The organism is Paenarthrobacter sp. TE3676 (assembly GCF_056279165.1).
In genome coordinates this window covers 230687-461372 of sequence record NZ_JBWBQU010000004.1, presented here as the reverse complement: position 1 = coordinate 461372, position 230686 = coordinate 230687, and the positions used below count along the sequence as shown (strand labels likewise).

Sequence of the window (230686 nt, the reverse complement as noted above, 5' to 3'; positions counted from 1 at the left end):
ACTCTCGATGCACTTGACCAGCCCGCCGGCGGCGGAATCGCCGGGCTGTCAGCGGCCCAGACACATGTTGCCAGCAGTTACGTTTCGGTCGGCAAGGGGCTCGGCTTGCCTCGTGAGGCGTTGGTCATTGCCATCATGATGTCACTACAGGAGTCAGGCCTGCGGATGTTGGCCAATACCAGCGTCCCCGAATCCTTCAACTTTCCGCATGATGGCGTTGGGAGCGACCACGACTCCGTCGGCTCGGCTCAGCAACGACCTGCCGCCGGTTGGGGCAGCGTCCAAGAGCTGATGGATGTCAGCTACAACGCTCGAGCCTTCTATGGAGGTCCTACAGGACCCAACCATGGAAGCCCGCGCGGGCTCTTGGATGTGCCCGGATGGGTCTCAATGGGCAAAGGCCAGGCTGCCCAGGCGGTGCAGGTTTCAGCCTTCCCTGAGTTGTATGACCGGTGGGAGCCTCAAGCGTCCGCGATTGTGGACTCCCTCAGTGGTATCGAGCCGGTTCCTACATGTACGAATGCCCCCGCCGCGAGCTTTGACGTTGTCTCAGCTGAAGGTTTGAGTCAGATCCGGCAGGACATACTTCACTTCACCAAGATGGGGGTGGGTGGCGCATATGTCTGGGGTGGCACTGCCTTCAAGGCGTGGGACTGCTCCGGTTTCGTTCAGTGGATCTACAGGCAGGTCGGATTTGAGCTTCCACGCGTGGAGCAGTGGCGAGTGGGGCGGATGACGAACAACCCTCAGATCGGAGACCTAGTGGTGCAGAATCCCCAAGGTCCCTACAACTGGGGCCACGTTGGCATATATGCCGGCAATGGGATGATGTATAGCGCACTGAATCCGTCGGCAGGGACCTTGCTTCATCCAATTGATTGGAACCCAGGCGCCTCCTACTTCAGTCTCTTGGACTAGGCATTCTCCAGGAGAGTTTTGGAACAGGAATAAACCCTAACCGCGGCTCCCAAGGACCGGGCGATGGCGCCAGTTGCATTCTCGGCGGGCTCCGAAACCGGAACCGCGATCATTACACAGGACCCGGCGCCGGACTCTTGCTTGGACGTAATTTGGCAATACAGACCCAGTGGCATCACTCCTCAAAGACAGTGTTGGTTCCGCCAGTCAACATGGATCAGCTTTTACCAGTCCATGTTTGCGTTTTGCTCCCAAAGATAGGAGTGATGTTGAATCATGTTTTCAAGCTGTCCCGCGTCGCGGGCCCGCTGCAGTTCCTCTCTAAACTCCTTGTCGTATCGGACATCCAGCCCTTCTTGGATCCACAGCATGGCGTCCGAGAGGGGACCTGTTTCGAGCCAGTTATCCAATCCGTCGAGGGTCTTCATGGCCTCTTCAAAGTCGGCTTCTCTTGCTGGAACAAACTGAAAGTGAGGACTATCTCGGATATCAGAGAAGGCGGCAGGCACGGCTCCAACTCCGGGCACATGGAAGTGGATGGTTGCCTGATGCTTGTCAAAGCCACCGTGGGAGTACGTGTTGCGCCACGTTTCTACTAGGCGCACTAATTGGTCTCGATGACGGCGGGCTACTCGGTCCTGACTACTAAAGACTCGCCCGTACTTGTCTCCCCAGCGTTCGGATATGAAATCCGGAAGGCTTTCAGTCTCGGGACTGAAGTCGGTGAACGGAAGGGCAAGGACCAGAGTGTGCTCAAGCAAGCTCAGGTATGCGTTCAGGGCGGCAACGAGACTGTAGAACCCCTCAGGGGGATCTGACACCAAAGTCAGGCCCCCGAAGGAGACCCCCTCGTTCTTACTTCCTTCGCGTGCAAAAGCACGTCGGGCTCCTTCGCGAAAGTATTCGTAGGACTGCCGCAAGGTTCCATACTGATTGATGATGGTGACGTTGCCCGAGCTGACCTGCTCTTCGCTGAAGGGCCTAAGAATCCAGGACTCAATGATCCTCACCGCGGACTCGAGCTTTCTTACGATCTCGTGGTGTGCCTTTTCGGCCGTCGCCCGATCAGCCTCGTCGTGAGGGTCATGATCCAAATAGAGTCGCATCCCAAATTTTTGGAGAGCGACAGCACCGTGACGTCCTTTGTAGCTCAGTGGGATGTAAAAGGCGACCTTCTCGGATCTTCCCAGATCCTCGAGTCCAATAAGGAGCAGAGCGTACCTAATGAGGTACGGCACAGGCCAATTATCCCTGGGCACTATGAACCGGAGGATTTCTCCTCGACTGGAAGTCGGCGCGGAGAAGTCCCTTAGACAGGTGGTTGAAAGTTTGGCTGCCGCTTCGCTGGTCCCCCGCAGATCGAAATTCACATATGGAGGCTAGCGTAGATTCCGTTGCTCCGAAAACGGGGCGGGGTTGTAAGCGTTACATACTGGTTCTCGGAAGAATGTTGCCCCCCATCGGTCGTCATGTCGTTCCCTCCCTCCCCATCCATGAAGTCGTGAGCCCAATCAGCTCATTCCATTGGAAGACGACTGGATGGAGCACCAGATGTTTCTGGCAGCGGTGGATCCTGGGATCACACCAAACGCGAACTTTCCTTTTCTTGAGTCCCTCAAGCAGATCGGCGGCGGCATCCTCGTTGGCGCCTTCATCGTCATCGCGATCGTGGCGATCATCGGGGCTGCGATGCTGTTGGCTGGCAAGCTAAGCCAATCCTCGCGACTGGCCTCAGGCGGCGGGGTGATCTTGCTATGGACCGGCCCCGTAGCTGCAATCCTAGGCGGGATCAACGGCTACATACTCTGGTCGCAGACGGCATTTCCGTTGGGCTTCTAGACGCTCGCGATCATGCCCATCGAGTGTGATCTCAACGGTTGGTGGCCGCCCGGCTGTGGACTGGTTTCGCAAGCCAACGACGGCGTCCAAGGTTCCATCACTTCAATCTTCGCCAACGTCCTGCAGAACATCGCCTCATGGATGTGGGGATTCATCACAGGCGCCTTCCGTGTTTCCGAAGTCGATGAATCACAATGGGCGGCTATCGGCGGACTGACCAACTGGTGGGTCATCGTGATGATGACTCCCTTGGTTGTCGTGATGATCCTTCAGCTCCTCTCCGGACTCATAAGCCAGCAACCTCGCCGGCTGATCAGGGCACTTGTCGGGGGAGCCGCAGCAGTTCCTTTGGTGGCGGCGGCGGTCTACCTTGTCCAGCAGCTCACCCGAGTAACGGACTCTGCTTCGACCGCTCTCCTGGAGTCGATCGGGACTGACCCTCACGTCGTGTTCATGCGGCTCTTCGGCTTCGAACGAGCTCCCCAAGGCTCCGAGCGCGAATGGAATGTCATCTCCCTGGCGCCGGGCAATCAAGGCGGAGCCGTCGGCGGCGCGATAGTGACGGTAATGGTGGTCATCGTCGTGTGGATTCTGGCATTCATCCTCATGTGCTCGATGATCTTCAGGACGTTCGCCCTAGCCGTCCTGGCGGCCGTCGCACCGGTCGCCCTCATGATGATGCCCTGGGAGAAGTCAAAGGCTTGGGCCGGACGGTGGTGCGAAGTCGTCGTCGCGCTCTTGCTGGCGAAACCTCTGGCGGCGACGATTCTTGCAGCTGCCATCAAGCTGTTTGCGGATTCGACGTCCTTTGCAGGGTTGGCCGCCGGCACTGTCGGCATGGTCCTTGCCTGCGGAGCACCATTGATGGCGCTGAGGCTGGTTAGCTTTGCGGGTGGCGAACTCGCTGCCGCTGCTCAAACGGCTGGTGGCGGCCACGTTCTTGCTCGCAGCAGCAGCATTGCTTCCAGGCAGTTCAGTCGACAACTCGGTGGCCGCATGACGATCGCTTCAATGTTGGGCAGATCGTCACTAGCTCGACCAATTCCGTCAAGTCGCAAAGGCATCCCACCGCGCGTACTGGCACCGTCTGTGCCACTACCGCGCAGCCTAACGGGTACGACGCCGGTACCTGCCTCAGGTGCAAACCCTTCAGCGTCGAACGGAGCTGGCTCTGCCCGCGGAGGCGCCGCCAGACAGGACGACGTGGTGAGCGGAGAGGTCGTGGCCGATTCGAGTAGGAAATCGTCGCCTGCGACACCTTCGCAGACAGACAGAACCCCGACCGCCGGACCGGCAAAGGCAAACCGGGCGAGGACCCCTCGGCAGCCCGAAGTGCGAAGTCCCGGCAGTGCGCTACCCGCATCCCAATTGCCGCCCATAAGGCCCAAGCCTTCTGAGGGGCACTTCCCACCGGAGAAACCCCATGACTGAAGATTCGCGCGCCCTGGAGGCCGTCAAATTTCCCCGATACGAGCGCCGTGGCATTTTCATGGGGTTGAAGTGGTACCAGCTCGTGTTGCTGGCCCTCGGCATCCTCACGGCGATTATTGCCTCGGCGACGGGAGGCCCGGTCGGACTGACGACAATGAGTCCCATCTGGCTGGTGCTCATGCTCATGGGCATACTCCAACACGCTCGAATCCCGTATCCCATCTGGGCCAGCCTCATCACCCTGTTTTTCGTCCGACTGATCCTGGGCCAGACTCGCTATCTCGTTCGACCCGAGAAGGCGCTGAAAGCCGGAAAGCTGGCGCTGCCAGGAGGACTTGGCAGCCTCAAACTTCAGATGACGAGCCGTGGAGAGTGTTTTATCGTCGACCCTCAGGGGAAGGAGGCAACGGTCGTCTTGCGTTGCACCACCAGGTCATTCGCTCTGCTCGACGACGATGACAAGGCGTGGGCCGCTCAGGCATGGTCACGGGTACAAGCAGGACTCGCTCAACGCTCGGACATAGCCAGAATCGCCGTTCAGGACTACACGGTTCCGTATCCATCGTCAGCGCTCCAAGACTTCTACGATCACACCATCATGCGAAATGGAGGTCGACCGGGAGGCAGTTCGTGGGGTGAGATGGCGTATCAGGACTTGATTGCTGCAGCCGGATCCGCCATGAGTCACGACGTCTTGCTGGCCGTGGTTGTGGATACCGCCAAGTCGAGGAGGCGCATCAAAGAGTCCGGCGGAGGTATGGGCGGACTCGAGCGTGTCCTGCGTTTGGAGGTAGTGGCGATCACGACATCCCTGGCCACTCATGGAGTGCGGGTGGACGAGTGGCTTTCGGAGTCCCGACTACTTGAAGTGTTCAGGGGTTCTTTTGATCCTGAAACGGTCTCCAGAGCGTCGGTGAAGAATGACAGCGGGCCGCGGGGTGCCCAGACAGCCGGAAAGCGGAGAGTCAGTTCAAGCCCGATGGCCGTAGAGGAGCACTGGACTTACCTCCGTACGGACTCCGGCTTCCATCAAACCTTCTGGGTCGCAGAGTGGCCGCGGCAAAAGGTGTATCCCGGTTTCCTGCACCCGCTGGTTTATGTCGGCGACTTCCGACACACGGTAACGCAGGTGATTCGTGCCGTTCCCACTTTGGAGGCGCTGCGGGACATCCGATCGGCCCAGGAAGCTCATGAAACCCGTCGCAGAATCAATGCCCGGTTCGACCGGCCCACTACGCGAGAGCAGCGAGCCGAGGAAGAAGAAGTATCGCAACGGGAAGAAGAGATCGTTGCCGGGCACGGCGATGTTCGTCCAACCGCCTTCGTGACGATTACCGCAGCGTCCTTGGAGGATCTGGCCCGACACCGCCACGAACTTGAGTCCGCAGCAGCCGGCGCGTTCGTCGAACTTCGATTGCTGGCGGGGCAGCAATGGGCAGCCTTCATCGCGGGTGGACTGCCGTTGGGAAGGGGATTGCGATGAGCCTCAAGAATCAAGAGGTGACCTATACGCCGTCGGGCACTCGCGCCGAACGCAAGAGGCTCAGAAAGGCGACAACCGCTGAGTCATTACCGCAGAAGCGCAAACTCGGTCAGCGGATTGACGAGGCCTTGGAGCACCGCGGCGACCGCGAGCGCCTTGTCGGCGATTGGGGGAGCAGGGAACCTCAATCACTATGGGGGCCGCATAGGCTGCGGCCGGCACCTCACCGCGCCTCGACCATGACCTTCGCGGCGGCCTACCCCTTCATCACCGAGTCAGGACTTGGCCACGAGGGAACGTACATAGGAACGGACGTCTTTGGTTCGGGAGCCTTCTCCTACGATCCGTGGATCCTGTACGACAAAGGGATCATCAGCGGTCCTTCAATCGTTGTGATTGGCACGGTAGGCACAGGCAAGTCCATGTGTGGGAAGTCGCTGGTTGCCCGTTCCATAACGTTGGGACGGAAAGCGGCTGTGGCGTCTGATCCCAAAGGTGAATGGGTGTCAGTGGCCACGGCTGTGGGCGGCAAGGTCATTTCCGTTGGTCCCGGTCGCACTGCTCGTGTGAATCCACTTGATGCGGGCCCGAGGCCCAGTTCTCTATCGGACACTCAGTGGAAGGCTGTCGTCCGGCAGCGGCGTCGGCAACTGATCGTGGCTTTGGTGTCTCTTATGCGTCAAGGAACACCGTTGCATCCTGTTGAGCACACCGCTCTCGACATGGCGCTCATGGAGACCACCGCCGAGAACTCGACGCCGACCCTTCCTATGGTGCTGGACCACCTTTTGAGTCCTTCCGCGGAAACTCTGGCCATTGTGGGCAAGGATGGCGGAGCGGCAGTGAGTCACTCACTGCGGCGCACCGTCTCGGGTGACTTGGAAGGCATGTTCGATGCGCCGTCCACGGTGGCCTTCGATGCTGACGCACCAATGATGGTCATGGACACGTCCGCACTCATCGGCGCCTCCGAACAGGCGTTGTCCCTCGCCGCAGCCTGCAGTGCCACTTGGCTGGAAGCTGCAGTGACAAACCCCGACGGCGGCAAGCGGCTCGTGGTGTACGACGAAGGCTGGCGGATGCTCGCCGATCCATACATGTTGGCCAAGATGAGCGAGCAATGGCGCCTTGCGCGCACCTACGGGATTGCCAACCTCCTCATCATGCACAAGGTAGCTGACCTCAATGAGATCGGAGACAGCACGAGCGGGCATCGTCAGAAAGCCCTGGGTTTGCTGACAGAAGCGGACACGCGCATTATCTATCGCCAGAAGCATGACGCCATGCGCCTGACCAAGGAAGCCCTGGGTCTCACTGAAGCTGAGTGCGAGCACGTCGAGAACCTTCCCAAGGGCGTCGGGCTCTGGAAGGTAGGGAACCGTTCATTCATCGTTGCCAATAGAGTGACCACGGACGAGCTGGAAGTGTTTGGCACCGATGACCGGATGCACCTGTGAGGGCGAGATCGAGTAGCAGCAGTCCCATGGTTTCAGTGGGACTCTGGGCTTTGACCGGTTACATGGCTTTCTGCCTGTTGGTCCAGGCAGCTGCCCACCTTGCTGGCGCGGGGCACTGTGGCGGCAGGCCGCCGTCGTTCTTCAACCCCGCTGCAGGCGCCGGGCTGTTTGCGGGCCGCCACGACTGGATTGTTGGTGCTTCCCGCAATTGCACCTTAGACATGGCGGCAGTCTGGTGGATTGTGGGAGTCGTCCTCACGTTGCTTGCGGCGCTCGCAGCCGGGTCGGCGCTGGCATGGAGAACCTGGAAACAGTCCGGCGCGTGGCTACGGCAGGACATCCTGAGCAGGGATGGTGTCGCAGGCCGCGCGGAGATCCTTCGGGATTTTGGAGCCAGAGCGGTTCGCAAGCGTGGGCAGTTTACTCGGCCAGGCCTCAGCAAGCCGAGTGTTCACGATGTTTCGTGGACACTTGGGCGCTCCCGCGGGGTGACTATCCATGTTTCCACCGAAGAGTCGATGGTCATTCAGGGGGCGCCTCGATCGGGCAAGGGACTGTACGTGGTCATCAATGCGATTCTCGATGCGCCTGGTGCTGTTGTCACTACATCCACGCGTGCCGACAACCTGGTGGTGACTATGCGAGCCCGGATGTCCGATGGGCGGCCGGTGACTGTCTTTGACCCTCAGGACATGTCGGGTCTGCCAACGACGTTGCGCTGGTCGCCGGTACGTGGTTGCGGTGACCCGGATATCGCAACCCGACGGGCTCTTGTGATCACCGCAGATACAGAAATGAAGGGCGAGAACGCGGCATGGCAAAAGCGCTCGCTGATCGTGCTGCAGTGCTTACTGCACGCGGCCGCGCTGTCAGGCGAAGGTATCGCAGCCTTCCGTCGATGGTCGTCCAGTCCTGTCTTGGCCAGAGAGGCTCTGGATATCTTGGGGCGGCCCGGAGCCGCACTGGGGTGGCAGGCCGACCTCATGGGGATCTTGGAAGACGACCTTCGTAACACCTCCAACTCCTGGATCGGGGTTTCTGCTGCCGTGGCTCCACTCTCATCTCCCAGAGTGTTGGCGGCACTGAACCCACAGGACGAAGCTCAAGAGTTTGATCCAAAGGACTTCATCAGGCAGCGGGGGACTCTCTACCTCATTGGCACCCGCTCTGGAGCTGCGGCGGCTGGCCCCTATCTCTCGGCTCTGATTGACGACATCGACAACGCTGCGCGTGAGCTGGCCTTCGTCGCACCCGGAGGCCGACTCGATCCGCCGCTTTCACTAATCCTCGACGAAATAGCGAATCTCTCGCCGTGGCCTGGTCTGCCTGTGGTGCTCTCTGATGGCGGCGGCATTGGCATCTCAACGCTCGTGGTTCTGCAGTCCCTTTCTCAGGCGCGGAGTGGATGGTCGATCGAGGAGGCCGCTACCATCTGGGATTCCGCGATCATCAAGGTGATCTTTGGCGGCGGCTCGGATGAACGTGATCTGCGCTCGCTGGCGGGCCTGTTGGGGGAGCGGAGCCTCATCCTGAATACCCGTTCCTGGTCGTCTCAGGGCCGCCAGGACGGCGAGCAGATCCGGGAGAGCCCAGTGATCCGACTCGATGAGATCCGGCGCCTTCCTGTTGGTACGGCGCTCATGCTCGGCCGACGAACTCGTCCGATCCTCCTGGACTTGCGTGACTGGCATAGACGCAAGGACGCTGCTGAGCTGGGGCGCTCGAAGTTGGAGACCGAGCGGGAATTGGCCGCTGGCCATTTGAGTAGGCAGGCAGCAGACAGCGAGGTTGATTCATGAGCACGCAGGCGGATGACTCTGACTTCGAGGTGGGACGGGTATCTGACTTGGATGACGAACTGACAGCTGAACTATTCCGGTCCTCATTTCAACCGTCTCCGCGCAACGTTGGCGTGACTCATCGATGGCGGGAGATGTCTTCGGCACAGGCGGAGGTGGTGTGGCAGAGCCTCTTCGACTGGGTGCGGTGGTTCGTTGCTACATATCAACTGACGACGTCGGTGGTGCCGGATTGCTGGTGGCGACACTCGGAGATCGTGGCCGAGTTGTATGCGCTTCAGCGCGCGGAGGCAGCATCATTTACGTCTGACGACTCGGGTTTCGGGCCGCTGGCGTTCCACGAAAGGCTGCCACACGGTGTCGAGCGCCTCCGAAACCATACGCGGACGGCTGGCTGCGTCGGGCTGCAGAGCCATAAGGAGCCGGTCATGAGGATCGTGCCGACCGAGCCGGACTTCGAGGACTGGAAATTGAGCACCCATCAGACCCGAAGCTGATTTCGTCATGCTGTTGTTTCGGTCGCTCGACATGAATAGGTGATCCCTTCTTAGGGCTGTCTAGAAGCACGAAGGATGGCTGTCGTGGCCTCTGCATCTGAACTGAATGCTGGCTCAAGCGGTGAATCGGGAACCGCCGCGCCGCCGTCGAACGTTCGCCTGTCACCGGAGGAACGCATAGCCGACCTGACTAGGGGACTTCACGCAGCACTTGAGGAAGCCATCGATTCGCCGATGCGCTGGCAGGTTCTGCTCGATGCCTCCGCAACACTGTGGCGGTACTCCGGGGGCAATGTCGCCCTGCTGATGATGCAAATGGCGCAGCGCGGTACCCAAGAGCCGACGCTGGTGGCGGGCTACAAAGAGTGGGCCAGGCATGGGCGGACGGTTCTGCGTGGAGAGCACGCGCTCTGGGTGATCGCGCCCCGGACGGCTTCGATGCAGGAATTAATCCTGGCTGACGGACAGCGCAAGCTCCTGCCAGCGAATCAGGCCGCACCTGATGATGCCATCAGCAGAGGCAAGAAGAACGTGGTCACAGGTTGGCGCGGGCAGGCTGTCTTCGACGTCACACAAACGGAGGGCACTCCGCTGCTGGTGCCTCGCGCGGATGCTCAAGGTGGGGCGGACGTGGGGGATCTGTGGAGTTCCCTCCGGGAGGTTGCGAAGGAACACAGCTTCCGGGTTGAGGTGTCGGGATTCCAACATGGCTACACGAGTGGCTATACCGACTTTGATGCTCGTCGAATTCAGGTTGGTGCCTGGATGAACGACGAGGAGCGGGTAGCGGTTCTTGCTCACGAACTTGGTCACGTCCTTTTGCACGGACCATACGACCGCCTGGGGCGGCTGTATGGAAGCGGCGCGAACCATCGTGGCCTGGCGGAAGTGGAAGCAGAATCAGTTGCCTACACCGTCCTGCGGGCTCACGGCATCGATCGCGGACCGCAGTCAGCGTCCTATTTGGCCGGCTGGGCCGACGCAGTGATCAGGACGGAGAAGGATTTTAAGCACGACTCCCTAGAGGGCTGGGTGCCGACGTCGCGTGTCGACATCGCCAAGTCGGTCTTGGGGCGGGTGACCGCGGCAACCAAGGGGATCCTGGCGGTCTCGGATCCTCCTGGATTCGGAGGGAAGTTCGCTGCCGCCAGTGCTGACCGGTCCATAGCGGCCAATCCGACCTACGCCGGCGTCCCTGGACCGAACGCGTCATTAAACGGTCCTGAGATTGCTGGTCCCTGAACGCACAGATGTCCGTCGGGAGAGGCCCGTCGACAAAGGAAGGTAACCCATCATGAATACAAAGATCCCCATCACCATCGTGGGGAACCTGGTCGCAGATCCCGAACTGACCATCGGGGAATCCGGAACTCCGCATGCGAAGCTCCGCGTTGCCGTGAACCAGCGGATTCAGAACCCGGATGGGACGTGGCGAGACGGCGAACCGGTCTTCCACAACGTGTCGGCGTTCCGGATGCTCGCGGAGAATGCTTCTACTTCTTTGAAGAAGGGTGACCCTGTGATGGTGTCGGGAGAGCTTGAGTTCCGTTCGTACGACAGGGACGGCGAACGGCGCGAAGCTCGGCGGATCATCGCTGACACTATTGGGCCGGACCTTCGTTTCGGGACGGCGACTTATCAGCGATCGGCCCGTGCAGTCTCCGAAGCGGAAGCGGCTGTAGAGGCGACGGGTCCACAAGCCACTACGGCGACCGGCTGGCCCACGTACAACGTGACGACGAAGGGGCCGGTGGTGGCGTCCCCTTTCGGCGGAGCTCCGGTGAATGACATGACGGTTTGATCTGTTTTTGCTGTTCCTGGCCCACGTCTTGTTCGTTGAGGCGTGGGCTCTTTCGTGGGAGAGGGATTCCTATTCGAACACATGTTCTAGTCTTGTTGTCATGAGACCAAAGCAAGACTCCACCGCTTTCGCCCGCATGATGGCCCAGATAGGCGCCGACAACAGCCACCCCAAACCTGACGACGGCAAGATCATCGAGCTGGAGCCGGGCAGCCAGCCGCTGGTTCGCGTGGGGGAGATCTATGGTCGGGCGATCAAATATACGAGGAGCTTTGGGCTGGTCGAGTGGGTGGATGACCGACGCGTCTATCACGTTGAGTGGTTCCCGGCGGGGCAGGTCAAGCGGGTGGACCAAGAGTCTTGGAGGGGGCGGCCACTGTAGGTTCCTGATACCGGCTTCAACTGGGTATGGCCGGAACTACGAAGTGGTTGAACCGCCGCCGGAGTTAGCGGACGCAACGACTAGACGAGCGGCGCCCACGCTAAGACTTGGTCGCCGCTGATGCGGTAGGTCGAAGGCCATGGAGCTCCCGGTTGCACCTGCGCTGGATCTGGCCGAATCAGCAGAACGGATCCAGGCCAGATTGGCTCGGGAAGTGCTTCGATCCATGCCGGTTGGATGTAGTCGAAGCGATTCCACCGGATGGTGATCCAGGCGCCGGTCGGCTGAGGGGCATCTACGGTTAGGACGGTGACCTCGGTTGTGGTCCCGCCGGCCGCCTTCAGGCTCTCGAGCAGCTTCCATTGTTCTGCTGCTTGGGTCTGCCACTGCCGTTGGCCGCGGACACGTTGGGCCCAGAAGAGCAGGACTACTACACAGGGGGTCGTGAGGGATACCAGCAACCAGGCCGTGCCGGAAATCGTGAAGCTTAGAACTGCCAGGATCACAGCAAGCACCAAGGTCACTGCGCTCGCAACGATAAGCGCGGGTGTTGCTATTCTCGGCTTGAGGACTGGGTTCATCTGCATACTTGCTCCAGCTTCCAGTTTAAAGTTGCCATTGCGCGTTTGTAAGGCTTTTTGGGGAGTCCACCTCATGCAGGTTGCGGTCACCTTCTAACTCTGGCTGTAGTGGCGGCCTGGCTAATTGCTCGCTGGAGCTCATTCCAATGACGACGCTGTTCCCATTCCCCGTCCGCAGGAGTTGGGCCTAGAGGGAAGGTCGCGCTATTGATGCCCCAGCGATCCCTGTACACGGCCACTGCGCGAATCAACACTGCCGAGTCGAACGGATCTGCACGTGCCCCAATGCCTTCGCGCAAGTGTGTGGCCCATTCAGGCTCATCGAGTAGCGCCGCTGTGGCGACGTGCTCCGCACGGTTCCCAATACGCCGTCGTACTTGGTCGAGCAACGCTGCAAGGTCTGTACGGTCGGTAGTCAACCGCTCTGTCACCGGATCGATAAGCGCTGGGGGCATGGTCGAGCAGAATGCTCGTAACCGCGCGTGGGCAACTGCGCTTAGGTCCCGGGCGCTGGCCTCGGAGCTCAGACTCTCGCTCACGACGCGTAAGCCTCCTGGACGATTGACGTTGCTGACGCGTCGCCAGGCAGCGACGGTGGCGCCCCAAGCTGGGGATTCGCGCATCTCCTGAAGCCGGCCGGGCATTAGACCGTCGATAGCCTGAGCGAGCTCCAAACCGGCAGCGATTTGAGCCAGGTAATCGTACTCGAGGCTCAGGCGCTCGAGGCTGTCGGCGTGCTGCCGTTCGAAGTCCCGTACCTCGTGAGCCGTTCGTTCCGCACCTTCAGCAGCAAGGACTTCGCCGAGGATCACCTGCCAGCTCGAACGCGCACTCGGATCCAGGAGCTCGTCCTCGTCCGGGTCGTTCTCGCTCACATAGGCCGTGTTGGAGTGCCGCCCCCGGGTCATGCTGACATACAGCAACTCGCGCGTGAGGCGGCCGGGGGTCACGACCGTGTGGCCGGTGTCTACAGTCAGCCCTTGACTGCGATGGGCTGTGGTGGCGTAGCCCAGCTCCATGGATGATTCCACATAACTGCTCGGCAAGAGTAGGGCAGCTCCGGTGTCCTTCCGTATAGCTCGCAGGACACCGTGGCTTCTATCGACTCCCGTGACTGCGAGGAGCGTCCCATTGCGGAGGAACTCACCTTGATCGTCGTGAATGGATCTGTCATTCCGGCGGGCAATAACGATGTCGCCACGACCGGCTCGAAGGCCGTCCCGAAGGGCCACGGTACGTTCGGCGTCCACGTGGCCAAGACTTACCCGGTCAGCTTGGGCCCGTTCATTAAGCATTTGGACGGTCTCATTGTCGGGAGCTATCAGGACCGAGACGCGGCCAGCCCGAATATCCGAGTGCCACTCGGAGTAGGCGCGGTCGACCATCTCCGAGTAGTGGCCATGACGTATGCGCCCGTTTTGTTCGTACTTTGCGAGCACAGACGGACGTCCCTCACGCAGCCCGAGGGAGGCTGACCGTTCCCACGGATTTTGGAAACGCCAGATTGTGCTCAACCGGGCTGCCTTTCCCTGCCGATCAAGCCAACCAAGCACACCGCCGGCATCGATGGAATCGAGCTGGGCCGGATCCCCAACCAAGAGGATCTTGGCTCCCGCTTCCTTGGCCTGGCGGACCAGCGCTGCGAGCTGAAGAGTTGAGACCATCGAAGCTTCATCGACAATCACGAGCTGGTTGGGCCGGAACAGCCATTGGTTCTGCTCGGCGGCCAGCCGAGCGACTCCCTGTTGAAGCCGGTTAACAAATGGGCCGAGGGGAGCGGCGGCCCCACGGAGTCGATCGTCCGCCTGGAAAAATCGCGCTGCCCGCTCGGCCGCACCAGACCCAACAGACTCATGCAACCACTTCGCGACGTTCTCAGTAACCATCCGCAGCTCCGAGCCGAGAACCTCGGCGCTCGCAGCAGCAGGCGCCAGACCAATAACGCTTCCCATCCCATACGCCGCCTCCCACACCGCTTTCACCGCCCCAAGAGTCGTCGTCTTCCCGGTCCCGGCCGGTCCAACGATGGCGTCGAGCATGCATGAGCTCAGCAGGACATCCGACGCGGCCGTCAGCTGGTCATCATGCAGAGGTGACCCTTCGCCGTTTCTGTAAGACGTTAGCGTTTCGAAGGTGAGATCGACCGGCATGGCCGGGCCGCCGTCGTCGTTCTTCGCCGCCAGGACTTCGTCCTCAAAGGCGAGCGTCAACGCATCCGTGTAGAGGCGCGACCCGTGGAAATCGAAGACGCTGCGCCCGGCGAATCGCAGATCATCAGCGGCACCCGCGGGGACGCCGTACCGATACTGGTTGAGTGGCACGGATTGACGCTCTGCCGCGGTGGCCACGGCATCGATCAGCGCGTTGCGGTCGGCGGGGGAGGCGCAACGGATCTCACCGCACACACGCTCACCCTCGGCGATCAGGTTCCAGCGATTCCAAGTTGAGCGCTTGGCCGCCACACGTTGTCGGGTGGCAAGCCCGACGGCGGCAATCCAGTCCGGGGTGAAGTCGCCAACGTGGAACGGACGTGAGCGGGAGCGCCTAATGGTGGACGCTAGGACGGATTCCGGGTCGAAGCCTTGGGCCTTTGCTCTGGCGCGCCACTGTGCGGACAGCGTTCGCAATGGTGACGGCTCAACGTTCTTGGGAGTTCGAGTCGAAAGCGTGGCTTGCTGGCGCAATCTAACGATGGTTGTCGCGGTCGGGCGAGCTCCGTGTTCAGTAATCCACTGATTGACCAGGCGATCGGTCTCGATGTCGATCAGCCTTGAACGGTTGGAGAATTCACGGATAAGGGCTTCGGCGACGCCAGTGAGTTGCTGGCTTGGGTTGTGAGTGTTTTGCGCCGGGGCTCGGATGTCGGTTTCTGTGCCGAGACTCGTGTGCAAGGCATCAAAGAGGAGTCCGTTGTAATGTTCGCTGGCGGCCACGACTGCTTTGTATAGGGAGCGGGAGTCCAAGGTGACCCAGGCGCCGTCCGTGATCCGCTGAACCCGGTTCGCGATAACAAGGTGGGTGTGGAGCTGAGGGTCGCCGGCGCGAGATTCCCAATGGTCGAATGCTGCTGCGATGACTCCTCTGGTGCCGACGTGTGCCACTCCGTTTCGGCCGGACCTGGTGTTGATGACTTGCTCTTCCATCCAGGCAAGCGTTGCTTCGATGGCTTCGTGGTGGGTCTGCAGGATCTGCTCCTGGAGATGTCGCGGGCTGAGGGCCCACAGCGTGGAGACGGACTTCGGGACGCTGAACGTGAGGTCGAAGCCCGCGACGGCATGCTTCGTCGAGTTTTGCTTGCTGGCCTCTTGGCTGATTGCCGGCTGCCCGTGGGGCCTCCCTAGTGGTTCCTTGCTGTCAGGGTGGGTCGCGTCTTGGAAAATGGCACGTGCATCAGATTCCGTGACCTTATCTCCGGCTTCCCTGGCGATCCCTTGGAGGCCGTTGCCCAACCAACGACCTTGGGGCGTTCCCGTCTTCATGTAATAGCTGATGGTGTCTGGGGGAGTAGGGGAGAAGTCGTCCAACATCGTTGACTTGAACAGGTACTTGAGCCCTGACCGTACGGAGAGCCGGGCGATGGACATCGTCACGGCCGTACTCCCGTGCGCGGTCTGGTGGGAAGCCAGCCCCGCCGACGGAGAATGTCGAGTGTCACTGGGTCGAGGGCGATGCCTTAGTTCGCGAAATGTGGAGCAGGACGGCCGCCACTCGGGCGAGGTCTTGTACGTTTGTTCGCTGGGCGCGCTTTAGGCGGAGGACTTCGTTGTGTAAGAGACCGTTTCTGGTTTCCAGTTCTCCGTAGATGGCATGGAAACGCTCCAGTTCGGAGGACTGCGATCGTAACTCTGTGAGGAGCCGGTCCATGCGGTTGGAGCCATCTTCAGGTTTGCCATGTGCTTGCTGTCCGGAGCTCTGCTTGTTCACACCAGTTCATGAATTCGGCCCGCCCCACCCGCATGATTTCCTGCGGACTCGCCCTTGGATGCCAGAGGTGTGAAGGAAGTGGTGACGGAGCCGCTGCGGAAGGTCTGTGGCGCTTCGAGGATCTGGATGATGGCGATGCATACGGGTGGCTGTCAGTAGCGCGGTCTGTGAACAGGAATGCGAGCCAAGAAACCGGCAATAGATGCAATCCGTTATGGCGGCACTGTCGGCTGAGGTCAGGTACGAGCCAAATGTGCCGCAGGCTGCGGCACATTTGGATATCGGACATTGGTTCTAATCTCTCAATGGTGAACTGCTTTCTATGCCCGATCGTCTAGACGCGCTCTGGACGATCGGGCGACAAAGAGAGCCGTTCGTACTGAGGCACCGTGGCTCCTTGTCCCGGGTTCCAGTCTGGACGGTTAGCCCATCAGATGGTGGCGCAAGGGTTCGAGGGTCGGCATCAGAGGACGTTCGCGGCGAATGAGCTCCTGAGTCGATTGCGCAACAAGTTGTTGCGCAATCGCTTAAATGCCCATGGTTTCGATAGGGCGGAAGCGTGCCCAGCCGGTTGAACCCTCAAGCGAACAAGGCCAAACGCCGGTAAGAACCCATATGTCGTGTTGCATGCTTTGTGAAAGTCGAATATTCGGACGCGAAGACTATTGCCGTGAGCATGACGGCGCTTATGTGCCAGGTTCAGTGGTGGTGGTTTGCAGCCCGGCGGCGCCCCTGCTCAACTGACTTGTCGTGGGCAAGAGTGTTAGAGCGAGGCCGGTCAACAAGGTTGTCGCTGACCGGCCTCGTATCTGGGTCTAGACCCAGACCGTCTTCATTGTCTTGAACCTAGACCGAATAGCTTAATTCAAGGTGGCGCGCGCGTAGGTGCTCATTGCATCGGCAATGAAAGCCACCATGTCGGGATGGTAGGCCTTATGGAAGGAGGCCATGTCGGCATCCTCCCGATAATGGAGGGCCATACCCACGTAGGCGCGCGCAGTGGGAACGTAGAATCTGCAGGCGATATCGTAGTGCTCGGCGATGAGGGCTTGCATCTCCTTGCTGCTGGGGTCTGCGGTGTCAACGAGAGGGCTGATCCGCTTGTAAAGCTCGTCCCAGTCCGCGTGGACCAGCGTTCGATCCACGTTCTCCCAGTGGTTGGTGGCCGCAATGCTTCGTGTTTGTTCCTCGTTCAGCGCATCTCGGCATTCGTCGAGATAAGCGGAGCTGAGTGAGTCGATAGTCATGGTTATTCCTTATCAAGGGCGCGCGGCGAAGTAGCGCGGGTTCCAAGTAAAAAGGGCGATAGAAGGAACGCTCCGGCCTGAACGAGTCCAAAGATGTCTAATTATAGGAATCTGGGACATCGGCATTCAAAGGCTCAGGCCGGTCTAGACAAGGCCACCATGGTTTGCACAGATAATCATCTAACTACTATATCCTGCAATCACTTGGAGAATGTAAGCGCATGACCGGCTTCAGCTAGTTTGGCGTTGTCGGGATATTCGACGTGGGCGCAAGGATGTTTGTTTTCCCCCCGGTGGGTGCCACAGTTGCCGCCGTTATCTGAGGACTGCTACCCGGGATTCGATGACTGCAGGTCAAAATGTCGTTTCTCTAGAAGCTAGCGAGGGATCCGAGGGTTTCGTCAAGAAGTCTCGGGGAGAGGCGAAGGGAATAGATGTCACGGCCACGGTCGGGGCGTCGTTCAAGTCGTGTTTGACTCGGGCTGCCTGCCGGACAGGGTTATCAGCATTCGCGCCAAGCACCTCGACGTCGGTTTTATCTGGCATACGCGACTTCAGGAGATGATGTCCCAATGTCACGGAAAACTCGTCTTTCCTGTTTGTCGGTACGACCGAGCGCAGTAAGTTCCTCTGACGTGCGCCCTCGGCTGCGCGAGTTTCAAGACGTTTTTGTCGGACCACCAATCCGATCTGGGCAAGGCCATTCACGATGTGTTGGGCGACAGGCCACCTCACGCAATGCCGGGCATGCAGCCATCAAAGAGGTCCCTGAACGGCCAGGTGGTGGGTTTTGCTATTGAGGGTGCGGAATGTTTTCGAAGACGGCCGGGTGGTTATCCAGGATGGTGATCCGGTTCAGGGGCCATGCGATTATCGTTGCTTTGCCTTCGATGTCTGTGATGTCAACGAAGCCGCCATTGTCGTTGACGTGTGCCCTTGAATCGGCGGAATTGTTGCGGTTGTCTCCCAGTACCCAGACTTTCCTCTCTGGAACTACCACATCGAAGGACTGAATGTTTGGGACGTGTGCTGGATTGATATAGGTCTCGTCCAAGACCGTTCCATTGATTGTCAGCTTGCCTTGCACGCCGCAACACACCACACGGTCTCCGGGGAGGCCAATGATGCGTTTGACCAAGTGTTGTTCCGTGGTGTCTGGAAGGAGCCCTAGGAACGTCAAGGCGTTCTGGATAGCTTGGCCCGGTCCCTGGTCTTGGGTTACTTCCGGCAGCCATCCCTTGGTGTCGCGAAAGACCACCACGTCTCCGCGAGTTAGGTCGAACGGCTCTGGTACCAGGAGGTTTACGAAGATCCTGTCGTTGACTTCCAGGGTGGTCACCATTGACGTGGACGTGATGAAGAACGCTCGAGCCAGGAATGTCTTGATAAGCACGGACAGGACAACGGCAATGACGATCACCGTAGCGATCTCACGGAGCCAGGAAAGGACCGGCTTCTTATCAGAACCCGGGTCCTTGGACTCTTCTTGTTGATCCACGTCTATTTGCTGAGGTTGGCGAGCCGTTGAGGGCTCAGGAGCCCTACGAGCTGTTCAGCCGTGAGCAGGCCGTGTTCGAGGACGAGTTCGGCGACACCTTTGCCGGTGGCGAGGGCTTCTTGGGCGATGGCTGTGGCCGTGGCGTATCCGAGGTGCGGGTTAAGTGCGGTGACCAAGCCGATCGACTGCTCTACTGTGAGCCGGAGATGCTCGGTGTTCGCGGTGATTCCCCGGATGCAGCGTGCGGTGAGGGTCCGGCAGGCTGCTTCAAGGTGGGTGATGCTCTTGTGGAGGCTGTGGACGATGATGGGTTCGAAAGCGTTGAGTTGGAGTTGTCCTGCCTCGGCGGCCATGGTGATGGTGATGTCGTTGCCGATGACTTCGTAGGCCACTTGGGAGACTACTTCCGGGATGACCGGGTTGATCTTGCCGGGCATGATGGAGGACCCTGACTGGACGGCCGGCAGGTTGATTTCGCCGAACCCGGCGCGGGGGCCGGATGAGAGCAGGCGCAGATCGTTGCAGATCTTAGAGAGCTTCACAGCAACGCGCTTGAGTACGCCGGAGAGGTGCACGAACGCGCCCACATCCTGAGTTGCTTCGATGAGGTCGAAGGCGGTGACCAGCGGCAGGCCAGTGACTTCGGCCAAGTGCCGGCAGGCTGCCTCGGCGTAACCGGCCGGTGCGTTCAGTCCTGTGCCGATGGCGGTGGCGCCGAGGTTGATCTCGTGGATCAGCCGCCCCGCGTCGGCCAGCCGGACTCGGTCCTCACCAAGGGTGACGGCGTAGGTGCCGAACTCCTGGCCCAGGGTCATGGGGACGGCGTCCTGCAGCTGGGTCCGGCCCATCTTCACCACAGTGCGAAATTCCATTGCCTTGGCACCGCACGCTTCCTCAAGTTCGGCCAGCGCATACACAAGATCCCGGGCAGCGAAGATGGTGCCTAGTTTCACGGCGGTCGGGTAGACGTCGTTGGTGGACTGGCTGAGGTTGACGTGGTCGTTGGGGTGGAGCCGGTCATAGCTGCCTTTGGTGTGGCCAAGGATTTCGAGGGCACGGTTGGCGATGACCTCGTTGGCGTTCATGTTCGAGGACGTGCCGGCGCCTCCTTGGATGACGTCCACCACGAACTGCTCACTGAGCTGGCCGTTCAGGATATCGCTGCAGGCCTGCTCAATGGCCCGGGCGTGTTCGGCGTCGAGCAGACCGAGCTCGTGATTGGTGCGGGCTGCGGCGAGTTTCACCGCAGCAAGCCCACGAACCAAGTACATGTTTGAGGAGAGCGGCTGGCCGGTGATCGGGAAATTCTCCACGGCCCGGAGGGTGTGCACACCCCAGTAGGCACCGGCCGGGACGTCCCTCTCGCCGAGAAGGTCATGCTCGGACCTGGTGTCCTGAAGGGTACGGGCGATAGTCATGAGGATCCTCAAAGGCTTACGAATACGGGATTGGACGGATAGTGGGCGGCCAGAGTGCTTGGTTGACCATAGGAATGTCTTGGTTGTCGAGGAGCGCGGAGGGGTGCGCTGCGGTTGCTGCAGCCGTTCGGCGGCTTTGCAGGCCAGTGGGAATACGGGCATGGTGCGGTCATTTGCTTCCCCCGGCCGAAGCCTTCTGTATATTGCTCTCGCTTGCTTAGCATTAAGGTTCGAAATGCGGCTACGGATGGCGTCCTACAACCGCAGGGGAGGACAATACCTCTGGAGCAAGGGAGGTCCTGCCGGAATGGCCCAGAGCAGCGTCGACGACACTGCGGGCCAGGAGTTCGGACGGGTCAATCACAGGAATAGGCGTCTCGGAATTGTCCAAAGCCAGGATGATTTCGGTGCATCCGGCAACTACGGCCTGGGCTCCCCGAGAAGTTAGCGAGGCTGTGACCTTTGTCAGGACTTCGGCAGCCTCTGGCCCAGCTGTTCCCGCTTTCACGGACTGGATGGCTGCCATGACTTCTTCCTGCTGGGCATCCGATGGGGTGATTGTGACGATTCCCAGCCGTCGGATGGCAGTTGTATATATTCCCGAATGTACGGTCCCTGTCGTGGCAAGCAGACCAACAGATGTAATTCCTTGCTTGGAGATCATCTCTGCTGTTACGTCCACAATGTTGATCAGTTGTATGCCCGCTTTTTCGGCAAGGTCGGGGACGAAAGCGTGGGCTGTGTTACAGGGGACGGCAAGGATGCGGCATCCGGACTGAACCAGTGCCTCGATTCCGTTCCTCAACCATGGGGTTGGGTCCGGGCCGAGTCCCATTAGGAATGCGCTACGGTCAGGTGTCTGCGGGTCTGTCCAGATCACCACGGGTAGATGGTCTTGATCTCGTTGGGCTGGGGTATTTGCAATCAATTTCGCATAGAAATCTGCGGTGGCTGTTGGGCCCATTCCGCCCAGCACTCCGATTCGAGTCCGGTTCGACTTCGGCGCGTCCGTCAGCGGCTCCGGTGTTTCACTCATCACCGTGCCCCGTTCATGATGGCCCGCCCGGGCAGCGCAGTCGAGAGCAGCCCGTCCTTGACTACCTGTTCCCCTCCAACGAGCACATGGGCGAATCCTGTCGAGGACAATCCCGGGCGAAGGTAGGTTGAGCAGTCAGTGACTGTCTCCGGGTTGAAAACTATTAGGTCGGCGTCGCAGCCGACCTGGACCCGGCCTTTACGTTTCATTGCCGGGCTTGCTTGTTCCAAGACCTGTGCAGGTAGAAGTGAGCAGCGCCGTATTGCCTCTTCCAGGGAGAGCATCTTCGTTTCCCGAACCATGGTCCGCAGGAAGCGTGCGAACGTTCCCGTTGAGCGGGGGTGAGTTACTGCGTCTTCAGGAATGGGGAGGTCATCATCTACGATCAGTCCGTCCGGGGTGGTGAAGGGAATTGCGTCTGAAGCGACCGCCGTATCGTCCAACATCAGAGCGCGCCTGAGCACCGAAAGGTCGGACTCATCACTTTCGTCGAGATAGTGGATTATGGCCAATGCACCTGGCGCCTCCCTACGGATTTGCATCAAACGCTTGGCATCCCGAGGACGTTCACCGGTCGCAACGATCACCAAGTTCGAGGGTTGCAAGCCCAAGCGCGACAGGTTGTCCGGGTGAAGGAAAGGCGCTCCGACGGCTGTCATTCCCGCCCCATACGGATAGGCTTCCGTGGTCACCTGTAATCCTCGTGAGCGTGCACCGGAGATCAGTTCGGCGACTTCATCTATCGCCCGCAATGATGTGGAGTTCACATGACACAGATGCATGTGCGCTCCCGTCCCCGCTGCGGCAGCAACGACTTCCGCAGCGCCCTCCAAAGCTGTTCCCGGATCGTCGGGATTCTTAAATCGTGCGTGAGTAAAGGTGGGAACGTTGAACTGGGCAGCCATGCCCGCAACCTTCATGTATTCCCCGCGGCCGGTATGGGGCGCATATCCGACCAGAACGCCGATGCCGAGGGCACCGGCACCAATTTCGCCTTCAAGCTGACCGAGGATCCTGGAGAGTTCGTTGGCGTTGGCCGGCCGTTGCCATTCGGAGCCTCCGATTCCGCTCGTAAAGTCGAGAAACCCGCCTTTAGGCAGCGCGCCGTCCAGCACTTTCATGCGAGCCTGTGCCCACGAGGCAGAATAGCCGTAGTTGACGGGGCGTCCTTCACGGGCCGCCCGCTGGTATGAGGCCGCCACATCGCTGGTCCCGGCTTCGAGCTCAAGTGCGGTCGTCACTCCATCCAGTGCCTGCATCCTCATAGAGGGGATTGTCTGCGCGTGGCTGTGCAGATCAATAAATCCGGCGCTTACAACGTTTCCGGAAACGTCCAGTGTTAGGGCGGCCCGGGGAACACCGTCACCTATGGCCACGATTTTGCCGTCCTTGATCCCCACGTCAGTGATGGCATCAAGACCGCTCTCGGGGTCAATGACACGTCCTCCGGCCAGGACGACGTCGCATTCGTTGAGCGTGTGCAGGCCGAGGCCGGTGTTCGTGTGGTGGTCGGCGGTTTGGGGAGCTCTTGTCACCCATGCCATCCTTTCTCTGGCCGCCTCACGGCGGCATTGATTGTTCTGCTTTCATCCTCCGGGCGTATGCTAGAAATTGTGGAAAAGCGAACGAATCTGACAGGATTAGCGAATCGATTGCAGCTTTCTGACAGTCGCGAATGGCTGCTGTCGGAGCAGGACATGGAACTTATCGATGCGCTGCAGGTCAATCCGCGAATTAGCTGGGCCACCTTAGGCGCGGTTCTCGGGCTCGATCCGGTCACTGTTGCTCGGCGGTGGGAGCGGTTGAACAGTGCGGGGGAAGCATGGACGACCATCGCTCTGGGAAAGCGCCAGTTGCACACCATGTGCATGGCGTTTATTGAGCTCGAGTGCGAAGCCGGCGCCGCTCTTGACGTAGCAGAGTCGTTGATCGAAACGGGCCACCTCATCACTGTCCAGCATGTCGCGGGATCCTATGACTTGTTCGTCATCGCCGTTGGGGCATCTCTTCCGCAGCTGGCGGACTATTTATTGGCTGACCTGCCGCGGGTGGCAGGTATCCGAAAGGTTCGGACTCACTTTGCCACGAGGGTCTTTGATGCTTCCCGTCGGTGGAGGTTACGCGTGTTGTCGCGCGCAACGAGCCTGGCGCTGGCTGAGGAAACTTCTGTTGCCGAGTCAACACGAGATATGGATGACATCGACAAACAGCTTTTCCTTGCCCTCTCCGTCGATGGACGAACTCCCTATCAAGAGTTGGCCTCGATGGTGGGAAAATCGGACCGCACAGTCCAACGTCGCCTGTCGCGGTTGGTAGCGACAGGCGACGTTGATTTTCGTTGTGATCTAGCACGTCCCAATGCGGGCTGGCACGCGGCGGCCGTGTTGTGGCTCCAAGTGCCCGAGGACCAGCTGGATAAGATGGGTACCGAGTTATTGAACTGGCCCGAGACGCGTACCTGCGCCGCAGTGGCTGGCCCCAGCAACATGTTGCTGACTGTGGGTCTGCATGCAGTCTCTGATTTGCATTCCCTGGTCTCACGCCTTAGCGAGAAGTTCCCCTACGCCCGAGTCGTAGATCGGCAGTTAGTGATGCGGCAATCCAAGCTTTACGGACGTGTCTTGGATCCGACAGGTCGATGGACCCGGGTGGTCCCGGTTGACCCTTGGACACTGGATTCTTAGGGCAAGAAGATGGTCTGGCCCGGGCCCGGGGGTATATCCAGGAAGTAGAAGGCGGCCAGGATGCCGATCCACACCACAGCGAACGCCGGAACAAAAGGCAACAGGCGAGCCATCAGCGTGCCCAGCTTCATATCCGGAACGTAATTCCGTGCCATAGTCAAGATCAGGTAGAGGAAAATGTGCATGGGTGAAATGCCCTGGGTTAGGGAGTCGCCGATGCGATGCGCCGACTGGGTGATAGCCGGGGACAAGCCGAGCATCATGAACGCTGGAACCATGACGGTCCCCACGAGGGCCCATAGTCCGCTTCCTGAGGTAATCACAAGGTTGAGTGTCGACGAGATGAGCACAAGCAAGATCAGGGCAGCAAATCCGCCGATGCCTGCGTGTTGCGCAGCATCAGCCAGGCTGACAGCCATCCAGGTGCCTAGGTTGGAGTAGGCCAGGACAGCCAATGTTTGGGACACGACGAAGATCAAGACAATGAAGCCCGACATTTCGCTGATCGAGGACTGCATCAACTTGCCTACTTCGCGCTTGTCCTGATTCATGGGGAGAACCCGGGCATAGACCACTCCAAAAATTAGGAATGACGCCGAAATAACTATCACCAGGTTGCTCAACATGGGCGACGGGATGAACGTGCCTCCTTCGCCTTGCAGAGGGGATCCCGGGATGACCCATGCGATCGTCAAGAGCACCAAGAATGCAGCGACGGCGCCAGCTGCAATGAGCACTGCCCGCTTTTGCTCACGGGTCACTTGAACGGCGGCCGTTGGGCCGGTGACTGGGCCGTCCGCAGGGCGCCACTGGCCAAGGCGTGGTTCAAGGACCTTGTCAATGATGAACCCACCAACGATGGGCAAGAGAAGCCCTGCTGCTGCGCCGAAGAAATAGTTCATCGCAATATTCGCTTCAAACGGCGCCGCGCCAGGTAGGAGGGCGGCAGCTTGCTGGGTTATTCCCGCCAGGGAAGCATCCAGTGTTCCTACGAGCAGCCCGCCAGCATAACCGGTTGCTGTGCAGGCGTAGGCACCGATCAGTCCTGCCAAGGGGTGGCGGCCCACAGCGAGGAATACCAAGGCGGCCAGCGGGGGAATGACCAGGAAGGCTGCGTCAGACATGACGTGACCCTGGCAAGCAACCAGCGCGACAGCATAAGGAACCAAAGACCTTGGAACCCGCGAAAATGCCAAGCGAACAGCAGACTCAAGGGCACCCGTTCCTTGCGCGACGCCAACTCCGAGCACCACGACTAGTACAGGGCCGAGGGCCGGGAATGTCACGAAGTTCTTTATGACCCCTTCGACAAGGGCCACGAGCCCCTCGGGGGCGAGGGCGGACCGTATCGGTACTGGCTTTTCAACGCCTGGAACGGAAACGGTGACACCATATGCTGCAACGACAGCGGAAGTCACTGCGATGATGCACAGCAAACCCACGAAGAGGGTGAAGGGCTTCGGCAGCTTGTTTCCGACTCTCTCGACGACACCGAGAAACCCTCGTGGACGGTCGGACGTTTCCTCCACGTCCCTGACTTTACTAGACATGATTTCAGAGCCTCACTAAATTGGTGGATATCATCACCAATACTTTGAAGTGAACCGTGCCACAGTCCTATGCATTTGCAGGATTCCGACAAGGGATAAAGATCTCAGCAGGATTCCGTCATAGTATTTTCCCGACGCTCCCGTCAGAACCACAGGCGAGAGCCTCGGTGCGCAGGATTGATCATGGCATGAATGCAGCTTTATTACCGAGCCCGCTGCGCCGCTGCTTTGGGCGAGCCTGCCATTGCAACGCTCGCCTAAAGGTGCAGGTCTCGCAGCCAGCGTGGGTCGGCTGGCAGCGGATGAGAGAACCGTTTCCGGCTGCCGCCAAAGCACTCGTCGACCCCAAGGTAAGGGGCGCGGGTGGAAATAAACATTTTTCAACTACTCCTGTTGCATGTTGCATGCAACAGGAGTAGTTTCGCAGTGATGCAAATCGTCGCTGTTGATGGTTACGGGCCCCGCTAATCAGACGTCAGGCCCAGCTGAACAGCGATTCTATATCGGAGACGGCGATCCCGCGCTCCTTAGACTCCCGCAGGACAAGGAGGCGTGCAGTGTTAACGATGTGCCGTCGCATGGCCAGCCCTGCCTTCTCCACGTTCCCGGCTACAAAGGCCTCGTATAAATCACGGTGGTCTTCGAAAGCTTCCTGGGCGGAACGTGATCTGGGAACCGTTTCAACGCCGGTGATCAGGACGACGTTGCGTAGTTCCTCCAGTATTTTCACTACCCGCTTGTTACCTGAAGTAGTCAGCAGGGCTAGATGAAAGTCGCGGTCGGCTCGCATCGTTGCTGCCGCGTCGCCGGTTTCAGAGACTTCCCGGAAGACTTCGAACGCAGCTTTAACTGTTTGCAGGTCGGCCTCCGTGCGTACTGCGGTTGCTTTCCGGGCGGCCGGTACTTCGAGCATGAGTCGAACTTGGAATGCTTCGATCAGGTCTTCCAAGGTCGTGGAACGTACCCGGATCCCCTTGTTGCGCGCAACTTCCACCAAACCGGTCCTGGCCAGTTGCTGCACTGCTTCCCGGATTGGCGTTCTGGATACACCGAGCCAATCGCCTAGCTGGGTCGCGGAGTAGAGCTCTCCGGGTTTCAGTTCACCACCTACGATGGCCGATCTGAGCCGGATGATGGCTTGATCGGTCAGATTCTCTACACGCTCCAGGTTGTTCACGAGCACATTCTCGCATGGGCGACATCCCCGAATTGATTAGGAATACATTGAGTAAGAACACATTGCGCTGCGCGGTCATCGGCGGCGGCATCATTGGCGTATCCGTTGCGCGGGAGCTGACCAACAGGCTTGCCGGTGCTTCGGTCACGGTGTACGAGAAGGAGGATAGCCTCGCTTATCACCAAACAGGCCACAACTCCGGCGTAGTACACGCAGGTCTGTATTACGAACCCGGCGGACTAAAAGCCACGCTGTGTCGCCGCGGTGTGGGGTTACTAAAGGAATACTGCACGGCCAAAGGGCTTCCGTACGATGAATGCGGCAAACTGGTCATCGCCCAAACACCGGGCGAGGACCGTCACCTGAAAGACATCTATGCGCGGGCCAAAGCCAACGGGGTCCCTGGAGTCAGAGTCTTGACCAGCGCCCAGATCAAAGATGTGGAACCCAACGCGGTCGGCTCCTCGGCACTGCATTCGCCCGCAACAGCCATTGTGGACTACGCGGCAATCACCAACGCACTGGCCGACGATGTGCGGAAAGCGGGCGGACGTATCCTCCTGGGGCAAGAAGTGACAGCTCTGAAGCAACAGGGCGAAGGAGCCCTCATTCGGACCCTGAACGGCGATGAGCGCTATGACCTCGTGGTCGTCTGCGCCGGCCTTCAGTCGGATCGGCTAGCCACGGCAGCTGGAGAACCCGCCACCCCAAGGATCGTGCCCTTTTTTGGCCAGTACTTCCTCCTCGGACCCGAGGCACGCACACAGGTGAAGGGCCTGATTTATCCGGTACCTGATCCCAAGCATCCCTTCCTCGGTGTTCACCTCACCAAACGCATCGACGGTGAAATGATGCTGGGTCCCAACGCGTTCATTTCATTCGGTCGGGAAGCCTACGCCTGGAAGGACTTCAACGCGATGGACGTCCTGAATTACACGCTGTTCCCAGGCTTTTGGAACTTCGCCCGAAAGAATCTGCCATCCGCCCTCAGCGAATTCCAGACCGTGGTCAGCAAGCGCAAATTCATGAGTGAAGCGATGCGGTTCGTCCCCTCGCTTGAGGGAGCATCGATCGTTCCAGACACTAGAGGGATCCGAGCCCAGGCTATGAACGGCGACGGGTCCCTCGTGGACGACTTCGTGATTGCCCGCCGCCGGGACATCGTGCTGGTGCGGAACGCCCCCTCGCCCGGGGCCACGTCCTCCATGGCCATCGCCGAGTACATCGTTCAGCACGCCCTTGAAGGGCGCGTACCACCCCGGCAGGCAAAGAAGCCTATCCCCCTTTCTGACAAAGGATCAGCCTCATGACAACCACCACCATGAACAACGAAACACTCGCTGAAGAGAAACGGCGGCTCCGAAAAGTCGCGACAGCAGCCATCGTGGGCACAACAGTGGAATGGTTCGACTTCTACCTCTATGCCTCCATGGCTTCCATCGTTATAGCTAAGGTGTTCTTTCCTGCCGGCGACTCCCAACTGGCCACAATCCAGGCGTCGGTAACCTTCGCCGTCGGCTTCATCGCCCGACCCTTGGGCGGCATCATCTTTGGCACCTTGGGTGATCAGATAGGCCGGAAGAAGACCCTTATCATCACCTTCATGCTCATGGGCATCTCGACCGCGATCATCGGGGTGCTCCCTACTTTCGACACCGTCGGATACTGGGCTCCCGCGCTGCTGCTCATCATTCGCGTCTTCCAAGGCATGGGCGCCGGAGCGGAATATGCAGGAGCGGCAGTGGTCTCTTACGAACACGCCCGCAGCAACAAGCGCGGCTCCCAAGGTGCTTGGCCCGCGTTGGGCCTCAACCTCGGGCTCGTCCTGTCATCTTTTACGATCTTCCTGCTCACCCTCAACGGTGATGAATTCCTCATCGCCGGCGGTTGGCGTATCCCGTTTATCGCGAGCATCCTGCTCGTCGCTGTAGGCCTCTGGGTCCGGCGCTCCATGCCTGAAAGCCCCGAGTATGAAAAAATGGCACGGAGTGAGACTCAGACCAGCCGCCTGCCACTGAAGTCGCTCGTCGCAAAAGAGTGGCGGGGCCTGCTGGTAGTCATCGTTCTGGCAATCGGGTACAACGCAGTCAGCTACATCTTCAAGAGCTTCTCCCTGTCATACCTGACAGAGTACGAGAAGACACCGGCAAACCTCACGGCCAGTGCCGTCACCGTTGCCGGCATCGTGGCGCTAATTTCCGTCCCGATCTTCGGATGGCTCTGCGACCGTTACTCCGCCAAAGCCATGATTGTCACCGGCGCAGTGCTTTCAATTGCTTACGCATTCCCCTTCCTGACCCTCTTGGAAAGTGGTGAGCCGACTAAAATCATGCTGGCCATCGGCATTGGCACCGGCCTCATAGCGCCAATGATGTTTTCAGCCCAAGGTGCGTTCCTCAGCCGCCAGTTCCCCACCGAAACGCGCTCCAGCGGTGTCGGTTCAGGACGTGAGATCGGAACCGCTATAGGAGCCGGACTGGCTCCAACCGGTTCTCTGGTGCTCGTGGCCGCCTCAGCAACGCACTCAACAACCGGCGTCGGTATCGTCCTAGCCATTGCCGGGATCTTGATCCTGGTCCCGGCATTACTGGATCAGGGCAAACGCCACTCTACAGAAAAGAACTAATCGAATTCGGGTGCCCGTCCCAGCCACCGCCGGACGGGCGCCCTGCCCATGTCCAGTCTGTGCACAGTTTCTCACTGTTGGCGAAAGATGACTGGATATCAACCGCGTCTGTGGGCTCGAGGCAGATTCAGCAGCAAGCAGTGAAGGTGCCTCCATCCTTGGCTTTGAGTGCTGAACGCCGACCCGTCCTGATAAACAGACACCCCCTTGGCTAAAGCCCGGAATCGTTCGTCTTCGCGCTCCCTTTAGGCCGTTAGGTCGGCATGGAGAGGCTGGTGAGGGCTGAAAGGCCGGACTGGGTCCAGTCATGGGCGGCGTCGTTAGCACTTGTAGCGGCGCCCGAGGCAAGCCCTCCTAGAATACCTTTGATCGTGGCGAGGCCGCGGCGCAGGATCTTTGAATCAGGTTTTTTCGCGGTGACTGCTTTCAGGATGTCCTCGGCAGACTCAATGGCAATCTCCCTGTCGTCCTCGTTTATATCTGCGAACTGCAAATGCTGAAGCACAGCGGCTACAGCCTTCGCAATCTCTTCGTAACCCTGAGCGACGGTTGACGTGGTACCGCTATCTTCTCGGGCGGCGGTATGGTCTCCCCACGCAACCTGAGCCCTGTTGCCATGGATATTTATGACTGGCGCATTATAGACATCCGATGAGGAGATGCTCTGGGGAGCTGGAGAAGACTGAGGCATAGTACGCCAGGCAGCCGTGACGTGACTCATTCCCTCGAATGGCACTGCTGCACCGTTTGTATCGGTGATATCGACTCTTCCCACGTAGTACACGCGCGTCCCGCCGCGAGGATCGGGGGCTTCAACGGTGTCGCCCTCATAAATCGGCGCATCCAAATCAAAGATGCCTGAGCACGACTGGAGAATAGCTCGGGACTTCGTGCGCTTCTCTGATGGTTTCCCGGCATCATGAACGATCACGACGTCGTGTTGGGGAAATCCAGATCCGAACCCTTGAAGGAACGATCCTGACCCGCGCGGCAGTGGCATCTCTGGCTCCTTCGATATATTCCTTAAAGCTACTAGCCGGGCCCGGCATATCTGACCGGCAATGATTCGAATATCCCGCGCCAGCCGTTGCCTGACGGACCAGTCGCCGCAGCGAAACTGATCGTGGCGTACTGCCAGGCGAACGGCGGCCTATCCGAGGCAACGTTCGGAGGCGGGGTAGGTACGCTGCATCTAACGCGAATGGCGCGTCTTCAAGTAGCTCAGACGAAGCTTGCAATCCGGTGACGTGCGGCTCGTGCAACAACGTACTCGAGACTTCCCGTGTTAATCCGGTGGCCGCAGTTTTTTTAGGACGCTGAGAACATTACGCGCCCCTCAGTCGATAGATCGGGATGTCCCCAAAGACCTCCCGTTCATTCAACGTGTCATGCAACTGCGGAGCCCAAGAGCCCTCAATGTGCTCGCGACCGAAGTATCACAGACCTCCCAATCCGTGTTTGCGGAGCGTTTTCAGACCGCTTTTGTACGCCACTGCTGCGGCATGTCCTTGAGCTGAGGATGGTCTTCGCCAGTGAGTGACTGATCCAGACGGGATGCCCGTTGTGGTTGCCGTAGGTAGGGCACTGTTCCCAAACCGTATTCGGCCGAGCCTTCACTTGGTAACCGAACGTTTCCCGAACTGCTTTCAGGCAGTCTTCCGATACGGTGAAGCGGCGGTGGCGGGCAACGACAAGCGGCACCGGGTAGAAGGTCCTTATGCCCATCCAACGACGAGGCGCGCCGCGTCCTGGGGGACGGTAGGGTCAATCCCTGTGAGCTCCGCGAAACGACGGAGACGGTTTGTCAGCGTATTCCGATGACAGAAAAGCTCCACTGCCGAGTCTCCCGCGCTGCCTGTACGGAGGTAACTGCGAACGGACTCTTCCAGCCGGCTGCGTTCCGTTTTGGTGCAGCTTGAAAGGGCTGCTGTGACGTCGGTCAGTACGGGGTGCCCTGCCAAGAGCAGGCTGCGGTTGGCCAGTCTGGCCCATCCCCGCTTCCAGGTCATGGCGCCACGTTCACCGGCCCTGAAAACCCGGGCGAGGTCGCGGGCGATGTTTGCCGCGTGGCGAAGACCTTGGAGGCCGGCTTCAGCGTCGGTAATTCCGACTCTGATGGTCAGCACATTGCGTCGGAAGACATCCCGTTTCGGATCCGTGCCTTCGAACTGCGGTGTGAACACAATGAGTGCATCACCAAGGTGATGGGAAAACACGCTTCTACCCGCGCGTTCGGCCTCGGCGATAAAGACCCTGAGGGCCGGTATCTCGTCAGACTCTGCACCCACCACTATCAGGGGACTCTCCGGGGGAATTTCGAGTTCACCAGCGATGGTCCGTAGTTGCTCGTCCGTCACCTCCCGCGTCTGGAAAAGTTCGGCGAGCAGACCTTGTCGCACTGAAAATGCTTCGTCCTGCATACGTTCCCGTTCGGCGATAAAAGCGCGCTGCGTTTGTCCCGCATACTCGTCGACGGTATTGAGCACTATCCACGTATGGCGGACTACCAAAGTTGCGTCCTCCTGCGTAGCGACCTTGGTGAGGGCTTCCCACAGGATGTTGTAATCGAGGCGGATAGCTGACATCAATGACGTGATGGGGATCCCCGCGCGGGCTCGGGAGACGCCGACATCAGCGGCAACCGGGACTGCCTCATGAAGCCCACCCTGACGTAACCCGCCGATCATAGCCTTGAACGCCATACGCCCTGTCCGGCGTATCTCGGAAAGGGGGATCGGGGCAGGGTCGTAGCCGGGGATCGCGGAGATCCGAGAAAGAAAAGCTTCCGTGAGCTCTTCTACGTTGAGTTGGTCCAGCAGTTCCTGCCACCGCGGGGAGTCGGCAGGCTCAGGGCCGCCGTTCAACCGGGGTTGGTTTGTGGTCATGATTTCACATTATGTGCGGATGCACTGTTTTTGCCAAAAAAGTCGTGGTGAATGCTGTGCAAAAATGGGTGTAGCTCTTGAGATCCTCGATGAACAAGATGTTTGCGCCAGCTTCAGGCAAACGTAACCCGGATCCCGCATCAATGGAGATGACATCATGAGTGAGACACTGCAGACGGCGACAAGCGAGCAATATGCCGTCCAAGAGCTGAGCAAGAAAGACGCCAACAAGGTCGCTTTGGGCGCGCTGATCGGCTCGGCCCTCGAGTACTACGACTTTTTCCTTTTTAGTGCCGCAGCGGCCTTGGTGTTCAACGTTCAATACTTCACCAGCGGCAACCCGGCTACGGCTGCCTTGGCTTCATTCGCCACGTTCGGGGTCGGGGTCGCCGCCAGGCCGCTGGGGGGCATTGTCTTCGGGAGCATGGGCGACCGAATCGGTCGTCGCAAAACCCTCATGATCACGATCATCGGCATTGGCATGATCACTGGCCTCATTGGTATTTTGCCGACCTACGCAGCAATCGGTATCGCCGCTCCAATCCTGCTCGTATTGTTGAGGATCGTTCAGGGACTTTTCGTCGGTGGCGAATGGTCAGGCGCCCTGACCTTGGTTGTGGAGAATTCTCCGCTGCACCTTCGCGCCCGTTACGCCGTTATCCCACTGATTGGTTCGCCGATTGGAACGATTCTTTCTTCTGGTGGGTTCTTCCTGGTCACCATCCTTTTCACAAAAGAGAACTTTGATGCATGGGGTTGGCGCATCCCGTTTCTTGTCTCCCTGCCTCTGTTGCTCATTGCGATCTACATCCGAAGCAAGCTCGAAGAGTCACCGGTGTTCCGTCAGATCGAGGAAGCCGGCGAAATCGAACCGAGCCCTGTCCGCACGACTTTTAAGCACTCGTGGCGCCAACTCCTCATCGGCATGGCATCCTGTCTGCTCGGAATGGGCGGCTTCTACCTCGTCACCACGTTCTGTGTCTGGTACGGCGTGAACGTACTGAAGTACCCCTCTTCCTTGATGCTCCTTGGAACCATCATCGCTGCAATCGCCGAAATATTCGTGATTATCTGGAGCGGGCGACTCGGCGCCAAATACGGTTCCAGCCGCGTAATACTTTGGGGTGGTCTCGCCTCCGCCGTTGTTGCAGTTCCCGCATTTTTGCTTCTCACCTCGGGCAACCCGATCCTGATCGTCCTCGCCATGGTCCTGGCAGTATCGACTCTTTCCTTCCCTTACGCCGGTACCGGAGCAGTCCTTACCGGACTCTTTCCAGCTAAAACGCGTTTCACTGGCGTCGCTGTTGCAAACAACACTTCCGCCATGGTGGCCGGCTTTGTACCGTTGCTTGTCACCGCTATCGTGTCTGCTGCCGGAAACCACTGGTGGCCCGCAGCCGCAATGCTTGCCTTGATCTCCGTCATCACCGCCGCAGCCGGCGCCATCGCACCCCGCTTCAGCGTGGACCTTCCCGGTTTCAAGCACTAGCCAGGTCCAGCCGGAGCATCCACCACGGAGTTCCGATCCCCAGCTTCCCGCGCCCGTCCCCACGAGCTGGTGAACACCTTAAACACCCTTTGATGGGCCGGACCGAAGATGATACTTCCAGCCCTCCCTGCAGGACGGGTCGCTCCCATCACAACGGGGAGTGCTTGAACCCGAAAGGAACCTCACAATGAAACTCGACCTGCTAATCCGGGCGAACCAGATCCTCACCATGGATCCCGTCAGGCCCACCGTGACATCAGTTGGAGTCATCGGCGAACGTATTGTTGGCTTTGATGAAGAAGTCGAAGATGTGGAGGCAGAGCGCACCCTTGACTTCGGTGATGCGTGCATCACCCCCGGTCTAATCGATGCACATTGCCACACAACGTGGTGGGGTCTGGGCCTCGATTCGGTGGATTTAAGCGGGTGCAGGGGACTCGAAGACGTTTATGTCAAGATCGAGGCCGAAGTAGAGCGCCTGTCCGGTGATGACGAAGCCTGGGTGCACGGTACCGGATTCAACCAAGCCCACCATAGGGGGCGCTTCCCGGACATCGGTCGTATCGATGAAATAACTGGAAATCGTCCGCTATGCCTTCGACATGCTTCCGGTCATTCATCAATAACCAACAGCGCCACGCTGGATCTGATCGGGGCTATAGATCCCGCCTTTCAGGACCCGGCAGGAGGAATCGTGGTGCGGGACGCCGACGGGAATCCTACCGGTGTTTTGGAAGAAGCTGCACAGGGATTGGTGCAGGCACTGCTACTGCCGTATTCCACCGAGAGAATCGTTAGGGCCTTGGATGCCGCGACCGAACGGTACGCGGCACAAGGGATAACCAGCTTCACCGAAGCCGGCATCGGCGGCGGCTGGATCGGCCACAGCCCTGTCGAGGTTGCTGCGTACCAGACCGCCGCCGAAACCGGTCATCTTCATGCCCGCGCCCAGCTGATGCCCGCCATGGACGCGCTGCAACCTATAACGGGGCATCCTGCCGATTTCCACCATCAAGGAGCAGGTCTTGGACTGGGCTTGGGACTTCGTTACGGCTTCGGAGACGATTACGTCCGGTTCGGACACGTAAAAGTCTTCCTTGACGGCTCCCTCCTGGGAGCAACCGCTGCAGTAACCGAATCCTTCTGCGGACACGATCACAACACCGGCTACCTTTTGGACGCACCAGGGACCTACCGGGAGCGCGCCTTGAGTGCCTACCGTGCCGGGTGGCCCCTGGCGCTGCACGCCATTGGCGATGTCGCCATCGACCTGGCGATGGGCGTCATCGAGGAGGCGCAGGACAGATACGGCCGCGGCGAAGCACCCTGCCGTATCGAGCATTTCGGCATGGCCCGCCCGGACCAAGTCGTTCGCGCCGGTGTCCTCGGCATCGCAGTGGCCCCCCAAGCAGGATTCATTGGTCCCTTAGGCGATCAGATTGTGACTCTGGTTGGGCCCGACCGGGAATCCTGGCTGTACAGGGGCCGGTCCGTTATCGACGCGGGAGCCCTTCTCGCAGGATCTTCCGACCTGCCGGTAGCAGATAACAACCTGCGCAGGGGCATGCAATCGGCCGTTGACCGGCGGACGGACAAAGGCCTGCCTTTCGCCGCAGGGGAGGCCATCACACCTGAGGAAGCACTTCGAACGCACACAGAGTGGGCTGCCCGCGCCACCGGTCAATTCCGGGACAAGGGCACGCTGGAACGCGGCAAACTCGCCGATTTCACGGTGTTCTCTGAATCGCCACTGACGGCCCGCAACATCGCCGAGATCGACGTCGTGGCCACGATTCTTGGCGGCCGTCTGAGCTATGACGCCCGGAAAGCACTTAAGAGTCCGACACCTCAATTGCAGCTCCAGTCGGTCACCAACTGACGACCGAATATCCCAACCCAAACGCACACAACAAAGAGGATCTAACGGTGCACGAAGTAAAAAGTTCAACACGTTCGCTATCGGATGCAGACCCAGCCGACGAACCGGCAACAACGATCGCATTGGATCTCGCCCTCGCGCGCGACGGACAGGCAAGCTTTGACCGGCTGATCCGCGATCTGGACCCCGAGTACCTCCAGGGCGAATCGCTCCTACCCGGATGGACCCGGGCACACGTCATCGCGCACATCGGCTACAACGCCCGAGCACTTGCCCGGTTGGTCCAGTGGGCGCAGACAGGGATCGAGAATCCGATGTACGAATCGCCTGTGTCACGGGCGGATGAGATCGACCTCGGGTCGACACTCTCCCACGCGAGTCTGACCCGGCTCTCCTCGCAGGAGGCCGCACAGCTCGACGAATCCTGGACAAATCTTCCCGACGATCGCTGGACCTACAAAGTAAAGAACGCACAGGGGCGCATGATTCCCATTTCCGAGACCATTTGGATGCGGGCCCGCGAACTATGGCTGCATGCCATCGACCTCAACACCGTAGCAACCATCCAGGACATACCCCGGCCAGCCGCAGCCCGCATCCTGCAGGATGTGTTAACTACTTGGGAGGGCCGGGACGGCCATTACGTGCGCGCTGTCCCAACAGACGCTCAGAAGGACTTTCCGCCTGGCGATGAAGGACAAACCGAACCGGCAGGCGGCGACATTCTGACAGTCTCCGGCACACTTACAAACCTCCTGGCCTGGGCCACCGGACGTGGTCACGATGGCGTCGTGGTGATCAATGCGGATGGACGTGAGATCGGCCCCGCGCCGGCGGCGCACCGCTGGATCTAATCGCCACTGCTGAAGAATCCCAACCAAGGCGATCTCCGACCAAGAAGACCGCACGTGCGGGTATTCGGCGCTCATTGGCTGAAGCATCTGCCTCGTCCTCCCGGAAATTCCGCAGATGCCCACGCACTGGTCACCATAAAAATCTCCTCAACAACTCTTGAAAGAAGAAGTCAACCGTGTCAGCTCCACCAATAACAGGCGGCCCCACCCTCCCGCAGGTGCGGAAGCTCGTGAGCACCATACCCGGCCCGAAATCACAGGAACTGCTGGCCCGCAAGGACGCAGCCGTTGCAACAGGCACCGGCGGAGTGCTCCCAATTTCAGTAGTAGCCGCCGGAGGCGGGGTGCTGATCGACGCAGATGGCAACTCCTTTATTGACCTCGGTTCCGGCATCGCCGTCACCGGCGTCGGTAATTCAGCCCCCGCTGTGGTGCAGGCGGTGCGACAGCAGGTCGAGCAGTTCACACACAGCTGTTTCACCATCGCCCCCTATGAGGGCTACGTCAAAGTCGCCGAGAAGCTCAACGCCATCACTCCAGGGGACCACGAAAAACGCTCGGCCCTCTTCAGCACCGGTGCTGAAGCCCTGGAGAACGCGGTCAAGATCGCTCGCCACTACACCGGCAAGCAGGCCGTGGTTGTCTTCGACCACGCGTTCCATGGGCGAACCAACCTCACCATGGGAATGACCGCAAAGAACATGCCCTACAAGAACGGGTTTGGACCCTTCGCCCCCGAGATCTACCGGGTCCCCGCCTCCTATAGCTACCGAGACGGACTCACAGGCCCTGAGGCAGCTGCACGATCGATACTTCAAATCGAGAAGCAGATCGGTGCCGCAAATGTCGCTGCCGTCATCATCGAACCCATTCAGGGTGAAGGCGGCTTCATCGCCCCTGCCAACGGTTTCCTACCCGTGCTGCAGGCATGGACATCCCAGAACGGGGTCATTCTCATCCTGGACGAGGTGCAGACCGGCTTTGCCCGTACCGGTGACATGTTCGCTGCCAACCATGAGGGCATAGTTCCGGACCTGATGACTTTCGGCAAGGGACTGGCCGGCGGGCTTCCTCTTTCGGCAGTTACTGGCCGTAAAGACATCATGAACTCCGCCGTAGGCGGAGGACTCGGGGGTACCTATGCAGGGAACCCCATCGCCTGTGCTGCCGCTCTGGCAACGATCGAAATCTATGAAAAGGAAAACCTGACGGAACGTGCACGGGCAATCGGTGCCATCATCACCGATTTCTTCGCCGGTCTAGCGGCAGAGGATGACCGCGTCGGCGACATCCGCGGCCGCGGTGCCATGATCGGCATCGAGTTCGTTGAGACAGGCAGCCAGAGACCGGCTGCTGCGCTGACTTCTGCGATCGCGAAGAAGGCAGGCCAGGACGGCGTGCTGGTACTCACATGTGGCACATACGGCAACGTGCTCCGGTTCCTGCCGCCGTTGTCCATATCAGATGACTTGTTGCGCGAGGGCCTTCAGGTCGTGGCGGACGCTTTCAAAGCAAATGCCTAAATCACAGCAACCCAACTTCACCCACCCAAGAAGGACAGAAATGACTCTAGAAGCCAACGAGCAAGAACTGATCAACCGGGTGCAAACCGGTCTTGGCATCGGAGGATCGTGGCAGCCCTCTTCGACCGGTGCGACATTTGACGTGCAAGACCCGGCTACCGGGGAAGTCATCAAAACAATCGCCGATGCGACCGTCGGCGATGCCCTTAGGGCGCTCGAAGCTGCTGTAACCGCCCAGGAGGCATGGGCTAAGACCTCTACGCGTGAACGCTCAAACATCCTGCGCAAAGCCTTCGACCTCCTGATGGAACGCCGCGAGGACTTTGCACTACTGATTAGCCTTGAAATGGGCAAGCCCATCTCCGAGGCCCGGGCCGAAGTGAACTACGGAGGCGAGTTCCTGCGCTGGTTCTCGGAGGAGGCCGTGCGCGTCCGCGGCGACTTTCGTCCTACTCCTGAGGGTGCTGGCAACATCGTCGTGTCCCACCTTCCGGTCGGGCCCACCTATTTCATCACGCCGTGGAATTTCCCCTTGGCTATGGCGACCCGCAAGATTGCCCCAGCCTTGGCGGCCGGCTGCACCGTTGTCATCAAACCCGCCGAACTGACCCCGCTGACGACCATCTTCCTGGTACAACTGCTCGAAGAAGCGGGCCTTCCGGCAGGAGTTGTAAACGTGGTTCCTACCACGTCGCCTGCGGACCAGTCCAGCGCACTATTGAAGGACTCCCGCCTCAAAAAGCTCAGCTTCACCGGTTCGACTCCTGTCGGTGTAAAGCTTCTTGAAGCCGCCGCCAAGAATGTACTGCGAACGTCCATGGAGTTGGGGGGTAACGCCCCGTTCATCGTCTTCGAGGATGCCGACCTGGATAGAGCCGTGGAGGGTGTCCTGCTGGCGAAGTTCCGCAATATCGGCCAGGCATGCACGGCGGCGAACCGCATCATCGTCCATGATTCGATCGCGGATACTTTTGCTCAACGTGTAAGCGACCGGGTGGCCCAAATGAAGATCGGCAGGGGAACGGAGGAAAGCACCGACATTGGCGCTTTGGTCGACAACCGTGCAGTCGCAAAGGTTGAACGTCTGGTTGCTGACGCCATAGCGACCGGCGCAACAGTCCTCACTGGAGGCAAGTCCATAGAAGGTCCCGGGAGCTACTTCGAGCCAACAGTTCTGGATCGGCTCAGTCCCACCTCGGCTCTAATGTCCGAAGAGATCTTTGGACCGGTCCTCGGCATCATCCGATTCACTGATGAGGAGGAAGCAGTCAAAATCGCCAATGACACAGACTATGGGCTGGTCAGCTATGTGTTCACGGAGAACATTCATCGCGGCCAGCGCATGATTGAAAAGCTGCAGACGGGAATGATGGGCCTAAACACTGGTCTCATCTCCAACGCCGCAGCGCCTTTTGGCGGAATAAGACAATCCGGTGTAGGTCGGGAAGGCGGGTTTGAGGGCATCAGCGAGTTCCTTTCAACCAAATACACCCTTATCCCGCGCTGATAGCAGCGGCCATTACCGGTCCCGGCAGGGCTCAACGGTACCTACTGAAGCTGACAGACAGTGAGGCCCTCACGTTCAATGCCGAACGTGAGGGCCCTCACCTTTTCCTCCGCATTCATCTGGCCGGCACGCAGACGAAGCGGAAAGGAAGTTCATACGAACACCCCGGGGGAGCTTCAGAACGAGCCTGCTGGTCCTTCTGAAATTGGCGCACTAGCTGGAATGTTGGGATTCGTTGTGCTTCAAGACTGCTTGCGTGAGGTGCTCGGCCAGAAGGCCGGGTGCTTCGCTGTGGGCCAGGTGACCCTGGTTTGCCAGCCGAACGACCTCGGCTTGGGGAAGGGCTTGAGAGAAGGCGGTGAAAGCGACTCCGTATGGCGGCTTCTCCTCGTTGCGTTCGCCAAGCATCAGGGTGACTGGAGCCGTGATTTCGCTGTATCTGGAAAGCGCGGCAACATGGTCATTTATAGCAGTCAGCTCATCAGCCAGGGGGTGAACAAGAGGACGGAGGACAGGCCAAATCGGGTCCGCGCGCAGCGCTGCCATATATTCGGCGGAGTAACCCGCCATGACCCGCTTGACCACCTCGACAGCGCTGTCCAAGTCGCCCCTCCCGAGAGCAAGACGTAGGGGTTCAAGGGCGTTCGATCCGAACGGGCTGGAGACGGGCTCATACGCGATGACAGAGCGCAGGTTGCGTCGCTCTGTCGCCGTTTCCAAAGCAATCAGTCCGCCATAGCTCCAGCCGAACAGGTGGACATCCTTTTCGAGGGTGTCGAGGATGTGGTGCAAATCGTCAATTTCAGTCCGGACCGAGTAGTCACGACCTGTCGGGCCGCTTGGCAGCCGCCCGCGGCGGTTAATGACCATTATCGGGTTATTCAAGTTCAATGCATCGGCGACCGGGCGCCAGGTATACGCATCAGACATCACGCCTGGAACTATCACGACGGGCGGTCCGCTGCCTTCTCGTAGCTCGGCAGTCAGAGTCGTTCCGTCACGGTTGAAGGTAAGTGTTTGCATCAGTTTCCTGTCATCGGGTGCTGGGTCTCTTCAATTTGCGCGGCCACCCTCAAAAGTTGGGATTCGGCTCCGGGGGGACCTACCAGCTGTAGTCCAGTCGGCAGCCCCTCGGTCGTGCCCGCTGGGATGGAGATGGCGGGGAGTCCTAAAACGCTCCATGGGCTTGTAAGGGAGAGGAGAGCCTTGCGGGTCTCGACGCTGCTTCCGTTTATGATCTCCATACGGCTGCTCAGCTTGGGAGGGGCCAGGGGTATCGTCGGAAGCGCCAGAAGCCCGTAGCTTTTCAGTAGAGGCTGGATACTTTGGCGGGCTATGTGCCTAAGCTTTATCGCTTTAACGTACTCCCAGCCAAGAATCTCTCCTCCGGAACGGAGCCTGGCGAGGACTTCGGGATCGTAAAGTTCGGGCGCCCCGGACATCAGCTTTGTGTGCTGTGCGTATGCCTCGCTGCCTTGAATGATCCTATATGTTTCCCTCAGATCACCGGCCTCCAGAACTTGGGCTTCACCTGTTAGAAAATTATTGATCATGCCGCGGGCAGTGGAAGTGACCGAGGGTTGCGTCGGATATATCGAATCCGGTTTGATCCATCCGATACCAGGGGGGAGAGCTACAGTCTGGGTGCCCCTCAACGCGGTCCACAGCAGGAGACAGTCGGCCGCGGTGCGGGCCAGCAAGCCGATGGTGTCCAGTGACGGGGCCAAAGGCACCATCCCGCCGGTGGGCAATGCTCCATGGGTTGGTTTGAGCCCTACAACGCCGCAGCAAGCCGCCGGAATACGAGCGGATCCGCCGGTGTCGGTACCAAGCGCCAAGGGGATGATGCCAGCGGCAACCGCGGCAGCGGACCCGCTGCTCGAACCACCAGCCATATGGTCGGTATCGTGTGGGTTGCGCGTAGGGCCGGTGGCCGCGCGATCTCCGGTAGGTCCGTTCGCAAATTCGTGTGTCGTGGTCTTCCCTATAATGATCGCTCCTGCCTGGACAAGCCGTTCAACGCATTCGGCGTTCTCACGGGCAAGGTGGTCTTTTCGGTGGCGCGAACCTGCCGTTGTGGGCATTCCTCGTACATCGATGACGTCCTTAACGGCAACAGGAATGCCGTGTAGCGGCCCCCGATCAATGCCCGAGGCCAGCTCAGTGCGAGCCCGCGCCGCCGCCGCATAGGCGCCGTTCTCATCGAACGAGACGAACGCGTTGATCGAAGGCTGCCACCGGTGGGCCTCGTGCAGTGCTATGTCCACAAGGTCCGCTGGCCCGATAAGCCCACTCCGCATCATGGCGGCGAGCTCGGAAACACCAACGTTGGCGAAAAACCCCGCTCCAGGGGGTTTCTTCAGTTGTGCATCGGGCGATCGCATATGTGCCTCTTCGCAGTTGATGGTGGTTGTGAACTGCATGTAACCATACCCAAACGTTTGGGACAATCGTTTGGTAAGATTTGTACACAGATCTCAGAGGGAGTTTTCAACGATGCCAGGTAGATATAAAAGCAGCGCGGTCACGCTGAAAACGATTGCGCAGGCGGCGGGACTGGACGTCTCGACAGTGTCGAGGGTTCTCAGCGGATCTCCTGACGACGTTTCGCGTGCGGCATCACCGGCTACGGCAGCAGCAGTGCGTGATTGGGCTCAACGTCTGGGTTATCAGCCCAACCCACACGCAAAGAGCCTGCGAACGGCGCGAAGCAATCTGATCGGAGTGCTGGTTCCCCGCTTGTCCGACATGGTGCTCGCCACTATCTACGAGGGGGTGGAAGAAGCATGTGCCCGGAACGGACTGGCCACGTTTGTAATGAACACTTATGATCGCCCCGCCGAACAGCGCGCCAGGATTGATTTGGCTTTGTCCCGTCACGTCGATGGCCTCATCCTAGGCGACGCGCACCGGGACGCAGTTGTGCTGGATGAAATGGCGGCGCGCGGGGTGCCGTTCGTTCTCGTGAGCCGGTACGCGTCCAAGTATCCATCCGTGACATGTGATGACTATCTGGGAGGCCGCCTTGTTGCCGAGCACTTTCTGGACCTTGGGCACGTGAAGGTCGGCGTAGTCGCTGGCGAGCCTTTCGCCAGTACAGGCGTGGACCGGAGCAGCGGCTTTGTCGACACGTACCGGAAGGCGGGCATTGAGGTGCTAACCGTGAAATCCGCCTTCGATGCGAGAGGCGGCCATGAGGCAGCTGAATACCTCCTCAAGCAATCCCCTGAATTGACAGCCATTTTTGCTGTCAATGACTTTGCCGCTATCGGTGTTCTGGGCGCAGTCCGCGACGCAGGACTGCGTCCCGGAAGGGACATCGCCGTGGCGGGTTACAACGACACTCAGCTTGCAGCCGAGTTGCCGTTGCCCTTGACCAGTGTGCGCTCACCATTGCACACCATGGGTACCCGGGCGCTGGAGCTGCTCGTTTCAATTCTCCATGGACAGAATCCGTCCTCAGAGCGCTTGGCCCCGGAGCTGGTCATCCGGGAATCAACACTTTCTCCTGATTAGGAATAGTTCGATGCGCACTTATCCCACACTAAAAACGCCAATGGCAGCAACACCGGTCATCCTTGAGCGGGCAGAGCAAGTTACCAAGCTCCTTCGCGACTTGGTGAAGTGCGATGCCGTCTTGCTGTCAGCGTCGAACCCTTCCGGAGAACGCCCTCAGCACCAGCATCTGGCCTCAGAAGGCTACTCAGAGGATGCAGTGTCACAGCTGCTTGAGAACTTCATCCCGGAAACCAAGAATCCAGGATTCGGCGTCGTGCGAAACCGAGTCCGTCAGGCTCTTCGATGGGCAGATCTCGATCGTGACTGGGACGTCCATTTTGCGTTCACACCCCTGGCCGAAGATTATCTTCGGCCGGCAGGCTTTAACGAAGGCATATCTGCGAGCCTTTGGTTGCCCGGTGGGCACCATGTGGGGGCCATCCACATGAACTGGGGGATGGCACGGTCTGCGACAGAAGAAACCAAGAGAGTTGTCGAACAGTTCCTTCCGGTGCTTGCCGCCGCCTGTGACCCATCGCAACCGCACCGGGTCCTGGCCGAGGAATTGCATGGCGACGCTAACGTAGCGGTGATTGGTGCAGGCCTCGACCAAGCCATTACAGGCCGTGAAGTAGGCAAGACCCTCCAATCGGACGGACCGTTGTGGCCACTACTCCTGCCACTAGCCTCGCACGGAGACAGCAGCTACATCTGGATTGACGATCAGGGGAGTTGCCACAGAATCAGCCTCACGCGGTGTATACAGAACACCGCCCTCGTGGCGGAACGCGAAGTGTTACCGCCCTATGGACTCACCCCCAGAGAGCTTCAGATCGTCACACTTCTTGCTGACGGCGTCAGCAACCCTGACATAGCCGATGGCTTGATCGTCAGCCGACGAACGGTATCAACCCACGTCGAACACATTCTTGCAAAGCTTGGGGTTTCCTCCCGTGCTGAAGCAGCCGCACTTGTGACCCGCGAGGGGCTGCGGCTCATTCAAACCGTTCCCGGGCGCCTGCCTGTCAAATAAGACGGGCCTTTCGAAACTGCGCACAAGAACACTTGCCCGGCTCGTCTGACGTCCTGCAGCACCCTGATCTTCTCTGGGGCGTCCAACCCCACCGCACGAGGCAAAGATACGTCACGTGACCGATATCACCCGCGAAGAGGCTTGCCTAGGCTTGGATTTGTCACCATTGACACCCCAATACATAGTCCTAAGTGAGGCATCATGGAACGCGCAGAGATTCATCGGCGGTCCCTTACTAATCTTCTTTTCGGCACGCTGTTCACCCTGATTTTCGTGCTGGCCTTGGCGCCGCCGCTGTACATTGCACTTTCTGAAGAACACGCACTGGTTGCCGGTGTCCCCGGCTCCATCTGGTATCTCCTCTTGGTTTCAGCCGCACCCATCTTGGTGGCTTACGGCCTGTGGCGCGTTGAGGGACGACGGGGGGATTTGGACTGATGCTTATCACTTTCGGAGTCCTCGCCGCGTTCTTTTTGCTGATCGTCCTCGTGCTGCATAAGACCAAGCATGGTCGCAGCGTCTCAAGCTTCAGCAGTTATGCGGTGGGCGAAAGATCGTTCTCCAGCTGGTTCGTGTCAATGGCTTACACCAATTCGTGGTGGCCCGGCTCCACGTTCACGGCGGTCTTCGGCTTTGCCGTCATCAGTGGTGTCATTGGTCTCTATTTCCTCGTCTACTCCACCTTGGGCGTTCTCGCCATGTACTTCATTGCTCGACCAGTGTGGAAATGGGGCAAACAGTTCGACCTGCGCACCCAGTCAGACCTGCTGTCGCTGCGCTATAACAGCCCTGGCCTGAAATTGCTTAGCAGCGCTATCAGCGTTGTGGCGCTACTTCCCTGGCTCATCCTCGGGCTCATTGCCATGGGCGCGGTCATCCAATGGGCTTCTCTGGGAAACCTCTCCTTCGAGGTCTCGATTCTGATCGGTATCGCAGTGCTCGTTGTTCGCCAGTTCTGGACTGTGCAAATGGGCATGCGTGGACTGATCGTCACCGATATGGTTCAGGGGATCGTGGCATACATCGGTTCTGCCGTTCTATGCTTGGGCCTGTTGATCTTCTACTTCGGCGGCTTCTCCAATCTTGAACAGCTCACCACCGCGCAGCTAAGCCTTCCGGGCTACGGTTCAGAAAGCGGCGAATGGTTCTATTTCGGAATTGTTGCTTCCGGGATCATCGGCAGCTTGTGCTGGCCCATGATTTTCACCCGGATCTATACAGCCGGCAGTGTTCGGGAAGTCAAGAAGGGCTCCCTCCAAGCCATGGTGATCGGGTTTGTTTTCTTTGTGTTGCTTATGGCTGTCGCGCTTTGCGCCGCGCCCATGTCTCTTGCCTCGGCGGATCCGTTGTCGGCATTCTTCGCTCTCACGCAAGACGCAGGCGGAACCTGGCTCCTTGCCTTTGCCCTGCTCATCGTTTTTGCGGCCAGCATGGGATTTGTTGACGGGGTCACACAGTCTCTTGGAACGCAGGTCGCCAACGACATAGTCGGCGTGATTCGGCCTCTGAGCGACAAGCAGGAACTCTATCTGGCCAAAGGATCCATGGCTGCCGCAGCCATCATTGCAGCAGTCATCGCAAATCAAATTTACGGGTGGTCAAACTTGGCCGGAGTGGCCCAGCTTGCCTACCAGGCGATCATCCAGCTGGCTGTCCCGATCTTCGGTGGACTGATCTGGCGCCGAGGCAACAAGGATGGAGCAATTGCCGGGCTTCTTATCGGCACAGTGATAGCCCTGGTGCTGACCATTCCCTACATGGACACGGGCGGCGCAGTTCCATGGCTCGGCGGGTTTGGAGCCGGCTTGGTCGGGTTGATCGTCAATCTGAGTGTCTACATCTTGGTCAGTTTCATCCGTAGAAGCAGCGACGCCGAGCTGGCCAGGGTAGACGGCCTCTTTCGTGCCGCCCGAGCTCGTACCGAAATGCTGGAGGACGCTTCTGTGTTGACGGATGCGAAACCAGTACCCAGCCAAGAACCAGCATGACCTCCCGTGTAAGGCTCGAGGAACTGCCTCTGGCCAACGGGTCTGACAATAGGAAAGAAAGTAATAGGCACATGAGCAAGATCGAACAGACCGTAAGCATCCCGCACCTTGGCGGATCAGTGGTTGGATACACGCTGAGCGGTCAATACAACCCGGATCTCCCCACATTGGTGCTGATCAATTCCTACACCACATCGGCTGAACTCTATAGGCCCCAGTTCGCCAACACCGCCCTGACATCGGCCGTAAACCTTCTGGCACTAGAACCGTACGGTCACGGCCGTACAAGAGCGTCGTACCAGCACTTCACGTACTGGGACAGCGCCGTCGCCAACCTGCAGGCCCTTGCCGCTTTGGGTATTGTCAAGGCTTTTGTTCTGGGAACATCTCAGGGTGGGTGGATAGCCGCCCGCATGGCGTTGCTAGCGCCAGAAGTGGTCCGAGGAATCATACCGTTGGGCTCGTCCATGGATTCAGAGACCCTGCGAAGCCGGCAGCTTGGATGCTGGGATGCCCTAGAGTTCTGCACACCCTTCATCGAGGCCTTCGCAGATCCGGTACCGGACGAATGGGTAGTACCGGATCAGTTTATCGACGACACCTTTGACGCGGCTCTGGGCGGACTCTCAGCTGACGAACGCGAGTTCTGGATAGGTACCTACCGTACCAACTACTCCGGAGACGCCGGTCGCCGACGGCTTTTGCTCAGCACCGTTAACCTCAGGGACCGCGACGGGCTTCATGGACGACTGCGCGACATTACCTCACCCGTGTTGTGGCTGCACGGCTCAGAGGACAAGGTCTATTCCGTGGCCAACGCAGAAAAAGAAATACTCATGTTCACTGGTGCGCCTGAGGTCCGGCTGGAGGTCATCGAAGGCGGCCATCACTTCCTGAGTGCTTCAAAGCCCGCAGAGGTTGACTCGGCAGTTCTTGAGTTCATCACAAGCTGGTCCTAAAACACATCAGTGGGCCAGGCCGTGGGGCCGGGCCCACTGATGCAATTTTGCTCAAGGGATGGCCGCCACGCAGCTTCAATCCTGACTGATCAGCACGAACTGACAGTCGGAGGAGCCAGCGGCCGCTACGGAAATCGGAGCGAACTTCATGGAAACCAACATAAAAATCCCGGATGTGCACTCAACGGGGGACTACCACGTTTGCAAATTGGGCTATGACGATTGGGTGCATCTCAACGAGGGGGACAGGGTGCTCGTCCACGTCCCTGGGTCTCCGCTCCAAAACGCCACCGTCGACGACATAGGTGATGATGCCTCCTATTTCTGGTTATGGATCGACGGGTACGGCCGCAAGATGACTTTTGATGGCGACAGCTCAACGATTTTCAAGTTGACTGAATCGCCCCGGTAAACCGGCGCCTCCGGGCTTGGGCTGCCTAATGGCTGGATTACCTACGAATGGCGCTGTAGCCAGCAGGGATGCTAAGTCGCGAGAGCCGGACATCATTCCACCCTTATCTGCGCCCCCGGCACCCCCGCCACTGAGGCCAGAGCGATCGACCGAATTGACGCCGATCACAAGAATTTTTTCAGCAATTGGTGCTGCAGTCCCGAGAAACCGAAGGAGCTAGCGATGATTGAGATCGAGGAAACCCCGGGCACGCCCACATTGCAGGAACTTCTACGTGATTCGCCTAAGAATTGGGGCAAGTGGGGACCCGAGGATGAAGTCGGCTCCTTGAATTACCTTACAGTCGAAGAAGCTAAGCGAGGTGCGGCGGAAATCCGTACCGGGAAGAGTTTTACTCTGGCCATTCCAATTGGCAATCCAGAAGGCGATCCGATCTGGCCCGGCCGAAAGACCGCAGTGAGGACTAACGTCATGGACCGGGGAAATTTTCTCTGTGGGACAGGCCCTAGCTTCAATGGCGATCTTGAATACGCCGATGATGTGATCACCATGCATCTTCAGGGAACCAGTCAGTACGACGCGTTGGGGCATATGTGGTACGGCGAAAAAATCTACAATGGATATGCCGCAGAGACAACCATCGGGAGCCTGAAGAAGGCCAGCATCTTCCCGATAGCAGAACGCGGAATCGTGGGAAGGGGCATCCTCATCGACATGGCGCGCTTTCGGGGCAAAGCGGCCTTGGAAAGAGGCGAAACCTTCTCCCATGAGGACCTGCTGGCTGCCGCGTCAGCACAGGGTGTCACCATCCATAAACGTGACATACTACTAATTCGCACAGGCTGGATCGGCTCCTATTACAAAACGGAGGAACCGGAGTTCTACCGCGACTTCCTAGAACCTGGGCTGACCTACTCCCCGCAGCTAGTGGAGTGGTTCCGAGATATGGAAATACCCAACCTAGTCACTGATACCATCGGCAACGAGGTCACCCGCGACCCGGTCAGCGGAGTTGACCTTCCACTGCACAACGCGCTCATGCGTAACCTCGGCATCGCATTTACGGAAATCATCGCCTTGGATAAACTCGCCGACGATTGCTCCTCTGACGGGCAATGGACTTTCCTCTACACCGCCGCCCCTATGAAGATTGTTGGCGGCTCGGGCGCACCGGTCAACCCGGTCATTATTAAGTAGCTACCTGCCCGCGTTGTGGCCGGCACTCCAATCAGCCGTACCCGGCGCAGAACCAGAAGACTGGTCTTCGGGACCCGCTGGCGCCGATAAGAACCCTATGTCGCCCCTTTTCGAAACGCCCTCTAAGGTCAGGGTGTGAGTGAAAGCGGGGCGACTTCTGCTGCGAGGGGTGCGCGTGCGAGTTCGATTGCTCCGAAGACTGGGTCGCGGTCGAGGATCCGAACTTCGGTGATGCCTTGCCTTGCCAGATGTTCAGTAAATGTGTTCTGCAGCAGTGGTTGGTTCATGCCCAGACCTCCGCCAAGGACTACGGGACCGGGATTCGAGAGGGCCCTGAAGCACTGGGCCGCCATGGATGCCAGGTCTCGGCCGGCTTCATCGATCAGTGCAAGTGCGTCTTGGTGGCCGTTCCCGGCAGCGTCGAACACAACCGGAGACAAGGCGGCCCAGTAGCTCCGCCCGGTTCCTCCATGGAAGTGCGCGATGAGTTGGTCGGGACTGTTGAGGCCGCAGCGGAGAAGCAGGTCTTGGGTCATAGTGTCCGGGGCAAGTCCGAGGTCCATGCGTTGAAGGCTGTGGCGGACTGCTTGCCGGGCAAACCAGTATCCGCTGCCTTCGTCGCCAAGCAGGTAGCCCCAGCCGCCTGCCCGCGATTCACGGCCGGCATCGTTGATGCCCCATGCTGCAGATCCAGTTCCTGCGATGACGGCGACGCCGACGCTGGCGCCCCCGGCTTCCAGCACCAACCTGGTGTCATGAACGATGGTGATATTGCCCGACGGCATCAGGGGTCGTATCAGTGCGGAGAGCGCTTCGGCGTCTGCATCGGTGTCTATGCCGCCGGCGCCGACATACACCTCAACCCCGCAAGGGGTGTGCGCTGCCTGCAAGCGGTTAAACAGGCGTGCCAGGTTGACTTGTGCTTCGGTGACCGGGACGTTCTGGACGTTGACGCTGCCAACTGTCACGTCTGCCCGGACGACGCCCTCCCGCCACATGAGGCCACGGGTCTTCGAGCCGCCGATGTCAATAGCGATAATTGTTTTTGTTGCTCCCGGGCTTTCTGGCACGCCTGTTTCCTTCCTCATTTGGTTTTAGTTACGGCTTCATGGCGCGGCTGACGTGTGTTGCCCATTTCCAGGGTGCGCTCGTTCCTCCAGGCAAGGAGTTGAAGTACTCCCAAGAGGCAACTCCGCCGAAGTGAGGGTAGGTGCGGGTCAGGGATTTGATCGTCTTTGTAAGTGTGTCCATGGGAACATATCCGGAGCATCCTTCTGTGGTGGTGTAGGTACCCGCGACGACCTTGCTGGCAGGAAATACGCCGCGATTGATGATTGCTTCGTATCCCTCCGGAGAAGCGAGGGTGCCCCACCCGCAGTAGAACTGTGTGTTGAACCAGCTGATGGAGTGGCTGTGGGTGGAGTAGAGCTCCTCGTAATTGAATCCGGACAAGTTCCCCCCACCGCTGAGGGCCGTGGCCACTGGAGCCATGGTGATGATGAAGCCCTCACCGAAGTCGGCTTTTAGCGTGTCGATGAGGTGCCGGATACCCGCAATGGACATGTTTTCTTCAACATCCAGGTCGATACCGTCCAGCTTGTACTTGGCGATCATCTCCTTAAGGGCAGGGTAGTAGGTGTCGAAGGTTTCCGGTTCCAGTCTCTGGTAAGTCCCTTGGGCGGCTCCGCCGAGCATTCCAAGAACGCTGACGCCCTTGAGTTTCATTTCGTCGATTTCCTGCCACATCGGGTCGAACTTGGGATCCGAGGGAACGTCGTCGTTTAGACGGATGTCCCCGGGGGTGCTGTTGACATGGATGGCGGCAACGATCAAGTCCGTCAGACCGGTGTTCTTGTCGGTCAGCGGTTTGGGGGAGACATAGCGACCGTCGTGGTATTGCGTCTGGTAGTACACGACCACGCGGTGGTCGTCGGCGGTGGCGGTTGCTGGCGGCGCCACCATGAGCCCCGCAGCGACCGCAACCGCTCCGGCGAGTGTGGCCAGCCGCCAACGGGTTCTGAAGTTTGCTTTCATGTGTATACCTGTCCTCTGTGTGTTGGTTGGATAGTGCCTTGAGTGGCGTGAATTGATCCACTGGGGATTGATCGGGTGTTGTGGAGCAACCGGGGTTTCGTTCTGCCCGTCGAAGCAGCCCTGTAGCTGGGCCGAGTGTCTTGGCCCGGTGGTCTCTGGTAACGGAAAGTACGGTTGCATATCGGTCGGAGGCGATCGTGTTGTAGTTGTCCAGGGTGGATTAGGAGAGATGGAACCGCAGGGTGCGCACCTCGAAAGCAGTGAGCGTCACCGATATGCTTCCGCTGCCGGCGTCAACGGCAGTGGCACTGTCGAGTTCTTCTTCCAACAGAGTGACGGTTGATGCCTGGTCGAAGGTGGTGTTTACGGTCAGCGTTCCTTGTGCCCGTCTGCCTTCGGATTCGTAGAGCCGCACTATCAGGTCCCCTGTCCGGTCAGCTGCCAGTTTGACGCTTGAGATCACGAGGCCCTTGCCGGTCAAAGAGACCAGTGGGGCGAAGCCGTGGTTTCCTTCCATGCGGCGTTCGGGAGTGTTGAGCAGCGTGCCTGCCTCCGTTGCGCTGGCGATGTCAGCGCCGATCACAAGGCCGTAGCAGTGGTTTTGTCGGCCCTGGTCCGTTTCCGGGTCCGGGAAGCGGGGTGCGCGTAGCAGTGACAGGCGGATGTTGGTCGTCACTCCGGTCTCGGTGGAATCGCGAGTCACGTCGAAGCCGTAGGTTGAGTCGTTCACTAACGCGGCGCCAAATCCGGGTTCCTCTGCGAGGATGAAACGGTGCATGGAAGCCTCGAATTTCGCTGCTTCCCAACTCGTATTGGTATGGGTGACACGCTTGTGATGGCCGAACTGCGTTTCGGCAATGGTGTGTTCGGCGCGGACATCCAAGGGGAAAGCCACTTTGAGGAATTTCTCGGTTTCGTGCCAATCCGTCACTTGGTTAATCTGAAGCACTCTCGATCCGGGCGCGAGGATGAGCTCCTGCCGAACGGAGGAGTTCGAAAAGCTGCGCTCTACAACGACACGTGCGGTCCCGTCGTTTCCGACGGTCGCCGCGATAGCATCGGTGTCCCGAAGGTCCGTGACTGTGTTGCGGTAGTACCTGTCGACATCCCAGGCATCCCACATGTTGGGGAAGTCCTGATGCAGTTGCAGCAGGTTTCCTTCCTGAGCGCGCGCGATCACATTGCGCCCGCTCTTATGGTCAAGGGCGGAGGTGATGAGCCCCTGCGGGGAGATGGTTACGGTGACTACATCGTTGGTCATGACGAAACCACCCTCGACTTCAGTCACCTGCACGACGCCTGATGCGAGCGAATTCTCGGGGGGGACAACAGCGCCGCCGCCTGCCGTGACACCGTCCCGGGTGAACGGAGCACCGTTCACTGCAATGGTGCGGTCTCCCTGTCCGATGAGTGCTCGCACTGCACGGGCAATGATCTGCTCGGTTGCGAGGCGGATGCGTTCGTACTCTGCAACAGCTTCGCGGTGGACCCAGGCGATGGAGGTGCCAGGGAGGATGTCGTGGAATTGTTGCAGCAGGACTTGCTTCCATAGGGCGTCAATCTCGTCATAGGGATACACGAACCCCGCCTGTACCGCAGCGGTGGCCGCCCACAGCTCAGCCTCGACGAGCATGTGTTCGCTGCGCCGGTTGCCTTGCTTTGTCTGATGCTGGGAGGTGAGGGTCGCTCTGTGGAGCTCGAGATAGAGTTCTCCCACCCAGACAGGTGGGTGGGTCAGTTGGTCCTTGGCGCGTTCGAAGAAGGCATCGGGGTGTTCCCAGCGTACTTTCGCGCTGCCTTCGAGGTTGGCGAGCCGGCGGGCCTTTCCCGTCATCTCGCGCGTAGTGCCCCCACCGCCGTCGCCCCATCCCACGGGTGCGATGGATCCGGAGGCGAGACGGTTCTCGCGGAATTGATGCGAGGCCTTTGCAACTTCCTGTCCTGATAGCTGGGAGTTGTAGGTGTCCATGGAGGGAAAGTGGCTGAAGACACGGGAACCATCAATGCCTTCCCAGAGGAAGGTGTGATGTGGGAACTTGTTCACTTGGTTCCACGAGATCTTCTGGGTGAAGAACCATTCGAAGCCCGCCCGGCGCATCAATTGTGGCAGCGCTGGCGAGTAGCCGAAGCTGTCCGGTAACCACACTCCCTGGCTCTGGATACCGAATTCTTCCTTGAAAAATTTCTGGCCATACAGGAACTGTCGTACCAGGGACTCTCCGGAGGGCATGACGGTGTCGCTTTCGACCCACATCCCGCCGAGTGGAAGGAAGCGTCCGGCCGCGACGGCTTCCTTGACCCGTTTGTAGACTTCGGGGCGGTGTTCCTTGAGCCAGGCGTATTGCTGTGCGCTGGACATGCCAAAGAGGAAATCGTCGTCCTGATCGATGAGTTCGGTCATCGACGACGCTGTGCGGGCTACTTTTCGGATGGTCTCGCGAACGGGCCATAACCAGGCGGAATCAATGTGGGCGTGTCCGATGGCGGAGATCTCGTGGGCGCTTTCATGCGCGTTCTTGCTCAGGACTTCAACCAGAGCGGCTCGGGCGTCAGGGGCGGACTCCGGTATGCGTTGGAGATCGAGCCGGTCGAGGGCATCGTCCAGGGCCTGCAGGATTTTCATCCGGCGTGGCCCTGCTGGCAGCTCGGCCTGGAGTTCGAGCAACACCTCTATATCGAGAGCCAGCTCGTGGACTTCGTGCTCGACTAGGGCGAGGTCCATCCTGCGCGTTGTGTATAGCTTTCGCGGGGACGATGTTTGGATATCACCTTCACTTGTCGGTAGGAACGGATGGTAGTCAAGCAGCACCGGGTTGGCGGCGGCTTCTAGGAAGTACTCAACTGTTTCGCCACCACGGGCAGAGGCGGAGACTTCAATCCACTGGTTTCTGGGGTTGAGCGACTTTACCGGGGTTCCATCCGGGCGGTAGACAAGACCCTCGCATTGGAAACCCGGCATGTTTTTGTCAAAGCCCAGGTCGACGATGGCTTCGACCTGCCGGCCGGCCCATTCGGGCGGGATCATGCCTTGCAGCCGGAACCAGGTGGTGCCCCAGGCCGCGCCCCATGGCTCGCCTACCTTGTAGGCCGTGTAGTCCAAATCCATTGCTACCGTGGCGGCAATGGGCTCTCCGGGAAGTTCGTTCCATTCAACGGTCAGTGGGACCGAGACGGAGTGAATGGCCGGGAGGATCCGTTCCTCCAGGACGCGCGTGGCGCGGCCGATGGTCAGTGGGATGTCGTCATGCATGAGTGCCTTTCGCCCGGGACGACCCGGTTCAAATTTCAAGTAGTACGTGTTTTCCACATGCGTTGGTGTTGTTAGCTCACGCATGGGTCTCAAGGTCAGATGCCTTCCCTTGTTGGGACGATCCCACTGGCACCTGCATGTTTTGTGCGGTCAGAGGGAAGGGGCAGGACCCAGAGTGAGAGGGCTCTCAAAACAGGCCCGGAGGCCGGGTTACCCGACGCCCTGCCGCTTTTAAAGGTTTAGGCTTGGTCGGCCCAATCGTGAGGACGCTGCGTCGTTGAGCCCGACCTCATCCTTTGACGGCTCCTTCTCCCACTCCCTTGAAGAACCACCGCTGTACGGCTGCGAAGACAACAGCGACGGGGATGAATGCAATCATCGTGCCGGCTGCGATCATTCGTTGGTCCGTGCCGAAGGTACTGGCCAGGTACTGCAGTCCTATGGTCAGGGTGAAGTTCTCGGGGTTCGTGAGAACGATGAGGGGCCAGAGGAAGTCATCCCAGGCTCCGATGAAGGTGAAGATGATGATCACTGCCAGCGTGCCCTTGACCGATGGCAGGCCTATGTAGCGCAATCGTTGCCAGACGTTGGCGCCGTCCATGATGGCTGCTTGGTCGATTTCCTCTGGCAGGGATCGGAATGCGTTGTACATGAGCAACACGTTCAGTGTTGCGATCATGCCCGGCAGGGCCACACCTAACAGCGTATCCGCGAGGCCCAGGTCCCGGATGGTGACGAACTGGGACACGATGGTAGCTTCGCCGGGCAGGATCAGGGTGGCCAGGAAAAGGCCGATCGCTGTCTTGCGGAATCGGAATTTCAAGCGGGCCATGGCGAAGCCTGCAAGTGTGGCGCCCACCACGTTCCCGGTGATGCATAGCGCGGCCACCACCAAGGAATTTCCGATGTAGCCAAGGACCGGAATGGCGTCCGAGACCGCACCATAGTTGGCCAGCGTGGGCTGCTCGGGGATGAACGACGGGGCCGCGGTGTAAATGTCTTCCCCGGGGTCTTTCAGGGAGGTGGAGAGTTGCCAGAGGAAAGGCCCAATGCAAATGAACAGGACGAACACCAACAGGGCGTAGCGAACAACTATTTCCTGCCAGGATGTGCTGTTGAAGCCGCGTCCGCGCCGATGCTTGGTCCGGGGTGCCGTATCCGTCCGCTGCACAGGGGGCGGTGCGGTCTCTTGAAGGCTTTGCAGGCTCATGATTCGTTCGTCTTCCTGTTGATCCTGGCAAGAACGAGCATGGGAACGATCGTTACGAAGAACAGCACGATGCTCAGGGCGGAGGCGTAACCCAGGTCGCCGTAGAAGCCCCGGGCGTATTGCTGGATGAGCATGACGACGGACATGTCCTGACCGCCGGGACCGCCTGTGGAGCCGGTGAGGATGTAAAGCTCGGAAAACACCCTAAGCGCTGAGATGGAGACGAGGATGCTGACGAGCACGATCGTGTTTCGCAGGCTCGGCAGCGTGACGCTGAAGAACCGACGCACCGCTCCTGCCCCGTCAACCGCCGCGGCCTCGTGCAGCTCATTGGGTACGTTGCCCAGGGCGGAGATGTAAATGATCATGTAGTACCCCAGGCCCTTCCAGACCGTGAGGCTGATGGCGCTGAACAGCACCAGCCACCGGTCCGTCAGGAAAGGCAGGGGGCCCTGCAGGACACCGAGGCTGGTGGCCATGTTGTTGATGAGTCCGCGGTCATCCAACAGCCAGGTCCAGATGAGGCCGACGACCACTGCCGAAGCAATCACCGGCGTGTAGAAGGCCGTGCGGAAAAACGTGATGCCCGGCAGCTTCTTTTGGATCAGGATGGCGATCAAGAGCGGCCCGATCGTGAGCAATGGCAGGCAGAGGATCATATAGATCCCGCTGTTCAGCAGGGCGTTGGCTAGCTGGCTGTCCTGAAGCAGGTCCTGGTAATTTCGCAGGCCCACGAACTCGCCGCCTCCCAGAGGCTTGCTGTTCGTGAATGAGAGCCTGACGGTGTTCAGTGAAGGCCAGATACTGAAGACCAGCAGCCACAGCAGCGCCGGAACTATCAGCACCCATGGAGTGAGGAGACGGTGCGATCTCATGGTGTTTCAGCCCGCCTAGCCACGGGCAAGCATCTTGTTGATCCGCTCGGCTGCGTCATCAAGGGCCTTCTTGCTGGGAACGTCGCCCCTGATTGCCAAAGCGATCTGCTGGCTGAGGATGTCGCTCATGGCCTCATTGATTTCGTACGGTGTCAGGTTCTTTGCCGTGTCCAAAGTCTTGAACGCCAGGACTTTGGCGTCACTGGCGGGCGTGCCATCGCTTTGGGAGAAATAGGGATCGCTGGAGGATGACTTGGTGCTTGGGAAGATGTTCACCAAGTGGGCGAACTTGCCCTGGTTCTCGGCGTTCGTCATCCATTGTGCCAAGGCCACGGCCGTGGGCAGGTTTTTGCTCTTGGCGTTTACCCCCATGCCCTGGACGTACAGAGGAGGCACGTCCAGCGACTGCGTGGCGATGACTTTGCCTTTGAGGCTGGGGTTGTCTTTTTCGAAGCTGGGGATGCTGTTGCCTCCTCCCGTGGTCCAGGCGACTTTGCCTTCCGTGAACAGCTGGGAGTTCCCCAAATAGTCGTTGTTGAGCACCGTAGGGGGCATGTAACCCGCCTTGAAGGCGTCCCGGTATCGGTCCAGCAAGGCGGCGGCCTTGTCAGTGTTGAACGCTACGCTCCTGCCGTCATCTGCGAGGACACTGATCCCTGCGCGGGTGAAGTCCTCAATTCCAGGCTTGCGGCTGAGCAAGTACTCCTTGCCCTCCGATGCGTCGTGCATGATCTTGGCTTGGGCGAACAATTCGTCGGTGGTCTGGGGCGGTTTTGCCGCGTCCAGGCCGCTGGCGGCAAGTTTTTCAGTGTTCCAGTAATTGACGTCAGTATTCAGGTACCACGGATACCCGAAGGTGCCCTCCAGCCCCTTGTATTTGAAAGCATCCAGTCCGCCCTGAACATAGGTGTCCTGCAGATTCTTGTCGACAGTGGATACGTCCAACAGCATGTTCTGGCGGGCCAGTGGCAGCGCGAAATCCGGCGGGATGTTCACGACGTCGGGAAGCGTGCCGGAGCTTGCCTGGGTGAGAACTTTTTCGGCGTATCCGTCCCCGGGCTGGTCCACAAGCGTGACCTTCGTGCCAGGATATTTGGTCTCGAAGCCCTTGATGACTTCGTCAAGATAGTCGGTGAATTTAGGAGTCAAAGACCAGGTCTGAAGGCTGACTTCACCTGTGATGGGGCCGGCCGCCGGCTGCGCCGCCGGGGCCTGGCTGCCGCAGCCAGCCAATGCCAGGGACGCGGCAGCCAACACTGCCAGGCCGGGTACATGTTTGCGCATATATACTCCTCAAAGGATGTCTTGCACATGGGTGGAAGATTTTCGAATCGGCTATCAACTAAACCGATATAGTAGAAGATAACCAACCATTTCCATGAGTGCCTGTCAAGAGGGTCGCGGCATGGGTCCTGCTCGCAGCGCGCGCCGGTGAGGGGGTCATTCGGGCTCTCTGCCCGATCGCACTTGTCGGAAACCAAGGGGCCAAGGAGGCAAGAATGTCTAGATCCAGGGCAACCATTGAGGATATTGCACAGCGAGCTGGGGTATCGCGGGGTGCTGTTTCGTTCGCGCTCAACGGGCGGCCCGGCGTAAGCGAAGCTACGCGTGCCCGCATCCTTCAGGTCGCTGCGGACCTTAATTGGTTTCCGCACAGCGCAGCCAGAGCTTTAAGTGGCTCACGGACTGATGTCACCGGTTTAGTCATTGCTCGGCCAGCCAAGACCCTAAGCGTCGAACCCTTCTTTTCGATGCTCATCTCAGGTATCCAGGCCGGACTCTCGAGCGCTGGAGTGGCCCTGCAGATGCAGATCGTTGAGGACTCCGAGGCCGAGATTGCAACCTACCGCCGCTGGTGGAATGAACACCGCGTTGACGGGGTCATTCTCATCGACCTCCAGGAGAATGACCCGCGCATCCCCGTCCTCGAAGAGCTGTCCATTCCTGCCGTGGTGGTGGGCGGCCCCGGCGAGCACGGGCACCTGTCCAGCGTCTGGGCCGATGACCGGGCAGCCATGCTCTCCGTGGTTGAGTATTTGGCTGCCATCGGCCATCGCCGACTGGGGCATATCAGCGGCCTTCCCAGCTTTCAACACACCCGGCGCCGCATTCAGGCACTGACTGACTCCTCTGCCCGGCTGGGCCTCGATGGCGCCGAATCCCTGCCTACGGATTTCAGTGACGCCGCAGGCGCCGCAGCCACCCGGCAGTTGTTGTCGCGGCAGGACCGGCCGACAGCGATCATCTACGACAATGACGTAATGGCCTTGGCGGGCTTGGGTATAGCCAGTGAAATGAACATCCACGTCCCCCGCGAACTGTCCATCGTCTCCTTCGACGATTCCATGCTGACCAAGCTGACCAACCCTTCCATCACTGCACTGACGCGGGACACGTTCGACTTCGGCCATGAAGTTTCCAAGGCGCTGCTCAGGGTGATCGCTGAGCCGCAGAATGTTGAAGATCTCCAGCTGCCGACACCCGTTCTGTCGGTCCGTTCCAGCACCGCTCCCCCGGGAGGGGGAACATCCGCCTTACGTAGCTGACTTCGAGCGATATGAAGTAGATCGTAAGCTAAACCGAATTAGTAAATGATCTATGCAGGGTGACGAGGGAGCTTGTAGTGTTATTTCAATGCGCTCCCAAACGTACTAAATCGCATTAGTTGGAGGACTCTCAGTTATCCAGCAGACCGTGACGGCGCAACAACCGGACAGCTAGACAAGGCAGGGTGCATGGCACAGCAGCAGACAAGATTCGGTGTGAACTACACGCCCTCACAGGGTTGGTTCCATCATTGGTTGGACTTTGATCTGGACGCTGTCAAACGGGATCTTGACTCGATTGCCTGGCTGGGGCTGGACCACATACGCGTGTTCGCGCTATGGCCGCACTTCCAGCCGAATCGATCGCTTATCCGTGGGCGGTCGCTTGAAGACCTGCGCCTCATGGTCGATGCTGCCGGAGACAGAGGCCTCGACGTTTCAGTGGATGGATTACAGGGGCATTTATCCAGCTTTGACTTCCTGCCTGCATGGACCCAAACGTGGCACCGGAAGAACCTGTTTACCGACCCCGACGTGCTTGAGGGCCAGGCAGCCTACCTGACCGCGCTGGCGGGTGCAGTGGCTGAGTGCCCCAACTTCCTGGGCATGAGCATAGGCAACGAATTCAGTCAGTTTGCCTCCGCGGCACATCCGCAGCAGAGCAAGACCAGCCCGGAGGAAGCCGAACACTGGGTCCGCACGATGTTGGCCGCGTGCGCGGCGGGCGCCCCGGAAGCCTGGCACCATCACTCCGAGTACGACGCCGCCTATTTCGATGGGCGGCACGGCTTCACCCCTGGCACGGCCGTCCCTTACGGGTCCATGCCGACGGTTCATTCATGGGTCTTCAACAACACCGCGCAGCTCTATGGGGGCATGAGCGAGCAGAGTTTCCGGCTGGCAGAGTATCTGATCGAACTGGCCCGCGCCTGGGCTGCGAACCCCACCGGCCCCATCTGGCTGCAGGAAGTGGGTGCTCCCAGCCCGCACGTTGCGGCCTCCGACGCTGCCGAGTTCTCCCGTCGCACCCTCCAACACTCTTTGGACTGCGAAAACCTCTGGGGTGTTACCTGGTGGTGCTCCCATGACGTGGACCGCGCACTGGTGGACTTTCCCGACCTCGAATACGGCCTGGGATTGCTCGCAAACGACCAGACCGTCAAACCCCAAGGTGTCGCCGTGTCCGCGGCAGCCCGCGCAAGCAGGAAACACCCCGGCGCGGTGCGGCCGCGTTCCACCGCTTTGATACTGGACGTGGGGGAGCAAAAGACCGCTCCGGACCGGGCCCAGTGCGCGCCAGGCGGCCAGTTCTTCGACGCCTGGATGTCCTTGGCGCTGGCTGGCGAACGCCCCGCGGTGGTGCTGGCCAGCAGGGCCCAGGACAGCGACCACCTGGCATCGAGGGGAATCACAACAGTCCTCTCCATGAAGCAGTCAGCCAGACTGGCAGTTTCTGGTGGACAGGGCTGATCAAAAGACCGTCCAAAGTAGAATCCGTGCCAGCACTCAGGCAGGACCTGCCCTGAACTCTGCATCCCCCCGTCGTCGAATTGATGCCCTCCAACATCCGAAGATGCATGCATATCACCACGTCCAAGAGCAGGAACAGTTTGCCGGCCCGCCCACACTTAGAGGAAACGATGGATCCCTCCATGTCTGATCAACCACTGTCTTCCCCGCTCGTTGCCCGGCCGAACGGTCAGGAGGCGGCGCGTTTGGTCACGGACCAGCCCGCAGGACCGTTTCCGGAACTACAGCGCAAAGGGGGCCCGCTGACGGCTCTCGCTGCTAAACCCGGAGTGGGATTCAGCTCCCCAGAGGCTTTCCACATTCACGTTCAGGCCGGGAGAGGTACCCACCGATTCTCCGTCCCGTGTGAGCTCATCGGTCGTACAGTCGGAACGGGGGAGGAACTGCAGTGGGCTGTGTTTCCGGAAGCGGTCAAGAGCTTTGAAGGGCTGTGGGATTCGACGGCCACCGCTGTTGATGTGCAGTTCGACGACGGGACATGGTTGAGCGACCTTGATGTAGCCGACCAGTACGGCGGAAGCATTTCAGTCAGGGAGCAGTACAAAGCCAAACGACTTTGGGTGGACCAGTGGAACAGGAGAGTTGTTGCTCTCGGGCCAGCTGCAGGGAAAACAGTGAGCCAGGTCGTCGCGACGGTGGAAGCCTCACCTCGGGCCGATCTAAACGTTTACTTAGACGCTGTGAACATACAACCCGAGCCGGCTGAACGTTCGAACCCGCTGGATTTTGTCGTAACGACGAGGGGCACGCACTCCTCGGACCGGTTCTCTCGGGGAAACACATCTCCCCTCGTGGCGGTTCCCCACGGCGGGGTTTTCGGGCTGCCCATGACCGATGCCTCACGCGGCAACTGGCCCTACGCATATCACGCACACAACCGGGACAGCGACAACCGACCGGCCCTTCAAGCATTCGCGACATCGCATATCCCCAGCCCTTGGATGGGGGACAGGGGCGTATTCCAGGTGATGCCAAGCCCCTTGGCCAATCCTGATACTGACCGCGTTGGCCGCGCCTTAGGATTTTCGCACACCGATGAACACTGTGGGCCGCACCTCTATGCCGTCACACTGGAGGGCAGGATTTCCGCGCAACTCACCGCCGGTGACTTCGCACTGGGTATGCGGTTTGCCTTCCCTGCCGAGACCGCTTCTATTATTTTCGACCATCTCGGCCTTATCCGAGATGTGCGCGTTTACCGATCCGGGGACGATACAGTCATTGAGGCGTTGCTCGATGACTGTGCAGAAACCCCGCCCCACTACATCCACGTGCGGACACCCCACGTCATTGCCGACTGTCTCTCATATGGCGAGGGGCGTCTTGGTGGGTACCTCACCGTCAAAACCGGAACGGACGGTCGTGTCGATGTGATGCTGGGTATTTCGACGGTGGGCTTCACGCAGGCGGAAGCCAATCTCCGCAGAGCCGGGGATTTCGAAACCATGCTCGCCGAAGCACGCCGCCGGTGGGAGGAAAAACTGGGCACGTTGACCCTCGTCGGAGCATCAACGGACCAATTGATTTCGCTCTATTCCGGCCTTTACCGGTTGTTTCTTTACCCTAACCGCGCAGGTGAGCCTTCAGGGGACGGGCAACTTCGCTACCGCTCCCCATACGGCAAGGTTCTCACGAACCCGATCCGCGCCTGCAGCGGCCCGGAGATCATGACGGGCCAGCTCTCCACGACGAACGGCTTTTGGGACACCTACCGTACTGCTTGGCCTTTGCTGGGGCTGCTGACGCCCGAGGACGCGGGCGAACTCGCCCAAGGGTTTGTTCAGCATTTCATCGACGGCGGATGGACCCCGCGATGGAGTGCCCCCGGAGCTGAAGACATGATGACTGGTACAACGAGCGACACGGTCTTTGCTGATCTGCTCGTCAAAAACACTCCCGGCCTCGATCTCACCACCGCGTACAGGACCGCGGTGAAGAACGCCACCGTGCCTGCAAATGATTCCCGTGTGGGGCGGAAGGGATTAAGCCAGGGACGATTTTGCGGATACATTGACACGGATATCCCTGAGGGTCTGTCGTGGACGCTGGACAACGCCATCAACGACTGGGGTGCCGCCCAAATGGCCCGAATTCTGCTCAACAGCGTTCCCTCAACATCCGTTGAAGGCCGCCGATACAGGGCCGAATGGGAGTACTTCGCCCGACGCTCCTTGGCATACAAGCTCGTTTTCGACCGGGAACGGAAATTTTTTATCGGTCGTCGCCGGGATGGTTCATGGCGCGCAGACCAAGGGTTCGATCCCGCTGAATGGGGACATGACTACACCGAGACAAATGCGTGGGGGACCGCCTTCACCGTTCCCCATGACGGTCTCGGGCTCACGGAACTGCACGGCGGCGAGCATGAGCTGGGCGCCGCGCTGGATAAGTTCTTCGACACACCGGAAACCGGAGACATATCGAAGTCCGGTTCCTATGGCTTCGTCATCCACGAAATGACGGAGGCGCGGGACGTGCGGATGGGCATGCTCGGCCTGTCAAACCAGCCTGCCCACCACATCCCCTACATGTACATGTTTGCCGGCCGCCACGATGATGCCCACCGCTTGGTGCACGAGGCCCTTACGCGGCTCTTCGTCGGATCCGACATCGGTCAGGGTTATCCAGGGGATGAAGACAACGGCGAAATGAGCGCCTGGTATGTCTTCGCCGCTCTAGGCCTATACCCACTCGTTCCCGCCTCAGGGACATACGTTCTCTTACCGCCCACCGTCGAGCGTGCGGAGATCCGCCCACCGGCTGGCAAAACGACAGTGATCGACGTGGTCAATCCCGATGAGAAGGGGATCTACATCAGATCCGTACACGTAAATGGGGACCTGTGGGAAGAGATATCCATCCCGCATGATGTGCTTGCCGCCGGCGCGCACATTCAGTTCGAACTCTCGCAAGAACCATGCGGCTGGGCGAAGAATTCCCGACCGGCTTCGGCATCGGGGCAGCACGGTTTCACAGTGCCGCTCATCGATGCAACAGGCCCCGGCAGGGGCTACGCGATCCCGGACACAGCGGCCGTCCTCTTTGACAACATCGGGAAAACATCGGTGACATTGTCTGAAGGCGAATGCGTTGAGTACAGGTTCAACGAACCGACAACCGTGGAGCTCTACACGGTGACACCCGCGGCAGCAGGCAGCTTCGGTTGGCGACTCGAGGTCGAGACCACCTCGGGAGAGGTACTGGAGATCGACATGCGGCAAGACGAATACTTCGACTGGGCGGGGCAAACACGCCCATTCGCTCCACTCGTGAAGAGCGCCTCGATTTCCGCTGTACGCGTTCTGCCGATGGGCGAGTGTGCCCTGATCCAGCTTGAGTTCTTCCCCGGCCATCCCTGATCACCCGGGCCACGCCTCTATTGGCCTGACCGCCCAGGCCACCGGGGACCGGACCTACGGTCATTATGACGTGCAACCGTCCGGACCGCTTGAATACTGGGACAGCGCACCGTTTGAGGCGAGCGTCCGCAGTGGCAGGATGTACGGAGGACCAGACGACAAGGAAACCTCTGACGCCATAGCCAGGAACGGTTCTCCCGCGACAAGCACCACCCCTCTCCAGGCTCCCGACTGCTCAGAGTTATCAGCGACTGGGTGACCGTGCCGGACATAGGGAGGGGCTGCTGTGCCCGGCACGGTGTTTTCCTCTCAGCCATAGGCACGTCCTCAATGCTGCCTGATATCAGGGTTGGGGTGTGATCCATGCTGAAACACATGACTCAATGCAAGCCCCGCGGTCAAGGGGGATGGCGTCTTGAACGGGCTCCAGCATTCAGGACATGGGCACGACATGCACTTGGGAAGTTGGGGTCCGGCCCTTGGACCGGTACCCCAACTTCTGGTCATCCCCCGTGTTGGCTGTCGGTGCTGACACACCGAAGAACAGCGGCTCATACTGTTCTCATGCCGAGTCTCCCCCCCAGTTTGCGGTTAGACACAGCCGCAGAGAAGCCGTCGGGCCGCGCGGACGGCAGCCACTGCCTCCGCCACGACCCGGGCATCCGTCCTGAAGTGCGCACCGCCGTCGGCGGATCCCAGCGGTAGCAGGGAGCCAGCCGAGGGGTGCTGAACGGCCTTCGCGGACAGGTGCACGGCGTCAACGCCCACGGTGGTCGCCAAATTTTCAATATCGCCCACACCGACGCCGCCACCGGCCATGATTTCCAGCCGCTCTGCGGCCACTTCCACCATTCGCCGCAGGGCCGTCGTGCCCTCGCGGGCCGCCGCCGCCTGCCCCGAGGTCAAGACGCGCTGCACGCCCAGGTCCAGCAGGGATGCCATGGCGGCCTCAAGGTCGTCGACCTGGTCCATGGCGCGGTGGAAGGTGATGCAGAGCTCCGGTTCCACATCCCAGGCCGCGGCCATCAGCCGGCGGGTGGCTTCTTTGTCGACCGCACCGCCGCTCTTCAAGGCGCCGATGACCACGCCGGCCACGCCCTGGGTGGCAATGGCCTGAAGCTCCCGCGAATAAGTCCGCAGCTCGTCCTCCGAGTAGCAAAAGCCGCCGACCCGGGGGCGGACCAGCACATGGATGGGTAGGTCCCCGCCTGTGGACTCGACGACGGCGGCAATTAGCCCCTGCGAGGGCGTCACGCCGCCAAGTTCGAGGGCGGTGCACAGCTCCACCCGGTCCGCGCCGGCCAGTTGGGCCGTGCGGGCACCCTCAGCGCTGGTGATGGCGATCTCTAGGGCAGGCTTCTGGACCAGTGTCTCCACCGTCTATCCCTCCACGGCCACGGCTGCGTTGGCCGCAGGCACCAGCCGCGCGTGCAGGTCGGGAGTGTCCATGGCGGCGTCGAAGGGGTACATTGGCCGAGAAATGCGGTGGTGCCCCAGCCGGATCAAATCTTGGTCCACGCCGCCGGGGGTCAGTGCCAACATCCAGTCGGCGGACATGTCGAAGAGCTCCGGTTCGAGGTAGCCGATCTTCACAATGACGATGTCACTTCCGCGCGGGTCGAGTCCGTTGCGGGTGAAATCAGCCTCCAGATGGTACGGCTTGCGGACCTGAGTCAACAGCACGGCCAAGCCTCCGGAGCGCACTACTACCTCGCGCAGCGCCTCGGGATCGCCGGCGTGGAGGTGCTCCACCACGCCGCGCAACCGCACCGGCCCGGCGGGCCCGGCGTCGACAATGGCTCCGACCAGCAGATCCACTTCAGCGCCCACGCCAGCCTGCCAGCAGGTTTCGACGGCGGCTGGATCCGGGATGGAGGCGTAGATGCCGGTGATTTCCCCAGTGGAAAACTCTTCGCGTTTGAGCAGCTCCCCCAGGGACCACGTGACGTCCCCCGCGCCGCCGGCCGTGGGGTTGTCGCCGGAATCGGAGATGAAGTACGGGCGTGCGGAGCTCACCATGGCGGTCTCCAAGCATTCGTAGAGCGTGCCGGTGGGGGCAACAAAGCTGAACCGGTGACGCCGCTCCCAAAACGCGGCGGCAATCTTTTCGGCTGCGGCCACGATGGTGGCTTGGTCGTCGCCGGTGACCATGACGATGGCCCGGTTGCGCGGCTCATCCGCCCAGGCATAGCCGATCCAGATGGCTGCATCCAAAACGCCGTCCAGCGCCTCAACCTCCGGCACCATCGCATACAGGCTCTTGGCCGGCTCGATACGTGTGCTGGTCTTCTCCCCCGGCAGCAGCACCGGAACAGGGATCCAAGCCTTGAGCGGGCGGGGACGGTCGGGCACGGCGAGGCGTTCAAGCAGGTTCCGCACGGACCGTTCCTTGGTGTCAAGGGCATCTTCGTGAGGGGCCATCCGGTAACAGGTCAGCAGGTCAAGGGCCTCGGCCAGCCGCCAGGAGACATTGCCGTGCAGGTCCATGCCGGTGCTGATGATGACGTCAGGCCCCACCACCCCGCGCACGGCCACCGCCAGGTCGCCCTCGGCGTCGTCCATGCCAATGACGCTCATGGCGCCATGCAGGTCCAGGATCATGCCGTCAAGCGGCCCCGCTGCAGCAAGACCGTCCAGAATCTCCGCCTTGAGCGCAAGGTAATCGGCCATCGGCACGGGACCGCCGGGAATGCCGCGGCCCTGCAGCACCGGGAACCACGTGGCGGCCTCGCGCAGTTCGGTGCCCGGGCGCAGGAATTCGTACCTGTCCAGCACATCCGTCCCACGGCGGGGGTGGAGGTCCGCTGCGGAGGTAACGGCGGGGGAGTAGGTGCTTGCCTCCAGGCTGAGGCCGGCCACGGCGATGCGCGGCAGGGCGGTGGGAGCAGGGAAAGGCTCGTTCATGGTTCCTCCGGAAAGTGGGTGGATATGCTAGGGCATCTGGGTTGGGGGGTTTTCGAATGCCTGCTGAAGGGCCAGCCTGCCCGTGCCGACCAGGCCGGCGTCCTCGCCGAGCGATGAGGCCGCAATGGCGAGTTCTTTGGTGACCAGCGGGTGGCAGCCCTCGTAGAGCTGGCTGCGGAAGGCCGCCACAAAGGGCTCAAGAGTGGAGAGCACGCCGTTGAGCAGCACGGCGGTGGGGTTGAAGAAGTTCACGATGGCCGAGACGACGCCGCCCAGGTGCCGGCCGGCGTCGCGGACCAGTCCCGTGGCATCGGGGTCGGCGTCCTCCACCAGGCGAATGACGTCGGCCGTGGTGGAAACCATAAGCCCTCGGGCCCGCAGCAGCGAAACCACAGCGGCCCCGGAGGCAATAGTCTCCAGGCAGCCCCGGTTGCCGCAGGAACACAGCGTGTCCCCGGCTGCGGGGGTGCGTACATGGGTGATGTCTCCGGCTGCACCGGTGGCGCCGTGGTAGACCTTGCCGTCAATGATGAACCCAGACCCGATGGCCGTTCCGGCCTTGATGACAATCATCTGGCCGGAGCGAGGGGAACGGGCCGAATATTCGCCCAGCGCCATCGCATTGGCATCGTTTTCGACGGCGACGCCGGTGCGAAAACGGGCCGCAAGGGTCTCGCCGACAGGGAATCTGTGCCAGCCCGGCATGCGGGAGGGGGAATCGACGCAGCCGGCAGCCACATCCACCGGTCCGGGGAGGGCAACGCCGATGCCGAGCAGGTGCCGGCCGAGACGTTCGACCATCAGCGATTCGAAAGCTGCACTAAGAACCTCAAGACCATCCTCCGGGCCGGTGGTGACGTCGAAGTCGATGACCCGCGTTTCCTGGAGGGTGCCGTCCAGGCCCATCACGCCAATCCTGGCATGCCGCCCGCCCATATCGGCACACAGCACATAGCTGGATTCGCCGCTCACCGCCAGGATCCGGGGCCGCCGTCCGCCGGTGGAGGGTCCTTGGCCGGATTCGGTGATCCAGCCGTTGGCCAGCATGGCCTGGACCACCAGTGAAATAGACGACGGCGCCATGGCCAGGGCCTCGCCCAGCTCGCTGCGAGAGCGGACACGTCCAGCAGCTATCAACGCCAGTGCCTCGCTCTGGACGTCCCGGCCGCGCCACGGCGCGGAGTCGCCGCCCCGTGAAGCGAGAATACTTTTTTCACTCATGAAAGAAGATACCTTACTTTATTCAAACCAGCCGAAATGTTCTGCGATAAGTCTAGCCATAACTTCTCTGGATGGGCGGGCCTACAACAAAAGTTTCGGTCCACCGCGCCGCCGGAGACACTCTAAGCTCATCGCCAGCAATGCCCTGATTTTCCTTTCTTTTCATTGTTTAAGACGATTCGCTGACCCGGGAACCGCTGCTGGAATGTGGGGGCGGAGGGCCTGGAATGCATTCGGCTTTTGCCAAAAATGCAGGAAGAACTTAATTCAAAAAGCAATTGACTTATTTCAAAACGAGCGTGTTTACTGATCACTGGTGGTCCGGATCACAAGGACTGCGAAGCACATAGTGCAGGGCCGGTTGATCTGCTGTGCCCCCCCCCAAAACACCGTCTGAAAGAAGTCACATATGTTTTCTTCTCTGTCGCCCGGCGCCCGCCGCCGGTTTGCATTGGCCGCAAGCGCCGGCGCCGTCGCCACGGTCGTCCTGCTTAGCGGCTGCGGGGCAGGCTCGGCCACTGGCCCGTCCGCATCGGCCAAAGATTCCGTCAGCTACGCCTGGCCCGTATCGCAGACGCCCAACTGGATTCTGCCGCTGGGCACCAAGGGCCACACATCCACCCTCAACGCCTCGATCATCAATGCGTTGTGGACGCCGATGTTCGTCTACAACACGGCCAGCGGCTCAATGGGTCTGGACAAAAAGGCCAGCATGGGCAAGGATGCCACCTTCTCCGGCGACGGCAAGACCGTGACTGTCACGATGAACAAGTCCAGCTGGAGTGATGGCAAGCCCGTCACCAGCCGTGACGTCGAGTTCTGGTACAACCTGGTCAAGAACAACAAGGAACAGTGGGCCAATACCGCCGCCGGGAAGATGCCCGACTCCATCACCGCATTCAAGGCAGTGGACGATTCCACCTTCAGCATGACTTTCGATGCAGCCTACAACCACGAATGGCTGACCTCCACGCAGCTGTCGTTGATCCGGGCAATGCCTGCACACGCCTGGAACAAGACGAGCGACGCCGGTCTCGTGTCCGACCTGGACCGCACTCCCGAGGGTGCCCAGGCGGTCTTCGCCTACCTGGTGGAGGCCGCCAAGGACATGGGGAGCTACTCCACCAACCCGCTGTGGAAGACCACCAACGGGCCCTACCAGCTGGCCTCCTTTGACGCCTCCGGCAAGGTTGTCCTGGCCAAGAACGACAAGTACGACGGCTCGGACCCCGCCTCCATCAAGACGGTCAACCTGCTGCCGTTCACCAGCGCCAGCGCCGAGGAAAACGCCCTGCGCAGCAAGACTCTGGACTACGGGTACATCTCGGCAGCGTCCATGCCGCAGAAGTCCCAGTTTGAGGGCAAGGGCTACACCGTCACCCCGAAGCCGGGCTGGTCAGTGACCTACATGCCCTACAACTTTAACAACCCCACCATGGGCAAGGTGTTCTCCCAGCTCTACGCCCGCCAGGCGATCCAGAAGTCGATCGACCAGGAGAGCATTTCCAAGATGGTATGGAACGAGACCGCACAGCCCGGATACGGCCCTGTGCCCCAGGGCAACGACTCCGACTACCTGTCCAAGGAACAGAAAGACAACCCATACCCCTTCAGCACCACCGACGCGCAAAAGCTACTGACCAGCCACGGCTGGACCATCGGTTCTGACGGCATTGCCTCTTGCACCAGCCCCGGAACCGGTGCCACTGACTGCGGCGAAGGCATTGCCAAGGACACCAAGTTCGAGATGACTGTTCTCTCCCAGAGCGGCTCCACCGAGACGGATAACATGATGAACGAGATCCGTTCCTCGCTGTCCAAGACGGGGATCTCCTTCAAGGTCCAGCCAGCACCGGTGAACTCCGTGCTGTCCCAGTCCCAGGCCTGCCAGCCGGCGGAAGATGCCTGCAAGTGGCAGCTGTCCTTCTTCGGCACCTCCGGCAGCTGGTACTTCCCGGCCTACCCCACCGGAGAGAAGGTTTTCGGGACTACTGGCAAGGCCAACTTTGGCCAGTACTCCAATAAGGAGGCCGATGCGTTCACAGATGCGGCGGTCAAATCCGACGACACGACGGCCATGAAGAACTACTCCAGCCTGCTGGCCAAGGACCTGCCCGTCGTTTGGATGCCCAACCCTGTGTACCAGGTGGCCGTGGCGGACACCGGACTCAAGGGCACCGGCCAGGACGTCGACCTGATCTACCCGCAGCGGTGGACCTGGTAGCCCGGCGACTTCAATAACTACGAACACTGATGGGACCGTTGTGGAAATCTTAAGGTTCATGGTGAAACGCACGGGGCAGGCCGCCATTGTCGTCTTCATTGTGACGATCATCGTCTTCCTGCTGCTCCATTCACTTCCCGGTGGGCCCGCCCGCGGAGCGATGGGCATCCAGGCAACGCCGGAACAGCTGGAGCTGTTCAACAAGGAACAGGGGTTGGACCGCCCGCTGGTGGTCCAATACCTGGACTACCTGGGCCGGCTGCTCCGGGGCAACCTGGGGGAATCCTTTGTGCTAAATGCGTCCGTGTCGGACCTACTGAGCCAGCGCGTGCCCAAGACGCTCGTCCTGTCAGTGCTCTCCGCCGTTGTCGCGCTGTCTATCGCCATCCCCGTGGGGTTGTGGCAGGCAGCGCGCCGCAACCGGCCCTCCGACTATATCCTGACGGCATTGTCGTTCGTTGCTTATGCCACGCCCGTCTTCTTCCTGGGCTTGGTCGTGATCATCGTTTTCAGCCAATGGGTGCCATGGCTTCCATCCCAGGCGCCCCAGTCCGACACGGCCTGGGGGATCTTCGCCGAACCCGCGGCGCTGGTCCTTCCGGTGGCGATGGGCGCACTGGGCATGATTGCCGTCTTCAGCCGCTATATGCGTTCCTCCACGCTGGACAACCTGTCCGAGGACTACGTCCGCACTGCTCTGGCCAAGGGCACCACCCGCAAGGTAGTGCTGCGCCGGCATGTGTTCCGCAACTCGCTGACCTCCGTGGTGACCATGCTCGGCTACTACATCCCGGTGCTCTTCGGCGGAGCCCTCGTGGTCGAGCAGCTTTTCAACTATCCCGGCATGGGGCTGCTGTTCTGGAATGCGGCACAGACACCCGATTTCCCGGTGCTGCTGGGCTGTGTGCTTGTCATCTCCATCGCCACCGTTATCGGTTCCCTGCTGGCCGATCTGACCCAGGTTCTCATTGATCCACGTGTAAGGGAGTCCCAGTGAGCCACACCGCGCTCCATTCCGCGGCCGCCGTCGAAAGGGAACTGCCAGCCCCCGTCAGCAACCGGACGTTGATGCTCCGGCGCCTGATGCGCAACAAGCTGGCCGTGGCCGGCATTGCCATGGTGCTTTTGGCGTTCGGCTTCTCTTTCCTGGGACCGCTGCTGTACCCCACCGACCAGGTGCACGTGGATCTCGGCTCCGCAAGCCTGGCGCCCGGGGCTGGCCGCCCCCTTGGCACCGACGCCGTTGGCTTCGACCAGCTCGGACGGATGATGGTGGGAGGCCAAGTGTCCTTGGTCATTGGCCTGGCCGCAGGCATCCTGGCCACTCTGATCGGCTCCGTCTGGGGATCAGTGGCAGGGTACGCAGGCGGCTGGATCGATGCGGTCATGATGCGCATTGTCGACAGTGGCATCGCCATCCCAGCGCTGTTCATCCTGTTGGTCATCTCTGCCATCACCTCGCCCAACACACTGACGATGATTGTGGTCATTGCCGCCTTGTCTTGGCTGGTGCCTTCCAGGCTGGTCCGTGCGGAGACGCTTTCGCTCAAACAGCGAGACTACGTGCTGACCCTGCGCGGGATCGGCGGCTCGCACTTGCGCGTGGTGGGCCGGCACATCGTCCCCAACACCGTCAGCACGCTGGTGGTCAACGCCACGTTCCAGGTGGCCGATGCAATTTTGCTGGTGGCCTATGTCAGCTACCTCGGCATGGGCGTGCAGGCCCCCTCGACCGACTGGGGCGGCATGCTCAGCGTCGGTCTGAACGCGGCCTACAGCGGCCAGTGGTGGCTCATCCTGCCGCCGGGCATTGCCATTATTCTCGTCGTCTGCGCCTTCAACGCCATTGGCGATGGACTGCGCGACATGTTTGATGTGAAAGGCCAACTATGAACACCGCAACGCAGGACCCGGTCCCCGCACTCTCCATCCAGAACCTGGAAGTGGTCTTCTCCACCGAGACTGGCCCCGTCCCCGCCGTCCGTGGCGTGTCCCTGGACGTCCGGCCCGGCGAAGTGCTGGCCCTGGTGGGTGAGTCCGGCTCTGGCAAGAGCACGGTGGCTCTGTCCGTCATGGGACTGCTGCCCGGCAACGCCGCCACCAATGGGATCATCAAGGTTGCCGGCGACACCATAGCGGTGGCGGACGAGGCAGCCATGTGCGCTGCACGCGGACGGGTGATGGGCATGGTCTTCCAGGAACCTTCCACGGCCCTGAACCCCCTGCTGTCCATCGGCGACCAGATTGCCGAGGTGGTGCGCAACCACCACCGCGATGCGACCCGTGCCAGCGCCCGTGCGAAAGCCGTCGAGCTGCTCACCGCCGTCGGCATCCCGCGTCCGGAGGAACGGGTGGACCACTATCCCTCCCAGCTCTCCGGCGGGCAGCGCCAACGCGTGGTGATTGCCATTGCCATCGCCAACCGCCCGCGGTTGCTCATCGCGGATGAACCTACCACGGCGCTGGACGTCACCGTCCAGGCCAACATCCTTGACCTGCTGCGCAATCTGGCCAATGAGATGGACACGGCGGTGCTGCTGGTCACGCACAACATGGGCGTCGTAGCGGACTTTGCCGAGCGTGTTGCGGTGATGTTCCGTGGTGAACTGGTCGAGATCGGCGACGTCGAGGACGTTCTGCTGCGGCCCCGGCACCCCTACACCCAGCGGCTGCTGGACGCGGTGCCGCGCCTGGCCATTGCCCGGGACCGGGAAGAGCCCATGGCGGCCACCGCCGGCACCGGGACGCGTGTCCTTGAGCTGGACAATGTAGAGGTGGTCTATGGCTCCGGCCGCCGTGCCTTCAAGGCGCTCGACGGCGTGAGCCTGTCACTGGCCCAGGGGGAAACCCTGGGGCTGGTAGGGGAGTCCGGCTCCGGCAAGTCCACCGCGGGCCGCACGGCCGTCGGGCTGCTCAAGCCAGCCGCCGGCACGGTGCGGCTGTTCGGCAAGGACCTCGGCAAGGTCCGAGGCCGGGCACGTAAAGCGCTGCAGTCCCAGCTGGGCATTGTGCTCCAGGATCCTGTGTCCTCCCTGGACCCGCGCATGAGTGTTGCCGATTGCATTGCCGAGCCGATGCTGGTGCACAGCAGGTCCTCGGCCGCCGAGCGGAGGACCCGGGTGGGGGAGGTGCTCGACGCCGTTCATCTGCCCTCCGCCGTCTTTGGCCGCTACCCGCACGAACTCTCCGGCGGCCAGCGACAGCGCGTCAGCATTGCCCGCGCACTGATCCTCGAACCCCGGCTACTGGTCGCGGACGAGTCCACCAGCGCGTTGGACGTTTCCGTCCAGGCTAGCGTGCTCGCCGTGCTCAAAGAACTGCAGGAGCGCCTTGGCTTTGCCTGCCTGTTCATCAGCCACGATCTGGCCGTGGTCCAAGAGATGGCCGCGCAGGTAGCTGTCATGCGCTCCGGCAAGGTGGTCGAATCAGGCCCCACGGAAAGCACGCTCATCGCCCCCCGCGACGCGTACACCCGAGATCTGCTCTCCGCCGTTCCGGTGCCGGACCCCATTGTGCAGCGCAGGAGGCGCGAGGAGCGATTGGCTGCAATGAACGAAGACACGAGTCTGGTCGTTACACCGTGAAAGATCTGGTTATTGGAATAGACATCGGGGGAACCAAAACCCGGGCCGTGGTCTGCGACACTAGCCTGGCGGTCCTAGGCCGGGTCACCCGGCCAACCCCTGCCAGATCCGGCAACGGTGCGATGGTTGCCACCGCCGCCGACATGGCTCGGGAGCTCATGGCCGGGGCCGACGGCGCGCTGTGCGCCGTCGGCGTCGGCGCGGCTGGCGTCATCAACCACCTCGACGGCACCATCCTTGTCGCCAGCGATTCCTTCGTGGACTGGGCGGGCACCCAGGTGGCCCGCATCCTGGCCGATGAACTGGGCGTCCCCGTCTCCGTGGACAACGATGTGAATGCGTTTCTGGCCGGAGAAGTCGCCGCAGGTGCCGCCGGCCATCGGCAGAACGTCTTGGGGATTACCCTCGGGACCGGCGTCGGTGGAGCAGTACACTCCAACGGCCGGCTGGTCCGCGGCGCCCACGGGGCGGCGGGGGAGATCGGCCACGTGCCAGGTTTTGGCGATGCCCTGTGCACCTGCGGCCAACGGGGGCATTTGGAGACACTGGCCTCCGGGCGTTCCATCGCCCGGAGGTACGAAGAACTCTGCGGCATGACAATGGATGCGGGCCAGATCGCCGAAGCCGCACGGGCCGGGGATCCGCACGGGCTCGCGGTCTACACCGACGCTGGAATGGCGGTGGGCCGGGCCATCCTTATGGCCGCAGGTTTGGCCGATCCGGACACCGTTGTCGTTGGCGGCGGAGTGACCCAATCCTGGGACCTGCTGGAACCGGCCATCCTGGATGCTCTGGAGAAGGAACCGCCCGTCAGCGGCCATCCCATCGCCATCCGTCGCTCCGAGCTCCACAGCGACTCGGTCGCAGTGGGCGCCTGCGCCATGGCCCTGGATCTGCTGGGCAGCGCGCTGGAGCGCCCGGATGAGCTGCAATGGCTCTAGCTGGACGTACGGGGTGGGAGGAACTGGGCCGGTCGTGGGCCCGGTCCAGGTCCTTCTGAAGGCCGTGTCGCGTCGCCTGAGACCGACGCGCATCGCGGCTACAACAACGAAGAGTATAAGGACCACGAAGCCAACAGCGATGAAAACCATGGTACGGCCATGAAAATCAGCGGCACGCAGATAGCCAAAAGCGACTGTCCACGACTTCTGGGGATTTGTCTCCGGCGACAAGTACCGACTGATGTTTGGAAGAAAGTACCCCATAACGGCCGCCATGGGCAGCGCTGTGAAGAGCGTAGAGGTCAGTATCGCGAACTGCTGACCGACGCTGAGGATAGCCAAGCCCATGGAGGTGTCCCCTCGAGGGAACATCAAGATGAGCGCCACACAGAGAACTATGAGCGCTGCCGAGAGCAGCAAGCCAGCGTGCTGCTGGAGAGTCGATTTGAGCGTTGGTGTCTTGGCCGGCTGATCTGTCGAGGTCACGCCTGCTATTGTCTCGTGGTCACCTCTTGCACCGCATTCCAACTGCTTCTGTCATCAGAAGAGCCACGCAAACCGCCCTTGCGTAGAGCTGGTGATAGTGCTCCTCCAAGCCCCTAGCTTGACTAGAAGCCGGTGTCGACCTGGGCCCCCATAAAAATTTGGGCACCCCTCTTGCAAGTTTTTACAAAAAGTCTATATTTAGACGAAACGTAAGGATGCTAGAAGAGAGAGGTGCCCCATGAGTACATCCAATCCCCACCTTTATGACAGAAGTGGCCGCACGTATTCCATCGATGTTCCCCGGTGGTGCGGGGACGACGGTTCTCCATTGATGGTCTCCGCGATGCCAGGAATCGGGCGGGATGACATTGATGCGGACGAGCGTTCGCAATGGCGCTACCGTGCAGCGCTGCCTTACCAGATCGACGATCGAATCTGCCTTGGTGAGGGGTGCACGCCTTTGCTGCCGACGTATCTGGGCGGGTCCGACGTGATGGTCAAGCCAGAGTGGTTCAACCCTACGGCCAGCTTTAAGGATCGCGGCGTCGCGGTAATGCTCTCCACTGTCAAGGATCAAGGCATTCAAAAGGTATTGGAGGACAGCTCCGGTAACGGCGGCTCCTCAGTGGCTGCGTATGCTGCCGCAGGCGGCCTCACCGCCAAAATTTTGGTGCCGGAGGGAACGTCCCCTGCGAAAATTGTGCAGTCCCGTCGACACGGTGCGGACATCGAACTAGTCCCAGGTTCCCGTCAGGATACTGCCGATGAAGCCATCCGCCAGGCCAGTTCAATCTTCTATTCGAGCCACAATTGGCACCCTTTCTTCTTACAGGGCACCAAACTTATCGCCTACGAAATCTGGGAGGACCTAGGGTTCCGCGCCCCCGACAGCGTGGTACTGCCCACCGGCGCCGGAAGCCTGGTACTTGGCTGCTTCATTGGATTCAGCGAGCTGCTCCGCGCAGGCCACATCAGCCGTCTTCCCCGAATCCTGTCTGTTCAACCGGAAAACTGCAGCCCTCTGGCGCAGGCCTTCGCCCAGGGGTCCACGGAACCAGTGCAGGGCGACTGGCAGCCGAGCCTTGCCGAAGGGACTTCCATCACGCGCCCCGTGCGGGGACCGGAAGTTCTGGCCGCCGTTAAGACAAGTGGCGGCGCCTTCCGGACCGTCACCGAAGATCAGATCCGTTCTGCCACCGCGGAGTTGGCGCACAAGGGCCTCTATGCTGAACCAACAAGTGCTGTGGCGGCAGCAGGTGTTGCAGGTTTCACCGCCGAAAAACTCATCAACGCCGGCGAGACGACGGTCTTGATCCTGACCGGGTCAGCACTTAAATCCTCCGGCATACCGAACTAACTGGAGACCACTCGTGACTTCCCCGCTAAACCCCGAGGTCGAGCACCTCATTGCCGAGCTCGATAAGATCACCGTTGCCCTCGGCAAAAGCTTCCCGGGGCTTTGCGAAGTTGTGCTCCATGACCTTCGGGACCCCGCTCATACGATCCGCACCATTGAGAACAACCTTTCCGGCCGGGAACCCGGCCAGTCCGCCACCGAGCTTGGCCTCGCGCGAATCCAAAACCCGGGTTTCCCGGCAGTCTTACAAAATTACGCCAACAGTTTCCCCGACGGACGCCCGGCGAAAAGCACTTCCATCGGCATCAAGGACAGCGAGGGAAACTACATCGCTGCCCTGTGCCTGAACGTCGACGTATCCCTGCTCAATTCCGTCGCGCACCAACTCACGGCGCTGACAAGAATCGATGAGCAAACGCCCCCGATTCAAGAGAACCTGCGCGCCAAAAGTCTTCAGGAAATCCGTGATTTCATCACTGCGTACGCCGCTGAACGCGGCATGACGCCGCGGAGCCTGGATGCTGAATCGTCCCGCGGGCTTACCCGTCGGCTCCGCGATGAGGGCTACCTAGATATCAAGAAAGCCATACCAACGGTCAGCGAAGTCATTGGAGTCTCGCGGGCCACCGTGTACAACTACCTAAAATGAGGTCGAATTGCAGCAGGCTGAAACTGTCACCCAGCAGATCAACGCCGACGGGCTCGTCCCGCCCGTAGGCCACTACAGTCATGTCGCCGTCGTCAACGGCATGGCTTACATTTCCGGCCAACTTCCACTAAACAAAAAGGGCGATCCGGTCACCGCCGAACCCTTCGCAGTACAGGTCAGGCAAACGTTGGACAACCTCGATGCCTGCCTCGTCACCGCCGGTGCCAGCCGCACCGACCTCGTTCAGGTCCGCGTCTATGTCACGGAAATTTCGGACTGGAAGACGTTCGATGACATATACAGTGACTGGATCGGTGGTCATCGACCAGCGCGCGCCGTCGCCGGGGTTAAGGAACTCCACTACGGAGCGGCCGTCGAAGTTGAAGCCATTGCCATGATGGACAACGCCAACACAGACGCCGAAGCCATTGCGAAGGCGCCTAGCGTCAACACTTTCATCCCGTATTCATCTCAGCCCCAAACTCGAGCCTGATCCGCCGCCCTCCACTCCTAGCAGTGTCCCTCGATGAAGAGGCGATGCTGCCGTGCCCAAGACAGGGAGATCTACATGAAAAATAAACTCACCCTAAGCATCATCACAGGGCTCGTGGGCGGTATTGCCACAGGCCTCATCCTTCACGCGGTCTTGCCAACCGAAGCCGAGGACGCCGCCGTCAAAGGCTTCGACACTATCGCTCATCTGTTCCTGAACCTGGTTAAAATGGTCATCGCGCCGCTAATCTTCGCAATCATCGTCGCCGGTATCACCGGAATGACGAAAGCAACGGGCCTGGGCTCCCTTTTTGTCAAAGCAATCACGTGGTTTCTGGCCGCATCAGTCGTCGCCGGGACCTACGGCTTCATATCGGCACACTTCCTGAACGTGGGGCAGGGCCTGAATCTGGCAGGAACCGAAAGCGATGCAGCAGCGGCCCTCGCCGCAAAGCCCATCGATTTCCTTTCCTTCATCGAGCATATTGCACCAAAAAGTCTGATCGCGGCGATGGCGGACAACAACGCCCTGCAAATCTTGGTCTTCGGACTCCTTTTCGGCGCCGCACTGCTGGCACTGAAAAAGACCGGCCACAGCAAAATCTCAGACACCATCGAAGAACTCGTACCCGTCATGCTCAAACTCACCGGATACGTCATGTGGGCTGCGCCGGTCGGAATCTTCGCAGCGGTCGCCTCCGCATTCACCAATGAAGGCATCAGCGGTTTCACGACCTACGGCAGTCTCATCGGCGGCTACTACGCCGCCCTGGCCGGGCTGTGGGTCATCATGGCCGCCGTCGGCTTCCTATTCATCGGTAAATCAATCCTGCGCCTCATCGGTGTCATCCGAGAACCAATGGTCATCGCCTTCTCCACCGCCAGCAGCGAGGCTGCGTTCCCCAAACTGATCGACTCCCTCACCCGCTTCGGCATTCCCCGCCGCACCACAGGCCTTGTTCTACCAATGGGCTATTCCTTCAATCTTGACGGTTCGATGATGTACATGACGTTCGCTTCAGTCTTCCTCATCAACGCCTACGGCATCGACATGAGCATCGGCGAGCAAATCGCCATGGCCGTTCTGCTCCTGCTCAGCAGCAAGGGGATGGCAGGTGTCCCCCGCGGATCGCTAGTCATCCTCGCCGCCGTACTGCCTTCCTTTGGTATTCCCATAGCCGGTATCGCTGTGCTTTTGGTCGTCGACCAGATCCTCGACATGGGACGCACCGCCACGAACATCCTCGGCAATGCCATCGCTACTGTCGTCATCGGGCGGAATCATGCTGACCTTCCCATGGGCCCTTCAGCTAGGGAAGAAACAGACGTATCCCCTGGCGGTGAATCAGCCCTCAACCCCGCAAAGTAGCCCAAGAAGCCATGTGCAACACGACCTGAATGGCGACAGCGATTCAGCCTTCAGAGGGCCTGTCGGCCTATTCCAGAAGTCCGTCGCCGGGAGATTTTGTTCTACACACCGGAGATTCGATTGACTCTGCTGTTCGCTGTCATGCAGAGCTGGCACCCCTGCTAGCCCTGCATGACAGCGATGGTTGGACTTGGTTTTGGGATTCCAGGCCAATTCTCCTGCGGGCGCCCACTCAGGCCGAACTCAAGGGGCACTCTCCTTGTTGGGCTGGCGGGCCCGATCCGCTAGCACCGACGCCAGGGTACCGACGCATCGGCGTCTTCGTTCAGATCGATTCGCAGTGTCAGCCGATTGACATCTCCAAGCCACGAAATATCCGGGGAGAGAACAAACATTGATCCAAGAAAGGCAGGGTATGCGGCGGCGACTAAAACGTATTCGGTGGCAACTTAGGAAACGGAGAGATGGATCCTATGTACTCGAAAGGCCAATTGAAATTCCAGGGCCTCACCTGCTGCCTTACGGGGGCTGGATCGAGCTCAACTCAGGCGACAGGGTCCGTATTCAGCGGATGCAGGAAAAGGCCTCCGATGGAATCGTAGATGTTATAGCCGAGGATGCGTCCTACTTTTGGGTCTGGTTAGACGACGGAAGGGGTAGAGTGCTGGTCTCGAAAGGGGACGGGACCACGGTCTGGAAGCACTTCTTAGTGCCTATGAGCCACGTCAAGCAAACCCAACGCGTTGTCCGTCGTAGATGTCCCCGATGTCGACGAAGTCTGAGGACGCACTAGCTGCTCGGCTCCCCAGGCCAAACTTGGCAGCAGATTCACTTGCGGAGCATGCATAGGGCGACCACGACAGTGTTCCCTTGTTCGGGCCAGGAAAAATTCCGACAAGAAAGTGCGCAAAGGACCGAACTGGTTGGCCGACGGAGGAGGTCCCATCACACTTTGACCTGCGTTGGAGGGGGCCGGCAGAAAACCCCCGAACTTCGGCCGTAATCAATCATGATGGTGGCCTCGGGGGGGCGGATGCTGCTTATGACCATCTTGATCTTTCCAGCCCCTCACGCCGTTGGCGCATCCCGCAGCCGATCTATATGACGGACCTCCATCTCGGTGGCCTTCGCGAGAAAGCTCGCTACCACATCCAATTCCTGCGCTGTGAAGCTCTCCCCGATGTAAGTAAAGCTCTCTTCCAGCAAGGGTTCCAGATGCTTCCAAATTATCCCTCGCGCTCGGGGGGTGGACCGGACCAGAACTTGCCGGCCATCGCTCACGTGGCGCTCACGAGTCACATACCCCGCACGCTCCAACCGGCCCAACATCGTCGTGACGCTCCCCGTCGTCAGATTGAGACGCCGCGCGAGAGCTCGAGGGGTGATCTCAGACTCGAACTCGGTGGTCAGAATCTCCAAGCACCGTAAATCGGTCGAGTTCACGCCTAGAATCCGCGCCAACTCACGGTCAAAGTCATCAACGGCGGCCTGGTAGCCCTGGACCGCGCGACCTACTGCCTCGACCCGCGCCCGAATTTCACTTGACAATCAAATCATCTCCCTCATAGATTACTTGATAATCAAACAATTTACATGGAAGGCACTCTATGACAAAGGCGCTCATCATCGGCGGCGGAATCGCCGGTCCCACGCTTGCAGTTGCTCTGACGCGGGTCGGCTATGACGTTGAGATCTTTGAGGCTCAGCCGGCTGACGCTGTTCAGCGGGGGCATGGTTGAACTTCCAGGCCAACGGCCTCGACGCGCTCCGCGCGATCGGCCTTGGCCACCGCGTCGAGAATCTCGGTTATCCGGTCGAGACCATGAGTTTCGTTAATGGGCGTGGCAAGGACCTCGGCAAGATGCCGATGGCCTTCCAGCGACCTGACGGACTGAGTTCTCGAATGCTTCCCCGCGCCGAACTCTTCTCGTCCTTGACTCAGATGGCCCGTGACCACGGCGTAACAGTGAACCACGAGAAACGTTTATTGGACGTGACTAAGACTCCAGAGGGTGTGGTCGCTCGATTCCAGGACGGCACACAGGCGACGGGCGACATCCTGATCGGCGCGGACGGGGTCCATTCCAAAGTCCGCCAGATCATCGACCCCACCGCGCCAGCCCCGCGGTACGTTCGGGTTCTGAACACCGGCGAATATATCCCTAACCATCAGGTTCCCGCCGATCGCCACGACTTCCGCATGCAGTTCGGTACCAAGGCCTTTTTCGCGTGGATGAACACCGACGACGGAGGGACAATCTGGTTCGCCAACCCGCCTATGAAGCAGGAGCCGGCCAAAGGGGTCCTTTCCAGTATGAGCGATGCCCAGTGGCGCGCTTGGCTGCACGAACTCATGGACGGTGACACCGGCCCTGCCAAGGGCATTATCGACGCTACCCCTGGGCCGATCGACGGCTTCACGACCTACGACATGCCCGTCGTGAAAAAGTGGCACGACGGGGCCCGGATGATCATCATTGGCGACGCGGCCCACGCGACTTCACCCGCGGCCGGGCAGGGCGCCTCGATGGCTTTGGAGGACGCAGTGATCCTCGCCCAGTGCCTTCGCGACTGTCCCACGACGGCATCGGCCTTCGCCACTTTCGAATCACTTCGCCGTGACCGGGTCGAGAAGATCGTGGCTAACGGTCACCGCGCGTCGACGGACAAGGCCGCCGGGCCCATCATGCGGATCATCCGCGATGCGTTCCTCCCCATCAAGTTCCGCGCCGCGATGAAAGACGGCGGCCATGCCATGATGTGGCTCCAAGGCCACCACATCGACTTCGACAAGCGCATAACGCCGGTCGCGTAACCATGTGACTTTGGAAGTCTTATCCCAACGGAGGAACCACTCATGGCGGCCGTCGGGAGCCGACCGCACCTGTGTAAAGTCAGCCAAATCATCGCGACCCGACGGAGCCTGAGAACCAGCTCTGCCTCTGCCGGGAGTGTCACCTCTGGGTTGGCACCCATGAGGTGGAGCTCCACCACGTCCTGCAGTACCTCTAGCGCAACAAGGAGTATCAAAGTCATGCCCATCCCGGACCAGCATCAACGCTTCCTCGACGAAGTCCTCCCTCGCACCCAAAACGACTCCCGGATTGCCGGCGTGGCCGTCGCGGGCTCCATCGCCAACGGTGAACCGGACATCTTCTCCGACATCGATCTGGTAATCGCAGTCTTTGATCAGGTGTTCGACGAGGTCATGGCTGAGCGACTGGACTTGTTGGCGTCCTGGGCGCCGCTCATCGCAGGCTTCTCTGGCGAGCATGTGGGAGAACCCCGAGTGATCATTGCCCTTGCAGGGCCGCCGGTTCTGCACGTGGACTTCAAATTCGTTCGCCTTTCGGACGTGGCCGAGCGCATCGACCACCTGACCGTCCTGTGGGAACGTGGCGACGAGCTGAGCATTGTCCTCACGGAGCACTCGCCCGTTCGGCCAAAGCTGGACCTGCAGTGGATCGAAGATCGCTTCTGGGTCTGGGTGCACTACGGAGCAACCAAGATCGGACGGGGGGAGCTGTACGAGGCAATCGGATTTCTCGGATTCCTCCGCGATGCCGTATTCGGCCCTTTGATCAGCCACATCAATGCTGCTCCGTTGCAGGGAGTGCGCAAGCTCGAATCATTAGACCCGGTAAGGGCTTCCCGACTGCAGTCTACATTGAGTGGTTACTCTCAAAAGGAGACCCTGGCCGCGCTGACCGCATGCGTCGACCTTTACCGTGAATGGCGCGACGAGTCCGGTCTCCCCGTTACCAGGCGGGAGAACGCCGAATCCGCCGCCGTCAGTTACCTCCTTGAGATCGAGCAACTCTGACACCGCGATGCGGCAAATAGCAGACGATGATTCGCAAGATGGGAAGTGTGTAGTGACGGAGAGTGTGATCCGGCAGGCCGGTCTTAACGATGCGACAGCGGTCTTAACGCTGTTCGATGAAGCAGTGGCGTGGATGAACGCGCAGGGCAATACGGAGCAGTGGGGGACAGCGCGCTGGTCCGATCAGCCCGAACGGCAGACTATGGTTCAGAGCTGGTGCGGCACACCGGGCTCCTGGGTAGCCCTAACCCCGGAGGGGCTCATGGGTGGGTTCCTTGTCGTTGGTGGCCCACCGGTGTACGTGCCACCGTCCTCCCGGCCCGGCCCGGAATTGTATGTTGCGGCCCTGGTCGCATCCCGGGCGGAGAACGAACGTGGATACGGGCGAACGCTGTTGGCACACGCGGACGAACTCGCCAAACGTGCCGGCGTCCGCGAGCTCCGGGTGGATTGCTTTGCCGGTCGCGGTGGGCAACTGGTGAGATTCTATGAATCCGCCGGCTACGTCAAGGACGCCACCTTCAGCGTCAAAGACTGGCCAGGTCAGGTTCTTACTCGCACGCTACCCGACAGCCCTACCGTTCAGAACTAGCCGCGTTCAAGGACACCACTCAGGCAGACGGCGCGGGGGTACCTTCGGCGCCGTCTTGCCATACCACGGCGCAGATCCGCCACCCGGACGGAGTCCGCACGAAATGCACTCCTTTTCGTCCCCATCCCGCCGCTGAATGCCCATCGAGGTAACCCGATTTTGAGTAGAGAATCCAACGATGCGCCACATCCCCGAATATCGTCGTCTCGGCCGAGATTTGTTGCTCCGAGAACCCCTGAAGTCGACCGCTGTTCAACAACTCCTCACGCGGCTGAATAAAGCTGTCTACGTCATAGCGATGAACGATGCCGTCGGCCATCGCAACCACTATTGCCTCGGGGAGCATCAGTTCGCGAAGGCTGGTGAGATCTACCCTCCCTGCCTGAGCGGAGGTGAATGCCGAGAAGAAGGCAGCCATGATCGAGTCGAGCTCATTCAGATCCTTCTGCTGTCGGCTGAGACCCTCCAATTCAGGGGTCTGCCACTGGTCCACGCTGGTCACTCCGTCTCTGCCCATGAGGTAATTGGCGGCGTAAGCTGGACGCCGATGTGCTGGTCGGGTGCAGCGTCCTCTGCGTGCCGAAGGATGTCATCAGCGCGCCGTTGACGGTAGCCCGCTCGGGAGGGGAACCACTTGGACTTGACTTCGATGAGTACATCGAGCTCGAACCGGGCTTCCGTTGTGGCCTCGTGGAACCGCATGATCAAATCCCCGCACTGGAGGTCGCCACTGTACGGCTCCCCGGGACAATGTAAGGCCAAAGACGTAGCGTGCGCAGGGATTTCAGCCGGCGCCTCCCGCGTCGGCTGACTAAGAGACGAGGCATGGGAAACATCAATGATCGGCACGGGGGAGCCCTCCTATATCTCGAGATTCGTTTGTGCGCTAGCGAGCCAGTGAGCCGCGGCGGCGGCGATGCTGGCGGGTGGTCCTGAGATATCAAGATCCGTGCCATTCTCATCAGCATCGAGCTGTTCGATGGTGTCGAGCTGTGATTGAAGCAGCGTCACGGGCATGAAGTGTTCAGCCCGGCAGGACATTCTGGCGTGCAACACGTCTCGGCTTCCCGTGAGATGTATGAAGACAGTATCCGGTGCTTCCTGCCTGATGACTCGCGGTATGACCGTTTTAATGCGCTGCACGCGATGACGGCAGGTCCTGGTGCAGTGGCCAAACGGGAGCCGACTTCGCGGAGCCTTGGTCCCCGGTCTGCGTCGGTGAGGGCTTGGCCCGCTGCCATTTTTTCGATGTTGGCTGCCGGGTGAAGGTCATCGCCGTCCAGGAAGTCCGCACCGAGCATTTCTGCAAGCATGTGACCGACGATGCTTTTACCGCTGCCGGAAACTCCCATGGTAACGACGCGGAGTTTTTCCGCCACCGGTGACGTCCGTTCGGTCATCCCGCTGCCTGTACCCATGACGGGCCTGTCTCGCCCTTCGGCTTCCAGCCAAGTTCGAGGGAGATGGACATCGTGGTTGCCAGGAGGTCCGGAACGCTTCGTCGGAGTTCTTCCAGGGCGGTCTTCTCTCGGAAGGTTGTAATTGATATCGCACCTGCAACGCGGTCTGCGTGATCCCATACGGGTGCGGCGATGCAGTTCGAGATGATGTCGAACTCGCCGTTGTCCTCAGCCCAGCCTCGTTCGCGGACAGTTTCAAGGCGCTTCACGAATTCTGTCCTGGAGGTAATGGAATTTGGGGTCCGTTGTTCGAAGGTGGCGGTGTCCAGGATGGATTCGCGGCGTTGGTCGTCGATGAACGCGAGTATGGCTTTGCTGACTCCGGCGGTGTGGATGACTACGAATCCGCCGATTCTGGTGTTCAGGCTGATGGCTTGTTCGGGTTCGACTTTATCCACGTAGACAATGCGGTTGGCTTCCGGGACTGCGAACTGAACGGTGTGACCGAGGTGTTCGCTGAGCCGGACGATGTGGGGGTGAACGACGGAGCGGAGATCGAACTGTTCCAGTGCGGACTGTGCCAGGCCGGCCAGTCTGAAGCCGACGCCGAAATAGCCGCGTTCATCGGTCCGCACGAAGCCCGCTTCGATCATGGTCTGCAGGATTCTGGACGCTGTGGTGCGGTGGACGCCGAGGTCGGCGGCGATGTCCTTCAGGGTCCGCGGATGTTCACTGCAATATTCCAGAATCTGGATTGCGCGGGCTACCGTCTGCGACATGGTTTGCTCGATCCTGTGGTTTTGATGGTCGATTCGTGAATACCGCTCAGCAGCTGATCCGGCCTTCTCAGTTTAGACACCCGGTCAGTGAGCGGCCGTCGTGTCGGGTGGCTTTATCAGGGTGCCGGCGGCACTGGCTGCCGGCACCCTGCCTTTTTCTATTTCATGCCACTCATGGCGACTCCACGGACCAGATAGCGCTGCAGGGTGATGAAAAGCACAATGGTGGGAATCATGCTGATCATGGTTGCTGCGTTGATGAGGTTCCATTGGTTGAACTCGGAACCGGCGAAGTTCACCAGTCCGACGGTGACGGTGTACATGTTCTCGTCCTGGGCGATGAGCATGGGCCACAGGAACGTGTTCCAGGTGAACATGAACTTGATGATGACGAAAACGACAATCGCTGGTGCCACCATGGGGGTGATCACGCGGGTGAGGATCTTCAGCTCTCGCGCGCCGTCCATGCGGGCGGCCTCGACATAGCTGTAGGGGATTCCCTCCATGAACTGCCGCAGCAGATAGACCCCGAGTACCGTAAACAGGTCAGGGAACGCCATGCCGATGTAGGTGTTGTTCAGGCCAGCTCCGGAGACCATGAGGAACATGGGGATCACCAGCGCCTCCTGGGGGACCATAAACAGCGCCAGCACCAGCAGGAAGATTGGCTCCTTGAAACGGAACTGGTAGTAGGCGAAGGCATAGGCGGCCAGCAGGGCTATGGCGAGACTGGTGAGGATTCCGATGCCCGTGACCAGGAACGAGTTGGCCATGTAGCGGCCGAAGTCGTATTGAGCGAAGAGTTGCACGTAGTTGTTGAAGTTGAAGAAGTTCTCAGGAAGCCACGTCACGGGGAGCTGCAGGATCTCGTCCGGCTGCTTCAGTGAGGACAGGGCAACCCAGGCCAGCGGCACCAGCAGGGCGCAGCCACCCAGGATGAGTGCTGTCTTGATCAGTAGCGCGCCCCAGCGGAAGCGGGGACCGCGGCGGATGGCCTGCCGGGCTCTGGTCTTCTCCGGGCGGGTTGTCGTGGTAGTCATTCCGATATGTCCCTTGTGAAGAGTTTCCGGATCAGGCCGGTAACGACGAGCAGGAAAACGAACAGGAAGATGACGTAGACGGCTGCTTCTCCCCACCTGTCGGCGCGGAACGCGAGTTCGTAGATCTCCATCACGATTGAGCGGGTGGAACCAACAGGTCCTCCCTTTGTAGCCACGAACGGCAGCTCGAAAAGCTTGATCGCGTTCATGACTTCCACACTGATGACGAGCACTAGCTGGCGGTTCAACAGCGGCAAGGTGATGGACCAGAACATCCGCAGCGGGCCTGCCCCGTCGATCCGGGCGGCTTCGTAGTAGGAGCGATCGATAGCCTGCAGCCCTGCGAGCAGGATGATCACGTTGAATCCCAGCCGGGCCCACACGTACATGATTGCGAGGGAGGGTATTGCCTGGGATTCGTCGGTCAGCCAGGGCTGGGGACCGATGCCGAAGATTCCGAGGACATCGTTGGCCAAGCCGTACGCGGGGTTGAAGATCCACAGCCAGACGAAGGCGACAGCGGTCAGCGACGCCACGACCGGGGCGAAGTACAGTGCCCGGATGAAACCGGTCACTTTCGTGATGAGAAGGGTGTTAAAGCCCAGCGCGACCACGAGGGAGAGGACCACGCCGATCGGAACCGCCAGCACGGTGAAGTACATGGTGTTTCCGGCGGCATTGAGGAACCGTTCACTGCCGAGGACTTTGACGTAATTCTCAAGTCCGGTGAACTCTTTGCGGCCCACCGCCGACCAGTCAAAGAAGCTGATAAGAATGTTGTAGCCGAGGGGGATGATGAACAGCACCAGGACGAAAAACAGTGCCGGGGCGAGGAAGGTGTAGGCGCGCCGGGTGTGCAGCGAGCTGTTCAGGCCCTTTGGCCTGAGGGTAGGAGCGCTCACCGGCTACCGTCCGCGTTCCAGGAGTTCGTCGATCTGCGAAACGACCCCGTCCAGTGTCTTTTGGACGTCGGCTCCCTGAAGGCACGCCTCGATGGCGCTGCCGACGGTAATGGCAATCTGGTTTGTGTACGGTGCGTTGTATACCGGGCCGGGGCCTTCTACCATTTGCTTTCTTACTGCCTGGTAGTCGGTGCGTGCGGTGACGTAGGGGTCGGAGAAGTTTTCGGTCCATACGGGCAGGTAGCCTTCGAGCTTCGCCAATTCAAGGTCTGTCGAGGAGTTCGAAACGGTTCTCATCCATTCCCAGGCGAGGTCCTTGTTGTTTGAGCGGTCATTGACCATCCATGCCCAGTTGAACAGCAGGGATACCTTGGGGTATCCCTTGGGACCCTCGGGGTAGGGCACCACGGCGAACTTCACGTCCGGGGCGTTTTGTTTCAGCCAGCCCTCGTACCAGCCTTCCCGAAGTGTCATGGAAGACGCGCCTTGGGCGAAGGTGTCATCAGGGCTTCCGAGTTCCAGGCTGGAGACGCGGTCCTTCTTCACCAAGTCCTGCATGAACCGGATGCCGGCCACGGTCCCTTCTCCGTTGAGGTAGCCGTCGGCCGTGGTGTGGTCTTCGGCGTAGAGCCGGCCGCCGAAGGCATGGATGTAGGGCAAGGCCTTATCGGCGATACCTGTCGGGTTTCCGGAGTAACGCAGTGAGAGTCCGTTCCGGACGATCTTCTCGCCGTCTTTCTTGACGAGCTTGGCCGCGTACTGGCGAAGCTCCTCGAAGGATTTAGGCGGCGAATCGGGGTTCAGGCCCGCCGCGGCATAGTGGTCGACGTTGTAGTACAGCTGCATGCCCAGATCGGTGCTCACGGGATACCCGGCCCATTTGCCCTCGACTTTAAAGTTATCCCGGGTGACGCTGTTTAGCTTCTCGTCCCACGACTTCTGAAGGTCGTCCGGGGCCACGGCAGCCACTCCGAGCCCGCCTCCGTAATAGGAGACCTGGCCCATGAAGATGTCCGGTGCCTCCGAGGAGCTGCTGAACCCTGCCGTGTACCGGGCCTCGTACTGTCCGTACGGAATGTCGACATACTCAACTCGGACCTTCGGGTACTTCTCCTTGAAGGCCTGAACCCTGGCGTCATAGAACTTCGTCGTCTTACGCCAATTGTCCTGAGGGTTCCAAACCTTCAACGTGGCCTCGCGGTCACCTGAAGGAGCCTGCGAAGAGCACCCCGCCAACCCTGCCGCCGCCAGCGAGCCGGTGGCAAGCACCAAAAAACTACGTCTGCGCATCACGCGATCTTCCTTGATCTCTTCGTTGTCCTAAAGCACCGTGCAACATATGCACGGCCTGTGCAAGAAACATAAAGCGCCACGTCGGTACTGTCAACGAAAATTTTGAATGTTCCCCGGAGGAGTGCTTGAAGGGGAGATGCAGAGTGCCCACACTTGCACATGCTGTGCATATGTTGCACCATGGTTGCAATGGATTTGATGTGTCGCCACGGACGGGTGCGGCGATAACAATGAATTAAGCCAAAGGAGCCTTGATGAAAACGCTAGTTTCAGCCCGGCAGCGCCCTGCCCAACCCACTTTCGGAGAGCTCGGCGACCGGACCCTGACCAAGGTGCGCCGCCGGATCATCCCGGTGATCTGCCTCCTGTATTTCATCGCATTTCTGGACCGGAACAATGTCGGTTTCGCGAAACTGACGATGAGCGAAGACATCGGCCTGACCGCCACCGCCTACGGCCTTGGCGCCGGCATCTTCTTCATCGGGTATGCCCTGTTCGAGATCCCCAGCAATGGGGGCATGTACAGATTCGGGGCCAGGAAATGGATCGCCCGGATCCTGGTCAGCTGGGGCATCTGCGCCACTGCCATGGCACTGGTTAATGGCGAAACCACCTTTTACATCATCAGATTCCTTCTCGGGGCCGCCGAAGCCGGCTTCTTTCCCGCCGTCGTCTTCTACCTCACGCTGTGGTTCCCCGCTGCACAGCGGGTTACCGTCCTCGGACTGTTCATCCTGGCGCAGCCTGTGTCCAACGCCATCGGCGCCCCCCTCTCGGGTTTGCTCCTAAACCTGGACGGGACGCTGGGCCTGCACGGATGGCAGTGGCTGTACATCATTGAAGGCATCCCCGCCATCGTCTTGGGATTCATGGCCCCACGGCTGCTGACCGACCGCCCAGAAGAGGCCCACTGGCTCAAAACAGACGAACGAAACTGGTTGAGCACAACCATGGCCAACGAACTGGCGGAGAAACAACGCAGCGGCCCGCACAGCTTCTTGGACGGGCTGAAAGACCGCCGCGCCCTCGTGTACGCGTTCCTGAACTTCGGAATGGTTTGCGGTATCTACGGCTTTGGTTTGTGGCTCCCCACCGTGATCGCCGGACTGGGCAAGCTCGATCCCACACAAGTGGGCTTCATCGCCGTCATTCCCTACGCGGCCGCAGCGTTCTTCGTCTTCTACTGGAGCCGCCGCTCAGACAGGACCGGCAAACGTGCAGCCCACGCCAGCATCAGCATGCTCATCGCAGCATTCGGGCTGGCCGGAGCCGCGTTCCTCCTCCCGGTCAACCCTGTCGCAGCACTGGTATTCCTCACGATCGCCGCCATGGGCGTCTTTTCCTCAACCGCCCCGCTCCTGTCCATGCCATCGGCCGCCTTGGGCGGCGCGGCCGCGGCGGCGGGCCTGGCGCTGGTCAACTCCATCGGAAACGTCGGAGGATTCATCGCCCCCTACGCCGTCGGGCTGCTCAACGACGGCACCCACAGCAACCTTGCCGGCCTGCTCTTCCTGGCAGGGTGCCTGGTCATCACCGCCATTGCCACGTTCCTCTATGCACGGAACCGGCCCGAAGGCACAGCCACTCCCAGCGCTGTTGCAGCAGCCGAACTAGCCAATACCAAATAGTCGCAGCCGGAGAACCGGCTGGCATGAAAGGAACAACTCATCGTGTTTGAACAGTCACTGCGTGGAAAGACCGCTCTGGTTACAGGCGGAGGCACCGGCATCGGCCAAGGCATCGCCCTGGCCCTCGCCAAAGCCGGAGCCAGAATCGCCATCACCTACAACAGCCACAAACCCGATCAGGATTTCGCCGATGAAGTGGAACGCCACACGGGACACCCCCTGACGTCCCTGCAGCTGGACGCGACCATCGAAACGGAAGTCCAGAGGACCGTCGAGGTCCTCGGTCGTGACTTTGGACGGCTGGACATTCTGGTAAACAATGTCGGCGGGCTCATCCAGCGTTCTGCCATCGGTGATATGGATTTCAAACTCTGGAAGCAGGTCCTGGCCGTCAATTTGGACAGCACCTTCCTGATGACCCATTTCGCCCTGCCACTGATCAACGGCGGCGGCCGGGTTATCAACGTCGCCTCGTTGGCCGGGCGTAACGGCGGACACGCCGGGGCGACAGCGTACGCCACGTCCAAAGCGGCGATCTTTGGCTTCACCCGCGGGCTGTCAAAGGAACTGGCATCATCCGGAATCACCGTCAATGCCCTGGCCCCTGGCTTCATCGAAGCGACACCCTTCCACGACACCTTCACCACCTCCGAGTCCAAAGCCGCCACGGTCGAGGCAATCCCGCTCGGAAGGGCCGGAGTTCCCGAAGACGTCGCAGGCGCGGCACTATGGCTTGCTTCCGAACACGCACGCTTCGTCACGGGCACCGTTGTGGACATCAACGGCGGGCAGTACTTCGCATGATCACCGGACATCTGACGCATCCACTCATCATCTCCGCGTTGGCCGCCGCCGGCCACGGTGCCACAGTCCTCATCACCGACGGACACTACTCGGCAGCGACCGCAGTCGGCCCAAACGCACAAACCGTATACCTGAACCTAGAGGCAGACTTTCCAACAGTGCCCCAGGTCCTGGCAACCGTCCTGCGCACCGTCCGAGTAGAAAAGCTAACTCGGATAACGCCCGCCGCGGACGCAACGCCATGCCTCGTTCACACAGAAATCGATGACCTAATGCCCGACGGCACCGAAACAGCGTTCGTTGACCGATTCGAATTCTATGACCTCGCCAGGTCGCAGAATCTTGCCTTGTGCGTCGTGACGGGCGATTCACGGCGGTTCGCGAACGCACTACTGACCGTGGGTGTACTCCAAAAGGGCTAAACGCTGAGTGCACGCCTGACGCAAATGACCAGGAATGGTTTCTCCGTTCGGGCAGGCACCAACATTTCCAGGCTCCCGGCCGCACAGTCACGAGCGGCCGGGTGACCTTGCCGGCAACAGGTACGGGCTAGTGTGCGCGCCATGGGTGTTTCCTCTCTGCCAGGAACATCCTCACCGCTGCCTGATGTCGATGTTGAGGCGACGTAAGTGCGAGATTCCTCGGCGTTCAAACGGCGTGCCAGGTCGGTCAACTTCAGGACTTCAAGGCCCAGTCGCGATCGGTCTGGGTTCGGGCCCGGAAGCTCGATCAACACGCCATCCAGGGTTGATCATCATTGAGGTCAGGTGTACCTAGTCAGTCCGTCGGACACAGAGCATGCTGTAGTTGTCCACATATTCCTCGCTGGGTGGTTAAAGAAACAAGGAACACATCATGGATAGCGAGAGACTGGTGTTGAAGGCGGCGAGAGAGCTGTTCAATCCGTGATCCGGGCGCGGTGGACCGATGGGTCAGTCCGGAATATCGACAGTACAGTTCATCTCGTCGAGCACTGGGACCGACATTCCCGATTCGTTGCCCCACGGCAACGGCCTTTTCTAAGGGGACCGGAGATGAGCCCATCTACCTACGCCGGTGCACATTCCTACTCCCGGTGGACAACTGTGGTGTCCGGAACACCTTCTCCGCTGACGGAACATCGCTGCATTACGAAACCCTTGAGAGGCCATCCGCTGGCGCCGAGGAAACCCTACGCTCCACGCCGCAGATGTCGCTCCCGGCATCCACATCATCGGCGGGTTTGAGGCGTCAGGCATGACCGTCTGTCACGCCGTGAATCCCAAAAACAACACCGTCCATGCCTTCCTACCAGACAGGCGCGGACCAGGTCGGCGAACTCCACTCCGCGACACTTGAGCAGGTGTAAATAGGGGCCGACAGGTGAAAAAATGGACGCCACAGCGCAGTTCGCCGACGCGGGCGACACTGCTGATGAGCACTCCCACGACGTCAGCGACGGCCATGCCGACTCCAACTTCACCGCCACACCATCACTGAGCTCCGCGCCCACAATGTCTTCGCCAAAACCCATCAGCTCCCTCATCGCCCAGCGTGCTTGCTAAACCGAGAGTTTATTTAGTCACCGAACAGGGAGGCCGCGGATCTCTTGGAAGTCGTCGTCAAGCTCGTTGTAGCGAGCGGACCATACCTCGGCGTTCTCCTACCAGTATGCGACGCACTTGTAGTGATCCGGGGGCAGCTTGAGCTCGTGACGAAGGTGTCCCCGTATGGCCCGGCTGAGCCGGCCCTCAGTGGCGACCCACACATAAGTGTGGCCGTCGACGTCGAGGCTTCGCAGCACTTCCTGGAGCTGGCTGGGTTTGTGTCCGTTTCCAGTTCCGCACAGCCAGAAGTATTCGATGCCTGCTACGTCGGCGAACAGCTGGTGGTCGGCACTGCGCACTTCCAGCACCAGGACGGTCGGCACCTGTTCGGCGATACGTAGGGCAGCGGGCAAGCCTGGTTCGTCGGCGAGCAGGATCTGGCGCGTCACAGCGTGGGGCCGCTCGTACAGGTTGCGGGGTGGGTTGATGCCCACTACCTGGCCGGGGCGTGCTTGCAACGTCCAAATGGCGGCGATGCCGCCTTCGTGAACCACGAAGTCGATCGTGATCTCGCCTGGCGCGTGCTGGCGGATCGTGTACGTCCGCATGGCCATTTCGCGGTCTCGCCAGGGACCCGGGGGGCAGCGAAAGGACCTCTAGAGGGTCGCCGCAACAACTATTGACAGACTGTGGAGGACAGGTTCTTCGCCGCGGATAAAACGCGCCTCCGAGCTCTAACCTCACAATTCCTAGAACTTGGGCAAGATGAGACCCTAGCCCCGGTTGCGCGGTACGGAATCGGCCGGTTTCGAGCGATTGAGAATTCCTACAACCACGAGACAATAGAGGCATGACAAGCGGCGACTTCGATCTGACGATGGACGAGCTGCGAGCCATCGTGCGGTTCGCTTCCGATTGCGCGCAGAGCTTGCTCCCCGAGTTCGAGGCCAACGCCCCAGAGGACTCACGGCCACGCGACGCACTCAACGCGGCGCGCATGTTTGCCGACGGCGCTGGTCGGACGAATCTTCAGCGAACAGCCGCCTTCGCATCACACCGAGCTGCCAAGAGTGTTTCCGCCGAGACTGCGCAGCTCGCGGCACTTGCCTGCGGCGATGCCGCGGCGGCTGCCTACCTTCACCCGATCGCGAAGGCAACGCAGGTAGGACACATACTCCGCGCCGCCGCGTGCGCTGCGCGAGTAGCCGAGCTGAAACCGGGCATCACAGGTAGCGACAGCATCGGCGTTCTCGCCGGGCGAGCCATCTCCCCTCTGCCCGAGGTTCTTCGTCGATATCCGGCCGCACCACACGGAAACTCGCGACTCTCACAGCTCATGAGCGCACTCGACTCGGCGATCCGGGACCGAAACTGATCCTCCCGAAATCTGGTCTCGACACGCACAGGGTTGGCGGCACGGATCACCACACATTACCGCGCGCGTCCCGGAATCGGCCGATTTGGAACAACGTCCATACCTTCGGAAACCTTGTCAGCGTAACGCCGATAACCGAGGTTCGGTAAGCCTGCTCAGACTAGGTCAAGCGTGTCTTAGGGCATGTCGAGACGGGTTTTGTAGGCGGTGTTTTTGTTGGTGTTCCAGCCGGCGATGATTCCGGCTCCGAGCATTTGGTCGGTAAGTCGTGCGAAGCGGTAGCCGGGGTCGGTTTCGAGGGCTAGTTGCATGTATTGGTGTGCTTTGGATCCTCGGCCTTCCCACCAGTTGATGTAGCCGATCGTGGTGAGGATGGGTGCTGCGTGTTGGGGGCTGGTTCTGGTATAGGCGTGGAGGAGGATTTGCTGTGCCCATTCGACACGGGACCATTTCGGGGCCGTGTGGGTTTGGGCGAAGAGGATGTGTTGGGGTGGTTCGTCGATGCCGGGGATGTCGGCCATGAGCCTGTCGCGGATATGGGGTAACTGGAAGTTTGCGATGAGGGTTGCGCAGTCTTCGTCGGAGGGGAAATCGTTGCTGTCAAGCATGGCTGTCCAGAGCTCGCTGGCTTGTAGCGCTGCCTGGTGCGGGGCCTGGGCGCGAATCGTGTTCATGCGGTTTTCGACGGCGGTGGCGTGGTCTGCTTCTTGGGTCGGCGGTGGAAGGATGATCCGGTTGGTGGGTTCGATGGTGCTGCCGCGGTAGATGAACTCGGCGTTGACGCGGCTGTATTCAGTGGTGCTGATGGGCAGGCTGATGTCTTGTCCGGGCTCGCTGTCGTAGGGGGAGTAGGTTTCGTCGCTGACGAAAATTCCGTCGCGGATGGTGATGCCGTTTTCTGCGAGGACCCCCGTGAGCGCTGCGATGGTGGCAGCGTGAGGCTTGGGCTGGCCTGGTTGGCAGTGCCGGGAGGTGTAGACGGCGAAGACGATGCTTGTCGCGTTGGTGTCGCTGGTGAGGTAGCTGCTGACGGTCCGGGCGTAAGGGAGTTCTGTCCCTGGGTACCGGGGGAGGTCGATGCGGAGGGTGGCTCCGACCTTGCCCTTGTCGAGGGTGATGCAGACCAGGCTTTCCTCGGGCCAGAACCCGAGCGTGTGCCCTATGAAGCTGAGCAGGTCTGCCGGGTCTTTGATGGTGAGCGCATTCATGGTCCTGTTCCTTTGCCCTTGTCTGTTGTGTCTTTGGTCGTTGGCGTTGTGCGTCGTTCCGATAGGTGACCTCTTCGCTGGGTCGGGCTGGAGTGCAGCCAGGCGACCGTGGTAGGGCCGGAAAGTTCGGGAGGAGATAAGCGACGTAGGAGCGCGGAGTGAAGTTTCCGGATGGGCGCCGGCGCGGTAGGGGTTTGGTTGTGCCAAGTGCCTGGCCAGCGATGATCGGGATATCAGAATGACAAACAACGTTGTTGCTTCTGGCTATTCATGGGCAGGCCGATGTGCAGCGCCATGACGGGAGCTGCCTATTCTTCGGCATGTGCCATCGCTTGGTGGGATCCTCGCTCCAGATGGGCCGGGGGGACTGCTCTCAGCCTCGACATAAGCGCCGAGATCGGCATGCTGCGTGTCGGCCGTAGGATCGGTGCAGCCTCGGGCATCGCCTACTTTCCCGCTGCCCTGAAAGCAGTTCCTCTGTGCCGAAGCGCCTAGCGTTTCACTTGACGGATCCGGAAGCCCACGACTCAAACCTCGACGGCGGTTTTCGGATGCGGTCAGCAGGGGCGATGTTGAGAAGTGACCCTGCATTGCCTCGAAAAGCTAAAGATTTCCTAGACAGCTGCACATACCGGGAAGTGTCGTCGATGGATCCCGGAAGCTCGGGATTCGCTTTGTCTCATAAACATGCCTCACCGTGAAACGTCTTAGCTGCGCTAAGTCGGGGGTATTTTCGAGGCAGAATGAGGCGCATGAGATAACTGGGGGACAGGAGGGTCAGCACGGGTCCCAGAACGTACGGCTGCAGTTGGACTCGCTCACCGATGCGGGAGTGCAGCGGCCGGATGTCTTCTTTGATGTGACCTCCGGCAGCAAGAACGCAGGGAAACGGCCGGGTTGAAGAAACTCATTGAGTACGCCCAGGCTGGGGACACCGTGGTGGTGTGGCGGGTCGATCGTTTGGGTGTTCCTTGGTGGATGTTGAACACGGTGAATTTGCTGCGCGGTAGGGGAGTGGAACTCCGCTCGATCTTTGATGGGATCGACCAGGCAACCACTCTGACGCCGGTTCTTCAGCAGATCGCGCTTAGTCTGCGCCGTAGGCGGGACGCTCACGCCTCCCCTCGAGGTGACGACTGTAGGTGCCGAAATCGTTGTTCGCCGCCCTCGCGACCAGACCTCACTGGTCGTTCTTCCGAACACCCATGCCACCTAAGTCCTTGCCCTTCTCGCTGGCCCCAAGGAAACCAGAACCGGCGGCGGACAAGTGTGGCGAGCCGTTCCTGCACCCAGCAGACGCACGCTCTGGAACCTCCTCAACGAATACCGGCGACGGGAATGGGGAGACAGGCAAAAGCCGCTCAGAAGCAACGTATGCGGCTGGTCAAACACTCCAACGATGAGCTGCGGAGACGGGCAGGAATCAGGTGGCCAAGGTGAGTGTCGCCCCTGCGCGGGTGGGTCCAAGCCCCGCTGCGTTAGGGACCCGTGGTTCGGTCCTTCGTTCACGCAACGCGGACACTGGCCTGATCCGTCGGCCATGGGCGGGACCATACGCCGCTGTGCCGGCTGTGGAGGGCGGCCCTTGTCGTTAGGACGATTCCGGAAAGCAGAAGTGTCCATCCCCAGGGACCGAGCTGCGCGAGTTCGTCCGGGACGCCTGTAAGGATGATGCCAGCAAGGATGGGAGGAAGACCCCACGAATCGATTTGCGCGGACTGGTTCTCCACGGTCTTCAGTTGCCGTTGAATTTTGGTGATCTGGCCCGACACGCTGGTCTCCAAGGCGTCGATGCGTAAGGCAAGTCGGGTGTCAGCTGAATCCAGGGTTGTCACGGCGTTTTGGAGGTCCGTGAACAACCGCCTGATCTGATCGTGTAGCCAGTTCAGCTTGTCCTCCGTTGATGCATCGTCGGTCCAGGTCCGGTGTACGGTGGCGGTCAGGTTGCCGCTGCCGCTCAGAGGCGCAACTCCGGACGGCTTCATGATGATGTCAGGGGGTTTGCTCTTGAATAGGCTGATGACCGATCGAAGGGCTGTGGCTACTGCCCGGACGGGCCAAGAGCATGCGATTCGGAGAATGATGCCTTGGGTTCCGCGGGGAGCCACAATGACGGCTCCCGCAACCGCCATTGAAACACCGAACCATTTGTTGCTGCTTGATAGGAGCAAATGGTTGTTCCAGAAGTGCTCCAGGAGCCATTGACCAGCCATTGGCTCAGTGTCCCAAAGGAGAAGGACTCTAGCCAGAGCACAGAGCACAGAGCACAGGGCCCCGACCCCCTTTCTGCAATCATTTGCTACCAAGGGCTGAGTATGGACAGCCATCAAGCTCGCGCTACAAGGGGCAGGACTGGCGTGAAATCGGGGCCGTGTTCGGCATGGGCTGAGTGGAGGCCATAAAAGCATTTCCGGAAGCCAGAAGATGGTCGTGGCCGAACAACAGGAGGGCACCGAGTCAGTTGCTACTGAATCGGTGCCCTCCTGTCAAGATCGGCGAAACCTCTACTGCTCCACCTTGGATTTGCTAAGAAGGTCATCGTTGATCCATTTACGGATTAGAACGATGTCGAGGGCAATACTGGCGACCACTACGACGAAGAACAGCCAAAGCGGCATGCTCCAGAAGATGACTGCCAGGATCAGCAGGACGATGATGACGGCAGAGATGTATCCGTACAGTCGACGTCCGTTTGTTGCTTGGCGGGCCTCCGCGGACTCGCGAAGATAGTTCAGCAATTTAGATCTCCAATTTATTGGCAGTAGCCGCCAGTGTAACGGAATGCCATTACACCGATTGGAGCAGGAGCCAGCATCACGCACTCACCCCGCGCATTCGCAATGGCGGCTTGGGCCGCAATCTGGACTGCCGAGATGGAGCAGGCCGCGAGACCGATCGGAAGGCCCGCTGCGATTTTTCCGCAGACTGCGAGGACGCCACCGGTGACTCTGGCAACGCTGGTTTCAGATTTGTTGAAGCGTACAACAGGGAAAGGACCGTTCCAGCCGAACTGCGGATCAGCAACGATCGGGTAAGTAGATACCGGCAACCGTCGCCAGCAGTCATCACCCTGATCGAGACCGTCCCGCACCAAAGGTACAAGATCCGTACTCCTGCATGATTGTTCACGCTCATCGCGCAGCTTTCGTTCGTCAATATCGCGAAGGAGAGCGCTACGGGAGTGGGAAAGGATTGACCTTACTGATTGCCCGAAGGCGGAGCACCCCTCACCGCTTTGATGCCAGCCCTTCAACCATTGCAACTAACCCGAACTCGAAATCTAGGTCTTGATCGACACGTTCAGATCCGTTGTCGAGCACTGTTTGTTCTTCCAGCACGAAACCGACCGTGTAGCGACTGATAGCCATAAGAGCTCGGACCGCAGAATCCTCAGCAAATCCTTCGGACACAAGAAACTCGATCTGCCGTTCAGGGGCATCCGAGCCCGCGGGCATCTGGTCGCTCTTTTGCCGGTGAAATTCTGCGTGCAGCCGTGCCCCGTCCCGGACTGCCAGAAGCGCCGTCCGGAAGCTCCGCGCGTTGCGCAGGAGGAAGGCATCCCAGCGCTCCCCCGATTCTGGGAGTGACGCGTGATGCTCGCGATTAAGCACATCAGCTGCGAGCGTTCCGAGCAGGTCGGCCTTTGTCCGAAAATGCCAGTAGAGCGCTGGCTGCTGCACCTGCAGGTGAGCAGCCAGCGCCCGTGTGGTGAAACCGTCGATCCCCGTGTTGTTGAGCACATGCCTCGCCCCACGCAAGACTGCTGCACGATCGAGTCGCGCCTGTTTCGGGGCCATGCTTGCACTTTATCATCGATAAATTTATCGTTGATAAAGTGTTATCTCCCACTCCCACTCGAGGGTCGTTGACCACGGTCCTCATCACTGCCAGCCTCGATGCCGCCGGAATGGGTCTGGTGATGCCGATCCTCCCCGCGCTGCTCGACAATGCAGGCGTCCCCGCTGAGGCGGTTCCGCTGAACGTCGGTGTACTGATCGCGCTCTACGCGATAATGCAGTTCGTCTTTGCCCCCTTATTGGGAAGGCTGTCGGACCGGTTCGGCCGTCGACGGGTGCTGCTCGTTTCCCTAGCCGGCGCAACCGTCGACTATCTCGTGCTCGCCGCGACCTCCACGCTGTGGGTGTTCTATATCGCCCGTGCAGTCGCTGGGATAACCGGGGCGACCAATGCGGTTACCGCCACCGTGATCACCGATATCACGCCACCCCACCAGCGCGCCAAGCGTTTCGGTTTGCTCAGCGCCTGCTATGGCGGCGGAATGATCGCGGGGCCAGCCCTGGGCGGACTGTTCGGTGGGATCTCGCCACATCTGCCGTTTTTTCTCGCTGCCCTTCTCTCAGCGAGCAATCTGGTACTCAGCTTTATCCTGTTGCGCGAGACCCGCCCCGATTCACCTGCGAGCTCTGAGTCGCTCGCTCAGCATCGTGGTCGTCCCGGCCTCAGCGCTATCCCTGGGATTGCCCTCCTACTGGTCGCGTTCGGTCTTGTTCAATTCATTGGGCAGGCTCCAGGTGCAACCTGGGTGCTGTTTACTGAACACCGCCTCGACTGGAGTCCCGTCGAGGTCGGAATCTCCCTTTCCGTCTTCGGGATCGTTCAGGTTCTCGTGCAGGCCCTTCTTACTGGCCGCATCGTGGAGCGGATCGGTGAAGCGAAAGCAGCCGTCATCGGGTTCGTTGGCGACGCCTTGGGTCTCGTAGGCCTGGCGATAGTTACCGACGCTTGGGCCATGGCGCCTATCTTGGCGGCACTGGGGATCGGTGGCATCGGCCTCCCCGTCTTGCAGACGCTTCTCTCCCAGCGCGTCGATGAACAGCACCAGGGGCGTCTTCAGGGTGTGCTTGCCAGCATCAACAGCATCACATCTATCTTCGGGCCGGTTGCTTTCACGACAATCTTCGCGCTCACTTACCTCAGCGCCGACGGTATCCTCTGGCTCTGCGCCGCAGCACTCTACGTGCCCTGCGCGGTTCTCGTCATGCGTGGTACAGCAGCGCCCCGGAAGTCCGACTCACGGGCGGGCGGCGACTCGATGTGAGTTGTGAGACGTGAGCACGAGCAACACGACTGCGAGTACTGCGAGCACAGCACCGCTGAGGAACATCCATTCGGGTTCGGCGGCTCCGGCAATTCCGCCGACGGCGGTGCCGAGGCTGATGCCCAGGTAGAGAGCGGATGAGTTGAGCGCGATAACCAGAGGCGCGTGTTCAGGCGCTGCTTCGATGAGGCGATATTGCTGGGGAGGGGTCTGGCACCAACTACTGGCACCCCAGGCCAAAGTGAGCGCCCCGACGGCGATCGGAACAGCCATTGTCGAGAGCGCGAGGCCGGTGAGCGCCGCGAGAGTGACGGCCATCATGATGTACCCGACGACGAGTACCGGCACGCCGCCGAATCGGTCGGTGAGCTTGCCGGAGATCTGCGCCCCGAGAATCGCTCCGATGCCGTAGATGAACAGCATCCACTGGACGCTCTCCTGGCCGATACCCACGGCCGCGAATGCCGGGATAGCATACGCGGCGGCCATACCCAGGATGGTGATCCTGGACGAACACGGTGTCCGCCCGGAACTGCGCACTGACCCTGAAATCCAGGCCGTCGCCTACGGGGTGGCGTTTCTGAACTACCCGGCCACCCCGTCGGAGAAACGGTTCCACGACGCCTCTACCGTCTTCTGCGACGAGGAGGACGAAAGCAGATACGAGGTCAGCAATCGCATTCTCCTTGAAGAGCAGCTCACCGACAGGCTGAGCGTCCGCGTAGCCGAACTCGCCTAGCCGGACGATCATGAACTACGCGTTGAACGAGGATACAGGGGAGCATAGATAAGCTCGCCCCATGAAAGTTTTCCTCAGCTGGTCAAAAGAGCTCAGTCTCGAAGTCGCTACGTCCTTCAGCGAATGGCTCCCCACCGTTATCCAAGAGTGCAGTGAACCGTTCATATCAGTGGAGATAGACAAGGGGGAACCCTGGTTTGAGATGATCCGAGCCGCCCTGACGGAGACCCATATAGGCCTTGTTTTCATTACGCCTGAAAATGCAAACGAGACATGGCTGAACTTTGAAGCAGGAGCACTCCTTAACAAGTTCGGAAAATCCGGGGTTTGCCCGGTTCTTGTTGGGATGAAGAAGAGCGACTACACAGGCCCAATGAAACAGCTACAACTCACAGAGATCGACTCAGAGGGTGATGTGCGGGGTTTGTTGGCGACGATCAACAAGAAATGCACCACACCACTAGCTCCGCAAGTGCTTGAGAAGATAGTTGATAAGTTCTGGCCCGAGTTGCAGCAGAGCATTCACAAATCGATCACTGAATCACGAGCGAAGAAGCCTCCCGTTGCGGCACGTGCGCTGGAGGACAAGGTTGATGAGATCCTGAACCTCACGCGCAGCCTAGTAAGTAGCGATGCCTCCACATTGTCACCGGCTGAGATTTACAGACTGACGAAGGGCCGTAGTTTTGACTGGTTGAGGCCTGAACGGCCTCTTTACGAGAAGCTTCTGGAGTCGATGATGCGCGAGGACCAGGGCCGGAAACGTATTGATGAGTTCGCGGTTACCCTAGAAAACCGCCTTGAGCGATTCGAGAAAGAGTTCGGATCGTTGCAGGCTATCCGCAAGTCAGATGGGGAAACGGGAAGAATCGTGGACTTTGCCAAGAAGGCCGGCGAACTCTACTGGGTGAAGTTCGAGGACAGGGAGGGAAACGTCGAGCGCTATACGCCAGATGAGATCGAACCGTTTGAGGGTTGATCTGTGACACGCGCGGAATCAGTCGTATGCGTGCATTTGGTCAGAGTGGCCGGCGCAGCTGGGCCCCGTTATGTGCGCGACTCGTTAAATACCTTTCGCCAAACCACCGCTGCGGCTAGGGCATTGAGGCAGGCGATGAATAGATTGATTATGGCAGTTTGTTTTGGGACCGGGTTTGCAGCTTATTTGGGCCCCACTTCACGGCTCGCCGGTTGATGAATCGCAGGTTCAGTTGAGCCCACCCCACCATTGGTTCCATCAGAGTGTTTTTCCAACAGTGGAAGGCTGAAATGCCCGATGACCGGCGGAGTTCTGCAACTCGTCGACCGCTTACAGTCATCTCATCAGTGGATCCTTTGATAAGAACCGCTGGGGCTGGGACTGGGGCTAGTTGAGGATTCAGCTTCCGGATTTTCGACACGTTGCTTGTCCCCACAATGTGTCTCACTAAGGCACTTTCAACGTCACTCGTACTTGTCCTTTGATAAGACCCGGAGAAGTGATGGCACGCCTTGGATACGCCCGTGTCAGCCTGGCTGACCAAAACACCGATTTGCAGATCCGGGAACTGGAAGCAGCTGGGTGAGGGCGAATCTATAAAGACCAAGGGATCAGCGGGACGCGGGTAAGTCGACCGGAGTTGGACCGGATGCTGGACCGTCTCGTTCTAAGGGATGAGGTCGTGGTGTGGCTGTTGGAATGGTTGGGACGCAACACTCGCCACCTGCTCGAACTCTTGGATGATTTCAAGGTGCGTGGCATCAAGTTCCGTTCCCTAAGGGACGGCATCGCCACTGACCCGGCCAGCGAAGTCGGGGGAGCGATGGCCAGGCTATGGTCACCATCATTTCTGCGTTCGCCCAGCTTGAACGGGACCAGCTTTCCAAGCGCACCAAGGCTGGCATAGCGGCTGCAGCTGCCAACGGAAGGGATGCAGCAGGACGCTGGGAGGCCAGTCGCGCCACTGTCTACCGATATCTAGGCCTGGACTCCTGAACCAGAGGCATCTGTCCCGGAAGTTCTCTTTGTGACTGCTGACCACGGCAGATGATTTGGGACAACATCTGGGACGGAAATATTACGCGGAGGTCGGGCAGCAGATGGCACAGCCGGTCGCCATCGGAAGGCGATCATCCAAGGGGGAGTGTCCCAGTTCTAAGGAAATGGGCCATCGCAATCGAGCTGCCAACCGGCTTCGTAGGACGCCACTTCTTAGGCCCGGTGGGCTAAGCGACCGGCTAGTTTGAGCAGTACAGGTGTGTGCTGACCGGAATGCGATGCTGCGTCGGGCATGCTTGAATCGTCACGTATCTACCGATTCAGCAGGGCCGCATCAAAGGCGATCCTCAAGTGAGGATTACTAATGCAGCAGAAAGTCTCGTCGTCGATTCCCGTGGCACAGCCGGAGGCGTTAGCGATGCCAAGGAACTTGCGCATCAGCAAGGTGAGCGTAAGGAACTTCAGGCTCTTGCGCAAAGTCGACATCGCTCTCAGCGAGAGCGCGACTGTGCTTGTAGGGCGGAACAACACAGGGAAGACATCGTTGGCGGAGGTTGTTGCACGCTTCTTCCAGCCAGCAGCCCTGAAACTTGCTCTTGCTGATTTCTCGTCTGAGACCTATGGCCAGTTTCGTCGTGCGTGCGAGTTGTATCTCGGCCACGACGAAGACGCAGCCAGGGAAGCCCTGCCGGAAATTACAATGACGCTCGCTATCGCATACGATCAGGATCTTCCCGAGTATGGGCCGTTGTCTGCTCTCATAGTGGATCTGGATCCCGACTGCTATGAAGCTAAGGTCCAGTTCACGTATGCACTCGAAGGCGGCATGCTGACGGATCTCTTCGAGGGGATCTCGTTAGATTCGGAAACCGAAGCAACACCTAGCACCAAAGCAGTTCTGGACATCATCGGCGACCGAATCCCAGAGTTGTTTAGGCGCACGATAACGGCGGTAGACCCGAATGATCCGTTGAACACGAGAGAGGTCACGCTCGACGCTGTCCGCAAGCTGATCACGGTCGACTTCTTGCAGGCCCAGCGGGGTCTGGACGACGAAAAGGAACGGCCCAAGGATCTCATCGGACGTATTTTTCAATCATTGTTTACTGCTGCGTCGAACGCGGATGATGACAGTGCTCAGCGGAAGACTGCTGACGATCTTGCAAAGGCAATCGAAGGTATCGAATTTGATCTCGGGGCTCAGGTCCGTCTCATGGTTGACGGCGTCATCCCGGCCCTTGAACGGTTTGGATATCCGGGCCTGAACGCTCAGGAGCTTGAAACAAAGACGAAGCTCGACATCGAACGATTGCTCTCGAACTACACGAGCGTCCACTACCGAGGGGTAGCAGGAGTTTCGCTCCCCGAGTCATATAGCGGCCTTGGATCACGGAACCTGATCCTGATCTTGCTCACCCTGCTGAGCTATTACAGAGAGTATGCGGCGAGAGGCAACGTTCCTGGAGTACACCTCGTGTTCCTTGAGGAACCTGAAGCTCACCTGCATCCGCAGATGCAGGAGGTCTTCATTGAACAATTGGCCAGTCTTGCGGAACTCTTTCCAAAGATTGACGGGAGTAGTTTGAATTGGTCATCTCAGTTCCTCGTATCGACTCATTCTTCCCACGTTGCTAACCGAGCTTCGTTTTCCGCAATTCGGTACTTCCGCTTGGCTTGTGCCGATGCTAATGAAGAAGGTAACCACGCGGACGTTCTGGACCTAAGCAGCGCTGAGAACATCGATGACAAATTCTTGCACCAGTACCTGACGCTCACGCGCTCAGATCTGTTCTTCGCAGACAAAGCGATACTGGTGGAAGGAACCAGCGAGCGTCTGATCATTCCGAAGGCAATCGAGAAGAGTGCAGCGAAACTTTCCAGCCAGTACGTCACCTTGTTGGAAGTCGGCGGCGCCTACGCACACAAATTTTTCCCTCTGCTTGACTTTCTCGGTCTCCCTAGCCTGATCATTACTGATATCGACACAATGGGCGTTCAGGTTGAAGGCAAGAGGCCTTCAGCAACCGTTGTGAGCTCTGGTGATCGGACAAGTAACGCCACCATTACCACCTGGTTCTCCAACCCGAAGGTCGCCCCTAGTGAACTTCTTAAGGGGGCGGATACGGATGTTGTCATACGAGGGAATCGATATCTCGCATACCAAGTACCTGAAGCATTGAACCAAGCGTGCGGCAGGTCCTTCGAAGACGCCTTCATCCTGGCGAATCCGGCACTTTTCGACGATTTTGCTCTGACTGGGGACGCAGCGACCGATGAAGAGGCGGCGATGACGGAAGCGAAGACGCATAAGAAGAGCGATTTTGCATTGCATTTTTCCATCCACGAGACCGAATGGGCGACGCCCCGATACATCCAACGAGGGCTAGATTGGCTCCTGCGCTTCCCTCAGCCGCAGGACGCCGAGGATGGGACCGAAGATAAAGGGACGGTGGTCGTCAAGTGAATTCGCCAGCTGTTAAGCCGAGCGCGACTGCCGAGCAGGAGAGCGAGTCTGCGCTGAAGTCCGTCTTCGCCGCGTTGGAAGCTCAGGCGAACTTCAAGCTCGAAGCAGGAGCGGGTGCGGGAAAGACGTACTCCCTCATCAAGGCCCTCCAACACGTTCTCACGGAGCGGTCTACATACCTTCCTAGAGACGATCAGCAGATCGCCTGCCTTACCTACACCAATGTAGCTAGGGACGAAATTGTCAGCCGAACGGATGCAAGCCCGTTCGTATTCGCAGATACTCTTCACGGATTCCTGTGGGAGATGATTAGGCCCTATCAGAAGGCCTTGGCGCATGCCATCGTTATGGACCCCAAGTGGCAGGGCACGCTCGATGGACGTACAACTCTTCATGGGGTGCAGCTCGATTACGACCTAGGCATCCGGGGGATAAGCGGAGATGTTGCATCACTCCACCACGACGATGTACCGGCCATAGCAATTGAGCTGTTTAAGAACCAAAAATTCCGCGCGCTGATCGCTGACCGGTTCCCGATCGTCTTTATCGACGAGTATCAGGACACGCCTCACGGCCTAGTTGAAGCGATGCTGTCAGGGCACGGAAAAGACCCACGGACATCTGTATACGGTTTTTTTGGAGACCACTGGCAACAAATCTATGACAGAACCTGTGGATCAATCGAACATCCCACTCTGACCGCCATCCCAAAAAATGCCAATTTTCGATCCGACACAACCATCGTTGACTTCCTGAACCAGCTTCGGCCAGAGCTGCAGCAGGCGCCTGCCCATGGTGCGGAAAAGGGGACAATTACGATTTACCACACAAACGGGTGGCCAGGGGTGCGTCTGGGCAACAACTGGAAAGGACAGATCTCACACAGTGCAAGTCGCAAGGCTTTGGAATGGGCTATCGAAGACGCTCAAGAACGGCGTTGGGATGGAGCTGCCACCGAGGTCAAGACCCTCATGCTCACTCACACCGCAATTGCCAATGAGCTCGGGTATGAATCCCTACCCTCCATCTTCAAATATAGCGATGCGTTCATTCGCAAGGGTGACCCGGTCATTGCGTACCTGCTCGATATCGTCGAGCCGGCCGCTGAGGCTTTCCGCGCACACAAATACGGTGACCTTTTCAATGTGCTCGGGCGTACGCGGCCACATCTCAGAACGCCCAGGGACAAGGCTCAGTGGAGTAACCTCTTTGGGGTCCTCGACGCGCTGAGAACCAGCGGGACCGTTGGCGAAGTACTCGACCACCTCCACAGACAGGCGCTGTTCTCGATACCGAGCAGAGTCCAACGCCGCCAGGCCGACCTCGATGAGGCAACCTCGGCACTCGACCCGGAGACACCACTATCCGAACCCCGGCGCTTAGTGGAGTATCAGAAGTTGAGAAGTGTTCCCTACCGGGAAATTCAAGCCTTGGCCGCATACGTCGATGACAAGACAGTGTTCTCGACGAAACATAACGTCAAAGGTGCCGAGTTCGACAACGTGGTGGTCCTGCTTGGACGAGGCTGGTCGGCATACGACTTCGCAAAAATGCTGGAAAACTACCGGCGACGAAACTACCTCAACGCCACGGAACGGAAGAGCTTCGAACGCTCCAGAAACCTTTTCTATGTTGCCGCCTCACGCGCCAAACACAACCTCGCGCTCGTCTTTACCCAGAAACTCGAGCAGGACGCGCTCACCGCCTTGACGACGTGGGTCGGGGATTCAAATATTGTTCCGATCGATTTTGCCGATGAGGAAGCCACAGCTGTTTCGTCTCTCTAGATTCTCTAGATATTGCGTCGAAGGGCCGTCATGCATGTCCGCTGCATTCTCGACGTGATGGCTCGTAGGTTTTGGTCATGAGCAACTTGATTCCCACACTCAGTGCCATGACCGTCTTCGAAGGCAACGGCTCCGTCCTCGTCAGATACGACCTGAGCAGGCCGGTGCCCTCAGACAACGTGTTCATGGTCGGTGTCCAAGGCAAAAGCAGGGACGGTGAGGTTCCACGCCAATTCGGAATCAAGTTCATGGACGGCGACAGCACTGGCTATTTTGTCTTCGACCACAACGCGGTGAAGCAGGAAAACTTCGATTACATCGCAGCGACGGAAGACCCCCGTCAGCTCCTTACCCCCCTACCCGTCTGGTCCTTTCGGTGAATTCGGCGACATGCCACAACTTTAGTCCTGAAGATCTGGAACTGCTTCATGCACTGCAGATCGCGCCCCGTGCACCGTGGGCGTCTATCGCGCCGGTCCTCGGCAGACATCCAGCCACGCTCGCGTCCCGATGGTCCCGCCTCACCGAGACCGGCAGCGCATGGGTGACTGCGGCCCTCAGCGGCCGCCCGGAGCAAACCTGTCTCGCCTTCATCGACGTCGAGTGTTCGCCGAGCACGACGGCGACGGCGATCGAGACATTTTGCCAAGACACGCGGGTGAGCAGCGTCATCGAAACTTCGGACTCTTGGAAGCTCCAACTCACGGTCGTCACCCTCGAATGGCTGGAGCTCGTCCGCTCCGTGCTGCCATGGATCCAATCGGTCCCGGGTGTGCTGCGGACGAGGCTGCGTGTCACCACCGCGATGCACATCCGCGGCGGTCACCTACGGCTAGACGTACTCGACCGGGCTCAGGCGGCAGAGCTCGCTCAGCTCAGGACGACCGTAGACCGTCCAGCTGCGATCACGCCGACGGATCTCCCGACCATCCTCAAGATCCTCGCCCATGATGGCCGCGCGACGGCGCGGGAGATCGCAGAGGCAACGGGTATGCATCCAACGACAGCGGGACGTCACCTCACGGCTGTGGTCCGGATGGGCCTCGTCGACTTCCGCTGCGAGGTCGCCCAGGCTCTGGTGGGATACCCCATCAGCTGCCAGTGGTACGTGCGGGCTTCGCCCGCGGCCATCCCACAAGCCCTCGCGTTCCTCAACGCACAAAGGACGCTGCGCTTCTGCGCCGAGGTCAGCGGCGATGCGAACCTCACGTTCATGCTCTACCTGCAAAGACCAGCAGACATCGCCGATCTCGAGGCACGCCTCCTCCGGAGCGTGCCGGAACTGACGGTCATGGACTCGGCCCTCGTGGTGCGGACGCACAAGATGATCGGCTGGCGGATCCGCGAAGACTCGTCCACGGGCGGCCCGGTAGTGGGTCCCACGCCGGATGCATTCACGGCGGTAGGGAGCTAGCGGCACGGCTCGTAAAGAAATGGAATATCCAACGCTAAGGACAGGATTCGTCAGGGGACGGGAGTTTACACAGTTACTCCACTCCATTTCTTTGAACACCAATAACGGACGTTCCGTCTTGTCTGGCCGGAAGGTCTTGGTCATGTTCTCCGCCGCCGTCTCGGCCATGTACTTGATGAAGGAGGTGCGCCCACTATGTCGAGTCATTCAGCGTTATGGCGGGTGGCATGCGGTCGCGTTTTGGGTTGTCCTAATGGCCGGCGCGAGTCAGGCCTTGGAGGTCGGGGCCTCATCCTGACGGGATGCTTCACGCGGACCGAGCGGTGCTATCCAGTAAGCAATTTGCAGAGGCGTCAGCGCCGATTTTCCGACGCAGGCTATGAGTGCGCAAGACGCGTCAAGTCCTCGCTTCTTGGTGTTCGATCGAGCAAAAAGCAGTGTGGACAATGTCCACACTTCCCACCCCGGACTGGCCCGTACAACCACCGGACTGCCCCGGATTCCGCATCTTTCCGCCACTTCCCAGTGTTCCCAAGGCCTGGAATCCCGTTCGAGTCCCACCTCGGGCACGGCATACCCCCTCGTCAGAGGGGGTTTTTGCTTTAACGTGTGTACATTCTGGTTGGTCAGGTCCCTCTGACACTGGCCGCGGGGTGTGCCTGGCGCCGCGGTCGCTATTTGGTTGTGGGGGAGCGGGATCAGGGTCGTGGCTGGCGGCCCTCCGCGTGGTCTCAACTGGGGTTATGCGGTCCTCTCTTGGTTCGTCCGGTAGGTCGTGGTTGGCCTACGCGTCTTCATGGGTACGGATGCTGAGCACGACATGACTTCGGGAACTTGCAATAAATATCCTGACTTCGGTTCGTTCCTGGAGAGAGGAGACGTGGCTGGCGGCTGCTTTGTCAGGCCAAAAGGGGTGTGGACATTGTCCACACTTAAATCTTCTTTATCGTGACTGCTTGCGGCCATTGGCTCTTCCCTCCTCGGGCCTTCATCTACTCATGCATGTGAGCAGCAGTAGCGACATGACGCGGATCCGGAAGCGCTCTACATGTGCAGGTTCATTCCGAAGTGAGAGTTCGGCGGCCACGGTCGGCCGAGTGCTATCAAATGGGTCCTGGCCGTGTCATCGAAGCGCATTGCGAAATCAAGCGAGACGCGGGCCCGACGCAGATGACCGCTCCCAGTGGTGCCTCAGGAACATTGCAGTTCACGCGAATGTCGGCTTAGCACGTCGACGCGGACCAGTCTGCCGATAAGCGCCCATATGTCGTCTTCGCTTTCGGCCTGCGCTTGCGCGCACTTACAGTCTGAGCCCGTGCCCGAATCGGAACAGCGGGTTTGCCGTGTCGAAGGGTAGGTCGGGGCGGGACGCCTTCACGGCGGCCATCGATCGAGGCAGGTCGAAGGGAAACCGTCCTTTCGGTTCGGCGGCGCCGGTGAGAACATCGAGCAATGCTATGGCGCTTGCCCCCCAATTCACGGTAACGGCCGCGGCCTCGACGATAGTCTCGAGAATAGCGGGCCGGTCCATCAAGACGTCGACGAAGGTCGGCACGCTGCTGGCGACCTGACGCACGTCGTCCAGCACTTCGGCGGGGAAGTTGAGCGATCCCGCATGGAAGAAGTCTCGAAGGCCGTCGCGCGCCGTTCGAACGGGGCGGTTAGCCTTAGGATGGCGAAGTCGGCTTGGACTGGTGTCGATACGATTTGGCCGAACTGCGCTGCGACATCCGGGGCCATGCCTTCTACGTATAGTTTTAGGCCACGCGGCAGGGGTAGGGAACGGTACCGCCGGCAACCATTCAAGTGAGAGCTTGAATGCAGCGTTGTCCCACTTCCAAGGAACGTACCCGTGTAGCTTGTGGGGCCCCTTCACCGCACACTAGACCGCGGCACCCGACCTCTCGCTGCGCGCTCAGTAAGCTAGAGGGACGACGGATTGGGGGACATTGTGGACGAATATGTGTCGAATCGACGGCGGATCGTCCGAGATTTCTGGCTTCGCATAACGATTCCCGCCGTGCTCTTCGCGGGGCTGCTCGTCCTTCTCCTCACCTCTATGCCACCTAATGCGCTTCCGCCTGCACTGTTGATCACCGGGGCTGCGCTTGTGATCGGCGGTGCCATCGGATTCTTCACGGGCATTCACGGGCCGCACTGGCCGATCTACGCTCTGATCTTCGCTGGATTGGCTGTAATTCTCCTGCTGCCCCATCGCTGGCAGGGGCTCACCTTCGTGCCCATCCCAACATCGGCGGCCGGGTACGCGATGGGCAAGGAAGTCGCGTTCTTCCGGTCAAACCTTCGGCAGCCGGTTTCGCCGGCCACAAACTGACATCCACTCACCACTTGCTTCACCGCATTCCAACTGTTTAACGAGAAAGCAGGCACTTTGCCAACCCACGAGAACCCACGCGACCCAGGCAGCGTCACTGCGCCTCCTGTCGCTCTGGCGACACTGATCCAAAAAGAGAAGCCGCGCCCGCCCCGGTTAATTCGGTTGTTGAGGCTCTCGCTCCTGCTCTCCTACCTACTGCCCCCGCTCTGCCTGTTGGCGGGCGCAGCGTCGGGTAACTACCCCGGTTACATCATCGTCATATTTATCCAATATGTGCTTCCGTTCATGCTCCTGATCTCGTTGATCTACCTGGTCGTCTGGCTGACGACACGGAGCAGCTACCGGTTCGGTAGTCTCTGGACCACAACCATCATCGTCATCATGTCGGCCCTGCAGCTGATGGTCGTTGCCCTCATAGGGTTCCTCCTGTACCAGCTCTCGACCTACAACAACCCGTATGGATAGCAGGCAGTCTTCACCCAAAGAGCGCCAGCGTCTCGAGTGACGGCTGCGGGTTTCAGTTCACAAAAGAAGCCCTTCCCGGGTCAGTAGGGAAGGGCTTTCTTATTAGTAACCAGGCCCCACTGCCGTCCCCCTGACAGATCCCCTTGCCGGCTGCATCAAGCTTCAAATAGCGCTCTGAGTAAGCCGCCATTTATCGCAAAGTCACAGAGCTACAACTAGAAGCACAGGCTGACTATCAATCCACAATGGGGGAGCGCCCCGTGGCTTCAAGTGTCCAAGTTCCAAGGAAGTGAAACGACGATTGGTTGCAGCCATGACTCCAGCACCTTCTCCGCTACCGATTGCGGCCGAGATTCTTACGACCTCACTCTGTTTCGGCGCACAGGTGTCAGGTAGGGCTATCGCCTCTGCCACGAGCGAGTTGCCTTCGTTGGGCGCTTTTGCGAGACTGTAACCCTCTATTCCCCAGTGTTAGGCCGATGTTTTGACGGGCATTACAGGTTTCACGACGCCAACCGTGCGCTGACCTTGCCCTGATGCCCGTTATGGGCCGGTGATACAGCGCATTCGCTGAAACCACTGGAGCCTTCGGAGCATCATGTCTACAACAAAAAACCCGTCCATCACCCTGACCGACGTGCGCCTTCAGTGGCCCGACGGTACCACTGCCCTTGCCGGGATCTCCGGAACTTTCGGACCGGGCCGTACAGGCCTTGTGGGGTCCAACGGTGCCGGAAAATCAACCTTGCTGCGCCTCATTGCCGGGAGCCTAGCCCTGACAAGTGGCCGTATCACGACCAACGGTGACGTCGGATACCTCCCGCAGACACTCACCCTCGCTACTGACTCAACGGTGGCGGACCTGCTCGGCATCGGCCATAAGTTGAAAGCACTGCGGGCCATCGAGGCCGGCGACGCTTCCGTGGAGAACTTCGATGCGGTGGGCGATGACTGGGACGTCGAAACCCGTGCGGATGAATCCCTGTGCCACATAGGCCTTTCAGGTGCGGACCTGGACCGGAACGTTGGCGAGATATCGGGAGGCGAAGCGATGCTTGTTGCCATCACGGGGCTCCGGCTCCAGAGGCCAGCAATCACGCTTTTGGACGAGCCAACGAACAACCTGGACAAGGCTGCGCGAACCAAACTGTCCGCTCTCCTGACCGCGTGGCCAGGAACGCTGGTGGTGGTCAGCCACGACCTGACACTGTTGGAGATCATGGACAACACGGCGGAACTGCATGGTGGGGAACTCGAGGTGTTCGGGGGTCCGTACAGTGCTTGGCGGTCGTATGTGGATGAGCAGCAGGCCGCAGCGGTTCAGGCTGCTCAAGCTGCGAAGCAGACCGTGAAGACCGAGAAGCGCCAGCGCCAGGAAGCTGAGATGAAGCTGGCGCAGCGTGCCCGCACCGGTCAAACCAGCTATGACAACAAGAAGGGCTCCAAGATCCTTATGAATCAGCGGGCCTCCGATGCGCAGGTGTCAGCGGGCAAGCTTCGATCAGGATCGGATGACAAGGTGGACGCTGCCCAGGCTGCGCTGGATGTGGCCTCTTCCAAAATCAGGGAAGACGAACGGATCAGCTTGAACCTTCCGGATCCGGATGTTCCCCGCAGCCGGCGGATCGCCGAGCTGCGGGGAACCAATCGTGCTTTTGTGGTGGAGGGGCCGGAACGGGTGGCCATCATCGGCGCCAACGGGGTGGGAAAGACCACCTTGCTCGAACGTTTGGTCAGCGGGGAACCGTGGACAGAGGATGATGACGACGTCGGATCCGGCACGGCAGGTGGTTGGCTCCTGACCGAGCGGTCCGGGTATTTGCGGCAGCGACTCGACGGCCTGGACGAGGCCGCGACAACTTTGGAAAATGTCCAGGCGGCCGCGCCAAGTGTCCCTGTCGGGGAAATCCGCAACCAGTTGGCCCGGTTCCTGTTACGGGGTGATAGCGTCTACCGTCCCGTTGGGACTCTCTCCGGTGGTGAACGGTTCAGGGTTTCCTTGGCCAAGCTTCTCTTTGCCGATCCGCCGCCACAGGTCCTGATTCTCGATGAGCCAACAAACAACCTTGATATACAGAGTGTGGACCAACTCGTGGAAGCGTTGAATGCCTACCGCGGTGCCGTCATCCTGGTCAGCCACGACGACGGGTTCCTGGCCCGTCTCGATCTGGATCTGGTGCTGAGCCTGGACCATGACGGGTCACTCACCGAGCTGCCGTCCCTGCCCGTTGGGTCAAGGTCGGGTAGCTGACGTGTTTCCCGCTGCCCGGCGTTGGGCGAGGTAGATGAGTGCAGCGTAGGGGACGGCCAGGGCGTAAAACCAGGTGGCCGAGGTGAATACTGCTCCGTAGGCCTCGGCTCCTGCCGTTCCTTGGGCTGTTCCGCCGGAGCCCGCGAACACCACCGTCAACAGTGCCAAGCCGATGGACCCGCCGAGTTGATGTGCTGTGTTGACCAGTCCGGAGGCGGCGCCGTTATCCGCTGGTGCCACGCCTGACATGCCAAACTCGGTCAGCAGGATGATTGCTGTTCCTTGGCCGATTCCGAGCACGATCAGCGGAAGCAGGACGTCCGGGAAATACGCGGTGCCCGGGCCTATGGAGCTGAGCCACAGCATGCCCAGGCCGGTGATGACCAACGAGGCCACCAGCAGTGCCGGCTTGCCCAGCAAGGCGCTGAGGGGTTTGATCGCGTAGACCATGAGGAAGAACAGGAGCGTGAGCGGAATGTAGGCGATTCCGGCCGCGAACGCGCTGAAGCCCAGCACATTCTGGAGGTACTGGCTGAGGAAATAGAAGGTGGAGAACATGGCCCCCACGATCAGAATCCGGATGATATAGGCGCCCGACCGGGTCATGTCTTTGAAGAGATGCAGGGGAGTGATGGGCCGCTCGGCATGACGCTCGACGAGTACGAAAGCCAGAAGCATGAGCACGGCTGCCGCGAGTGAAACGATCGTCGTCAGGTTCCCCCACCCGGCCTCACCCGCGTTCACGAGGCCATAGACCAAGGCGGACATTCCTGCTGTAACTGTCAGCGCGCCCGGGATGTCCACACTGCCTTTGGCCCTTCCGGTTTCCGGTAGGAAACGTGGGCTCAGCAGCAAGACGACAATTCCGATCGGAACATTGATCAGCAAGCCCCATCGCCACGACAGCAGGTCTGTGAAGACGCCGCCGACGATGATGCCCACGCTGCCCCCGGCCCCGATCACGGCACTGTAGATGCTGATCGCTTGGGACCGTTCCCCGGGCTGGGGGAAGGTCTGCACCAGGAGCGCAAGGGTTGCCGGGATGGCGAAGGCCGATGCGGCACCTTGGAGTACGCGGGCACCGATCATGATCTCGGCGTTGAAGGCGACCCCTGCCAGTAGGGATGCGAAGGTGAAAACTCCTACGCCGACCATGAAGACCCGACGCCTGCCCAGAAGGTCTCCGACGCGGGCGCCCAGCAACAGCAGCCCTCCGAAAGCCAGCGCATAGCTGTTCTGGACCCACGAGAGGGTGGTGTTGCTGAAGCCAAGTTCGCGTTCAAGGTGCGGCAGTGCCGTGGTCACGATGGACGTGTCCAACACCATCATCAGCTGGCAGCCCATGATGACCGCCAAGGTTATGGTTCTGGACCATCGCGTGGCCGGGGTTGTTTCCATCTGCGTTGTTGACATGTCGAGTCCTTTGTAGGTAACTAACTGGTTGGTTTTAACCATGCGCTTGGAATGAATCGATGTCAACTAACCAGTTACTTGCTATCGTGGGGAACATGGCGAGAGATGCAGAAGCAACCAGGCAGCGGATCCTGAAGGCGGCAGAGGAGGAGTTCGCCAGCTATGGCATAGCCGGTGCGCGGGTGGACCGTATTGCTGACGAGGCACTGGCCAACAAGGCGATGCTGTACCGGTATTTCGGCAGCAAGGAACAGTTGTTTGACGAGGTCTTCTCCCGGCGGGTAGTCGCAGTAGTGGAGGAGACTGAATTCGACGCACTGGACTTGCCAGCGTACGCGGCCCGTGCTTTCGACCTTTACCAGAAGGATCCCAATGTCCTCAGGCTCACCAACTGGTACATCCTTGAACGCGGCCAGGCGGCGGACCTTGAAACCCTGGTGGCCTCACACCAGGAAAAGCTTTCCCGGATCGAGAGCGCCCAGAAAGCCGGCCACCTTCGCTCTGATCTCACACCCATCGAGTTGCTGGCAAGCGTGCGCGCCTTGGCCATGACCTGGCACACGCTCACTCCCGAGATGGCACGGTCCAAGCTTCCGAGCCTCAGGCGGCGCCGCGAAACCATCATGGAGAACGTGCAGAGGCTCGTCAGCTAAGAGAACTGTCTCACCAAGGGGTGTCCCAGTTCCAAGGAAGTGGGACACTCGATGGAGAAGTCATCAGAGCCGTGGAGTTCGCCGCAACATGGCGGTGTTCCTTGACGGTAGGTATCTCTAGCTGCCTGTTTGCAGGGCGCCACTTAGCCGGTGCGAGATCGGGCCGTTATCGGATTGGCGCGGTTCCGCCGTCAACTTTCACATCGACACCGGCGCCCGAGGCTTCGTCGGAAACGATGAAGGTATCCTCGTTCGCAATTTCTTCAGGCTTGACAGGCGACCCAAGGGGATGCCGGTTATTTGGCGGCGGCTACGAGTGCGGTGAAGACCCGTTCGGGTTCCTCTGCGATGCGGTTCAAGACGCATAACCACATTGGTCTCCAAAGATCGAGTATTCGCGTGTGGTGTAGCCGTCCTTGCGCAATCGGTCCAGGGTGGAGGTGACCAGCCCGAGCCGCATTTCGAATTCCACTTCAGGTCGGCTGATCAGATCGGGGTGTTCTGAGATGAGGTCTTCGATCAGTGTTGCGTCGTGTGTGGCGATGGACAGCGGGTGTCCGCTCTCCAGGATGCGTCCCGCCAAACGGAGGTATACGGCTCGAAGTTCGCCGCTGCCGCGCGGGTGGGGGTGTGGACATCGTCCACACTTAAATCTGCTTTTCTGACTGCAGGGCACTCCTCGGATTTTTTGCTCACATACTTCATTAGCGGGCGTGCTTACGACAACATGATTGGCTGTGCGCCCATCGGGGCTTGAGGGGCTCGTCCAGGGCCAATCTCAGGGGTATCCGTTTCATGGGCCGGGATGGCTGCTTGCGGTGCAGCCGAAGCGGAAGATCTGAGGGGCTTTCTGAGCGGGATGACACGGTACTCGGCCCGGGGCTGACCCGGTTTACGGCGGTGGGGGGTGAGTGCGCAGTGATACTGCAGTATCACGGACCCTATTCTGACAGTTGTGATGCAGTGCAGAGATGACGGCCGTCCGTATGGCGTAAGCACTGGGAAGGCAGCAGCTTAGAGTTGGTTGGACCCGCCATACAGGAAAGAAAAGTCTGAACGTACCGACGAAGTCACGGCCCGGGGCGCAAATTAGATTGCCTTGAGTAGATGAGGCAGGTCTGAGGAGAGAATCGGGAATGAAGGTCAAAGGTGGCGTCGTTTTTGAGGTAGTCGACGTCGAGCAGGCTGTAGTGGCTGAGGCTTCCGGTGCAGTAGCTGTCATGCTGCTCGATGACATGCAGGGGGGAGGCCGGGGCTCCGTGAAAGGCATGTCGGACCCGACTGTCATCCGCGCGATCCTGGCAGCCGTGTCCTGTCCGGTTATGGCCAGAACCCGCGCAGGCCATTTTTTCGAAGCACAGATACTGCAGTCCCTGGGGACTCATTACATCGACGAGTCCGATCCCTCAAACCTGGAAAGGAACATCCAGTACATCGACAAGCGCAACTTTGCGGTCCCGTTCATGTGCGGTGCGGCAAACCTTGGTGAGGCGCTCCGTCATAACAATGAGGGTGCTTCCATGATCCGTACGAAGGGACTGGATCGCCCAGGTGAGCTTCCCGCCGCCATGGGAGAAATCCGCAGGATTGCGGCCGGGATTACCGTGCTCGCTGATCTTTCGGGAGAAAAGCTGCGCATTGCGGGGAAGGAAATGGGCGTTCCATACGAGTTGGTCGAGGAAGTTGCTGCCACAGGGAAATTGCCGGTTCCACTGTTCGGTCACAGCCCCTGCACCCCCGCCGACGCGGCGATGATGATGCAACTAGGCGCGGACGGGTTGTTAGTTGGCTTAGAAATCTTCGCCAAGACAGACGCGGCAAAACACGCTGCTTCCCTTGTCAGGGCGGCGACTTTCCACCAATACCCCGAGATTGTTGGCATGCTCTCCACAGGGCTGAGCGAGCCGTTGGCGTGCGTATCTGATGCTGGAGCAAACCCCTTCCCGCGGCCCGTCCCTGAAGGCGGTATGTACCCGTTTCCACTATGGAGCCGGCTGCGGGGCGCTGAAGTGGAGGTTCGATTCTCAGGAAAGAAGGTACGCGGCGGGTTCGTAGACATGGTGATGCCCGATGACTCCGCGTTGTGGCTGGAGGCCGACGGAGCAGATGGCAGAGCCCTTTTTGAGGCGGCAGCTGGATACGAAATATGGGTTGAATCGGCGATCTTTCAGACGCTGGTCTGACCCTCAGCCGGTGCTGCTTAGCGGTGGTCCTTTTGGTTGAAACGGCCTGGGAATTTTTGCCTGATTCGACAACACGACCCGCCCTTATTTTTGCCATCGTGTCTACATGGAATATGCGCTCAATCTCACCAAACTCGTCCAGTCCAAGATCCCCCCTGAAGGCCCGGGCGCTGCTGTGGGAATATACCAGGATGGCGGCTTGGTTGGTTGCTCGTCCACAGGTCTGGCGAACCTGGAATTTGCCGTCCCGGTGGACGAGCATACAAGGTTCGATACAGCGTCCGTGAGCAAACAATTCACAGCGGCGGCTGCTTTGCTCCTGTGCCGGGACGGAAAGCTGTCCTTGGATGACCCCCTGCAACTGCACCTCCCGGAGCTACGGTTCCCAACGCCCATCACTGTTGGACAATGCCTACGCCATACCGCGGGGCTGCCGGACTGGCTTTCGCTGGCCTACCTTGCAGGGCGCCCGCTCACCAGGATCACCCAGGGAGAGGTCCTGGCGTTCATTTCGGAGCTGACAAACCTCAACTTTGAACCTGGTAGCCGCTTTTCGTATTCCAACACGGGATACGTTCTTGTGGCTTCGCTGGTTCATCGGCTTTCCGGGATGCCGTTGGGCGAGTTCGCTTCGGAGCGGATATTCGGTCCACTTGGCATGCACCGGACACTGTATCGGGAGGACACTCGGACTCCGTTGCCCCTCCTTGCCAACGGCTATGAGATAACGGGCAACCGCGTGATAAGGGCGGATACTGAAGAGTGCGCAGTGGGCGACGGCGGCCTTGTCACCAGCATCGCTGATTTGGGCCCGTGGTTCGGGTTCCTGCAGGACGGTCGCATCCTTGGTGCGGACTTGAAGAACGCCCTCCTGAAGCGTGAAGTCCGTGTCGGCGAAGCCCCGCGGCCCTACGCCCAAGGTCTGGCGCATTTGAGCGTTGACGGGCAACCTGCGTTCGGGCATTCAGGCTCCGTGCCCGGTTACCGCTCCCAGCTTCTGTTCCTGCCCGAAGCGGGGCTCGGCCTTGTGGTCCTGTCTAACAATTCCTCAGTCCAAGCACGTCAATTGGCCTTAGAAGCCCTGCGCCTGGCAACCGGGCCCGCTGCATCGGAGGCGCCGCGGTCCTTCGCCCTTGCCCCTGCCATTGCCGACGCTCTGGCCGGATACTGGCTGGACCCCGGCACCGACACAGCTATATGCGTGGAGCGCTCCCGCAGCGGACACCTCGCTGTTTCAGGCAGTTCCCTCGCCGGGCAATTCGCGCTGACGTCGGACGGCACATGGCAGGGGCAGGACGATTCCACCGGCATTAGGCTGCAACTCACTGACAAAGGCCTGCGGGTTTCTTCAGTATTCCGTCCGGGGGACGACTCGCTGTGTCGCCGTTGCGATCCACCTGTATCCGGGGCCGCCCCACCAGCAGCCGTATACTGCAGCCCGGAATTGGGGACGTTGGCCACTATCACCAGCAGCGGTGACTTGGAGCTGGGACATCAACTAATCGGGAGGATCGAAGCGGCGCCGGACGGGGCTTTTACGGCTGGAGATCTGCTGACCCTGCGCGTACATGGTGACCGTCTCCTCGTCAGCACCGAAGGGGTTTACCGGACTCCATTCATCCGGCAAACCTCCCTTCGCTCCAACTAGGCCGGGACGGTCGCACTGAACAAAGGCTCACCGATCCTGGGAACGGCGGCAAGCAAGTGCCTGGTGTATTCCTCCTGCGGAGAGTGCAGGACGTCAGCTGTGGGCCCTGCTTCCACCAAACGGCCTTTCCGCAGCACAGCCACCTCGTCACACAGGTAATGGACGGCCGCCAGGTTATGGCTGATGAACAGAAGCCCGAATCCCCGCTCGCCCTGGAGGTCCTTCAGAAGGTTCATCACCGAGCCCTGAACAGAGACGTCCAGCGCGGACGTGATTTCGTCTGCAAGAATGAAGTCCGGTTTGGCAGCCAAGGCACGGGCCAGAGCCACCCTCTGCCGTTGGCCGCCGGACAGCGCCGCCGGATAGTCTGCCGCCTTCGATGAGGGCAACTGCACGGATTCGAGCAACGACTTGGTGTCCGCCGACCGGCTGGCGCTGGTGCCACGGCGTCGATCCCGCCGCTCAGCGGTGGTAAGTGCTTCCACCAACGAGGCTCCGATGGTCATCCGGGGATCCAGACACGACGACGGGTCCTGGAACACCATCTGCACGCGCCGGCGGACGGACAACGCCGCGCCCCGTGCCCGCACCAGCTCAGTACCGTCTAAGGTGATGGATCCCGACGTTGGTTCGCATAGACCAACCGCCGCGCGAGCCAGGGTCGACTTGCCCGACCCCGATTCGCCCACCAGCCCTATACTGCGCCCCGCAGGCACCCGGAGGGACACATCGTGCACGGCCGTAAAGGCTCGGGAACCGTGGCCGAAACCGACCCTTACCCGGTCAAAAACCAAATCAGTCATGCGTTCGCTCCCTCACGCTCGGTAGAGTCTTTTTCACCTGCGGACGGTTCCCGTTCCGCCATACGATGGGCTAGGTCGAAGCGCAGACCCGTATTGAAATGCTCGCCCTCAGCGATGGTGGGCATAGGGACTGTCCTGTCAGTCTCCAAAGTAGGGACAGCGGCCAAAAGTGCCCTCGTGTAGGGGTGTCGGGCGTTGCCGGCCACCAGGTCCTCGGTCCTGATCTCTTCCACGATCTGCCCTCGGTACATCACCATCACCCGGGTGCAGAATCCGGTGATGACCGCAATATCGTGGGAGATCATCAACACTGCTGCACCGGTTTCCTGATGAACGTCCTGAAGAACGGACAGGACTTCGCGCTGCACGGTGACATCCAGTGCTGTGGTGGGCTCGTCGGCAATGATCAGCGCAGGTATGCCCATTAGCCCCATTGCGATCATCGCCCGCTGGCGCATTCCTCCGGAGAGTTCGTGTGGATGCTGCCTCGCCCTGCGCTGGGGATCAGGAATTTTTACCTCCGCCATCCGCCGGATGCCTTTTGCCCAAGCAGCACGGCGGCTGAGTCCTCCGTGCAGGAACCCGGGTTCGGCCACTTGCCCGCCCACTCGCAGCGAGGGATTCAGCGAGGACATGGGATCTTGGAAGACCATGGCAAGGCGGGTTCCCAACAGTTTCGACACGGCACGACGGGAACCGGACGCATCGGCGCCTCGGTAGATTTCCTGGCCATCGAAGCGGATGCTCTGGGCACTGACATGCAAGGGGTGTTCCGCTAGCTGCGCCACAGCCATACACGTCAGGGACTTGCCAGAGCCGGACTCTCCTACCAAACCAACCAGTTCGCCCCGTCCGACGTCGAAGCTGACGCCGCGGACAAGCTCGACCCATCGGGTGCGGCCAGGGGCGTCGATGCGCAAGCCGCGGACCTGAAGAACGGCGTCGTCATTGATCGGCAGCATATAACTGTCCTCGCGAGGCCGAAGGTGCGGGAGCTTATCGCTGAAGGACCTTGTGACGCCGGTGGCCCGGGCGATCATCTCACCCAATAGGGTGAAGATGATGCCGGAGATTACGACGGCGATACCGGGCGCCAGCGCGGTTGATGGGTTGACGAAAATCTTGAGGAGTCCTTCGTTCAGCATCCTTCCCCAATCGAACTCCGGTTGCTGGACGCCCAAACCAAGGTAGGACAAGCCGGCGAAGGCCGTAAGGGCGCCGCCAGCGGTCACTGAGGCATTGACGATCAGTGGCGCTGCGATGTTCGGCATGATGTGGCGCAGCAGCAGCCGGATCCGTGGGACGCCGAGAACGCGCGCCGCCGCCACGAAGTCCCTGCCTGCCACTGAGGCCGCCAACGTGCTGGTCAACCGGGCATAGGCGGGAAGGATGGCCAGGCCGATGGCGAATACCGCTCCGGCGATTCCTTGACCGAAAATCACCGAGAGGACCACGGTGATGAGGAGCCCCGGGAAAGCGAGGGCGAAGTTCACTCCTGCCAAAATTACGCGGCCGGCCGTTGGTGGCAGGACGCTCGGCAGCGCACCAACCAAGGCCCCACCCAGGACTCCCATGGCGCTGGCCGCCAACGCCATGAGCACGCTGAGCCGTGTTGCCGTCATGGTGCGGGCAAAAACATCCCTCCCTCCGGCATCGGTGCCGAAAGGGTGCCCGGCGCTGGGCTTCCGGGACAGGGCCGTGGGGTCGGTGGCGGTACTGATGTCCCCCCAGATCACAGGTCCGAAGACAATTAAGAACAGCAGTACCGCCACGCCGGCCAATGCCGCGATCCCAGTGGGCGTCAGCAGTGCCGAACTCCAGCGTCGGGTTAATCGGGCCGCGCGCATCATGAATCCTTAATCGTCGAACGGGGGTCCAAAATCGCGAGGAGGACGTCAACAGTGAGGTTAATGAGCAGAACGATGGCCCCGTAAACCACTACAAGGGCTTGCGCCAGGGGGAAGTCCTTTGCCCTGATGGATTGGACCAAGGTCATGCCCAGTCCGGGCCAGGCGAAAATGCTCTCCACCAGAACCGTGCCGGCAATAAGTGAGCCGAGGAACAGGCCTGCGTTGGTCATGGTGGAGGTCATCAGATTGGGCAGCGCGTGCCGCAAGTACTTGCGTGCAACCGGCATTCGTTTGCCCGTTGCGGTGCGCATGTAATCCGAGCCGAGGACATCCAGGGCTTCTGCCCGGACAATCCGGGACAGGGCCGCGATGGCGCCTATGGACAGCGCCGATATGGGTAGAACGTAGCTGGCCGGTCCGTTGCGTCCCGCCACTGGCATCCACGGCACACTTACTGCAAAGGTGTACACCAAGCCAACCCCGATCAGGAACTCAGGAGCCGACGCTATAAGTCCGCTGGCACCGTTGAATGTCAGCTCCAGCCGTCGCCGCCGGCCGCCCTTGGTCAGGGCTGCAGCCAACAGCCCGATTGGGATGGCTACGACGAGGACCACCAGGACTGTGAGGACGGCAAGTTCCGCAGTGGCCGGGAGGCGGGTGGCGATTACTTCTTCCACGGGCATTCGAAGGCTTATCGACTGCCCGGGGTCGCCTGTGAGAAGACCCTGCCAAAAAGTGAGATATTGCGCTACCAGTGGCTGGTCAAGCCCTAACTCATGTGTGCGTTCGGCCACTTGCGCGGGGCTCGCAGTGGGGCTCAGCGACTGCCGTGCCGGGTCACCGGGTATGAGATGGAGCATTAGGAAGGCCACGGTGACAAGGATGGCGACGGATACCAAAAATTGGGTGCCTCGCCTCATGGCGAACTGGAGCCAGGATGGGACAAGGCGTGCACGGGCTGGGCGGCTGGCGGGCTGGGTAAGGGTATTGGTCATGCCTCGGCCCGCCTACTTCCGGACCCGGACCAAGGGACCGCACACCACGGTATCGAAGACTCCACTTGCGTTGTGGAGGTAGGTGTTGAAGGGAGCCGAGGCGAAGGGCACCACGTCAGCTGTCGAGAACAGGGATTCCTCGGCTTCGGCCCAGGCAGCACATGCCTGCTCGCCCGTCAGGAGGGAAGCCTTCGCGACAGCCGACTCATACCCTTCGTTTCGGATCGAACCGAAGTTGAGGCCTTCGGCGGGGGCAGGTCCGGAGATCAACGGAACGATGGTGCTGGGGACTGAGACGTTGACGTTTTCCCAGGCGATGTCCCAGTCGTTGTTGTTCTTTCCGCTGAGCAACTGCTCGATCATGAAATTCTCGTCCCCGCCCTTGATGGAAACGGTGGCCCCTAGTCTGGTCCATTGCTGCTGGGCAAATTCTGCCGCGGCATTGGAAGTGTCGCTGGCATTGTTGTAGATGAAGGCCAATTCCAGTGCCTTACCGTTCTTGGATCTCTTGCCGTCCTTTCCGGTAATCCACCCGGCAGCCGTGAGCCCGGCAGCTGCTTCGTCAAAGTTGCCTTTGGGAAGCGCATCCGTTGTGTCGATTTGGCATCCCAAAGGAGCGACTCCGGAAAGCTGTTTGCTGATTGCCCCTTTGTCCGCGGTGATGATCTTGGCGAGGTTTGATAAATCCGCTGCTTTGGTCAGGGCAAGCCTGACCGCGGGGTCAGCCGTGGGCTTGTCCGGGAGTTGGTTGTAGAACATCTCGCCCATAGGGCGGTCGGTGCTCAGTTTTGTCAGCCCGGATGAAGCCAAGCGGTCCTCATCAGCACCTGAAACTACTGCGGCGTTGAGTTCTCCGGACAACAGCAGGTTGGCTGCCGTGCTGGGGTTTGTGATCACTTTGAACGTGACGTCCTTGGGCACCCCGAGCGTTTCGGAGGTGGTCTGGTTGTCCGGACCCCAGTTGTAGCCATCACGCCGGGTCAAGGTGTAGTGGTCATTGGGCACAGCTTCGGTTAAGTTGAACAAGCCGGTTCCGTCCGATGCCGACGCTACTGAGTCGGGACTCTTCAGCCCGGCCTGGCAGGAGATGCCCACGGAGGCCGTGTTGACCAGCAGGAAAGGCGACGGGGTTGCAGTCTTGAGTGTTATGGTCCCGCCAGCGTCGTCGGCTGTTGCCACCAGGTCACCCGGGACAGAGAAACCGCGCAGGGGCGAGTTGTTGGACTTGTCGGCAATGAAATTAAAGTTGTCCGCGACGGTTTGCGGGGTCAGTGCTTCGCCGCTGGAGCAGGTAATGCCCTTCTTGAGCGTGTAAACCACCTCATCGGGCCGCTCCGTCCAAGCTTCGGCCAGCCAGGACCTGACTGTGCCGCTGCCCGGATCAATGAAAACCATGCGATCGTACAGGTAGTTGATCACCTGGCTCGCCGATGTCGAGACTGTCATCAACGGACTGAGCGTACCGGGATCGGATTCCAATGCCATGGAGAAGCTGCCGTCCTTGACCAGTTCCTCTCCAGTACCGGCCAAGCTGCCAGCGGAGCATGCGCTCAAAGCGATCGCGGCGCAGCCCATCAGTGCGGCGGCCCTTCTAAGTCTGTGATTCATTGTTCCTCCACGTCCTGTTCCTTGGCTGTCACGGCGCTGGCGCCGCGGTAGCCTTCGAACAACCATTCCCCGGCAGGGACGCGCGTTCATCAGTGGATCGGACAAAGGAAGCCGTGGAAGTAGGGAGCATTGGATAACCCAAAATCGCCCGGGGCCATTCGAGGCGGCCGCTTGGAGTTATCAGATACGTGTCATTTGATCGCCCAGGTGTCGTAGACCGGCTTGTTTCGAGGACTTGAACAGGACCAGATCATCAGGGCTGAGTTCTGCTTGCAGTAGCGCCTGCGCGTCTTCGGCCGTTTCAGCGAACCAGCACTGGTCTTCCCGGTGTCCACCCTCCAGGGCGGACGCGAAGATTGCCCGGGCTTCATGACCAACGACTACCAGGCGGGAGATGTTCAGTCGCACTACCTGCGTGCCTACCTCTGTGTGCTCGCGGAGGGAGTCTTCTCCGAGCTCAAGCATGGCGCCAAGGACGGCCCAGGTCCTCCTGCCCTGGCCAAGGTGCGCCAGGGTGCGTAGTGCCGCGCGCATGGATTCAGGGTTGGCGTTGAAGGCGTCGTTGATGATGGTGACACCGTCTTTTCGTTCTGCGCGTTCCATTCGCCAACGGCTGGCCGGACCTTGTGAGCTGAGCGAGGAAGCGATGAAAGCAGCTGGGATGCCGGCAGCGAATGCCGCGGCGGCGGCTGCGGTGAGGTTCGTTACTTGGTGGGCTCCGATAAGGCGGCTTCGAACCGGCACGGCAGGGCAGCCGTCGGGCAGGAAAAGATCGAAGCCTGGGTGACCTTGTGCGTCGAGCACAACGTTGCGGGCCTTTACATTGTGGGCAGTGCCAGTAGTGAGAGCGGCTCCGCTGGTGAAGCCGAGAACTCGGGCTGCGGTTCGTGAGCGCATGGCCGCCACCCGGCCGTCGTCGAGGTTGAGCACAGCCGTACCGTGCTCGCCAAGCGCCTCGACCAGCTCGCCCTTGGTCTTGGCGATGTTCTCCACCCCACCGAACTCGCCCGCGTGCGCCGTGCCAACCACCAGGACTACCCCGATGTCGGGTTTGACCATGCCGGCAAGGTACTTGATGTGTCCCAGTCCCGTAGCACCCATTTCGATGACCAGGAACCGGGTCCCGGCGTCAGCTGCGAAAACCGTGAGCGGAACGCCGACCTCGCCGTTGTAGGAACCCTGCGGAGCCACCGTGGTCCCGGCGGTGGACAACACCCCGGCAAGGAGATCCTTGGTGGTGGTCTTACCAGCCGACCCCGTAATACCGATAACCGTGAACGCCTGGCCCCGCTGTTCCCGCTCGGCCCTGATACGCCGGACCGCTTCAGCCGCGAGGGCGCCCATGGCCAGCACAGCATCCTCAACCACGACGGCGGGGTACGGGCTGCCGTTGGCATCGGTCACGTCGCGTTCGGCCAGGACCAGGACGGCGCCGCGCTCGAACGCGGCGTGGACGAAGTCATGTCCGTCAGCGTGCTCGCCAGGTTTGGCCACGTAGAGCGAACCGGGTGTGGCCTCCCGCGAGTCAGTGACAACAGAGGAAGGCACGATGCCCGGATTTCCGGTCAAGCGGCCATGGGTGATGTCGGCGATCTCCGCCGCAGTAAGTGCAATCAATTTTGAGTGTCCTGTTTCGTCTTTTATCGAAAGCCGTAAACGGCAGCTAACTTGAGCAATCTTGTCATTAAGTGGCACAAGCAGATTTAACCGCCATGCAATTGGCTTCTTGTGGTGTTGGCTCGGAATATCGTTAGTTCTTAAATACAAAAACAGCCAGCACATTTAGTCCTGGCGTACGAAGTAATACATTTATCTGGTTGGCAGCAATTTGTCAGTTGCCCGGGAAGCATAATTGGCTCCTTACGCGACACGGTCGGGGGTGCGTAGTAGTCAATCCAGTACACGTCTGGCCCGAAGTTGGTACCCTCGTTAGCACCCGCCGTCGCGTCCTGGGCGGTTTTTGAGCTAGGAGATCACGTCGCATGACCGATCCGACTGTTACGCCAGGTGAGTCACCGTCCAGGGGGATAACCGTTGGTGTCCTCCTGGACACTCTTGGTCCGGACGTTGTGCGGCCTTTGGCTCTCCCCGCGGGTCCTTCCGCGCCCATTGGCTCGCCCTTTATACATGACGCGGAACAGAGCAACGTGGACCTGGCCGATGCTGTGCTCCTGGTACCCGGCAGTCCACAACCATCGCTGCTGGAGATGGCCTCCGAGGCCGACGTTTCCGCTGTCGTCGTGCGGGCCGGGACCGCGGACGCTGACCGGCTCATTGCTGCAGCGAACCAACTTGGCACGTCCTTGCTGGAGTGCAGCGAAGAGCTTTCGTGGGGCCAGTTATATGTACTGATCGATGCATTGCGGGCCATCCGGGACCCCGTGGATGACCAGGATGGTCGGGCCTCGGACTTGTTCTCATTGGCCAACGACATCGCCTTGCGGGCAGGCGGCGCGGTGGCCATTGAAGACTTGTCCATGAGGGTGCTGGCATACTCCAACGTGCCGGGTCAGGTTGTGGATGATCTGCGACGGGATGGAATCCTCGGCCGTAGGGTTCCGGACCATCCCACCAACGCGGAGGACTATGCGAATGTCCTGCGTGCTGGGTCTGCCATCTGGATAGGGATCGAGGCCGACTTCCGTCCGCGCCTGGCTATCGCTGTTCGGGACGGTGGGGAGGCCCTGGGCAGTATTTGGGTGCAGTTGGGCGATCATCCGCTGGCCGAAAACGCTTCCGAGGTTCTGACGGAATGTGCCCGTCTTGCCGCGCCACATCTGGCTCGGCTGAATGTTGCTACGGAAACTGATCGTCGACAACGCGCTGAGCGTTTGGGCCAGATGCTGCGGGGCTCCGGCCCGGACCGGCAGATCGCTGAGTCGTTTGGGCTCAGCCTCGATTCGCCGACCACGGTGTTGGTGATTGGCCGTGACGAAAGTTCGAATTCCGGACCGCGTGGAATGTCCGCAGAGTCCGGTGCTGTGCACGTCAGTGTCCTGCTCCGGATGGCGCTTGCTTCCTATCGTCTTCCGTCGGCTGCAGGGTCCTTGGAAGGGCAAGCCGTTGCCGTTATCGGCACAAGAGCGGACTCTCCGGTCCTTCAAAAAATCATCACCACTGTGTTGGCCCGGGCGGCCGAAAGCCTTGGGGGCAACTGGCGGGCTGGAGTCAGTCGTAGTCTGCACAACCTGACGGTAGCTCCGACTGGATACGTCCAGGCCAAACAAGCACTGGGAGTGGTGTCGGGGCCGCTCGGCCAAGGCGGGATCGGCAGACATCAGGACCTCGGTGCGTCACTGTTCCTCCTCGAAGTGCTGAGGGCACTGCAGCTTCAGCCGGATGCGGACGTCGAACCACTTTCCTTGGTGGCAAGCAACGACAGGCGCTATGGCACCGACTACGTCAAGACGCTGCGGAGCTGGATCGCAGAGCACTACGACATCGCGCGGGGAGCCGACGCACTGGTACTTCATCCCAATACCTTGCGGCATCGCCTGCGCAGGATCGCCGAGGTTGTCGACATAAATGACCCGGACGTCCGGCTGGCTTTGGCGCTGCAATTGCGCCTCCAGGAAATCAGCACGAAGCTGACAGGCTGAGGCGTCAGCCAACGAGGGCAGACGCGTAGCCGCTTTGTCCAAAAGGCAGAAATAAGGCCCAGTGTCTCTGCCTTCCGCACCAAAACTGTGCATTGAGGGCGGCGTATCTTCGAAAGGAGATCGAGGAGAAGCCCTTCAATGGCCACAAAAATGGCGCGTACTCCAAGTGCGCAAGACATATATACAAAAACACCGGAATACCGGTTCAAAGCATTTCCGGCAGGCATTTCCGACCTCAGCCGGGGCGCGGTCGCAGCGCAGAAATGGAATGCTCTCGGTGGGGATTTCTCCCTGCCTGTGATGGTGCTCAAGGAAGCCGAACTAGACCACAACATACAGCGGATGGCCAGTTGGTGCAGGCAGCGCGATGTACTTCTGGCACCCCATGCGAAGACCACTATGAGCCCTCAGCTCGTTCATCGGCAATTGGAAGCCGGTGCCTGGGGCGTCACGGTGGCGACAGTGTCGCAAGCCCGTGTCCTGGCCGAATTCGGCATCAAACGGATCATCATTGCCAACCAGGTTCTTGCCAAAGAGGATCTCGAATGGATATCCGCGTTCCTCGGCGCTGAAGAGTCGAGGAACGTTTACGTCCTGGTGGACTCCGTGGCCGGCGTCCTCCTAATGGACCAAGCATTGAGCCAGATGGATCGCGCTGGCAGACGGCTTCCGGTGTTGTTGGAACTCGGTTACGACGGCGGCAGGGCCGGCTGCAGAACCACGAAGGAAGCTCTTGCGGTGGCTACCGCCGTCGCAGCATCACCGCACCTTGAGCTGGCAGGCATCGAGGGTTTTGAGGGTTTGGTTCCGGGCGAAACTGCCATCTACCGCCTCATTGCAGTACGGGCCTTCCTTGCCTGGATGGGTGCAACGGTCAAGGCCCTCCAAAACTCCCGGTTGCTGCCAGCGCAACCCATGGTCACGTGCGGGGGAAGCGCCTACTTCGAGGAAGTGGTACGGACGTTCGTGGGGGAGTGGGGAGGACCTCCCCTCCGCGTTGTCTTGCGCAGCGGTTGCTACGTCACCCACGATCACGGCTTGTACCAGGGATCTTCTCCACTGCGTGATGACGCTGACCCCTTTCAGCCGGCGCTGGAAGTGTGGGCCCAAGTGCTCTCCGTCCCCGCTCCGGGCCTGGCGATCCTCGGCTGCGGGCGCAGGGATGTCCCTTACGATGCTGGACTGCCCCTTCCGTTGCTGGTGAGGCACCGCGGGGCAGACAGGCCGTTCCTGGACGCTCGTGTCACGGCGCTCAACGATCAGCACCTCTTCCTCTCATTTTCCGAAGAGGACGGCATCGCTGTTGGCGATCTGGTTTGTCTGGGGATCTCCCACCCTTGTTCTGCCTTCGACAAGTGGCCGCTGATTCCCCTTGTCAATGACTCGTACGGCGTTGTGGACGCAATCAGAACCTATTTCTAAGGAGGGCCAAATGAAGGTCTATATCTCAGTAGACATGGAAGGCATCGCGGGAATTGCCACCTATGACCAAGTCATCCGTGGCGGAAGCGGGTATGCGCGTGCCCAGCTGCTGATGACCGCGGAGACAAATGCCGCGATCGAAGGCGCCTTCGAAGGCGGCGCCACAGAGGTCCTGGTCAATGACAGCCACGGGACCATGGACAATCTCCTGCACGAGCAGCTTGACCCCCGGGCACGTGTTATTTTCGGATCCCCAAAAGCGTTCTGCATGGCTGAGGGCCTAACCTCGGACTTCGATGCGGCGTTGTATGTGGGGTACCACGCCCCAGCAGGCTCGGCGGGCGTGCTGGCCCATTCATTCTCGGGGTACTTCGCCAGTTTCCACGTCAACGGCGATGTGGCATCGGAGGCATCAGTCAATGCCATGTTTGCCGCCACCAGGGGTGTTCCCGTGGGGTTGGTGACAGGTGACGACGTTATCTGTGGCCTGGCAGGGATGGCGTTCCCGGGCGTGCGGACGGTCCAGGTAAAAGAAGCCCGCGGCGTCATGGCAGCCAACAGCCTCTCACCCCAAGAGGCTCGTAAAAGAATCCGCAAAGGCGCTGCCGATGCCGTGCGGGGCATTCAGGGGACCGGTCTGCTGCCCGTTCCCGGCCGGATCCGCCTGGAAATAGGTTTTCAGACCGCGCTGGCCGCGGAACTCGTGGAGGCCGTACCAGGAGTGGTCCGTACCAGCAATCTCTCAATTGCCCGGGATCTGGATTCGGCAGAGGACCTTCTGGGGATGGTCGCAACCAGCTACAACCTTGCTGGTCTCGCCGCAAGGACCATCTACTCGCTCGTCAACAGGACGTGAGCTTCCACCCCACTTTTTCACTATCCGGTACATGCTAGACACCTAGGAAAAACAATGACCCCAATAAAGGGGCTGCCAACGTTGGCAGCCATCACAGCCATCTCGTCGCTGTTCCTGATCGGCTGTTCGCCGGGTCCGTCAACGTCTTCGGGCAACGCAGGGGATCCCGTGAGCGGCGGACAGCTTGTCATGGCCCGGGAAGCGGATGCCTCAACGTTGATGCCCGCTGACGCCACGGACAATGAATCGATCTGGACGGTAGAGGAAATCTACGACACCCTGGTTATTCCGTCCGTGGATGGAGAAAAGCTTAATCCGTCCCTCGCCACGGCATGGGTCCAGTCCGAGGACAAGCTGTCATGGACCTTCACCTTGAAACCCGGCCTCACCTTTTCCGATGGCAGCCCGCTGACGTCGGCGGACGTCAAGTTCTCCTTGGAAGCAGCTTCGGATCCTGAACTGCCCTCGGGCTTCCTCAACGAACAAATAGCCGCGGTTGAAGCACCTTCGCCGGAGACCGTCGTCGTGAAAACCAAAAGCGCGTGGTCACCGCTGCCGTCGGTACTGGCTCTCTATGCCAATTCCATCGTTCCCGAGAATTACGGCGGCCTCACCAGGGAAGAGTTTGCCAAGGCACCCGTGGGATCGGGTCCTTTCAAGGTGAAGAACTGGATCAGGGGCCAGCAACTGGAGCTTGTCCGGAACACTGCCTACTGGGGCAAGGACCGTCCCTACCTCGACGGCGTGACTTTCGTGACCGTGCCGGACGCCAATACCCGCGCTACCCAGCTGCAGGGCGGCCAGATCACCGTCAACGAGGCACCGGCCGCGAGCAGCTTCGCCGGGTTGGCCTCTACTCCAGGGCTGAAGGCTTCAGCGTTCGACAGCAGCCTCACCAGCTTCCTCACGCTCAACAACACCAGGGCCCCTTTCAACGATGCCCACGTGCGGAGGGCTGTTGCCTTCGCGATCGATCGCGAGGCAATTCTGAAAGCCGCGTACTTCGGACAGGGTGCTGCAGCCGGCTCGTTCCTCAGCCCCGCCTATTGGGCTTACGACGCCGGCGTGAAGGGGCGACAGTTCAGCCTTGATGAAGCCAAAAAGGAGATGGCAAAGTCTTCCCAGCCGAAGGGCTTCGCCGTCAACATCCTGGTAACCAGTGGAAATGCCACGCAGCTGACCATCGCACAGATCCTGCAGAGTGAGCTCGCGGAAATCGGCATTACTGTCAACATCAACCAGATGGAGCCTGCCGCGCAGCGGGCAGCCCGGAAGTCCATGGACTACGACATGTCCATCAGCGTCGCAACCACGGACATAACGGATCCGGACGAGATGGTGCGGTTCATCGCGGTGCAAGCCGGCGGTTCGAATGCCCTTTACACAGGCTACAACGATCAGGAAGTCTCAGAGCTGGCAACCAAAGCCGCGGAGCTCAGCGACCAAGCCGAACGGGTGAAGATCTACTCCACCATCCAACAGGAAGTGGACGAGGACCAGCCGATGGTTCCGCTGTTCTACCTCCCGGCCCTCTACAGCTACAGCGATACCGTCCACGGCTTCCAGCCCTCCATCACGGGCAACTACAACCTGGTCAACACATGGCTGTCCAAGTAGTCGACGGCGGGCGGCGGCCCGCGTGGAGAGTGTCTTACGGGTCGGGTGAATGGACATGATCCGGTTCCTGGCTCGACGACTGGGTCTGCTGGTACTGGTCATCTGGGGCGTGGTCACCGCGACGTTCCTGCTGGTCCACGCCACTCCCGGCGATCCCGCCCGCACAACGTTGGGGGACAAGGCTTCCGAATCAGCGGTTCAAGCACTCCGGGCCGAGTGGGGGCTTGACCAGCCCCTCGGAGTCCAGTACTGGCATTTCCTGCTGGACCTCTTGAGCGGCAACCTTGGAAGTTCGTTCCAGTACCGTTCACCCATTTCGTCCCTCATCACGGACAGGCTGCCCACCACGCTCCTGCTTATGCTGCTGGCAGTTGTTTTCGCCGTGCTGATCTCGCTGCCGCTGGCCACCTGGGTGGCCGTCCGTGGCCGGGGCGGTGCCGATATCGGTGTCCGGCTCTTTGGTGCCGTTGCACAGGGGACACCGGCGTTCCTGACCGGGACTTTGCTGGTTATCGTCTTCGGGCTCAACCTGCGGTGGTTTCCGGTGGGCGGCTATGGAAGAACGACGGCGGAACACCTGCACTCCCTCGTCCTGCCTGCCCTGACAATAGCCTTGGGCATCGTACCCATGCTGGTTAACAGCTTGAGGGCCTCGCTGACGGATGCGCTTCAAAGTGACTTCGTGGCCTTCGGTCACTCCAAGGGATTGAAGCAATCAACCGTAATGGCTGCCTATGCCATCCGCAACGGCAGCATATCCGGCGTAACCATCCTGGGAATCCAAGCCGGCGCACTCGCCGGAGGCGCGCTGGTTGTGGAAAAGGTGTTTGCGATCCCCGGCATGGGCAGCCTCATGCTCACGGGCATCCTTGGCCGGGATTTTCCTGTTGTCCAGGCCACCACGCTGATCTTCGCGGGGATCGTTGTTGTGGTCTACCTCGTCACGGACTTGTCCTATGCCGTGCTTGACCCGAGAGCGAGACTGGCGTGACCCAGACACTGATCCCCCAACCGGGGGCCACTTCCGGCCCGGCCGAAGCACCACCACCGCGTCGGTTCCGCCTGCGGCACTGGCCTCGGGGCTCCAACATAGAACTCCTGGTGGGCGGTGGAATTTTCGGAGTCATGGTCTTGGCAGCCATTTTTGCGCCACTTCTGGCTCCCTACGACCCCACCGCGCAAGACCTGGCGAACGCGTTGTCCGTGCCCACTGCTGCCCATCCTTTGGGCACGGACAACCTGGGGCGGGACACCTGGAGCCGGCTTCTGTTCGGTGCACGGAGCGACCTGGGCATAGCAGCCCTGGCAGTCATCTTCCCCTTTGTTCTGGGAACTGTACTAGGTGCCCTCTGTGGCTACTTCGGCGGTTGGCTGGACACCCTGGTCATGCGCATCGCGGACGTCGTTTCAGCTTTCCCCTTCTTTGTCTTGGTGATCACCTTGGTTTTCGTCTTCGGCAACGGGCCTCTAAGTATCTTTCTTGCCATCAGCCTGGTGAGCTGGGTCTCCTACGCGCGGATTGTGCGGGCTGAGACTCTTGTCATCCGGAGCAGGGACTTCATTCAATCCTGCGAGACGGGTGGGCTGGGCACGGCACGGATCGTGGTCCGGCACGTGCTTCCCAACACGGCGACGCAGGCGATTGTGTTTGCGATGAGCGACGTCGTAGGAAACATTGGCGTGATCGTCACCCTGAGCTACTTCGGGCTCGGCATCATTCCGCCGACGCCGGACTGGGGACAAATGATCAGCGACGGCCAGCAATTTTTGGCCTCCGGAAATTACGCACTGGTGCTGATTCCCGGCGCCGCGGTGATTCTCGCAAGCCTCTCCCTCACCTTCCTGGGAGACGGAATCGCCAACACCTTGCGGGCAAAACGATGAACGGGGGAGCAGCCATGGAAACACTGCTGAAGGTCGACGGTCTTTGTGTGGACGTAACCATCCAGGGACGGAACTATCCGGCGCTCAGAGACGTCTCCTTCAGCGTCGAACGGGGCGAAGCCCATGGTCTGGTGGGTGAATCAGGATCAGGTAAAAGCCTGGCTCTTCGTTCGTTGATGGGATTGCTGCCACCGAACGCGCGGGTGGTGGGAGGTGCCGCTCTGTTCAATGGCTCCGACTTGTTCGCCAACAAAGGCAGGAACATCCGAAAAATCCGTGGCACCGGCATATCCATGGTGTTCCAGGAACCGGCCGTGGCGCTGAACCAGATAGCCCGGGTGGGTAAGCAGATATCCGACGGGATTGCCCAACGAAAGAAGCTGAGTCGGAAGGAGGCCCGGGACTACGCCATCCACATGATGGGAATGGTGGGAATACCCAGCCCCGAACTCCGGGTGGACGCCTACCCCTTCCAACTGTCCGGCGGGATGAGGCAGCGGATAATGATTGCCGCCAGCGTGGCGTGTGAACCGGAACTGATTCTTTGCGACGAACCTACTACCGCTCTGGACGTGACAGTGCAGGCGCAGGTTTTGGCCCTCTTCGCAGGACTCAAGGACGAGTTGAACGCAGGCATCCTCTATGTCACCCATGACCTGGCCGTGGTGTCCGAACTCTGCAGCACCATCAGCGTGCTCTATGCCGGGCGGCTGGTTGAGTCGGGAAGCGCATCGGATGTCTTGGGGAATCCCCGGCAGGACTACACGCGTGCACTGCTGGCTGCCACCCCCCGCATCGATGAGCCGGGTCAACGGCTGCAACCCATACCGGGGACTACGTTGGCACTGCGGGACAGGCCCACGGATTACTCCTTCGCGATGCGGATTGCGGAACATGCGTTGGACAACACAACCACCTCCGAGGAGCAATAGCATGTCCACTACTCAGCTAAATCACAATGCCCCCGGGAACATCCTGGAGATGCGTAATATCCGGGTTGAATATTCCAGCGGCCGCGGCCGTGGCAAACGCCCGATTGTGGCGCTCAATGGCGTGGATCTTTCCGTTCCCAAAGGCACAATCCTTGGATTGGTGGGCGAATCCGGCTCGGGCAAGTCCACACTGGCCAGGGTTTTGATTGCCCTGGAACGGTCCTTCACTGGCACCATGACGTTTAACGGTGAGGTGTTGCCTCCGCAGCGGAGCAAGGAATTGAGGCGTCGGATCCAGATGGTGTTTCAGGACCCGTATTCTTCGTTGAATCCGAGAATGACCATTCGCCAGACTCTCGCCGAGTTGCTGCGGGTTCACCGGATAGTTGAGCGTCAGCATGTGGACAAGAGGTGTCGCGAGCTGATGGGCCAGGTGCAACTTCCAGCCAGAGCCCTGGATAGCTACCCGATCTCCATGTCCGGTGGACAGCGTCAACGGGTTGCCATCGCAAAAGCCCTCGCGCTGGAGCCTTCCCTCCTGGTGGCGGATGAGGCAGTCTCCGCCTTGGATGTCTCCGTTCAGGCAGGAATCGTCAACCTCATGGCGGACCTCAGGGATGAACTGGGATTGTCCGTCCTGTTCATCGCGCACGACCTCGCGGTGGTCAGGAGCCTGTGTGAAAACGTGGTGGTCATGTACCACGGCAATGTCGTGGAAGCCGCACCCACGGAAACCCTGTTTTCGGAACCGCGCGACGATTACACCAGGAACCTCCTTGAGTCGATTCCGCGGATCCGCTACTGACCCGATCACTGTCAGGATCACCGACATGGGCCAACCCGAGGCCCATTAAACAGCTTTGCAGGAGCCGTACCCGGCTCCTGCAAAGCTGTTTAACCAGGACATACGTCAGTTGAGGGACTCCCTGAGGAACATGGTCTTGGCGGCTACCGCCGCCATCTCGTAGGTAGTCCCGATCATGCCCAGAAGTTCTTCGGATGAGTCCACTTCGCGGGCAATGACGAGGTTGCTGATGCGTTGTACACCGGGCACGGCTTCCAACAACTCTGCGGCCAACGGATTCTGGAAACCTATCTCAAGCTTGAGCCGGTCAGGAATGGGCAACAACTTGGTCTTCTCCACCCCTTGGACCGCGGCCCGGGCACCCTTGCGGATCGCCTCGCGGGCAAACGCAGGGGAGAGACTGTTGGCAGCCTGAAAACCATGCGCGACCTTGACCGGGACCGTCTGCACTCCGCCAAATTCGCGCTCGGCCAGGGCACAGATGACGTCGTCGCCCGTAACCAGGCCCACGGGGACGCCTCGGGTAGCAGCAAAAAGGCCGTTGATGCCGGCCTCCGAGGCGATCTCCCCATTGAGTTTGAAGCTGGTGAACAGGGCCGAGAAGCTGTGGGACAGAAGACCTTCCACTCCGGCTGGGGCGTGGTATCCAACGTAGAAGGCAACATCGAAGTCCGGTGTCAGGCCCTCTGCCATACAGAACGCAGTTGGTGAACCGAAGATTACCCGCGCCCTGGGATCCAGATCCTCGTGCAGGAGGTTGTTCATGGTTCCGTGGCTGTCATTGACCAGTACTTCCGTAGCGCCGCCTTCGAAGGCGCCTTCAATTGCGGCATTGGCCTCGGCAGTCATCAGGGCCTGGGCCCGGGGATAGCCCCTGCCTCCCCGGATGATCTGGTCGTAGGTGGCTACGCCCGAGATGCCCTCCATGTCAACTGAAATGTATACCTTCATGCGGGGTCTCCTTAGTGGTTGGGTTAGAGCGTGGATGAGGCGGGGGAGAGTCTGTACCAACCCGTCCGGCTTACCCCTGTTGCGACGTAGCCGGACGCAAAGGCGTTTTCGAAGACAGCACGGAGGTGAGAACGCCACCTTGCCGCTTCTTCGATGTTGGATCCTCGAAGGGCAACGATGTCCCGGGGAGCCCGGCACCACAGGTTTCCCTCATGCTGCACCAGGGAGGGCCCCGAGTCCGGTCCGTATTCCAGGGCGCTGTTTAGCGGCCCTTGGGGGAGGCTTACGTCTTCAGGCATGCCTTCGCTGCACCTGATGCTCCGCACCGAGGACAAAGGCCAGACCACAACCAGTCGGTCTGATTCATCATTGGCATTGATCTGATCTTCCATTTCGCCGTAAAAATTGCGCTCGTACTCGGAGGCGACGGCACCGAGCTTGGTCAGGTTGAAGCGTGCATTGCGGCTGACCAGGGGATCGAAAGTCCAGGTCATGGTTTCCAAACCATGTGCCAAAGCCCATGCGCGTTGGTGTTGTTTGAGGGCGAATCCCACGCCGTGGTCGGCGACGCCTGGGAGCACCCCGGCGATGAGGGAATATGCGGAGCCCTCGGGTGAAACGATGGCCACTGCGGCCCCACACAGCGCTCCGTCACGCGTGTACGCGGCGGAGACGTTGCATCCGGCGTGCGAGAAGCTGCGGAGGAGGTCGAACGGGATGGGCGCCCCATGGGGCGACATTCCCCAGACGGATACCAGCAGCTCTTCGACGTGCTGGAGTTTTTCCCGATCATGCTCGTCCACGATGGTGACGTTGGCCCTGGCGGCTGCCGAAGCTGCGGTCACGAGTGCACGCTCTGCGGACAGGTGGGCCTCAAGATTCAGTGTCATGATTCAATCCTTGCTCGATCAGTGGGGTGTGGCTTTGTCCGCGCCAACCAACAGTTCTGGTGCTCCTTGTCCGGGACTACCACCCGTGAAAACAGAACGCTCCGCCCTGCAGGGCAGGACGGAGCGTTCGCCATTAAGGGACAGTCAGCGGAGCATGCGGACGGATGAGGGAGCCAGCAGCCCGTCCGCCATCTCAAAAGTTGCCCCCATTGCGAAGGTGGGACTTGTCGAGTTGACGAACGGCACCACGTCCACGTGCTCGAAGAGCCTTTTCTCGGCCGCTGCCCAGTCCTCGCAGCCTGCCTCTCCAGTGGAAGCTGCGGCCTTCTGGACGGCTTCCACATAGCCTGGGTTGTTGATGTAGGCAAAGTTGGCGCCATCCGGAGGCGTCGGCCCCGAAACAAGGGGCATGAGTTCATTGGGGAGGGAGACGCCGATGGGTATGAATGCTGCACCCCAGCCGCCTTGACCGCCGAGGATCAGCGAGCTGCCCTCGGCGTCGGTAACGGGCCGGAGTTGGACATCAACGCCAATTCCAGACCATACCTCCTTGACCAGCTCAGCACCTGCCGCGAAGGTGGGTCCCAATGTGCTGGGGTAGAAGAACTCCATTTTCAGCGTAGTTCCGTCTTTGCTCCGCACCCCGTCACCACGAGCCTTCCACCCCGCGGCGTCCAGTGCGGACTTGGCCGCTTCGAGGTTGTGTCCTGGCAGGTTGCCTGTCAGGGTGTCCTGCTTGCAGGGGCTGAGTACCGGGGCGACAAGGCTGGTGGCAGGCTTGCCGCTCCCACTGGTTACCACCTGCCCGAGTTCATCGAGATTTAGTGCTTGCGTCAACGCGCGCCGAACGCTTTCATCAGAGCCCGGCGAGCCTGGTTTCTGATTGAACCAGACTTGTCCCAGGGCTGTGACCAGGTCACGCTGGAATGCCTTCTTGTTTTGGAGTCTTTGTTTGTCAGGTCCCAGGAGGGTAGCTGCGTTTACTTCACCGGACAGCAGCAGGTTGGCCGCCGTGGTCTCGTTGGCAATGACCTTGAGGACAACCTTGTCCGGCAAGCCCTCCTGGTCCTTCTTCCAGTCGCCGGGTCCCCATGCATAGTCCTTGCGTCGCGTCAGTGTGTAATGGTCGCTTGGGGCCACCTCTGTCACGGTATACATACCTGTCCCGTCAGACCCCTGGGCCAGGATGCTTCGATCCTTGGATCCTGCTGCGCAGACGATCGGCAATCCGCCCACGTTCCGGACCAGGAACGGCTCGGGCGTAGGCGAGGTGACCGTGACGGTGCCAGCGGAAGCGTCTGCAACCGCGGTGCCACCCGAAGGGACGTACACACCTGTGCGCGTGGAGTTGTTGCCCGGGTCTCCCACGAAGTTGATGTTTGCGGCAACGGTTTCGGGCGTCAGCGGCGTACCATCGGAGCACGTGACGTCCTTGCGCAGGGTAAACGTGACGGTGGTGTTGGTGCCTTCCCAGCTCTGTGCCAGGCCGCTCACCAGCTTCCCGTCGGGGTCAAAGTTCAACAGTGAGTCATAGAGGAAGTTGGCGGCCTGCTGCGTTATGGAATTGGAGGCGAAGTGGGGGTCCAGGGAACCCGGGTCCGCGCTCAGCCTCATTGTGAACGTCTTACCGTTCGCAAGTTCGCCACCGTTTGTCTTCGGCGAAGAACCTGAGCAGGCCACCATCGTCATTGATAGCGCCCCTGCGGCGGTGATGCCGAGAGCCGCCTTGATCATGCTGTGAGTCTTCATGGAGTCATTCTTTCGGTCTGCTGTGCTTTAGCCTTTAGCCGACGGGACAATCCCGGCGCTCAAGGATTATCCAAGGGGACTACTGGGTGGGGTTGCCACGAAGGGTGTCCACGGCGAGGCGCGCGGCCCTCCCAATTGCGGCGTCGACCGCCGGCTGCGGGTCGTAGAGGGTTGCCGATCGTGTAAAGACGGCGACGGCGTACTGCCGCCCGTCCGGGTAGGTCACCACTCCTGCCTCGTTGCGTATGGCAGGAAGCGTTCCGGTTTTACCGGCTACCAGGACGCCGTCGCCGAAGCCGGATGCCATGCGGTGTGGCCAGATTTGCCGGGCCATCATAGTCCGGACGCGGGCGCATGTTTCGGCGGAACCCGCCGTGTCCGTCCAGATTGCTTCCAGCAGGCGAACAGTGTCCCGGGCTGTGGATGAGGGTGTTCTTTCGGGGTCCAGGATGCCCATCGACCAAATCTGCTCCGGTGTGGCCTCGGCCAGCATGGCGTCGATGTCCAGGCCGCCAGGACCGGGACCCACGCCCAGATCGGCCGCCATCTGCAGGTCCATGTCCTCCCCGCACCCGAGGATCCGGGTAGCGTGGAGCTCTAGGGTGTCCAGCACTGCATCCACGGCGCCCTGCCCTATTCGGTGGAAGATGATGTCCGCGGCGGCGTTGTCGCTCATGGTCATCATGAACAAGGCGAGATCCCGCCAGCTCATCTCGACATCATCCGCGCATCCGGCTGTTCCGATGCCGCCCACCCGGTACCGCGAGGTGACTATGGTCCTTTCCGTTTCCACCAGCCGGCCCGCGGAGACTTCCCGCGAGTAGGCCAGTGCAAACGGAATCTTGAAGACAGATGCCAGCACAACGGGCTGGTCCGGGTTCAGCGAAACCTCGGGACCATCAAGGACGCCCACCTGACGCGCGTGGACGGAGCCAACGGCTCCCACGGAGGCGAAGAGTTCACCAAGTTGTCCGGTTCCCGGGCTCACGCGGTGACCCGGCGTTCAGCCCGTCCGGTGTGGACGAACAGGGCGCGGCCGTTCCCGTCATCGCCCACGAAGGTATGCGGCATGTGCATGCCGTATTGCATTTGCCGGGGCAGCAGGGTGTCCCCTCCGGTTGCCACCAGTTCAATCTTTTCGCGCTCGTCGCCCACTTCTTCGTACAGTCCCTTGGGTGTCCGCTCCAACCAGATACGGCCCTCAGGGTCCTGGCTGACCACAACGTCGGCCACGCGTGAGGAGTATTCCCCAAGGAAGCGTGACGCCTCCACACGGACACTGGCTTCGGGAGGTGTGGGAAGTTGCGGCAGCCGGATACCCGCAAATTCGCCGAGTACCCGCTCCGCGATTTCGGTGAAGACCGGAATCGGGGTGCCTCCGTTGCAGAAGAGCGCGATGGAGACGTCCGTCTCCGGACAAATCCGCAGGAAAGCCGTCTGGCCGATGGTGCCGCCATCGTGACCGACTACAGGGCCGCCGTCATAATCAAAAAGCGCGAACCCCAGCCCCCACGCGGAGCCCATCCATCCGAGCTCAGGCAGCGATACCTGCGGTTTCAGCATGCCTGCGACGGACTCCGGGCTGAGAACGGGCTTGCCAGTTGCTGTTCGTCCTGCATTCATCTGCATCTGCGCGAACTTGAGCAGTTCGCGGGCGCTCATGGTGAGCATGGAGCCGGCAGGGGCGGTTGAACGAGGCAAGGCCCAAATGGGGGAGGGCTGTGGTTCTTCGTCACCATGGGTAATGTGTCCCACGGCGGTACGAAAGAGGATGGCCTCATACGGACCGTTGGCTGCGTGGGTCAGTTCCAAGGGGGTGAACAGGAACTCACGGAGGCATTCATCGTATGGTTTGCCGCGCACTACCTCGACCATCCGACCCAGGAGGGCATACCCGGCGTTGTTGTAGGAGAACATCTCTCCCGGCGGAAAGAGCTGCGGGACGCTATCGAAGGTTTCCACCAGCTTGGCGAGGGCATCCTCACCTTGTCCTGTATCCGTGAAAATATCGCCCTCGAACCCGGCTGTGTGGCTCAGCAGTTGGCGGGCGGTGATGACTGCCGCTGCTGATTCGTCTTCAAGCCTGAACGCCGGTAGGTAGTTTCGGACTGGGACGTCAAGGTCCACTTTTCCTTCGTCCACCAACTGCATGACCAAAGTAGCCGTCCAGAGCTTGGTGATGGAGCCGACCTGGAACAAGGAATCCACGGTGGTCTCGACGCCGGTGTTTCTGTTCAGCACGCCGGCGGCGGACTCGATCACCTCGCCCTGGACAGAAACCGCGACAACGGCGCCCGGGACCTGTTGTTCAGCAAGCAATGCAGGGAGGCGGCCTTCCAGCCACATGTGGACTTCATTGAGGTTGGTCATGCGCCCATGGTAAGTCGCTGGGTGGGCAGTCCACTGTTGTCCGATTTCCCCGCATCCACCTTTAGGCATTGTGGAATTGGCCAAAGGTTGGCACTCGATGTGAGCCACATAATAGATATCGCCAGTCTCGTGGGAGGTCCACCGGGATTCTAGGAGCAGGAGTGGAAATTGAGCACTGCAACGCGTTTAGCCGCGGCGGCAACAAGCAGCCCGTGGTCGGGCTTTACGGCGCGAAGACTAGGCCGACTGGTGGTTTCCGTGTGGGTCCTGGTGACGGCGTCGTTCCTGATGATCCACCTCATCCCCGGCGACCCGGTCCGGTCAGCACTGGGTGCCACGGCACCCACTGCCCTGGTGGAGGCCCGGCGTGAGGCATTGGGGCTCAACGACCCCCTGTGGCTTCAGTATCTCCACTACCTCCAAGGTTTGTTGGGTGGAAATCTGGGGACCTCGATGACCTCTGGCTTGCCGGTGGGGCAGATCATCGGGGACCGGCTTCCGGCCACCTTTGAGCTGGCGGGCTTGGCGTTTGTTCTGGCCGTCATCATTGCTGTGCCCGTTGGTGCCCTCATGGGTGTTCTCACCCGCGGCGGCAGGCGTCGCAGGACGGAGCTGACCTTCACGTCCACCTCCATTTTGTTGGCTGCCATACCCGAGTTCCTCCTAGCCGTAGGCTTGGTGTTCTTTTTCGCGGTCCAACTCGGGTGGTTTCCGGTGGCTGGCCGTTCCGATGCGGGCTCCTACATCCTTCCGGTCCTCTCCATGGCGGTTGGCTCGGCAGCAGTGCTGTCCCGAATGGTTCGCGTGGAGATGCTTTCGGTGCTCGGCGCCGACTACGTCCGCACAGCCCGCGCCAAACGCCTCCCGGACTGGATGGTCTACTTCCGCCACGCCCTGCCGAACGCTCTGACAGCCACCTTGACCATTGGCGGCTTGATGCTGAGCGCCATGGTGGCGGGAACAGTGCTGGTGGAGAACGTCTTTGCCTGGCCCGGTCTGGGCAGCACAATCGTCGCCTCCATCCTGGCAAAGGACTATCCCGTGGTGCAGGGCGTGGTGCTGGTGTACGGGCTTGGCGTCCTGCTGGTGAACCTATTTGTGGACATAGCACTGGGCCTGCTGGATCCGCGTTCGACAATCAAAGAGAGCTGACTGATGCGCACACCGAGAAAAACAGCCGCACCCCGCACGGGCAAGCGGTGGCTGGCGGCGCTGAAGACGCCAGTAGGTGCAGTGTCGGCGGTAATGCTGTTCGCAGTCCTGGCACTGGCAATTGCCGCACCCGTCTTGTGGTCCGGACAGGCCGAAGAGATCAACACCAAAGCAATCCTGCAGGACCCTTCCGCGGAGCACCTGATCGGTACCGACAGCTTGGGCCGTGACTTGTTCTACCGGCTACTGGTAGCCACGGGCCTATCGGTGAAGCTGGCCCTTGCGGCCACGGGAATCGGCGTCCTTGCCGGCTTGCTTCTGGGCACCCTTCCCTCGCTGGTGGGACGCCGCGCGGGAAGGCTGGTGACGGCCGTGGTAAACATCGCCGTGGCGTTCCCCGGGCTACTGCTTGCCATGTTCTTCGCCGTGATTTTCGGTGTGGGCGAGACCGGCGCCGTGCTGGCCATCGGCTTCGCCACGGCTCCCTCCTTCGCCCGACTGACCCAAACCCTGGTAGCCACGCAATCGGAACGCGACTTCATAGCGGCCGCCGAACTGGCCGGAGTCGGCAGGGTGCAGCGGCTCCTGTGGCACGTCCTGCCCAATATCGCAGAACCCTTGGTGGTGACGGCCACCATCGGCGCAGGAAGTTCGCTTCTGGCCTTCGCAGGCCTGTCCTTCCTGGGCCTCGGCGTCCAGCCGCCGGCCTACGATTGGGGCAGGTTGCTCAACGAAGGCCTCAACGACATCTACCTGCACCCCATGGCTGCCCTCGCACCCAGCCTCGCGGTCATCATTGCCGGGCTGGCGTTCAACCTTTTCGGTGAGGCCGTCGCCAAAACCCTTGGCACCCCCGGGTCCGCTGGCAAGGACCCGGCACCCTCACGCGTGGTGAAGTCCGCCGTCGTCGAACCGTTCGCTGTGGAACCGCCAGCTGAAGCCGATGACGCCGTACTGACCGTCCGAGACCTCTACGTCACCTTCCCGGGGCCCAACGGCCCCATCACCCCGGTCCGTGGCGTGAGCTTCAGTCTTGCGCGGGGCGAAGCCGTGGGTGTGGTGGGTGAATCCGGCTCCGGCAAAACGCAGACGGCCTTGGCCTTGGCACAGCTGGTGGAGTATCCGGGCCAGGTCACGGCATCCCGTCTGGAATTCCTGGGCCAGGACCAACTCACGGACAGCTTCAAAGCCCGGCGCCATCTGCTGGGAACCTCGTTCGCGATGGTGTTTCAGGACCCCATGAAGTCGTTCAACCCGACCATGCGCATCGGCAGGCAGCTCGCCGAGGTGGCCATGCGGCACCAAGGGATGAACCGCCGCCAAGCGCTGGCAAGGGCCGCGGACCGCCTCCGGGCTGTCCGGGTACCCGCAGCGGAAAGGCGCCTGAGGCAGTATCCGCATGAATTTTCCGGCGGCATGCGGCAGCGCGCCATGATCGGCATGGGCATCATGGGAAATCCGGCGTTGATCGTTGCCGACGAGCCCACCACCGCACTGGACGTGACGGTCCAACAACAGGTGCTCCGGCTGCTCTCGGCCATCAAGCAGGAAGATAACGTGGCAATGCTGCTCATCAGCCACGATCTCACTCTGGTTGGCCAGGTCTGCGAACGTGTCCTGGTGATGTACGCGGGCCGCATTGTTGAGGACCTTCCTGCTGCCGAGCTTGCCGGGCGAGCGTTGCATCCCTACACGCAGGCACTCCTGGCAGCCGTTCCGGACATGGACACGGACCGCGACATGCCTCTGGCCGTCATTCCGGGGCGCCCCTCCGATCCTTCCCAGATTCCGCCCGGCTGCGCGTTCGCTGCCCGGTGCCCCAAGGCAACCGAACAATGCACCAGCGAGGATCCTCAATTAGTCCGGCAGGAAGACGGACACCGGGTGGCCTGTTGGCACCCTTCCCGTGATGCGGGCAGCCAACCCGTGCCGGTTGAGTTGAAATTACACGCCGCGGTGTTGCAAGGAGATGCCTCATGAATGAACTTCGGTTCGAACAAGTTTCGGTCCGCTTCGGCGGCCGCCGCGGGATGACGGCCGTGGACGGAGTGAACCTGGTAGTGCCACACGGGCAGGTGGTTGGCCTGGTGGGAGAATCCGGCTCCGGAAAATCGACGCTGGCCCGGGCAGCTGCAGGCCTCACCCCCTTGTCGGGCGGCCGGATCGTCTTCAATGGGCAAGCACTGCAGCACCGCCGCGGGGAACGCAATCCGCTGCAGATGGTGTTCCAGGACCCGCACTCTTCTCTGGATCCACGTATGAGCATTGGCGATTCCATCGCAGAAGCCATCGCGCGGACCGGGAGGAGGGCCCCGGGGGAGCGGACCGCCGAAGTGGAACGTCTGCTGGGGCTGGTGGGCCTGGACCCCCAGCGTGCCTTCAGCTACCCCGGCCAAATGTCCGGCGGCCAGCTGCAAAGGGTTGCCCTGGCCAGGGCGCTGGCCGGCCAACCGAAGATCATTGTGGCCGATGAGATCACCTCCGCGCTGGATGTGTCCGTCCAAGGCACAGTCCTCAACCTTATAAGGGACCTGCAACGGGAACTCAATCTGTCCATGCTGTTCATTTCACACAACCTGGCCGTAGTTCGCTACGTAGCTGACCTCATCGCAGTGATGTACCTCGGACGGATCGTGGAACAAGGACCAGCCGAGCAGATCCTGGCAGATCCGCAGCACCCGTATACTAAGGATCTGCTGGCGGCAGTACCAAGCCGTACCAGTCCGGCCCTGGCTCCTCCCGCCGTAGATCCCGCCGTGCGCGCCGTCAATGACGCAGAACCAGCGGACCCGCACCACCCTCCCTCAGGCTGCAGATATCACTTAAGGTGCCCCATAGGCCCCCTGGTTCTTCCGGGGCGGGAGGTATGCGAGGTCGATGATCCTGCCCCGGACGGCCACAAGAACGCGGCGGCATGTCACTTCGCCGGTGAACTGTTGCTCCCGGCCAAGGCAGGCCTCCTGTGACCCGGCGGCTCCTCAGCACCGATCTCCTGGACATCGCCGCCCCGGAACAGCCGGCGCTCTCCCCGGACGGACAATGGATCGCCTACGTGCTCAGGACGCTCGACGCCGGTACGGACAGCACCTGTCGCAACATCTGGCTGGTGGAAACCCGGGGCGGTTCTCCCCGGCAGATCACTTTCAGTAGCAGTGACGCCTCGCCGGCATGGTTGGCTGGCGGGTCACGGTTGTCGTTTGTCCGCACCGTAGAGGGCCGGGACGAGGTCTGCATCATGACCATGGCCGACCACGCAGTGGAGATCATCGCCACGCTTCCCCCGGGAGCGGGCAGGCCCGTGTGGAACCCTGACGGCACGCGGCTGGCTTTTACCGCTTTTGTCTCCACCTCCGGGGCCACTGGCGCTCCGGCGAGGCAGGCACAGCTGGCCGACCCGCCCATGGTGGCCGATGGCTTCTACTACAGGACTGATGGCATCGGCATGCTGGGATCGTTGATCCGGCAGCTTCATGTCCTGGAACCTGCCACCAGGACCTGCGTCCAACTTACACACGGAGACTGGCACGTGCGGAACCCGGAATGGTCTCCTGACGGCAGTCGCCTGGCCTTCGCCGCAGGACCGGCAGCCGACGATGAATCAAGCCTTCTGGCACCGGCACATGTAATGGACGCGGACCGGCCGGGAGCGGAACCATCCGTTGTGGGCCCAACCGATGTGGTTGTTGGCGCACTGGAATGGGCAGGGGACGGGCAATCCCTCCTCGCTGTTTCCAGCCGACCGGTAGGCCACAATTCCCTGACCCGTCTTCCGCTGGACGGCAGCTCGCCCGTGGACCTTAGCGGAACCCTGGACCGTAACGTGATGGCCGGAGCGCCCGCCTATCCGGGCGCCTCGCCGCGCCTCACTGCAGGCGGGGGATCGGTGCTGTTCTGCATTCGGGACCGCGGCTGCACCCACCTCCTGGCAGTGGACGTCGACGGCGGTGAACCTCGCCGGATACTCCATGGCGATGGACTGGTGGTCTCTGAACTCTCAGTGGCCGGGACAGAAGCTGTGACAATTCTCAGGACGCCGACCTCCTTCGGAGAGGTGGTGATGGTGAACGTAGAGGACGGCACCATGCGGATGCTGACCCAGCACGGGGCGAACCTTGCTGATGTGGAACTGTTCCAGCGTCAGGAGAGGGAATTCAATATCTCGGACGGCGCTGTTGTGCAGGGCTGGCTGATCGGCGATCCGGAACCCGCAGGACCCAGACCGCTGCTGCTGGATATTCACGGTGGCCCGCACAACGCCTGGAACGGAGCGGCTGATGATGTGAACCTGTATCACCAGGAATTGGCTGCACTCGGTTGGGTGGTGTTGCTGCTCAACGTCCGGGGGAGCGACGGGTACGGCGAAGAGTTTTACCGCGCCGCCGTGGGCCGCTGGGGCGTTGCCGATTCTGCGGACTTTCTGGAGCCCTTGGACGAACTTGTTGCCGAAGGATTGGCTGACCCGGATCGGTTGGCAGTGACGGGCTACAGCTACGGGGGATACATGACGTGCTACCTGACCGGCCGTGACCAGAGGTTTGCCGCTGCGGTCGCAGGCGGGGTGGTCAGCGATCTTCGGAGTTTCGCGGGCACCTCCGACAGCGGACACTTCTTCATCGCACGGGAACTGGGAACCCGGGACGAACACAGCCTTGACGGGTGGGAGGACATGTCGCCCATTTCTGCCGTGGCCAAAGTTACGACGCCAACACTTGTGCTCCACGGCGCCGATGACCTCAGGTGTCCGGTGGGACAGGCCGAGCAATGGCACGCTGCTCTTTGCGAACAGGGCATCGAGAGCCGCCTGGTTGTTTACCCCGGAGGTTCACATCTTTTTCCGGATATGGGTCCTCCATCCCATCGAATCGACTTCAACCGCCGCATCGTCGATTGGGTAGAGGATCACGTGAACGGAGCAGCCAACGTCCAGAAACAACGAGGGGCGCCAACGGCTGTGGAGGCGGGGCTTGGATGAGTGATCAGCGTCCCCGTGTGAGCCTGGGGCGTGTCCTGGATGATTTGGGTGCCACATTCCTGGAACTCATCCAGGGCGACGTGGGGGCCGCGGATGAAATTGGGGGAGTGGTCATCTACGACCCCTTCGATGAACCGGTCCTTCCCGCCCATGCCCTGGTGTTGGGAATAGGCCTTCAGGATGCATCCCTGGCGACGCTGATCCGGCGCCTGGGGCACCAAGGGGCCGTAGGACTTGTGGTCCGCACCCCGACCACAACCGACCCCAAGGTGGTCCGGGCTGTGGAAGAGTCCGGGGTTGCGCTGCTCGGCCTAACCCCCGGGGCAGGATGGGCGCAGCTGGCTGCCATGCTGCGCACATTGCTTGCAGCACGGGATGCAGGAGTCACCGCTTCGGATTCGGTGGCGGGCTTACCTGCAGGCGATCTGTTCTCCTTAGCGAATGCCATTGCCGCTCTCATGGATGCACCCGTAACCATTGAAGACCGGAACTCCCGTGTGCTTGCTTTCTCCGGGCGTCAGGACGAGGCGGACAACTCAAGAGTTGAGACGATCCTGGGACGCCAGGTGCCCGAGGCCGTATCCAAGGTGTTCGTGGAGCGCGGTGTGTTCCGTGAACTGTATCGCTCCAACGAGCCGGTCATCATCGACGCATTGCCCCCATCTTTGGACGCTGTCTCCCTGCCCAGGGTTGCCGTGGCGGTCCGGGCCGGCGATGAATTCCTCGGTTCCATTTGGGTTGCCGTCCGTCGTCCGCTCAGCGAGGAGAGAATGCAGTCCTTGCGCGACGGGGCTAAGCTCGTGGCGCTGCATGTGCTGCGGCTGCACGCCGGAGCGGACGAGGAACGCCGGATGCGGGCCGATCTGCTGAGCAACGCCCTGGAAGGTGGGATTGGCGCCCTGGACGCGTTGGACCGGTTGGGCTTGGCGGGGCAGCCTGTAGTGGTACTGGCTTTGTCCGTGCTCCCTGATCCGGAGCCTGCACGCCGAACAGCAACTGATGCAGGACTGGCCATGGAAAGGCAAAGGATAACTGACAGCTTCGCCATGCACCTTGGTGCTGTCCAGCCACGCTGCGCCGTAGCCCTCCTCGGTGATACCACGTACGCACTGTTTCCCGTTTCGCAAGACGAGCACGCGGAAGAGCGTGCTGCCGCAACGGGGAGTGATTTCCTTCGACGCCTGGGAGACCGTGCCAACGCTGTGATCGGAGTTGGGACGCTGGCCAAAGGGCCCGCCGATCTTGCAAGCGCCCGGGCCAGCGCGGACCGAGTCCTTCGCGTGCTCCGATCGGACAACGTAAGGGGCCGGCGCGTGGCCCGGCTGGCCGATGTTCATGTTGAAGCGTTGATCCTCGAGTTAACCGAGCTCGCTGCTTCCCGCGGTGAACAGCCCACCGGGCAGATCGCCCGACTCTATGCCTATGACCAGAAACACAACGCCAACCTGGTAGATACCCTTCGTGCCTGGCTCGACGCTTTTGGTGACATCGCCGCCGCTTCGGCAGCTGTCTATATCCACCCCAATACCTTCCGCTACCGGCTGCGTCGACTCGCCTCCGTAGGTGGGCTGGACCTGGACGATCCACAGACCAGATTCGCCGCCATGCTCCAACTTTGCATTCTGTCCTCACACTCCAAGTGAGAATTCCCCGCCCGCACCATTGATAGGAATCCGTCCCCATGAAAATTTCCCGCGCGACCATTACCCTGATAGATGTCCCGTTGATTGAACCCTTCTTGGTTTCCTACGGGTCCTACCCGTCGATGCCAAGCATTATCCTTACGCTGGAAACCGATGACGGCCTGGTTGGATACGGTGAGAGCGTGCCGGATGGGCACATCACAGGCGAGACACCCACGGGAACAGTTGAGGCACTCAGGACGGAACTGATACCCGCAGTTTTGGGATTGGACCCCCGAGACATCACTGCAGTCCACCATCGGCTTGGTGCCGCGCTCAAAGGTTGCGGCGCCGCAAAAGCTGCTGTGGATATCGCCTGCTGGGATTTGGCAGGCAAAGCGGCTGGACGCCCCGTGTACTCACTGCTCGGTGGCCGCAGGCCCGCACAGCCCACCATCGCCCGCGTGATGAGTATCCTGGCGCCCGACGTTCTAGCCGAGCAGGCCGTCCAGGCCCGGCAAGAAGGGTATCGCCACCTCAAGATGAAACTTGGCGGGGGAGACGGACAGGATATCGAACGGGTGCGCGCCGTGCGGGCGGCCATCGGTGACGATCTGGGAATTCGCGTGGATGCCAATCAGGGCTGGGGCGATCCGGCCACTGCACTGACGATGATCAGGGCCCTGGAGCCGTTTGATATCGACTGGGTGGAACAGCCCATCCTCGCCGACGACATTGATGGTTTCCGACTGATCCGCCAGGGCACGGGGATCAGGCTCATGGCGGACGAAGCCGTGGTGGATGCACGGGATCTCGCGCAGTTTGTGCGTGACCGCTCCGTGGACATGGTTAATCTAAAACTGATGAAAAGCGGAGGCATCACTCCATGCCACCGGTTGGCGACACAAGCCGAACTCGGCGGACTCAAGGTACAAATCGGCTCCATGCTTGAGACCAGTATTGCTTCCTCGGCAGGCTTTCACCTGGCGCTCAGCCACCCTAACATCGTTTCCACGGAGCTCTCCGGCCCCCTGAGGTTCGCAAAGGAACCTGGCGATCTGAAGTACATCATTCCGGACGTTCACATTACGGAGAAACCCGGTCTGGGCGTCGAGGTTGACATAGATGTCCTGGCAGAACTGACGGTCAGCGAATGCGAGGTCCGGGTATAAGGCCGAGCCCCCGGGATCAGCTCCGCAGGTATGCCAGGACGGCCAATACCCTTCGATGGCCCCTGTCCATGGTGGACAATTGCAGTTTTTGGAAGATATTGCCGATGTGCTTGCTGACGGCAGTCTCGGTGACCACCAATCTGCCAGCTATGGACAGATTGTCCAGCCCTTCGGCCATGAGACCCAGAACGTCGCGCTCCCTGGGTGTCAGGGTGCTCACCGGATCCCCGGCGCCGCGGCGGCTCATGAGCTGGGAGATGACTTCCGGGTCCATTACGGTGGCACCGGCGGCCACCCTGCGGAGCGTGTCCGTGAATTCTGCTACTTTACCCACGCGCTCCTTAAGCAGATACCCCAGGCCTGCTGCGCCCTCAGACAACAGGTCGCCGGCGTAGCGGTCCTCCACATAAGCGGAGAGGACCAGAACCGGAAAGCCGGGCCGCCGCCGTCGGGCTTCCCGGGCTGCCTGCAGCCCTTCATTGGTGAAGGTGGGCGGCATCCGCACGTCCAGGACCGCGGCGTCCGCTTTGTCCAGCACAGCGAGGAAGTCATCGGCGTTGTCCACAGCGGCGACGACTTCGAATCCCTCACTTTTCAGGAGCAATGACAGTCCTTCCCGCAGGAGGGCATCGTCCTCAGCAATTACCACTCGCATGGCAGTTCCACCTTGACAGTCGTTGGTCCCCCGGCCGGGCTCTCGAACCGGGCTGAACCTTCGAAAGCCTCTGTCCTGCGGCGGATGCCCGCGAGGCCACCACCCGGACGCTCGAGCGCTCCGCCGGAACCATTGTCTTCGACGGAGATAAGTAGTTTATCTGCTGACCCGGTTTGACCTGCGTCGCGGCCGACCACCACTATTATCTGCGACGCGTCACTGTACTTGTTCGCATTGCTCAAGGCTTCGGCAACGATGAAATAACTGGCGGACTCCAGTGCCGCCGGCACCCGCTCCAGATTCTCCAGGGTCAGGAGGCACGGAATGGCCGACCTTCCCGACAATGCCGACAACGCACCTTCAAGGCCCAGTTCGTCCAGGATCGGAGGATGGATGTCGTGCACTGCCGTGCGCAAGCCTGCCAGAGCTTCAGTGGCCGCCTGCTGGGCCCGGCGGACGTGAGGGAGGGCCTCATCCGGATTTTTTTCAAGGGTCCGTTCGGCAAGTCCGAGCATCATCACGACGCCGACCAAGCGGTTTTGTGCGCCATCGTGCAGGTCCCGTTCGATCCTCTTGAGTTCCGCGGCATGGGCGTCCAAGGCTGCTGCCCGGCTGGCCGTCAAGGCCGTCACCCTCTCCACCAGGGATGATTTGGTGGGCGCGAGGATCCGTAACTGGGCCCACGAAAGCCCCCGGGCAACAGCCGGCAGGAGCAGCCAAGAGAGGACGGCGTAGGCAAGCCCGATGGGAAGCATCCAATACGCAGCCTCCCAGGAAGTTACTGGATAGATGCTGCTGACGGGTTGGTCCGGAGGAAGCAAGTACCAGTAGGCCGGAATGAGTAAGGTGTTCAGTGCGCCAAAAGGCAGGGCTACGCAAAAGACGGCCACAATCGGCACAATGAACGCGTGCCCCAGCAGCCACAGGGCGTCCCGGCCGGTGGAGCGGGAGAAGACAAAGCGCTGCCGCTCTTCGAACGACGGTTTTCTGGGGAGCGGGGCATACGCTGCAATGACAACCGACCCCCTGTATCGGCCTGTTCGCCCCCTTGCGAGCCCGGCCCACCAACGAAGCGCAGCCACTAAGGGGGAAGCAATCAACCACCCGCCGCTGAACAACAGCAGCGGGGCCAGGACTGCCGTGAGCATAAAGAAGCCCATGGACAGGAAGCCGAACACCAGTTCACGGGCGAGGTACGCGAATGCGCGCCACCATTGCCCCAGTCGTTTGTTAATCACCTGTCCAGTCTCTCCCGGCGACACAGCCCTTGTCGGTGTAGTCAGCTACACCATTTGCTGGTGCAGCTTTCACCCCTAAAAAGACGGGGTCCTGCACCATCGTGCCTGTCTCCGCTGATCCGTAGCGTCGAAAGCATGAAATCCGATGCATCATCAATAGCCTCCAAACTGCCGGAAAGAGCTGCGCGCGTCGCATCCGGTGCAACATCCAGGGACGTGAGTATCGACGTGATAAGGAGTCTCTGCCTGGTGGTCGTGGTACTGATCCACGCCCTGATGGTGGGAGTGAGCATTGGGCCGGGTGGTCCGGTTCTGGAGAACGCCCTCGATGGACAGGCATGGTTCGCTTCCGTTACGTGGTTCGCCCAGGTCATGCCTTTGTTCTTCATCGCGGGAGGCTTCAGCTCAATCTCCCATTGGCGAGCCATGTCAGATCGGGGAGAAAACGCAGCGGACTATGTTCGTTCCCGACTTCTGAGGCTTCTGGTTCCAGCGGTGATTCTGGTCGGGTTGGTCGGATTAGGCCTGCTAGTGCTGACGCTGGCCGGTGTCCCCGCCAATATTGTTTCAACCGCCGGATACCGCATCAGTCAGCCCTTATGGTTCCTGGCTGTGTATCTTGGCTGCTCGGCTTTGGTGCCTTTGATGGCGTACGCACACCGCAAGGCAAGAGTCCTCACCATGCTTGGACTGATGCTACCGATGGTTGCAGTCGACGCTCTCAAAATCCTGACCGACCAAACAGCCGTCGGCTACGCAAACCTCGTGTTTGTCTGGCTCTTCGTCCAACAACTGGGTTTTTGGCTCGCGGATGGGTCTCTTGAGCGATTGGCGCCGGTTGTACGCGGGTATGGGGCGGGGATATCACTGGCCTTGTTAATGGCCTTAACCGTTGCTGGTTGGTACTCCGGCGACATGTATCTGAATCTCAACCCGCCCACAGGAGCGTTGGCACTGCTGGCAGTGGTGCAAGTGATGGTCTTCTCCCTTTGCCAGCCAAAAATCCGGCGGTGGGCAGAAAATCCCTTTGTCATCAGTTCGATCAGGGCTGTTGGATCACGCGCGATGACCATCTATCTGTGGCACATGCCGGTTCTCGTTGCCCTTGCGGGGTTTCTGCTCATCCTGCCATACCGGCTACCCGTACCAGGAAGTGGAGACTGGTGGTTCACAAGGTCGTATTGGCTCGCGGCAGTCTTGTGTGTCCTTCTCCCCGTTGTTCAGGTATTCGGGCTTTTCGAACGTGCGGGCAGTGACCCGCGCCTACGTTCGAGCAACAACCGACGCGTCGCGTTCAGCACCGTGCTGGGCGTCTTGGGCGTGATTGTCCTGTTGATAGAGGGGGTAACCCCGGTCACGGCCGGAATAAGCGTCGCCCTGTTCTGCTGCGCCTTGGTGGGTCACGCGAATCTTCCGCGTCTTCGAACAGCCCATTAGCTACAGCCCTATGGGCTATCAACGTCACCGGAAAAGGAAAACAATCCATGAAAAGACTTCGCACGACTTCCGTCGTTGCAGCCCTGCTCACCGTCCCACTCGTGGCGGGCTGTGCGGCGGTCAACCTACCGGCGGATCCGGCAAGCGGCCTGGCGCGCTTCCACGATCAGAGCATCGTGTGGGCTACCTGCGAGGACCAAGAGCTCGCCAACTCCGGAACACAATGTGCAATGGTCACGGTTCCACTCGACTATTCCGCCCCGGACGGCGAGACCATCACAGTAGCGGTCTCCAGGATCGCATCCACGGACCCGTCGAAGCGACGAGGGATCCTGCAGACCAACCCGGGTGGGCCTGGAGGCAGGGGCCTGGGATTACCTGCCATACTTCGTGCCGGTATGACACCTGAGGTGGCCGCAGCCTATGACGTGATAGGCATGGACACGCGTGGGCTTGGCAAGAGCACACCCGTAGATTGCGGAGTTCGGCAGATGTCCTGGATGCGGTCTGCCGGCACCGACCGCGAAGGATTTGATGAAAATGTTTCAAGGGCCAAGGAGGCAGCTGATCGATGCTGGGAGAAGTACCCCGGTATCCTTCCCCACATCAACACACAGAATATTGCCCGGGACGTTGACGTTATCAGGGCGGCGCTTGGCGAATCCGAGACGTCATTTCTGGGGTGGTCCTATGGGACGTTCCTCGGCGCGACGTACAGCCAGATGTTCCCCGACAGGATTGATCGCCTGGTACTGGACAGCGCACCCGACCCCGCAAAGTACGGAATCACGATGTTCAAGGACATGGCTGCCGCAAACGAGAAAGCAATAGACGACTTCGCAGGGTGGGCTGCCTCCCGGAGCAATCAATACCAGTTGGGATCAACGGCAACCGAGGTGCGTGAGGTGATCGAAAAGTTGATCAGCGACGCGGCCCAAAAACCGATCCCGGTAGGCGACTACATGCTGGATGACCATGTGCTGCCTTTCCTCATGTATGTCAACGGGGTCAGCGACCTCGAAGCGGACAACGAGACGTTCGCCCAGGTGCTGGTCCAACTGCGTGCCCTCGCCCGCGGCGAAAGGGTTGAGCTTCACCCCATGCTGGCCGGGTTGGTCCAAGCCTGGTTCAAGACCGAGCTTGGTACCGGAGCCGACTACTCAGCAACCCTGGCCATCGTGTGCGGCGACGTCACCATGCCCGCCGACCCCGAGTGGTACTGGGAGGAGATCCAGCGGCACCGGCGCGACCAGCCGGTTTTTGCCGGGGTGCACCACACGATAACCCCTTGTTCGTTCTGGCGGAAGAGCCCTGCCCTGCCCATTGCCATCGACAACCCCGCACGTGCGTTGCAGATCCAGGCCGTTGGGGACACCCGGACCACCTATGAGGAAGGCCTTGGCATGCACGCAGCGATGAAAGGTTCCCGTTTGATTACGCTCCCTGGGCGGATACACGCCGTTTTCCCCACCTATGGCAACCAATGCGCCAATTCCGCCGTCAACGACTACCTGCTCGACGGGAAGCTGCCCAGCGCAGACATCGTCTGCGAATAGCGGGCCGCTGGGTTCAGCGCTTGGTATAGCCAGCACCACCTTCTTTCCGGTGCCTGGCTGGATGGGACAGAACACGCGTCCGTCTTAGCGTTGAAGCATGACTTCCGTACTCCGCGGCGTCGCCCAGGCGATGCATCAGTCCACCGAGGTGCTGTGCCTCGATTCCGTCATCAAAACCTACGGCTCGAAGGCCAATTCCGTCACCGCGCTCGGCGGCGTCAGTCTGTCTCTCCAGCGCGGCAGCTTCACCGCGATTATGGGGCCGTCAGGCTCGGGCAAGAGTACATTACTCCACTGCGCCGCTGGCCTCGACACCCCCACGAGTGGCTCGATCCGTCTTGGCGATACAGAGGTAACCGGGTTACCAAAGTCAGCACTTACGGCATTCCGGCGCGACCATGTGGGCTTCGTGTTCCAGGCGTACAACCTGCTGCCTGCTCTGTCGGTGGAGGAGAACATCAGCTTGCCGTTGCTGCTGGCCGGAGGCTCGGTTGAAAAAGGCTGGTTGGACTTCCTCTTGCATTCCGTTGGACTGGAGGCCCATGCCGGGAGGCGGCCTGCAGAGCTTTCCGGCGGGCAGCAGCAGCGGGTTGCGATAGCGAGGGCGCTGATCACACGACCACATGTCGTATTCGGGGACGAACCCACGGGGGCCCTGGATTCCCGTTCAGGGAAACAAGTACTGGATCTGCTTGCACACACGGTGCGCGAACTGGAACAGACCGTGGTTGTAGTCACCCACGACCCCGTGGTCGCTGCACACGCCGACCGCGTCATCTTCCTCGCTGATGGCGCTTTCGCAGGACACCTCGATAGTGCCAGCCCGACCCAAATTGCCGACCACATGAGCACTTTGGGGGAGTGGTGATGAGGCGTCTAACTTTTTGTCGTCTGGTACAAACGGGCCTGCGTCAGAACCGCACAAGCTTCGTGGGCGTGGCGGTATCGATTCTCGTCGCAACGGCGCTCATCACAGGCTTGGGCGTCTTGGTGGAGTCCGGCATCCGTGGCGGCATTGCCCCTGAACGATACGCTGCGGCCGATGTGATCGTTGGTGGCAGCCAGTCACTTCCCATCGAGGACGATATCCCGCTGCCCCTGCTTGAGCGAGTGCCCCTTCCGGCGGGACTCGCAGAGCAGCTCTCTGAAATTCCCGGGGTAGCATCAGTGGTCGCAGATTCCACGGTTCACCTTGTATCCGGGGAGGGCACGGTTGACGGACATCCATGGTCCACCTCAAGCTTGGGCGGGTTCACGATCCAGGAAGGAGTCGCTCCTTCGGCCAACGATGAAGTCGTAGTATCAGCTTCGTCCGCTGCTGTGGTGGGAGGCATGCTCCGTTTAACGCATGGAGGTGTTCCCGCTGAATACCGCGTTGTTGGCAAAGCGCAGGCGCCGATGGGAGCCACACGCGCCGAACACCTGTTCCTTAGCGGCGAGCGAATCGCGCAACTTGGTCACAGGGGCGGTGCGCCTCAGGCCTTGGGCGTCTTCGCTGAGGAAGGCACGCAGCCAGCGGCGCTGGCAGCAACAATCGCTGGGCGTTTCCCTCATCTCACAGCGCAGAGTGGTGATGCCAAGGGCGATGTTGAGTTTCTGGAATCCGTGGCAGCACGGTCCTCTCTCGTGGCCATCGGTTCCGCGTTCGCAGGCACGTGCCTGCTTGTCACGATGTTCATCGTCGCCGGCACCCTGTCACTCTCAGTGCAGTCCCGCCACCGGGATTTTGCCCTGCTCCGCGTGGTAGGGGCGGGTTCCGCCCAAATACACCGCTTGGTGGCTAGCGAGGTGTTTACTGTTGGGTCGATCGCTGCGCTGCTGGGTATTGCCCCCGGTTACGTGCTTGCAAAGACGCTGCAGGGTGCCTTCGTGAAATCGGGCGTTATCCCTGATGACTTTGTCCTCGCGTTCAGTCCAATTCCTGCTCTCGGAGCGGTTACCCTGGTGCTCCTGGCCGGGTGGGGCGCTGCCAGGGTCGCCGCAAGCCGTCCGGCTCGAATGGACCCGGTCGAAGCCCTGCGTGAAGCCTCGAATGGCCCGACGACCATCGGCAAGTGGCGGTGCATCACCGGGGTCGCGTTCGCTGTGGCCGGGTTGTCGCTCTCGGCCCTCCCCGTGGCCATCAAGGGACAGAGTGCCGCAGGCGCGGCGGCGGGTGCCTCGATTGTACTTATCATCTCACTCGCCCTGCTGGGCCCCTTGGTGGTGCGCTTCGCCCTTCTCTGCATCGGTACCAGTCGTGTACACGCGTCTGCTCCAGCGTTCCTCGCATCGAAGAATGGAATAGTGAACGCCCGGCGGTTTGCTGCCGCAATCACACCGCTCGCGCTTGGGATCTCGTTGGGCCTGGTGCAGCTTGGCGGCCCGTCCATCCTGGACAACGAAGCGAAGGCCCAGGCACAAGCCGGCGTCCTTGCCCAATTGCGGGTGAGTGCGCCGGGAGGGCTTTCGAACGAGCGCGTCGAGGAAATCAGGGCGACACCCGGTGTTGCAGACGTAAACCCTGTGGTGGTGAGTCAGTTGGTGCTCCACCAGCAGAGGCCCTACGGCGGACAGCCAGCGAGCAGTTCCGAATTCGTTGTCCAGGGTATTGACCCTGGCGCTGCCGCAGGGACCATCGACCTCAAGGTGCACGAAGGATCGCTCGGAGCTCTCAGCGGGGAACATCAGGTGGCCCTCAGCAGTAACGCACAGCAGATACTGGGCATTGGCATAGGCGATCAAATAGCCGGCAACTTCGGTGATGGTAGTCTGCTCGATGCCACGGTCGTGGCGATTTACGAACGCGGTTTGGGATTTGGCGACGTCACGATGTCTGGTGAGGTGGTGCGATCCCATACCACGGCCGGTCTCCATGGGTTCGCGCATGTTAAGGCCGTGGATGACGTGAATGCGACGCGTTCAGCCCTTTCGGAAGCGGGCTTCGTGGTCAGCGGCGGCAACGCGGCGGACCCTGCAGGCTCTGCAGGGCGGTCACAGCAGGGATGGGTGGGGTTGGTCGCGCTCATCGTGATTCTGGGGTACATCGCGATCGCCGTGGTGAATACCTTGATGATGGCCACAGGACAACGATCGCGCGAGTTTGCGCTGATGCAGCTCATCGGAGCTTCGCGACGGCAAGTCCGGGGCATGATGCGTCGTGAAGCCATGGTTGTTGCCCTTTTGGCAACTGCATTCGGCCTCACCATAGCTTTGCCGCCCCTTGTGGGCATGAGCGTGGGTATCACGGGGCAACCAGTCCCGCAGCTTTCCGTGTGGTGGTGCATCGCGGTTATTGGGTCGATGTGCGCCTTAGCCCTGATCACCTTGGCGGTTTCGACGTGGGCAACGCTGCGGATCCGTCCCGTCGAGGAGATCGGCTCGCGGCAGTAGGCCCACGCACGCAAGAGGGTGCAGTGCCTTGTGCGATCGAACCAAACTGCACGGAAGGGTCGTTGCTTGCCACCAATTTCTTGGCGCGGTGTCAGCAATAGACTCGGCGATATTGCATCCACAAGCAGAAGGAGCTTCATGGTGGAATCACTGTCACAGATTGGTTCTTGGGTGGAGGAGAGACTGCCCGACTTCATCGCAAAGTACCAGGTGCCCGCTGCGTCCGTGGCGATCCTCAGCGATGGCGAGGTGGTGCGGACTGCGGCAGGCATCTTGAATAAAGCGAGCGGTGTTGAGGCCACTACGGACTCCGTCTTCCAAATCGGTTCGATCACTAAAGTTTGGACAGCCTCGCTCATCATGCAATTGGTAGATGAGGGACTTGTGGACCTTGATGCCCCTGTGCGCCGCTACCTCAGGGACTTCGTTATCGCCGACCGCACCGCCTCGGAGAAGATCACCGTTCGTCAACTCCTCAGCCACGTCTCCGGGTTCGAAGGCGATAGCTACATTGAGACGACCGAGGGTGAAGACGCCGTCGAAAAATTCATGCCTATCCTTGCCGATGTCCCACAGCTCTTCGAACCCGGCGAAATGTTCTCCTATAACAACGCGGGTTACTCGGTTCTCGGCCGCATCATCGAAGTTGTCCGGGGCAAGCACTACGAGGCTTGCCTGCGGGACCACCTCATCGTGCCACTGCAGCTCAAGTACGCGGCCACGGGCGCGGGTGAGGCGATCATGTTTCGCGCCGCCGTTGGCCACATCAGCAAAACCGAGGGCGCCCCTCCGGAGCCGGCGCCGGCTTGGTCTGTATTGCGTTCGAACTCTCCGGCCGGATCCGTCCTCGCCATGAGTGCAAGCAACCTGATTACCTTCGCCAAGATGCACATCGACGGCGGAATCGGCCCGGATGGCAAACAGATCCTCAGCACGGAAAGCGTGGCAGCCATGCAGGAACCGCAGGTCAAGCTTCCGGAGCTTGGTCTCATCGGTGACAGCTGGGGTCTCGGGTGGGAGCTCTTCACGTGGAAGGGCGGCTCCGTCATAGGCCACGACGGAGGAACAATCGGCCAGAGTGCCTTCCTCCGCATGATCCCTGGCCAGAAGGCCGCGATCGCGGTGCTCACAAACGGCGGCGATGTGATCGGTCTGTATGAGGAGGTCATCTCCACGGTTATCAACCGCCTCACTGGCATTGTGGTGCCGGAGCTTCCTGCCCCAGCCCGCCACATCCCCGTCATCGATGCCTCGCGCTACGTGGGCACCTACAGCTCACAACTCGCCGATTCCCATATCAGCCAGGACGCGGAAGGGAGGATCTGGATTGAACAAAGGAGCAAGGGACCTTTCGCCGCGCACGGTGCCGGGGAGCCGCCGATTGAACTCGTCCATTGGAAGGGAAACACCCTCATCCCGCTTAAAGCCCACGATGGTATGCATACACCGCATGCCTTCTTGGGAGACGACGGCAACGGCAACGCACTCTATCTGCACACCGGTCGTGCCGACCGGAGGGTGACGGCATGACTGCGTCCATCGCGGAAACCTTCGCACAGGTAGGTGCCACTGGTTTCCTCCATGCGCGTGAAATCGGGACGGACACCACTCACGAGATCTGCGTACGCGCCGATGAACACATAGTTCTCGCGTCCGTCTTCAAGGTTTTTGTACTGGTTGCCTATATTCGCGCGGTGGATGCAGGCCAGCTGAGTCCAAATGGACGGACTACTGTCACCTCTTATTACCGCACTGGCGGGGTGGGCATTGCCGGATTCAACGACGACGTCGAGATTAGTTGGCGTGACCTCGCACACAACATGATGGTGATGAGTGATAACGCTGCCACCGACGTCCTGTACCACCAACTGGGTCGGGAAGCGGTGGACCGAATCATCACAGACCTCGGACTTAACCAAACGCGCCTGATCGGCTGCTATGAAGATCTGGTTGCTTCGGTCGTTGAAGATCTCGGCGGCAGCCCGGAGGACGATGTCGAGGAGCTCCTGGGACGAGCCACTCCGGCGCAGATCCTAACCTTGTCGATTCTTGATCCGCTGCGCACAGCCGCGTCAACTCCGAGGGATGTCACTACCCTGCTCAACGCAATCTGGTCTGATACCGCAGCGTCACCAGCGGCATGCAAAATGGCCCGGGACATCATGGCGCAGCAGATCTGGCCGCACAGACTGTCGTCCGGATTTCCGGACGAAGTACTCATCGCCGCGAAGACGGGAACCCTGCCCACACTTCGCAATGAGGCTGGCGTCGTCACCTACCCGGACGGGCGGCAATATGCTGTCGCTGTCTTCACGAAGGCCGATTCGCTGGCAGACCGGTTACCCCAAGTGGATGCCTCCATCGGCGTAGCCGGTCGCCTGGCGGTTGAGCGCCTCCGTGCGCTGTCCTCCCCATCCCATCCGCACGGCGCCGTTGATCAGCACAAGGTGGTTCCCTCATGAACGTCGACGTCGAACTGCTGCTTAAAGACCTGCAGAGAATCGTGGAATGCGAATCGCCTTCCACGGATCTGGCTGCCGTTGCCCGCAGCGCAGACATAATAACCGGGCTCGGGGAACGACTGTTCGGTTGCTCTCCCGAGCGGATTGTGATCGACGGGCGCACCCACATGCGCTGGCGATTCGGTACCCCCCGTGTTCTGGTGCTTTGCCACCACGACACAGTCTGGCCAATAGGATCGGTCATCGAGCATCCGTTCGAGATCGACGGCGACGTCATTCGTGGGCCAGGCTCCTTTGACATGAAGGTGGGACTCGTGATGGCGCTCCATGCCATTGCGGCCCTTTCGAACCGTGATGGCGTGAGCCTGCTGGTAACCGGTGATGAGGAGCTCGGTTCGCCCAGCTCCCGCCAGCTCATCGAAGACGAAGCCCACGGTTGCGACGCCGTTCTCGTTCTCGAGGCATCGGCCGATAACGGCGCACTCAAGATAGGACGCAAGGGTGTTTCCCTTTACGAGGTGACTGTGCAAGGGCGGGCAGCGCACGCCGGACTGGAACCCGAACAGGGCGTCAACGCTTCAATTGAGGTGGCCCACCAGATCCTCGCGATAGCCAGCATGGGCGACACGGAACTCGGCACGACGGTCACGCCGACATTGCTTCGCTCCGGTACTACGACGAATACCGTTCCGGCGGCATCCAGCGTCGCTGTGGACGTACGAGTACGCACGCTGGCAGAGCAAAACCGGGTGGACACCGCACTGCGTGCGCTCACGGCGACGTTACCCGGTGCGGTGCTAAACGTTACCGGGGGAGCGAACCGTCCCCCACTTGAAGAGTCCGCCGCGTTGGATCTGTTCACCCGCGCCAGCCGGTTGGCTGGGGAGCTTGGACTCCAGTCCTTGGAGAGCGCCTCGGTGGGCGGAGCCTCTGATGGCAACTTCACAGCCGGGCTCGGCATTCCAACCCTTGACGGGCTTGGTGCGGTGGGCGGTGGAGCGCACGCGAGTCATGAACACGCGCTGGTCGGAGCAATGATTGAACGTACCGGCTTGGTCCACGCTCTGATAGCGGAACTCATTCATGAGCATGCACCAACGGAATCCGCAGCGTCGGCGGCGTTGCGGTGACGACGTCGAGTACTTCTACGCGAAGCGATGATTTCATCGAGGATGCGCGTCAGGCAGCGCAGACGGCTGCGGAATCCGCACGCATCACAGTGCGTATGCTGCACCAGGTGGAGGAGTTCACTCAGGTAATTGCGCTCTTTGAGCGTATTTGGACCTCGGATGTTGGCAGGGGGCCGATAAAAACGGAAACTCTGCGGGCGATATCCAAGGCCGGAAGCTATGTCTCAGGCGCTTTCGACGGCGATACCCTTGTGGGAGCGTGTACGGGGCTGTTTGGCGCGCCCTCGCACCAGACACTGCACAGTCATATCGCTGGCGTCGACGGCCGGATGCGTGGTCGGAATGTCGGCTTCGCGATCAAGGCGCACCAGCGCGCCTGGGCCTTGGGTGAAGGCATCCAAGAGATCTCCTGGACCTTCGACCCGCTGATCAGTCGCAATGCCCATTTCAACCTCGTGAAGCTTGGTGCCCGGGCCAGCCTGTACCACCGCAACTACTACGGAAAGGTGAGCGACACGATCAACGGGGCTGATGACACTGATAGGCTGACCGTCACGTGGGACCTGCTGTCGGACAGCGTGGCTGCGGCGTGTCATGGAATGCCCGCGTCTCTTGATATGAACGCGCGCCGGGGCTATGAGGCCCAAACGCTGCTCGAGCCTTCGCCGGACAATGAGCCGACCGTGCGCAAAACAGATGCGCCGTTAGTGCTGGTTCGCCCCCCGGATGACATCGAAGCGCTCCGAAGCAGTCGGCCAGAAACTGCCTCGCGCTGGCGGGCTGCCCTCCGCGATAGCTTGGGTGCGCCTATGGAAGGCGGTGCACATGTGCTCGGATTCGACGCATCGCGCCGATACGTCATTGACAGGGGAGCCGCTCTTCCATCGTGAGCTTTAATGTCCCAGGATAACGAGCGGGGGTTCTGCTGCACGCCGTGCTCCCCGCACCTCGTCCAATGCTTGAGTCGCTGTCGTGGCATTCGGGCCCGTGTATCCACACCGTACTCCGTCGAGGAGAAAGACGGGCATGCACGAGCCCGGGCTCACTCTTCGCAGGTCATTCTCTGGGTTCGACTGCTCAGCCAGCGCTGACGTCTGCCAGTGCAACGCCAGCCAACACAGCGGCAGATCGCAGTGGCGCTACCGTGAGGGTTGCTGTCGTGGCCTCGTCGAGCACCGAGGCGATTGGTTCGACACCAAGCCCCGGACCGGTGGGGATCCGGATCTGTCCTGCTTCAATGATGAAGGGCTCGGTGATGTCCTGTTTGAAGTAGCGGACTGATGCTGAGATGTCTCCGGGCAAAGTGAATCCAGGCAGGCCGGCGAGTGCGGCATTGGCTGCCCGGCCGAGCCCGGTTTCGATCATCCCGCCGCACCAGACCGCGACCCCGTTGGCAACGGCGACGTCGTGAATGCGCTTGGCTTCGAGGTATCCGCCAACCCGACCTGGCTTAACATTGATGATTGCTGCGGCCCCCAGGGCGATGGCGTCGGCGGCAGAGGCGGCAGAGACAATCGACTCGTCCAAACACAGTGGAGTGGTGATTTCGCGGGCGAGGAGGGCGTGCTGACGCAGATCATTCTCGGCAAGCGGCTGTTCGATCAACAGCAAGTTGAATGGGTCCAGCTGGCGCAAGTGGGGGGCGTCCACCAACCGGTAGGCGGTGTTCGCGTCTACCTGCAATGGGATGTCGCCAAATCGCTCTCGCACTGCCTGGACGGGCTCGATATCCCATCCCTGCCGGATCTTGAGCTTGATGCGCACGTAGCCTTGTTCAACATAGTCGCCCACCACAGCAAGCAGCTCCGGTATCGACTTCTGAATTCCAACCGAAACTCCGGATGGCACCTCGTCGACAGTCGCGCCGAAATAGGATGCAAAGGAGATGTCCGTTGCCCGCAGCTGGGCGTCAAGGATCGCCATTTCGAGTGCGGCCTTAGCCATCCGGTGGCCAATAATGTGTTCGAGCACGTGCCCGACGAGCTCTGCGGTGAGCGACTTGCCCGCATCTTGCCAGGCGTATAGGGCCGGTATCAGGAACCGCTGCAACACCTCACGCGCACCATCACGATATTCCGGCGAGTACACAGGCTCGCCGAGAACCACGCATTCACCCCACCCGGTAACCTCACGGCCATTGTGCTCGGCCTCTACCTTGACGAGTAGCGGCGCACGCGATGTTTGGGTGCTGAAGGAGGTGGTGAAGGGGGAGATCAGGGGCAGTGAGATATCGATAAGTTCTACGCTGTGGATGTGCATGTGTGGGTGTCCTTTCGAGACTATCGTTGGCGCAACCGGCAGTTTTCGGAGCTATGTAGCCGTTGTTCGTGGCTGATGCTGGGCGTCACGGAATCCCGCCCGTCAAACGCTGTGCCCGGGATATTCTCTGGCCACCTTTCGATGCCCAAGGGCACTGGGTCCCGACGCACGGCGCCGAACACCCACCGCCCCGGAAGGTCGGCAACCTGCGATCCCCTGTTGTCGCCCGGAGCACATTCTTAGTACAGAGATCCATCCGTAACTCCTCTCTCTACAGTCGCCGCTTCCGTGCCCCATTGCTTCGTCTGATCACACAATGCTTACGCCGAGCTTGGTTGAAATAGCTAAACCGGGCGGGCGTTGAACTCCTACCAAAGACGCTGCTGTTTATCAGTTTTCGCTCACTACGCCATCGGGTTGGCGCCCCCTTCGCTCTGGGTCTTAGATGGCGAGGCGGTGGGTTCCGAGCCCTTGTGGCACAGCCAATTAGAGGGTGGACAATGTCCACATTTTCCACCTCGGACTGCCTCGTACAGCCACCGAACTGGCCCGGATTCCGCTTGTTTCCGCCACTTCCCAGTGTTTCCAAGGCCTGGAATCCCGTTCGAGTCCCACCTCGGGCACGGCATACCCCCTCGTCAGAGGGGGTTTTTGCTTTAACGTGTGTACGTTCTGGGTGGTCAGGTCCCTCTGACACTGGCCGGGGTGTGCCTGACGCCGCGGGTCGCCTGTTTGGTTGTGGGGAGCGGGTTCAGGGTCGTGGCTGGCGGACCCTCTGCGTGCTTCGAACTGGGGTTATTCGGTCCTCTCTTGAGTCGTCCCGTAAGTCGTGGTTGTCCTACACCTCTTCATGCGTAGGGATGCTGAGCACGACATGACTTTGGGAACTTGCAATAAAGATCATGACTTCGGTTCGTTCCTCGAGCGAGGAGATGTGGATGATGGCTGCTTTGTCAGGCCAAATAGGGTGTGGACATTGTCCACACTTAAATCTTCTTTATTGCGCCTGCTTGCGGCCATTAGAACTTCCCTCCTTGGGCCTACACCTACTCATGCACGTGAGTGGCAGTAGCGTCATGACGCGGATACGGAAGCGCTCTGCATGTGCAGGTTCATTCCGAGGTGAGTTCGGCGGCCACGATCGGCCGAGTGCCATCAAATGGGTCTTGGCCGTGTCATCGAAGCGCACTGCGAAATCAAGCGGGACGCGGCCCGACGTAGATGACCGCTCCCAGTGGTGCCTCCGGAACATTGGAGTTCCGCGGACGACGGGCTGAGCACGTCGACGCGGACCAGTTTGCCGCTAAGGGCTCATATGTCAGGTTGGTGAGAAAGGCGGGGGACGGGCAGGTCAAGACAGGAAGGCAGGTCTCAGTGCCGCCTTCCAAGAATGTAGGTCTGGACATCCGTTCCGATCAGAGCAGCATGGCGGGCATCAATCATTCACCGGCCCATTCCACCGTCCATCCAAATCCAAAGCAGGATTGGTCGGCCTTATCTCATCGACTGTGCCGCTGTGGATTTCATCTCCCACCGAGGAGCCCTTATTCGATTACCTGGGGCGATGCTGCGGGGCGGAACACACAATGTCGAAGAAGCGGGGAATTGGGTCTCGGAGAGTCTGGGGGCGGTGTCCAATTTATCGTTATGGTGTCGAAGGCAGCGGTGCTGCGGGCCCGCACGATCGCTTGGCACTTCATGGAGTGTCCAGTGGTTCTCAGCCGTTGATGGTTCGTGTTTTTGACGTATTAGCCCGAAGGGGACGGCCGGGTGGGCGCGCACGATGTACCTGCCGGTGTCGATGCGGGTAACTAGGATTCCGGTCTGGTGTTCGGTGGCTGCCGTTTGTACTACGTTGATTGCCTCCGAGAGGGCATCGACCAGTTCAGCCGCGTGTTTGATGTATATTTCCAGCATCCAGGCGCGTTCGTTTTCATGCTGTGTTCCTTTCAACTCGGGGGTGATTTGTCGTTGTTCTTCGGTTGGTCGTCGGGCGGCAGTGCGCTGTGGGCCCTTAACAGGGCGTGGTTCCACAGCGGCACCGCAGGTGACGGCTTCGGACACCAGGGCGTGAACGCCGTCGGGGACCCAGCTGTCGATCAGCGGGCCCACCTTGGACTCGGGCTGGGTGCCGCAGGCAGTGGAGAGGGAACCGACCTTGGCGGCGAACTTCTCGGCGAAGGAGTCGGCGATGAACTCGTGCACAAGGCAGCGGTTCGCTGCGGTGCGGGCCTCGGCAATGTTGCGCATCGTGGCTGCAATGGCGCCTTCAACGGCCTTGTCCAGGTCGGCGTCTTCGAAGACCACGAACGGTGCGCTGCCGCCCATTTCCATGCATATGCGCAGGACCCTGTGAGCGGCTTCGCGGATCAGTGCCTGACCCACCGGAGTGGAGCCGGTGAAGGAGGTCTTGTGGAGACGGTCGTCCTTTATGAGCCGGCCCAATCAGCCTGGACGGCAGATGTTCTCGACCTCTGCGCGATCCTCGCCCGACAAGGTGATGCTTTGCAGTATCACTCTGTCGGGCGAGTCGGGCGAGCTCTTCCAGCTCATCTGCGCTAGAGAATCGCAACGCGTCTGCATGGTCTGTCACACGCCACTACAGCACGACCGAAGCCCTCCTAGTTGTATAACACTGGTCCGTTGCGCCTTACTCGACGGGCGTCGCCATGTTTGTCCCCGGCGCATCTCTTCCGAGCGAAACTTCACACCGATGTCCAGGAAGTCTCCAGGTAACCCCTGATGCGGAACCGTACGCCATCGATGCCCCTGAAAGCCCTTTCGGAAATAGACTCGTGTCGTCAGCATGGGGTGTGAACAACCTGACGTCAGTGTCAACGGGATACCCGATCCGACGACCACTGCTACTTCTGCCCTGCTACCTATGCGATGGCAGTCTCTGGGATGGAGGTTTCGCCCAGGTCTGGGGCATTCTCTTCTCCAACCGAAATTGAAACATGTGCAGTGGCTCCGCTTTCAGTTGAAGCAGTGATTGTGATCTGGCCCTTGTCTGTTGGGCGAATTATGGCAAGCGCTCGTCCGTCGTACGTGCGGTGTGAGCTGTCTGTGAACCTAGTGTGCTCATCCACAGGATTCGCGGTGCCGAAGCCTTGGATGACGCCCGGCCCCATCAGTTCGATGCTGATTATTTCGTCGGCGTGCGTAACGGGAGTCCCGTGGGCGTCGACGAGCTTCAGAGATATGAACGCGAGATCGGAGTCATTGGCCCCGATTTTTTCCCTGTCGGACTGGGCAAAGAGTTGTGTCGCGCCGGTAGGGGTGCGTAATTGGTGCCGGCCTGTCTCCGCACCCTTGGAGTAAGCCACGGCCAGAAGCGTTCCGGGCTGATAACTGCTCTCGAACATTGCACGGTAGCGGTTGGTCGGACCTGCCGGGGCGCGGCCAATGGACGTGCCGTCGAGGAGGAGTTCAACTTCGTCCGCGTCCGAATAGACCTCGATCGTGATGGGCTGACCGACCGATTGCGGCCAGCTCCAACTAGCGATGGAATCGGACCATGCCCAGGGTGTGGACACAACTTGCCTGTCATGATATCCGGGGCGTCGAACAGCGATGTACGGGCTGTCCCGCAATCCGAAGACGACTTCGCGATAGAACGACGCTGGGCGGCGTTCGCCGGTTATGTCGATGTCGCCGACGTGGGCCAGCAGCCATGGATACACGGCATAAACTCCACCGTCATCTGTGTCCTCATAGCGGGCCCTTCCTATGCCGGCTTCGCCAAGGTAGTCCCACCCGGTCCAGGTGAAGTCGCCGATGACGTGCGGGTTGTCCAGCACGAGTGCCCATAGCTTGTCGATCATGGTGGGGAAGGTCTCAGAACCTACGATGACGCGGTTCGGAAATAGCTCGCGGTCCAGTTCGTATCGGGCTTCGAGATAGTTCAGTCCGGAGATGTCCAGCGTGGAAAAGGTTTCGGCGGTGAGCTTGGTGGCGAGTTCCGAGGAGCCTGCCAGATTGCCGAATTCGCCCATTTGGGTCAGCATGGTGTTGATGCCCATTCCCTCGAGGGCTGAGAGGTCCTCGGTGTTGGCCATTGCCTGCGCCGTCCACTCTTTCAGGATGGCAAGCATCACGCTGATTCCGCTGGTGACGAATCGTGAGGGGTCAAGGTCTCGAACGCGGTTGGCGATTTTCCGTGACAGCATGGCTCCGTGTGAACTGGCGATTTCGGGGATTTCATTGCCGATTGAGTAGGCGAAAACACAGGGGTGGTTTCGGTCCTTGCGTACCATTGCCTCGATGTCCTTTTCCCACCAGCCTTCAAAATCAACGGCGTAATCGAAGTCGTTCTTGCTGCGCGTCCATGAGTCAAAGGCCTCATCCATGACCAGGACTCCCTGCTCGTCGCAAGCATCCAGCATGGCCCGGCTAAGTGGGTTGTGTGAGCTTCTGATGGAGTTGAAACCAGACCCCTTGAGGATCTCCACCCGTCGCTGCTCGGCTCGGCCGATAGTGGCGGCGCCTATGAGGCCGTTGTCATGATGCACGCAGGCGCCGCGAAGCTTTATTTCCCGACCGTTCAGACGTAGTCCCCGGACTGGATCAACATGTAGCCGGCGGATACCAAACCTCGCCCTGGCTGTGTCCAGGACCCTTCCACCACTGCGTAGGACTACTTCCACATGATGAAGCACTGGGGTCTCAAGGCACCACGGCTGGGGGTTCCGCACAACCAAGTTCTGATGGATTCTTGTCGTCTCCCCTTCGCCGATAGAAACCGGCGCCACCTCGTGGGCGACAACCGTTCCTACGGCATCGATAATGCTCGTTTCGGCCTCAACCGTCGTCAGTTTGTTGTCTGAATTGGCTATCTCGGTGACGACGCTGAGCGTTGCAAAGTCAGCACTGAGATCGGTGGTCGTGACCACAACACCGTCCAGCGGCACATGAACACGTTCGGCAACGACCAGATGGACGGGCCTGTAGATTCCCGCCCCGGAGTACCACCGTGAGTCGCGGTGAGCGCGGGCTTCTACACGGACGGTGTTCTCGCTACCAAACACCAGAAAGTCATTGATCGGAACAGAAAAGCCGGTATACCCAGAGGCCCAACTGCCAGCGTAAGCATCATTAATGTAGATCAGCGATGAGCGGTATACCCCTTCAAACTCCAGGATGACCCGCTTGGTCTCCCACTCTTCGGGGACATGAAATGCCTTGCTGTACTCCCACGTTCCGCCGGTGAAGTAGCCTGTTGACGCGCCGCCCGGAAGTTGTGGGTCTCGTTTCGTGCCAATTACTGCATCGTGGGGTAGGACAATGAGTTCCGGCGCCGATGCACCACCTTGCTCAGCGAACTCATTGGCTTTTGTCCGGAATGACCATCCGGTGTTGAAAGGCTGACGAATCACGGGAGTTCTTCCTTCTGGCCTGATAGGCGGTAATAGGTGGTTGGGGATTTTGAAAGGACGACGGGACAATCGAAAATTTCTCGGCAGCAGCGCATCGCTCGGTGGATGGCGTTCGTAGTGGCCGTTGCGAAGATGAGGCGGGACCGGGCACGGTGGTGAGAGAGTCCTAAGAGGGACCAAACATCCCGCGGCGGACGGACGCTGTGGCTCCCTCCAAGGGCCACTCGAACCAGGATCCCCAAAAGGGCACGGAGTGCTGGCCAAAACCGGCACAGGGTGGTTTCTCAGCAGAAAGCATCGGGACTCCATTGGCGAAGGCGCATCGTGGAACAAATCACTAGAACGTAATAGTGACCATGGCTAGAATGTAACAAGGCAGGATTGCATCTGGCAAGATCTGCTTGTAACGATTCAAGGAGCTGGGTTTGACGACAGTGACAGGACGACGCGCGACAGCGGCAGACGTGGCCAGGGAGGCTGGTGTTTCCCCGGCAACGGTCGGCTTCGTAATTAACCGGACCAAGGGCCAAACCATATCTGAGGCTACCCGGAAGCGGGTTTTGGCGGCATCCCAAAAGTTGAACTACAAGCCGCATCACGCGGCGCGGGCCCTTCGAAGCGGGCAAAACAAAATCGTCCTGCTCGTTTTGCCTGACTGGCCCCTTGAGCACAGCCTGAGGACGAACCTGGAAGTCCTCACCCACGAACTTGCCCGTCACGGCTATACCCTGGCCACGTACACGCCGATCGCGGGCAGTCAGGCCACACCTCTGTGGGCAATTCTTGAGCCAGCCGTCGTCATTGGATATGGCCACTTCTCTGCCGAGGACCTCGCGGACATGAAGTCGCTGGGCATCCGCAACATCATCCCTGACCGCACGAACATGCAGCCGCCCCTGGACTTTACATCCGGACCAAGGCTTCAAGCCGAGTACCTTCTCGGATTGGGCCACACCCGGCTGGGCTTTGCCTATCCCGCCGATAAGAGGGTAGAGGAATTCGTCGCAGCGCGTCTTGACCTCGTCCAGCAAGCCTGCAGCGCGGCCCGCGTTTCCGCACCCATTGGCAGGCAGGTGGATTACCGGGATGGCTCGGCAGCAGCTGCAGTAACCTCCTGGCGTAGGGCCGGGGTCACCGGAATCGTTGCCTACAACGACGAAACCGCAGCCGACGTCGTCTCCGCGGCCCTGAGAGCTGGGCTACGCCTTCCGGCCGAGCTTTCCGTAGTAGGTCACGATGATTCGCCACTGGCCGCCCGGTACACTCCTTCGATCTCCAGTGTGGGCGTCGATATGGAACAACTGGGCCTGTACACGGCCGCGATCGCCCTACACCACGCCGAGGGACATCCTCTCCCCAAGGTTCCGACCGGAACCATCACGGTAATCCAGCGCGAGTCCGCCGGGCCCGTGTCGACCTAGAATCGCGACCACCCACGCGCTTCAGCCACACCAGCAGGTGGGTCCAACCTGCTAGCTGACGTGCCGAGGGTTAAATGCGGTGCTGTCACGCGAGGCCTCGGCAGCGGCGAAGTAGTAGGAAATGTGCCGACGGGGCCAAACCAGTCCTGCAATACCTTGAATCGTTACAAATAACTATTGCCAAGCCTGTAGAGGCCTTGCTAGCATCATTCCCACACCAGCTAGCACGTGCTAGTGATGATGCCCACTCTTTTTACTGACAATGGAGTCCCCATGAATTCTGAGACACCTCCGGTGTCCATCGCCCCGGAATCCCCTGTAACTGGCGCCCGAGGTATAGAGGATGAAACCGTACCGGCCGCTGTCGTCGAGGAGACCGACCTTCCAAAGGTCTCCGCCAAGTACATCTGGCTAATGGTCCTGGCGCAGCTGGGTGTGTTTATCGCGTTCATCACCCCAATCGCGATTTCCCTGGCAATCAAGGTCAGCCAGATCACTCCGGGCCAGGAACAGAACCTCGGCTACATCCTCGGTGCCGGATCAATGACGGTCATGGTGACCAGTCCACTGCTGGGCGTCTTGAGTGACCGTACCCGCACACGCCTCGGGCGGCGAGTGCCGTTCATCCTTGGCGGCACCGCGATCGGCGTCGTGTCCCTGGCCGTCATGGCCGGTGCCGATTCCATCCCTGTGCTGATGATCGGCTGGATGCTTGCCCAGCTCGGCTGGGGACAGGCACTCCAAGGGCTCAACGCTTCCCAGGCTGACCGGCTGCCGGAGTCCCAGCGTGGCAAAATGTCCGGACTTGTCGGTTTCGCAACGCAGATCGGACCCGTGATCGGCGTCGTTTCCGCAGGATCGCTCATGGGCAACAGCCTGCTGCTCTTCCTCGTCCCCGGCATCGCCGGCGTCGTCTTCTGCCTGCTCTTCGTCCTGTTCGCCCATGAAGTTTCAAGCAAAGACCTCGTCCTGGAGGACCGCCTGAGCCTTCGGCTCATCGCTTCCAAATACCTTTACAACCCCAGGCAGTACAAGGATTTCAGTTGGAACTGGCTGGCACGGTTCCTGTTCTACTTCGGCCTGACCCTGAACACGACCTTCGCGGCGTTCTTCATGGCCTCCAGGCTTGGTGTTTCCCTGCAGGAAGTTGCCGGCGTGATCGCCACCATAAGCGGCATCGGCATCCTCGCCACCACCGTAGGAGCGATCGGCGGAGGTTTCCTCTCTGACAAGATCCGCATGCGCAAGCCCATCGTGATCGCGGCAGCATCGATCTTCTCGGCCGGCATCGTTGTTATGGCTTTCGCCCATGACTTGAACATCATCATTATCGGCTCGGTCCTGACCTCAATCGGCATCGGCAGCTTTTCCGCTGTCGATCAGGCGCTCCTGCTCGATGTGCTTCCGGAAAAGAAGACCAACGCCGGTCGCTTCCTTGGCATCACAAGTTTCGCAACGTCCATCCCGCAGGCCGCCGCACCCCTGATCGCCCCGCTCTTCCTGACGATCGGCGCCACCGCCACGGAAAAGAACTACACCCTGCTCTACCTGGTGGCAGCCGGCATCACTCTGCTGGGCGGGCTCGTGGTCCTCCGCATCAAATCCGTCCGCTAAACCCATACCGAGAGGACCAGTTCATGACTTTCCAAGACCACGGTGCCCGCTTCATCACCGCAACGGGCCACAGCGGCCGTGACGGGGATCCTGCTGTTTACTTCCGCCGCACATTTCACGCCTCCAGGGAGCTGAGCCGCGCAACGCTGCGGGTCACGGCGATCGGCGTTGTCGAAGCACGCATTAATGGCACCGTGGTCGGGAATGAAATCCTAGCTCCCGGTTGGACTTCCTATCGCAACCGTCTAATCGTCAGCACCCACGACGTAACCGATCTGCTGGTTCCGGGAGAGAACACACTGGGCGCAATCGTTGGCGAGGGCTGGGCGCTCGGACGGCTGGGTTGGGAAGGCAAACGCAACCACTACTCCGACCAGGCCGGCCTCTACTTCGAACTCGCGCTCGAGACCACGGACGGCACGGAGTACATCGTCAGCGACACAACCTCCCGGGCGGACACCGGCGGACTCCGTGCGAACAGCATCTACGACGGCGAAGAATACGACGCCACCCTCGAACCCCTCGGCTGGGACTCGCCCGGGTTCAACGACGCTGCTTGGGGCAGCGTTGACGTCCTCGATTGGCCGCTTGAGTCGTTGGCCGAGCCCATCGCTGAACCGATCCGCCGTATCGAGGAGCTCTCCCCGGTAGCGGTGATCACAACCCCCACCGGCCGGACCGTCCTGGATTTCGGCCAGAACATCTCCGGTCGGGTCCGGTTCACGGTGGACGGGCCGGCGGGTGCCACAGTTGTCCTGCGGCACGCCGAAGTGATGACCGATGGGGAAATGGACTACGAAACGATCCGCGGCGCGAAGGCAACCGACCGCTACACCCTCGCCGGCAGGGGACCGGAAACCTGGGAGCCTCGATTCACCTTCCACGGGTTCCGCTACGTTGATGTCGAAGGCTGGCCAGGCGCCCTGGAAGGCGCCGACATCGTTGCCGTGGTAACCCACACGGACATGCAGCGCACCGGCTGGCTGGAAACCTCCAACCCGCTGCTGAACCAGCTTCACTCCAACGCCGTGTGGTCCATGCGTGACAACTTTGTGGGCGTGCCCACCGACTGCCCCCAGCGCGACGAAAGGTTGGGCTGGACCGGGGACCTGAACGCCTTCGGCCCCACCGCCGCCTTCCTCTACGACGTCCGCGGGGTCCTCGGGTCTTGGCTGACCGACCTCGCGATCGAACAAAAGCTCTCCGGCAACGTTCCCTGGGTCGTGCCCGACGTGCTGCCCAACGCTTCCCCTCCGACCGCACTGTGGAGCGACGTAGCCGTCAGCCTGCCTTGGACCCTGTACCGCGAGCACGGCGACGAGGACATCCTTCGCGCATCATACGAATCGATGACCTCTTTCATCCGGCAGGTCGCAGGTCTGCTAGATGAGAACGGGCTGTGGAACAAGGGTTTCCAGTACGGCGACTGGCTGGACCCGGACGCACCCATGGACAACCCAGCAGGAGGCAAAACGGACCGCCACCTCGTCGCCGCCGCCTACCTGTGCAAGACCACCCTGGAGATGGCGCACACCGCAAAAATCCTTGGTCACACGTCTGACGCCGAAGAATTCTCAGCCCTCGCGGAGAAGGTCCGGGCAGCTTTCCGGCACGAATACGTCGCACCCTCGGGCCGGGTCGTAAACGAAACGGCAACCGCGTACGCACTGGCCATCACCTTCGACATCCTCACACCCGAGGAAAAATCCCACGCGGGCAACCAACTCGCTGGGATTGTCGCCAAAGGAGGCTACCGCATCTCCACCGGGTTCGCCGGCACGCCCTTGGTCACCGATGCCCTGTCCAGCACAGGCCACCTCGATGAGGCCTATTTGCTGCTGATGGAAACCGGCTGCCCGTCCTTCCTCTACCCGGTTACCAAGGGCGCGACAACCATCTGGGAACGCTGGGATTCGATCCGCCCCGACGGAACGATTAATCCCTCCGGCATGACCTCACTGAACCACTACGCCCTGGGCGCAGTAGTTGACTGGATGCACCGGACCATCGGCGGCCTCACCCCGGAAGCGCCCGGCTACAGGAGCATGCGCATCGCCCCCCGGATCGGCGGGAACCTCACCCACGCCACCCTCAGGCACAACACCACCCACGGCGAGGTCTCCGTGGCGTGGAAACTCGAAGACACCCGGGTGATTCTGAACGTGAGCATCCCCACCGGAACTACCGCCACCGTGGAGCTTCCCCTGCACCCGGATAACGTCACTGTGCACATTGGTGCCGGTGACCACCATTGGGGCTACGAACGCATCATCGCCGACCAGCAGGACTACACGATGGACACACCCTTGGGTGTCCTCGCCGCTACACCGGCGGTCTGGCATCGTATCTCAGCCGTCTTCGCCGAACACCTTCCCGGTATCCCCATCGACGGGGCAGCGCCGGAGGCTGCGGCAATGTCACTGAACACTCTTGTTGAAGTCATTCCCGGCGCCTCCCAGGCCCTGATTGACGATCTCACGACGGCGGTCACCGCCACAGAAGGAGCAAACGCATGAACACCCCGAACCTCAGTGCCCTGACCCTCGAACAAAAAGCGTCCCTGCTCTCCGGGCGGGACTTCTGGAGCACCAAAGAAGTCGACGCGGCCGGCATTCGTTCCATTGTCCTCACCGACGGACCTCATGGAATCCGCCGCCAGGCAGGGGCGTCGGACCACCTCGGCATCCACGACAGCCTTCCCTCCACTTGCCTGCCACCCGCGGTCGCGGTTGGCTCGAGCTGGAATCCGGATATCGCAGCGCGGGCCGGTGCAGCCGTAGGGCGGGAAGGACGAGCCTTCGGCGTGGCCATCGCCTTGGGCCCCGGCGTGAACATCAAACGCTCCCCTCTGTGCGGAAGGAACTTCGAGTACTACTCCGAAGACCCGCTGCTCTCCGGAGTGCTGGGAGCCGCGCACGTCAGTGCAATGCAAGGCGAAGGTACCGGTGCGTCCGTTAAGCACTTCGCCGCGAACAACCAGGAAACTGAAAGGATGCGCGTCAGTGCAGAGGTAGACGAACGGACGCTGCGCGAAATCTACCTCCCCGCGTTTGAACGCGTAGTAAGAGAAGCAAACCCCGCCACCGTGATGTGCTCCTACAACAAAATCAACGGAGTGTACGCATCGGAGAACTCGTGGCTGCTCACGTCCTTACTCCGGGATGAGTGGGGTTTCGACGGCGCCGTCGTCTCCGACTGGGGTGCCGTCAGCAACCGTGTCGAGGGCGTCAAAGCCGGCATGGACCTGGAAATGCCAGGCAGCGGAGGAAAAACTGATCAGCAGATCGTGGACGCCGTCCGCTCCGGAGACCTCGATGAGGAATTGGTGGACGCCAGCGTTCGCCGCGTGGTCCGACTCACGGAATTCTCTCCAAAGGGCGGGACAACTTACGACGTTGAGCAGCACCATGCACTGGCACGCGAGCTGGCGGCCGAAGGCATCGTGCTCCTGCGCAACGAAAACGCGGCCCTGCCCCTGCCTGCCGGGCAACGGATTGCTGTCATCGGCGCGTTCGCTGACACACCGCGCTTCCAAGGCGGCGGCAGCTCCCACATCAATCCCACCCGCCTTGACAGTCCACTCACCGCCATTCGCGACCACGCTCAACTGGTCAATTCCCGGGTCACCTACGTTCCCGGATTCAGCGGGGACGGCTCCGGGGATGAAGCGGCCCTGCTCGATGACGCGGTTACTGTGGCGTCCTCGGCTGACGTCGCGATCGTTTTCGTTGGTCTTGGCGACCGCGAGGAGTCCGAAGGTTTCGACCGCGACACATTGGCGTTGCCGCCGGAACAGGTCTCTCTGCTGATGGCCATCGCCAAGGCAGCTCCCCGGACGGTGGTCGTTCTGTCCAACGGAGGGGTGGTTTCCCTCGAAGGATGGCACGACGACGTCGACGCGATTGTCGAAGGATGGCTGCTTGGGCAGGGCGGAGGCCAGGCCATCGCTGACGTCCTCTTCGGAGCCACGAACCCCTCGGGGCACCTGGCCGAAACCATACCGCTCCGGCTGGAAGACAATCCCAGCTACCTCAACTTCCCCGGAGAGCAGGGCCACGTCCGCTACGGGGAGGGTGTCTTCGTGGGGTACCGGTACTACGAAAGCGCGAACATCCCGGTCCGCTACCCTTTCGGTTACGGACTGAGCTACACCCGGTTCACCACCTCCGGTCTGTCCGCCGAAAGCAACGGCATCGACGGAGCCTCTGTCAGTGTCATTGTTAAGAACACGGGGGAGCGTGCCGGCAAGCATGTTGTCCAGGTGTACGTCTCGACTACAGCCGGGCCGGTCCGCCGCCCACTGCGTGAGCTGCGGGCCTTCGCGAAAGTCGAGTTGCAGCCAGGGGAGGAACGCGCCGTCGACTTCACCCTTGACCGACGGGCCTTCGCCTACTGGGATGTCGAAATCGGCCGCTGGGTGGTACCAGCCGGTAACTACAGCGTTCAGATCGGGACGGACTCCTCAACCGTCGTGGCCGAAAAGATCATTCGACTGCAGGGTGACTCGATTATGCGTCCGCTCACGATGCAGTCCACAGTCGGTGACTGGTTCGGACACCCCGTCATCGGACCGGTGCTAACGCAGGGAATGGCCACGGCCATGACATCGGAACAAGCAGCGCAGGCCGAGCAGAACCCCGACGGCCTCAAGATGGTCGAATCGATGCCCATGCAGCAATTTCTTGCCTTCACGGGAAGCGTCTTTCCCCTCGAAGTCCTCGAGTCCCTTATGGAGCAGACCCGGACACAGCCAGCCACGGAGGCGGTGCCGGCATGACGCGCGTCCGGGTGTTCTTGACCGGCGCCGCGGGCAACTGGGGAAGAAAAGTCCTCGACGAATTCCGCGGCCGTGCCGACCGCTTCGAGATCGTCGCGCTCGTCTTGCCAACCTCGAAGGACCTTGACGTCATCCGCCAATACGAGGACATGGAAAACCTGGAAGTCGTCTTCGGAGATCTCACCGACTACTCAGCAGTCGAACAGTGTGTCCGAGGTGCTGACTATGTGCTGCACATCGGTGCCGTCGTCTCACCTCTGGCGGACGAGCACCCTGAACACGCGACGCGCGTCAACGTGGGCAGCATTCGTAACATCATCACCGCAGTCAAGGCCCAACCCGATCCGGCTGCCATCAAAGTGGTCGGGGTAGGCTCGATTGCCGAAACCGGCGACAGGAACCCGCCCCACCACTGGGGCAGGGTCGGCGATCCGCTCCGGGTTTCTGTATTTGACGAATATGGTCAGTCCAAAATAATCGCCGAAAAAGAGCTTGTGGACTCAGGGCTTCCCGCCTGGGCTTGGCTGCGGCAAACTGGAATCTTCCACCCCGGTGTCCTGGACATCCGCGACCCCATCATGACCCACTCCACCTTCACCGGAGTCATGGAGTGGGTCTCCGTGGAGGACGCGGCCCGACTGATGGCAAACATCTGCGAAGACGACGTGCCTGAAGAGTTCTGGGGCGGGATCTACAACATCGGGGGAGGGGAGGGCTGGCGACTGGGGAACTGGGAACTCCAAACCCGGATTAGCGCCGCCCTCGGAGTTAAAGACGTGCGTCGCTGGTATGAACGCAACTGGTTCGCGACCCGAAACTTCCACGGACACTGGTACACGGATTCCGACAAGCTCGAACAACTCATCCCGTTCCGACGCGACACCGTCAACGCCGCCCTCGCCCGCGCCCTCGACCACAATCCCGGGCTGCGCCTGGCAGGAAAAATCCCTTCCTGGGTGATCAAGAACCTGATTATGAAACGGCTCACGGTCAAACACCGCGGAACCATGGCCTACCTCCGGGACAACAACGACAAGGCAATTACCGCCTACTTCGGCTCCCGTGCAGAATGGGAAGAAATAGGCGGATGGGACACGTTCTGGCCTCCACGTCCCAACCGGACACCAGCGTTCCTGGACCACGGCTATGACGAGACAAAACGTCCCGATGATTGGGACACTACCGACTACCGTGACGCTGCAGCCTTCCGGGGCGGAAGACTACTCACCACCAAAACCACTGCCGGGGACATCAGTACGCCTCTGCAATGGACCTGCGCCGAGGGCCACCTATTCGCCGGAAGTCCCCGCCTCATCCTCCACGGCGGCCACTGGTGCCCGGAATGCGTCCGCACCCCTTTGACATACAGAAACCAGGCAGAGCACAACCAATTCCTGGCCCAAATCGAACTCGCGGATCGGTCTGTCCCCGTCCCAAGCGTCTGAGCCAGAATCAGCAGCCTCCTCGTGATGCTTAAGCGTCCGAGCATATTGCTCAGAGGCGACCCACCTAAGCAGAGCAAGGGTGGCGCCTATCGGACGCCACCCTTTGGCTTGAGGTTTACTTTGACTCTTCTATGTCTGTCAAGGCATTTGTGTTGCTGCTGCATTGACTGTGCGGTGGACATGGCGGGCGAGGTACCGCTTGAGGAGGCGGCGGAGTCCTTATTGGTTCGCCCTTGGGCGCATCGTTTCTCGGCATACTCGTGGGCTTTGGTGTCATGGGTCATCGGCTATGGGTTCCCGTCCAGCCGCCACTTTGCGCTGATTTCCCCCATGGGGGAGGGCTGACACTTTGCCTTCTTACGGTCCTGCCGTGTTTCTGCGTTTACGTGCAGCCGTGAATCGCAAGCTAATCTGCCCATTCGGTGCGAGTGTGGCGAATGTGCTTCTTCATGAGTGTCTCAATGCCCTGGCGGTCTCGGGCCAAAGCAAGGTCCACGAGCGTCTCGTGTTCCCTGGTGGACTCATCCAAATTTCCGGATGCGGCCAGCGCCTCCAACCCGAACAGGCGGCTTCGGTATCGAAGGGACGCCACCTGTTCAACGAGTGTGGCGTTGCCATGAAGCGCCAGGAATTGGAGATGGAAGTCCGTGTCCAGCCGCATGTACTCCACGAGATCTCTTGCCTCTGCAGCCCGCATCAAGCTATGGGCGATCTCCCGCAGGCCCTCTACCTGAAGTGCCGTCTGACCCACACATTTCTCAGCGACCGCGCCCATGATGGGTACTTCAAGAAGGCTCCTGGTCTCTGCAATCTCATCCAGCTCGGTGTCGGTCAACACACGGATACGAAATCCCGTGTTTGGCACAACTTCGACGAGCCCCTCCTTGACTAAATCCAGCATCGCTTCACGTACGGGTGTAGCAGAGGTTCCGAAGCGGCTCCCCAGTTCAGGTGCCGAGTAGACGCCGCCAGGGCGCAATTCACCACTGATCAAAGAAGCTCGGAGCTGCTCGGCGATCCGCCGACGCATCGTCGCGGGACGGGTTCCGCTTTCCAAGCGTGCCAACACGAGAGTCTCCAATCGAAGTCGATGTCCTCTCAGGGTACTCGCAAACGACCCGTCGGGGATCCATTGACATTGCAATTGCAATGGTCCACGATTGTGGGACGCATCACGACAAGGCTCCTTGGTGGGCCTGCCCCCCCGAACGCGGGAAACACTTCGTTAGCATCGTTCTCTTCATCTCGAAAGAGAGGCTCTCCAATGCACAACACCACACCAGCGGCGACCAAAAGGTTCGTCGGGCAGTCGCCTGGATCTATCAAGGCCATCTTTGGCGGAGCTTTCGGCAACTTCGTCGAATGGTACGACTGGGGCATCTTTGCGGTACTGTCCTCGATCTTCTCCGTACAGATCTTCGCCGGCGGAACCCCGGCCGTGGCATTGCTTCAATCCCTCATTACGTTCGCGGTGGGTTTCGCTGCCCGGCCCCTGGGCGCAATCTTCCTGTCCCCGTTGGGCGACAAACTTGGCCGCAAGACCTTACTGAGCCTGACTATCATCATGATGGGTGCCGGCAGTCTGATCATCGGCATCACCCCGGCCTACTCCGTGATCGGTATTGTCGCACCAGCGATCTTCGTCCTGGCCCGGATCATGCAGGGAATCTCCGCGGGTGCAGAGTTCCAGACAGCGTCCAGCTTTATCGTCGAGCACGCCCCGACAAACCGCCGTGCACTTTTCGGCTCCCTGACATTGGTGTCCAGCATTTTGGGTACCCTGGTGGCCACTGCGACGGGCGCCATCCTGACAGCGACCCTATCCCCTGACGCTCTGGCGGTCTGGGGCTGGCGGATCGCTTTCATCTTCGGCGCAATCCTGAGCCTCGTCGGCCTTGTCTTGCGAGCACGAGCCAAGGAAAGCCCCGCTTTCGAAGCTATGGCAGAGGACAACGCCATTGAAAAGGCCCCCATTCGCACAGTCTTCGCTCGCCACAAGCTCGCCATGCTGCGGATGTTCGCGATCGCGATCTACACCTCGCCTTACTACCTGTTCACCGTTTATCTGCCGACCTACGCACACATCACCAGTGGCATTCCCCTCGATCAAGCCTTCCTCGGAGGCATCATCGCCCTGGTGATCATGATGATTGCCCTGCCGCTCGTTGGGGCTCTCTCGGACCGCATCGGCCGCAAGCCTCTGCTGCTGGCCACCCCAATCGGCATCGCTTTGCTGATTTATCCCTTCCTGAACTTCCTTGAATCCCCGGACTTCGGGACCTTCCTGCTCGTGGACATTGTGGGCTGCCTGGTCATTTCCTTCACCTCAGGTAGCATGTCCGCGGCCTACTGCGAGCTCTTCCCCGCCGACGTTCGCTCAACCGGCATCGGCATCCCTTACAACATCTCCTCGGCACTGCTCGGCGGCACCACACCCCTGATCGCTACAGCGCTGACGACGGCAGGAAACGGCATTGGACTTGTGTGGTTGTTCGTCCCTCTGGCCGTGTTCTCGATCATCGTGCTGGCCTTCATGCCGGAAGTGCGGGGCCGGGATCTGAACCAGCGCGGAACGATAGGGTCGGAGGCATGATGACAACAGGCTCAGTGATCATCACCAATGCAACCGTCCTGGACACCGCCACCGGAGTACGCACTCCAGACCGCACCATCCACATCGAAGAGGGCATCATCAAGGAGGTCGGCCCGACTCGTGAAGCCTTGCCCGGCGACACGCTCCGGCGTGTGGATGCACGCGGCAGAACAGTCATACCCGGACTTATCGACGGCCATGTCCACGTTCTGGGTTTGGAAACCGACCTAGGAGAAGCCGCCCGCGGCTCGTCCCTCTATCTGGCAGCTCGGTCTTCCAGGCTCCTGAAGGACATGCTGATGCGCGGCTTCACCACCGTCCGGGACGTCGGAGGCGCCGAATACGGCCTGGCGCGGGCAGTGGAAGAGGGATACTTCGCGGGACCAAAAATCGTTTACGGCGGCAAGGCCCTCTCGCAGACAGGCGGCCATGGTGACTTCCGAACTTTGGAGGACTCCTGCAACCACGGCCATGCCGAGATCGGCATCGGCAAGGTCTGTGACGGCGTCGACGAAGTACGGCGCGCCTGCCGGGACGAAATCAGACACGGCGCAAGCCACATCAAACTCATGCTTGGCGGCGGGATCGCCTCACCAACGGACCGCATCGACTCCGACCAATTCTCGCTGGACGAGATCAACGCAGCCGTGGAAGAAGCAACAGCCGCCAACATCTACATCACTGGCCACGCCTACGGCGCCCGCTCGATCAACCGGGCGCTCCAACATGGCGTGAAATGCATCGAACATGGCAACCTGCTCGATGACGAATCCGTCCAACTCTTCCTGGATAAAGATGCCTACCTCGTCCCCACCCTTGCAACCGGACGGCTCCTGGCCTCCGAGGAAGGAGCCCAATACGGCGTCGGACCGGAAACCCGCCAGAAAGCACAACGCGCCCTCCGCCGCGGCCTCGAAGGATTGGAAAAGGCCCACCGGGGCGGGGTAAATCTCGTGTTCGGATCCGATTTCATCGGCCCCATGCACCCCCACCAGCTGGAAGAATTCAGCGTCCGCGCCGAAGTACAGAAACCACTGGACGTCATCCGCTCCGCTACTACCACCGCCGCCCGGCTCCTCGGGCGCGAGGGCGAACTCGGTGTAATAGCAGAGGGCGCCAGAGGAGACTTACTCATACTCGAAGCGGATCCCGTTGAGAACATCTCAGTACTAACCAACCCTCAGAAGTACCTCACTGTCGTTGTGCAGGAAGGGACAATTGTCAAAGATGAGGTCCACCATTGACGCGACCACCCGTAGCAGAAGAACAATGCCAGTCATTCCTCGTCATACCGGCACCCCTAGACCAGCACGCAACAATCCTGGACTTCTACCGATCCCATCACGTCCTGGAATTATCGCAGCAGCTCGGAGCAACAGCTGGTGAGATTGTCCGCTCGGACGCAGCTGAAGAAGTGGTCGTGACCTCTCTGTGGGCCACCACCCAGGACTACGACAACTGGGTGACCTCCGACGAACGAAGCAGGATCCTGCGCAGCCTGGTCAAACAGGGATTCGCCAGCGAAGCCCGCGGATGGTCTGCACCCTCCAGACCAACATCCGACCCGAATGCCGCGCTACAGCAAGGGCTTCGTGACGCCTTTCCCGGACGGACCTACAAAACTCTCTTCAGCGTTGTTCCGGGCCCATAAGTCCAAGCCACGACATATTACTGCATCGCCCCCTTCCATCCCATCAGGAGCAGGAACTTTGAAAACCATCATTGAGAGCACCGATTACCACACAGCGGGTGAACCATTCAGGATCATCGATGCCCCTCCGGTTGCGCTGCCCGGAGCCACCGTCGCGGCCCGTCGTGCCCACGCAATGACAGACCCCGACGTTGAACAACTTCGTAAAGTGCTCTGCTACGAGCCTCGCGGACACGCGGACATGTACGGCGGCTTCATTACCCCGCCAGATGACGAGGGTGCGGATTTTGGTGTCCTGTTCTGGCACAAGGATGGTTTCTCTACTGCTTGTGGTCACGGCACCATCGCTCTGGGTGTCTGGGCGCTGCAGACGGGCAGGGTCCAAGCTGATCCTTCCGGAACCACGGACGTCAAGATCGACGTCCCTTCAGGGCGCGTCACTGCGCGGGTCCATGCTGAAGGCGACAAGATCACGTCCGTCGACTTCATCAATGTCCCCAGCTATGTCATCGCAAAGGACATATCTGTTGATACCTCCTACGGGACGGTTACGGTCGACATCACCTTCGGCGGCGCGGCATATGCTCAGCTCAACTGCGACAGCATCGGCCTGACCGTTGAGCCGAAGAACATTACGGAACTGATTTCCATCGGCCGGGCAATCAAGTGGAAGCTCAACGAATCCGAGCACTCCAAGCATCCGACGGACAGTCGGCTGGACGGTATCTACGGAACCATCATTTACGAAGAGCTGCCAGCCGACGAAGCGGGTACGGTCCGGCAACGCAATGTCACTGTCTTTGCTGACGGTGAAGTTGACCGCTCCCCTTGCGGTTCAGGAACAGCTTCCCGGGTTGCTACGCTGACCGCCCGCGGCATCCTTGGTGACGGGAAAACGCTGGTTCACGAATCCATTGTCGGCACCCTGTTCAGAGCACAGGTTCTCGAACAGGTGGAAATTCACCGAGGGCCCGGAGTTATTGTTCAGGTCTCCGGTATGGCGTACAGGACCGGGCAGCACAAGTTCGAGGTTGATCCGGACGACACTCTGGTTCCCGGGTTCGTGCTGCGATGACCCAGGTTCCCTATCTCGATGCAGACGAAGTCTTTTCGCTGCTGTCGCCGATCCAGGCCGTCAATGCCATCGAGGATGCGCTTCGCAGCGGCCTGGAGCCGTCGAACGATTCCCCGCGCAGCGTTGTGCCTTTGACGAACGGCCAGTTCCTCTTGATGCCAGCAGATTTGCCGGGAGCCGCAGGGGTAAAGGTCGCCACCGTTGCCCCTGAGAACGCAGCCCTCGCGCTGCCCCGCATCCAGGGAATCTACGTGTTGTTCGACGGGACGACCCTCGCGCCACGGGGGATCTTCGACGGTATAGCGCTCACCAACATCCGAACGGCCGCAGTGTCAGTAGCCGCAGTGCGGCCCTTCCTAGACCGAAAAGAGAGGCGGCTGAAGGTCGTTGTCTTCGGGTCGGGACCCCAGGCCCTGGCCCATGTCCGGACCCTTCAGTCCCTGGGAGAGTCCGTGGTTGACCAGGTGACCCACGTGGTTAGGACCCCGCGCGTCATCGATCCGTCCCCGGGGGCAGACCTCGACGTCTGTTTGTCCGGCACCCTGGAAGCCGACAACGCGCTTCGGGCTGCGGATGTTGTCGTGTGCGCAACTTCCGCGGCAACGCCTCTGTTCGATTCGTCTTTGCTGGGTCCTGAGGCCATCGTCATCGCGGTGGGTTCCCACGAGCCGGACGTCAGGGAAGTCGATGCAGACTTCCTTGCAAGTGCTACGGTCGTCGTCGAAGATCCGGAGACCGCCCGGCGTGAATGCGGTGACGTGGTGATGGCCATTGACGAGGGCAAGCTCGACCCGGCCAAACTTGTGCCCATGGCATCTGTGATCAGGGGAGATGTTCAACCGGCCGGCGGCCGGGTTCTGTTCAAGAGCTCAGGGATGTCCTGGGAAGACCTGGTCATAGCGTGCGCCGTCGCCGACAGATACGCAACTGCATCAAGGGAAATCGTGAACGTCTAAGCGTCAAATTCAGACGTCGCCCAACGCTCACTATGAGTTTCGTCCAGAAGAGCTTGGCTTTTAGCGGTTCAAGCAGCCCCAATCTCCAGGAATCTTTTGGGCCGAGTCAGCGCCGTCCTTTCTCCAGATGGTCTTCTGCCCTGCCAAACAGCTTTGTGACCCGGCCGGAGTACGGCATGACTTTGATTTCAGCACTCTGTGCAAGAGCACGCGGTGGACTTAAGTAGGCCAAGGAAGGCGGTTGCCCTGCTTGGCCATACGTAAACGTTTGACGGGTGGCTCTGGGTAAGGTCTTCCAGGTACGGCATGCGTGCTCTGTCACGGCCGAGAAAAAGAAGGCGCCAGGGGATGCGCCGGCGCTCGGCTTCCTCAATCATGGGAAGCAACGGCGTAATGCCGATTCCTCCCGCAACGAACAGGAGGAATTGTGCTGGCTTGAGCCGGAAGTGGTTCCGCGGTCCCCGAATATTCAGCTGATCACCCACCTTGACTTGGTCATGGACGATCTTCGAGCCTCCTCTGCCGCTTTCTTCCTTCCTTCAGGACAGCAACACGGAGTTCAGATGTTCCCGTTGGTCCGCACAATGAGTACTGCCTCAGGGAGCCGTCCGGTAGTTCCAGGTCGAGGTGCGCGCCGGGTTCCCAGCGCACCCGGCCCGGGCCCGCCGTTTCGAGCGTCAGTTCCACCACGTCTTTCGTCACTAAGCGGCGGGAGCGTACGGTCACCGGAGTCGCGGTGGAGGCAGCATGATCGACGACGGCGGGCTGCGCCCTTTCTGCAACAGGCGCAGGTGTCCATTCGAGCGGCAGGGCGACCATGCCCCGTCCTTCCGAAACCACTGTGTATTCGAGATCCTCGTAGGGTGTGCCGAGCCGGAGGTCCGGGAGGCGCTCGTGCAGGACAGCGAGTTCAATTCTTAGGAGGAGCCTTGCCAAGGGGGCGCCAAGGCATGCGTGGATGCCTTGGCCAAAGCCCAGGTGAGGTACAGCCCAGTTCCGGTCAAAGTCGATGTCGTCCGGGTGGGCAAACCGCGTTGCGTCACGAGATCCTGCAGCGTACGCGAGGAAAATCGTCTCCCCGGCCTTCAGCTTTGTTCCGGCCAGCGTGGTGTCCCGGGTCACCAGCCGTTTCATGAATTCAGGCGCAGCAGGATGCGCAACTGACTAGAGCGGTACTACCTCTGCTGACGCTCACCCTCCTTGCCGACGAGGAGTCCTACGGCTACCGGCTCGTCGAACGTCTCGCGGAGCTGGGCCTGAAAGTGACGACCGGGCTGATGTACCCGCTGCTGAGCAGACTCGAAAGGGACGGGCTGGTGAGCACCCGAATGGTTCCATCGACGAGCGGACCACCACGAAAATACTTTGCCGTGACCGAAGCAGGCCGCGCCACACGAGCATCCGTGAAGGCCCAGTGGCAGGTTGTTGCCACTGCCGTTCAAGCTGCCGTCGAGAAGGAGCACGCACCTCATGCCTGACAAGACCTTGGAATTCACTCCCGCCCGTCGTCGCTCCGTCAGTGAGCAGCTACGAGCCGACATGTACCTTTCTCGACTCGATTGGCATCTGGAAGCAGTCCTTCCGGGCAAAGCACGTCGAGCGACGCTCAAAGAGCTCCGACAGTCCCTCGCGAGTGATCCTCGGGACATGTCCACCAGCCTCCGTGACCTGGGCTCGCCGAGGGCACTTGCTCAGCAGTACGCCGACGACGCGCAACGCAGACCCCTATGGTCCATCGGCATCATCACCGCCGGCGCGGCACTCTTGATCTACTGGACAGTGTTCCTGTCCTACGTGCTCGGGATGCTCGCCGCCGTCCAGTCCCTCAGCTTGACCGAAGCGCACGCTACTTTTCTCACCATCGAGGTCACCGCATACTCCACGGCCGAAGCCACTGGTATCAGCTGGACCAGCGACTGGGCCTGGCTCACCGAACCCACCGTGATCGCTGCACTTGCCTTCCTGCTCGGAGCCAGGGCCTGGCGTCTAATCACCGCTGAAAGCAAGACGAAGCGAACAAGGACAAACACAGGACGCGACCGGTAAAGGATCGGCTTACGGCGGGGTTAAGAAACTACTCTGCCGGCGTAGGACCGAACGACTGGAATGCTCCTTGCATGTGGCACACGGTTCGGCGGCGCGCTTTAGAGGCTGAGATATTGAGTCGTGGTCGTGTTGTCGTTGTAGGTAACTTCGATGGGAACGGCTTGGTCGGAAGAGTTTGTCAGTTCTGAACCAGGAAACCAGAAGGCGAACTGACCTTTGGAGACCGTTGCCTTGATCTGTTCCCCGCTTACGCTGGTGTAGGCGATGGCGGCAACGTCGGTTCCTACCTGACCAGATGCCATTGAGAGTGGATTGTTTGAAATTACCCCTGTTCCGAGTTGGGTGGCCCTGACTCCTCGGGGCGGGAGCGGCTGACCGTTTCCGGAGTTTCCCACTGAACCGAAGGATCCTTTTTTGAACCATGGGGCGGTGCTATCCGTGGTGCATGTTGCTTCGAAGCCGTTGGCTCCGGCGATGACTACAGTGGTCCAGACGCCACGCTTTTCAGCGATGGCGACTTCTGCCGCTTCCAGATCCTTAGCGTACATACCGGTGTCAACGCCTTGACTTGACCGAATGCAGTCGGAGACCGCACTGTCGCGCTCGGTACCAATCAGCTCACCCGGGGCGGCGGTCCACGTTGCGAAGGCCGGGTCGCCTCCTGAAAGTGCTGGTACGACGAGGAACCCGGCTGTGGCCGCCAGAGCAACGGCTCCCAAGGCGAGGGTTCGCCAGCGGCGGCTCGGCCGTGGCGTGGTCTTTTTCTGTTCCGTGGGTGCCGGAGCAATTGGGTGGGAACTGAGAATCCGTTCCAGGTCTTTCTGTGACCGACTCAAATCTGGAGCTGCGCTTAGCCTGGCTGCGTCCATGGAACGAATAAGGGTGTCAATATCGTGGTTGGTTTTCATGATGTAGAGGCCCTCTCGGAAAGTGTTGCTGGTGCGGCAGACTCGCTCTGGGGGAAATGGTGGAGCAGTAATCGCAAGGCTCTTCTCGCCCGGGTTAGGCGGAGCCGAAAAGCCACGGGAGAAATTCCTACGACGCTTGCTGCTTGTGGTGCGGAGAGGTTTTCCAAGATCGCAAGTCCCAGAGTCTCTTGGTGGACCTCAGAGAGAAGCGCCCAGGCTTTGCCCAAATCAACGCGGCTGTTGACCAGGTCCGCGTGAGATGGGCGATGAGAAACCGTCGCCACCTCAGCTAAGCGGACACCCAAGGCCTGTCGTCGATGTTCTCCACGGCGCGCGTTCAGCATGAGATTTCGTGTGATGCCGAAGACCCAGGCTCGTGCGTCATCCTGGAGCGCCGGCGCTTCCGAAAATCGTCGCCAAACTATGAGGAACGTCTCGGCCACCACGTCCTCAGCGTCCGCCGCTTCAGTGCGACGCTGAACGAACTTCAGTAAGTCGGCGTACGCCGTTTCGTAAAGTGCCCGAAAAGCCTTTTCCCTGTCAGGGGCTCGCGATAGGTAGCTCATACCCTGTACTTGTCCGCCACACACCTAAGTGTGTTGCATCCATCCAAAAACTTTCACAGTCCGAGTCTTTTCTTCGCTGCAAACAAGAGAGCTCAGCGCCCCTCAGGCATCGTGGCTCCCTCGATGTCGGCAGTGCACGGTAAAGGATCCCTGAACGGGCGGTGTAGCGCGTCGGATCGACGTCTGGCCGCACATCACCTCCACTGTCGTGATTATCGTGCTCCTACGAGCGCTGTGGCCCGCCATGACGACTTGCCCATCACCGAAGAACTTCGCCCCATTCTCGGACCAGCGGACACCGTAGATGCTCCTATGTTTGTCTATTTGTTTGGGTGCGTGGTCGTAGATCGCATTAAGGGTTTCGGTCGATGTATCGGCACATCCTGCTCCGCTGCACTCCATCCGACCCCTCAATGGGTTCCGTCAAGCTGTGTGCAAGATTTCTGGTGCTGTCCTGCCAGGCTTGAGGTGTCGGGAGGTTACTGAGGATGAGCGTCGAGGCGGGCGTTGAATGTGGTGCTCGGTTGCCTGGCTTGGGGGACTGTTGAGCGAGGGTGCGCGAGCTCTAGCGAACGAGACACGGGTATTGCCGGGAGTGGAGCTAGAACGTGCGATGCACGCGCACTTCTTCGCGATCTCGACGTATCAACTGCAACATTCGTTTCGTGTTAGTTCTAATGCTCTCGTTGCCGTCCGGTGTCTCCGAGATGCTGACGGATGACGCACGACCGGTGGAGATGCGGCCGCGGTGAAGTCCGCGACTACCTTAACCTTGAAGCGATCAGGGAATCCAAGAGATTCACTGACGGGCAACTGCTCGACCTCGCCGCTGACCGCGACCCCGGTTTGTTGGTTTGAGCAGCGGTTGAAGGACGGCGCATGCTCCGCTTGGTGTCCCGGAATCAGACCGCGACTCCATTCCCACCGCAAATGCAGACACAAAAAAGGAAGGGATTATCCCTTCCATATTCAATGTATAACGCACGCGGGGGCTTGCGGCAAGGCCCCCGCTATCCCGAAAAATGGATCTCCGAACCCATCACCGAAAGCACAAAGGAGCCGTGGGATGCCCGAATCCAGCCGCACAAAAAGCAGTGTCTTCGCTTTGCCCGGCCACTTGGCCCGCAAGGCAGACCCCCTCCAGACAGGCCCCGACGAGGAACACTTCGAGGCCATCGGCGCAACGCTGCAGCAGACCATCTCGGAGCTGTCTGCCAGACTGGACGACACCCGCAAGCAGCCCGGCGACCGTGGGCAGGCAGCCCTGGACCGGGACCAAGAGATTCATCGACTCACAGAGCGGTTACGGGCCCTGCGCCGCTTCGGGCTGGACCTTTGCCTGGGCAGGATGGTCCCCGAAGACAGCCAGGAGCCGGTATATATCGGGCGGCTGGGTCTGAATGACAGCACCGGCCGGAGGCTCCTGCTCGATTGGCGTTCTCCCGCGGCCGAACCGTTCTTCGGGGCCACGCACGCCAACCCCATGGGCCTGGCCAGCCGCCGCAGGTACCGCTGGGCCAGGGGGCGGGTCACCGATTACTGGGACGAGGTGTTCACCCCCGATGGCTTCAGCTCCAACGCCGCGTTGGACGACCAATCCGCCTTCATTGCCAGCCTGGGGAGCAGCCGTTCCGCCAGGATGCGGGACGTGCTGGGAACCATCCAGTCCGACCAGGACAAAATCATTCGCGCGGGCTCACGGGGTGCTCTGGTCGTGGACGGTGGTCCGGGCACCGGAAAGACTGTGGTGGCCCTGCACCGTACGGCGTACCTGCTGTACTCCGATCCCCGGCTTAGCCATCGCAGCGTCCACCGGCGGAGTGACGTGCTTTTCGTGGGCCCACACCGGCAATACCTTAACTACGTGGCCGACGTGCTGCCCAGCTTGGGTGAAGAGGGGGTGCAGACCTGCCTAGTGCGGGACCTCGTCCCGGAAGGCGCGGCTGCCGTCATCGAAACCGACCCGGAAGTTGCCCGCCTCAAATCCACCGTGGCCATGGTCAAAGCCATAGAGCCTGCGGTGCGGTTCCACGAGGAACCGCCCTCCGAGGGCATGGAAGTGGAAACGCCCTACGCCGACATCTGGTTGGCAGCGGAGGATTGGGCAGAAGCGTTCGACGCCGCAGAGCCCGGAACACCACACAACGAGGCACGCGACGACATATGGGAGGCGTTGCTTTCCATCCTCGCGGACAAGGTCGACGAATACGACATTCCCGAGGACTTGCTGCGACGGGCATTGACCAGCAATGCCGAGCTCCAGGAAGCCTTCAACCGGGCCTGGCCTTTGCTTGACTATTCGGCCTTGGTGGCCGATCTCTGGCGGGTACCGGCTTACCTTCGCTTGTGTGCGCCCCATTTAGATGCCCGGGAGACGGCGGCACTCCACCGCAACAACCCTGAAGGATGGACCACGGCGGACCTTCCCCTTTTGGACGCTGCCCGGCAACGGCTTGGTGACCCCGAAGCGTCGCGGCGCCGGCGGAGGCAGGAGGCAACCTTGGCCGCTGAACGCGAGCTCATGGACTCCGTGGTGGATGACCTGATAGCTGCTGACGACTCCGAAAACCTTGAGATGTACATGTTGCGGGGCGATGACATGCGGGAAAAACTGAACGACGCCGGCGCGTTGCCGTCCGCGGACCCGGACGTCCTTGCCGGACCGTTTGCACATATTGTGGTGGATGAGGCGCAGGAGCTTACTGATGCGCAATGGCAGATGCTACTGGCCCGCTGTCCATCCCGGAGCTTCACGGTGGTGGGGGACAGGGCCCAGGCGAGGCACGGCTTCAGGGAATCCTGGAAGGAGCGCCTTGGCCGGGTGGGCCTGCGGGAGGTGAACCTTGCGGGCCTCAGCATTAACTACCGCACGCCTGAAGAAGTAATGGCCGAAGCTGAAACCGTGATCCGGGCGGCCCTTCCTGACGCCAACGTTCCCACCTCTGTCCGCAAGGGCGGCCGTCCGGTAATCCACGCCGGCGCAGCCGAAATGGACACATTGTTAAACTCCTGGTGCCAGGCAAACGCCGAGGGGACGGCCTGCGTGATCAGCCAGCCGGCACTTCCCACGTCCCCGACTCCGGAAGCAGGCGCGGTCTCCCGGCTTACCCCTGAATTGTCCAAGGGGCTGGAATTCGACTTCGTCGTCCTGGTTGACCCGGAGAACTTCGGGGAGGGAATCGAAGGTGCTGTGGACCGCTACGTGGCGATGACCCGCGCCACGCAGCAATTGGCGGTCCTGACCACAGGGGCGTGAGCCTTCAGGAGTGTTCAGGAAGCCTAAAGACACACGGTAAACCATTGGTCCATGGGCACTCCTGCCCATTTCGGCCCCTCGGCCGCCCTGATAGTTCCGCCATATCCGTTCAGGCCTATTTATAGTCAGATCACCGCATACGCCCAGCCCGGGGACGAACTCGAGGGTATGGCAGTCGGAGCCAAAGCGTACCTGCCCAAACCCTTCCGACCGGCCCAGCTCAGTACCATCATCCAGAAGCTTTGCCCGCAGCCAAGACCAGCATTAGGCTCCGCAACGCTCTGACCGTTCGCTAACTGCCGGACGTTATCCCAGCTTGATGTGCCAGCCTAGGCCCCGTGTACGAGGACGATGGTTGGTTTGGCTTCGTTTGGGTGTAGCGGCAGGAGCTGAGTCAGCCAGTGCACGGCGAGCAGCGCGGAGGGGCGATTGCTGCGGGCCTGACGCTGACGCAGAAGGGCTCCGGCAACCGCCGGTGGGCTGGCTGGTCAGCCTAGTCTTGCCCAGCCAGCCCCCGGCGGCCCGGTAGATCAGCCGTGCAGGACGTAAATCAGCTGTGCAGCGCGGTTTTTAGAACGCTTACAGCTTGCCCCACAGCCGCCACAGCCGCATGTGTGTCGTGCATCGAATTGACCATGACGAAGTCGTGGATAATCCCGCCATAGCGGACCTGCGTCACTGGGACTGAAGCGTCCCGCAACTTGGCAGCGAAAGCCTCCCCTTCATCACGCAACACGTCTGCACCCGCGGTGATGACCAAGGCGGGTGGAAGCCCGGTGAGTTGTTCAATACTTGCGCGAAGGGGGGAAACCGTGATCTCCGCTCGCTCAGCCCCACTGGTGGTGTACTGGTCCCAGAACCATTTCATGCCCTCGCGCGAAAGGAAGTAGCCCTCGGCAAACTGGTCGTAGGACGGTGTATCAAAGTTTGCGTCAGTCACCGGGTAGAACAGCACCTGCTGCAGGAAGGACACATCGCCCCGCTCTTTGGCCATCAGAGTCAGCGCGATGGCCATGTTGCCACCAACGGAGTCACCTGCCACCGCCATCTTTGATCCGTCCAGCCCCTTTTCGGGCCCGTGAGCGGCCACCCACTGGGCCACTGCATAACTTTGCTCGTTGGCAACCGGGTATTTGACGTCAGGTGATCGGTCGTACTCCGGGAACACCACTGCGGCGTCGGCTCCGACCGCGAGATCACGGACCAGGCGGTCGTGCGTATGCGCGTTCCCGAAGACCCATCCTGCACCGTGCGTGTACAGGATGACCGGAAGTGCTCCGGTGCTACCTTTCGGCCTAACGATCCGGGTGCTGACAGAACCCGTCGGTCCGCCCGGCACGGTGACCCATTCCTCATCGATCTCGGGCTTCCAGATGCCGGCATCCTGGACACCGTCTACGGCTTTACGGCCTTCTTCCGGTGTGAGCTGGTACAGGAACGGCGGCTTGCTGGTGGCATCCACGAATTCCTGGGCCTGCGGTTCAAGGGAGATGTTGTGCGGGTTCCCGCTCATTTAATTGTCTTTCTCTGGGTTCTGATACGGACTAGGCCAGTTGGTCGATGGCTTCAATAATGAACGTCGCAACCTCCTGCGGGTGCGTCATCATGACCAGGTGCGGCGCGTCGAGCTCCAGGACCTTGCGGACATTGGCGCGCTGGTAGCCGAAACGCTCCACCTCCGGGTTGATGGTGTGGTCCGCGCTTGAGACGATGCCCCAGGCAGGCTTGGTTTTCCATGCGGCGACCGGTGCCGCCTCGCCGAAGGCGATAGCCGAGAGAGGTCGCTGGGATACGGCCAGAACGCGGCTGATTTCCTTGGGGACCCCTGCGGCGAAAATGTCCGGGAACGCTTCCGGCTGGACTGACACATCGGTGCCGGGATCCGAGCCCTCCACCGGGTACGGCGAGTACACGAGGTTGGCTGCAAGGTCCGAATCGGGGAAACCACCCTGCAGGGCACCCAGGCTTTCGCCTTCTTCCAAGGCGTAGCCGGAGACGTAAACCAAACCCACCACGTTCTCAGCCACGCCTGCCACGGTGATGACTGCGCCGCCATAGGAGTGGCCGGCCAGCAGCACCGGACCCTCAATCTGTTCCACGAAGGATCTGATATACGCGGAGTCTCCTGTCAGGCTGCGGTTGAAGACCGGCGGAACGGCAACGTCGTATCCCTCGTCAAGCAGTGCGCGGGCTACGGGCGCCCAGCTGGCGGCGTCAGCGAATGCGCCATGCACCAGAACAATAGTGGGGGTTTTGGACACGGGGTCTCCTTCTGTTTGGGGTGGCAGGTACTCGTCATGAGCCCTCTGCCAGTCCACAGCATTGTGGTGGTGGGCACCACGAAGAAAGCACGCAGAACGGGAATTTAGCCGCCCGCAGCTAACCTTATGTAGTTGTGGCCACGTGGATGTATGTCATGCGGGCGCACTCTTGCCGGCATTGGCATTTTCCGCTGGCGGGGTTCGTTCCGAAGGGGTGGCAGTGCATCTGTCTGTTCAGCAGTGGTAACAATGGCTCGGCCTTTGGCAGTGCTGCTCCGCGAGTACCGTGAACGGGCGGTATTTTCGCTCGAGCACCTCGCTGAACTTTCGGGTGTCAGTGACCGAACCATCAGCGACATAGAGCGCAGCGTCAGCACGGCCCCGCAACGCCGAACCCTCCTTGCCCTTGTCGCTGCGTTGAACCTCACCGAGTCCGAGCGTGATGAATTTCTGCGCGCCGCCCGCCTCGGAAAGGTGACCACCGGTTCCGGCGGTAGATCCGCCTCGCTTGAGCCGCGTCGACTCCCCGACTTCACTGGACGAACCTCCGAAATAGCGGAGCTACTGGCGTTTCTTGATGCCCAAACTGCCACGGGACGCACCGTCGCCCCGGTGGCCGTAGTTCATGGTGCCCCCGGCATGGGCAAGACGGCACTGGCTGTGGAGGCGCTGCATCGCCGGGCGTCGAACCAGTCGGTTGCCTTCTTTGTGGACCTGAACGGGCTCGACGCCATCCCGCTGACACCCCTGCAAGTTCTCCAGGCTCTGCTCAAGCAAGCCCTGCCGCCCGGCAGGCTCATACCAAAGGCTCTTGACGCCGCTGCATCGCTCTGGCGCGAAGTCTCACTGAACTCTCCAGCAGCGGTGTTGCTGGATAACGCCGCCAGCGAAGCCCAAGTTCGTCCGGTCCTTACAACGGGACACAAAGGGGCTGTGGTGGTGACGTCGCGCCGAAGCCTTGCCGGACTGGAAGGAGTGCGAAGGTTTCCTCTCGGACCCCTCCCACCGTCCGACGGCGAAGCATTCCTTGCGGAAATACTCGCCCTTGACCAAGGCAACGAGTCATTACGGGAGTTGGCCACTTTGTGCGATCACATCCCGTTGGCGTTGCGAATAGCAGGCAACCGCCTGGCCAGCCAGCCGTCCTGGACCGTGAGGGACTTTGTTGATCGCCTCACTTCCGAGGAACGCCGCCTGCGCGCGTTGGTGGCGGGCGATCTGGCAGTCGAGGCGGCGTTCAGTTTGTCCTACGCCCACCTCACGGGCGAACACCAGCGACTTTTCCGGAATCTCTCCCTCCTCAAAGGCACATCTTTCAGCGCTCCCCTGGCCGGAGCGGCGATGGGCGCCGGCAGCTATGCTGCGGTGGATGTGGAGGAAGGTCTGGATGAACTGGTTGATCTGGGGCTGGTGCAAGCGCTAACAGGCAATCGGTACCGTCTCCACGATCTTTTGAGGCTCTACGCAGCGGGTCGGCTCCGGGCAGAGGCGAGCACCCAGGAGACTGCAGCCCTGCGCGCTCATCTTCGGTCGTGGCTGTTGTCGAGCACGGTGAGCGCAGGAAATTGGTTTGAGCCCCACCCCGTGGCCGGCATCATCTGCAGCACCCCTGGCACGGCATTCGCCAGTTCAGCTAAAGCCAGGCAGTGGCTCCAATCGGAAACTTCAGATTGGTTCGGGGCCTATCACGATGCCGTTTCGATGGGGGAACACGAAAAGGTTGTAAAAGTCGCTGAATCCTTGCACTGGTTCGCCGGGATTTGGGAATCATGGGGCCAGTGGCATCGGCTGTTCACGGATTCCGTGTCATCCGCGGCTGCGCTGGGTGACAAAGCACGCCTTTCAGCTCATCTCGGATACCTGTCTTTTGCTTTGAACAATGAGCGGAAGGACCATCAGCGTGCATTGGAAACGGCGCACCTAGCCTTGGACGCCGCTACAGAGGCAGATGACCCCGCATATCAGGGCTGGGCGTACCTGTACATTGCCTTAAGTCAGAGGGGCCTGGAAAAGATACCCGAAGCAATGACCAGCGCAGATCGGGCGATCTCCCTCTTTGAGGCTGTCGGAGAGATTGAGGGCCAAGCACCCGCTCTGATGCTCAAGGGCAGCATCCACCAGTTGTGGGGGCAACTGGACATTGCCGTTGATGTGGCTACAGGGCTTCTCGCATTGATCAGGAGCAGTCGGATGCCACCCAACGTTGCAGACTTCATCGAGTTCTACACCCTGCAGTTGTTGTGCGGCTCGTTGCACAGTCTGCAGCGATATGAGGAGTGCCTTGAAGTAGCAGGGGAAGCATTGGCTGTAGCCGAGGAGATGGAATGGCATCTGGGGCGCGCTTCAGCCCTTTATCACCGCGGGAAAACCTATGACGCCCTCCACAAACACCAACAGGCCGCGGAGGACCTTGCCCACGCGCTCCGACAAGCCGTCACGGCCGGCGACAAACGCCTGCAAGCCGCCATCCGACAGATGAATGATGAAATGCAGGTTAAGGTTGGCTCCGCGCGGCGCTCCCTTTGAATCGACAGCGGATCGGAGTTCGGTTGGAATCGCCAGGAAGAAGCCCGTCGGCTAAGGATCAATCCCCAATGCGTAGCGTCCCGCCACTGAAGGTTCCAGTTCCAAGGAAATGGAACGGCTTCCCCGAACCGTGACTGTTCGCGGCGGCCTGGGGGATTAGGAGCCTATAGCTGACGGCAGCGCTACCCCGCGGCTGCTCCGATTCGTGTCCTAGCTTCTTCGTCGCTGTTCCCGGGCTGGGGTGGTGCGTCGAGGATGGGGGCGCTGATCAGGGATCGGTCGTAGACGACCAGGGCGTTGTTTTCGATGATTTGTTCTTTTGAGGTCACGAGTCCGGTTCGTTTGTCCCGGGTCAGGCGAACGACCTTGTTGTGGCGGAAGACCTCACCGCCTGTCTCGTGGAAGTAGGCGTCTTCTTCCCGGATGTGGAACTTCACATCCGGGACACGTTCGGCACGGAGTTCCCCGCACAAGTGTTCGTCTGTGGTGTGTACCAGGAATTGGAATGCCTGATCGGTGTCGTTGCGGACCCTGTAGTCCAGGTAGTTGTAAATGATCGAGGTCCCTGAGCCGAAGGGGATCTGGCGGTTGAAATCCGGGAACAGATCAAGATCGCCATGGTGATGGTGCTCGATGACGGACAGTTCGCTATGCAGGACCATCCAGTGCAGCAGGTTCGTGAACTGGCACAGGCCTCCGCCGATCCCGGAATCGGCTCGGCCGTGGTTGATGACCAATCCTTCTCGGTACCCCTTGGCTGCGGTGCATTTGCCTAGGAGATTCCAGAAGGAGAACGTTTCACCGGGGCGGATGATGACAGCGTTTACCAACGGTGCGGCGATGCCCAGGCTGACCGCCTTGTTTTCCTGCAGATGCAGGTCCACGTTGCCGAGTTTGCGTCGGATCAAGGAGTTGTGGCGGTACACCACCGCCGGCAGCACCTCACCGGGTCGCTGGCGGGCAAAGGTGGTGCCGGAAAAGAAGTCTCGTACGTTGCGGGTGATGATCATGCGTTGAACGGAAAGGCGGTACGTCAGAGGCGAGAGTTCGCAGAAGAGCTTACGTGGCAATGTTTCCCCAAGAACAAGCCCAACGAAGGCGCGGGCAGCATGCCGAAGAACACGGCACCGGCACCATCGTTCCAGACGATGGCGAAAAGAACGAAATCAACAACAAGGACTACCCAAGTCAAGGAGCATCCCAGGAGTCCAAAGAGTTCCGGTCCTAAGGATGCGGAACACTCGGATGTGCCTGGTACGGGTTCATGACTTCGCTCTTGTAGGGCAGGCTGGTGGCATGTTTGAGGGGTTTGAGGAACGCCACATCGACGTCAGGGTGTCCAGTCTCTTTGTCCGTTATGGTGGCGAGGGTCCACCGGTTCTGTTGCTTCACGGGCACCCACGCACGTCCGCGACCTGGCACCGCGTGGCTCCTCAACTCTTGAACGCTGGATTCAGCGTCGTCTGCCCCGACCTCCCGGGCTACGGACAGTCGAGTAAACCAACCCCAACAGCGGACCACACAGCCCATTCAAAGCGCGCGACCGCCCGGGCCATGGTTGCACTCATGAGGGAACTCGGTCACGAGCAGTTCGCTCTCGTTGGGCATGATCGTGGCAGCTACGCCGCTCTGCGGCTGGTCTTGGATTATCCCGACAAGGTCTCCAAAGTCGCCCTGCTCGATTGCATCCCCATCAGCGAGCATTTGGCCCGGGCCGACGCGAGGTTCGCTACGAAGTGGTGGCATTGGTTCTTCTACGCCCAACCAGAGATCCCGGAACGCGTCATCACGGCAGACCCGGAGAGCTGGTATGGCGGGAGCGCAACGACCATGGGCCAGGAAAACTACGATGAATGGCGCAGGGCGATCCGCAATCCGGACACGGTGCGGGCCATGCTCGAGGATTACCGGGCGGGCCTGACCATCGACCGGCAGCATGAAGAAGCCGACAGGCAGGCAGGTAGGGCAATAAATGCGCCCCTGTTGTTGCTCTGGTCACTCTGGGACGACCTTGAAGATCTCTACGGTGATCCGCTCAAGATCTGGGAACGGTGGGCGACCGATGTTCGCGGCCACGGCATTGACTCCGGGCACCACATGGCCGAGGAAGCCCCGGACGAGTTATCCACCGCCCTGCTGGGGTTTCTTCTAACTGCACCATAAAAGAAGCCCGAAAGCCGGGAGGAAGGGCCAGTAGACGCGTCCCGGTTCCAAGGAAGTGGAACACCGAAACCGCGGCAGAGCAGCGAGGTCCGCGAAGCGTGATTCCTAGCGAGCAGAAAGGCGCGAGTACATGTACATGTCCTTCCGCTGGCCGCCAATCTCTAGCCAGCTCCTCATCGTCCCTTCACGTACGAACCCGCTGCGCTCGGCTGCGCGCCAGGAGCCCTCATTCCAAGGCTCGACGTAGAGTTCCAGTCGATGAATCCCGGGTTGCGCAAGACCCCAGGTGGCGAGGGCGCCTAAAGCAGAAGAAGCAGCTCCCTTCCCCCGATGACTTGGCGCCACCCAGTAGCCAATGCTCGCTCGGCCTTGGCTGAGGTTCCTTAGCCACAGTCCGATTTGGCCAACCGCCTGATCAGAGGAGGAATCAGCAATAGCGAAGGAGTATCCGGTGCTATCAACTAAGCGCTGGTGCTGTCTTTCGATGAAGGCCAGAGCTGCCTGGCGTGAACCGCTGGCGGGAACCGTCGTGATGGCAGGAATTAGTGGATCGCTCGAGGCTTCCTGGACCACAGGAACATCGGCTGCCGTAAACCGGCGGAGCCTGTAAGGGGACGCAACGAGTACAGGCTGCACCAAGGGATTCATTCTCAGACTCTACGCGGAGCCCCCGGGCAGCATGGGAGATACCGAAACTTCCACCGTCCCACTCCCAAGGAAGTGGAACACTCGAACGGGGCAGGGCGCCCATAGGTGCGTTGTGCAGGTAGTGGGAGGCCGGTACGGCTAAAAGATGAGTACTGGTTCCTCGTGTACTGGGGTTGGTGTGGGTCTTTTCTGAGTCCAGCGGATCCACGCAGTGGTCAACGTCGCCCATTGCCCTACGAACAGTTCGCCCGCAGACTGTAAGCAGCCGCTAGCCGAAAGTCGCCAGCTTTGGGCTCGGCACAAATTTTCTGTTGGGGCAGAACTTGGGGGGACCATGGGAAACTTTCGTGCGTTTGCGTTGAAATCGGCGGCTCTCGCGGCGTTGTTGGCGAGTTCAACGCTGGTAAGCGCAGCTCCAGCCGCGCAGGCCGAGTCTGAGGAGTGGGTGCCTCCGCTGCAGGGAATGGCCTACGTCGGCTCAGAACTGACCATAGCGGAAACCAGGGAAGACCTGATTGGCTGCCCTCCCACGGAGGAAGCCCCTCAGGGCTTCGTCTTGGAATGGCTTAGCAACGGCGTTCCCCTGCCGGCCGAACGGCAAGGGGAGATTCTGAAGCTCACCACCGAGGACCGGGGTAACCGCATCTCCTTCAATGTTCACGGCGTGTGCTCTGAATCGGAGGTCTTCCACAGCCCAGCGACCCCTCCCATTGCTGCGTCCAACCGTGCCAATGGCTGGACAGACCGCGGTAACTTTGAGCTTTTGGGCCGCACTGACAGCGGCGAGCTGGTCCTGTATCCGCGGACGTACGAGTCCCACTGGCTGAACGGGGGCTTTGAGACAAGAAGACGCTACTACACGTCCTCGTGGGATGTGCCAAGGGTAGTCGGAACGGGCTGGACAATCTTCAACGTTGTCTTCTCCGCCGGTGATTTCGACGGGGACGGACACAACGACGTCCTCGCCCGGAACGCCTCTGGGAGTCTGTTCCTCTACCCAGGTAACGGTGACGGAGGCTGGCTGCCCACAAAACAAATCGGCGCTGGCTGGAACATCTTCGATTCCATCATTGCGGGCGGAGATTTCAACGGCGACGGAAACAACGATGTCCTGGCCCGGGACAGCGTGGGAGACCTTTTCCTGTATCCCGGTGACGGTACCGGGGGTTGGCTGAAGTCTAAGAAAGTTGGTGTGGGCTGGCAGGTTTTCGACAAGCTCATCGCGTCCGGTGACACCGACGGCGACGGTGCGATGGATGTCTTCGCCCGAGACCGCAGTGGAGTCCTGCACCAATACCCAGGCGACGGGATCGGCGCATGGAAATCTCCAGCCGTGGTGGGCCCCGGATGGGACGTCATGACCGACGTCATCGGCGCCGGAACGTTCTTTAAAGACAGCATCACCTTCAGACCAGGGAGCATTTATGACTCCGCCTATCCCAGGAATGACATAACCGCTGTGGACAAGGAAGGGTACCTTCGCCATTACCGCGGGGCACCGGACAAACGGCTCTCCGGTGGACACCACATCGGCAACGGCTGGGACATCTTCAACACCCTCATCTGAATCCGCCGTCAAAGTGCTCGAGTCGTAGATGCGGGTACGGCATAGCGGAGGTGAAAGCCGCGATCGGATATCTGCGACGGTTACAGCAAGGACTCGTAGCTTCGGGTGCCGCCATTGTCGTTTCGGGGTACTTCGTAGAGCCGCCTACACGGAAAACGACAAATAGTGGGGCTGCGCGAATAGGACAGAGTCTCGAAAACAAGAGTGTTCCGGTTCCAAGGAAGTGGGACACCTCTGGAAGGCGGGGAGGGGAGCCTCTTTGCGGGGGATTCGTTGACCCGTCCTGCTCTTCGGCCGTGCTGAAGCCGGTGGCAACTGAGGGAATTGGTGCTCGACGCTAGTCCAGATTGACGATTTCGGCCACGTCCAGGTGATTCAGGTGCGTGGCGTCGGCGAGGACGTCGAGGCGGGTGATCAGGCCGTCCGTGATCGTGAACGCCATGATGGACACGACTCGTCCGTTCAGGACCGCTGCTACACCGGGACGCCGGTCGATTAGGACGGGCGTGGAGTGCGCGGCTAGTCGCGCTGACAGTACAGCCTGGTCCGCGATCGCCTGAGAGCCGACGATGACCTGGCTGCTCGTACCGTAATCCGCCCGGAGCACGGCGCCGTCGTCGAGCAGGCCCAGGAGCGCGGCGAAGTCTCCCTGCTGGGCTGCGACGAGCCATGCTCCCACCAATTCCCGTGCACGATCGGGTCTGGGCCGGATCGTGATGGGTGCACTCTGGAGCCGTCGTCGTGCGCGGGAGGCAAGCTGGCGGGCAGCGTCCACGGACCGGTCGAGCGCCTCGGCTACTTCCTCGAACGGAGAACCGAAGACATCATGCAGGACGAACGCCACCCGCTCTGCCGGTGAGAGTGTTTCCAGCACAACGAAGAGGGCCACGCTCAGGTGGTCGCTGCGTTCGGTTTCCTCTACTGGGTCGCCGGTGAGTGCGAGGGGCTCATCCCGCCACGGTTCCACGTGCAAGGATTGCTCGCGTGTGCGGCGGGGTGCTCGCAGGAGGTCCAGGCTCAGTCGCGAGACGACTGTCGTGAGCCAGGCGTCGAGATTTTCTATCCCGTCAGCGTCTGCGCGTTCAAGGCGTATCCATGCCTCCTGCACCACATCTTCGGCGTCCGCTCTGGATGAGAGCAGTCGATTAGCGATCGCCACCAGCCGCGGCCGGGCCTTCTCAAAGCGCCGGGCGAGAATTTTCTGATCGGTCATGTCACATCCTCATCGTCTCGATCGTCATCATACTGACGAGGCAGATGGCCTCGACGTGACATCGAATAAGGAGTCGAACATGAATGCACCCATTCTTGTGACCGGAGGCACCGGCACCATCGGCAAAAGGGTTGTCCCGCTCCTCCTGGCCGCCGGCAGGAACGTCCGCGTCCTTAGCCGACACCCCCGCGCCGCCGAGGCCGGCATCGAGTACGTGGAAGGAGACACTGTCGCAGGCCGCGGCCTCCAATCAGCACTAAGAGGGGTGGAGACAGTGCTGCATCTCGCGGGCGGCGCCAAAGGGGACGACATCGCGGCGCGCAATCTCGCGGAAGCAGCCAAATCTGCGGGCACGTCACACCTGGTCCTCATTTCGGTGGTCGGCACGGACAAGATGCCCATAGGCTACTTCCGAGCGAAGGCGGCCGCCGAACGGGCGATCGCGGAGTCCGGCGTTCCGTGGACGGTGGTGCGTGCGGCCCAACTACACGACTTCGTCCTCCCCATGGTCAAAGGCCTCGCCCGCCTTCCGCTCACACCTGTACCGCGCGGGCTGCGATTCGAGCCGGTACACGTAGGCGAGGTCGCCGCCCGCCTAGCCGATCTCGCACTAGCCGTACCGGCCGGACGCGTGGCCGACATCGTCGGACCGGAGGTACTGGACATCCCACAACTGCTCGCTACCTACACCGACTTCCACGGCCGCCGTCGCCCTAAGCTATCCGTGCGATTGCCCGGAGCGATCGGCCGCGCCTACCGGGCCGGTGAGAACCTCGCCGGCCCCGGGGCGCAGCGCATGACGTCCAGCTGGGCAGAGTTCCTCGCCGAGCAGAACGCAGTGCAGACAGCGTCCCCAATCGTGCAGGGCTGACGTGCGGTCTTATCCCAGGCGTAGAACAGCCTTCACGCTGCTCGTCGGCACCGGCGGGGGAGCGTCCCACTAGGGTGTTCCAGTTCTAAGGAAATGGGACTCCACGGATTCTGGCCGGGCCTGGTTTTCAGTTAGGCGTATTTCGAGCAAACGCCCAGGTGGTTCTGACTGCCTTCACGGCGAGGACCACGGTGAAGGATAGCGTCATCACGATTGCAGCTGAAAAGGCGAGGACCATGACCCCGATGATGTGAACCAGCAGGACGGCAAAGATCACTACAGTATGTGTGTCGAAAAGTTCCATGGTCATGTGGACGACGGGACCCAGCTGACCGTCTGCACACAACCACCACGTCACCACCGGGGCAACCTCACCAGGGGCAAGCGGTGGTCATGCACAGCCTCTGTGCGCCGGGGTACTAAGTCGCTAAGGGGTTTTCGACTTCAGCGGCGTAGGAGTTGACCAGGTCGACATAGGACCAAAGCAGTGTGAGCCAGCCCCCGCTGCCGTCCTCGGGGAGTACCAGTTGCGGTCCGGATCAATGACGCCTCCCCACCTTTCGGTGTAGTCGTCGAAGGCCTCGCGGTCTGTCAGCCTTTCGAACGCGCCGGCATCCACGCCGATGGCGTTCGCGCGTTCAATCATTTTGTCGAACAAGACCTTGTCGCTTGCCCAGCCAGCGACTTCCCAAGGGTCCGGCGGGCTTGATCCTTGGCGCCAGTTTGAGGGCCAATTGGGCGAAATGACCGTAGGTTCCCAGGTTCATAGCGGCGCTCCTGACGTGAAGGAAGTTGCGTACGGCCTGAGCCTACTTCCGTGTCATCGACGTTGATAGAACAGTCTGTTGAACGAGGTTTTTGTCGTTTCTGGTGTGGGTGGGTGGTGGGTTTGGGTGATCGCTGGGAGTACCCCGACGTGCCTCCTCCTGCCGTCTGAGGAGACTTCCGGCACTCATGGTTCTTGTGCCCGCACGTCCACGCCCCGCACGGCCAGTGTGTGTCGTCAAGGCTGAAAAGAAGCCGGCCCCGCTCGCACGGTGCGACGGCAACGTACGTCTTGGATGCTTCTATATTCGTCAAGCGTCGTTCTCGTTGCCCATGATGCCTTCTGGAACTGTGGAGGTAATAAACCTCAGCGGGGAATATAACATTCAAGAGTGTTTGGCGTGTGCCTGGATTGCGGGTGTTAGGCTCGACGAAAATGGCCTGCTTGGGCGTGGGTTTGGGGGATCATGGGAACTTTTCGTGCATTGTCGGTCAAGTGGGCGGCTTTTGCCGTGTTGGTGCTGGGGTCAACAGCGGTTGGTGTGGGTCCGGCCATCGCCCAAGGTGGCAGCGCGTCCCTTCAACAGTCATCCCAGGATCCTGCGCCGATGATGGGGACTCCTTTCGTGGGCTCTGAACTAAGACTTGCGAGCACCGGCACCGGGGGCGTGACCTACTGCCCGGACGAAAATCGGGACCCTCGGTTCGTTATGGAGTGGCTGAGCAATGGTGTTCCGCTCCCGGCAGAGCGCCAGGGCGAGGTCCTGAAACTGATTCCCGAGGACCGTGGAAACCGCATCTCTTTCAATGTTCAAACATGCGGGTCCGATATTAAGCATCACAGCGTCGAAACGCCTCCCATCGCAGCATCGAACCGGGCTATGGGCTGGACCGGGCGCGGGAACTTTGAGCTGCTGGGCCGGAATGCTGACGGCGACCTGGTGCTTTACCCGCGCACGTACGAGCCGGAATGGGTTCGCTATATGGAGTTTGATAGGGCCGTTGAGTTCAACGGTTCTTGGGATGAGCCCAGGGTGGTCGGCACGGGATGGAACATCTTCGACATAGTCTTCTCCCCCGGTGACTTCGACGGGGACGGGAACAACGACGTCCTGGGGCGGGACAGCGCAGGAAACCTGATGCTCTACCCCGGTGACGGCGACGGCGGCTGGCATCCGCCACACCAGGTCGGCGCGGGCTGGAACATCTTCGATTCCATCGTCGGGCCGGGGGATTTCAACGGTGACGGCAACAACGACGTCCTGGCCCGGGACCGTTCAGGGAACCTGTTCCTTTACCCTGGCGACGGTCAAGGCGGCTGGTTGGAACCCTCACAGGTCGGCTCGGGGTGGCAGATTTTCGACAAAATCATTGCCCCCGGAGACACCACCGCCAAAGGGGCGGTAAGCATCTTCGCCCGCGACCGCAGCGGCTACCTGCACCAATACCCCACTGATGGGCAGGGCGGTTGGAAGGCCCCGGGCGTAGTGGGCCAAGGATGGGACGTCATGACCGAAATCAGCGGTGCCGGCTCGTATTGGAAGGAAGCCAGCCGGGGTACCGCCGAACGTAATAATCTCATCGCCTATGGGCACGACGGCGATCTCATCTTGTACAGCAACTACGACCTCAGCCGGTTTCCGGAATACGCCGCGGCACCATATGGACTGCATAACCAGGGGCCGATCGGTAACGGCTGGGACATCTTCAAAAATTTGATTTGATCCAGGGTCAATGCACTGACTGGAAGCTCATAGAATCAGGGGCCTTTCTCAGACGAGAAGGGCCCCTGATCCGCGTCTGAGGGTTTGAGTGGACGCCCGGTTACTTGAGGTGCCTAGTCTGAGCTAGGGCATCCAACGTCAGGGGCGGTGTTGAGGGCGCGGTAGATACTTCGCTCAGCCAATTCCACCACGTGAGAGTTCAGCCGCTGGGGAGCGTGAGCGCGTGCGGGTTGGCTATGTCCGTGCAGTTGACGGGGCCAGAATTGTCCCTTCAGGTACGTGCGCGGAGGCTGGGGTCAACCGCGCACGTACCTGACAAGAGCCAGCTCTTGTGGGCGGCCTGCCCCTCATCGGTAGGGAGTCAGCCTCGCCAAGTGCGGAGCTCCAATTGCGCTAACCACGTCAAACTGGGCTGGGACAGGGCGCCGTGGAAGTAGCGGGGGACGGGATGGTCGCTCCGCGACCCCTACCGCGTTCAGGTAGTGGAACCCATTAACCACAAGGCTGACCGGTGAGGCGTCTTTCTTTTTCAGACTCCATCGAGGGGTAAAGGGAAATGACCGTCAGGATAGGGGAGTGACGTATGCTCCGGAGATTCCGCCGTCTACCAGGAACGTCGAGGCCGTTATGAAGGAGGCGTCGTCACTGGCGAGGAATGCAACGGCCGCGGCGAGTTCCTCCGGTTCCGCGAATCGCCCCAAAGGAACGTGCACCAGCCGGCGGGCCGCCTTCTCCGGATCCTTTGCGAAGAGTTCCTTCAGGAGCGGCGTGTTCACAGGTCCTGGGCAGAGGGCGTTGATGCGGATGCCCTGCCGCGCAAACTCGACGCCGAGTTCCCGGCTCATGGACAGGACGCCACCTTTGGATGCGCTGTAGGAAATCTGGGATGTCGCAGCCCCCATGACGGCGACGAACGATGCCGTATTGATGATGGAGCCTTTGCCCTGCTCCTGCATGTACGGGATGGCGTACTTGCAGCAGTAGTAGACAGATGTCAGGTTAACTTCCTGGACCCTGCGCCACGCGTCAATGCCGGTGTCAAGGATGGAGGCGTCGTCAGCGGGGGAGATGCCGGCGTTGTTGAACGCGATGTCCACGCGTCCGAACGTCTCTTTAGTCTGTGCATAGAGGTTGCGGACCTCTTCTTCACTGGTCACGTCCACCTTGACGAAGAGGCCACCCACCTCGGCAGCGGCGGCAATCCCGGAGGTGGGTTCGATGTCTGCGATCACCACGTTGGCGCCTTCCGCAGCCATGCGGCGTGCGGTGGCAAGGCCGATGCCGCTGGCGCCGCCCGTGATGACTGCGCTGCGGCCGGCCAGACGGTTGGAAACTACTGATTGCATTTGTTGCTCCTTCAAAAGTGGATTACAGAAAGGTCAGGCGGACTGGGTGGAGATGAAGACGTTTTTGACTTCGCTGAAGGCATCCAAAGCGTCGGGACCAAGTTCGCGCCCCAGCCCGGATTGCTTGAAGCCGCCAAAAGGCGTGGAGTATCGGACCGAGGAATGCGAGTTGACCGACAGGTTGCCGGACTCTACTCCGCGGGCCACTCTAAGGGCCCGGTCCACTGAGGATGTCCAGATTGAGCCGGACAGTCCGTACTCGGTGTTGTTGGCGATGCGGATGGCGTCAGCTTCGTCGTCGAAAGGCACGACGGCGACTACCGGGCCGAAGATCTCATCGGTAAATGACGGGGCGTCCAGGTCAGGTGTCAGGACCGTTGGCGGGAACCAGAAGCCCGGCCCTTCCGGCGCCTTCCCTTGGAGGGCGACCGGGGCGCCGTCGGGCACGAACCCCGAGACCGTACTGAGCTGCTGAGCCGAAATCAGCGGTCCCATGGTGGTGGCCGCATCGGCTGGATCTCCTACGCGCATGCCGAGGACCTCAGGTTCCAGAAGCTCCAGGAAACGTTCGTAAACATTTCGCTGCACCAGGATCCTTGACCGGGCGCAGCAGTCCTGGCCGGCGTTGTCGAACGCACCGCCCGGGGCAGCGGCCGCAGCCAACTCGAGGTCGGCGTCGTCGAAAATGATGTTCGCGCTCTTGCCGCCAAGTTCCAGCGTCACGCGCTTCACCTGCTCCGCGCAGCCGGCCATAATCTGCTTGCCAACGCCGGTCGAGCCGGTGAACACCACCTTCCGGACCGCTGGATGGGTAACAAACCGCTGACCCACCACCGCCCCCTTGCCAGGGATAACTTGGAAGACGCCCTCGGGAAGGCCTGCCTCCAATGCCAGCTCGCCAAGCCGGATGGCGGTCAGTGGAGTCACTTCCGCCGGCTTGAGGACCACCGTGTTGCCGGCAGCCAGGGCTGGAGCAAAGCCCCACCCCGCAATCGGCATCGGGAAGTTCCAGGGGACAATGATCCCAACAACTCCAAGAGGCTCGTGGAAGGTCACGTTGATGCCTCCTGCTACCGGAATTTGGCGGCCGAAATGCCTTTCCGGAGCGGCGGAGTAGTAGGTGAGGACGTCGCGGACGTTGCCCGCTTCCCATCGGGCGTTGCCGATGGTGTGCCCTGCGTTGCGGACCTCCAGTTGCGCGAGGTTTTCCAAATCATTGTCGACGGCGGCGGCGAACCTTCGCAGCAGCAGCGCACGATCCGCGGGGGCTATTGCCCGCCAGGACTCGTAGGCGGCCGCGGCCTTGGCAATGGCCGCGTCCGTTTCTGCCAGACCAGCCAGCTGCACTGTTTGGAGAACTTCCTCGGTGGCCGGGTTGATCACATCAAATACTGTGGCGGTCATGCGGGGGACATCGCTTTCTTGGTAGCGGCCTGATCAGACCGGTAGTTGGCGGCGGCTTCCACAAATCCCTGGAATAGCCGAAGGTCGCTGAGATTTTGCTCCGGGTGGAACTGGACCCCAAGGACCCAGCCGTGGTCCATGCTTTCAAGGGCCTGGACCAAGCCGTCGGATGACTTGGCTGTCACGTGCAGGGAATCGGCCACCGTGTCCATGGCCTGGTGGTGGTAGCAGGGCGAGGAAGCAGAGGCTCCCAGGAGATTGTGGATGATGCTGCCCGGGATGGTGGCGAAGTTTGCCTCGCCGTAGACACCGGGAGCGGGCTGGCTGTTGCTTCCCGGACTGACGTCCGGAATGTGCTGGATCAAGGTCCCGCCCAGCACCACATTGAGCAGTTGCGCACCCCGACAGATGGCGAACAATGGGAGTTCGCGATCAAGGGCTGCCCGGATAAGCGCGGAATCGTGGCTGTCCCGTAGCGGTTGCGACCTGGTGGTGGGATGCGGCGCCGCGCCGTAGAGCGAAGGATCGACGTCGGGCCCTCCCACCACGATCAGCCCGTCTACCAAATCCAGCACAGATTCGTCCGTGCCCAGCGGGGGCAGCAAAACCGGGGTTGCCCCGGACGCGACGACCGCCTCCACGTACGTTCCGGGGAGAATGGCCGCCGTCGTATTCCATACGCCCCAGGAGGCATCCTGAAGGTAACTGGTCAGCGCAATCCGGGGGCGGTAGTTTTCAGAGTCGTTCGAAGCCACGGGTCCGCTCCCAATCGGTGATGGCGCTTTCGTATGCGGTGAGTTCAACCGTGGCGGCGTGGACGTAGTGATCCACCACATCGTCGCCAAATGCCTTGCGTGCAATGCTGCTATCGGCCAACAGATCCCGCGCGTCCCTCAAGGTGGTTGGAAGGCGTTCCGCGTCGGATTCGTACGCGTTGCCCTTGGTGATCGCCGGCAACTGAAGGTCGTTTTCGATCCCGTGGATGACGGCAGCGATCATGGCCGCCACGGCGAGATAAGGATTCACATCGCCGCCACCTACACGGTTCTCGGTCCGAAGTCCTCGTCCATGCCCTACTACCCGCAGCGCACAGCTTCGGTTGTCCAGCCCCCAGGCGATGGCCGTGGGAGCGAAGCTTCCCTCCACGAATCTCTTGTACGAATTGATGTTTGGTGCCAGGAAATAGGTCAACTCGCGCAAAGCAGCGAGTTGACCCGCAACGAACCGTTCCATCAAGGGGCTGAAACCGTGCTCCCCGTCGCCAGCCAGCACAGGGTTGCCGGCAAGATCGGTGAGGCTAAAGTGGATATGGCAGGAATTGCCTTCACGCTCGTTGAACTTGGACATGAATGTGATGCTCTTGCCGTGTTGGTCTGCGATTTCCTTGGCGCCGTTTTTGTAGAACGCGTGCTTGTCGCAGGCAGCCAGCGCTTCATCGAAACGGAAGGTGATTTCCTGTTGTCCCAGGTTGCATTCGCCCTTGGACGATTCAACTACCAGCCCTGCCGCTTCCATATTGGTACGGATGGAACGGATGACAGGTTCCAGTCGGGCAGTGGCCAGCAGCGAGTAGTCCACGTTGTATTGCGTGGCAGGAGTGAGCGCTGTGTAGTTCTTTTCCCAGGCTTGACTGAAGGAATCGTCGAACATCAGGAACTCGAGTTCGGTTCCGGCGTGTGCGCGGTACCCGAGCTTCTCAAGTCGCTCGATCTGGGTCTTGAGGATCTGGCGTGGTGACGCTGCCACCGGAGTCCTGTCGGTCCACAGCACATCGCACTGCACTATGGCGGTGCCTTCGAGCCACGGAACCAGCCGCAGGGTGGAGAGATCCGGCAGCATCACCATGTCTCCATATCCGGTTTCCCACGAGGACATGGCATAGCCGTTCACGGTCTGCATATCGACATCAACGGCCAGGAGGTAGTTACAGCCCTCCGCTCCGTGATCAAGAACGTCTTCCAGAAAGGAGCGGGCCCCGCAGCGTTTGCCCTGCAGCCGGCCGAGGGCATCAGTGATGGCGACAACGACGGTATCAATCCGACCGCCGGCAACGAGGTCCCGCAGTTGGTCGATGGTGAGCTGCCTGTTCCGGCTGGACTCTTGGTCTTGAGTATTCATTGTGTCTCCGCAGTGTGTTCTGTGAGTGGTGAATTACGGTGCCTGCCGGCCGCTACTTCAGCTCGGCCTCGGCCATGGCAAGTTGGGCAAACTCTTCTTCGGGTGCGCCTGCCACGATCCGGTGCCGGCTGTACAGCCAGTAGTAAAGAAGGGCAGCGGCAAAGATCGCTGCCGTGATGGAGGCGGCGAAAACGTCGACGACGAACGTCGCCACGACTGCCACGGCGGACAGCACCAGGGCGATGGACGTCGTGACGATCCCGCCGGGAGTCCGGTACCCGCGTTCCAGGCCGGGTTCCTTCTTGCGAAGGACGATGTGCGAGAGGTTGAGGAGTACGTAGGAAACCGTGGCCCCGAACACTGCGATGTTGATCAGTAGGGCACCGTCTTGGGTGATGGCTGCCAGCAGGAATCCAACCGTGCCCGGCACGATCAGTGCCCAGTACGGGGTGCGCCGTGCTCCCGTGAGTGACAGCCAGCGGGGGAGGTATCCTGCACGCGACAAGGCAAACAGCTGCCGTGAGTAGGCGTAGATGATGGAGAAGAAGCTGGCTACCAGACCGGCCAATCCGGCGAAGTTGATGAAATCCGCCAGGAACGTATTGCCGCCGTACGCGATGCGCAGCGATTCCGGGAGGGGATTATCGGATGTGCTCATTGCTTGGGATCCGGCAGCTCCGGGGACCAGGACCAGCATCAGGGCTCCGAAAACCACCAGGATGATGACGGCGACGATGATCCCGCGGGGCATGTCCCGGGTGGGGTTGGATGTCTCCTCAGCCGCGAGCGGAACACCCTCCACTGCCAGGAAGAACCAGATGCCGTAAACCAACGCAGCCAGCACGCCGCTGATCCCCATGGGAAGAAAGGCGCTGGATCCGGCAGACCCGTCCGGAACAATGTCGAACAGCCGGGTGGCGTCGAATTTGGGAAGGAGGCCAATGACTGCCGCGACCAGTGCAACGGTTGCTACCGCTGTGATGGCGAACATGATTTTCAGGGCCTCGCCAACGCCACGGATGTGGATACCGATGAAGATGACGTACGTGACCAGGTAGACGGGCCAGGAGTTCGTCAGACCGAACAGGCCCAGCGCCTCCACGTATCCGCCAATAAAGGTGGCAATGGCAGCCGGTGCCACCGCGTACTCGATCAGGACCGCCATGCCAGTGGCGTAACCTCCAAGTGGCCCCAAAGCCCGGCGGGCGAACGCGTAGCCCGCCCCCGCCGTCGGGAGCGTTGACGAAAGCTCAGCGAGGCCGAAAACCATGCACGTGTACATGACGGCCATAAGGACGAAAGCGATCAGCAGGCCGCCCCAGCCGCCTTGGGCAAGGCCCAGGTTCCATCCGGCGAAGTCGCCGGAGATTACATAGGCGACGCCTAAGCCGGCCAAGAGGATCCAGCCGGCAGCGCCCCGTTTGAGGCGCCGGTGATTGAGATATTCGTCCCCGCCGCCAAGCGGCTGGTGCGCTGTTTCCATGCGTGTTCCTAACGGTTGAGGAGTGCTTTTGGGAAAGTGGAAGCTGAGGATCGATCGAATCCTAAAGGACTGTTTTCAGTCCAAAGTGTGTTTCAAAGTCTGGAGCGTCACATTCCGTACGTCAAGGGTTTTCTTCAAATCCGGCTCTTTCTGGCTCTCTGGAACCATTTTCAATGGTTGCTTTGCTGACCTTTGATTGCCCGTGCAGGTAGCATGAAAACAGCAGTGTCCCGCTGAGGGGCGTACCCGGCGATGTAAGGGGAACAAGGTGCCGGACTTACCGTTTGGGCCATCATTCTCGATGCTGCGTCCAGTCAGGGGCGGCAATGCTTTCGAGGAGACAATCGAGCACATCCTGCAGACCATCAAGCTGGGCATCTTTGCGCCGGCAGAAAAATTGCCCCCCGAACGTGAGCTGGCGGAACAGCTGGGCGTTTCGAGGGCAACGCTGCGGGATGCGCTGGGGGAGTTGCAGAGCGCCGGATACCTGGAGGTCCAGCGGGGGCGATACGGCGGAACGTACGTCTCAACAACGCCCGTGAACCGGAAGCCCGACGACGGTCCGCTGGATCCCGCCGAAGTGGAGGATGTACTGCTGTTCAGGGCCATAATTGAGCCAGCTGCTGCTTCCCTAGCCGCAAAGGCTGACCTCTCGGCTGCAGCGCGGAGGCACCTGCAGGTCTGCCTATCCGACGTTAGTTCCTCTCCGGCGGAGGGTTACAGGCCCCGGGATGCCAGGTTCCACATCGCAATTGCCGAGTTATCGGGGTCGGGCAGTCTGGTCAACGCGGTAGCGGAAACTCGATCCAGGCTCAATGGGCTGCTGGACCGCATACCCCTGCTTGGAACCAACCTTGAGCACGCCAACGAGCAGCATGCCGAGATCGCTGAGGCGATCCTGCGCGGCGATGCACCCGCCGCTGAGCGGGCCACCGTTGAACACCTGGAAGGCACGGCCTCACTATTGCGCGGCTTCCTGGCCTGACAGACGCCTCACGAGCGGCGCCTATGCCACGGGCGGCGGCTGTCCGGCGTCGAACTCGTTGGTCTTGCAGGCGAGATACAAGGCCAAGTAGGCCGCGCCCGTGCGTTCTGTCCACCCCTGAAGCTGTTCGATCCGCTCCAGCCGGTTAATGAGGGTGTTCCTGTGAATGTGCAGGCGGCGTGCTGCGCCCACCAGCGAAAAGCCGCTTTCGCACCACGCGATCACCGTGTCCCGCACGTTGCTCCAATCGCCCGCTGCCACGAGCGGTGCAGCCACAGCCGCGGTGTAGCGCTGCCTCGCCCTCAGCCCAATGCCGGATAGCAACTGCTCGATTCGGACTTCATCAATGGTGGTGACGCTTCGTCGCGTGAGTCGCCTGCCCAGATGCAGCGAATCAACGGCTTCCTCGTAAGCGGTCCTCAGCTGCTCTGGACCCGCTGCTGGGGTACCAATGCCAATTTCCACGGCGGAGGCCAGGTGGGTGCGGAATTGATCGACACAGTGCCACGCTTGGGCCAGGGTCCCGGCCAAACCGTCGGGCGCGGGTTGGGCGAACACCACATAGCGATTGGCTGCGATAGAGACAGCTATTGTCTGCCGGCTGGGGAAGCTCTCTCGAAGCAGCACGAGGGCCCGGGGTAACCACTCAGTGGTAGTGGCAGGTTCCGCCGTTCGGCCAGGGAGATGGACGGCGACCGCTATGCGGCTTGCTGTGAGATCAATTCCCTGATCGTTTGCCTGATCCAGCAGTGCTGCAGGTTCCGTCGTCAGGGGGTTGAAATCAAGGATTCCCCGTACCAGATCCTCCAACTCGCGCTCCCGTTGAAGAGTTGAGCGCAATAGCGATGCCTGGTGCAGCAGGATTTCCGTTTGGCGTTCAACCATCAAGCCAAAGCGCGTGACCCGCGATGGAGAACCCGTGATGCCTACGGTTCCCACGGCATGGCCATTCAAGAGGATCGGCAAGGTGACCCCAGGCTTGACGCCTTGGAGGGCGCGGGCTTGGGACGCTGAGTGGGTGGCCGACTCCCGCGTCCTCATGACGTCCAGGGACGCTTCATGGAAGCTGCCCACACGGCTGGTGTCGCCGCTGCCGATCACTGTCCCGTGGGCGTCCGTGATCAGGATGTTGAACCCCACGATTGCGCTGGTATCACCAGCAATCTGTTGGGCCAACGCGGGGGTCAGGGGACCGGTTCCTGCTCGGATGACGGACTCCAGTGCCATAGGAGGCTCCTTCTGGATAATTCGTACAGAAATTACGCTCAAATTCGCGTAGAACGTGGATGAAACGTCCAATGACTTTCATCACACCCCAGCCTACGGTTGTTAGAAAGCGGCGCAAAGCCGGAACAGCAGACGGCGTTCTGCACCAAGCATTGAAACACCAGCGAAAGGCGGCCACCATGTTTAGTCGCATCTCCAAACCCATCCGCATCTCCGTCGTCGCGGCCCTGGGTGCCGCAACTTTGGCGTTGACGGCCTGTGGCGGCAACGGCGTCGCCAGCAGCGCCGACGGCCTTGACACAATCGAGCCTGGCAAGCTGAAAGTCGCCATTCAGCCCTACATGCCGTACACCGCCATGAAGGACGGCCAGATGGTCGGCCTGGACGCAGAGATCCTCCAGGCAGCAGCGAAGAAGCTGAACCTGACCATCGAACCCCAGGTCACCGACTTCAACGGCATGCTCGGCGGTGTCCAAAGCCAGCGGGTGGACATTTCCATCGGCGGCATAGCGTGGACAAAGGAACGGGCCAATGCGGGTTTGTTCACCGATCCGCCGTACTACTCCCCGCCGGCCATGGCCGTTCAGGGTGACAAAGAAGTGAAGACCCTCCAAGACCTGACTGGCAAGAACCTGGGAACGGTGACCGGTTATGTGTGGGTGAAATCCATCAAGGCGGTTCCGGAAGCAAAGCTCAATTCCTACCCGGACGCGAATGGACTCTTTGCTGACGTGGGTTCAGGGAGGGTCGATGTCGGATTCGTGGATCCGCTGTTGATCTCCTACACACAGGCCCAGCGGCCGGACCTGGGAATCCAGACCAAATACCTGACTCCGCCCACTGACGAGGAAGTCAAGAAGTCCCCGGACCTCGCTTACTTCCAGCCGTATATGACGAGCTTCTATGTTCCTAAGGAAGCTCCCAAGCTGGAGAAGGCGATCTCGGGCGTGATTCGTGAGATGTACGCCAACGGGGAACTTGCCACCCTGATCACCAAGTATGGCGGTGACCCGGACCAGTACCTGAGGCCCTCGCCGTCCATGGCAAGCGACCGGCAGGGAACCGACCGGCCCGCCGACTGGACAGCTCCCTCAAGCTAGGCCGCACCCTCCAGGCGAAGCAATTACAGACAGGAAAACACCATGAACCCCGCACCTGGCCTGTTTCAAGTGCCGTGGCAGGATTACTTGCCATCGCTCGCTGACGGCCTGCTGAGAACCCTTGGCTACACTGCCGCCGGATTTATCGGCGCAGTGGCAGTCGGACTGGGCGTCGCACTCCTCCGCATCAGTTCCAAGCGAATCCTCCGCATACCGGCGGCCGTCTACACGGAGCTGTTCAAGAACATCCCGCTATTGGCCATCATTTTCATTACGTACTTCGGCCTCGCGTCCATCGGGCTCCGGCTCGACGCCTTCCAAGCGGGAACGCTCAGTCTGGTCATTTTCTACGGCGCCTATCTCTCCGAAATCTTCCGCGCGGCGCTGCTTGGTGTCCATCCGGGGCAACAGGAAGCTGGCCAAGCCCTCGGATTAGGCCCGACAGTGACGTTCGCCGGCATCATCTTCCCGCAAGCCCTGCGACTCGCGCTTCCAGGAACAGGCACCATGCTGGTTGACCTGCTGAAATCCACGTCACTTCTCGTAGTAATTTCGGCGGCAGAACTAATGTCCCAGGCTCAGCTGATTGCGAGCGAAACGTTCAGGGCATTGGAGGTGTACATCGTCATATCCGCGATCTACTTCGTGGTCTGCTACCCGCTCTCGCAGCTGGTGCTCAGGCTCGAGCGCCGCGTCCAGGCAGGTGCGCCCTTGTCGCTCCGCCGGCACCGGAGGCTGGTCCAGGCCCGGGCACTCTTGGCAGCATCGGAAACCACGCCATACTCGGAGGTAAAGCCATGACCGTCGGAAGAATCGAAACGGAAGGCCAGGCGGTGACCAGCACACTTCCAGTGGTCGAGATCAAATCCCTGGTGAAATCCTTCTCGGGGCGGACGGTGCTGGACAACGTCGATTTCACCGTCAAACCCGGCAACATCGTCAGCATCATTGGGCGGAGCGGCGGCGGCAAGACCACCCTCATGCGCTGTATCAACCTTCTTGAACAACCCGACTCGGGCTCCATCACCCTGCAAGGCGAAGCCGTGTTCGCAGGCAGGAAGACGGTGTGCAAGGACCTGGCGAAACTTCGGCAACGGGTGGGGATGGTCTTTCAACGCTTCTATCTCTTTCCACACCTCACGGCTGTGGAGAACGTCATGCTGGCCCAGATGAAGGGGCTGAAAATCCCCGAGAAGAAAGCACTCCACACGGCTCTGGAACTATTGGCTGAAGTCGGATTGTCACACCGGGCGTTGGCCTTCCCCGAGCAGATGTCCGGCGGCGAACAGCAGCGCGTGGCCATAGCCCGGGCTTTGGCGCTCGGGCCCAGCCTACTGCTGTTCGACGAGCCAACATCGGCCCTGGATCCTGAATCGACCCGTGACGTCCTGGCGGTCATGCGACGACTCGCGCGCTCCGGGATGACCATGGTCATCGTGACACACGAGGTGCCCTTCGCCCGCGAAATCTCCGATCAGATCGTCTTCATCGACGGCGGCCACATCATCGAGCAGGGGCCTCCCTCCGACGTCATCGACAATCCACGCGAAGAACGCACCAAGGCATTCCTCCGCTCTTACAACACGGACAACTGAGCCACCCAAGTACCTCCTCACTTCGGGCCATGCGGCGTCGATGCCGTCATGCCCTCATTCCTTCGAAAGAGATCAATGAATTCGACCTACAGCCCCACATTGGACGTGGACGGCATCACCGGCCCTGAATCGCCCTACCCCTCGGCAACCGTGTGCGGCGACACCATTTATGTGTCCGGCCAAGTCTCCTTCGCTGACGACGGTTCCGTTATTGGCGTGGGGGATGTGGCGGTGCAGACCCGGTGCTCGTTAGAGCGTCTGGCTCGGGTTCTTTCAGTCCATGGCGCCACCCTTGACGACGTTGTTTCCTGCACCGTGTACCTCACCGACCCTGCAGTTGCGGGAGCCTTCAACCAAGCATGGGTTGCCGCTTTTGGCGGTCATCGGCCATCCCGGGCCACGGTGGTGGCGGGATTGCTGGACCCGCGACTCCTGATCGAGGTGCAGGCGATCGCGCGTATTCCCCGGGGGGATTCCGGTCCCGGCATGCGGGAGTCGAAATGAAGCTGCTGGTGGTTGGGGCCGGAATCATCGGGGTAACAACTGCCTATGAACTGGCTCGCCGTGGACATGAAGTTGAAGTGCTCGACCGAGAAACCGGCGAGTCCCGGGCCACCAGTGATGCGACAGCCGGGTTGATCGCACCGGGCCACTCATTCGCGTGGGCCTCGCCCACCGCCCCCAAGGAACTTGTGAAGTCGCTATTCAGTTCTGACACCTCCATCCGGGTCAAGGCACGGCTGGACCCGGAACTCATGTCGTGGGGCTTGAAATTCCTTCGGGAATGCACAGGGCCCCGGGCTCGTCGGAACACTCTGGCGAAGCTTCGCCTTGCGCAGCGGAGCCAACAGCTCTTCAATGAAATGATCAGCGGGGACGGTATGGATTTCCGGCCTACCAGAGGCGGAGTTCTTTATCTGCACCGTGACCAGGACGGGCTGCGACGGGCTGTGGAACACGGCAGCATCATGCGCGCGAACGACCAACCTCAGCGGGTTGTGTCCCGCGAAGAACTACTCACCCTCGAGCCCGCGTTGGCTGCAAGCCAAATACACTTCGTCGGGGCTGTTCATGACGAGTCAGACTCCACCGGAAACCCGACTGTCTTTGCAAGCGAAATCCGGAAGCGCTGTGAGGAGTTAGGAGTACGGTTTACCTTCGACACCACCATCGAAGTTATTCGAACCGGAGGATCGCGCACGGACGGATTGAGCGTCACCGCACTCCAGGGAAAGCGAGGCGACCTTATCGCCGACCGATACATTCTTGCCGGCGGACCTGAGACCTCCCATCTGGCCCGCACGGCCGGTGTCCGCCTTCCCGTCTACCCCGCCAAGGGCTATAGCCTCACCGCCCCCATCAACGAAGGCGCATTGGCTCCCTCATTGGGGGGTATAGATGAAAAATCACTGGTTGCATGGTCCAGGTTCGGCGACCACCTCAGGATGTCAGCAACTGCCGAGTTTGCAGGGTATTCGCTGGACTACGCCAAGAAGGACTTTAGGAGCATCCTCAAGGCAGGACACGAACTGTTTCCTGGTGTCCTGGATTTCCAACGCGCTACGTATAAAGTGGGGCTGCGTCCCATGACTCCGGATGGGCCGCCGATCATTGGCAGGGCTGGGGAGGGCAACCTTTATATCAACACAGGCCATGGCCATCTCGGGTGGACCATGGCCTGCGGTGCCGCCGAAATGCTGGCAGACCAGATTGAGGGCAAACCCACCGCATTACCCGCCGATCCTTACGCTGTGGGCCGCTAGCCGCGCGACTGGACGGCCGACCGATGAGCCCATGGCGGAGCTCATCAATCTGAGCCAGGTTTCCCGCCGTCTTCGCGCGCCGACGCAGCCTGTTGGCGTGTGGAAATAAACAATGCTTTTCGTTGCAATGAAGCGTTGAGATGCAAGGATCGATTTGCTCGCTGCCGACGCTGTCGATCGAATGCTGTTCGACTATCAAATTGGGACGGGTGAGGTCGGCTGCCCCACGCGTTTCTTTACCTCGAGAGCGGACGCACTGGGATGGCTTGACGATTCAGACTAGACAGCCGGCATGGAACTTACGCTGGCATCTGACCGTACAAAGAAGCCCACCGGCGGGACACCGGCGGGCTTCATCCTCAGCTATGGTCGTGATTGCAGCGGGCGATGCGGTCAAGCCGCGCCTGCATCCTCTAAAGACTCCTACCCACGAGGGCTCTCACCCAGCGTGGACGCATGAGATGGAGAACCGGATGGTCGGCTACTGCATGATGTGTCCTGTTGACGTGAGGCAACATGTGCATCTGGCTAGTCCACGTGCCGGTACATCACCATGCCTGCGTGGTAGAGGACGTCATCACGGAATTGCCCGTCGGCGGAGAACCCGGTGTCATCGCGGTAGTAGATCATGGTGCCGTCGATCCGGTAGGCGCCGGTGTAGGCCGCTTCTCGGGTTCCGCGCGCTTCGACGTATCGTCCCTCCGGCAGGAGGCGCTGCCGGATTTGTGCATCTGCGGTGACCCAGAGGCCGACGTAGGAATGTTCGGGCTGATTGGTTGCGCTCACAGGGCAGCGACCCGTCGGACGATCCCGTCGCGGGACAGGACCACTTCCCCCCGCAGGGCTTCGAGGTCTTCTCCTACGAGCGTTCCTGACCATTTGCGTGCCTGTCCTGCGACCAGGACGGTCTCGATGTTTCGGGCGTCGGCGCCGAGGACCAGGGTTCCGATGGCGTCGTTGAGGGGCATGTTGTTGATGTCGTCGGCGCGGACGATGAGGATGTCTGCCTCTTTGCCCGGTGTCAGGGAGCCTGTGACGTCTCCGAGGGCGTTGGTTCGGGCGCCCTGCAGTGTGGCGAGGTCGAGGACGTCGCGGGTGGTGATCTTGGCGAGCGTTGGGGCGGTGCCGTATTCGGCGTTCGTGGCGCGCATTCGTTGGATCGCGTGGAGAGCGCGCATTTGCGTGAACATGTCGTTGGCGAGGGCGACCTCGACGTCGATGCTGAGTCCGGGGCGGATTCCGACTGACAGCGCTTCGTCGATGGCAGGAATGGCGGTTTCGAGGCCGATTTGCGCGTCGGAGGTGGGGGCGAGGGAGACGGTCACGCCGGCGTCGCCCATCGCGGCCCAGGCCTCTGGAGTGAGCCCGGTGGAGTGAATCAGGGTCAGTGTCGGGTCGAGGATGCCCTGCTTCGCCCATTCGAGAATCGCCATTGAGGACGGGGCGCCAAAGACTGCGTCGATGCTGGTCCAGATGCCGAGGTCGCGGGCGATCGCGGCGAGTTCCGGCCCGTAGGCGATGTGGGGTCCGGCGATCTCATCGGTCGAAAGTGCGGCCAGGCGGAGGGTCACCAGGCCGTTGTTGGCGCCGTGGAAGGCGTCCATCATTCGGTTCATATCGGCGGGCCATTGGTGGTCCCAGTCGCCGAAGTGTGGTGCCATCGAGGCGTGCACGCCGCGGATGCCGGTGTCGATGAGGGCGTTGATCGCGGCGTCCGAGTGTGCTGCTGACCGGGAGTTGTGGGAGAAGTCCAGCATGGTGGTGATGCCGGAATCCAGCGCTGTGAGGGCGGCCAGGCGGATGCCGACGTGCATGTCGTGTGGGGTGTAGCTGGGCGCTATCCCGGCGAGGGTCGACATGACGTACTGGCCGAGGTCGTTGACATCGGGGATGCTGCGGCGCAGCTGGGTCTGCCAGGAATGGCGGTGGGTGTCCACGAATCCGGGACTGACGATTGCCCCGTGCGTGTTGATGGTCAGCGCAGACGCGGCGACGGCTGCGTGGGCGGGATCGGAGCAGAGGTCTGCGCCTACCGCGACGATGTGTGAGCCGGACAGGAGTACGTCCCCGGTGGGAAGGTCGGGCACGTTGGGGTCCATGGTCACGACCGCTCCTCCGGTGAGGAGTATCGGTCGTCCGCTGGAACGGGCTTGGGAGAAGTCAGACAGGGAAGGCGTGTTCATCACGGTTCTTTCGCTTTGGGGATTTGGTGGGGTTAGGCGCGGTGGAAGGTGTAGCCAGCGTGGTGGAGGGTGTCATCGACGAACTCTCCGAACGCCCAGAATCCGAGGTCATCGAGGTAGTCGATGCGGTCACCGGTGACCCAGAAACGACCTTGGTAGGCGTGTTCTCGTGCACCGCGGGTTTCGTCGTAGCGGCCATCGGCGGCCAGGTGCTGATGGACGAAGTCGGTCTGGTCGATCCAGGTGCCGAGGCGCTTATCTGGTATGCCCTCAGCCGTGGTGGTTGCAGCCGTGCCGACGTCGAGTGGGTGCCCGTCCCAGCGGGTCACCACACCGTCGATGAGAACCGTGAGGGCCGAATCGGGCGTGGTGAGAAAGCGTTGGAGCGCGTGGGTTGCTGATTCTCCGTCTTGGGCCGGAAGAACCGCGAAAGACGCTGCGTTGCCTGGAGACATCGCATGAGGTGCCCTGTGGTTCGTGGGGCGAAGCCCGGTCAGCTGTGCCATGTCCAGGACGGCAGGAACGATCGCGAAGCCCGCGCAGTCGATGACGATAGCGCCGTCGTCGTCGGCAGCGGTGATAAGCCCTGGACCGATACCCACAATGCGGGTTCCGCCCAGCAGGACGTCTCCCTGCTCGAAGTCACCGATGAGGGGACGCCGGCTTTCTGTGCGGTTGTCGCGGACGAGCGCTAGAAGTTCAGTGGTGAAGGGTGATGCCATGGGGAGTTTCCTGAATGACGGAGAGGCCGTTGGTGGGGACTGTTTCGGACGTTTTCCAGTCTTCCGGCCCGTTGAGAACCTCACCAGACCGTTCCGTACCGGGGTGCGCTGCGGCCTGTTTCTTCCTTCCGGGTCGGCTGGGGAAGAGTAGGTGGTCGCAAAACGTTTGACCGCCCTCGGAAAGGTTTCATCATTACCTCCACATCTGAAATGTCCCTTGTCCGCAGCAGCCTGACGGTGGCCTTCTTCACCTTGACGGGGGTTCTGGCCGTGGGCCAGGCCTACATCGTTCTTGGCATGCTGAACCAGATCGCCGACGAATTCCGGGTAACACCTGCGGCCGCGACCACACTGACTACGGTCTTCGGTGTCACCCACGCTGCAGGTTTCCTTCTGACAGGCCCGCTCGCGACCCGTTTCGGCGTCCGATCTGTCCTAATCATCGGCTTGGGCTGCGCATCCGGCGCAGCCTTCATGGTCGGCTTCGTTCCGACCTCACTGGAGGCGGCGTTGATCGTGCGGGCCGTGCAGGGCTTCCTCACTGCCTCGTTCGCGCCCTGCGCATTGGTGTACGTCTCCCAGCAGTTCCCGCCCCGCCAGCGCACCTTCGCCACCACGGGGCTGACCACGGCTTTTCTGGTGTCGGCCATTGTCATGCCGCTGCTCGCCGGACCTGCCGCGGAGGCGTGGGGGTGGCGAGGGGTTTTCACGGCCAGCGGCCTCGCACTGCTCAGTTGTGCCTTTGCGCTGGCATTCCTTCTCCGTCGTGGCGAACCCAGCGCCGTGTCCCTTGCCCGGGCCTACCTCATGCTGCCCCGACTTATCAGGCACTGGCCGCTGCTGGCCCTCTACGGTGCTACGGCTGCGGTCCTCGGCTGCTACATAGCCCTCTTCACCGCACTGCAGCTAAGCCACTCAACTGCCGTCGCTGAATTTCCCGGCGGACTGCAGGGCCTCCGGCTGGCCACGGTCTCAGTCCTAATCCTCATGACGGTCGTGGCCGGACTCATGCACCGGGTTCCGAGCTGGCGCCGCGCCACCGGCGGCTTCGTCCTTGCCGCGCTCGGCCCCGCCGCCATCCTCATCGCAGGACCGAACCCCGCTATCCTGGGTACAGGTGTCATTATTTTCGCTGCGGCCATCGCCCTGACCGCACCAGCACTCGTGGCGCACCCGGCGAAACGGCCGCCGCGACCGCCTGGTACGGTGCCTTCATGTTCATCGGGGGAAGCCTCGGACCAATTCTCGCAGCCCCCGCCATCGGGCCAGGCCTGCCCGCCGCGGTCCTTATCGTGATCGCCGTTGCCCTGGCCGGAGCCGCCATTGTGTTGGTGACCCGGCCCCGAAGCCAGGGTGCAGTACGGCCTGGCTGAGCGCTGAACCAGGAACTAGCGTTAAGGCATGAGTTCAAACGATCTCGGGATCTTCCTCAAAGCCCGGCGAGGCCACGTTCAGCCAACAGACGTCGGTATCCGCGCCCAATCGGGGCGGCGGGTTTCGGGCCTTCGAAGAGAGGAAGTCGCCATGCTTGCACGCGTCAGCGTCGACTACTACTCCCGGCTCGAGCAAGGCAGAGAGAAGAATCCCTCTCCTTCCGTCCTGAACGCCCTCGCCGGGGCGCTCAACCTTGATACCGATCTACGGGACCACGTGTTCCGGCTGGCCTACCTCGCCCCGTCGCCACGCCAACCAGTCAGTGACACCGTGGACGATTCACTGACCGAACTTCTGCAATCCTGGGTCCACACCCCCGCGCTGATCATTAACCGGCAGCTCGATATCCTCGCATGCAACGGCCTCGCGGAAGCTCTTTACTCTGGTTTCGACCGCGTTGACAATCTGGTGCGGATGACTTTCATGGATCCGCTTGGACGTAGTTTCTTCATCGACTGGGAGCGCGCGAGCGAAACCTGCGTCGCGAACCTGCGCCTCGCCCTCGGCCATGCCGGGGCGCATGAACGAGCCCAGGCCCTTGTCACCGAAGCCTACGCCGCCAGCACCGAGTTCCGGGTCCTGTGGGACAGACACAATGTCCGGGGCAAAACCCACGAAGCCAAAGCCTTCAAACACCCCGCGGTAGGAGACCTGCTCCTGGACTACAACGCCTTCGATGTCCGCAGCTCACCCGGTCAACAGCTGGTCGTCTACCTGGCTGCCCCCGGAAGCCCGAGCGCCGACAAGCTCCAACTACTCGGCTCCCTCGCCGCGTCCGCGAGCAGAAACAGTGAAACGAAATGGTGACTCAAAAGAGGGCGGACCGAAGCCTGATTGTCTGACAGGACGGATACTCGGGCGTCTCGAAGTCAACGCCCGCACCGTCAAGTTCTATGCTTCTCGAAAATTGAGCAGTTCAGGCCAGGTCAAGCCTCGGCTTTACCGTGGCAGGAACATCTGCCTTGACCACGTGGTCTCCATCAACCTGCTTGAGTTCGGTCGCGAGGTCGTCGCCCCGTCTTCTCACTGAAGAAGTGTTGCCTAGTAACTATGGCGCCGGGCGCCGCCGCAGGATCGCCGGGAAGGGTTCCAAAGGGGTTCTGCGATGTCATGTCGCCGTCGGGTCGAACCGCCATGAACGTTTGGAAAGGGCCTTGCTTCGTACTGGTCGCCTTCGCGGCATCAAATCGGTGCTCCTGGAGCGCTCCGTTGTGCCTTGCGTTTTTCCCGCCAAAAGATGCCGTCCCAACAGCAACACATGGACAAAAGAAAGTGTGGACATGTCCACACTTCCCACCTAGGACTACCTCGTATTGCCACCGGACTGCCCCGGAATCTCCATGTTTCCACCACTTCCCAGTGTTGCCAAGGCTCGGAATCACGTTCGAGTCCCACCTCGGGCACGGCAAACCCCCTCGTCAGAGGGGGTTTTTGCTTTTAATTGTTGACAATTGTTGACATGGGTCTCTGATATGTGGTGCCGGCTTGTGCCTGGCCGCCGGTTGGCCTGTTCAGTTGTGGGAGAGCGGGTTCAGGGTCGTGGCCGTGGGCCCTCCGCATGCTCTGAAGTGGGGTTATGTGTTCCTCTCTTGACTCGTCCGGTAGGTCGTGGTTGGCCTACACCTCTTCATGGGTAGAGGGACTGAGCGCAACATGACTTCGGGAGCCCGCGTCCACGTTCTTGGTTCTGGCTCCTTCGTTTAGTGAGGAGACCGACCCGGCCGATCCTTTGTCAGGCCAAAGGGGATGTGGACATTGTCCACACTTTTCCAGGATGCTGGATCCAAACGGGCGAGCCCGCCGAGGACTTGAGACTGGAAGCTGTAAAGAAGATTGGGCAGACGGTTGAAGGTTTCCTGAGGGAAAGCTTTCCCGGCGTGGAACTCCGGTTGAACGTACCAGTACCTGAACTGAAGACCATTTGTTCAACAGCGGAGATGAGCATCGACGACGGTCATGAGGGGCCTGTGACCGGTAAGGGCGACGGACTCAAGCGCGCCGTGGCATTCGCGATTCTGGCCGTGGCATTCGCGATTCTGAGGGCCCATACCTTGTTGTTCCGATCAACGGCTCAGGTTCAAGACGATGTTGGTGGTGATTTCGGCAATAGCTTCATCCCGCGGGATTTCCTGGCGGACGGCGGCTTGAGCGAGGGCTTCGGCGGCCCCGATGATGGCGATGATGGATGCCCTTGAGGGCTGGTCCTTGGAGGCGTAGGGCCTTAGTGCGGCCTGGCAGAGGTCTGCGTAGGCGGCTTCGGAGCCGAGTTTCAGCCGTTCCAGTTCAGGTGTTCCTTCGACGGCCCCGAGGATGCTGACCAGTTCGTTCCCGTGCGCGAGAACGCAGTCCACGTGGGATCTCGCAATGGCTTGAGCTTGCCCCTGCAGGGTGCGCGGAGCAGCCCGCAAGGCATGTTCCAGTTTTTCCGTCTGCTGATCATCGAATTCTTTGTATAGAACCATCAGGAGAGCCGGGCGCGACGGGAAGTGATCGTAGACTACAGGTTTCGTTACGTGCGCGCGCTCCGCCAGGCGCCCCAGGGTCAATAAATCAGCGCCGCCCTCCCGGACAATTGACCATGCAACTGTCAGCAACTGTTCCCGACGTTCTTCTCGTCGCATCTTGACCTGCAAAACGGCCCCCTTGTCATCTACCCCGACTATACCCTACCGTTGGTAACCTACTTTTAGTAAGTTACATTCTGTATAGTTTGGAGAAGTTATGACCAACGTCTTGATAGTTCTCGCTCACCCCGACGAAAACTCATTGACTCATCGCTTTGCGGCGGAGCTGAATGACGCTCTGACCGCGCGAGGCGCAGTCACTGGTGTGGCGGATCTCGCCGCCGAGGGCTTTGAGCCTCGTTTCGGCACCGATGATCACGATGCTTTCCTAGGCCGGAGGGCTGTGCCTGGTGACGTGGTTCTTGAACAGAAACGCATCGACCAGGCTGAGCACTTGTTTCTGGTCTTTCCGGTCTACTGGTGGTCAATGCCGGCTCTCCTCAAAGGCTGGATTGACCGGGTATTCGTCAGAGGCTGGGCCTTTGAACAGCCCGAGGGTGGGCCTCTAAGGCCCAAGTTGAAGGACTTGACCGTGCATCTGATTCCGGTCGCGGGAGCCGATGCAGGAGTATATCGCCGGCACGGCTATGGCGCGTCCCTCAGCACCCAAATCGACCACGGGATCGTGGACTACTGCGGAGCCAAGCGGGGGTCCACCACTTACCTTTACGATACTGATACAAAGTCACGCACTGACCTCAACGAGGAGATGCGCCAGCTCGCTCATGAGATCACCGCCCCATTACTCACACCAAAAATGTAACGGAACAACCTGGGAACGCTTGAACGCATGGTGTTGGGCGCAAAACTGCTTCTGAGCCGGAATCGCCTGGTTCGCAGGCGGGAAAGCGATTCTCGCAGCTACTTCTACTCCCGTGCTTTCAATGCCGATATCGGACGATGTGTCTTGTTGGGGTTAGCCGAAAGTGCTCCTGCAGTTCTCGGGCTCAAGCTCGTTTCCAGGGCGTGGGCCTCCGGTACTCTTCGATAATGGTCATCGCGACGATGTATTCGTCTGGGCTGTTCATGACCTCCCGCAGGAGCGCGCCGAGCGGTTAGCTTCGGTGTCCGCGGAGACATGATAGAACTCATCGATCGCCAGTACGGTGCCGTTCAAACGCTTCCGGTGGGAGCTTCTTGAGGGCGAACCGAAGCGTCGCATGCGTGCAGACCAGGGTTGCCCTTCAGGAAGTCGAAGGACGATCCGACGTTAATGAGGACGACGGCGGGAGTTATGCTCCCGCCGTCGTGAGCCGTTCGGCCTAGCGCCTGGCATTGTTGGCGCGGCGCTCAGCCTTCAAGCTTGGAATGCTCGCCCAGACGGTGCCATGAACGGTTGTGGTAGACCAGAGCGTCACTGGGTTCGCCCGCTGAGACGTCACGCATTACGCGCGCCTCCAGGGCGTGAACGGCGATGATTGTGGAGGTCCCCACCTCCATGCGATTGATGACGGCGCAGCGCACCCAGGCGCGGACATCGTCATAGACGGCTTCGCCGGTTGCAAGGGCCGACCAGCGGTGCGTCTGGTCAAAGCGGTCGGCGCCGGGTGTCGCTCCAAACTTGGCCAAGTCGACGTCGTGCGCGTCCAGCAGGTGCACGACGACGGTTTCGGCGCGTGAAAGCACCTCGGAGGCAGAGGACAGTGCCGAGACCGAGAAAATCAGCAACGGAGGTTCCGCACTCACTGACACGACCGACGATACCGTCAGCGCCACCGGTCCTTCGCCGGCATCGGCCGTGATGACGGCGACACCTCCCGGGTGGCCACGGAACAGTGCTTTGAATTCGTCGGCGGAGAGGGAGGACGGGAAGCTTTGCTTCGGAACCTCGAGCCAAGTGTCTGGGGGGTAGGCGTGAAACATCGTTATGACGCCCCGGGGGCGGAGCGGGCGAGTTCCTCGCGAATGATGTTCGTCCCTGCGCTGAGGGCACTTAGCTTGGCCAGTGCGATGTCCCGGGGGAACGGTGCCATGCCGCAGTTGGAGCTGGCGATGAGCTTGTCCGCATCGACGAACTGCAGGGCCTTGCGGAGGGTGTTGGCGACTTCCTCCGGGGTCTCGATGGTCTCGCTTGCGACGTCGATTGCCCCGAGCATGACTTTCTTGCCGCGGAGGAGCTCGATGAGGTCCATGGGCACGTGGGAGTTCTGGGATTCCAGCGAGATGATGTCGATGCTGGAGCCCTGAAGCAGCGGGAACGTTTCCTCGTACTGCCGCCACTGTGAGCCGAGCGTCGCCTTCCAGTCGTTATTCGCCTTGATTCCGTAGCCGTAGCAGATATGCACGGCGGTCTCCGCACGCAGCCCTTCTGCCGCTCTCTCAAGCGCAGCCACGCCCCAGTCCTTGACCTCGTCGAGGAAGACGTTGAACGCGGGCTCGTCGAACTGGATGATGTCCACACCGGCCGCCTCCAGTTCCTTCGCCTCCTGGTTAAGGATGGCAGCAAACTCCCAGGCCAGCTTCTCGCGGCTCTTGTAGTGGTCATCGTAGAGCGTGTCCACCATGGTCATGGGGCCGGGAAGAGTCCATTTGATCGGCCGGTCGGTGGTTGCGCGGAGGAACTTTGCGTCTTCGACGAATACCGGCCGCTCACGGCGGACTGCTCCGACGACGGTCGGCACGCTCGCGTCGTAGCGATCGCGGATGCGCACGGTCTTGCGCTGTTCAAAGTCGACCCCGCTGAGATGCTCGATGAATGTGGTGACGAAGTGCTGGCGGGTTTGCTCGCCGTCGCTGACGATGTCGATGCCGCGTCGGCTCTGCTCGTGGATGGCAATGCGCAGTGCATCCTGCTTGCCCTCGAGCAGCGCATCTCCCTCCAGCTTCCACGGGGACCAAAGAGTCTCCGGCTGTGCCAGCCAGGATGGTTTCGGCAGGCTTCCGACAACGGTGGTGGGCAAAAGTGTGTTCATGATTGACGATTCTCCGTGGGTCAGTTGACGAGAGCGGGGTATTTGGCGGTCCACTGGTCCAACAGGTCCTTGTGGGGCGTGATGAAGTGTTCCTCCGTGTACTTCGCCTGAGTGACTGCCAGCTGACTGCGCTCGACGCGGTCGTAATCGATCTGGGTCCGCGAGTAATCCTGCTCGCCCAGGCTCGGTTGGTAGACGACGGCGGCGGCGGAGTTCGCGTTGTAGACCTCCGGGCGGTAGATCTTCTGGAACGTCTCCATGGTGCTGATCGTGCCGATGAGCTGCAGGTTGGAGTAGTCGTTGAGCAGGTCGCCGCGGAAATAGAAGGCGAGCGGCGCAACGCTGCCGCGTGGCATGAAGTAGCGGACCTGCAGCCCCATCTTTGCGAAGTACGCGTCCGTCAGCGAGAACTCGTCCTGCTGGTACTCGACGCCCAGGACGGGGTGACGGTTCTCCGTTCGCCGGTACGTCTTGGTCGTGGAGACGCTGATGCACACCACTGGCGGCTGCGGGAAGCGTTCCTGGCATGCCGGGGAATCGAGGAATTGCTGGAACAGTTTGCCGTGCAGATCGCCGAAGTCCTCGGGAACGGTGGGCTTGCCTGCCTCCGCTGCTGCCGCTGGCAGTACGACGCTAAAGTCGAAGTCACGGACGTAGGAGGAGAAGTTGTTCCCCACGATCCCTTGGTGGCGGACCCCGTTCAGCTGGTCGATGATCTGGATGTCGAGAACCTCGAACAGGGGGAACTTCTGGTCCGTACCTTCCGCAGTGAACTCTATCTGCACGGAGACGATCTCAAGCTCGAGCGTGTAACGGTCCCGGTCCGGGTTGTCCCAGCATGCAAGATCGTTGAAGCGGCGCCGAATCATGGTCAAGGCATTGCGGAGGTTCTCCTGGCGGTGCTCTCCCCGTGCCAGGTTGGCGAAATTCGTGGTGATCCGCGAGCCTTCCGACGGGGAGTAGTCCTCATCGAAAGGGGTGGTGGTGATGCTGAAGGTGAAGTCGTCTGCCATGTGCTGCCAATCCGTTGATGGGCCGGAGACGGCCTTTCCGAAGGTGATGTATCCATGGTGCAGCCTAGGGTGGGGTATCAGGTAACTAGTGGTTGCTATGCATTGATATAGAATTTTCCTATGGCCCAGATTTCGAGCGGATTAACCCTGCAGCAGCTCCGCTACTTCATAGAAGTTGCAGCTGAGGGGTCGATCTCCGCGGCCGCCGATCTTCTCTACGTAGCGCAGCCGACAATGTCCGCAGCGATGAAGGACCTTGAGGCCAGGGTTGGACGTGCGCTCCTGGTTCGCTCCGCCCGCGGGGCCACCCTCACCGCCGACGGGGTAGAGTTCCTCGGCTACGCGCGGCAGGTCGTCGAGCAGTTCGCTCTCCTCGAGCAGCGCTACCTTGGCAGGCCACCGCGGCGACGCCTGCTCGGGGTGTCAACGCAGCACTACTCGTTCGCGGTGGACGCCTTCGTCCGGATGGTCAAGGCCACTGACGTGGCCGAATACGAATTCTCGCTCCGTGAGTCCCGCACCTGGGACATCATCGAGGATGTCCGGACGCTCCGCAGCGAGATAGGCATCCTCTACCGAAACGATTTCAACCGGAAGGTCATCGACAAGCTGCTCCGGGAATCCGGGCTCGCGTTCACTCCGCTTTTCCTCGCCGACCCGCACATTTTCATTTCACGGAACAACCCGCTCGCC

General features: G+C 60.5%; 193 protein-coding genes and 1 pseudogene (2 of these 194 cut by a window edge). 114 read left to right on the top strand and 80 right to left on the bottom strand.

Features of this window, described 5'->3' with window-relative positions; genetic code table 11:
• Nucleotides 1-918, top strand: partial view of a C40 family peptidase gene (locus tag ACZ881_RS12620; protein WP_476115919.1) — the 3' portion only. 189 nt of this gene lie to the left of the window's left edge; only the last 918 of its 1107 coding nucleotides appear in the window; its start codon lies off the left edge, out of view; it ends in the stop codon at nucleotides 916-918.
• Between the two features lie 224 nt (nucleotides 919-1142).
• Here the strand turns inward: ACZ881_RS12620 and ACZ881_RS12615 are convergent, their stop codons facing one another.
• Nucleotides 1143-2288 (bottom strand): exodeoxyribonuclease VII small subunit, encoded by a 1146-nt coding sequence (locus ACZ881_RS12615; RefSeq protein WP_476115917.1) that lies wholly within the window; start codon nucleotides 2286-2288, stop codon nucleotides 1143-1145.
• Nucleotides 2289-2442: 154 nt separating this feature from the next.
• Between ACZ881_RS12615 and ACZ881_RS12610 the strand changes: the two genes are divergently transcribed.
• From ACZ881_RS12610 to ACZ881_RS12570, 9 genes are all read left to right on the top strand, one after another.
• Nucleotides 2443-2757 carry a hypothetical protein gene (locus ACZ881_RS12610; RefSeq protein WP_062096305.1) on the top strand — a complete coding sequence of 105 codons (315 nt, stop codon included), beginning with the start codon at nucleotides 2443-2445 and terminating at the stop codon, nucleotides 2755-2757.
• 12 nt (nucleotides 2758-2769) lie between these two features.
• Nucleotides 2770-4188 (top strand): type IV secretion system protein, encoded by a 1419-nt coding sequence (locus ACZ881_RS12605; RefSeq protein WP_476115914.1) that lies wholly within the window; start codon nucleotides 2770-2772, stop codon nucleotides 4186-4188.
• Nucleotides 4181-5671: an SCO6880 family protein gene (locus ACZ881_RS12600; protein WP_476115912.1), complete on the top strand. Its 1491-nt coding sequence runs from the start codon at nucleotides 4181-4183 to the stop codon at nucleotides 5669-5671. The genes ACZ881_RS12605 and ACZ881_RS12600 overlap by 8 nt, the downstream gene beginning before the upstream one ends.
• Nucleotides 5668-7128, top strand: a complete 1461-nt coding sequence (locus ACZ881_RS12595) for an ATP-binding protein (RefSeq protein WP_476115911.1) — start codon at nucleotides 5668-5670, stop codon at nucleotides 7126-7128. Before ACZ881_RS12600 ends, ACZ881_RS12595 begins: the two co-directional genes overlap by 4 nt.
• A gap of 26 nt (nucleotides 7129-7154) precedes the next feature.
• On the top strand, nucleotides 7155-8927 hold the full coding sequence (locus ACZ881_RS12590) for a type IV secretory system conjugative DNA transfer family protein (RefSeq protein ID WP_476115909.1): 1773 nt from the start codon (nucleotides 7155-7157) through the stop codon (nucleotides 8925-8927).
• Nucleotides 8924-9424 carry a hypothetical protein gene (locus ACZ881_RS12585; RefSeq protein ID WP_476115907.1) on the top strand — a complete coding sequence of 167 codons (501 nt, stop codon included), beginning with the start codon at nucleotides 8924-8926 and terminating at the stop codon, nucleotides 9422-9424. Before ACZ881_RS12590 ends, ACZ881_RS12585 begins: the two co-directional genes overlap by 4 nt.
• A gap of 84 nt (nucleotides 9425-9508) precedes the next feature.
• Nucleotides 9509-10666: an ArdC-like ssDNA-binding domain-containing protein gene (locus tag ACZ881_RS12580; RefSeq protein WP_476115905.1), complete on the top strand. Its 1158-nt coding sequence runs from the start codon at nucleotides 9509-9511 to the stop codon at nucleotides 10664-10666.
• Between the two features lie 52 nt (nucleotides 10667-10718).
• Nucleotides 10719-11225 carry a single-stranded DNA-binding protein gene (locus ACZ881_RS12575; protein WP_476115903.1) on the top strand — a complete coding sequence of 169 codons (507 nt, stop codon included), beginning with the start codon at nucleotides 10719-10721 and terminating at the stop codon, nucleotides 11223-11225.
• Nucleotides 11226-11325: 100 nt separating this feature from the next.
• The gene (locus tag ACZ881_RS12570; protein WP_476115901.1) at nucleotides 11326-11607 is read left to right on the top strand and encodes a hypothetical protein; all 282 of its coding nucleotides are present in this window, start codon (nucleotides 11326-11328) and stop codon (nucleotides 11605-11607) included.
• A gap of 80 nt (nucleotides 11608-11687) precedes the next feature.
• Here ACZ881_RS12570 and ACZ881_RS12565 read toward each other — a convergent pair whose 3' ends face one another.
• The 7 genes from ACZ881_RS12565 to ACZ881_RS12535 all read right to left on the bottom strand — a co-directional run bounded on the left by ACZ881_RS12565 (nucleotide 11688) and on the right by ACZ881_RS12535 (nucleotide 22846).
• On the bottom strand, nucleotides 11688-12194 hold the full coding sequence (locus ACZ881_RS12565) for a hypothetical protein (RefSeq protein WP_476115898.1): 507 nt from the start codon (nucleotides 12192-12194) through the stop codon (nucleotides 11688-11690).
• 80 nt (nucleotides 12195-12274) lie between these two features.
• Nucleotides 12275-15772: a MobF family relaxase gene (mobF, locus tag ACZ881_RS12560; RefSeq protein ID WP_476115997.1), complete on the bottom strand. Its 3498-nt coding sequence runs from the start codon at nucleotides 15770-15772 to the stop codon at nucleotides 12275-12277.
• Nucleotides 15773-16972: 1200 nt separating this feature from the next.
• Nucleotides 16973-17359, bottom strand: coding sequence for a TipAS antibiotic-recognition domain-containing protein (locus ACZ881_RS12555; RefSeq protein ID WP_476115896.1), 387 nt, complete (start codon nucleotides 17357-17359; stop codon nucleotides 16973-16975).
• A gap of 793 nt (nucleotides 17360-18152) precedes the next feature.
• Nucleotides 18153-18857: a signal peptidase I gene (gene lepB, locus ACZ881_RS12550; protein ID WP_476115893.1), complete on the bottom strand. Its 705-nt coding sequence runs from the start codon at nucleotides 18855-18857 to the stop codon at nucleotides 18153-18155.
• A gap of 2 nt (nucleotides 18858-18859) precedes the next feature.
• Nucleotides 18860-20275, bottom strand: a complete 1416-nt coding sequence (locus tag ACZ881_RS12545) for an aspartate ammonia-lyase (RefSeq protein ID WP_476115891.1) — start codon at nucleotides 20273-20275, stop codon at nucleotides 18860-18862.
• A gap of 241 nt (nucleotides 20276-20516) precedes the next feature.
• Nucleotides 20517-21311, bottom strand: coding sequence for a cysteate racemase (cuyB, locus tag ACZ881_RS12540; protein WP_476115889.1), 795 nt, complete (start codon nucleotides 21309-21311; stop codon nucleotides 20517-20519).
• The gene (locus ACZ881_RS12535) at nucleotides 21311-22846 is read right to left on the bottom strand and encodes an amidohydrolase family protein (RefSeq protein ID WP_476115887.1); all 1536 of its coding nucleotides are present in this window, start codon (nucleotides 22844-22846) and stop codon (nucleotides 21311-21313) included. Before ACZ881_RS12535 ends, cuyB begins: the two co-directional genes overlap by 1 nt.
• A 78-nt stretch (nucleotides 22847-22924) precedes the next feature.
• Here ACZ881_RS12535 and ACZ881_RS12530 point away from each other — a divergent pair, with 78 nt between their 5' ends.
• Complete coding sequence (locus ACZ881_RS12530) at nucleotides 22925-23995, top strand: Lrp/AsnC family transcriptional regulator (protein ID WP_476115885.1); 1071 nt, start codon at nucleotides 22925-22927, stop codon at nucleotides 23993-23995.
• Here the strand turns inward: ACZ881_RS12530 and ACZ881_RS12525 are convergent.
• Both ACZ881_RS12525 and ACZ881_RS12520 read right to left on the bottom strand, forming a co-directional pair.
• Nucleotides 23992-25545, bottom strand: coding sequence for an AbgT family transporter (locus ACZ881_RS12525; RefSeq protein ID WP_476115883.1), 1554 nt, complete (start codon nucleotides 25543-25545; stop codon nucleotides 23992-23994). The genes ACZ881_RS12530 and ACZ881_RS12525 overlap by 4 nt on opposite strands.
• Before the next feature lie 475 nt (nucleotides 25546-26020).
• Complete coding sequence (locus tag ACZ881_RS12520; RefSeq protein ID WP_476115881.1) at nucleotides 26021-26722, bottom strand: GntR family transcriptional regulator; 702 nt, start codon at nucleotides 26720-26722, stop codon at nucleotides 26021-26023.
• 47 nt (nucleotides 26723-26769) lie between these two features.
• On the opposite strand from ACZ881_RS12520, the gene lhgO reads away from it, so the two are divergent.
• Nucleotides 26770-28032: an L-2-hydroxyglutarate oxidase gene (lhgO, locus tag ACZ881_RS12515; RefSeq protein WP_476115879.1), complete on the top strand. Its 1263-nt coding sequence runs from the start codon at nucleotides 26770-26772 to the stop codon at nucleotides 28030-28032.
• Nucleotides 28029-29348 (top strand): MFS transporter, encoded by a 1320-nt coding sequence (locus ACZ881_RS12510; protein ID WP_476115877.1) that lies wholly within the window; start codon nucleotides 28029-28031, stop codon nucleotides 29346-29348. Before lhgO ends, ACZ881_RS12510 begins: the two co-directional genes overlap by 4 nt.
• A 253-nt stretch (nucleotides 29349-29601) precedes the next feature.
• Here ACZ881_RS12510 and ACZ881_RS12505 read toward each other — a convergent pair whose 3' ends face one another.
• Entirely contained in the window at nucleotides 29602-30348 is a 747-nt protein-coding gene (locus tag ACZ881_RS12505) for a hypothetical protein (protein WP_476115875.1), read from the bottom strand.
• Nucleotides 30349-31063: 715 nt separating this feature from the next.
• Entirely contained in the window at nucleotides 31064-32233 is a 1170-nt protein-coding gene (locus tag ACZ881_RS12500) for a PucR family transcriptional regulator (protein WP_476115873.1), read from the bottom strand.
• Between the two features lie 157 nt (nucleotides 32234-32390).
• Between ACZ881_RS12500 and ACZ881_RS12495 the strand changes: the two genes are divergently transcribed.
• The 5 genes from ACZ881_RS12495 to ACZ881_RS12475 all read left to right on the top strand — a co-directional run bounded on the left by ACZ881_RS12495 (nucleotide 32391) and on the right by ACZ881_RS12475 (nucleotide 39485).
• On the top strand, nucleotides 32391-33722 hold the full coding sequence (locus tag ACZ881_RS12495) for an MFS transporter (RefSeq protein WP_476115871.1): 1332 nt from the start codon (nucleotides 32391-32393) through the stop codon (nucleotides 33720-33722).
• Between the two features lie 187 nt (nucleotides 33723-33909).
• Nucleotides 33910-35601, top strand: a complete 1692-nt coding sequence (locus ACZ881_RS12490; RefSeq protein ID WP_476115869.1) for an amidohydrolase — start codon at nucleotides 33910-33912, stop codon at nucleotides 35599-35601.
• A gap of 47 nt (nucleotides 35602-35648) precedes the next feature.
• On the top strand, nucleotides 35649-36455 hold the full coding sequence (locus tag ACZ881_RS12485; protein WP_476115867.1) for a maleylpyruvate isomerase family mycothiol-dependent enzyme: 807 nt from the start codon (nucleotides 35649-35651) through the stop codon (nucleotides 36453-36455).
• Between the two features lie 230 nt (nucleotides 36456-36685).
• The gene (gene gabT, locus ACZ881_RS12480) at nucleotides 36686-37978 is read left to right on the top strand and encodes a 4-aminobutyrate--2-oxoglutarate transaminase (RefSeq protein WP_476115865.1); all 1293 of its coding nucleotides are present in this window, start codon (nucleotides 36686-36688) and stop codon (nucleotides 37976-37978) included.
• 40 nt (nucleotides 37979-38018) lie between these two features.
• Nucleotides 38019-39485 carry an NAD-dependent succinate-semialdehyde dehydrogenase gene (locus ACZ881_RS12475; RefSeq protein WP_476115863.1) on the top strand — a complete coding sequence of 489 codons (1467 nt, stop codon included), beginning with the start codon at nucleotides 38019-38021 and terminating at the stop codon, nucleotides 39483-39485.
• Nucleotides 39486-39698: 213 nt separating this feature from the next.
• Here the strand turns inward: ACZ881_RS12475 and ACZ881_RS12470 are convergent, their stop codons facing one another.
• Entirely contained in the window at nucleotides 39699-40508 is an 810-nt protein-coding gene (locus ACZ881_RS12470; protein ID WP_476115861.1) for an alpha/beta fold hydrolase, read from the bottom strand.
• Nucleotides 40508-41908, bottom strand: a complete 1401-nt coding sequence (locus tag ACZ881_RS12465; RefSeq protein ID WP_476115859.1) for an amidase — start codon at nucleotides 41906-41908, stop codon at nucleotides 40508-40510. Before ACZ881_RS12465 ends, ACZ881_RS12470 begins: the two co-directional genes overlap by 1 nt.
• A gap of 73 nt (nucleotides 41909-41981) precedes the next feature.
• Here ACZ881_RS12465 and ACZ881_RS12460 point away from each other — a divergent pair, with 73 nt between their 5' ends.
• The 7 genes from ACZ881_RS12460 (at nucleotide 41982) to ACZ881_RS12430 (ending at nucleotide 48572) form a co-directional block, all read left to right on the top strand.
• Nucleotides 41982-43001, top strand: coding sequence for a LacI family DNA-binding transcriptional regulator (locus tag ACZ881_RS12460; RefSeq protein ID WP_476115857.1), 1020 nt, complete (start codon nucleotides 41982-41984; stop codon nucleotides 42999-43001).
• 40 nt (nucleotides 43002-43041) lie between these two features.
• Nucleotides 43042-44016: a helix-turn-helix transcriptional regulator gene (locus ACZ881_RS12455; protein ID WP_476115856.1), complete on the top strand. Its 975-nt coding sequence runs from the start codon at nucleotides 43042-43044 to the stop codon at nucleotides 44014-44016.
• Between the two features lie 201 nt (nucleotides 44017-44217).
• Complete coding sequence (locus ACZ881_RS12450) at nucleotides 44218-44454, top strand: hypothetical protein (protein WP_476115854.1); 237 nt, start codon at nucleotides 44218-44220, stop codon at nucleotides 44452-44454.
• Nucleotides 44454-46004: a sodium:solute symporter family protein gene (locus ACZ881_RS12445; protein WP_476115852.1), complete on the top strand. Its 1551-nt coding sequence runs from the start codon at nucleotides 44454-44456 to the stop codon at nucleotides 46002-46004. Before ACZ881_RS12450 ends, ACZ881_RS12445 begins: the two co-directional genes overlap by 1 nt.
• 71 nt (nucleotides 46005-46075) lie before the next feature.
• Entirely contained in the window at nucleotides 46076-46963 is an 888-nt protein-coding gene (locus tag ACZ881_RS12440) for an alpha/beta fold hydrolase (protein ID WP_476115850.1), read from the top strand.
• 148 nt (nucleotides 46964-47111) lie between these two features.
• Nucleotides 47112-47375, top strand: coding sequence for a hypothetical protein (locus ACZ881_RS12435; protein WP_476115848.1), 264 nt, complete (start codon nucleotides 47112-47114; stop codon nucleotides 47373-47375).
• Nucleotides 47376-47597: 222 nt separating this feature from the next.
• Complete coding sequence (locus ACZ881_RS12430) at nucleotides 47598-48572, top strand: cyclase family protein (protein ID WP_476115846.1); 975 nt, start codon at nucleotides 47598-47600, stop codon at nucleotides 48570-48572.
• Between the two features lie 128 nt (nucleotides 48573-48700).
• Here the strand turns inward: ACZ881_RS12430 and ACZ881_RS12425 are convergent, their stop codons facing one another.
• The 6 genes from ACZ881_RS12425 to ACZ881_RS12400 form a co-directional block, all read right to left on the bottom strand.
• Nucleotides 48701-49642, bottom strand: coding sequence for an N-acetylglucosamine kinase (locus tag ACZ881_RS12425; RefSeq protein WP_476115844.1), 942 nt, complete (start codon nucleotides 49640-49642; stop codon nucleotides 48701-48703).
• Nucleotides 49643-49670: 28 nt separating this feature from the next.
• Nucleotides 49671-50606 carry a glycosyl hydrolase family 18 protein gene (locus ACZ881_RS12420; protein ID WP_476115842.1) on the bottom strand — a complete coding sequence of 312 codons (936 nt, stop codon included), beginning with the start codon at nucleotides 50604-50606 and terminating at the stop codon, nucleotides 49671-49673.
• A 220-nt stretch (nucleotides 50607-50826) separates the two neighbouring features.
• Complete coding sequence (locus ACZ881_RS12415) at nucleotides 50827-53856, bottom strand: alpha-mannosidase (RefSeq protein WP_476115995.1); 3030 nt, start codon at nucleotides 53854-53856, stop codon at nucleotides 50827-50829.
• 289 nt (nucleotides 53857-54145) lie between these two features.
• Nucleotides 54146-55066 carry a carbohydrate ABC transporter permease gene (locus ACZ881_RS12410; RefSeq protein WP_476115840.1) on the bottom strand — a complete coding sequence of 307 codons (921 nt, stop codon included), beginning with the start codon at nucleotides 55064-55066 and terminating at the stop codon, nucleotides 54146-54148.
• A complete protein-coding gene (locus ACZ881_RS12405) occupies nucleotides 55063-55941 on the bottom strand; it encodes a carbohydrate ABC transporter permease (RefSeq protein WP_476115838.1) in 879 nt (292 codons plus the stop codon). The genes ACZ881_RS12410 and ACZ881_RS12405 overlap by 4 nt, the downstream gene beginning before the upstream one ends.
• Before the next feature lie 15 nt (nucleotides 55942-55956).
• The gene (locus ACZ881_RS12400) at nucleotides 55957-57225 is read right to left on the bottom strand and encodes an ABC transporter substrate-binding protein (protein WP_476115835.1); all 1269 of its coding nucleotides are present in this window, start codon (nucleotides 57223-57225) and stop codon (nucleotides 55957-55959) included.
• A gap of 215 nt (nucleotides 57226-57440) precedes the next feature.
• Here ACZ881_RS12400 and ACZ881_RS12395 point away from each other — a divergent pair, with 215 nt between their 5' ends.
• The 3 genes from ACZ881_RS12395 (at nucleotide 57441) to ACZ881_RS12385 (ending at nucleotide 63376) form a co-directional block, all read left to right on the top strand.
• The gene (locus ACZ881_RS12395; protein WP_476115833.1) at nucleotides 57441-58487 is read left to right on the top strand and encodes a LacI family DNA-binding transcriptional regulator; all 1047 of its coding nucleotides are present in this window, start codon (nucleotides 57441-57443) and stop codon (nucleotides 58485-58487) included.
• 189 nt (nucleotides 58488-58676) lie between these two features.
• On the top strand, nucleotides 58677-59957 hold the full coding sequence (locus tag ACZ881_RS12390) for a glycoside hydrolase 5 family protein (protein ID WP_476115831.1): 1281 nt from the start codon (nucleotides 58677-58679) through the stop codon (nucleotides 59955-59957).
• A 182-nt stretch (nucleotides 59958-60139) separates the two neighbouring features.
• On the top strand, nucleotides 60140-63376 hold the full coding sequence (locus tag ACZ881_RS12385) for a GH92 family glycosyl hydrolase (protein WP_476115828.1): 3237 nt from the start codon (nucleotides 60140-60142) through the stop codon (nucleotides 63374-63376).
• 591 nt (nucleotides 63377-63967) lie between these two features.
• Here the strand turns inward: ACZ881_RS12385 and ACZ881_RS12380 are convergent.
• The 3 genes from ACZ881_RS12380 to ACZ881_RS12370 are packed head-to-tail and all read right to left on the bottom strand — an operon-like array spanning nucleotide 63968 to nucleotide 67501.
• On the bottom strand, nucleotides 63968-64753 hold the full coding sequence (locus ACZ881_RS12380; protein ID WP_476115826.1) for a copper homeostasis protein CutC: 786 nt from the start codon (nucleotides 64751-64753) through the stop codon (nucleotides 63968-63970).
• 3 nt (nucleotides 64754-64756) lie between these two features.
• Entirely contained in the window at nucleotides 64757-66280 is a 1524-nt protein-coding gene (locus ACZ881_RS12375; RefSeq protein ID WP_476115824.1) for a M81 family metallopeptidase, read from the bottom strand.
• 27 nt (nucleotides 66281-66307) lie between these two features.
• Nucleotides 66308-67501 (bottom strand): ROK family protein, encoded by a 1194-nt coding sequence (locus tag ACZ881_RS12370; RefSeq protein ID WP_476115822.1) that lies wholly within the window; start codon nucleotides 67499-67501, stop codon nucleotides 66308-66310.
• 409 nt (nucleotides 67502-67910) lie between these two features.
• On the opposite strand from ACZ881_RS12370, the gene ACZ881_RS12365 reads away from it, so the two are divergent.
• The 9 genes from ACZ881_RS12365 to ACZ881_RS12325 all read left to right on the top strand — a co-directional run bounded on the left by ACZ881_RS12365 (nucleotide 67911) and on the right by ACZ881_RS12325 (nucleotide 78603).
• On the top strand, nucleotides 67911-69725 hold the full coding sequence (locus ACZ881_RS12365) for a peptide ABC transporter substrate-binding protein (protein WP_476115820.1): 1815 nt from the start codon (nucleotides 67911-67913) through the stop codon (nucleotides 69723-69725).
• A 58-nt stretch (nucleotides 69726-69783) separates the two neighbouring features.
• On the top strand, nucleotides 69784-70722 hold the full coding sequence (locus ACZ881_RS12360) for an ABC transporter permease (RefSeq protein WP_476115818.1): 939 nt from the start codon (nucleotides 69784-69786) through the stop codon (nucleotides 70720-70722).
• Nucleotides 70719-71618: an ABC transporter permease gene (locus ACZ881_RS12355; protein WP_476115816.1), complete on the top strand. Its 900-nt coding sequence runs from the start codon at nucleotides 70719-70721 to the stop codon at nucleotides 71616-71618. The genes ACZ881_RS12360 and ACZ881_RS12355 overlap by 4 nt, the downstream gene beginning before the upstream one ends.
• Nucleotides 71615-73309: an ABC transporter ATP-binding protein gene (locus ACZ881_RS12350; protein ID WP_476115813.1), complete on the top strand. Its 1695-nt coding sequence runs from the start codon at nucleotides 71615-71617 to the stop codon at nucleotides 73307-73309. Before ACZ881_RS12355 ends, ACZ881_RS12350 begins: the two co-directional genes overlap by 4 nt.
• Nucleotides 73306-74250, top strand: coding sequence for an ROK family protein (locus tag ACZ881_RS12345; protein WP_476115811.1), 945 nt, complete (start codon nucleotides 73306-73308; stop codon nucleotides 74248-74250). Before ACZ881_RS12350 ends, ACZ881_RS12345 begins: the two co-directional genes overlap by 4 nt.
• A 724-nt stretch (nucleotides 74251-74974) precedes the next feature.
• On the top strand, nucleotides 74975-76093 hold the full coding sequence (locus ACZ881_RS12340; protein ID WP_476115808.1) for a threonine synthase: 1119 nt from the start codon (nucleotides 74975-74977) through the stop codon (nucleotides 76091-76093).
• A gap of 13 nt (nucleotides 76094-76106) precedes the next feature.
• On the top strand, nucleotides 76107-76742 hold the full coding sequence (locus ACZ881_RS12335; RefSeq protein ID WP_476115806.1) for a helix-turn-helix transcriptional regulator: 636 nt from the start codon (nucleotides 76107-76109) through the stop codon (nucleotides 76740-76742).
• Nucleotides 76743-76749: 7 nt separating this feature from the next.
• Nucleotides 76750-77235 (top strand): RidA family protein, encoded by a 486-nt coding sequence (locus tag ACZ881_RS12330; RefSeq protein WP_476115803.1) that lies wholly within the window; start codon nucleotides 76750-76752, stop codon nucleotides 77233-77235.
• A gap of 75 nt (nucleotides 77236-77310) precedes the next feature.
• Entirely contained in the window at nucleotides 77311-78603 is a 1293-nt protein-coding gene (locus ACZ881_RS12325) for a dicarboxylate/amino acid:cation symporter (RefSeq protein WP_476115801.1), read from the top strand.
• A 1068-nt stretch (nucleotides 78604-79671) separates the two neighbouring features.
• Here the strand turns inward: ACZ881_RS12325 and ACZ881_RS12320 are convergent.
• On the bottom strand, nucleotides 79672-80046 hold the full coding sequence (locus ACZ881_RS12320; RefSeq protein WP_476115993.1) for a MarR family transcriptional regulator: 375 nt from the start codon (nucleotides 80044-80046) through the stop codon (nucleotides 79672-79674).
• A gap of 164 nt (nucleotides 80047-80210) precedes the next feature.
• Here ACZ881_RS12320 and ACZ881_RS12315 point away from each other — a divergent pair, with 164 nt between their 5' ends.
• The 4 genes from ACZ881_RS12315 (at nucleotide 80211) to ACZ881_RS12300 (ending at nucleotide 83018) form a co-directional block, all read left to right on the top strand.
• Nucleotides 80211-80342: an NAD(P)-binding protein gene (locus ACZ881_RS12315; RefSeq protein ID WP_476115799.1), complete on the top strand. Its 132-nt coding sequence runs from the start codon at nucleotides 80211-80213 to the stop codon at nucleotides 80340-80342.
• A complete protein-coding gene (locus tag ACZ881_RS12310; RefSeq protein ID WP_476115797.1) occupies nucleotides 80339-81418 on the top strand; it encodes an FAD-dependent oxidoreductase in 1080 nt (359 codons plus the stop codon). Before ACZ881_RS12315 ends, ACZ881_RS12310 begins: the two co-directional genes overlap by 4 nt.
• A gap of 219 nt (nucleotides 81419-81637) precedes the next feature.
• Nucleotides 81638-82426 (top strand): nucleotidyltransferase domain-containing protein, encoded by a 789-nt coding sequence (locus ACZ881_RS12305; RefSeq protein WP_476115796.1) that lies wholly within the window; start codon nucleotides 81638-81640, stop codon nucleotides 82424-82426.
• A gap of 52 nt (nucleotides 82427-82478) precedes the next feature.
• Nucleotides 82479-83018 (top strand): N-acetyltransferase family protein, encoded by a 540-nt coding sequence (locus ACZ881_RS12300; RefSeq protein WP_476115793.1) that lies wholly within the window; start codon nucleotides 82479-82481, stop codon nucleotides 83016-83018.
• Nucleotides 83019-83037: 19 nt separating this feature from the next.
• On the opposite strand, the gene ACZ881_RS12295 is transcribed toward ACZ881_RS12300, so the two are convergent.
• The 8 genes from ACZ881_RS12295 to ACZ881_RS12260 all read right to left on the bottom strand — a co-directional run bounded on the left by ACZ881_RS12295 (nucleotide 83038) and on the right by ACZ881_RS12260 (nucleotide 88429).
• Complete coding sequence (locus ACZ881_RS12295) at nucleotides 83038-83535, bottom strand: hypothetical protein (protein WP_476115791.1); 498 nt, start codon at nucleotides 83533-83535, stop codon at nucleotides 83038-83040.
• The gene (locus ACZ881_RS12290) at nucleotides 83517-83720 is read right to left on the bottom strand and encodes a hypothetical protein (protein WP_476115788.1); all 204 of its coding nucleotides are present in this window, start codon (nucleotides 83718-83720) and stop codon (nucleotides 83517-83519) included. The genes ACZ881_RS12295 and ACZ881_RS12290 overlap by 19 nt, the downstream gene beginning before the upstream one ends.
• Before the next feature lie 159 nt (nucleotides 83721-83879).
• Nucleotides 83880-84029, bottom strand: coding sequence for a hypothetical protein (locus ACZ881_RS12285; protein WP_476115785.1), 150 nt, complete (start codon nucleotides 84027-84029; stop codon nucleotides 83880-83882).
• Nucleotides 84026-84418 (bottom strand): gluconokinase, encoded by a 393-nt coding sequence (locus tag ACZ881_RS12280; RefSeq protein WP_476115782.1) that lies wholly within the window; start codon nucleotides 84416-84418, stop codon nucleotides 84026-84028. The genes ACZ881_RS12285 and ACZ881_RS12280 overlap by 4 nt, the downstream gene beginning before the upstream one ends.
• On the bottom strand, nucleotides 84415-85197 hold the full coding sequence (locus ACZ881_RS12275) for an IclR family transcriptional regulator (RefSeq protein WP_476115780.1): 783 nt from the start codon (nucleotides 85195-85197) through the stop codon (nucleotides 84415-84417). Before ACZ881_RS12275 ends, ACZ881_RS12280 begins: the two co-directional genes overlap by 4 nt.
• Nucleotides 85198-85355: 158 nt before the next feature.
• Complete coding sequence (locus ACZ881_RS12270) at nucleotides 85356-86237, bottom strand: carbohydrate ABC transporter permease (protein ID WP_476115777.1); 882 nt, start codon at nucleotides 86235-86237, stop codon at nucleotides 85356-85358.
• Entirely contained in the window at nucleotides 86234-87139 is a 906-nt protein-coding gene (locus ACZ881_RS12265) for a carbohydrate ABC transporter permease (protein ID WP_476115774.1), read from the bottom strand. Before ACZ881_RS12265 ends, ACZ881_RS12270 begins: the two co-directional genes overlap by 4 nt.
• Before the next feature lie 3 nt (nucleotides 87140-87142).
• Nucleotides 87143-88429 (bottom strand): ABC transporter substrate-binding protein, encoded by a 1287-nt coding sequence (locus ACZ881_RS12260; protein WP_476115771.1) that lies wholly within the window; start codon nucleotides 88427-88429, stop codon nucleotides 87143-87145.
• A gap of 257 nt (nucleotides 88430-88686) precedes the next feature.
• Here ACZ881_RS12260 and ACZ881_RS12255 point away from each other — a divergent pair, with 257 nt between their 5' ends.
• The 4 genes from ACZ881_RS12255 (at nucleotide 88687) to ACZ881_RS12240 (ending at nucleotide 92408) form a co-directional block, all read left to right on the top strand.
• The gene (locus ACZ881_RS12255; protein WP_476115769.1) at nucleotides 88687-90060 is read left to right on the top strand and encodes an MFS transporter; all 1374 of its coding nucleotides are present in this window, start codon (nucleotides 88687-88689) and stop codon (nucleotides 90058-90060) included.
• A gap of 42 nt (nucleotides 90061-90102) precedes the next feature.
• Nucleotides 90103-90864 (top strand): SDR family NAD(P)-dependent oxidoreductase, encoded by a 762-nt coding sequence (locus tag ACZ881_RS12250; RefSeq protein ID WP_476115766.1) that lies wholly within the window; start codon nucleotides 90103-90105, stop codon nucleotides 90862-90864.
• On the top strand, nucleotides 90861-91286 hold the full coding sequence (locus ACZ881_RS12245; protein ID WP_476115764.1) for an RbsD/FucU domain-containing protein: 426 nt from the start codon (nucleotides 90861-90863) through the stop codon (nucleotides 91284-91286). Before ACZ881_RS12250 ends, ACZ881_RS12245 begins: the two co-directional genes overlap by 4 nt.
• Nucleotides 91287-92234: 948 nt before the next feature.
• Nucleotides 92235-92408: a hypothetical protein gene (locus ACZ881_RS12240; RefSeq protein ID WP_476115762.1), complete on the top strand. Its 174-nt coding sequence runs from the start codon at nucleotides 92235-92237 to the stop codon at nucleotides 92406-92408.
• Nucleotides 92409-92506: 98 nt separating this feature from the next.
• Here the strand turns inward: ACZ881_RS12240 and ACZ881_RS12235 are convergent, their stop codons facing one another.
• Nucleotides 92507-93004: a siderophore-interacting protein gene (locus ACZ881_RS12235; protein WP_476115759.1), complete on the bottom strand. Its 498-nt coding sequence runs from the start codon at nucleotides 93002-93004 to the stop codon at nucleotides 92507-92509.
• A gap of 236 nt (nucleotides 93005-93240) precedes the next feature.
• Here ACZ881_RS12235 and ACZ881_RS12230 point away from each other — a divergent pair, with 236 nt between their 5' ends.
• Entirely contained in the window at nucleotides 93241-93765 is a 525-nt protein-coding gene (locus ACZ881_RS12230; protein ID WP_476115756.1) for a putative immunity protein, read from the top strand.
• A 176-nt stretch (nucleotides 93766-93941) separates the two neighbouring features.
• On the opposite strand, the gene ACZ881_RS12225 is transcribed toward ACZ881_RS12230, so the two are convergent.
• Nucleotides 93942-94973, bottom strand: coding sequence for a DUF4192 domain-containing protein (locus ACZ881_RS12225; protein WP_476115753.1), 1032 nt, complete (start codon nucleotides 94971-94973; stop codon nucleotides 93942-93944).
• Between the two features lie 936 nt (nucleotides 94974-95909).
• On the opposite strand from ACZ881_RS12225, the gene ACZ881_RS12220 reads away from it, so the two are divergent.
• Nucleotides 95910-96413, top strand: a complete 504-nt coding sequence (locus ACZ881_RS12220) for a hypothetical protein (protein WP_476115991.1) — start codon at nucleotides 95910-95912, stop codon at nucleotides 96411-96413.
• A gap of 65 nt (nucleotides 96414-96478) precedes the next feature.
• Here the strand turns inward: ACZ881_RS12220 and ACZ881_RS12215 are convergent, their stop codons facing one another.
• The 3 genes from ACZ881_RS12215 to ACZ881_RS12205 form a co-directional block, all read right to left on the bottom strand.
• Nucleotides 96479-97186: a hypothetical protein gene (locus ACZ881_RS12215; RefSeq protein ID WP_476115751.1), complete on the bottom strand. Its 708-nt coding sequence runs from the start codon at nucleotides 97184-97186 to the stop codon at nucleotides 96479-96481.
• Between the two features lie 291 nt (nucleotides 97187-97477).
• The gene (locus ACZ881_RS12210; RefSeq protein WP_476115748.1) at nucleotides 97478-97711 is read right to left on the bottom strand and encodes a hypothetical protein; all 234 of its coding nucleotides are present in this window, start codon (nucleotides 97709-97711) and stop codon (nucleotides 97478-97480) included.
• A gap of 489 nt (nucleotides 97712-98200) precedes the next feature.
• Nucleotides 98201-98770 carry a TetR/AcrR family transcriptional regulator C-terminal domain-containing protein gene (locus tag ACZ881_RS12205; RefSeq protein ID WP_476115746.1) on the bottom strand — a complete coding sequence of 190 codons (570 nt, stop codon included), beginning with the start codon at nucleotides 98768-98770 and terminating at the stop codon, nucleotides 98201-98203.
• A 38-nt stretch (nucleotides 98771-98808) separates the two neighbouring features.
• On the opposite strand from ACZ881_RS12205, the gene tet reads away from it, so the two are divergent.
• Nucleotides 98809-100032: a Tet(A)/Tet(B)/Tet(C) family tetracycline efflux MFS transporter gene (gene tet, locus ACZ881_RS12200; RefSeq protein WP_476115989.1), complete on the top strand. Its 1224-nt coding sequence runs from the start codon at nucleotides 98809-98811 to the stop codon at nucleotides 100030-100032.
• Here tet and ACZ881_RS12195 read toward each other — a convergent pair.
• A complete protein-coding gene (locus tag ACZ881_RS12195) occupies nucleotides 100006-100521 on the bottom strand; it encodes an MFS transporter (protein WP_476115744.1) in 516 nt (171 codons plus the stop codon). The two genes, tet and ACZ881_RS12195, sit on opposite strands and share 27 nt — an antisense overlap.
• A gap of 7 nt (nucleotides 100522-100528) precedes the next feature.
• On the opposite strand from ACZ881_RS12195, the gene ACZ881_RS12190 reads away from it, so the two are divergent.
• The 8 genes from ACZ881_RS12190 (at nucleotide 100529) to ACZ881_RS12155 (ending at nucleotide 108414) form a co-directional block, all read left to right on the top strand.
• Nucleotides 100529-100771, top strand: coding sequence for a hypothetical protein (locus ACZ881_RS12190; RefSeq protein WP_476115742.1), 243 nt, complete (start codon nucleotides 100529-100531; stop codon nucleotides 100769-100771).
• Nucleotides 100772-100832: 61 nt separating this feature from the next.
• Complete coding sequence (locus ACZ881_RS12185) at nucleotides 100833-101750, top strand: hypothetical protein (RefSeq protein ID WP_476115738.1); 918 nt, start codon at nucleotides 100833-100835, stop codon at nucleotides 101748-101750.
• Between the two features lie 649 nt (nucleotides 101751-102399).
• Nucleotides 102400-102657, top strand: coding sequence for a recombinase family protein (locus ACZ881_RS12180; RefSeq protein ID WP_476115736.1), 258 nt, complete (start codon nucleotides 102400-102402; stop codon nucleotides 102655-102657).
• Entirely contained in the window at nucleotides 102585-102746 is a 162-nt protein-coding gene (locus tag ACZ881_RS12175; protein WP_476115733.1) for a recombinase family protein, read from the top strand. Before ACZ881_RS12180 ends, ACZ881_RS12175 begins: the two co-directional genes overlap by 73 nt.
• 367 nt (nucleotides 102747-103113) lie before the next feature.
• Nucleotides 103114-105213 carry an ATP-dependent nuclease gene (locus ACZ881_RS12170; RefSeq protein WP_476115731.1) on the top strand — a complete coding sequence of 700 codons (2100 nt, stop codon included), beginning with the start codon at nucleotides 103114-103116 and terminating at the stop codon, nucleotides 105211-105213.
• The gene (locus ACZ881_RS12165) at nucleotides 105210-107000 is read left to right on the top strand and encodes a UvrD-helicase domain-containing protein (RefSeq protein ID WP_476115727.1); all 1791 of its coding nucleotides are present in this window, start codon (nucleotides 105210-105212) and stop codon (nucleotides 106998-107000) included. Before ACZ881_RS12170 ends, ACZ881_RS12165 begins: the two co-directional genes overlap by 4 nt.
• 77 nt (nucleotides 107001-107077) lie before the next feature.
• Nucleotides 107078-107380, top strand: a complete 303-nt coding sequence (locus ACZ881_RS12160; RefSeq protein WP_476115724.1) for a hypothetical protein — start codon at nucleotides 107078-107080, stop codon at nucleotides 107378-107380.
• Nucleotides 107377-108414 carry a winged helix-turn-helix transcriptional regulator gene (locus ACZ881_RS12155; RefSeq protein WP_476115721.1) on the top strand — a complete coding sequence of 346 codons (1038 nt, stop codon included), beginning with the start codon at nucleotides 107377-107379 and terminating at the stop codon, nucleotides 108412-108414. The genes ACZ881_RS12160 and ACZ881_RS12155 overlap by 4 nt, the downstream gene beginning before the upstream one ends.
• A gap of 1300 nt (nucleotides 108415-109714) precedes the next feature.
• On the opposite strand, the gene ACZ881_RS12150 is transcribed toward ACZ881_RS12155, so the two are convergent.
• Nucleotides 109715-110002: a glycoside hydrolase family 3 C-terminal domain-containing protein gene (locus ACZ881_RS12150; protein ID WP_476115717.1), complete on the bottom strand. Its 288-nt coding sequence runs from the start codon at nucleotides 110000-110002 to the stop codon at nucleotides 109715-109717.
• A 471-nt stretch (nucleotides 110003-110473) separates the two neighbouring features.
• Between ACZ881_RS12150 and ACZ881_RS12145 the strand changes: the two genes are divergently transcribed.
• The 3 genes from ACZ881_RS12145 (at nucleotide 110474) to ACZ881_RS12135 (ending at nucleotide 113468) form a co-directional block, all read left to right on the top strand.
• Nucleotides 110474-110749: a hypothetical protein gene (locus tag ACZ881_RS12145; RefSeq protein WP_476115715.1), complete on the top strand. Its 276-nt coding sequence runs from the start codon at nucleotides 110474-110476 to the stop codon at nucleotides 110747-110749.
• A 168-nt stretch (nucleotides 110750-110917) separates the two neighbouring features.
• Nucleotides 110918-111217 (top strand): hypothetical protein, encoded by a 300-nt coding sequence (locus ACZ881_RS12140; RefSeq protein ID WP_476115712.1) that lies wholly within the window; start codon nucleotides 110918-110920, stop codon nucleotides 111215-111217.
• Nucleotides 111218-111815: 598 nt separating this feature from the next.
• Nucleotides 111816-113468, top strand: a complete 1653-nt coding sequence (locus tag ACZ881_RS12135; protein WP_476115709.1) for an ABC-F family ATP-binding cassette domain-containing protein — start codon at nucleotides 111816-111818, stop codon at nucleotides 113466-113468.
• Here ACZ881_RS12135 and ACZ881_RS12130 read toward each other — a convergent pair.
• On the bottom strand, nucleotides 113451-114881 hold the full coding sequence (locus tag ACZ881_RS12130; protein ID WP_476115706.1) for an MFS transporter: 1431 nt from the start codon (nucleotides 114879-114881) through the stop codon (nucleotides 113451-113453). The genes ACZ881_RS12135 and ACZ881_RS12130 overlap by 18 nt on opposite strands.
• A gap of 95 nt (nucleotides 114882-114976) precedes the next feature.
• On the opposite strand from ACZ881_RS12130, the gene ACZ881_RS12125 reads away from it, so the two are divergent.
• Nucleotides 114977-115534 carry a TetR/AcrR family transcriptional regulator gene (locus ACZ881_RS12125; protein WP_476115703.1) on the top strand — a complete coding sequence of 186 codons (558 nt, stop codon included), beginning with the start codon at nucleotides 114977-114979 and terminating at the stop codon, nucleotides 115532-115534.
• Between the two features lie 355 nt (nucleotides 115535-115889).
• Here ACZ881_RS12125 and ACZ881_RS12120 read toward each other — a convergent pair whose 3' ends face one another.
• Entirely contained in the window at nucleotides 115890-116117 is a 228-nt protein-coding gene (locus tag ACZ881_RS12120) for a hypothetical protein (RefSeq protein WP_476115701.1), read from the bottom strand.
• Between the two features lie 553 nt (nucleotides 116118-116670).
• On the opposite strand from ACZ881_RS12120, the gene ACZ881_RS12115 reads away from it, so the two are divergent.
• Complete coding sequence (locus ACZ881_RS12115) at nucleotides 116671-117717, top strand: pyridoxal 5'-phosphate synthase lyase subunit PdxS (protein ID WP_476115699.1); 1047 nt, start codon at nucleotides 116671-116673, stop codon at nucleotides 117715-117717.
• Nucleotides 117718-117823: 106 nt separating this feature from the next.
• Complete coding sequence (locus ACZ881_RS12110; RefSeq protein WP_476115697.1) at nucleotides 117824-119365, top strand: serine hydrolase domain-containing protein; 1542 nt, start codon at nucleotides 117824-117826, stop codon at nucleotides 119363-119365.
• Here the strand turns inward: ACZ881_RS12110 and ACZ881_RS12105 are convergent.
• The 5 genes from ACZ881_RS12105 to ACZ881_RS12085 all read right to left on the bottom strand — a co-directional run bounded on the left by ACZ881_RS12105 (nucleotide 119362) and on the right by ACZ881_RS12085 (nucleotide 126238).
• Nucleotides 119362-120168, bottom strand: coding sequence for an ABC transporter ATP-binding protein (locus ACZ881_RS12105; RefSeq protein WP_476115694.1), 807 nt, complete (start codon nucleotides 120166-120168; stop codon nucleotides 119362-119364). The two genes, ACZ881_RS12110 and ACZ881_RS12105, sit on opposite strands and share 4 nt — an antisense overlap.
• Nucleotides 120165-122018 (bottom strand): dipeptide/oligopeptide/nickel ABC transporter permease/ATP-binding protein, encoded by a 1854-nt coding sequence (locus ACZ881_RS12100; RefSeq protein ID WP_476115692.1) that lies wholly within the window; start codon nucleotides 122016-122018, stop codon nucleotides 120165-120167. The genes ACZ881_RS12105 and ACZ881_RS12100 overlap by 4 nt, the downstream gene beginning before the upstream one ends.
• On the bottom strand, nucleotides 122015-123013 hold the full coding sequence (locus ACZ881_RS12095; protein WP_476115689.1) for an ABC transporter permease: 999 nt from the start codon (nucleotides 123011-123013) through the stop codon (nucleotides 122015-122017). Before ACZ881_RS12095 ends, ACZ881_RS12100 begins: the two co-directional genes overlap by 4 nt.
• 12 nt (nucleotides 123014-123025) lie before the next feature.
• Nucleotides 123026-124621, bottom strand: a complete 1596-nt coding sequence (locus ACZ881_RS12090; protein WP_476115686.1) for an ABC transporter substrate-binding protein — start codon at nucleotides 124619-124621, stop codon at nucleotides 123026-123028.
• Between the two features lie 180 nt (nucleotides 124622-124801).
• A complete protein-coding gene (locus tag ACZ881_RS12085) occupies nucleotides 124802-126238 on the bottom strand; it encodes a UDP-N-acetylmuramoyl-tripeptide--D-alanyl-D-alanine ligase (RefSeq protein WP_476115684.1) in 1437 nt (478 codons plus the stop codon).
• 365 nt (nucleotides 126239-126603) lie between these two features.
• Between ACZ881_RS12085 and ACZ881_RS12080 the strand changes: the two genes are divergently transcribed.
• The 8 genes from ACZ881_RS12080 to ACZ881_RS12045 all read left to right on the top strand — a co-directional run bounded on the left by ACZ881_RS12080 (nucleotide 126604) and on the right by ACZ881_RS12045 (nucleotide 135736).
• Nucleotides 126604-128220, top strand: a complete 1617-nt coding sequence (locus ACZ881_RS12080) for a PucR family transcriptional regulator (RefSeq protein WP_476115681.1) — start codon at nucleotides 126604-126606, stop codon at nucleotides 128218-128220.
• Between the two features lie 138 nt (nucleotides 128221-128358).
• A complete protein-coding gene (locus tag ACZ881_RS12075; RefSeq protein WP_476115678.1) occupies nucleotides 128359-129642 on the top strand; it encodes an amino acid deaminase in 1284 nt (427 codons plus the stop codon).
• 10 nt (nucleotides 129643-129652) lie between these two features.
• Nucleotides 129653-130498 (top strand): M55 family metallopeptidase, encoded by an 846-nt coding sequence (locus ACZ881_RS12070; protein ID WP_476115674.1) that lies wholly within the window; start codon nucleotides 129653-129655, stop codon nucleotides 130496-130498.
• A gap of 54 nt (nucleotides 130499-130552) precedes the next feature.
• The gene (locus ACZ881_RS12065; protein ID WP_476115672.1) at nucleotides 130553-132115 is read left to right on the top strand and encodes an ABC transporter substrate-binding protein; all 1563 of its coding nucleotides are present in this window, start codon (nucleotides 130553-130555) and stop codon (nucleotides 132113-132115) included.
• Nucleotides 132116-132164: 49 nt separating this feature from the next.
• Complete coding sequence (locus tag ACZ881_RS12060; RefSeq protein ID WP_476115669.1) at nucleotides 132165-133106, top strand: ABC transporter permease; 942 nt, start codon at nucleotides 132165-132167, stop codon at nucleotides 133104-133106.
• The gene (locus ACZ881_RS12055; protein ID WP_476115665.1) at nucleotides 133103-133999 is read left to right on the top strand and encodes an ABC transporter permease; all 897 of its coding nucleotides are present in this window, start codon (nucleotides 133103-133105) and stop codon (nucleotides 133997-133999) included. The genes ACZ881_RS12060 and ACZ881_RS12055 overlap by 4 nt, the downstream gene beginning before the upstream one ends.
• Before the next feature lie 14 nt (nucleotides 134000-134013).
• A complete protein-coding gene (locus tag ACZ881_RS12050; RefSeq protein WP_476115663.1) occupies nucleotides 134014-134931 on the top strand; it encodes an ABC transporter ATP-binding protein in 918 nt (305 codons plus the stop codon).
• A gap of 1 nt (nucleotide 134932) precedes the next feature.
• Nucleotides 134933-135736: an ABC transporter ATP-binding protein gene (locus ACZ881_RS12045; protein ID WP_476115661.1), complete on the top strand. Its 804-nt coding sequence runs from the start codon at nucleotides 134933-134935 to the stop codon at nucleotides 135734-135736.
• Nucleotides 135737-135841: 105 nt separating this feature from the next.
• Here the strand turns inward: ACZ881_RS12045 and ACZ881_RS12040 are convergent, their stop codons facing one another.
• The 5 genes from ACZ881_RS12040 to ACZ881_RS12020 all read right to left on the bottom strand — a co-directional run bounded on the left by ACZ881_RS12040 (nucleotide 135842) and on the right by ACZ881_RS12020 (nucleotide 141696).
• Nucleotides 135842-136687, bottom strand: a complete 846-nt coding sequence (locus tag ACZ881_RS12040) for a M55 family metallopeptidase (RefSeq protein WP_476115657.1) — start codon at nucleotides 136685-136687, stop codon at nucleotides 135842-135844.
• 23 nt (nucleotides 136688-136710) lie between these two features.
• Nucleotides 136711-137577, bottom strand: coding sequence for a hypothetical protein (locus ACZ881_RS12035; RefSeq protein WP_476115655.1), 867 nt, complete (start codon nucleotides 137575-137577; stop codon nucleotides 136711-136713).
• A 144-nt stretch (nucleotides 137578-137721) separates the two neighbouring features.
• Nucleotides 137722-139326 carry an ABC transporter substrate-binding protein gene (locus tag ACZ881_RS12030; RefSeq protein WP_476115652.1) on the bottom strand — a complete coding sequence of 535 codons (1605 nt, stop codon included), beginning with the start codon at nucleotides 139324-139326 and terminating at the stop codon, nucleotides 137722-137724.
• 79 nt (nucleotides 139327-139405) lie between these two features.
• Nucleotides 139406-140314, bottom strand: coding sequence for a serine hydrolase (locus tag ACZ881_RS12025; protein ID WP_476115650.1), 909 nt, complete (start codon nucleotides 140312-140314; stop codon nucleotides 139406-139408).
• Nucleotides 140311-141696, bottom strand: a complete 1386-nt coding sequence (locus tag ACZ881_RS12020) for a serine hydrolase domain-containing protein (protein WP_476115648.1) — start codon at nucleotides 141694-141696, stop codon at nucleotides 140311-140313. Before ACZ881_RS12020 ends, ACZ881_RS12025 begins: the two co-directional genes overlap by 4 nt.
• A gap of 168 nt (nucleotides 141697-141864) precedes the next feature.
• Here ACZ881_RS12020 and ACZ881_RS12015 point away from each other — a divergent pair, with 168 nt between their 5' ends.
• Genes ACZ881_RS12015 through ACZ881_RS11990 form a run of 6 tightly spaced genes read left to right on the top strand, consistent with a single transcriptional unit; the run spans nucleotide 141865 to nucleotide 150614 of the window.
• Entirely contained in the window at nucleotides 141865-142848 is a 984-nt protein-coding gene (locus tag ACZ881_RS12015) for an ABC transporter permease (RefSeq protein WP_476115645.1), read from the top strand.
• A 3-nt stretch (nucleotides 142849-142851) separates the two neighbouring features.
• Nucleotides 142852-144828, top strand: a complete 1977-nt coding sequence (locus ACZ881_RS12010; RefSeq protein WP_476115643.1) for a dipeptide/oligopeptide/nickel ABC transporter permease/ATP-binding protein — start codon at nucleotides 142852-142854, stop codon at nucleotides 144826-144828.
• On the top strand, nucleotides 144825-145814 hold the full coding sequence (locus ACZ881_RS12005; protein WP_476115640.1) for an ABC transporter ATP-binding protein: 990 nt from the start codon (nucleotides 144825-144827) through the stop codon (nucleotides 145812-145814). The genes ACZ881_RS12010 and ACZ881_RS12005 overlap by 4 nt, the downstream gene beginning before the upstream one ends.
• Nucleotides 145811-147820 carry a S9 family peptidase gene (locus ACZ881_RS12000; protein WP_476115638.1) on the top strand — a complete coding sequence of 670 codons (2010 nt, stop codon included), beginning with the start codon at nucleotides 145811-145813 and terminating at the stop codon, nucleotides 147818-147820. Before ACZ881_RS12005 ends, ACZ881_RS12000 begins: the two co-directional genes overlap by 4 nt.
• Entirely contained in the window at nucleotides 147817-149463 is a 1647-nt protein-coding gene (locus tag ACZ881_RS11995; protein ID WP_476115635.1) for a PucR family transcriptional regulator, read from the top strand. Before ACZ881_RS12000 ends, ACZ881_RS11995 begins: the two co-directional genes overlap by 4 nt.
• Nucleotides 149464-149501: 38 nt before the next feature.
• A complete protein-coding gene (locus ACZ881_RS11990) occupies nucleotides 149502-150614 on the top strand; it encodes a mandelate racemase/muconate lactonizing enzyme family protein (RefSeq protein WP_476115632.1) in 1113 nt (370 codons plus the stop codon).
• A gap of 16 nt (nucleotides 150615-150630) precedes the next feature.
• On the opposite strand, the gene ACZ881_RS11985 is transcribed toward ACZ881_RS11990, so the two are convergent.
• Nucleotides 150631-151269, bottom strand: coding sequence for a response regulator (locus tag ACZ881_RS11985; protein ID WP_476115629.1), 639 nt, complete (start codon nucleotides 151267-151269; stop codon nucleotides 150631-150633).
• The gene (locus ACZ881_RS11980; protein WP_476115626.1) at nucleotides 151257-152507 is read right to left on the bottom strand and encodes a sensor histidine kinase; all 1251 of its coding nucleotides are present in this window, start codon (nucleotides 152505-152507) and stop codon (nucleotides 151257-151259) included. Before ACZ881_RS11980 ends, ACZ881_RS11985 begins: the two co-directional genes overlap by 13 nt.
• Before the next feature lie 135 nt (nucleotides 152508-152642).
• Here ACZ881_RS11980 and ACZ881_RS11975 point away from each other — a divergent pair, with 135 nt between their 5' ends.
• The 8 genes from ACZ881_RS11975 (at nucleotide 152643) to ACZ881_RS11940 (ending at nucleotide 163354) form a co-directional block, all read left to right on the top strand.
• A complete protein-coding gene (locus ACZ881_RS11975) occupies nucleotides 152643-153944 on the top strand; it encodes an acyltransferase family protein (protein ID WP_476115624.1) in 1302 nt (433 codons plus the stop codon).
• A gap of 47 nt (nucleotides 153945-153991) precedes the next feature.
• Entirely contained in the window at nucleotides 153992-155500 is a 1509-nt protein-coding gene (locus ACZ881_RS11970; RefSeq protein ID WP_476115621.1) for an alpha/beta fold hydrolase, read from the top strand.
• A 97-nt stretch (nucleotides 155501-155597) separates the two neighbouring features.
• Complete coding sequence (locus ACZ881_RS11965; protein WP_476115618.1) at nucleotides 155598-156368, top strand: ABC transporter ATP-binding protein; 771 nt, start codon at nucleotides 155598-155600, stop codon at nucleotides 156366-156368.
• Between the two features lie 68 nt (nucleotides 156369-156436).
• Nucleotides 156437-158872, top strand: coding sequence for an ABC transporter permease (locus tag ACZ881_RS11960; RefSeq protein WP_476115616.1), 2436 nt, complete (start codon nucleotides 156437-156439; stop codon nucleotides 158870-158872).
• 138 nt (nucleotides 158873-159010) lie between these two features.
• Complete coding sequence (locus ACZ881_RS11955; protein WP_476115613.1) at nucleotides 159011-160402, top strand: serine hydrolase domain-containing protein; 1392 nt, start codon at nucleotides 159011-159013, stop codon at nucleotides 160400-160402.
• Nucleotides 160399-161334, top strand: coding sequence for a serine hydrolase (locus tag ACZ881_RS11950; RefSeq protein WP_476115611.1), 936 nt, complete (start codon nucleotides 160399-160401; stop codon nucleotides 161332-161334). The genes ACZ881_RS11955 and ACZ881_RS11950 overlap by 4 nt, the downstream gene beginning before the upstream one ends.
• Nucleotides 161331-162464 (top strand): M20 family metallopeptidase, encoded by a 1134-nt coding sequence (locus ACZ881_RS11945; RefSeq protein WP_476115609.1) that lies wholly within the window; start codon nucleotides 161331-161333, stop codon nucleotides 162462-162464. Before ACZ881_RS11950 ends, ACZ881_RS11945 begins: the two co-directional genes overlap by 4 nt.
• Nucleotides 162461-163354 (top strand): hypothetical protein, encoded by an 894-nt coding sequence (locus tag ACZ881_RS11940; protein WP_476115606.1) that lies wholly within the window; start codon nucleotides 162461-162463, stop codon nucleotides 163352-163354. The genes ACZ881_RS11945 and ACZ881_RS11940 overlap by 4 nt, the downstream gene beginning before the upstream one ends.
• A 187-nt stretch (nucleotides 163355-163541) precedes the next feature.
• Here ACZ881_RS11940 and menC read toward each other — a convergent pair whose 3' ends face one another.
• The 3 genes and pseudogenes from menC to ACZ881_RS11925 all read right to left on the bottom strand — a co-directional run bounded on the left by menC (nucleotide 163542) and on the right by ACZ881_RS11925 (nucleotide 170098).
• Complete coding sequence (gene menC / locus ACZ881_RS11935) at nucleotides 163542-164723, bottom strand: o-succinylbenzoate synthase (RefSeq protein WP_476115603.1); 1182 nt, start codon at nucleotides 164721-164723, stop codon at nucleotides 163542-163544.
• 2037 nt (nucleotides 164724-166760) lie between these two features.
• A pseudogene (locus tag ACZ881_RS11930) lies at nucleotides 166761-167165 on the bottom strand (aldehyde dehydrogenase family protein); the annotation flags it as partial.
• 440 nt (nucleotides 167166-167605) lie between these two features.
• Nucleotides 167606-170098: a glycoside hydrolase family 2 TIM barrel-domain containing protein gene (locus ACZ881_RS11925; protein WP_476115600.1), complete on the bottom strand. Its 2493-nt coding sequence runs from the start codon at nucleotides 170096-170098 to the stop codon at nucleotides 167606-167608.
• A 434-nt stretch (nucleotides 170099-170532) separates the two neighbouring features.
• Between ACZ881_RS11925 and ACZ881_RS11920 the strand changes: the two genes are divergently transcribed.
• The 5 genes from ACZ881_RS11920 (at nucleotide 170533) to ACZ881_RS11900 (ending at nucleotide 179355) form a co-directional block, all read left to right on the top strand.
• The gene (locus ACZ881_RS11920; protein WP_476115987.1) at nucleotides 170533-171519 is read left to right on the top strand and encodes a LacI family DNA-binding transcriptional regulator; all 987 of its coding nucleotides are present in this window, start codon (nucleotides 170533-170535) and stop codon (nucleotides 171517-171519) included.
• A gap of 273 nt (nucleotides 171520-171792) precedes the next feature.
• Entirely contained in the window at nucleotides 171793-173133 is a 1341-nt protein-coding gene (locus ACZ881_RS11915) for an MFS transporter (RefSeq protein ID WP_476115597.1), read from the top strand.
• 23 nt (nucleotides 173134-173156) lie between these two features.
• Entirely contained in the window at nucleotides 173157-175649 is a 2493-nt protein-coding gene (locus ACZ881_RS11910; protein ID WP_476115595.1) for an alpha-L-rhamnosidase, read from the top strand.
• Nucleotides 175646-177910, top strand: a complete 2265-nt coding sequence (locus tag ACZ881_RS11905; protein WP_476115592.1) for a glycoside hydrolase family 3 C-terminal domain-containing protein — start codon at nucleotides 175646-175648, stop codon at nucleotides 177908-177910. Before ACZ881_RS11910 ends, ACZ881_RS11905 begins: the two co-directional genes overlap by 4 nt.
• Nucleotides 177907-179355, top strand: a complete 1449-nt coding sequence (locus tag ACZ881_RS11900) for an NAD-dependent epimerase/dehydratase family protein (protein ID WP_476115589.1) — start codon at nucleotides 177907-177909, stop codon at nucleotides 179353-179355. The genes ACZ881_RS11905 and ACZ881_RS11900 overlap by 4 nt, the downstream gene beginning before the upstream one ends.
• Nucleotides 179356-179761: 406 nt before the next feature.
• Here the strand turns inward: ACZ881_RS11900 and ACZ881_RS11895 are convergent, their stop codons facing one another.
• Nucleotides 179762-180424: a GntR family transcriptional regulator gene (locus ACZ881_RS11895; RefSeq protein WP_476115587.1), complete on the bottom strand. Its 663-nt coding sequence runs from the start codon at nucleotides 180422-180424 to the stop codon at nucleotides 179762-179764.
• A gap of 195 nt (nucleotides 180425-180619) precedes the next feature.
• Here ACZ881_RS11895 and ACZ881_RS11890 point away from each other — a divergent pair, with 195 nt between their 5' ends.
• Genes ACZ881_RS11890 through ACZ881_RS11870 form a run of 5 tightly spaced genes read left to right on the top strand, consistent with a single transcriptional unit; the run spans nucleotide 180620 to nucleotide 185630 of the window.
• Nucleotides 180620-181948: an MFS transporter gene (locus ACZ881_RS11890; RefSeq protein ID WP_476115584.1), complete on the top strand. Its 1329-nt coding sequence runs from the start codon at nucleotides 180620-180622 to the stop codon at nucleotides 181946-181948.
• A complete protein-coding gene (locus ACZ881_RS11885; RefSeq protein WP_476115581.1) occupies nucleotides 181945-183192 on the top strand; it encodes a metal-dependent hydrolase family protein in 1248 nt (415 codons plus the stop codon). Before ACZ881_RS11890 ends, ACZ881_RS11885 begins: the two co-directional genes overlap by 4 nt.
• Entirely contained in the window at nucleotides 183189-183599 is a 411-nt protein-coding gene (locus ACZ881_RS11880) for a hypothetical protein (RefSeq protein ID WP_476115578.1), read from the top strand. Before ACZ881_RS11885 ends, ACZ881_RS11880 begins: the two co-directional genes overlap by 4 nt.
• A gap of 58 nt (nucleotides 183600-183657) precedes the next feature.
• Nucleotides 183658-184674 (top strand): proline racemase family protein, encoded by a 1017-nt coding sequence (locus ACZ881_RS11875; protein WP_476115575.1) that lies wholly within the window; start codon nucleotides 183658-183660, stop codon nucleotides 184672-184674.
• Entirely contained in the window at nucleotides 184671-185630 is a 960-nt protein-coding gene (locus ACZ881_RS11870; protein WP_476115572.1) for an ornithine cyclodeaminase family protein, read from the top strand. The genes ACZ881_RS11875 and ACZ881_RS11870 overlap by 4 nt, the downstream gene beginning before the upstream one ends.
• Nucleotides 185631-186125: 495 nt before the next feature.
• Here the strand turns inward: ACZ881_RS11870 and ACZ881_RS11865 are convergent, their stop codons facing one another.
• A complete protein-coding gene (locus ACZ881_RS11865; RefSeq protein ID WP_476115569.1) occupies nucleotides 186126-186764 on the bottom strand; it encodes a cytochrome P450 in 639 nt (212 codons plus the stop codon).
• Between the two features lie 2 nt (nucleotides 186765-186766).
• Here ACZ881_RS11865 and ACZ881_RS11860 point away from each other — a divergent pair, with 2 nt between their 5' ends.
• The gene (locus tag ACZ881_RS11860) at nucleotides 186767-187108 is read left to right on the top strand and encodes a PadR family transcriptional regulator (RefSeq protein WP_476115985.1); all 342 of its coding nucleotides are present in this window, start codon (nucleotides 186767-186769) and stop codon (nucleotides 187106-187108) included.
• Nucleotides 187101-187676 carry a hypothetical protein gene (locus ACZ881_RS11855; protein WP_476115565.1) on the top strand — a complete coding sequence of 192 codons (576 nt, stop codon included), beginning with the start codon at nucleotides 187101-187103 and terminating at the stop codon, nucleotides 187674-187676. Before ACZ881_RS11860 ends, ACZ881_RS11855 begins: the two co-directional genes overlap by 8 nt.
• Nucleotides 187677-187774: 98 nt before the next feature.
• Here the strand turns inward: ACZ881_RS11855 and ACZ881_RS11850 are convergent, their stop codons facing one another.
• Together ACZ881_RS11850 and ACZ881_RS11845 are read right to left on the bottom strand one after the other, a co-directional pair.
• The gene (locus ACZ881_RS11850; protein ID WP_476115563.1) at nucleotides 187775-188584 is read right to left on the bottom strand and encodes a hypothetical protein; all 810 of its coding nucleotides are present in this window, start codon (nucleotides 188582-188584) and stop codon (nucleotides 187775-187777) included.
• Complete coding sequence (locus ACZ881_RS11845; RefSeq protein ID WP_476115561.1) at nucleotides 188581-189150, bottom strand: RNA polymerase sigma factor; 570 nt, start codon at nucleotides 189148-189150, stop codon at nucleotides 188581-188583. Before ACZ881_RS11845 ends, ACZ881_RS11850 begins: the two co-directional genes overlap by 4 nt.
• A 717-nt stretch (nucleotides 189151-189867) precedes the next feature.
• Between ACZ881_RS11845 and ACZ881_RS11840 the strand changes: the two genes are divergently transcribed.
• Together ACZ881_RS11840 and helR are read left to right on the top strand one after the other, a co-directional pair.
• On the top strand, nucleotides 189868-190008 hold the full coding sequence (locus tag ACZ881_RS11840) for a hypothetical protein (protein ID WP_476115558.1): 141 nt from the start codon (nucleotides 189868-189870) through the stop codon (nucleotides 190006-190008).
• Between the two features lie 208 nt (nucleotides 190009-190216).
• On the top strand, nucleotides 190217-192406 hold the full coding sequence (gene helR, locus ACZ881_RS11835; protein ID WP_476115556.1) for an RNA polymerase recycling motor ATPase HelR: 2190 nt from the start codon (nucleotides 190217-190219) through the stop codon (nucleotides 192404-192406).
• A gap of 550 nt (nucleotides 192407-192956) precedes the next feature.
• Here helR and ACZ881_RS11830 read toward each other — a convergent pair.
• Together ACZ881_RS11830 and ACZ881_RS11825 are read right to left on the bottom strand one after the other, a co-directional pair.
• Entirely contained in the window at nucleotides 192957-193919 is a 963-nt protein-coding gene (locus ACZ881_RS11830; protein ID WP_476115553.1) for an alpha/beta hydrolase, read from the bottom strand.
• Between the two features lie 31 nt (nucleotides 193920-193950).
• Nucleotides 193951-194667, bottom strand: coding sequence for an alpha/beta fold hydrolase (locus ACZ881_RS11825; RefSeq protein ID WP_476115550.1), 717 nt, complete (start codon nucleotides 194665-194667; stop codon nucleotides 193951-193953).
• 249 nt (nucleotides 194668-194916) lie between these two features.
• On the opposite strand from ACZ881_RS11825, the gene ACZ881_RS11820 reads away from it, so the two are divergent.
• The gene (locus ACZ881_RS11820; RefSeq protein WP_476115547.1) at nucleotides 194917-197193 is read left to right on the top strand and encodes a helix-turn-helix domain-containing protein; all 2277 of its coding nucleotides are present in this window, start codon (nucleotides 194917-194919) and stop codon (nucleotides 197191-197193) included.
• A 182-nt stretch (nucleotides 197194-197375) separates the two neighbouring features.
• Here ACZ881_RS11820 and ACZ881_RS11815 read toward each other — a convergent pair whose 3' ends face one another.
• Nucleotides 197376-198203, bottom strand: a complete 828-nt coding sequence (locus ACZ881_RS11815; RefSeq protein WP_476115545.1) for a VanW family protein — start codon at nucleotides 198201-198203, stop codon at nucleotides 197376-197378.
• A gap of 59 nt (nucleotides 198204-198262) precedes the next feature.
• Here ACZ881_RS11815 and ACZ881_RS11810 point away from each other — a divergent pair, with 59 nt between their 5' ends.
• Nucleotides 198263-198421, top strand: coding sequence for a hypothetical protein (locus ACZ881_RS11810; protein ID WP_476115543.1), 159 nt, complete (start codon nucleotides 198263-198265; stop codon nucleotides 198419-198421).
• Between the two features lie 68 nt (nucleotides 198422-198489).
• Nucleotides 198490-199356, top strand: coding sequence for an alpha/beta fold hydrolase (locus tag ACZ881_RS11805; RefSeq protein WP_476115541.1), 867 nt, complete (start codon nucleotides 198490-198492; stop codon nucleotides 199354-199356).
• Between the two features lie 105 nt (nucleotides 199357-199461).
• Here ACZ881_RS11805 and ACZ881_RS11800 read toward each other — a convergent pair whose 3' ends face one another.
• The gene (locus tag ACZ881_RS11800) at nucleotides 199462-200004 is read right to left on the bottom strand and encodes a GNAT family N-acetyltransferase (RefSeq protein ID WP_476115539.1); all 543 of its coding nucleotides are present in this window, start codon (nucleotides 200002-200004) and stop codon (nucleotides 199462-199464) included.
• Nucleotides 200005-200338: 334 nt separating this feature from the next.
• Here ACZ881_RS11800 and ACZ881_RS11795 point away from each other — a divergent pair, with 334 nt between their 5' ends.
• The gene (locus tag ACZ881_RS11795; protein WP_476115537.1) at nucleotides 200339-201571 is read left to right on the top strand and encodes an FG-GAP repeat domain-containing protein; all 1233 of its coding nucleotides are present in this window, start codon (nucleotides 200339-200341) and stop codon (nucleotides 201569-201571) included.
• Nucleotides 201572-201908: 337 nt separating this feature from the next.
• Here ACZ881_RS11795 and ACZ881_RS11790 read toward each other — a convergent pair whose 3' ends face one another.
• Nucleotides 201909-202784 carry a sigma-70 family RNA polymerase sigma factor gene (locus ACZ881_RS11790; RefSeq protein ID WP_476115535.1) on the bottom strand — a complete coding sequence of 292 codons (876 nt, stop codon included), beginning with the start codon at nucleotides 202782-202784 and terminating at the stop codon, nucleotides 201909-201911.
• A gap of 79 nt (nucleotides 202785-202863) precedes the next feature.
• Between ACZ881_RS11790 and ACZ881_RS11785 the strand changes: the two genes are divergently transcribed.
• Nucleotides 202864-203655, top strand: a complete 792-nt coding sequence (locus tag ACZ881_RS11785; protein ID WP_476115533.1) for an SDR family oxidoreductase — start codon at nucleotides 202864-202866, stop codon at nucleotides 203653-203655.
• Between the two features lie 127 nt (nucleotides 203656-203782).
• Here ACZ881_RS11785 and ACZ881_RS11780 read toward each other — a convergent pair whose 3' ends face one another.
• Nucleotides 203783-203965 (bottom strand): hypothetical protein, encoded by a 183-nt coding sequence (locus ACZ881_RS11780; RefSeq protein ID WP_476115531.1) that lies wholly within the window; start codon nucleotides 203963-203965, stop codon nucleotides 203783-203785.
• Nucleotides 203966-204082: 117 nt separating this feature from the next.
• Nucleotides 204083-204301, bottom strand: coding sequence for a hypothetical protein (locus ACZ881_RS11775; RefSeq protein WP_476115528.1), 219 nt, complete (start codon nucleotides 204299-204301; stop codon nucleotides 204083-204085).
• Nucleotides 204302-204887: 586 nt separating this feature from the next.
• Here ACZ881_RS11775 and ACZ881_RS11770 point away from each other — a divergent pair.
• Nucleotides 204888-206144, top strand: coding sequence for an FG-GAP repeat domain-containing protein (locus ACZ881_RS11770; protein ID WP_476115525.1), 1257 nt, complete (start codon nucleotides 204888-204890; stop codon nucleotides 206142-206144).
• A gap of 563 nt (nucleotides 206145-206707) precedes the next feature.
• Here the strand turns inward: ACZ881_RS11770 and ACZ881_RS11765 are convergent.
• Genes ACZ881_RS11765 through eat form a run of 5 tightly spaced genes read right to left on the bottom strand, consistent with a single transcriptional unit; the run spans nucleotide 206708 to nucleotide 212495 of the window.
• Nucleotides 206708-207490, bottom strand: coding sequence for a 3-oxoacyl-ACP reductase (locus ACZ881_RS11765; protein WP_476115523.1), 783 nt, complete (start codon nucleotides 207488-207490; stop codon nucleotides 206708-206710).
• Between the two features lie 33 nt (nucleotides 207491-207523).
• The gene (locus ACZ881_RS11760) at nucleotides 207524-208894 is read right to left on the bottom strand and encodes an aldehyde dehydrogenase family protein (RefSeq protein WP_476115521.1); all 1371 of its coding nucleotides are present in this window, start codon (nucleotides 208892-208894) and stop codon (nucleotides 207524-207526) included.
• Nucleotides 208891-209649: a gamma-glutamyl-gamma-aminobutyrate hydrolase family protein gene (locus ACZ881_RS11755; protein ID WP_476115518.1), complete on the bottom strand. Its 759-nt coding sequence runs from the start codon at nucleotides 209647-209649 to the stop codon at nucleotides 208891-208893. The genes ACZ881_RS11760 and ACZ881_RS11755 overlap by 4 nt, the downstream gene beginning before the upstream one ends.
• The gene (locus ACZ881_RS11750) at nucleotides 209630-211012 is read right to left on the bottom strand and encodes a glutamine synthetase family protein (protein WP_476115516.1); all 1383 of its coding nucleotides are present in this window, start codon (nucleotides 211010-211012) and stop codon (nucleotides 209630-209632) included. Before ACZ881_RS11750 ends, ACZ881_RS11755 begins: the two co-directional genes overlap by 20 nt.
• Nucleotides 211013-211064: 52 nt before the next feature.
• Nucleotides 211065-212495 carry an ethanolamine permease gene (eat, locus tag ACZ881_RS11745; RefSeq protein ID WP_476115514.1) on the bottom strand — a complete coding sequence of 477 codons (1431 nt, stop codon included), beginning with the start codon at nucleotides 212493-212495 and terminating at the stop codon, nucleotides 211065-211067.
• A 301-nt stretch (nucleotides 212496-212796) separates the two neighbouring features.
• On the opposite strand from eat, the gene ACZ881_RS11740 reads away from it, so the two are divergent.
• Nucleotides 212797-213480 carry a FadR/GntR family transcriptional regulator gene (locus ACZ881_RS11740; protein WP_476115512.1) on the top strand — a complete coding sequence of 228 codons (684 nt, stop codon included), beginning with the start codon at nucleotides 212797-212799 and terminating at the stop codon, nucleotides 213478-213480.
• A gap of 21 nt (nucleotides 213481-213501) precedes the next feature.
• Here the strand turns inward: ACZ881_RS11740 and ACZ881_RS11735 are convergent, their stop codons facing one another.
• A complete protein-coding gene (locus tag ACZ881_RS11735) occupies nucleotides 213502-214707 on the bottom strand; it encodes a CdaR family transcriptional regulator (protein WP_476115510.1) in 1206 nt (401 codons plus the stop codon).
• 179 nt (nucleotides 214708-214886) lie between these two features.
• On the opposite strand from ACZ881_RS11735, the gene ACZ881_RS11730 reads away from it, so the two are divergent.
• The 5 genes from ACZ881_RS11730 (at nucleotide 214887) to ACZ881_RS11710 (ending at nucleotide 219165) form a co-directional block, all read left to right on the top strand.
• Nucleotides 214887-215807 carry a substrate-binding periplasmic protein gene (locus ACZ881_RS11730; protein ID WP_476115508.1) on the top strand — a complete coding sequence of 307 codons (921 nt, stop codon included), beginning with the start codon at nucleotides 214887-214889 and terminating at the stop codon, nucleotides 215805-215807.
• 42 nt (nucleotides 215808-215849) lie between these two features.
• The gene (locus ACZ881_RS11725) at nucleotides 215850-216608 is read left to right on the top strand and encodes an amino acid ABC transporter permease (protein WP_476115506.1); all 759 of its coding nucleotides are present in this window, start codon (nucleotides 215850-215852) and stop codon (nucleotides 216606-216608) included.
• Nucleotides 216605-217402: an amino acid ABC transporter ATP-binding protein gene (locus tag ACZ881_RS11720; RefSeq protein ID WP_476115504.1), complete on the top strand. Its 798-nt coding sequence runs from the start codon at nucleotides 216605-216607 to the stop codon at nucleotides 217400-217402. Before ACZ881_RS11725 ends, ACZ881_RS11720 begins: the two co-directional genes overlap by 4 nt.
• 75 nt (nucleotides 217403-217477) lie before the next feature.
• Nucleotides 217478-217906: a RidA family protein gene (locus ACZ881_RS11715; protein ID WP_476115503.1), complete on the top strand. Its 429-nt coding sequence runs from the start codon at nucleotides 217478-217480 to the stop codon at nucleotides 217904-217906.
• Nucleotides 217903-219165 carry an FAD-dependent oxidoreductase gene (locus ACZ881_RS11710; RefSeq protein WP_476115501.1) on the top strand — a complete coding sequence of 421 codons (1263 nt, stop codon included), beginning with the start codon at nucleotides 217903-217905 and terminating at the stop codon, nucleotides 219163-219165. Before ACZ881_RS11715 ends, ACZ881_RS11710 begins: the two co-directional genes overlap by 4 nt.
• A gap of 528 nt (nucleotides 219166-219693) precedes the next feature.
• Here ACZ881_RS11710 and ACZ881_RS11705 read toward each other — a convergent pair.
• Genes ACZ881_RS11705 through ACZ881_RS11695 form a run of 3 tightly spaced genes read right to left on the bottom strand, consistent with a single transcriptional unit; the run spans nucleotide 219694 to nucleotide 222070 of the window.
• Nucleotides 219694-219951 carry an Atu4866 domain-containing protein gene (locus tag ACZ881_RS11705; protein WP_476115499.1) on the bottom strand — a complete coding sequence of 86 codons (258 nt, stop codon included), beginning with the start codon at nucleotides 219949-219951 and terminating at the stop codon, nucleotides 219694-219696.
• On the bottom strand, nucleotides 219948-221348 hold the full coding sequence (locus tag ACZ881_RS11700) for an amidohydrolase family protein (RefSeq protein WP_476115496.1): 1401 nt from the start codon (nucleotides 221346-221348) through the stop codon (nucleotides 219948-219950). The genes ACZ881_RS11705 and ACZ881_RS11700 overlap by 4 nt, the downstream gene beginning before the upstream one ends.
• 32 nt (nucleotides 221349-221380) lie before the next feature.
• Nucleotides 221381-222070 carry an Atu4866 domain-containing protein gene (locus ACZ881_RS11695; protein ID WP_476115494.1) on the bottom strand — a complete coding sequence of 230 codons (690 nt, stop codon included), beginning with the start codon at nucleotides 222068-222070 and terminating at the stop codon, nucleotides 221381-221383.
• Between the two features lie 210 nt (nucleotides 222071-222280).
• Between ACZ881_RS11695 and ACZ881_RS11690 the strand changes: the two genes are divergently transcribed.
• Both ACZ881_RS11690 and ACZ881_RS11685 read left to right on the top strand, forming a co-directional pair.
• Complete coding sequence (locus ACZ881_RS11690; protein ID WP_476115492.1) at nucleotides 222281-223366, top strand: MFS transporter; 1086 nt, start codon at nucleotides 222281-222283, stop codon at nucleotides 223364-223366.
• A gap of 105 nt (nucleotides 223367-223471) precedes the next feature.
• On the top strand, nucleotides 223472-224311 hold the full coding sequence (locus tag ACZ881_RS11685) for a helix-turn-helix domain-containing protein (protein ID WP_476115490.1): 840 nt from the start codon (nucleotides 223472-223474) through the stop codon (nucleotides 224309-224311).
• A 1256-nt stretch (nucleotides 224312-225567) separates the two neighbouring features.
• Here the strand turns inward: ACZ881_RS11685 and ACZ881_RS11680 are convergent.
• A complete protein-coding gene (locus tag ACZ881_RS11680; RefSeq protein WP_178992856.1) occupies nucleotides 225568-226137 on the bottom strand; it encodes a TetR/AcrR family transcriptional regulator in 570 nt (189 codons plus the stop codon).
• Between the two features lie 88 nt (nucleotides 226138-226225).
• Between ACZ881_RS11680 and ACZ881_RS11675 the strand changes: the two genes are divergently transcribed.
• Nucleotides 226226-226831 (top strand): NAD(P)H-dependent oxidoreductase, encoded by a 606-nt coding sequence (locus tag ACZ881_RS11675; protein ID WP_476115486.1) that lies wholly within the window; start codon nucleotides 226226-226228, stop codon nucleotides 226829-226831.
• Between the two features lie 527 nt (nucleotides 226832-227358).
• Here the strand turns inward: ACZ881_RS11675 and ACZ881_RS11670 are convergent.
• The 3 genes from ACZ881_RS11670 to ACZ881_RS11660 are packed head-to-tail and all read right to left on the bottom strand — an operon-like array spanning nucleotide 227359 to nucleotide 229993.
• Entirely contained in the window at nucleotides 227359-227931 is a 573-nt protein-coding gene (locus ACZ881_RS11670) for a flavin reductase family protein (protein WP_476115484.1), read from the bottom strand.
• Nucleotides 227932-227933: 2 nt separating this feature from the next.
• Nucleotides 227934-228980 (bottom strand): methionine synthase, encoded by a 1047-nt coding sequence (locus ACZ881_RS11665; protein ID WP_476115482.1) that lies wholly within the window; start codon nucleotides 228978-228980, stop codon nucleotides 227934-227936.
• Between the two features lie 20 nt (nucleotides 228981-229000).
• Nucleotides 229001-229993, bottom strand: coding sequence for a DUF1852 domain-containing protein (locus tag ACZ881_RS11660; RefSeq protein ID WP_476115480.1), 993 nt, complete (start codon nucleotides 229991-229993; stop codon nucleotides 229001-229003).
• 120 nt (nucleotides 229994-230113) lie between these two features.
• Between ACZ881_RS11660 and ACZ881_RS11655 the strand changes: the two genes are divergently transcribed.
• Nucleotides 230114-230686: the 5' portion of a LysR family transcriptional regulator gene (locus ACZ881_RS11655; protein ID WP_476115478.1), read on the top strand. It continues 369 nt past the right edge of the window; only the first 573 of its 942 coding nucleotides appear in the window; the start codon lies at nucleotides 230114-230116; its stop codon lies beyond the right edge, outside the window.

Coding starts and splice junctions, on each gene's coding strand:
- ACZ881_RS12205 (WP_476115746.1), bottom strand. CDS start 98,770: ATGGCCCCGAAACAGGCGCGACTCGATCGTGCAGCAGTCTTGCGTGGG.
- ACZ881_RS12070 (WP_476115674.1), top strand. CDS start 129,653: ATGAAGGTCTATATCTCAGTAGACATGGAAGGCATCGCGGGAATTGCC.
- ACZ881_RS12415 (WP_476115995.1), bottom strand. CDS start 53,856: ATGCATGACGACATCCCACTGACCATCGGCCGCGCCACGCGCGTCCTG.
- ACZ881_RS11885 (WP_476115581.1), top strand. CDS start 181,945: ATGATGACAACAGGCTCAGTGATCATCACCAATGCAACCGTCCTGGAC.
- ACZ881_RS12315 (WP_476115799.1), top strand. CDS start 80,211: ATGACAAAGGCGCTCATCATCGGCGGCGGAATCGCCGGTCCCACGCTT.
- ACZ881_RS12130 (WP_476115706.1), bottom strand. CDS start 114,881: ATGTCAACAACGCAGATGGAAACAACCCCGGCCACGCGATGGTCCAGA.
- ACZ881_RS11700 (WP_476115496.1), bottom strand. CDS start 221,348: ATGAACACGCCTTCCCTGTCTGACTTCTCCCAAGCCCGTTCCAGCGGA.
- ACZ881_RS12110 (WP_476115697.1), top strand. CDS start 117,824: ATGGAATATGCGCTCAATCTCACCAAACTCGTCCAGTCCAAGATCCCC.
- ACZ881_RS11845 (WP_476115561.1), bottom strand. CDS start 189,150: ATGAGCTACCTATCGCGAGCCCCTGACAGGGAAAAGGCTTTTCGGGCA.
- ACZ881_RS12045 (WP_476115661.1), top strand. CDS start 134,933: ATGTCCACTACTCAGCTAAATCACAATGCCCCCGGGAACATCCTGGAG.
- ACZ881_RS12400 (WP_476115835.1), bottom strand. CDS start 57,225: ATGCGCAAACATGTACCCGGCCTGGCAGTGTTGGCTGCCGCGTCCCTG.
- ACZ881_RS12445 (WP_476115852.1), top strand. CDS start 44,454: ATGCTTATCACTTTCGGAGTCCTCGCCGCGTTCTTTTTGCTGATCGTC.
- ACZ881_RS12030 (WP_476115652.1), bottom strand. CDS start 139,326: ATGAAGACTCACAGCATGATCAAGGCGGCTCTCGGCATCACCGCCGCA.
- ACZ881_RS11675 (WP_476115486.1), top strand. CDS start 226,226: ATGACCAACGTCTTGATAGTTCTCGCTCACCCCGACGAAAACTCATTG.
- ACZ881_RS11775 (WP_476115528.1), bottom strand. CDS start 204,301: ATGATTGAACGCGCGAACGCCATCGGCGTGGATGCCGGCGCGTTCGAA.
- ACZ881_RS11910 (WP_476115595.1), top strand. CDS start 173,157: ATGACTTTCCAAGACCACGGTGCCCGCTTCATCACCGCAACGGGCCAC.
- ACZ881_RS12020 (WP_476115648.1), bottom strand. CDS start 141,696: ATGACCAACCTCAATGAAGTCCACATGTGGCTGGAAGGCCGCCTCCCT.
- ACZ881_RS12260 (WP_476115771.1), bottom strand. CDS start 88,429: ATGCGCAGACGTAGTTTTTTGGTGCTTGCCACCGGCTCGCTGGCGGCG.
- ACZ881_RS12525 (WP_476115883.1), bottom strand. CDS start 25,545: ATGTCTAGTAAAGTCAGGGACGTGGAGGAAACGTCCGACCGTCCACGA.
- ACZ881_RS11760 (WP_476115521.1), bottom strand. CDS start 208,894: ATGACCGCCACAGTATTTGATGTGATCAACCCGGCCACCGAGGAAGTT.
- ACZ881_RS12365 (WP_476115820.1), top strand. CDS start 67,911: ATGTTTTCTTCTCTGTCGCCCGGCGCCCGCCGCCGGTTTGCATTGGCC.
- ACZ881_RS12275 (WP_476115780.1), bottom strand. CDS start 85,197: ATGTCGCAGACGGTAGCCCGCGCAATCCAGATTCTGGAATATTGCAGT.
- ACZ881_RS12500 (WP_476115873.1), bottom strand. CDS start 32,233: ATGACCACAAACCAACCCCGGTTGAACGGCGGCCCTGAGCCTGCCGAC.
- ACZ881_RS12430 (WP_476115846.1), top strand. CDS start 47,598: ATGATTGAGATCGAGGAAACCCCGGGCACGCCCACATTGCAGGAACTT.
- ACZ881_RS12435 (WP_476115848.1), top strand. CDS start 47,112: ATGGAAACCAACATAAAAATCCCGGATGTGCACTCAACGGGGGACTAC.
- ACZ881_RS12590 (WP_476115909.1), top strand. CDS start 7,155: ATGGTTTCAGTGGGACTCTGGGCTTTGACCGGTTACATGGCTTTCTGC.
- ACZ881_RS12595 (WP_476115911.1), top strand. CDS start 5,668: ATGAGCCTCAAGAATCAAGAGGTGACCTATACGCCGTCGGGCACTCGC.
- ACZ881_RS11820 (WP_476115547.1), top strand. CDS start 194,917: ATGGCTCGGCCTTTGGCAGTGCTGCTCCGCGAGTACCGTGAACGGGCG.
- ACZ881_RS12180 (WP_476115736.1), top strand. CDS start 102,400: ATGCTGGACCGTCTCGTTCTAAGGGATGAGGTCGTGGTGTGGCTGTTG.
- ACZ881_RS12035 (WP_476115655.1), bottom strand. CDS start 137,577: ATGACACTGAATCTTGAGGCCCACCTGTCCGCAGAGCGTGCACTCGTG.
- ACZ881_RS12190 (WP_476115742.1), top strand. CDS start 100,529: ATGGTGATCCTGGACGAACACGGTGTCCGCCCGGAACTGCGCACTGAC.
- ACZ881_RS12585 (WP_476115907.1), top strand. CDS start 8,924: ATGAGCACGCAGGCGGATGACTCTGACTTCGAGGTGGGACGGGTATCT.
- ACZ881_RS12385 (WP_476115828.1), top strand. CDS start 60,140: ATGTCTGATCAACCACTGTCTTCCCCGCTCGTTGCCCGGCCGAACGGT.
- ACZ881_RS12465 (WP_476115859.1), bottom strand. CDS start 41,908: ATGCAGTTCACAACCACCATCAACTGCGAAGAGGCACATATGCGATCG.
- ACZ881_RS11955 (WP_476115613.1), top strand. CDS start 159,011: ATGGTGGAATCACTGTCACAGATTGGTTCTTGGGTGGAGGAGAGACTG.
- ACZ881_RS12170 (WP_476115731.1), top strand. CDS start 103,114: ATGCAGCAGAAAGTCTCGTCGTCGATTCCCGTGGCACAGCCGGAGGCG.
- mobF (WP_476115997.1), bottom strand. CDS start 15,772: ATGTCCATCGCCCGGCTCTCCGTACGGTCAGGGCTCAAGTACCTGTTC.
- ACZ881_RS12245 (WP_476115764.1), top strand. CDS start 90,861: ATGATCACCGGACATCTGACGCATCCACTCATCATCTCCGCGTTGGCC.
- ACZ881_RS11725 (WP_476115506.1), top strand. CDS start 215,850: ATGAACCCCGCACCTGGCCTGTTTCAAGTGCCGTGGCAGGATTACTTG.
- ACZ881_RS12115 (WP_476115699.1), top strand. CDS start 116,671: ATGAAGGTCAAAGGTGGCGTCGTTTTTGAGGTAGTCGACGTCGAGCAG.
- ACZ881_RS11850 (WP_476115563.1), bottom strand. CDS start 188,584: ATGAAAACCAACCACGATATTGACACCCTTATTCGTTCCATGGACGCA.
- ACZ881_RS12080 (WP_476115681.1), top strand. CDS start 126,604: ATGACCGATCCGACTGTTACGCCAGGTGAGTCACCGTCCAGGGGGATA.
- ACZ881_RS11810 (WP_476115543.1), top strand. CDS start 198,263: ATGTTTCCCCAAGAACAAGCCCAACGAAGGCGCGGGCAGCATGCCGAA.
- ACZ881_RS11730 (WP_476115508.1), top strand. CDS start 214,887: ATGTTTAGTCGCATCTCCAAACCCATCCGCATCTCCGTCGTCGCGGCC.
- ACZ881_RS12455 (WP_476115856.1), top strand. CDS start 43,042: ATGGCAGCAACACCGGTCATCCTTGAGCGGGCAGAGCAAGTTACCAAG.
- ACZ881_RS12095 (WP_476115689.1), bottom strand. CDS start 123,013: ATGACCAATACCCTTACCCAGCCCGCCAGCCGCCCAGCCCGTGCACGC.
- ACZ881_RS12450 (WP_476115854.1), top strand. CDS start 44,218: ATGGAACGCGCAGAGATTCATCGGCGGTCCCTTACTAATCTTCTTTTC.
- ACZ881_RS11840 (WP_476115558.1), top strand. CDS start 189,868: ATGACGCACGACCGGTGGAGATGCGGCCGCGGTGAAGTCCGCGACTAC.
- helR (WP_476115556.1), top strand. CDS start 190,217: ATGCCCGAATCCAGCCGCACAAAAAGCAGTGTCTTCGCTTTGCCCGGC.
- ACZ881_RS12195 (WP_476115744.1), bottom strand. CDS start 100,521: ATGGCCGCCGCGTATGCTATCCCGGCATTCGCGGCCGTGGGTATCGGC.
- ACZ881_RS12390 (WP_476115831.1), top strand. CDS start 58,677: ATGGCACAGCAGCAGACAAGATTCGGTGTGAACTACACGCCCTCACAG.
- ACZ881_RS11915 (WP_476115597.1), top strand. CDS start 171,793: ATGAATTCTGAGACACCTCCGGTGTCCATCGCCCCGGAATCCCCTGTA.
- ACZ881_RS11865 (WP_476115569.1), bottom strand. CDS start 186,764: ATGAAACGGCTGGTGACCCGGGACACCACGCTGGCCGGAACAAAGCTG.
- ACZ881_RS11780 (WP_476115531.1), bottom strand. CDS start 203,965: ATGACCATGGAACTTTTCGACACACATACTGTAGTGATCTTTGCCGTC.
- ACZ881_RS12060 (WP_476115669.1), top strand. CDS start 132,165: ATGGACATGATCCGGTTCCTGGCTCGACGACTGGGTCTGCTGGTACTG.
- ACZ881_RS12145 (WP_476115715.1), top strand. CDS start 110,474: ATGCCACCTAATGCGCTTCCGCCTGCACTGTTGATCACCGGGGCTGCG.
- ACZ881_RS11900 (WP_476115589.1), top strand. CDS start 177,907: ATGACGCGCGTCCGGGTGTTCTTGACCGGCGCCGCGGGCAACTGGGGA.
- ACZ881_RS12405 (WP_476115838.1), bottom strand. CDS start 55,941: ATGAGATCGCACCGTCTCCTCACTCCATGGGTGCTGATAGTTCCGGCG.
- ACZ881_RS12395 (WP_476115833.1), top strand. CDS start 57,441: ATGTCTAGATCCAGGGCAACCATTGAGGATATTGCACAGCGAGCTGGG.
- ACZ881_RS12005 (WP_476115640.1), top strand. CDS start 144,825: ATGAATGAACTTCGGTTCGAACAAGTTTCGGTCCGCTTCGGCGGCCGC.
- ACZ881_RS12230 (WP_476115756.1), top strand. CDS start 93,241: ATGACAAGCGGCGACTTCGATCTGACGATGGACGAGCTGCGAGCCATC.
- ACZ881_RS12225 (WP_476115753.1), bottom strand. CDS start 94,973: ATGAATGCGCTCACCATCAAAGACCCGGCAGACCTGCTCAGCTTCATA.
- ACZ881_RS12470 (WP_476115861.1), bottom strand. CDS start 40,508: ATGCAAACACTTACCTTCAACCGTGACGGAACGACTCTGACTGCCGAG.
- ACZ881_RS12100 (WP_476115692.1), bottom strand. CDS start 122,018: ATGATGCGCGCGGCCCGATTAACCCGACGCTGGAGTTCGGCACTGCTG.
- ACZ881_RS12440 (WP_476115850.1), top strand. CDS start 46,076: ATGAGCAAGATCGAACAGACCGTAAGCATCCCGCACCTTGGCGGATCA.
- ACZ881_RS12290 (WP_476115788.1), bottom strand. CDS start 83,720: ATGCGGTTCCACGAGGCCACAACGGAAGCCCGGTTCGAGCTCGATGTA.
- ACZ881_RS12270 (WP_476115777.1), bottom strand. CDS start 86,237: ATGACTACCACGACAACCCGCCCGGAGAAGACCAGAGCCCGGCAGGCC.
- ACZ881_RS11690 (WP_476115492.1), top strand. CDS start 222,281: ATGTCCCTTGTCCGCAGCAGCCTGACGGTGGCCTTCTTCACCTTGACG.
- ACZ881_RS12010 (WP_476115643.1), top strand. CDS start 142,852: ATGCGCACACCGAGAAAAACAGCCGCACCCCGCACGGGCAAGCGGTGG.
- ACZ881_RS11855 (WP_476115565.1), top strand. CDS start 187,101: ATGCCTGACAAGACCTTGGAATTCACTCCCGCCCGTCGTCGCTCCGTC.
- menC (WP_476115603.1), bottom strand. CDS start 164,723: ATGCACATCCACAGCGTAGAACTTATCGATATCTCACTGCCCCTGATC.
- ACZ881_RS12280 (WP_476115782.1), bottom strand. CDS start 84,418: ATGACCGAACGGACGTCACCGGTGGCGGAAAAACTCCGCGTCGTTACC.
- ACZ881_RS11990 (WP_476115632.1), top strand. CDS start 149,502: ATGAAAATTTCCCGCGCGACCATTACCCTGATAGATGTCCCGTTGATT.
- ACZ881_RS11710 (WP_476115501.1), top strand. CDS start 217,903: ATGAAGCTGCTGGTGGTTGGGGCCGGAATCATCGGGGTAACAACTGCC.
- ACZ881_RS12475 (WP_476115863.1), top strand. CDS start 38,019: ATGACTCTAGAAGCCAACGAGCAAGAACTGATCAACCGGGTGCAAACC.
- ACZ881_RS12135 (WP_476115709.1), top strand. CDS start 111,816: ATGTCTACAACAAAAAACCCGTCCATCACCCTGACCGACGTGCGCCTT.
- ACZ881_RS12065 (WP_476115672.1), top strand. CDS start 130,553: ATGACCCCAATAAAGGGGCTGCCAACGTTGGCAGCCATCACAGCCATC.
- ACZ881_RS11750 (WP_476115516.1), bottom strand. CDS start 211,012: ATGAATACTCAAGACCAAGAGTCCAGCCGGAACAGGCAGCTCACCATC.
- ACZ881_RS11765 (WP_476115523.1), bottom strand. CDS start 207,490: ATGCAATCAGTAGTTTCCAACCGTCTGGCCGGCCGCAGCGCAGTCATC.
- ACZ881_RS12600 (WP_476115912.1), top strand. CDS start 4,181: ATGACTGAAGATTCGCGCGCCCTGGAGGCCGTCAAATTTCCCCGATAC.
- ACZ881_RS11800 (WP_476115539.1), bottom strand. CDS start 200,004: ATGAATCCCTTGGTGCAGCCTGTACTCGTTGCGTCCCCTTACAGGCTC.
- ACZ881_RS11945 (WP_476115609.1), top strand. CDS start 161,331: ATGAACGTCGACGTCGAACTGCTGCTTAAAGACCTGCAGAGAATCGTG.
- ACZ881_RS12125 (WP_476115703.1), top strand. CDS start 114,977: ATGGCGAGAGATGCAGAAGCAACCAGGCAGCGGATCCTGAAGGCGGCA.
- ACZ881_RS12605 (WP_476115914.1), top strand. CDS start 2,770: ATGCCCATCGAGTGTGATCTCAACGGTTGGTGGCCGCCCGGCTGTGGA.
- ACZ881_RS12495 (WP_476115871.1), top strand. CDS start 32,391: ATGAGTGAGACACTGCAGACGGCGACAAGCGAGCAATATGCCGTCCAA.
- ACZ881_RS11890 (WP_476115584.1), top strand. CDS start 180,620: ATGCACAACACCACACCAGCGGCGACCAAAAGGTTCGTCGGGCAGTCG.
- ACZ881_RS12565 (WP_476115898.1), bottom strand. CDS start 12,194: ATGCAGATGAACCCAGTCCTCAAGCCGAGAATAGCAACACCCGCGCTT.
- ACZ881_RS11785 (WP_476115533.1), top strand. CDS start 202,864: ATGAATGCACCCATTCTTGTGACCGGAGGCACCGGCACCATCGGCAAA.
- ACZ881_RS12510 (WP_476115877.1), top strand. CDS start 28,029: ATGACAACCACCACCATGAACAACGAAACACTCGCTGAAGAGAAACGG.
- ACZ881_RS11660 (WP_476115480.1), bottom strand. CDS start 229,993: ATGGCAGACGACTTCACCTTCAGCATCACCACCACCCCTTTCGATGAG.
- ACZ881_RS12325 (WP_476115801.1), top strand. CDS start 77,311: ATGAAAAATAAACTCACCCTAAGCATCATCACAGGGCTCGTGGGCGGT.
- ACZ881_RS12360 (WP_476115818.1), top strand. CDS start 69,784: ATGGTGAAACGCACGGGGCAGGCCGCCATTGTCGTCTTCATTGTGACG.
- ACZ881_RS11720 (WP_476115504.1), top strand. CDS start 216,605: ATGACCGTCGGAAGAATCGAAACGGAAGGCCAGGCGGTGACCAGCACA.
- ACZ881_RS12420 (WP_476115842.1), bottom strand. CDS start 50,606: ATGAAAGCAAACTTCAGAACCCGTTGGCGGCTGGCCACACTCGCCGGA.
- ACZ881_RS12185 (WP_476115738.1), top strand. CDS start 100,833: ATGAAAGTTTTCCTCAGCTGGTCAAAAGAGCTCAGTCTCGAAGTCGCT.
- ACZ881_RS12375 (WP_476115824.1), bottom strand. CDS start 66,280: ATGAACGAGCCTTTCCCTGCTCCCACCGCCCTGCCGCGCATCGCCGTG.
- ACZ881_RS12090 (WP_476115686.1), bottom strand. CDS start 124,621: ATGAATCACAGACTTAGAAGGGCCGCCGCACTGATGGGCTGCGCCGCG.
- cuyB (WP_476115889.1), bottom strand. CDS start 21,311: ATGAGTGAAACACCGGAGCCGCTGACGGACGCGCCGAAGTCGAACCGG.
- ACZ881_RS12105 (WP_476115694.1), bottom strand. CDS start 120,168: ATGACTGATTTGGTTTTTGACCGGGTAAGGGTCGGTTTCGGCCACGGT.
- ACZ881_RS11715 (WP_476115503.1), top strand. CDS start 217,478: ATGAATTCGACCTACAGCCCCACATTGGACGTGGACGGCATCACCGGC.
- ACZ881_RS12570 (WP_476115901.1), top strand. CDS start 11,326: ATGAGACCAAAGCAAGACTCCACCGCTTTCGCCCGCATGATGGCCCAG.
- ACZ881_RS12040 (WP_476115657.1), bottom strand. CDS start 136,687: ATGAAGGTATACATTTCAGTTGACATGGAGGGCATCTCGGGCGTAGCC.
- ACZ881_RS12505 (WP_476115875.1), bottom strand. CDS start 30,348: ATGCCACTGCCGCGCGGGTCAGGATCGTTCCTTCAAGGGTTCGGATCT.
- ACZ881_RS12295 (WP_476115791.1), bottom strand. CDS start 83,535: ATGGGCAGAGACGGAGTGACCAGCGTGGACCAGTGGCAGACCCCTGAA.
- ACZ881_RS11670 (WP_476115484.1), bottom strand. CDS start 227,931: ATGTTTCACGCCTACCCCCCAGACACTTGGCTCGAGGTTCCGAAGCAA.
- ACZ881_RS11985 (WP_476115629.1), bottom strand. CDS start 151,269: ATGCGAGTGGTAATTGCTGAGGACGATGCCCTCCTGCGGGAAGGACTG.
- ACZ881_RS12575 (WP_476115903.1), top strand. CDS start 10,719: ATGAATACAAAGATCCCCATCACCATCGTGGGGAACCTGGTCGCAGAT.
- ACZ881_RS12175 (WP_476115733.1), top strand. CDS start 102,585: ATGGTCACCATCATTTCTGCGTTCGCCCAGCTTGAACGGGACCAGCTT.
- ACZ881_RS12215 (WP_476115751.1), bottom strand. CDS start 97,186: ATGGCTGGTCAATGGCTCCTGGAGCACTTCTGGAACAACCATTTGCTC.
- ACZ881_RS12490 (WP_476115869.1), top strand. CDS start 33,910: ATGAAACTCGACCTGCTAATCCGGGCGAACCAGATCCTCACCATGGAT.
- ACZ881_RS12460 (WP_476115857.1), top strand. CDS start 41,982: ATGCCAGGTAGATATAAAAGCAGCGCGGTCACGCTGAAAACGATTGCG.
- eat (WP_476115514.1), bottom strand. CDS start 212,495: ATGGAAACAGCGCACCAGCCGCTTGGCGGCGGGGACGAATATCTCAAT.
- ACZ881_RS11770 (WP_476115525.1), top strand. CDS start 204,888: ATGGGAACTTTTCGTGCATTGTCGGTCAAGTGGGCGGCTTTTGCCGTG.
- ACZ881_RS11970 (WP_476115621.1), top strand. CDS start 153,992: ATGAAAAGACTTCGCACGACTTCCGTCGTTGCAGCCCTGCTCACCGTC.
- ACZ881_RS12050 (WP_476115663.1), top strand. CDS start 134,014: ATGGAAACACTGCTGAAGGTCGACGGTCTTTGTGTGGACGTAACCATC.
- ACZ881_RS12305 (WP_476115796.1), top strand. CDS start 81,638: ATGCCCATCCCGGACCAGCATCAACGCTTCCTCGACGAAGTCCTCCCT.
- ACZ881_RS11905 (WP_476115592.1), top strand. CDS start 175,646: ATGAACACCCCGAACCTCAGTGCCCTGACCCTCGAACAAAAAGCGTCC.
- ACZ881_RS11870 (WP_476115572.1), top strand. CDS start 184,671: ATGACCCAGGTTCCCTATCTCGATGCAGACGAAGTCTTTTCGCTGCTG.
- ACZ881_RS11995 (WP_476115635.1), top strand. CDS start 147,817: ATGAGTGATCAGCGTCCCCGTGTGAGCCTGGGGCGTGTCCTGGATGAT.
- ACZ881_RS11950 (WP_476115611.1), top strand. CDS start 160,399: ATGACTGCGTCCATCGCGGAAACCTTCGCACAGGTAGGTGCCACTGGT.
- ACZ881_RS11665 (WP_476115482.1), bottom strand. CDS start 228,980: ATGAACACACTTTTGCCCACCACCGTTGTCGGAAGCCTGCCGAAACCA.
- ACZ881_RS12370 (WP_476115822.1), bottom strand. CDS start 67,501: ATGAGTGAAAAAAGTATTCTCGCTTCACGGGGCGGCGACTCCGCGCCG.
- ACZ881_RS12410 (WP_476115840.1), bottom strand. CDS start 55,066: ATGAGCCTGCAAAGCCTTCAAGAGACCGCACCGCCCCCTGTGCAGCGG.
- ACZ881_RS12235 (WP_476115759.1), bottom strand. CDS start 93,004: ATGGCCATGCGGACGTACACGATCCGCCAGCACGCGCCAGGCGAGATC.
- ACZ881_RS12545 (WP_476115891.1), bottom strand. CDS start 20,275: ATGACTATCGCCCGTACCCTTCAGGACACCAGGTCCGAGCATGACCTT.
- ACZ881_RS11975 (WP_476115624.1), top strand. CDS start 152,643: ATGAAATCCGATGCATCATCAATAGCCTCCAAACTGCCGGAAAGAGCT.
- ACZ881_RS12340 (WP_476115808.1), top strand. CDS start 74,975: ATGAGTACATCCAATCCCCACCTTTATGACAGAAGTGGCCGCACGTAT.
- ACZ881_RS11735 (WP_476115510.1), bottom strand. CDS start 214,707: ATGGCACTGGAGTCCGTCATCCGAGCAGGAACCGGTCCCCTGACCCCC.
- ACZ881_RS12075 (WP_476115678.1), top strand. CDS start 128,359: ATGGCCACAAAAATGGCGCGTACTCCAAGTGCGCAAGACATATATACA.
- ACZ881_RS11815 (WP_476115545.1), bottom strand. CDS start 198,203: ATGATCATCACCCGCAACGTACGAGACTTCTTTTCCGGCACCACCTTT.
- ACZ881_RS11790 (WP_476115535.1), bottom strand. CDS start 202,784: ATGACCGATCAGAAAATTCTCGCCCGGCGCTTTGAGAAGGCCCGGCCG.
- ACZ881_RS11805 (WP_476115541.1), top strand. CDS start 198,490: ATGTTTGAGGGGTTTGAGGAACGCCACATCGACGTCAGGGTGTCCAGT.
- ACZ881_RS11740 (WP_476115512.1), top strand. CDS start 212,797: ATGCTGCGTCCAGTCAGGGGCGGCAATGCTTTCGAGGAGACAATCGAG.
- ACZ881_RS12255 (WP_476115769.1), top strand. CDS start 88,687: ATGAAAACGCTAGTTTCAGCCCGGCAGCGCCCTGCCCAACCCACTTTC.
- ACZ881_RS11685 (WP_476115490.1), top strand. CDS start 223,472: ATGAGTTCAAACGATCTCGGGATCTTCCTCAAAGCCCGGCGAGGCCAC.
- ACZ881_RS11965 (WP_476115618.1), top strand. CDS start 155,598: ATGACTTCCGTACTCCGCGGCGTCGCCCAGGCGATGCATCAGTCCACC.
- ACZ881_RS12350 (WP_476115813.1), top strand. CDS start 71,615: ATGAACACCGCAACGCAGGACCCGGTCCCCGCACTCTCCATCCAGAAC.
- ACZ881_RS11795 (WP_476115537.1), top strand. CDS start 200,339: ATGGGAAACTTTCGTGCGTTTGCGTTGAAATCGGCGGCTCTCGCGGCG.
- ACZ881_RS12240 (WP_476115762.1), top strand. CDS start 92,235: ATGGACGCCACAGCGCAGTTCGCCGACGCGGGCGACACTGCTGATGAG.
- ACZ881_RS11695 (WP_476115494.1), bottom strand. CDS start 222,070: ATGGCATCACCCTTCACCACTGAACTTCTAGCGCTCGTCCGCGACAAC.
- ACZ881_RS12555 (WP_476115896.1), bottom strand. CDS start 17,359: ATGACTATCGACTCACTCAGCTCCGCTTATCTCGACGAATGCCGAGAT.
- ACZ881_RS11830 (WP_476115553.1), bottom strand. CDS start 193,919: ATGAGCGGGAACCCGCACAACATCTCCCTTGAACCGCAGGCCCAGGAA.
- ACZ881_RS12160 (WP_476115724.1), top strand. CDS start 107,078: ATGAGCAACTTGATTCCCACACTCAGTGCCATGACCGTCTTCGAAGGC.